Raw genomic sequence first — 165,641 nt, 5'->3', positions numbered from 1 at the left:
TTAAGTGTTGGTATTGAACCCAAGAAATCAACGGATCAATTACAACTCCCTTTGTGATTTTTGTAAGTGGATTTTTAAGAAAATGCCAGTTTTTTACATAAATTTCTCGGATTTTTTTGTAAGGTTTTTTTGTTAGTAAGAATTTTTATCTAAACCTATGTTATAAAAACGAATTCACTTACTCAGCCAGTCAAACTTACATTTTTCACCTAAGGGTTTTTTTACGGCCTCATGCGCACTAATTTGCGCGGAGGGATGAATACGCCAGTAGGCAAAGAAGAGTCTTTCCCAACCTGGACAGTTGACGTTGCTAATGAGTCGAAAGGTATCATTCAAGACTGGGAGCTATACACCGGGTGTTTTACCAATCTCCCTACAGACAAACCAGTTGATGTTTTGTACTTAGACCCACCATACGCAGAACCAAAAACCAAGCCAGGCGAGAAAAAAAAGAAAACCATGTTTACGACTTATGCCGGCTTAAAGTTCAACAATGATATGCAATACAAGGTTCTCGAGTTCTCAGAACGATTCCCTGAGACCACTCGAATCATAATATCGAATTCGGTATTTGACAAAAAGTTACTAAAAGCTTACAAAGCTGCGGGCTTCAAACTGTACCTGATAAAAGTACCTAGGACTATTGCCGCAAAAGCTGCATCGAGAAAGCCTGTTGAGGAAGTGATTGCACTCAAGAACTTCAACACTAAAAGGGTTGGCACGCTTTGTAAGCACTTAAAAGCTCTAAAATTGTAGAAGGTCAGATGGTAGTAAATATTGAATTGAGAGTGCGCCAAAAGCGTCAGCATAGACGCTTTTAGCTATAGGCGTTTAACCAAATGGGTTTATACCAACCTGATCCGCAACATTCTTTGCAGCCTTAGCTAGTATTTTCTGTTCCATCGAGTCTGGATAGAGCTGGGATACAGTCTCAGTACTTAGGTCTGAAACCAAACTTTTAATAGACAGACTTGGAGTGATCTTCATCTCTAAAATGTCATGAGTCATGACCTTGAGAGGCATAATTAAAGGCAGTGTTGAGGCAGGAAAATGGGTACGAATCAAAAGAGATGTTGCTGCCAAGTAAAGTCTGTCTAAACTAATCAGTTCAGAACGCTCCAACCCGAAGGCCTTTACAGTTAAGTCTATTTCCTCGAATGACAAATGAGAGAGGTGGCAAAACGAAGCAATTGATTCAACTTCGTACCTGTTACGCGAACTGGCTCTCTCTACTATTGAAGAGATGTAATACTCCGTCCCGCGCATCGCCTCTTTAACTAAGTCAAATTGATCAAATGACTTTGACCCCTTATAAGGATTTTCAGCGTGAAATGAGTTAATCAAGAACGCTAAAAACAAAGGGCATCTAAAGAAAAACTTTTGGACTTCTGCGTCCTGCGGGAACACTTCATCCATAAACGAGGTTTCCTCATTTATGGCACCCAAAACACTTTCCATGTACTGAACAGCTGAAGCATAGCTGTCAACATTTACCATATTCATATTAAGCCTACTACTGAATCTCTAACCACCAACTTTATAAATAGTTGGTTAGTATATTTATTATTGTATGTTTTTGTAACTGCTCCACATAAGTGAAGCAAGATCACAATTATGCTTTATGAAAAAGTTTTCAGCAACACAAGAGGCATAAAAATCACATACATACGTCACATTATATAAATTATTTCTATAGCCTCTTTGTATTGATTGACAGCTATAAACACCATCCATTTGCAACATATTGGTTACAAATCAGTCTAAAATCGTCATTTTAACGACGAAAATAAACTCAGATCGCAGAATTCTGTCTAATAAAACATTGATTTAAAATGGTAATATTTGCGAATGAATTCACTTTTTTGGCCTACTACATAATGACTTTAAATCCAACCTTTGCCCCACTACTGTCACTATGCCTCTTACATTCTGTAAACGTGACGGCATCAACGCAGTACGAGCCTCAAACTATAAATGGCTTTATGAAGTACAGTGAAGGCTATTACGATTCCAGTACCGGTCAAACAATGGCAGCTCAATGTAATCACTCCCTAAAAATTTCTGAATTGCTCGCAGTTTCCAAATTGAGTAAGTACCTAACAGGTAGTACAATTAGTTCCTCAGAAGTTAATGACGATGGTAAATTCAAGATTGCCACTCGTAGCACCTCAAATTCCATAAGACCTGACTATAAAGTTGTGACCACTGGTAGTTTCGATAATTACTTTTGCACACTTATAGCCACTAAAACCAAAAGATGAATACAATGAAGAAGAAATTATTAGGTTCTATCATGGCCGTTGGTATTGTTGTTGGTGGCTTCGTCGCTGCTAAGACAGTATCGCTAAACCATTTCAACTCAGCATTGATTAACACACCCGCTGTAAATGACGTCGTATCCGATTACACCATCAAGAACGGTGCTTTATTCATAGAAAGTATAGTGACAGATTTTGACGGATTTCAATGGCAGTCAATTACCAAAGTTGATCTAGGCGATGAAGGCTTAATGTTCAAACTTACAACTAAAGCGTTTGCAATCGATAAGACTACGGCCGAAAAATATTACAATTGGATTAGCGCTACGAATAACTCTCTCAATGCAATTGCTGAAACAAGCGTATCTCTTGGAAATGTGCACTCGGATATACGCTTCAAGCCAATTCAACTCAACACACCAACAGGTCAAGTAACCATTCCTGAGACTGCCGTCATAATTGATAACTCGAAAGGTTCTAGCTCTATCGTTATAGCTGCGCTAGGAGAAATGGAAGTGGATGCCGTGGGTAACAAGACTACCTTCGTTAAGCCAAGGCTTCGATACCAACCTTCTACGACTTCAGATGGTGTCATTTATAGCGTAAAATTCGATTCGGTAAAGGTGGGCTTGCTAGAAATTAGTAAAGCAACGACCGTTGATTTCGCTTTACTACCTGAACCTGAAGGCAAGTTTAATCTCGGCATTGATGCACGAATTGAGAAAATCGCAAACATCAATGACTTTTCATCCCGAATCGTAATGGACAACTTAACTGAAAGTACCCTTTCTAACTTGGGAAACGCTGCTTACAATGCTTTTGCTACAGATCTTGCTACTAAGGTTTCCAATATGACCACCCTTTTCGATTACGCTAAGGCTGGTGGAGCCGTATCCTTAAAACTAGACGCCGTTGATGATAATGGTACGCCATTGAAAGTCGAAGCTAACCTAGGTTTTGATGAACAATATAGGAAAGGAATTACGACTAACGATGCATTCTCTATCGTCACAGGGGCTGAATTGGATGCAAACCTAGTAATTCCAATTGATCTGGCAGTCACCACTTTCGGTGCGGAGTGGACTTCAAAATTTATTAGTGACGGTATGGTTAAACTTAAAGATAAACAGCTGGAGACTGTAATCAGTGTTCGTAACATGGATGCTACGGTCAACGGCAATACCTTTAACCTTTAACCTTTAAGTCAGCACAAAAAAAAGCCAGCTACTAGCTGGCTTTTTTTAATCCAACCTTTTAGTTCGATTCAGCATGCGTTTCTTCCGATTCGCTATCGCCGACGACTTTATTGGCCATGTAGATTGGATACATAGCCATAAAGAATGCCGCTGATAAGAAGACGCCTGCAAATACAATCGGTTCGACAGAAAATGCTACTTTTGAACAGGTGAAAGCCAACATAGCAAGAGGAGCCCAAAGGAGAATAGAGGAGTTTTTTCCTCCATACATTTTACGAACTGAATCTTCGTTCAAACGTTCACCCAATGGGAGCCCTGATGCGATAAGTGCATTTTTAAGCTCAGAGTTCTTAGAGTTCTTATTGTTCTTCACCATTCGCGAACCTAAAGTAAGAACAATGTATTGCATAACTAACAGTACAACTCCGACGCCAACTGCCCCTCCCATCGACAAACTGACAATTCCAGCAAAATCAAAACTAATCCAAAAAACTAGCATCATAAGAGCTAGATTACGTGCGTGCTTAGCATTTTTAAACATTACGAGTCTTCCATTTAATAATTAAACTTGAAATCAATAGGATAGCTAGCTGACACACGAGTACATACGCCACGAATACAACCAGCAATGAGAGCAAAAACAATAATGAACTATCTATAAATTCAATTACTTGCTCAGTGAAGAGCAAGAATAAACAAATAAAGAGAACTATTGATTGCAACAGTCCACGCTTCACACCTTGCATGTCAGGAACAGAAGGAAGCATGTGTTTTACTATAGACGTTAAGAGAAACGCCCAGAGTAAATACCGCTGCCAATCCAATTCAAACAGTTTCAAGTGAGAAGCATATGTGTTCCGATAAAACCAATCGACCGCACTAAATAACCCATGGCGCTCGATGATATATGAAACACTTCCGATTAGGCCGTTAATGTCAAATTCAGGTATTAGCACCATCGTTATGACCCAACAAGCAATCAAACCAGAGAATATTGGTGCCACCCCAATAAAGAAGCAGCCCATTGTTTGGTAGAAACTACCAACTTTGTACGAATGCTCAACCAAACCAAGTTGACCGTTTGGCTTGGGATTGAACAATTCGACCTTTAATAGCTTATGCCTGAAGGCGAGTACGCAAAAGGCATGTCCCAGTTCATGAACTGGTGTCCCAACCGAAGCGAGGGTAATGACCAAGCTCCCATGACCGCGGCCAATCATTTTCCGGTCAGAGTAATTTGTGATAAACCTCAATAAAAGCAGTATCGTTAAACAAACCAACCCTAGGGAAATAAGGTAAACAATCAATTACTTTGGATTACCTGTTGGAGAATATTCACTGGTATATTTAACTGCTCCGCTTGAGCTAACAACTCCTTAGCCTTAGCTACTTGTTCAGCTTGCAACTGTCGAGCTTTCTTATCCTCTTCCTCTCTTGCTACGACAATTAACCCCAACTCCTCATATGCCGAACGAAGTTGTTCTGTTGTGGCATTCTTAGCTTGCTTGCTAAGTAATGGCTTACTGTTGAATATTGTCTTGTCGTTGGATACTTTTTTACGGTTTTGCTTTTTTCGTAAACTCGGCGTCTCACTAGAGGCAGAACCGGCTTGTGAATCGCGCACTTCATTTCGATTGTTTGGGTTCTGTTGAGATTCATCAAACATCATTAAATTCCTTCGTATGTATCTAGAAAGGCTCGAATTGGCTGAGGGCGACTATAGATATATCCCTGGCCAACACTTACGCCTAATTGTTTCAAATAATTTAGCTGCTCAATTGATTCGATTCCTTCAACAACTAAGTCAACATTATCCATTTCTTGAACCCAACCTATCATTGACTGAAGCATTTTCTGAGCAACGATTATCTTGGCGTTTCCTTTGTCAAAAGCAGTATGAATAAGCGCTCGATCAATCTTGATTTCGTTCGGATTTAGATAAGTAAGATATGAACAAATTGTGGTACCCGCACCAAAATCATCTAGCGATACAGAATAACCCAGCTCTTGAATGTACTGCATGTTGGTGTGAGCCGTACCCCCATCCTCAATATGACCCGTTTCTGTAATCTCAAGAATTAACTTACTCACAAGGTCAGCATCTGTGGACGCAACTTTACTCAACCATTCAACAAGTTCAGTCGAGAATAGTGAACAACAATACAGATTGACTGATATGGATAAATGAGCAAATTTGGGCATATCCCTAAAGGTTTGCAGTTGAATCAAAGCCTGCTTCAGAACAAGAAGATCTAAGTCAGTTTCCAACCCAAACCTCTCGATTTCTGGTAAAAACATGTCGGGATACAACATCCCTTTGGTTTGGTGCTCCCAACGAATAAGGAACTCAATCCCTTTAACCTTGGCCGACTTAATATCTACAAGTGGTTGACAGTGGATAATAAAAGCATTGTCGGCGATAGCTTTCTGTAACTCATATTTCGTAAACCTCTGCGATTTAGGTAGTAGAGTTGAAACAGATGTTCTAATTTCACTGAGTTGAGTATTTGCCGCTAATTGCTTAGGGTCATTAATATCGATCAAGCTGAAATCAAGTTGAAGTCCATGGTCAATTGCAACATCGTTGATAGCAGAAAACGTATCGGTAAGTTTAGACTCATCATCTCCAGCAACACAAATTGAAGCAAATATTTTCTGGTCTAAAACGTTAAACGAATTCAACTCCAATCCTTTGGATTCGAATCGCTTCGCAATTTCGTGAGTCAAGAAAGTAAGGCAAGAGAAGCTAGTTCCCATAGCTTCATTCTTGATCGCACTAAATGACGCGACAACACCAACATTCAATGATTCAATACTGTCAGAAGCAACATTAGATAAACATAGCTCGGAAGCACTCATATTCTTTTCCCTTTAGGCCGTACAAAGGCATTTGAAATTCAGGCCCAACCAAAACATAAAACCTCCTCCCAACATGACTATCTTCGACTAACGTCAGATCTTTGTAAGTAAAAATCTTGTTAACTTCATTGAATTTTTTCTTCCAGCAACTATCACACTGCTTAATTGAAACCTCTCCATTTTTATCATTGTGCGAAATAGTCACAGTTCGCTTAATAAAAAATAAAGGCAGCAATAAGATAAAAAATAAAGGCAACAGAACAGTTGGGTACTGATTCACCATCGCACTAATCGAACCATAGACAAGCAAACCGGATAAAACCATAACTGGAATGCGCCCGGAAAACTTATAACGTGAAATTTTGACTCGATTACTATTCATAAGACAATTCAGCTACGCGGAATTTGGGTCCTTCTCCGCTCTGGTATTCACCCTTCCAACTCAACTCAATTTGTTGTTCAGGGATACCTAAAGCGACTAACTCGTCACGTAGGGCTTCAGCCCGTTTACGACTTAGTGCTTTATTGTATCTTGCATCCCCTATTGAATCAGCTGACCCTAAAACCACTAACTTCTTGTTTGGATATCGCTTAAGATACTGAGCTATTTCAGCCGCTTCAAAAACTGCCTTTTCATCCATATGAGAACTATCAAAAGCAAATTGGACACGATCACTGCTGTTTACAGACTCAAGAAAAGCAACTCTGTCATGATCTTCACTGTGCGAGCCCGTCGACTGATAGAACTTGGCCAATTCTTCGTCCGTCATACACGCAGGGTACTCCTCCGTACACACGCTATGATGATGCCCAGTCTGAACCATCAACCACTCTTCAAATGAGTTGTCAGAATGATAGACGTTGTTTTTGTGGTGAAGATGACCGACTAAAAGGGAATCTTCGACCAAGATAAAGGATGGGACATAGTAAACCTTTTCAAGCTTTTCATATCGAGAATAAATATTCTCATATCCAACTTCATTGCTCGGCCCAGAGTACACTAATGATTCATGGTGTTTAACTGGTACTAAATGGTTATGTTCAGGGTCCTGACAATAATCGTCAGATGCAGGATCGCTCGAACTACAAGCTGAAAGCATTAAGGACGCCAGAACAGATACAACTATCCTGCTATTGCTATGCATTAGGTTACCAAAAATTATTTTTTGAGAGGTGATTTTAAATAATACCACCATTAAAGTGGCTGATCACCCATTGAAACAAAGATATTGCGACTGAAACACAATCACAATCCCAGATCACTAGATGTAGAATTCAAATTCATGTGAATTAAATGGTATATTACAGTTAATATTGAATCAACAATCGACTCAACAAACTTTAAGGTAGATCTAGAATTATGAAAATTGCAACACTAGCTTTAACCGTAGGGATTGTTTGTAGCGGTCTACAGTACTCTTTCGACGCCATTGCAGCGGAGACAATCTTAGTCAGCAAGCAAGTTTCTGAAACTCGCTCTACTACACTTGTGGCTAACGCAAACACCCCAATGCGTGAAATTAAGGGCCAAGCGAAAGTTCAGCTGATACATGAAACTTTAGACGTTCTACCAACATACATCATGTCGACTCAAACAATCGTCAACAATGAATACACGGAGAAAATGCAGTTTGTAGCCGCAGCTCTAATCGAAGTTTCAAGTGAAAAGTACGATATCAACTATGACGGAGACTTAATCACATTAACAATGTCAGCTACGGTCAAGTTCGATACGAATGAAATCAACCGCAAAATCAAACAGATCGAGAGTGATACCAATCGAAATAACATGGTGCATGAATCTTTGACTAACGAGCTGAAGTTAAACTCACAAGTCGACCAGATCAATAAACTCTACAAATCTAACGTATCAGGTTCTTCATTTAAGGCCGCTCAAGATTATCGAGCCCTGAACAGTGAACTGGTCAACATTCCCTTAGGAGACATGGTTGCCGAGTTTGAACTAAAGGAAAAATTCAAAAAAGCTGACGCTGAACTCAAGAGAGTAAAATCAATCAACAATGAATGGTTGAACCTAAGTAAATACGAACGTGCTGAATTTGAAGCAAACGTAGCTTTGGGCAATATAATCAACACAGCCTATATGGACCAAATAAAACGCCCTCTGACTCTTGAGGTGACAGGAGTTGAGAATGACATGGTAACCGTGCGTGTGAGACCGCTTGCTGGATTACCCTACATGATGCCTTGGTCAATAGCAGGTCATGAACACATTGGTCCATACTCGGAGAAATTGGCTGGTGGCGTTCGCAACATGCACTTTCTTGATTTCAACTGCATAACAGGCAAAGACCCAAGAGAGACAAAACATGCTTGGCTTAAAATGCTTGAAAAAGGCAAATATGTTGATTTAATAAGACGTGAAATATCCTACATGACTGTTGATGGTACAACGCATGAACCATCAAATGGCCTCAATTTGACGCTAGAACACAGCGACTTAAAAGTTAAGTCAAAAGGAAACCACAGATATGACAACCCACGTCAGGACCTATATGTACCTGGATATAACACTCCAATTTTTCACTCGCCAAAACTGATAGAAACAATAGGGAAAGATACCTTTGTTTCGCAACCTATCGGTATTACATGGAACAAAACCAAAGCAGAAATTGACGCCCTTGGTAGTGAGGAAAGACTGCTCCCACATCAAAAGCCAAATACTAATACTCTCGTATGGGGTATTAAACTAACATTAAATGGGCAAACCCAGACAAAACCATGGATCGTTCGCCATGGAGAGGTCGCTAATTCTAAAGGCAAGTACAGGAAGAAACCTTATTCATGGAAAGCTTCAATAAATACTGGTGATACTAGTTTTTCAAAAAGAACAAAAAGCTGTCTGTCATTGGATACTTTAGATGATTGCCCAACCAATGAAGAATACAAGGTATTCAAGCAAGCTAGTGAGATTCAAACTGCCATAAATGAATCAATTGAAGTGAGTAGCAAAGTTAAAGATAAGTTCAATTACATCAATCCAATTCGCACCACACCTGTTCAATGTGGAGTACCGGTTGATACTAGCTATCCACAATTTAAACTAACTAGGTCGGAGGCTAGAAACTTATCTAATGCTGAAATAACTGTTTTCAGATATTAAAAAACGGGCTCCCTAGGAGCCCTTTCTAATTAATTGGATTAAGTTATCAGCATTTTAAAATCAATCGAACAATTTCTTAGCCCAAATTGATACATTTTCGTAAGCTGAAAGCTCAGAAACATCGATAACACCTGCGATAACATCATCTCGTTTTTGTGCATCTGATTCTGCATCACCCGCCGAACCATGAAGCTTATAAGGGTTAGCACTTTCATATATCGGCTTTTCTGTTTGAAGTTCACTCTTGTCTAGAAGTTGAGCTCCTACATAAATCTTATTCAACTTATCTTCACCGAGGTCATCAGTTACAGATTGCTCAACATCTTTCACGTTCTGATAATTAGTACGAACAGCATCTAATCTATCACCCAAGTTAACATCACCAGAAATAGTTTGCCCTTCGAAAGCTGCTACAGCCATCTCTTTGGAGGTATCCCCACCTGAGATATAATCATTGAACACAGCAATCTCTGCATCTGACATGCCGTGAAAGGCTTCTTTTGCAGAGTCCTGTTCAAAGTATTTTGTTGAGTCCTGCAATTGTTCTACGCTTGTTTTCAGGTCGTTTGAAGCAGAAGCCTCTTCAGCGGAGTATTCGATGACATTCCTTTCCTGTTGTTGACTATTAGAAAGTGCCTTCATATCACCATTTGGCAGAGGTGTGAATTTTTGAGCAGCATCAACACCCTCATCAACACCTTGTACAATTCTATCCTTATCTTCTTGAACAAGGCTGGTTTTAGCCTCTGCCTCAACATGTTGTTGATTCACATATTGCTTCAAAGCTTCCATACGTTCTGAAGCTGACATTTCCTTTAAGTTTCCATCAAAGCCAAAGTCCAATGACTGCATAATCGAATTATTGACCTCACCTTTCACATCACGATAGTTGCCAATAATTTTGCTCGCTCCACTTTCAATCAATGAGTTCCCCGTGGCTTCAATGCGTGACATAAGATTATTTAATTCGCCTGTTTCTTGTTGAAGCGCGTTCTTCTCTTCGCCCACAGTAGCAACTTGCTTAAGACCAGTATCATCCAAGAACTTATTGTAACCAGTGTTAACATCAATAAGGTCGTTCGCTGCATCCTTATACTGACCAGCAAACGCTTGCATCTTACCGTGAACCAAGTTTTTATCTACACCTCCGATAGAACCACTTCCAGGAGAAGCCATTCTTTCATAGGCATTACCAGCGGCCAGCATTGCCTCTTTCTCATTTGATGTATGAGCATTCATACGCATATCATCTATGCTTGTCATGAATTGACGCATCATATCTTGACGTTGAGCGGGAGAATCAGAAGTTCTACCAGCCTCGGTTCTAGCTGCATATTCATCTTCAGACAGATTCACCATTCCAGCTTTAAATTTGCGGTCGGTATCAACTTCCCAATTACCCGGTTTACCATCGCTATCAGTCGTTTGGCGGATACCGATATTTTCCATGGACTTACGGAATTGTTCACCATGCTCCGCATGATTTGCACCCTTATTCATAATCTCGTTCAATTTCTCAGGTTCGTGATTTGCCATTGTTCGCAAGTCGCTAATACTGTATCCATCAACATTATTATTTAGTAAATCGCTTCTATATTGATCTATCCCGGCAGAATTGAGAGCACTAATAAAGCCACTCTGAGTAACTGAAGTATCAGCTACATATTGACCTGCAGAAGCACTTCGATCGATCGAAGTTGTATCTGCATTATCTAGCGTCTCTGTACTAGCAACCTGGGTGGCGTATTTCTGAGAGGCTGCAAAATATGCTTCTTCTTTCTCGCTATATCCTTCCTTATATCCAACACCATCAGAAGCCCCGGCAGATGCTCCGTAAGCATCGTCAACTCGTTCTGAAGCAGACTGCAACATGGTCGCTGTGTCGGTTCCCGTATCTTTTTCTGTCATCATTCGTGTATAGGCGTCTTGATCTTGTCGAGACATTCCTAATTCAGACTTCCAAGTTGCCTGAAAATTAGAACCTAAAATTGATTCAAAAGGTGTTCCAGCCTTCAATTGAGCAGCTGCGGCAGTGCTACCTTGTAGAGTAGCCGCTATTTTTTCAGCACCTGATTGAGAGAAGTCATACTGCTTCTGTAGAACATCTGCAAAGCTCATTGTTTTAGCAGCATCTCTTGAAACATTATTTTTAATACCCTCATTAATGTCGTAGTTTTCCGTATTTGTGTAATCTCTATTGAAAGCATCAGCTGATTTTTTAGCTGCTTCAGACTGCAGTGTTGTAGAGTGAGACCGCGAAGCTGAAGTCTTAGCAGCATAGCTTTCACCTTGTTTAACTCCCATTGTGAAATCAGAAGCCCCGGAGTCAAGATTGGAACTATGACCTATTGTTAAATCACCACCAATATGCGACCCATAATCATTACGAGCTTCGGAGGCATTTGTCTGTCCATAAGCAAAGTTCCCATCCTTAATTCCAATGGCTTTATTTGCGTGAAGCTTACTTGGATCAACAGCAGCCCCAGAAGCCATGCCGGCCCCCATGCCTTGAAGCGTGTGCACGCCAGCAAAGATGATGAACATAGCCAAAGCTGGCACCATTGCCTGCGCTGTACCCGCAAACGCAATAAATGATTCCAAATCAGTCCAAACAGATTCTTGAGCATAAATTGAAGCCAAGCTTGTACCTGCTCCATCTTGCTGCATTGCAAACAAAAACCGGTTGAAGTAAGTATTCAGATAAACGTCAACCGCTACTTGGCAGATAGGAATCAAAGTAACCCATAACAAAGCTGTTAAGTACTTGCCCATCATCTTCAAACCACCAGCGCCGGTGAACAAAACCATTAAAATCATAAATGGCGAGATGATAAAAACAAACCCTTCGATAAAAGTTACCATAGGTGTAAGCATTTCCATAAAGCTGTCAGCTTTGGATGCTTCACCTATACGTCGCCCTTGAATAGAATCCCACTGGGTGGCACAAGCCTGCACGAATTCAGGCCCCATTAGGACTGATTCTTTACAGGCGCCCTCAGACATAACTGCAGTATATAAATTAGATGATAATTTAGACATAGCTTCTCCACCCTGAATTGGGTCGATTGCGTCATAAAAATCCTTCATCCGTTGATACTGATCTGCTGCGGTGGCTGTAGCGTTATCTTCCGACATGCCAAAAATCGCGGCTTTCTGAATTTCCTTGGCGCGAGCATCAATAATAACTTGCAACCTAGAATGAGCATCGCTACAAGTTGTTGTGATTAAATTGCCATCTAAATCCAATGATACCGGCCACGGTTCATCAACTAGCATTTTCTTCCAATAATCAGTTGAAACTTTAGCACTCAAAAAGTCACGAATGTAGGGCACACCTGTTGGGTCCATTTCGGCAAGCTTCACGGCCTTTTCGACACAGCTGGATTGATAACTACCTATAGCAACCCCTAACCCTGATCCCCCTCCATCCGGGTTACCAACATCAGAAAGGAAATCAGATTTTTCAAACATGCCACTTACCGTTTGAGTTCTAATTTTCATCAAAATCTGAAGGGGCGAAAGACCATAGTCAAGGATTGCAGTATTCGAAGTGCTACCCCAACCTGCATCAATAACTACGATATTCTGGCGGAATCGTTCGGCAATCTTTGTTCCGATCATTGAAATAAAATAAGCTGGGGCAACAACCCCAATAGGAAAATCACCAGCAATCGAACGAGTACCCTCTCCTTCTTTGGTCAATACAATATTGGTCGTTGAGGAAAACATTATGAGATAAAGAATTATTGCCTGCCAAAAAGACGTCAAAAATCCATTTTTACTATCCGCAATATATCGCATTAGGCTCATCAAACAGTTGGCTAGCAACGCCATACCGAAAATTGGTCCTAGAAAGCCATCATTGTAAACATGCCCTAACCCCGTGAGTATGGCTTCCATGAAAGCCATATCCCCATTTGTATATATTTCTAATGGATCAGCCATTATGACTCCTCCGATATATTTAAAGTATTGGCTTTTGCAGCTTTATCGATCTTAATTTGCTCTGAAAGTGATGCTCTGACTTTATCCAATAGTTTACTAACTTGCGACCAATTATCCTTCCAAATTGGGCTTTGGCTCAGCTCCTCTTCTGCAATTAAAAGGTTCTTTTGAGCTTCTAATATTAAGTTATCAACCAAGTTATCAACCTTAGCTTTAACAATCTCAGCTAGGGCACCGCAATCTGCAGACTCATTTAAGTTTGTTATAACCTCACCCTTTGAATTCATGCGATAAAGATCGCGTGAGTATTGAGTTCCAAGAATCGACGCAATATATAGTTCAGATTGTGAGAGTGATGTGCTTCCACTGCCTGAAAATCTAAGTTGTTTTGCAAAATAAGAGTCGACATTGGTAATCAGGTTCTTACTAGTACAAACCTTAGTAAGATCAAACACACCTGTGGTTGAGTTAACCGCATCTTCGCCAAAAACATCTTTAAGAATCTGTGGTTGGAGACTATCGGCTGTACCATATTTCTGTACTACTCCATTAGAACCCTGCGTGAAATCACATTGCTTTAAAGTAACGCCTGGCACGGTCACTAAATTGACATTTTCAACCTTATCACATTTAGGTACTTCCAATTCCAACGCCTTAGTTTTATCACCTTTTTGGTTGCCACGAATGAAAGAAGCATAATTATGTCTATATTTAGCTCCGACACCACACATAGAACCATCAGGTTCTTGTTCATTCATGTTTGGACAAGGCTTAGCAGCACCAGCGATCACTGACCAAGTAGCTGCTCTTGCCAGATCCATATCTCCGGTGTTCGCATAGAAGGGGAATAGGTACTGAGGTAAGTTCGAGTTATGCGCCACTAAGTATGCCAAGTCGCCCATACTAGACAGAGCAACAGGGTCCTTACTACCGATATCCGCAAAGAAGTCGACATTATCTCGAGCCCACTCTTCAAGGTAGTTAGCCGCTGTTTCTTTACCAATGAATTTTGTTGGGTCAGCCCAGCCATCTGTATTGGTGTAGGCTGCCTCCCAACCCGCAGAGTTGTTGATACCATTCTCACTCGAATAGAGGTTTTCCATCATCTCAAGACTGTCTTGACAAGTGACATTGGCTAGGTCGTTTATTCGTTGAATCCAAGCTTGGATATTTTGCATGATTGAATTACAAGAAGCACACACACTATTGAGTGCTAACCTAAACGCATAAACAGTAGCTGCAGCAGCAATATTTCGCCCTGCTTGAATGAATTGATCTTTCGAAGCAAACTGAATTGAACCAGCATAGAAGTCAATGCCTGAACACGATGCAGAAGTGCTAGGTGGTTGGAAGTTCACGAGCCTAATATCATCAGTATTAAATCTTAGTGAATACGCTCCGCCTGTATAAACGTGGTCGCCATTATTCGTTCGAAAATTATCAGGGCCACCGCTAGTAGTGAACGATCCATATATTTCATCGGCCATATCACGCAATGAAGCAGCTTGAGTCGGGTAACTTATCAACATAGCAAGCCCGACTAAAACTGCAGATTTCTTAAAATTAAATTCCACAGAAATTCTCCAGTTATTTTTGATTTGGTAAGACAGCGCCAGGGATATCAAAATCTCTATCTGGACCTAGATATTTGTCCTCAAAAGTTTTCCTTAGCTTGTCAGATAAGTAGTCAGGATTATCGTAAAGTTCTTCTTCATCTACAGTCATTGGCTGTTCGCCAGCGTCAGGAATAAGCAAGATGTCCTTTACATGTTTGGAACTTTGATATTCATTCTCAGTTATTACATTAGTCACACGCATTACCTCAAACATCATCACTTCAAATTGATCAGATGAGAGGTAGTTATTCGACATCTTTGCAGCTTCACCTGTGCGCTTGTTGATCATGTAAAAAGTTGGGGTCACATCAACAGGCATTATTGACGTTAGAGTTCCATCATCAAAAACGGTCTCAGCAGCCCATTTGGGATTACCTCTTAAGGGGGCGCCATCGATAGAAACTGGAAGGACATCAAGCTTCGGATATTTCCTACGAATCGTATCTAGTTCCTTAGTCATCGCCGCGCAGTAAGAACATGTACTGGAAAGAAAAAACATAATACCGAATTCTTCGCCCTTGCTTTCCACAATCTCCTTTCTGGCGCGTGTGATTTCTCTAGACATTGCCAATAACTGATTGCCAGCAATAGGACGTCTTAAGTTTTCATTGAGCGCCTCTTCTCTTTGAGAAACTTGACCATAAAAGGTTGCAAATTGAGTTGCTCTATCGATAGCAATACGCTGTGCATACATGTATCGACGAACGTTTTCATATGATGGATTATCTTGAGCTTCATCTAGCAAGAGGGGAAGGTTAATTCGCAACCACTCTGATGTGATTTCTACCTTCGTTTCTTCTGCTTTTTCTTCGGGTTTTTCTTCAGTTTTTTCTTCAGGTTTTGATGCTACGATTTCTGGTTCTAATTTAGGCTCTTCAGCAACGATTGGATCGTGGTAAAAATACCAACCTTCAGGACTGTAATCCTGTTGGAAATTATGAGCCTCTTCTGAGGCTGTTCCAAGCTGCGAAAAAATACATGCAATTAGACCCGAGAGAGCAGCACGCTTGAAAACGTGACTCATGCTAGAGCTCCGGTAAATAAAATATGGGGTTAGGCAATTAAAGATTTTAGCAAAAAGCTAGATCACAATAAAGAATCAATAAATCAATTTTAAGGGATAGAGCATACAAATTGACATAACCATCTACGTGTTCATCCCATGAACAGCCGTTGAACTTGATAATAAAACTTAGCAAACACGATAGTTTAAAGCTATTACAGTACCCTTATAATGGTACTATTAATTACTGGACCATTATAATGGTACAGATATTTTAAAAGAGGGAGATAACCTTCCCTGCGCAGGGAATCTTTAAAATAACCGTACCTTTACGCTGACCTTAATTTTAAAGTACCTTTATAATAAGATATAACTCCAATCCTCTAGCAGACAGCTTTCATTTCTCCATAAAAATACATAAACCTACCCACCAAGGGGCCTAGAACATAAGCAAGGGGCAAATTCACTTCCAGAAAAATACTCAATCAGCTATAGTTGATTTACAAAAACGGAGATCCTTTGAACTCACCATTGAGGGCCTAGTGCTTTTAACGGCATCCTTTGGGATGGGCCACAACTTTGATCACCTCAAAGTAGGTTTAGATCCTCGATAACAAGAGAACCTTCACGCACCTTTGAAACTCGATACTAAGTTTGATGACACAATACTTCTCTGGAATTACCTGGATTCATAAAAATGATCCCAAATTAAAGCGCAGATCTAGCAAGAGAAAAATGATCATTATTTTGCCTCTTAGTTGTGCCCGGAAACTGGTGCATTTTTCTATTAGAAATGATGGCAGAAGATCAACCTTAATTGCGTAACTAAAAATGATCTCAATTAGGCAATGAATGTTAGGTCCAAAAATCGGAAATAATAATGGGTAGAAAACGTAAAATAGATCTTGATGAACACGAAGTACCTGGGTTGATAAAAGTTGTCCCTCCTATGCTGCTTTCATTGAATGAACATTGGGTCGAGATTCACAAGCAAGTACACCGTATCAAAAGTGATTACTGGGAAACAATGAAGTATGAAGTTGAAAAGCTGAAGCACCGACAGAACTCTTCCGTAGCAAAGCTTCCTGCGGAACAATTTCTGAAATCAACATTTATTGTGTATCGGCCTATGGTTCGTTGCGGAGAACAGATTGATGGTGAAGCACTCAGACTAACCTGGTCGCGCTCTTTGTACATGTTTACTAGATCAGGAACTTCTAATGCCAAGGCAGCTACAGAGCATGTTCAAATGAACGAAAGTAGCAGTAACTTAATGCCAAGCTACTATCACCCTTCGAAATTCAAGTTCGACCCTATGGCTGAGTGGCAAAAATCCTTTGTGTTAAAGACTGAAAAGGAACTTGCTCATTACAGAGTGCTGGCCTACAAATTACAGATAGCTGCCAAAGAAATCACAAGTATTAACAGCGAACTCAACAAATTAATTGACATTCCGAATGAAGTTCAAGATCCTATTAGTTCTTCACAGAATCAATCTACTTATGCAGATCCATTGATGGCGGCGTCAGAAGCTCTTAAAAAGGCTCATGATGATATCAATGCCATTACACCCGAGTTTGCAGAATTGTTGATAGAAACCGACTCAGAAACACTGATTTCGTACAACATAGATCCTGACGTCAAACATATGTATATGCGAAACATATAAAGTGAATCTGCAGAATAAATATTGATATTTAGAGGACTTATCGATGACGGAATTATCCGCAGCCCCTGAAGTAAGGGATATTGAAAACTCTGAGCTGCCAATCCAGCCAGATAATACTGGTACCAAAGAAATACTCGATGCAGGCTCAGACAAGCCCAACACAAGCAATCCACCAGCAGCAGTGGAAGAAAATGTGAAAAAGAAATCGAGAAAACCAAAAACCAAAGTTGATCAAGCATCCGAGACAGATAAACCGTCCAAACCAATTGCAAAAACCACCAAGAATAGCTCAGAAAATAGTGGTACCAAGAGTAATCAAAGCAAACCAAGCGCCAAACAAGCTAAAGAGCAAGAAAAAGCTGTTACTAACAACAACCGAAATGAACGCCGACACAACAGTCAGCGTGGGAAAGCACAACAACAAACGCAACGCCTCTTAGCCTCCATGGCCTCGAAGTCGTCAGTGGTAGAAAACGATAAAGCACAACAGTTTAGTTCAATTAATACAACCATCACTCTGCGCTCATACTCTCTGGCTCGTTACATGACGTCAGAGGTACAAAACATCATGATCGCGGCTTCTGATGTTATTCCTTTCATTCAAGCTACTTCTCGAGTAGCTGGTTACCAAGAACTCTTTACTGGTTTCACCAAAGAGTCGATTGCGGTTGTAAAGGAAGTTAGTGAGCGAAATCTTGAGATGATCCAAATCATCACCGAATCGGATGAGCGCATTAAAATGCGTCTCGATGCGGTAACAATGTCGGACCCAGTTTCATTTAAGCTTGTGTTTTTGAATCCTTTCTTCTGGGATTACATTGTGATGCTTGGTGATGCTGATAAAGCTCTTCACCAGATTGAAAAAATCGGTTTAACAGGAGCTCTTGAGGGAGATGTAGAACAACTCAAGAAGGAAGTTCTAGATGCTGTTCGTGAGACCTTCAGAGCGCTGCAATTCCTTTCTAAAATCCGAACTCGTAGAGATCGGGACTCACCAATTCGACTAGATCAATTCAAAACGATCCAAGCAAACTACCGCACTCGAATTTCAAGCGTAGTTGGTGATGATGACGATCTAGAAGCAGAGCCAGCCAAACCATCGGATGCTTCTGATAATAGTGAATCCGCGTAATTATGGTTGATCAAAAATGGCGGCGTCTTAGCCGCCTTTTTTTTCACTTAGCAGAATGACCAGATGAATATCGAATCTAATAGCAATACAGAAGAGCAGGCCGACACGAACATCACTTCCAATGATGTGTTTTTTACTCCAGAGCTGAAGAAACAATCTGGGGTTTTATATGAACAAGGTCAGACCCGTTCAGGAATTGTCCCCGTTTCATCTATTGACCTATTAGATGAACCGGAACTCGTTAAATATATGCGCTCGCTTCAAAGCGAGTGTGGTATGCCTGAGGCGAAAGAGATTGAGGAAATTCAAAACCGACATATGAGCTTTAACGCTCGTAATGGTAAAGAACAAATTCGTCTAACCAATCGAGAAGTCTTTAAGACTATCAATATCGGTCAATCCACCAGCGTGAACTCATCAGCCAACACGTTTTTGGATAAACTCCCCCTTATAAAACAAGTTCGATCGGCGATCCGAGTATTACTGAACAAGAAAGCCCTTCTTAGAGCTGAGAAGGACTACATTGAAACGGACTTAATGCTGGCAAAGGACTGGAGACAAGTAGAGCATGACTTGCCCGCAGTCGATGTAAGACAAGGCAAACTTGAACGCGATCTTTACTACAACTTCGACACAATGTTCAGACAGTTAGTTTTGAATTTAGCTGACTATATTGGAAAGTTACCTGCATCAGAATCTCATCACCACAACTGGCCTGGCGGCTTGCTTAAACACTCCCTTGAAGTGGCAAGTGTCGCATTGAAATACGCTCGGCATTGGGATTTAACGCCAATTGGTCTCAATGACTATGAAGCTCAAAGAAAACCGCGATGGAAATATGCAGCTTGGGTTATTGGACTACTGCATGATGTGGGCAAGGCGATTACAGATATGATCGTTGTTTGCGAAGACGCGAACGGGCAAACCTTTCGTTGGAATCCAATGCTCGCCTCTTTAAATGAATTCTGTGTAGAGAAAAAGATCGTTCGTTACTACATCGACATGAATGATGCGTCCAAATACTTAAGTGGTGTTGGGCGCTTCAAACGTCATGAAGGTATGGGCGGTGCTCTTCTTGAGAAACTTTTGACGCCAGAGTGCCGTCACTATTTAACGTCATCACCAGATCCGGGCTTTGGTCTTTATGAGCAGGTGAGCTCTATCCTATCTGGCAAGAAAGGTGATGAGTACTTGATGAAAGCTCTTGAAGAAGGTGAGAAGCTTTCCGTGCACCTGTCATACAAGAAAATTCGAAGTGATTTCCATCTTAACAACAGAAACGCCAGTATCTCAGAACTGATGATGCGTGAATTACCGTACATGACCGAACAACCAAACTTTATGAAGAATGTGTTTGTTGTTAGTGGCTATGTCATGTTGCGATACCCAGAAGCTTTGAATCAACTCAAACAGGCCGTAATCAATAAGTCGCCAGATACAAAGGCCATCCTAAACTATTCAGCTATGGAACTTGGTAAGCAATTAAGTTCAGCAAACTTCATTCGCAAGGTGAGCAATGACAACTTTCTGCCTCGGTTCGCACCAACAAAGCAAGTATTAAAGCGCGATAAGAAGTCCAAAGAGGATGTAATCTCTTATGAGCGTGATTCTGGGTTTTGCGCGGTAGTAGTGCTTGAGCATGCAACACTTCTTTTTGGCAATAAGGATCTACCTGCTTCAAGTACTGGTGTCTTGAGCCTGACGATGGACAAATCATTAGAGTTCATTGGTGACAATGAAGTAATCGAACATAAAAACGATCGTTCTTCAGAAACGGCACCGGAACCTGGAATCGGTGAGATTCTCGATCCTGAAGCCAAATTCAATGTCGTACAGAAAATCAACACCGTCATCTCCGATGATGACCCAGATGCTATGGCGGGTGAGAAAGCCTCAGAAGTAAAACAATGTGCGTCTTCAGATTCACAGTCGCCCTCAAATGTTAACTCAAATACGGCCACCAGCGGCTCTCAAGGAGTTAGTGCCAGTGAAGTGACCAACTCACCACAGCAACAAGTGAATAGGGCTCATGGTGCTCCTGTGGTCTCTCAAAGGCAATCTGAAGGCATGCCTCCAAGAGATAACGGTCACACACAAGAAAACCAACGTAAACAAGCTAAAAAAGCGGCACAGAGCCAATCTAAGAGTCGCGCACCAAGCAATCCAGGAAAGGTCGATGTTTTTGCCCTTGATCAGCCAACTGCAATCATTCCCAAAGATAAAGTTTACGATGCACCTGACTCACTCATGGCTGGAGTTGATCAAACTACCTCGGAAGAAGTTAACTTAGATAACCGACAGAACAAAAGCGCAACTTTCGTCAGTCAAAGTGGTTTGGTACAAGAGCATAGCGATGATAACGGACCAACAGTTGCTAGCATGCCAGACAATTACGAACAGGTTCCGTTAGATTCATACCAAGACATGCCGACTCATGACATGGCGGAACCGGATGACAACAATTATCACGATATCTACTCTCTACCTAATAATGACACCTCGCATGGTGAGGTATCTGTTGGCAATAGTGAACCAGTATCGAATAAAACAGTTGAGCCATTTGTTGATTCACAGCCACCAGCAGAAGAACCCGACATTCACACCAAGTTGTTTGGCGAGTGGATTCAAATCAGCAAGGTTAACCGAGAAGTCTTTGAAAAACGCACATTACAAATCATGCTATTCAAAGCCCCATTTTTTACTGACAATGCTGAACGCGCAGGGCGAGGTGATTGGGCTATGAATGGGGATCATGTTGAACGTCGCAACAGCCGTGTACTTAAACTAAAGCAATCATTCGTTGATAAAGTACTAGACCATGTTGATGGGGCCATAAGTACGACAGATGGTGGAACCATAGATGAATCACAGACAGAGAATGCTACCTCACAGTCTAATGTTTCTACTCAGCTTTCTAACATCGATACCGATATAGCCAATTCAGGGAATCAAACCGACGCATCTGAAGGTAAAATATCCATGACTGAGGTCCGTAAACGCGCTAAAGCAAACATGAAAGCCAAGTCAGTTGAACATAAGGACTCTCATTCAGACAGTGTATCCCCTAACCCTACCCCACGGGCAAACGATAGAGAGGATGATCATCCAAGATCATCAATACTAGAAAGAATTCGTAATCAGGTGCTAGGTAATCTGACAATCGAGGCAAAGTTCAAGTCGGGCAGAATTCCAAAGCCAATGTTCAACGCAACGATTAAGAACTTGGGTTACACTCATGAAGATCTTAAGTCCGTGGGTTTATTGGATAAAGTAGACGCTCGTAATGCGTTTATTAATGTAGACGTCTTGTTAGGTAACGATTTGGTTGAGGATAAATCTAGATCGCAGAGTGAAAGTTTAATCTCGAACACGGCAGGCGCGGGTGCCCTACAAAAAATGGGAGACGAACCAGAAGCTACTCCCAAAAGTAATGAGCTAATCCAGTCAGATATTGATGTTGTTCAGTGTGCGGGCACAAACGCGACACCTGTTCATGGGGTGAACAGCGTTCAAAAAGAGGACGCGCCAAACCCTGTTCATGGGGTGAACACCTCGCAAGAAGTGAACAGCCACCAGCAAGCTGATCCCGAATCAAGCATCACAAATTCAGAGTCAAAAGTGCCTGTTCATGGGGTGAACAGTGAAGCGGGTGAGCTTGTAGAGGCCGAGGGTAAGCAGCCCACTCCGACCTCATCAGAAGGAGAGCATACTCCGAACAAAGAGACATCATCGATCGATACAGTTGATAAAAACCCTGATCACTCAAACCAGTCAATTGAAGACCAAGTTCAGGCGGCATTGATTAAGGCGTTGAGTAACCCAGCTTTAAAAGAGCAGCTCAGCAATAGCGCGCTAGAAGATGAAAATCGCCAATTTATAGCCATTGATGTGCACGCTAATATGGAATGGATTCAGAAAGAGACTCCTGCAGTCAAAAGCATCACTATCATGACGTTCAATGCTCTGCGCTCTGGGGAGGTGTTTACTGCACCATCAAACAAGTTGAACAGGGATGGAACTACAGAGATTCTCCTTTCCGACTTCTTAGTTCAATGTAGCCGTTACATCGAGACAAAAAAGTCTACGATGAAAGTCGTTCAATCAACCAGTGACGAAGTGCTACAAAACATACCTACATCTATGTGGAGCCAATTCGCAGGGAATAGCAACATAGCAACAGTAGGCTACGAAATTAAATAGTCATAACCTTTTAAACGAGGGCTCTGGTTCGTATACCAGTGCCCTTCCCTTTTTTACTCACTACTAGGGATTTGAACATGCAGCACTTACGCGGTGTTAGTGATACTAAAGACCTCTTTCGACCAGAATTTGAATTCTACATCAGTTCTGGTTATGCCTCAGCAGCAATAGCAACGCTGGCCATGTCTAACGGCATAGGGTTAGCTCCTTACGCGTTGTCAGCCGTTGCGCTCAGTATTGCAGCTAAGTACGCTGCTAAAGCAACTCCGCGCATCAAACAGAAGCAGCGACTCAAGAATAACTACTTCTGGCGAAAATCGCTTGCTGAACTTAGAGCCTTCAATTTGGATAACCCAGATCGCGTATATCTAGGTAAGGGTTTTGAGTGGGGGCCGGAACATGCAGCTCTCTACGAACGTATAAACTCAATGAGTTCAGACCTTAGCGAACTGCACTTACCCAAGATATTTGAAAAAGGTGCAGCAGAAGAAACAGAAATACTTGGCGGGCGCCCGTACATTCATGGTATTGGCGAGGAGCGAGAGATAGACATTATGGCTAGTGCTTTGTATGGCCATACTATCATCCTAGGTTTGCCCGGTACTGGTAAAACAACGCTCTTGAATATGCTTTCCACAGGAACGCTTAATCGACAGAACTTCAATATCATCGTGGACCCTAAACCTGATCCCGATTGGAAAGAGAGAATGGAGCGAGAATGTGAGATCATGGGAGTGCCCTTCTACGACTTCTCTACTTCAAACGCATCTAAGTCAGTTCGTATCGATGTACTTAAAGACTACGACAAAGATACCGACATCCCATCTCGTATTATGGATGTTACCAAATCGACTGCAGCCGATGATTCAGACTCGTTTAAAGAGTTTGCTTGGAAATGTATTAACCAAATCGTACAAGCCATGCACTACGTATCCATACCAGCTCAGATCACCTCTGTTTCCCGGTACCTAAGATACGACTATAATGAATTAGCTGAGAGTTGCTTAACCAAGTTTTACATTGATTTCTTTGGTGGCGAGCAAGTATTCATTAACAAACGGTCAAATATGAAGTCAGAGGGCGGTGAAAATGGCTCACTTACGGCAATGATCGAATACTACTTAGATAATAAGAAGGTACCGCCCGGCAAGCGCGTGGACCCGGTTAGCCTAATTATCGACTTTGTTAACCACGATAGATCTCACCGTTCGAAAATGCTGGCTTCGACAGACCCATTGTTTGACCAATTAACGGCCTCCCCATTAGATAAGTTGCTGTCACCCAAGTTGAGTGACGAACTCGAACACTCTATAGAAGGGAAAATACTCAACCTTGAAGAGATGCTATCAAGTGGCGGATGCCTATACATCTCACTGAATTCAATGGGCGATTCAAAGCTATCTGGTAACATCGCCAAACTGATTCTATCTGCAATATCATCCGTTGCGTCACGCCGATACGATCAAGATGGTGGCGAGGGACGCCGCGTATCTCTATTCGTCGATGAGGCACACGCAGCACTGAACGAGAAGTTAATTGATTTAATGGCAGTTGGACGCGGCGCCAAGTTTGAGGTCTATTTAAGCACGCAAACAGCCAATGACCTTGAGGCTAAAACAGATGCAGCAACAGCGAACCGGGTGCTAGGTCTAGCCTCTAATCTATTTGCTCTTCGCGTTGCCGATATTAAAACCAAGGAATACATTGCCTCAAACTTTGATGAAGTGAACGTTCAATCCATTGGGTACGCAAAGGGCGATAGAGCTGGTGGTAGTTCCTCACTCATAGGTGACGCAGCGACGACCTTTACCGAGACAATAAGCCAAGAAAAGGTTGTGTCCTTCCCTCCAGGAGCGCAGGGTAATATGCCTACCCTACAATGTATCGCTCGAATGCAGGATGGGAAAAAGTACAAACTTCGCATACCCATTCTCACAGAAGAACTTAAAGTTAGAAAGCCCCCTATCAAAGAGCGATTGTTTAAGAAATTAGCGGGAGTCGCATAATGGCCGTTAGTATAGAAAGTGAAAGCAAAGAGTATACGCTCAAGCACCGAGCTATGATCGCCCTAGCAATAGCGGCTTTCGGCTGGGTGATATTTGCTATGGATGTCAGTACTTACGTAACTCGCGTAAATATCGAGGTAGAGAAAACCCGTGAAGTGATAGGGTCAGAGAATACAGATGGCGTGATCTCTAGGGCTAAGTACCTATTTGAGCTCGCTACACAGTATATCCCTGAGAGAACAGTCAATTCAGACTCTAGTGTCGAAGACTTTATCTCTAAGACAGATGAAGCTAACTGGCTTAAGAAAACATTTGACGGCCTAGGTGATAAAGCCCTTCTTATGCTCTATCAGGTATTTTTCAGGCTTTCGCTGCTGCAGTATTGGGGGATCACCATTTTGCCATTTGTAGCAGCGGTTATTTATGAGGGCTACAACATTCGAAAAATTAAGATGTATGAGTTCAAACAAGCTTCTGCGGTAAAACAGCAAATTTGGTTACGCTCATTCTTCTTCTTCGGGTTCATGCTTAATTTATACATGCTTTTGCCGTTTTCAACGGGCTTTGGCCAGTTCTATCCACCAATAGTTCTCATAATTATGGCCTTCATCGCGAAAAACACGATCACGCATGTAACTAAAACATTGTAATACGAATAAAGATGCCTTTATAATGAAGCTGATCACCACTAGAAATATTACACAGCACACCATAACTGTTAAGTTTTAACTTTTTGACGCACCTACAATTCCAGGCGTAGTTGTATCTGAAGTAATGTGGTGGTTTGCCGTCTTTTGGCACTCAACGCACACAAAGTAATCTAAGTATTAGGAAAATTACCTTCTTTTCTTCGTGTGCAAAACGATCTCGAAAAAAATAAGGAAAAAATCATGACAGCCTTACTAAAAGCTGATTTTGAAGTATCTCCAGCGTCACTAAAAAATGCACTTATCATGTTTGTTGTTGCGGTAGCGTTCTTCGCTTGCCAATACGCTCTTGCTCAAACTGGTAACTCGACAGTATTAGATGACTCTCTAGATAGTGCATGGAACGAATTACAAGCCCTAGCAACTGGTAACGGTGGCCGTATCCTAATGATCATTATGATCCTTGGTGGTATCTACTTCTCAGTTGTTGCACCTAACGGCATGTACTTCTTAGCTTGTGTTGGTGGTCTACTTGTTCTTTCGAACATTACAGACCTTATCGATGCGGCGCTTGTAGCTTCATTTGATGCAGTACCTGCACTTGACATGCTAATGCAAGTCGCCGGGAAGTAAGAATTTTCGAAAAGAAGGTGGTCATGATATCGGTATTTATATCGGCTATCTGATCACCTTTCTTTTTTTTAAGGGACATAAGAAATGCTGGGACCAAACCAAGACGAAATTCCGTTCCGCGTTAACGAACCTAAGATGGTTGGGCCGTTTTCAGTTACTGAAGTAGCTCCGGTAGCGGTAATGGGAATGATCGGGATTGTAATGAATGCTACTAACTACGGCCTAATGGCTGGTGGCGCGCTAACACTAATTCAAATCAAGCTGGGCAAGAACTTTCCGCCGGGCTACGTAAAACACTACTTATGGTTCCAAGGGGTATTCCCCACGATGGTAACCAAATACCTCCCTGACCCCATTACTCGACGTTTCTACCAGTAGATTATTATGACCGACAAAACAGAACCTAAAGAGAAACTGAATCCAATCGAAAAGATTCGTTCAAACATTCTCCAGAAAATACCAGCATTAAAACGATACAACACCGCGATCAACACAAGCATCATTCTATCTGGAGCTGTACTCACGCTGTCACTGGCAAACTTGATGTTAGTAAGTGAAGTGAATAAACGACTGATCACTCAAATTGTTACCCCGCCAAACTTTGTTGAAGAAATTTCTATGCGTGGTACTCAAGTTTCGGAATCTTATCAAACAGCTTGGGGAGTCTTTGTCGCCGAAAAAATTGGCAACATCAGCCCTTCACGCATGGATCTTACGACCAAAGTCATTCGGAAGATGATCCCCGAGCAAGCGTGGGACGTTGTTCAAAGGGAAATGAAGCAACAGTTATCGCGTCTAAACATAAGAAAGATTGAAGAGAAGTTCGGTGCAACCGATGTTTCGTTCGACCCGAAGACCAAAATAGTCTGGGTTACTGGTGAAAAGGAAACAACTTCCATACGTACAGGTAAAACTTCATCAGAACTGTGGACTTTCGAAGTAAAGATCGTCGCTGAGAATGGTTTCCCAAAAATCGTTCACCTACAGCAATACGGTGGTTCACCTAATACACGAACTCGTTCTAAGCAGATTCAAAATGAAGGCTTGAACATGAATCCAGACGAAGCGCCGAAGGGCGATGTTGTCATCCACTAATCAATAAAGTAGTACATTACAATGCTTAAAAAAACTTTAGTTTCTTTAGCGGTTTCGAGCATCATTCTTTCATCTGGTGCCGTGCTCGCTGAAGCAAACCTACCAGACATGTTTACTGCTCCGGCTGCGCAATCTGAAAACATAAAACGAGAGATCTCTGAAGCGGAAAGACAAGCTCTGGACGCTGCTATCCTCAAAGCAACCTCAGATAATCTTCCTGTTGGAAATCAAGTACTTAAAACTGGTGAAATGCCTGTGGTAGATCAACGCGGGCGATTGCAGAAAATGTCTCAGAATTATGAACAACAGAATGGAACGCAAGTTAAGTATGCTCCAGCTGTGTCACAAACAGAGACTGTTACCGTCGCGTCAGGGGATGAAATTAGCCCGTTTCCAAAATTTGACTCCAACGTTAATTCAAATGGCCAAGCGACTGTTGCATCAACACAAGCAAGTACCACTGGCACAGGTAACGTACTGTTAGATAAGGCAATGGAGATCTTCTCGGCTCAACCAGAACTCAATCTTTCCCCTGGTGAACCAACCTCCATCACAGTAGGTTTGGCCCAACCGAACAAGATAAGCTTCAACTTTGAAGAGCTTGATGTTCGTACTACAAACATCACAATGCCGTTGATCATTGAAGGCGGTGATCTTTACGTAACTCCAACGGATCTCAACGAACCTGTCGGGATTCTTGTTGGTGAATCTGGCGTGCCTGAATCTCAAGTGAATATTCTTCTTCTTCCTGCTCCTGTTCCTCAAATTATGGCTACCGTCAATGTAAAGATGACGCCTGAAATGAGGAATAAACGTAAAGCCATTCACGATAAAGCAGAGGCCGAACGTAAGGCTGCCGAGGCGGAACTAGCAGAAATCGAGAAAGCACTTGAACGTGGCGATACAAAACTGAATAAAGGGAACGCCCCTTATGTATCTCGAATTGTCGACTTGTTAGTAGAAGTGGCAAAAGAAGATATGCCAAAAGGCTTCAGCTTGAATGTGAACGTTCCATTAGCCGATAAGTACCCGTGCGACAGTTCAAAACTAGCCATGCATCATGAAACGGTAATGCAGCTCGAATCGAGTAGAGAGATCATCGATATCGTTAAAATAACAAACGACATCAATGGTTACCGTTCAGTTGAGGATGAGTACTGTATCAAGCCCGGTGTTTATGCCGCTGCTACATACAAGAAGTCACACCTAGCCCCTGGCGAAAGCACAGAGGTGTACGTTTTGCGCGATAAGAACTTCAAACAAAAGTTCTTAAAAGAGCAAACTCGTAAACGTCCATCTGTTACGCATTAATTAAGGGCTGATCATGAAAAAAGTAGACCCTATCTCATATCTGAAGGAACAGGCATCTAGAATTCTGGCCAGTACTGCAGAGCGTGAATACAAAGAAGACTCATTCTGGGCTGACCCAAGAAAGCGTAAATTCCTAGTTGGCGGTATTGCCCTTGCACTGGCGTACTATCTATCTACATTCCTTCCTGAAACTCGTGTTCGTCCAGACACAAGAGGAGTAAAAAACAGCTTGGAGTTTGCGGTCGATGATTTAACAGGAGACGAAAGGCATAAACGACCAAAATCGATCTTCTCTGAATCCGGTGCTGACAAGCTTGATGCAATGGAATCTCAAGACCTAGTGAAAGCTATGGAAGAAGAGATGAAAATTCGCGAGCGCGACATTGAACAACGTGAAATTCAAATCACTCAAGAGATATCGGATAAAGATAATGAAATGGAGCAGATGCACCTATCTCATTCTCAAACTCTACGTGATGTTAAGCAAACAACTAATTCCAAACTAAAGCAGCAAGAAATAGACAGTCGACAGCAAGCACAGAAACTCGTCAATGCACTCATCAATGGTGAAGATCCGAACGGCATAATAAAAGGCGTTAAGATACCCAAAGACCTTGTATTAACCAAGACTGAGAATGTAACTCCACCAGCAGCAGTAAATCCTACGGTAATTATCGGCCCTGACGGGAAACCTCAGCAAGCAGCTAGCTTTGTTACTGGTACTCGAAGAACTGCGGGCAGAACGACTAAGCAAGCTGGTCTGCGCATTATGAACGGTACTGGTAACTACAGAGTGGCTTCGGGGCAGACTCTCGATATGAACAACCAAGCATCAATGCAAGCATTAGCCGTTGGGTCAACAAGTGATGCACCTGTCAATGACGTTTTCACTCAATTAGCTGCAAAGAAAGCTGAACTTTATGCCAAACGTAAAATGGATCGAGAGTCAGAAGAAGCAAAAGCTGAAGAAGAGCGTGCTAAGGAAGTATTTGCCTCGAATATTGTTCCACTAACCGCAGGCTCAGTACTGTCAGGAACGCTAATCAATGGTATGTACGTCCCTACTGCCGCATCATCTGCAACTGAGCCGATGCCAGCACTATTTCGCATTAAGAAAGAGGCTATTATGCCTAACTTCTTTGTATCTGATGAAGTCGTTGAGTGTGTGATTGTTGCAGCTTCGAAAGCGGCTGTAGAGTCAATTCGTGTTAATTTCCGCGCTGCGTCTATCACTTGTATCCGAGATGATGGTACAGCTACTGAAGACTCTCTTAAAGCTACAGCAACAGGCCCTGATGGTATCACTGGCGTCCCAGCGAAGTTGATTTCAAGAAACACTGAAATGCTAGCTAAAACCGCAATGGCGGGCTTCCTACAAGGCTTAACGGATATTTTCAGCCAAACCTCACTTGAAGTTAATAGCGAAGACGGGGTTTACGCAATATCAGGTGGTGATTTAGCACAACTTACTGGTTCAGCTGCACTCGGCGGCGCCGGGGAAGCTCTAACCCGACTAGCAGACTACTACATGTCTCTTGCGGACAAGATGCAACCGACATTACTTGTTAACCCGGGTATCGAAGTTGACTTCCTAGTTACTTCGATGTCAAAGCTCGATTTCAACAAATCTTCTGAAACAGTCAAATAATTAGTACGCCCCTATGCAAGTAGGGGCTAATCCAATAGGTATTCAAATGTCAGTTCCAAATGATGCAAATTCTAATGATTCGAATGAAGTTGACCAAACCAAAGATACAGTTGTTGATGAATCGACTGCAGTACCAGAGACAACCAATGAATCTCAACCTGAAGAGTCTACAAATGTAGAAACAAATAACGAGGTTAAGTCTGAGGAAACGAAATCTGGGAAAGACTCAAAAGACGGCGGCAGCTTACTTTCTAAATTAAATTTCAATTACTTACTTGTAGGCGCATTGACGATATTCGCGATGGTTCAGAATCATCAGATCACATCATTGCAAAGTGACATCGTGTGGTTACATTCCGAAATTCAACGCGTCGAGACGAAAGAAGAAGCACCCCAAAAATTCGCGATCATGAGCTTCGAGGATACGGTTAAGGCTTGGAGAGAAGTCGATCCAACGGGTCAAGCTATCTCAAAGATTATGGATTCAACGATCCAAAGCTATAACGCTAAAGGCATAACGATTATCGATAGTACTGCCGTCATTGGTGGCCGCGGTAACTTGGAGTTCATAAACGTAAGCCCAAGCCGTTACATGGAGGATGCAAAGAATGAAGAGTAAATTAGTATCTTCCATGAGTCTCGCGCTAACCCTTATGGCCTCTTCAAGCGCTTTTTCAAATGAAACCGTTGATCCTTTTTTAAAAGCAATTAGCTCATCTAAGAACGCGAAACAATCAGAATTCTTTTCACCTGTGGCTTCAGGGGCCGAATGGTTAGCAACTCTGCCCTCCAATGCCGGGTTATTTGCTATCAAGCTGAAAACAGGTCAATTCATGATCATGGATGCCGGTTTTCGTTACGCTTTCTATGCAAACAACCTATTCGACATCATTCGTGGGCAAGAAATCACGACGGTAGATGAGTTGAATGATGTATGGCTCATCGATACTGAAAAACTGAGTTCAAACAATGTGCCTATTTTCAGCTATGGATTAGAAAAGCCTCAAGCAGATTTAGTCATTTTCATGCCGATGGTTAAAAACAACGACACCATCAATATTGCGAACATGCTGAATGAAAACAAAGACAAACTGAGAATCGACATCGTGCTTATTGGTAGCCACGATCCCAAGCAAATAAACACAGGTGCCCACTTGTTTTGCGCTAAGGATCGTAAGTTGGCCAAAGAAAGGCTTTCAAACCTTGAATTCCCTAAATACGGCGAGAAAGACACTTACTTAGACCAACACGCAACTTGCAATAAGAAGCACATGATGGCGGGTCTAGCCATTGCCAGAATGTACAACATCTTTAGTTTCCCTTACTTCGTAAACAAGAACGGGGCGACGAACAATGGTGTACCTGAAGATATCAATGAATTCGTAACACTAACTCCCGTAAACCCTAGTCATTCTAGAGACCTAACAGACCCAAATTGGAATAAACAATGAGCAAACTAACTAAACTAACTATCGCACTCGCAGCAACGACAGTTCTTGGTGGCTGTTCAGCATTCCAGATTGGCGAAGAACCGCCAGAATGTAGCGTTGACGGTCAATATGGCGTTGAATGTGTAACGGCTAGAGAAGTATGGGCCGCAACAGATACTCATGCCAATCTTGAAGGTATGACGGCAGCAGAAGTCCGTAGAGAAGCAGAAAAGAACGATCCTGCTCGCTTACGCTCATCCACCAGCCAGCAAGGTGACAGTTCATCTTTATACAGCAACAATGAACAACTTGAACAACCAGTTAATGAACCGGCATCTGCAGAAGAGCGTGCAGCCGCTTACGGAAGATTTCAAGAGGAACGTCTTCACCTACCCTCCCCTGACCCTTTAGCAGTCCGTGAAGCACCAGGAATCTTGCGAGTCACGGTTGCCTCTTATGTTGATGAAAGTGATCGTCTGAACTTCCCTCCTCAAGTATTTGCAGAGGTAGAAAAACGCACTTGGACAATCGGCACTAAAGCTAACGAAAACACAAACCGTATAACCCCTACATCAGTTCGCGCCACTTCACGCTCAATAACAAATACCGGACTTGATACCCCAGATGACAATTCAGGTATGGGTGTTAAAACGAGACCAAACCCTAAAGAGTATGACTTTGAGGGAATCATCCCGAATGAAACACCAAAGTTAACTTACCCTAATCCATATGAGAAATAAGTAGGTCTTCATGAGCAAAAACATAATGGATGTCATGCCCAACTTATGGGGTGACTCTCTACCATACCTACAATACATACCTGAAGTTGAAGGCTTTCTCTTAGACGATGGTGCACTCATGTGTACCTTCGTTTGCCAGCCACTTAATGGTGTAAACCAAGAAGTTCAGAATGCATTGGAAGATCTCTTTAAAAACGATTTCCCAACAGACATGTTCGTTCAAATGTCTATGTTTGCCTCTCCAGACATACGTTGGATGCTTGACGCATATGAGCAAAACCGCGGCCACAGAAATAAAGACCCAGAGATATCAGATCTTCTAGATGGTGTGGCACGGGATAATGTTGAATTCCTTACCAATAAAACAATGGACCCTCTTACAGAAAGAGGGGAAGTGGTTATTCGAGATTTTGAAGTTTGGGTAACCATGACACTTCCTTTGCGCGAGATGAACCCGAGCTCGAAAGAGCTGGATGTTTTCTTGCGAAAGCAAACCGCGTTGAAAGGGACTCTAGAGGCGATACATTTGCAGCCTCATACGATGAATTCAGCAGATTTCTTACACAGAATGAAAGTGATGCATAACTGGGGGCCAAACGCTTCATGGCGCAAACATCCCGGTCGTCACGATGCTTCAAAATTAGTTCGCGATCAAATACTTGATCAGGGTCGTCAAATCAAAGTGCACCAAGACGGTATCGAACTTGGGAATACCGAAGATGACTCAATGAAGAAAGAAGGAAAGTTCGTCAAGTTCCTTTCTGTTAAGCACTATCCTCGAACTATGACTTTTGGACAGCTCTATAGCCTTGTCGTTGATTGGCAAAAAGGTCAAAGTGGTATCAAGTGTCCGTTCTTCATGACTCTAAACATTCACTACCCTAACCAATTATCGGCTAAAGATAAGTTCACTAAGAACCGCACATACATGAGCCATATGGCCTCCACTGTATTTGCGAAGTGGGTTGAAAAGATTGTATGGCAGAAAGAAGACTATGACACCATGCACCAGCAGATCGAGAAGTACAATGCGCAGATCACCAACGCATATCTTCAAATCATGTTGTTTTGTGATAATCGATCTGACGGTGAACGAGTAGCACAGCTGGTGGCCTCACACGGTGCAAGAACCGGTTGGGCGCTTCAGGAAGATAACTACTTCTGTATGCCATTTTTTAAGGCAGCATTACCGGGAGGCCTATCTCTCGACTCAATGAAAAAACTGAATCGATTCTCTGTTTTTCCAAGTAACGTTCTTAAACATCTATGCCCTATTGTATCGGCATGGAAGGGTAATGGTTTTAAAAAGCCAATATACCCAATGGTGACGCGTGAAGGTCAATTATTCATGTGGGACCCATTTACCTCGGATGGTAACTTCAATATTGCAGTTGCGGCGGCTTCAGGTTCTGGTAAGTCATTCTGGGTAAACGGCCTATTCACAAATATCTTATCATCGGGGAGCGAACGGAACCCTCAAGGATTATTTTATGATAGTGAAGATCCTAACAGGCCACTTCACTCCACATCGGTTCATGACGGAGGCCGAGTATTCGTTATCGACGTAGGTCGAAGTTACGAAAAAATAGTAGAAATGGCTGGTGGCCGATTTGTTGTCTTTGACGACAATTTCCAATACTCACTAAACCCTTTCAAAACTATTCACGAATTTGGTGGTTCTGAAGGTCAAGCAGATATGCTGATCTCACTTGTCAGTTATATGGCAGCTCCAGAGTCAGCCTTGTGTCAGTACCAAAAGTCGACACTAACAAACATCATCACGGCGATCTGGTTTGATAAAGGAAACAATGGGCGCATTGATGATGTTAAGGCAAGTTGTGACGCTCACGAAGACAAACGTATCAAGGACTTGGGTGTACAGCTAACCCGTTGGACTGCAGAAGGCGATTATGGTGAATACTTCAGAGATGACAAACCACCTATTGACTTTGACGGTCACTTTATCGTTTTTGAGCTAGAAGAACTTAAAGCGAAGAAGGTTCTTCAGCGCGCGGTACTACTTCAGTGTATCGCATCAATTCAACATGAAATGTTCCTTACAGGAAAAGAGAAGAGGAAGGTCTTCGGCTTGGATGAAGCCTGGGAGTTCCTTTCAGACGATGATGGCGGTTCAGAGCACATTAAATCGTTCCTTGAGGCGGGCTGGCGTCGGTTCAGAAAATATAACGCATCAGGTATAGCAATTAGCCAATCGCTTATGGATTACTACAAGTCCTCAGTAGGTGAAGCGATCATAGCTAACTCACAATGGAAAGTTCTTTTACGCCAAGAGCCGGAGCAAGTTGAACAAGCTAAAGCAACAGGCAAGTTCGCAGGCGGTGACCAAGAGTTTGAATTACTTAAGTCTCTTCACACCCGAAAGGGCGAGTACTCAGAGATTTATATCCGTGGGAGTTCAGGTGCACAAGTCGTTCGATTATATGTTCCTCGATATCAGCAGCTTATGTTTACCACCGACCCGGATGAATTGAAGATGATCGATAAGTTCCGAAAATCAGGCCTGATGATCCGACAAGCTATTGAAATGACTCTGGAGAACGAAGGTCACGGATCGAGAAATGTGGCAGCAGCCAAGAAAACCAAGATGACTGGCAATGATATCGTTAGTCGAATCAACGCTATCCACTAACTACAATAAATAGCCCTAGTCATAAAAGATATAGGGCTAAGTTTTATATTGAGATAACAATGGAAAAACAAGAAATTCTAGGTATTGGTATCAATACAACCGACACACGCGCGCTTGAGCAAATTGAATCAACAGTTTTTTCATTACTGTTTAACTTTGCTTCATTTAGCGAAGTAAACATTAGTGACTCCATAAGTGGCCACAACTATCGCTGTACCCAGATCGCCAGTATCCTTTTAGACAATTTGAACTACCAAAACCTTTGCCTTGATGATCAGATGCTATTCAAGTCTTCCAAAAATGTGAAAAAATACCTAATACAAAGCTGCGGCTTACACGACCTGGGTAAAGCAACAGTACCAGTACAGATCCTCACCAAGCCCTCGGCCTTGAGCGAACCTGAACTCATTATAATGAAAGAACATACTACTCGACCGGATTTGGAAGTTTTTTCACAGCTCGCTTTAGACGGAAACCTTTTTGTCACGATTATGAGAGAGTGTATTAGATCACATCATGAAAATTATAATGGGCAAAACGGATACCCTGATAACACTTCTGGCACCAACATTCCATTTGTCGGACGTTTGATGCGCGTTATCGATGTATTAGATGGACTAATGACAAAATCACCCTATAGTGACGCCTATGAGTTCGAAGATGCATATGAACAGATCATCAAGCTTCACGGCGTACTATTTGACCCAATAATTGTTGATTCACTGGTTAAGTCAAAACAGCAAATTCGAACGATTATGGAAAGAAAATAACTTTATCTTGAACTTCCTCTGACACTACATGTCGTAGAATACGTACTATAGTAAGTATATGGGCTTCAGTGTTCATATGCTTGCTTGTTCATATTTATTGTGAATGACAACCACTCTGATGCACAAATGTAAATATAAACGATTGCAAAAGTTCTAAGTTATATAGATAATAACTTTTAACTGTGTTAGCTGTAACAAAATGATACGTCGAACCAAGCATATCATTCAGCGAGAAACGGAATTTTCAGTGAGAAAAAGCTGATAATGATTACAAAAAAGTTTTAATAAAAATTTAACTTCCACGTAGTTTAATACGTTGATAATTAATAATTCCCTTAATGATCTCCTATCCTTAAGGAAGGCTCTTGTAACAAAAAGCTTGAGCAGCCGAGGGCAAAAATATGAATTCACAACAAAGACCAAGTGGCACACGCGGTGACAATTCTCATCGTGGTCGTAGCCACAACGACATGAAGCGCCATCTAGAAGGCGAAGTTCGCTCAATCGCTGGTAAAAAGAACGTGCGCTTCAAAGACATTACACTCGAACCTGATCAGGTAAAGGTGAATGTTCGTATTTCTCCTTTCAATCCCCGCTTACTCGCAAGTGTTAGTCGTATTCAGATCTCTCAACTTGCAAAGAACATTAAAGAAAACACGCAGCTAATGCCTGTTTGGGCCTACAAGCATGAAGATAAATATCTCATTCTTGATGGTTCAAGACGTAAGAGTGCGACTGAAGAAATCGGTGCACCACTTCATATGAAAGTTATCGAAGGTAACTTCAATGATGCTGATCTCAGAAAGATTGCTACTGCGTTAGCGATGAGTGAAGGAATGTCATTCATTGAGATGGGTGGCATTTGGTTCAGACAGATTGAAGAGTTAAAATCATCTGGTAACTTCGAAACTTTAAGAAAATTCAGCCGTGATAACAAACTTTCTCAAAGTTTAGTTTCTGACGCAGTACGAGCTCACACGCTTCCTGATTCGCTTAAGAACGCATTCATGAGAGTTACTACCCTTGGTCGAGACTCTTTCAAAAAGCTTTTCGCTGTAGCTGACATTATGAGTTCTGCCGTTGAAAACGGTGATATCGTCAAAGTACGTGAATTTGAATATTTACTATTAAGTGAAATTAATGTTGATATGATCTCTCACGAATTAGAGCAAGAAAAGAAATTGAAAGCTCGCATGGACTACGAGAAACGTTGTGAACGAGCTCAAGCAGCTGAACTTGTCCGCGCGGAAAAAGAGAATCGCGAACCCAACGTTGTCGACGTCCAAATGAAAGCTGTTGAGATCACCGACAACGCTATTAACAAAGAAGTGTTTAAGTTAGTTCAGACACAACTTATTGCATCAGGCTTAGTCGATGTTAAGTCGAATGAAAATTCTGCGGCAGATCAACTGGTTAAAACGCCAATGGCTACCAATCAGAAGATCACCAACGGCATTAGTATTAACCTTGTTAATGTTGGAAAGAAAAAAGAAATGTTTGCTGTAGAAGTTAACAATGCGATTGCTGCAACTAAACCTCATGGAACAGTAACAGATAAGCGCCTAAGTGCCATGAATGATGCAATGAAATCAATGGATACAACAACGGCTAAACTTTTATTAAGCATGATCGAACAAATGGCAGAAGCAGGAACTGATGTAGACATTCCTGATAACGTAGCTCAGATTCGTAAAGCTGGTTAATGTTCAAAGTTTAAATAAAAAAAACTCCTCACAATTTGAGGAGTTTTTTTTTACAAAGAAGGAAATTCAAAAAGGTTTTTTTAAAAAAAAGGGTTTTATTAGTTTTAAAAAAAAGGATTAGCCCATTTTTAACAAAGTAGAACAACCACAAGTACAAACACACTCATCAATATCTGTAACTACTTGCTTCATCATTAAGTCAGAAGCTGTGTGTACCGAACAGCACGTAATGCACATTAGTTCAGCGTCCACATCAAGGTTCGTTTCGTCTTCGTCTAACAGAAGCTGAACAAGAGCCTCTTGCTCCGCTGTGTCCTTTCTAGAATTTTCAGCAATTTCAAATGTATCTTGAATTGAAAAAAATGATGCTGAACTGTCCATTCCTGATCTGTATGTGTAACTCATTGAATCCATGATGATGCCCTCTTTGCTTTGTATAGTTACATTATACAAAAAAGGTTAGCGTTTCAATGGATCACCAAAAGTCTACAAGCAACAGAAGTCCACCGTCAGCGTTAGCGTTCAGTGTTTTTAAAATCTGCCAAGAGGCAAATTTTAGACTATGTAGTAACTCACTCTACCTGTTTTATTGCAAGAGCGTGTCTATCCATTCCTTCTGATGGTCTAACGGAATAAGTACAGGCGAACCCTTGGAAAGCATCGAAGCCGCCTTAGCGTCACCATGAGAGCTTTTAAAGTGTATTTGCTCTTGGCACTCTAGGACAAATACCGTCCAATCACTACTTCTCGCGCGTTTCTCTGCCGCTTCTTGATCAACGCCTTTTGCAAGATAGTAATTGATGGCTTTATTAACCAGGAAAGGGTCAACGATGGTAATCGTTTCACCTATCTCGATGTTTTGTTGATCGTAAGTACAGAAATCATTAGCCACTGAGCTTGTGCTAAATGCTAATGCTGCGACTAAAATGGGAGTGATCACACTCTTCATGGTAATACCTCAAAGGTTCGGCTCGCAAACTCTGCAAGCCGCTAATAAATGGGAATTAAATTCGTACACCTGCTTTGTGCCACTTCGAACCGGTTGCTACTATGTACAGGTCGCATTTTTCAAGCCAAGTTAATTCTTCGCCCTTTTCAGACTCAAGTTTCTTCACTTCTGAATTTAACTTAACACGAGGACCAAATGGTACTTCTTTGAACAGGCTTGTCGTTACCTTACTCAAGTTCCTTTTTGTTTCGCTATTTGTTGAAACTTTCGCTTCACCACTGGCTACTAACTTTAATGCAGAAGCAAGACTAACCGCCTCACTAGAAGCTTCACCAGAATCTGTATCCTTGGTGCGAAGAATAATCTGAACGGCCAACTCTTTATAGCTAAGGTTAACCTTTTTAGCTGCGTATTTAATTGAAAGGTTGAGTGTTTTTTGCATCATGGGTAACTCCGTAAAAGTGGATGTATCTCCATTCTACGTATATCAACCACATACTAAGCGATCACTAGAATACAATTTGGAAAGGGGAAAGCTTCAATATAGGCGCAAGATACAAGGCTAAAGGATACCACGATTGAAATTCTAGTTGTGCTAAGTTTGAGGCCGCTAGATCACGTATCAAAGCAACCGATCTCCTCCCTCTAATACTTAATAGCCTCTCACAAAATTTCATGGGAATTCGAATGAACATAGGATCACTGAATGGACTTAAACCTCCAACGGTACATTCGAACAATGAACAAAACACGTTGGGGTTAATAATCTATCAAGGCGAGTATTTCGAACGCGACATCCCAATAGAAAATGAATGGTGGGAGAAAGCGGAAAATCAAGGTTATGGCGAGCTGAATATACTTTGGGAAAAGAGTTGGTTGAAGGTCGAAACGTTAAGAAAAGTAGTGCTGAAGGTTTCAAATGGATTCTCAAAGCCGCAGTAAAAGCCAAACTCTTGTTGGGAACGGTATGTGAGAATGGCGAGGGTGTTAGTAAAGATAGGGATCTGAGTGATATATAGGTCGAATTATCTAGCGTTCAGATCAATCCAAAGAACAACATGAAAGTTTGGGATTGGGGCGAATGGAACAACTACTACCTCTCACAATCCCATCAATCCCTAACGGTAACAGCACTGAGTTATGTTGACAGTCGACTTACAGAGTTTTACATAGATTAACGTTCACCAGATTTAACTCTTTCCATGATCATTACATTCTGAGGAACAGCAATTATCCATTTGAAAAACACTGCACTCAATGAGACAGACACAATACATGAGGCCCAATGCCGAGCCTTATACACCTCTTTTACAGACCAATCTGGGTACTGTTCTCTAACTAGATCAGTAATTGCAATTACCTTCTTTGGTGACAAAAGGTGTGATTGGATCTGAACCCTATCCGTTTCATTCGAAACATTACCTAATCCAGTTGAGATTAATCGGGTTAAAATAGGAGTTAACATGGCAATACATTCACGCTTTGCTGTATAAGCCATCATAAAGTTTGTTTCCATTGGCAAATGAAATTCAACGTACTTTTGGCCACCCTTGGGCGACCTATAGATAAGCATGACATCTTGATAATGATACTTGTGCAGGTCCGACTTGACTTGAACTACTATAAAAAGCAACGCAACTAGTAGTGGAAACATCAAGCTCATAAAGCTATTGAAAAGGCCTCCGCATACAAGAATGCCAAAGGTTAAAGAAGGGACTGTGGCAATAAGTGAATAAACCACTAGCTTTGTAGCAACATCGTGACGTGTGTACAAAGCATCGCTGAACATTAAGTTGAATCGCCCCGTCGCAGCAATTGAAATCCAAGCTGCCAAGAGCACAGCAGAACATGTACTCACTAAATTCAGCAATAAAGCTCCATCACGCCAACTAACTTGGTCTATCTGCGTGTAAGCAAACAAGACTGCAGCTAGTATGATACAAAGCAAGTAAACCGGAATGAAGCTTTCAAATATTCTTTTCTTGTCGAACCTCATCGGTCACCAACTTCGTGTTGGAAGATCTGCTCAAACCAGGCCCCAGAATTTGCTGAAGGCAACTGCATTGGGTATTCCTCTGGTTGAAATTGATTATTTGTCTTCCACATAATCTCGAAGTCAGCCACTTGCTGGTGGGCTTCCAATACAGCTTGTTCCAAAGTAACCGGTTCGCCTTGTGATACCCGTGCAGTATTTGAACTCGCCATCGCAAGGGCCAAACTTAACAGCGAACTATGTAACTTCACTGTTTCCGAAATTGTATTGTCTCCATCATCATTGGAATCGATCACATGAACCAAGTCACCCTCGACAATGACTCTGGCCGGATGGTTTGACGTAAATCGACTTACACCGCCGAGCGTTTGTGACTGGAATAAATTCCAAACGACCCCATTAACACTAAAGAACGAGACTAATTGAGTCTTACCCATTTTATTTCCTCAAGTATGGAAATTGCTTAGAGTTACCAAGTTCGGCAACAATAATTGTTTTAATCGATAAACATTTTGAGTACATCCCTGCCCCTAAGCAAAGCGCTGCCCAGCCAAGTAAATGCGGGGATGCCGTGCTAGTAACGTCTTCTAACGAAGATTGAACTGCGTAGAATGATAGCATTTGACCGAGCAAGGTAAGCAAATCAAAGCGAATTAAATATAAAATATGTTTCATCGAATTTGGCTCCTGGTTAATTCCTAAAGAAAATACTTAAGTTCGTCGTTTAAGAACTCTGCAAATTCAATACAAACTGCCGAATCCCAATCCTCGGTATCACGAAAATAATTAAGAAATTCAGTGAGCTTTTTAGGAACTTGTTTTTGAACCTCTTCCTCTAAACTCTTTACCAGTTCAACTAGTTCTTCGGCTTCACTCCAATCAACACACTCATTTAACTTCCATGAAGTGTTCACAAGGTGCCCCGCCAGTACCACCTTGGCTGCATTTGGATGTTGTACCTCTTGGATATCACCCTTTGTATTTAAGAATACATCAATAGACTTTCCACCTTCCAATTGAACCTGAGCAACGCCAAACTTGGTTAACAATTGGTGCAATCTGGCATTACCTTGCAAGGTATGAATTTCTTTCTCACAATCTTTATGTTCTTCAATTTTGCTCATAGTATCCTCGGTAGGTCTGCAGAAATGTTGAAACATTGTATCAACAGGAAAAAGAATGTAATGGATCACTAGAAGGAATTATCGAATCCCAATGAAAACCCGCCAAATAGTTTCTATTGTAATGACATTTAAATGACTGATTACTTTGAGTATTTGTTAAATGCATAGCGATACGCTTCTTGTTCTTCTTCTGAGACTCCTGACACCCATTCTTTATTGAAATCTATGTTGGATCTGGCGTTGTCACGTCCTTTCACAAATGCCACACGCACAGGATCAACATTAGCGTTTCGCTCTTTAACGCGGATTGCTTCTCGGTTAAGAAACTCCTCTACATCTGATATCAACTGTTCTAGGTCATTTCCTTTGGCAATGCTTGAGTTTCGAAGGTGGCCATCATCCATATAAGGAAAAGCTTCTATAAACATGACGTTCATTAGATCGTAAGTTTCGTATATTTCAATCTTCTCACCGGACGATGCCATATAAGAGTGTATATGTACGTTTTGATTTGTTTGGGCACCGATCGCAATATGATTCATAGTTGATACCTCTTAGGTTAATGCTGAGGGAAAAGTGATAAACATCTTAAGGAGGTACTCAGATCAAATGGCATGTGAAGTCGACATACAGATCCAAGTACCAATTCAGTTTAAGAGTTCAACCACTCTACGAATGATTTCAGTGGCTTGCCAGATAGGATATCAATGCCCGAACCGTCGTCGCAATTCGCTAGATACAACTGGTACTCGTTTTCGTTACTACCCCGGTCCAAAGTTTTCCATCCAGCTCGTTGCTGTAAGTTGCTCATAATAACAGGCCTCTTAGTAGAAATTTTCAATAAGGAAATTCGAACTACATAGTGCCTTCGTACGAACTTCGGCATCTAAGGATTTGAATTCTGATTTGTTCACTAATCGGTACCCCATATCCACACCGTTTGACATAGACAGAACAAGAGGCGAGTTAATGATTTTGTCTTTTAGATCATTAAAAAGACTGTCAAATACTTTCGATATATCTTTAACCTCATCTGACTTTAGTGAGCTTTGGGTGCCAAAGATGTTGTATGGCGTATACCGGAGAGAATCAACCCGAATGAACTGGCTCTTCCTATGTGTCTTCAAGTGAGAGTAAATTGTGTCTGTAAATACTCGTTCCAAACGATTGAAAGCCTCTTTTTCGCCCCCCGCTGGGATCGCATGGGTCAAACTCTGAATATCTACAAATCGAAGGTCCTTACCTAATTCATTAACAAATGATGTCACAATTGGCAATAAGGTGTGGGCAGAGCAACGGACTAAAATCTGAGTCGGATGAATGTGCAATTCTGCGGCCCCGTACATCGCTTGAGGGACGCCCGCTTCAGAATCGAAAGTTAAACCCGAGAAAATGTCATCAGGCACTAAATATGGGACATTCAAATTGCAGAATTTGTTATTAAATCGCTGAAACACTTCTTCATTCTTGTAGCCACTGTAACCTGACGCCTGGGCGCATGATGAATATCCATCTGTGTTAATCGAGAGGGATACATTGACCATGAGTAGTGGGTCGTAAGTATTTAGCAGCTTATCAAGTTGTTCGTTTTTAGTACTTTCATGCAGCACTGAACAGAATTGGGCCGCTAAAAGAGGGAATAATTGTATTGGGGATCGTTGAGTATTCATATTTTGGCACCGATAAACAAAGTGTGTGAATCAATTTACCAAACCAAAGCAGAAACCAATGGATCACTAGATTAAAGAGCGGTTAGGATTGTTGATACAAATGTTGATGCGAAAAAAAACCCTAGATGAAAATCACCTAGGGTTAAGCTTTATGCAAATTCAAAGTACAAGTAAATGTTATCAACAATAGGAGGCTTGTTGATGTACGAGTAAAATAAAGCGCAATACGCTTACAAACACAACATATACAACCACCAAAGGCTATTAAGGTGATTCAGAAGGATATGAGGACGGTTGCAAGTATATCAAAAAAATAGGCATTGTGTTTAGTATGTTTCAATTTTTTTAAAAATGGCTACTCCGAATGGGTAGCCATTTCAATGGATTATTTTGTAAGCTCTTCTAACTTATCACGAACAGCTTTTGCTACTTCATCCCACAACTCAATTGGCACATTTTCAAGCTTTAGGCTCCCGTTACCATTTTTGCGGCTATTTTTAGGAGTCTCCCAAGTACCTTTAACCGTCCAACGTCGAGACTGCTTAATGTTAGGCATGTCATGTAAGAAATCGGTTTTTGTCGTCACTGCTTCTGGTTTTACTGAATTACCGGCCCTTTTGGTATCAGATTTAGCCTGCTTTACAATGAAATCACACTGCAGCTGGTGGAGTTGTTCGATAGTAACCTTTTCAGATTCTTCAGACTCTTCCAGAGCATTAACTTGCACCTCTGGCTTTATCAAGTCGAACTCTGCAGCATACTTAGTTGAAAGTACCTGATAAAGCGGGAACTCATCTTCCTCAAAATCATCAACAGAAGACTCTTTGTATGACCGTAAGTTTTCACATAACGTTTCTGGTGAGACTGACCCAGACCTTATCGTTTCGAGAACATACGCTTCAACACCTTCACCAGTTAAAAGCTGATCAATGGTTACAGGTGCCTGGAATGCATCCGAAAACTTGGCAAGAGCCGTATAATCAGTCAGTGATAGCAGGTTATGATCGTAAAAGTTATACAATACAGCCATTGGAGTACGAACAGCTTTCAATGCTCTCGATACATGAGACTCTGATAATCCCATAATTGCAGCGACGACTTTCCCGGTAAGCTCTTTACCCTCTTCGCCAGAATTACTCTTATGGAACATAACCTCAACACCAACGTCATACAATGAAACCTCTTTTGCACTTTGAAGGACTTGTCTTAATTCCCGTTTGATTTCAAGTGAGTATTCGCCTTTACAAACATAAATAACAAAGTCTTTTTCTGCATCGAAACAAGCTCGCGACCGACGCTGGCCGTCTACAATTTCAATCTTCCCTGATTCATCTTCAAAACCATACGCAGGCATAAGCTGCACAGTTTTACGGATCGCCTGAGTCAACACGCTTACGTTATTAGAGGTTACAAGTTTCTGTTGTCGCCCATTTGATTTGTCATCAATAAAAGTTCTTGTAAGGATCTCTGCCGCTGGGATGATTACTTTACTAAATTGAAGCTCAACATTGTCCAAATTGAACGTAACCGAGTCTGCGGATTGATCTGCAGGTACTTCTTGGTGAGACTCTTTAGCTAGTTGAACTGCAGCCAATTTCGCGGCTAGGGTATTACCACCATTGTTACCGCCTATAATGGCAGTGTTCTGTTGACCCACATCAGACTGGTAAGAATTTGATTGGGTTGTATTGTTTTTGTTAGACATACAGCCTCCTAGAGTTATGCGGCACGTTTAGACTTAAGTTGAGAAACACGATTTAGAAAATCTCCGATGACCTCATTCATATTGCTAAGAGCTTTTTCACCCGTTTGAGTCGTAGTATCCGCATCAGATAACGGACGTAGATCATAAATGGTACATTCTTTAGAAGCTGCCTCAGTAAAGAGCTTGTTTCGGTAGATTCGCTTTGAAGACATGGCCAAACCAAAATCTTTCGCTGCTTTGGTGATAACACTTCTTTGAGTCTTATCAGAATCATCGACATTGACTGGCAGAACCATAAAGGAAAGCAAGTTCTTACCTTTACTGTACAAGCCATCTAAACGCTTGTCGGTCGTAACTAGAAAATCGCGAGTAGAAATGTAGTCAAAATAATTAGGAGTAAACGGAGTGATAAGGAACTCTACTGCATCAATTGATAACCAGTTGATTGGTACATCTGACGGAGCAACATCGAAAATAATAAAGTCGAAATGCTTCTTCAATGTTGGAATAACGACATTCGTAAAAAAGCGAGCGAGCTCTAGGCGTTGCTCAATATCTAAATGGTAAAAGATTTCCGAGAAGCGATTATCAGTTGGGAACGAAGGCAATACCTTTAAGCTTGATAAATGAGAGTTCATCAATGAACCTTCAATGATATCTTCAATGGTCAAACCCAGTTCAACCATTTGGGAAACTTGGTTTACTCTAAGATCATTAGACTCATTGCCTAGGTAATCGACACCTTTATGGTTATTGGCTTCAAGCTTGTACAGTAAAATATCAACTAGCGTAACAATGGTATCTTCGTCACTTAGACCTTTTTGGTCCATAGTTGTTACACCACCAGACCCTTGTGGGTCAAGGTCCAACAAAGCTACCTTAGCGTCGACATCAATATTTCCAGCAATACCTACAGCATAAGTAGTTCCGGTTGTTGTTTTACCGGTGCCTCCCTTCTGGTTTTGAACACCAACTACCATTGAGTCATGGTCATCACCCCACGAACTAAAGCCGAATAACTTGCGTAGCTTGATCACAGAGTCAAAAGTAACTCGCTTGGCACGACCAGTCTCGATACGACGATCAATGATGTTACTGTCTTCGCACTTCTTAATGTAAGCAGCAAAGTTTCGTTTCTCTTCACGACTAAGTTTATCGTGCAATAACTCTTTCACATCTGTTGTAGCGTGAGAGTGAGCATAAACCAATGGATCAACTTGTACTTGGTTATCTTTACCTGAATTGTAAGTGTTCACGCGTTCGTGGATATACGCACGCAAGGAAATCTGGTTGTTCACAATGTTTTGAGAGGCAAGACGAAGACACTGACGGCCCTCACTAAGTGTTTGTTGTCCATTCATTTAGATCACCATGAGAAAGATATTATTTAGTAGTTGAGATAATGATATTCATGAAACTGAACAAAGTAAATAGGTTTGTCATAGTTTTTTTAGTTTCGGAACACTTAATACTATGACGGCTTGATAACAGTGTGACAGGTGCACTATTGGAGACAGTCAATTGAACCTACTTCAATTGAGGGATATTGGACTTCAGTTGGGTTTACACTTCAATCCCCGTTTGGAACTTAATGAATCGACCAAGAAAGCCTATAGTGATCTCGACGATTTGCATCAACCAAAAAAGTTAACCAGTAACGTAAGCCTCGACCAAAAAGGCTAAAGAAACCCTTCATGTTCGACCGAAAAAGTTAATGAAATCCGCACGACGACCAAAAGGATCAACCAATTCGGTTTTCACTGCTCATTAAAATGAGTGACTTTTTTGGTCGAAGTCAGCTGTATGAGCTAGTTCCCTTCCCTTACACTATTTCGACCAAAAGAGTTAAAGAACGTGTATTTTCGACCAAAAGGTTTAATCAAAACAGTTTATCGACCAAAAAGGTTAAACTTTTTGGGCTAAAATGACACGATTCCGATCACGCCCATCTTTGCTTCGACTAAAAAATCAAAATAATCCTTTGTGGGATCACTCAAGTAATCAGACAGAAATTGGATTTCGACCAAAAGGCTAACAAAATGCTTTGCAAATTTAGACTCTCGACCATAAAATTTAATGGTTTTCGGTCTAGGTCAAATGTGAAAGTAGATTTCGACCAAGAAAACTAATGAAAAATGGCAGGCACGACAAATTGACCAAAAAAGTATAACCTTTTTGGTCGAACGGCTGCGCAAATTAAGATTTTGGTCTTAAAATGTGGATAGCAGAAATTACAGTCTCACTAAGTCAAAGACCCATTGAGAACTAGATGTGTTTGTGTACTGAACTAATTGTGTGGCTTATAGGTTTAGCACCAGAGCCAATAGAATAGCGAAAAGGGAATATAACAAAGTGGCTTCTCAAGATCAAAGATCAAATGATGATCAACAACTAGAAGTTGTTGCCGACATCAGCTCCACTCCAATGGAGATAACAAAATTCAAGACAAAAGGTAAGCACAAGAAAGTGGTATCTACCATTTTTGATGTGTGCTTCATTCCATGCAAGCTTGATGTCGCTCTTGAAGAACTGAAACCAGATGATATTGCCCAAATTGCTAATTATCAAAAGCCCTGGGCTGAAACTATTATTGAAAAACCCTATTGGGCCGAGCGCTCCAAATACTGGGCTAATGGAGAAGTTCAATATACCAAGTTAAAGCTTGGTGTGTTCGGGGCTATACCGACTACGGATGATCGCCACATATTAGATACCTGCATTGCTTTAGGGCATCCAATTGACGCTACTTTCGCAAGTCGCTCAGACTTAAGGGATATCTTATGGAGCTGGGAGTCAAAAGAAGCTGAGCGATACAATCGAGAATCAGAAAGTGAATTAAGGGATAGTATTTATCGCAGCACACATCTACCTGAATGCATTCCCTACGAAAACTTGTCTCTCAAAGCAAAAAGAGATCTTGATAATAACACTATGTTTAATAGTAACTATCAATATGTGGTGGTTTCAATTAATGAACTGGCAGAGATACTAGGTAAGAAATCAAGCCTAGGCTTTAAGAGTCGATTTTTCAAAACCCTAACTAAACTCTCTGCGGTTCGTTTTAACCTAACTCCGGCCATGGGTGACTATTTTGACCAGAGACGCAGTATGGATATAAACCTTATAAATCAAGACTTTTTTACATTCTGCGACACTACTAAAATCAACAATAAGAAGAACTACAACTCTGAAACTAGTACTCACGTATTACTTGGAATAAGCCAACAGTACCATTCATCGCTACTCAAAGATTCAACTACACCCCGCGACAAGATCCTAGAGAAGTACATTGGTGTTAAGAACATTGGCCACAGAATTGACTTTGTAAAGTTCCTTGAAGCTAACAGCCTAGGTTTCTTTAACGGGTATCTGCTTAATACCGTGATTGATAAGTATCTAGAATCAAAAATAATTCTGGGGCTTCATAGTGATTCAGCCACAAAGTCAAAGCGTAGAACTTCAATACGAAATGCTTTACTGAAGAAAGGTACGGATGACATATCTCACAACTTACGAGAAATTACTGGTTACGTAATCTTAACTGAGGGAAATGACATAAAACTACGATACATACCTCTTAGCAAGGCGAGCAACATCCTTGAGGTGAATCTAAATGAATGAACCGTACCAGTTGACCACTCGTAAATTTACCAGAGAAAATATATCTCAGGCAGTGGCTGACCTATACGCAAGCTTTGTTATTCCAGGACTAAGTAAGGGTAAGGTTGGTTTCCTGAATGGTCCTCCAAATATTGGCAAAAGCTATCTCCTGCAGACTTTGGCATATGAAGTAACACTCGCGTACCCGTTGATTGGATTAATTGACAGCTCCCACGAACCAAAGCGCGTTTTGTTCCTATGCCAAGAAGATGGCCTGAATGGTTTCCTTGCTAGAGCAGAAAATCAGATCGCCATTTTCAATGATGCACAAATGGACACTCTCGAACAAAACTTAGTGCCAGCGACATTGCCTAATAGCCTGATCAGTAGAAACGGTTCAGATGCAACTAGCTTAACCCAAGTAGAGTCACTTATAGCGGAAGCTCACAAGTATGACCTGATCATAATCGACACTGCTCGTAAAGTAATGGGATCTGGCCGTGAAGTTGAAGAAGACAAGTTATTCGAAAGTACACTAGATAAAATTGCAGATAGAGCCGATGTTGCAATCCTAGTTAGTCACCACCTAACCAAAGCACATGCAGATCGAAACCAGAAGTTACAGATAAATGCGACTGGTGGATCGGGACTAAGCTCAACTCAGGCTTCATCTAAATATCACCTAACGTTATATTACAGTTCAGAAAAGAACGTTGAATCAAAGCTTTGGCACAGTAAATTCAACTACGTACCTAAGCATAATTTCATACCAGAGTCAGCTCCAATCAAGTTTACTTGCTCTGATCTAGATCTCTTTATAAATCCTAAAATTGGTGTAGAAAAATTAGTCGATATTGAACGATCGCCAAAAGAGCTAACTAAAGAACCACAGAGTAAACACGATGATAGATCAATGATTGAAGTCAAAGACATTGAGGGAGATATACAGTCAGAAAATATTATCCCTGATCATCTTGAATATCCCGAGTCAGAAAAACCACTCCTTAATGTAGATCCCGTTATTGAAGTAAAGGAAAGTGAACAAATATTAACTCGAAAGCAACAAAAGATACTTAAGAACGTGAAAAACCTGAGTCAACAGCAAGATTCACTAAAGCCGTTACAATCAACTAGTGACGATTCTGGTTCACCGCAACAGCAGCCCATGGGATTGTTTGGTAAAACGGAAGATCACGAGTATTGATTTCGACCAAAACGGATAGACCTTTTTGGTCTGAACCTAAAAAGGTTAAACAGATCTTTAGCCTAAAGACCAAGAAGTTTAATCACGAAACCAAAACGGTCAAAGGCAAAACCAAAACGGTCAATCAAATTAGCCAAATGACCAAAAAGTTGAATAAAAATCAACCTCTCTATAACTATATATAACTAATATATATAGTTATTTATATAATCTCCAAACCAAATCATAATTTGGCTTGGTCAACAAAAAAGGGGAAGTGAGTCTACAGGACTCACATCCCCTTTTTCGTTTTGACTAAAGATCCAAAGCTCGATCAACTAAAATCGTTGTGGGTTAATTAGAGAAAGCAGAGTGAAACGCTTATTAGGGTCAATTGGAGTAATCAAGATCATCACTGGATCGTCTCCACAGCCATGTACAGGGTAAGCTAAGGTGCAAGCTACTGTTTTAGCTTTAGAAGCCGTCATAGCTTGTTGTAGGAAGTTATAGTCATATGCTGAGATTAGATCCTCACTGCAAGTGATTTGTGTATTCTCTGTAATAAATTCTTCCTCTGTTATAATCGAGTTGTCTTTGATCGATTCGCAATACATGACACCATTTTTGGCAAACTTGATCTTTATACGAGGTGGGATATTTGATTTTCCTGTAGAACTTACATCAACGGCTATTTTGCATCGCTCTAAAACTTCAATGAATGGTTTTGTCGATATGACAACCCCACCGACTGTTTCCCTAGGGAGTACCTGATTAAGATCCGGAAACTTAATATCGATAAGTGATGTTTGGAATTTAAGTGAACCAACTTGAATAGCCATTGCTGTTCGAGAAACATGTATTGAGCATGGGTCTGTTTCAGAGTTTAAGGAAAGGATCATATCGACTACTCTTACAGGAATCAAAGCTACAATTTCTTGGTCGGTAGACGTATCCAAATTACATTTGGCTATGCCTAGTCTATAACCATCTACAGTTGACACGGAGAGTTGAGTTCCAGATACTTTTAGTTGAAGACAGCGCATAGACGCATGACTGCAATCTTCATTGAGAGATGGTTTAACAGCTTGAAGCATTTCTTTGAGTAAGCTAATCGAAAACTGGAAATATTGACTATCTTTCATTGCAATTGAAGTTTTTGGAACTTCATCAGCGCTGACAACTTCATTAATGTTGATTCTAGACCGTCCCGATTTAACTACCATTTTGTATGTAGGTGTTTTTGCATCATTTTTAGTTTCTTTAGTCACCTGTATTTCGACTGGTTGGTTGCCAAACGTTCTAATAACGCCTAGAAGTTTTGCTGATTCAACAGCTATAGCTCCAGATTCGATCAATTCAAATTCTGATATTGGTACTATTCGTTCGTAGGACTGACACCCTTTAGAACCGATAAAAGCGACACCATGTTCGTTAGCACCTATTAAGAGCTTGTCAGTATGTTTGCTTGAGTCCGAATCTCTAGATGAATGAGTCATACTACATGGGTGAGAAAGGTAGAAAGCTAAATGTTTGCTTGAGTTGAATTTGATATGCATTATTCCACCAGTTGAGATTATTTCTATCCGAACTCCATTTTATCTTTTTTAAACTAGATATAAGTGATCGCCAGCCGCGACATTTCATGGTGACAGTCCTTTGAGAAATGCTGAGTCGATATGAAAAACAATTGGAGTCGAATCAAGTAAGAGGATTTGAGGTGGTGATCATCAGAAGTGAATGTTCAATTTAATCTCACAGAACATTGTTTTTTATCGGTTGTTTTGTTATTTTGACAATGTTACGGATGGTTTAACTAGGACTAAGTTTAGGTTCAAGTGAAAGCGTTTGTAGCTCCTTAATAGAGCTAACTATAAATAGCGTGTAAAGCGTGTCTGAGAATTGGTTGTTCAATACGACACGCTTAATCTTTCTTCCACAGACATTCCCCTACTCCGATTTACTATAACTCAGATTTAGCATAGTACGGACTCTCAGTAGCTCGTAGCAGAAACTCAATGTATTCAGATTGGAAGTTGTTGGTGACATCAACAATGTTCTTTACTGCAATCATCTTATCACCCCAAACTAAGATCACTGATTGATCATGTGAGAAAGTGTATGCCGTTGCTACGCCTATATCTTGTAGTTCTACATACACCTGACTTTGAGCAACGTCTTGTGTTTGGCTGATTCTTTGAATCTTTTGGTCGAACGTTAAACCGTTTCTCATTAGATGGTTCATGAGTAATTCAGCGTGACAAGTCACCTCGAACTTGAGTTCTGGATGATCTCGACCAATAAAGTCAAACATCTCCATTCGCACTTCCATATGCTCGGACGCTGACAAAAGAAGTTCAGCACTACGAACGGTTGATGAAAGCGGTTTGCCCTCCCCTTTTGATTCGTTGACGATCTGCATTAGTACTGACTCTAATTCTTGGATTCTCTTTTTCATTTCGTGTACTCCAATATTTATTATGCGGTATCTATAAAGTTAAACGTACATTCCAAGTGCGTACACCATTAGTCCGATCTACTACAACTGTTACTCGAACACGCACCAAAGCGACTACTAGTAAAAAGGTTGTAAGATCACCACCAACTGCATTCCACACTTCTAATACTTGATTAAGTGCGGTGAACATTTTTGCTCCTAGCGAACTTTGCTAGGAGCAAAGTTCAGTTAATTATGTTTTGGTATACCCATTTGAGTTCTCATTTCGTATTCCCTAAGCTGCTTGTGACTCAACAGTTGAATCAACGTAACCATACATCGCCCACGTAGTTTCACCATAAGGAATCGTCATTTCGCCTTTTATCATATCAAGATAGAAACCCTGTATTTCGATTTCACCTGTGATCATTAATGGGGCAAGTATTCTAAACATCGCCATTGAAGCCATTGCATCATTGACACCTAGATTCTGTTTTTCCAAAGCTTCTCTTGCAGAGCAACTAGGTTCTGAGATTTTAGAATCATCAATGCTCTCCCAGTCATTCTTGAATATCTGATAAGGACTTGGAGGGGTGTCCACACCCTCGATGGAGTGTTGTGACCCAAAATAACAATTACCTCCATTAGCTCCATTACCCAGATCTAACCAAAGACAGTCTTTTGTTGAACGAGAAGAAGCTGATTTCAAATTCTCACCAATTTCCAATCTTGCTTTAGCCGAATCAACTGTAGTAATTATGAGGTCAAAGCTGTCTTTAAAACTTGGAGAATATTTCTCATTCCGATAAAGCCAGTTTGTGCCACCAAACTGATTGAAACGATTCACCAACAAGCTTGCTTTGTAGTGACCTATATCAGCACCTGACCAAAAATGTTGTCTAATTACATTTGTTTCAGTCACGCGCTTAGGGTCAAATACAGTTACCTCTAAACCATATTCTCCAATAGCCATAAGGGACTTATGTAATTTGTGAAGTTGGGATAACATCGCTGAACCAGTACCACCTGCACCAATTAGAGCTACAGATGTATGTTTGTGGATGCCTGCAAATCTTGTGGATGCTTTAAATTTGGTCATTTTTAACCTCGGAATTAATAAAGATTATCTGGTACTGATTTTACCAAATCAAAATAGAACTCAATGGATCGCCAGTGGAGATATTCCAGCAGTCAAATAGTGATTAATTTATAAACGATTGAACACCAAGGTCATGAGCTAGAACCCCTATGGAAGATAATATTGAGTTAATCACAAAGTGCTCTCTGAGGTTTTCATACAAACCTTTTGTGTTTCTTATGTATGAGTAGGGAACTTCTTCTTCATAGAGCCGCTCAGTGTGCTCCTGAACCCTTGAAATTGCCCTCCCCTCTAGTTCCTCGCTTAGCATACCGACAACTACTTCTAAGCAAGAACCCAACTGTTCTTCTCTGGTACTCATTTCTTGTAATTGTTTATTCTCAACATAAAACTTCGGGATTTTGTTTACGATGCTGTGAATGTAGTCTTCTATTTTTCGGTCTGCGACTGAAACTGATTTAGGTATAACTTTCAACGCCTCTACTAGTACTTGATCAAACGAAAGCTTTGCTTGTTCCTTATAAGTTCGGTCAAGGCCGAAAAGTTTTTTAGAAGTGAAAAAGACTGGACTAATGAATTTATGGTATTCAAGATCACACAACATATCCTCGTAAGTATCGAAATTACTACCAAAGTTAAGCTGCAAACTCTTTAATAATTCTCTTGCGTGGTGAGTTCGAACTTTTCTTAGTTCCTTGAATTTATAGTGCCTCTTTCCGTTGGAGCTAGGTAAGGAGCTCGGCACTAAAGCCATACTATGTAGTCGAGCAAACTCGCAAACAGAAAAAATTTCGTCTAGATCACGCTCACCTAACCGGTTGCTCATGTTCCTAACTTGATTCATGTAGTCGAATAATGGTTTTAATCGCCCTAAGTCTAATTCGAATTTACTATTATGTTTTCGACTAGTATGGACTTGTAATAATTCCTCCAAGTACCAACTGCCGGTATAGTCTTCTGCGTCATTCAATGTAAGATATGAAAAACCATACTGGCTCATCACTTCCATTAGACACCCAATCCATTGTTTCATTACAGGACTAAGGTTATCCGAAATAAAGTATCCACCGCGATTTGACGCTGTTCTAGCACCAAAGAAATCCATTTGAACCGCGCTGTATGGTTGAGTTATATCGCTACCTATTGAAAGGTCTAGATTTGTCTCAAGCATTCCACTATTTCCAAGATTAAGCGAACCCTTATATCTTGCGCTTGGAGTTAGTAGTTTATTATTTATATCGCGCTCCATTTTTAAAATACCGTTTTTAACTGAACGGCATAGAAGTAGGCTATAGCGTGAAATGAGCAGTGAGTCCTTGGATGTAAAAACTCGCTCAAAAGAGTCAAGTAGTTTAGGTCTTGTTTGGAAGTGATTTGATGCCAACTCATAGATGAACTTGAACTGTTGACCGTTGCCAGTAAATCTATAGTCAATATTTAAGGCGGTTGCGAATTGACCTTGAATTGCATTTTCCAAAACAAGGGATTTTTTTAGTGTATCCGTTTCAACTTTAAGGTAGGAATTTGCATTGAATGGTTTCATAGGTAACATGGTAATCAACTATAGTTGGGTAAGATGATGACACCCATGTTACCTAAACCAAACTATAAACAAGTGATCACTAAGTTATTATTTTCAATCTACTAGCAAGCTGGAATGCGTGATGACATATAGGACGCCAGTAGATATGCTAAAAGTCAAGTTGGCTGCTGATGTGTTTAGCTTGGTCTTTTGAGTTAACGATACAATAAATTCCATTTAGACAAGCTGCCATTAAACTCTCGGATTCAATCAGGTTGTTAATCTCAACGGCAGAGACATCTTCTACGCCAGTATAAGAGCCGCAAGTTAGTTGCATTAATGAGTTTGTCTCAAAGTCGTGTACAAGGTCTTGTACGCCCTCTGAGAACCCTCTTGGTTGAATATGGATAAGTCGTGACTCGCTAATGGAAATATCATCGTGATTCAAATCAGCCGTATCAACCTCACTAGCCATGGAAACAACTTGCTTCAAATAACTAACAACATTAATGTCTGCTTCTGTCACCAATGGAGGTGTACACTCAATCAGTGCTTTCAGTTTGCTAGTAATTGAAGTTTGAACAAAAGTAGAGTATTCACCAGTAGAAGATAGGTAAATGTCTCGACCGTTAGACACTACTTCCATTTGATAGCTTCGACAAATGTCAGAATATTGCTTACTAACTGAGATTAGTTCTTTAGCTTGGTCATTATCTAAATCACTATCGATAATCGCTTTATAATATAAACTCTTAGCGGCTTCAAAATCCCCTTTAAATTTAGAGCACGGACATAAACAGTCTCTTAAATAAAACCCCATTTCGTCCCTAAGAACCTCATCCTCAAATGGTTCAATCTCCTCTGATTCAACGGCTAATTGGGTTATGTCGATATACGTATCTTTTGGAGACTCAGGTAAGTAATCAAGAATAGAAACAAGATCGCATGATCGAGCTAATTTTGTAGATGTATTGAATCCTGCTCCTGCAAAACTCAATTGGTCAATGAAATGATTAAGCCAAAATGCTACTGGTTTACTCAAATTTTCAAGATCCAAACGAGTATATGAATACCCATTTTTAGAACCGATTGTTAACCCAAGAGCATCAATTTGTGAATCCATACAGTTAAATGAACTATCATTCATAAAACTCCAATCCGTACTCAAAATGCTATTCGCAAGGTTTTGGGTCAGTTTACTATGTTTTAGGGTTGCAAAGCTTTCCAGTGGCTTTAGAAGCTCAAGGTATCGTGATTTGTATTTAGAATGAAAGCTGCGACCTACTGATTCAGTCATAGCCATTATAAATCTAGAATTGTCTAAATGACTTGAATTAGGGTCTATATTATCTGGGTTAACTAAAGAAAGGTGATGCCCGAATCCATTACAAGCTAAATCGCTCATGAATTTAACTTGACTAGTTACACCGCTATAGGAGAAATCAAGGTCATCAGAAAAGCACTTGAGCTGATTACTCTTAGTTTCAAAATGCTTATTGCGACAAACTTCGGCTTCATACATAGTGAAGTTCTTTTTTAGTGTAGGAATCCCACTAACATTAAATGAATTAATCATAACTACCACGCTGCCCCGATAGCACCAAATTGTTCTTCAATCCAACCCTCAAGAGTCAAATCAGGCTTGTACTCCAAAAGTGAGTCTAACGGAAACTCATTGACTCCCTCCAGAGACTTCCACAAATTTAATCCTTTAGTGTGCTCGTCAGAAATAAATGACTTGAACTTAAAACCTGAGTAGCGAGAAGTAAGTAAACAATCAGCCATAGCCTTTATGTTGCGACTGTTTCTTACTTCTGGTAGAACCGCTGTCCCTAGGCATAAGTGGGTATCGTCATATAAGTTAGCTAAAGGAGCATGAAAAATCGGAGTTGAAAGGCTCGGACGGTTAACCTGCTTTGTCGCAACAACAGCAAGTCTTTGGTGTTTCTTAGATACAAAGAAAACTAGTTGAGGGTGAGGTACAGATGGGATTACATGGCTAGTATAGAATTGCGTAAGCTTAGTATTAGCTTGAGTGTACCAAACTACAGCATCATCATTTTCAAGCAAAACAGTGTCATCAATAAAGCTACGACCATGAAGTCGAGTATTTGTCGAATGTTCCTCTGAAATACTAATCGCTGATTCTGCCTTGTTGATACAGGATTTTAATGTAGAAATAAGCTGTTTATCATCAAGCCATAACCCATCTAGAACATCACCCTTTGAATCGATTGGACAGCGCATCGCTCCTATATTTGAAAAGATCAGTGCGAACTCAGCCTTTGGTCTTACGACTGTATTGATTAGTTCATTGCGCTTAGTAGCATGAGTAATGACTTCCATGAGAACCTCTTTGAATCCAATTGATTAACTTAAGCTAATTCTATCAATTCAAAACAGAATCAGAGCGATCGCCAGAGTATGATTTGGATTGACTAACTCAATACCAAAGAATGGATCTTCCTAATTAATCTCAACGTGAAATTGTAGGTTAGTTGAACCTAGGTCTACCACGTAGGACGGGAACGGATCGCCTGTGGTGGTGAATTTCAGCCTGAAATTGTAGGTTAGTTGAACCTAGGTCTACCACGTAGGACGGGAACGGATCGCCTGTGGTGGTGAATTTCAGCCTGAAATTGTAGGTTAGTTGAACCTAGGTCTACCAAGTAGGACGGGAACGGATCGCCTGTGGTGGTGAATTTCAGCCTGAAATTGTAGGTTAGTTGAACCTAGGTCTATCACGTAGGACGGGAACGGATCGCCTGTGGTGGTGAATTTCAGCCTGAAATTGTAGGTTAGTAGAACCTAGGTCTACCACGTAGGACGGGAACGGATCGCCTGTGGTGGTGAATTTCAGCCTGAAATTGTAGGTTAGTAGAACCTAGGTCTACCACGTAGGACGGGAACGGATCGCCTGTGGTGATGAATTTCAGCCTGAAATTGTAGGTTAGTAGAACCTAGGTCTACCACGTAGAACGGGAACGGATCGCCTGTGGTGGTGAATTTCAGCCTGAAATTGTAGGTTAAGTTGGGTCATATCTAGAGGTAGAGTCCATATCAGAGTTCCCCCCCCGTACTGGCTCTATGCAATACAGGGGGGGGAAGGTCATAAAACTGGTGGGACTAAAGGGTGCGTGGCTTCGAATACTTTTGGTTGAACGCAGCTGAACTTACTAATTAGTTCTTTTGAACGGATAAGAGAATGTGTTGTTCCTTTCCCTTTGGCGTTAAGAACCCTCTGAGTTTGGAGCGACACAATACTATTAGGTGTTGCCTTACTATGGGTTTCTTTTGCCACATTGAGCATTTCATCGATCTTTGATGTATCAAACATAAACACCTCTAACCATTTATCTTTGTAGGTGGTAACACATATTTATATAAAAGAACCATTTCACCCTTTACTTCTTCTGGTACTCCATCACCCTCAAAGATTGATGTGTGGCGAACCATAGGGTAGTCGTTAGAATGAAGCTCTCGAACTTGATCAACTGTAGCTGTCGGATCTGGGTCGTCTAGGACGATACGCCCAATTTGAAATTTTCGTTGTAATGCTTTCATCAGTAATCTCCTATCTAAACTCGAAATGCCGTAGCGTCAAAGCCAAAAGGGTTTTCCGCAAGTGACGATGTTGATTCTAGTTCTGGTTGGCTAATTTCATTTGGCTCTGGTTCACTTTCGATTTCTGACCCTTTCTCTGCACTAACAGAACTTGCTGCACTTGCCGTGGTTGCTCCTTTTTGTTTTTTTGCTGACTTAGGCTTTTTAGCTTTTGATTCGGCTTCTGAGAGGCTTTTGACGTTATCTGATAGACTTTCAACAGCATGACCTAATTGTTCAATTACGAGGCTATCAATGTTGTCGATTACTTCATATTGACTAAACAAAGGTGTCGCAAGAGTTTTGCGCAACTTCTGGATAGCTTCACTGTCTTTATGAGTTGCACCACCCTTTCCAAATTGAATTACTACTGTTGGGACTTCATTAACGTATTTCAACTTAACATTACACTCATCAAGTTTTGCTTGCTCTAGGATGTTGAAGATGGTTGTTACTAGCATTTTGAATAACCTCTAAAATTCTTAATTATATTAATCATATCTTCCTAAAGCGGAAAACAAGTGATCACCACATGATTATCTTGGTAGCTACCCACCTTATGAGTAGCTACGCTAGTCACTAAAATGTGAAACTGTTATCCATTACGGAACGTACAATAGCCATTTGCTGTTCTTTGTTACTTTGCACAACGTGAGAATAGAGCATGGTGTTATCGCTCATTGCAGGTTCAGTCTTAGCTAGGAACGCAGTTTCAACTACCACGTAAATGTCATTCCCATCTTGGACGTTAGTGGTTACATGCGTAGATAACTCTGAATACCCATACATTGTCGAATTACCGATGATTTCTTCTGCAACTGCTTGAGCTTTTTCAACCCCTGTAGCGATTGAATCACTGTCGTTGAGCTTGTAAGCGAGTTTTGCCACTTGAGTTTGAGAATCAAGAGCGTCAATTACAAATGTAGATTTGCTGTAGTCAGTAATGGACACATCTACATGATCAGCAAATACCGCAGAACTGGCTGTAGTTAGAGTAAGACCAACTAGCGTAAATAGAGCGAAAGATTTCTTTAGCATATGTAACTCCTTGAGTCGTTTACAGTGGATAACAAGTTCAAGGTTATTTTATCAATCAGAACTGCTTTCCAAGCGATCGCAAGGTGAGCGAATGGTTTTCGCAGATCACTGATAAGGATTGTTTTTCGAAGCCAAAAAAAAGCCCCCTAACATGGGAGCTAATATTCTTAGTGTCTTAATTAAACTATCGAACCTATGCGTGAGGTGTGTATGTTAATCCCATTTCGATATAGCTTTTTGGTGCGTATGAAGCCCAATCAAACTCAAAGTCTAACAGTGCGGATAAAACTTTGTCTTTAGATGAGTTCGTGATTTGCGCCCATGCGTTCTCTTTACCTTTTGCTGCACAGTACGCTTGTTCGAAACCTGACTCATTAGCAATTATTGCTAGTTGCTGAATAGTAAAAATAGATAGTAGGTCTTTAGTTGGTTTCCAACTTTCGATTATGACCGCCTTTTTCTGTTTTTCAATTTCTGCAATATTTCGTGGATCGTCTGCGTTATTCTCAATAGTTAAAGAGAAAGTGTTGCGCATTACTTCATTTGCATTAAATTTGGTCTTGTCAGAGGCGTCAGAGTCCATTAGAACCATTTGCTTAGTAAATGCTGCAATAGAGTTTTGAACCATCACCTGTAGTTCCTGAGGCGTTTTATTACACAAGGTTGTAATTGTCTCTTTGCCAAATTTTGGTGATCTAAGTGAACTATCAACAGACATTGCAATGACAGCTAATGCAAATGATGGGTTAGTATGAATAGTTTCGGCAACGGCATCTTGAAGCATGTTTGCATAAGTGCGCTGTATCTTTTTCGATAACTTGGCTTGTGTTTGTTGCTCTGTTTCTACTGGCGACTTATCAGACGGAGTTTGAGCTTCTTTTTTATTGGCTTTTGCTTTGGGTGCTACAACATCCTTTTTATCTGTATCTGGTTCACTAGTGGATGTTCCATTTTTTGCAGCCGCTCTGGCTAGAATAGCTGCTGTATCTTCTGCCGACTCTGTTTGAGCATTTGCTTTCTTGGCCTTAGGGTTCAAAAACTCTTGGTGCTTTTTTACTTGCTTACTGTGACAGTCTAGGTCAATACACACATTGCTGAAAGCTTCACCAAATTCAGCTCCGCTATCATGCACGTAGGCAACGCAATTAGTGCAGTTTTGACAGTCCTTAAACTGAGTCTTGCCAACAGTATCGGGCGTAGCCATTCTTACTTGAGATTTAGGCTTGATGGTTGAGGTGATGACCTTTCCAAACCGTTCTTCAAGGTCAGGTTTTCTTACTTCCTCTAACCAAAGTTTTGACTTTTCTTGAAAGCAAGACGGATTATTACACTTATCTGACTCATCGCCTTTGAACATGAAGCAGTAAGCACCGCCAGAGTTGTGCTGACAGCTAGAACAATCCGTAGTGTCGAACTTAGCTAAACTAAGGTTTAGTTCAAAGTTAGATAGGCGTTTCTTTACATAACTCACGGTATACTCACTAGGGTTAGCAATAATACTTTCAAGAGTTTGCTTTTGGATTGTTTCATCAAATTGGCTTAGTGCTAAACAGTGACCTTTCTTGACTGGTGATTGGGAGTCATCAAGTGCATCCAAAAGAGGTTCACAACAGTTAGTCAATTGTAGAAGATCGCGAAACACGTTTTCACTTACGTTAAGTTTTATAGCAGCTGTACCTATGTCACCTCCCTCAAGTCCGATATATTCTTTTGCTAGTTCTGCTCGTTCGCTGATTGAATCATCACTTCGCTTATTGTTCTCATCAAGAGCAATAGAAAGGGCTTCACTATCTGAAATACGACCTTTATTCAAACAAGGTAAGTCGATATCGATACCATGTTCAGAATAGAGCTCACTGGCGATCTGCCAACGACCATAACCTGCAACAACTTCAAGGACATCCGCACCATCAATTGTAGCTTCACGAACTACTATATTTTGAAGAAAACCATGGATTAACACAGAGGCTTTAGTTTCGGCATACTTGGCAGGGTCGCGTCTTTTTCGATAGTTACCCATTGGTGTAGCTCTAAGTTCACCATGCTTTCTATAAATGATTGCAGAACCCGACTTGTTGCCTGTATCTATTTGGTTAAGAGTGCCAGCTTCAACACTTGGCAACTGCATGGTTTCTTCATTAAAAGAAGATAGAGAAGCGGCATCAACGGTTTTTGATTTGGTAGCTGTAGTATCAGTAGAAGTGTTCATACATCACCTGTAAATGTGGTTAATTAAGACAGGTTCATTATATGTTTCTTAAATGGATTCCAATGGATCACCAGAAGAAGGACTGCTTAGAAGAAGTATTGAGAAGGGATTGGGAATGCGGATCACCAGGAGTTATGTCAGTACACAATTACAGATCGTTATTCAGGTAATCATGAGCTAGCTTGGCTTGATCGCTAGGAACTACCCATCTAGTTAACTGCTTTTTTAGAACCAACTTGTTAATTGGTTTGGATTGGAGTCCTAGCAGATCGATGCCTGTAATTGAAATTTGTTTATGAACCATCAGATCACCAGTTCCTTCAACCATAGATAATGAATATGGAGTTGAACTGCTGATCAAGTTATCTGAACTAACAATAGAAGTTAGACAGAAGTCCGGTAGCGGATCGCAAACTTGGTCGACGATAGCAATGTTCATAACCCAATCATCAATTTGATTTAGTGGTAACTCAGTGGGAAGAACAACGTTGTACTCTTGGGCGAGCCCTGAGTTTGATGCTAGTAATACACCGATCATTAGAAATCTTTTCAAATACATGCCCTCTTAATCTTATTCCTTATTGTCTATGATCACCGTTCCTTAAAAAAGTTCCAAAGCCCAACAATTATTTGAAGGGCTATGAATGATTCGTTGTGCGTTATGCTGCTCTGCTTTCAGAATCCATTTGGGCTTCATTAGCACTTTTCACAGTTGTTGCTTCATCCAACGCAGCGACCAGTTCTTTATTTCTAGCTTCCAAAGCTCGCAATGATGACAAATCATAACTACGGCCCAAAGTCTCAGTCATAGTTGACAGATCATCCTCATTTTTTTGAACGCGCTTTAGTGCTTCTTGACTTACATACTTGAAAGACTTGATAACTCGAATCGCTTCTGGAAGAAGTTTTCTATTGTGACAGTTTTTGTTTAGGTAGTATTTGCGACCAGATGGGCCAAGAACAAAACAAGCACTACTTGAAAATATCTGAACAGTTTGAATTGAAAACTCACTCATTGTAAATAATTCAGTAAATCTATCACTAGTCGCGCCAAGGTTGGCACCTCTTGTTCTACTGTACTTGTCATAAATGGCTGTAGCTAATACTTCCGAAACTGAACTGAACTCGGCACCGTCCATACTGAATGATAATGTTGAAGCATCACGGTTAGCAATCAAGCATTCAAAATCACTAAGTGCATCCGCTGACAGCTGTTTGTCTTCGTATATTTTACCTTTAACCATATCAATAGCATTTCTGGTGAATGATTGCTTATTCAAGAAAGAACGATAAGCCGACTCTTCATCAAAAATGGCGCGTTCATTTTTCTTTAGTTCGATCAGTTCCTGCATTCCAGATACGCTCGCTTTTATCTCACCATAGGTGATCACATCTGATTCTAGGTTTAACTGACGAATGCCACTTAAAGTCCCTTTCCTAAAAGCAGAAATTGTCGCGCTCTTTGCTTCAAGTAACTGGTATCCCCAAGCATCAAGCGATTTGTTTAGTGCGTAGAGAACAACATCAACAGAGAATGTGGAAAGAGCTTTAATTGCCTTAATATATAGTTCGTGGCCTTGTCTTATTCCTCTACCAATACCTTGCCATAATTCAGCAGGGGTAAGAGGGGCAGTAAGAACGCGTATAGCGCTAATTCTTTTTTGAATGTTCGCGCCAGTACTAAGTTTTTTAAAGGTACTAATGACTACTGCCTTGTTGCCCTTGTTAATTTGCTCATAAAGATATTGCTTGGCTGAGTCTGTGTCATAGTCTTGAGTGAACGCTATTTCATTTTCTGGTATGCCTGCATCTACAAGCGCTAGTTTTATGTGGCGATAAAGGTTTACAGAAACACCACGCATTAATGTAAGTTCGTTATAGGAATCTTGACAGCCAGCATCAGCTTGGGCCCTTAACTTATTGGCTGCATCTTCTTGCTGATCTTTTTCCTTTGATGGAGTGCCGTAATCAACAAAGCAAATTTGACAGGTTTTATCGCCTTTGTTTCTTTGGTAACTCTTGACCACATCATCAATCATTTTTAGGGTTTTTGACCCTAATACAGTCTCTGAATGAGCATCAGCAGCTTGAGGTGATAATGAAGCCTTACGAGCATCAGAAATAAGCAGAAGGGCATTATCATTTATCACGGGTGAATTCTTATAGTCTTGTGCGCGTTCAACCAGTGTGTTCATGTATTCTAACTCTTGATCAGATATATCCACTTCACAAGCAATAGGTTTCCCACCAGTCATAGGAACGACAGCGCAGTGATCATTACCTTGCGAATCAACTATTGGAGGTAATAGCTCTAATAATTCCTCGCTAGTAATGGTAAAGCTAAACGAGCTGAACAAAGCTGAAAGCTCTTCTAGATTATTGAATGACTTACAGCGTCTAGTTAGCGCGACTGTTCCCTCTGGCTTTATCTCGTAACTTTCATCTACTGACACATAGTATGATGCGAAGTCATCCAAGCAGTGGATTGAAGCTGCTTTTGCTAGTTCTGGTGCTAGGAGGCGCAAATAGCCGTAGATCTCTATTAACGAATTTGCTAATGAAGTACCAGTACCGAGAACAACACCGCTATTGCTATAAGTGTTTATTAGGTAGGAAATTTTAAACGATGCATCTAAGGCAAAGTTAGATGGCTCAAGTGTACCTACACCCTTAACATTTTTTAGCATTGAAGTACTGTAGCCTGAGTTTTTTACGGCATGAGCTTCATCAATAAATAACCCATCGAATTGTAGAGACTCAAAGCAAACTGAACCGTCATAATTCGCTTTTACTTTCTTTACTTGTTCCTTGAGGCGTTTCTTAATATTTTCGACCTCACGCACTGTTAAGCGCGATTCGTCATATGTGCGTACTTCATCAAGTTCTTCTAGGCGCTTTTCAACTTCTAGGTCAACATAACGCATTGGAGGGGTAATTCTGGTCGCTGTTGAGAACGGCACGATAACAAAGTTAATCTCAGAAGTTTTAATTCTTTCTAGCGTTTCGAGTCTTTCTTTAGGGCTTAGTGATTTGCTGTTCAAAACTAAAAGTTTACTTCGGTCGGACGGATATAGACGAAGCCATTCAGCGGCTGTCTGACCAACTAAGTGATTCGGAACTTCTATACAAATCCTTTTCTTAAGTCCAAGCCTAACTAGTTCATGGCAAAGGATAGCGTAAACAGCGGTTTTGCCTGAACCTATTGCAGCATCTAAAAGGAGTCCGTTTCCTGTAGATGATATACCACGTTGAATGGCACCGTTTTGGTGATTGTATGGTGTAAACGATGGGTTTAAATCTGGGTAAATTGCGTTTGTATACGCAGACATAAACGGAGCGAAACGGTTTACCTTTTCATTATAGCAACGCTCTATAATCTCAGCTTTTGGTTCAACAAAAGCTAAAAAGTCTAATTCCAAGTTACGAATTGCTTGTTTTAATGTTCCCGTTGCTAAGTGATCTACCCCAATCACTTTGTTGTCATCACCGTAAATTTTTACAACTTGCTCACCAAATCTAAAAATCAGGCTTAGTAATTGACGTAAATTGTGTGTATCGGTTTTGTATTCGACTTGCGCTACTTGGTCACCATTACCGACTAGGTTTGCTTTCCATGAACCGAGAGTATGAACCATCTTTGAACCATTGAGAAAACCTAGTTTCTCGATAACAAATTCCTCTAGGATCTCAGCCGGAAGCCAAGCAGACGTCATACTCAGCGTAATATCACCTAGTGTAATATCTTTAGGTAAAACTGAATTTAAAGCTACGATATTAGACGCAAGGCGTGTGTCAGTTGATTCTAACTGCTTGGCCAATTCCAATTTAGACTTAACATCACCTGATAGATAGACGTCAGACAGAACATACTTTCGTTCTCTTGGGTCGTAAAAAATGAATTCTCCCATTAGTGAGGATTCAACTCTGCTTTTTGTTTCACCAACTAAAGATGCTATTAGTTCAAAATCTACTTCACCTGTGAATGCCAATGATAGATCTAATGCATCTTTTATAGTTTCAGCTGATGTTGGTAAGATCCAAGGTGTATATGCGCGCTCAGAGAAGATTTGCGCTTTTTTCGCAGATGGAGCCTTGTATTCTAGCCCTGTTAACTTGCTTTGTGATTTGGTAGTACCTGCATCATAATTTACTTCAAGAGCTAATAGGCTTGCATAGCGACGATCACGTTTAAAGGCTAATGAGTTAGCACGGCTACTAATGAATCCGCATTTTTTAACAAAAGCATTGTAAGTTTCATTTAAAGAAGTTCGTAACAGCTCCATTAACTTTTCATCGGCTGATACCTTACATTCTTCTGCAAACAAATCTTCCGCTATCCTAGCAATTTCGATCATGCCTTGAATTCGTTTGTACTTGATTCCATTTTCTGTTGCATCTACATCATAGAACCCATCACTTGATTGGAAAACTAGGCCGTTGTCACTAGTAGTATTAAAAGTGAACGGTTCAGCCGATGATGGGTTAGCGAGCTCTACATCTGAGTTTGCGACAGCATCTTTATGTTTAAATGATGTATAACGAAAGTTGGACAGGGATTTTAGAATCGCTTTGTAAACTTGCGCTTCAATATCAGCTTTATTTTCCGCTGACCATAACACTTGCTTCTTATTGAAAAGGAAATCTTCGACTGGTTTACTCAAGTTAATAAAGTTATCAGTGCCAAGAGCGGCATTCATATTGAAGTACTGACTGCCGACACTAGATTCAATCGTATCTAGCCAAGTCGGTGCCAGTTCAGGGTTCTGTTCACGTTCGAACGATAGAACATCAACCGACATTTTTGTATTTGAATTATTTTCAAACAGTTCGAAAGGAACACGCACGGCACCGATTAAATTAGCGTACTTACTAATTTCTTTACGGTCCTTATCATTTGAATCATCCATGAATGAAGTAGGCATTATAAAAGTCCCTACACCTTTGTTTCGTAGGCTCATGAGGCTTTTTAGTACAAAGAAAGTGTGGAGTTTAGCTGCTGATATGGATAGTCCGGTGCGGTCAGAGGTGCGAACAGAATTATAGGGTGGGTTGGCTACAATCAAATCTTGAAGCGGTATCTTAACATCCTGAAACTCAGCATTAATTGTATTAGCATTAGGATACAAAGCTTCGGCGACTTTAAAGCTAGTTGTGTCGTATTCAATAAGGGTTAAATCAGAATCAGCTTTGACCTGACTATTGATAGGAGCAATTAACCGACCAGAACCAACAGCTGGATCGAGGATTCGACCTGTTGAAAATCCCGACAATTCAAACGCATCCCATATAGCGGTGGAAATACAAACAGGAGTATAAAAGCTCGTAAGTGATGCCTCTTTAGCAGCCGATAGTTCATTAGTAGAAAGATTGTTAGAGAGCCACTTCAATCGCTTAGCGTGACTATCTTTGCTTGAGTCAAAGATGTTTCGAATTGCACCAAATCCGTTGAAGTTATATAGAGCATCTAGATTATCTGGATCTGGTTTTTGTAGCTCCAAAATGGCAGCTTTAACAAGTTCGTAGTTTTGAATTTCCGTCTTGCCAACAACTGGCATGTTTCGAGAGAAAAAGTCTTCGACATGGGCGGCATTAACAGTAGAGGGTAGTTTCTCTGCTTTGGTTACTTGTCTCTCTTGAGGCTCTATAGTTCGTGCTGCTTTTGCTACGCCTTTTGCAATTTGTGTTAGTGCTGAAAGTTCAAACATGATTAAAACCTATCTAGTAAATTTGCTATCCCTATTTTAACAACCAGAAACTAAATCCAAGAGATCACCAGATTTTGATTTTCTGTAGACAGTCCCAGATCATAGAGTGAACCGACAATTCCCTATAAATTCCACTGGTGGATTACCAATAATTGGCCATGGTTTTTAAAAGTTACAGCTGTCACGTTTGTTCTTGTGATATTTCAGGAAGAAATATTTGATTGTGGATGGTATTTATTAGTAGATCGCTAGAGTAGGGGAGTGCTAAATTCAAAAATTTCACTAAACATAGATGTTTTGGTTTTAGGTTTATATCTAAGTAATTCAATGGCTTAAATTATTTGTTGCGAAGAATTTCAGTCTGAAATTGTATGTTACCCCTATCGAATCAAGTTTCATTTTGATAGATCCTCAGTTGAGGAATGCGTTTTATTAACAACCAAAAAAAGAGTGAACTCGTCACTCTTAGGCGTTGATATTTAAACGTGAACTAAAATGGGATATAAAAATCTTCGTCAATAACTAAATTGCTTGAGAGGGCGAGTTTATCTTTTACACTCATGTAAAAATCATAGTTGTCCTTAACCATGAACGAGAGCATATCCAGAGCAGGGTTTGTATGTTCAATTCCATATGGTCCTAAAGCGCGTTGGAGGTTATTTTTCACCATGCGTACATGAGACTTCACTGAACACGCATACCAGTTATAAATAATTCGATGGTTTGTGAAATCCGACGGTTCTAAATAAGTTTTAGTGGTTGTCTGGCCAATCTTAGTGAATGTGGCCGGATCGCTACTGTCAGTGAACAGACCTTGATCTCTCACTTCAAAACCTTGAGCAACATATGCATCTATGACATCTTTAATGTCGGCAATTCTGTTTACACCAACTAACGCTTTTATTTCCTGCCAGTAAGCAACTCTCCCTCCCATGAAGTGGTTATAGTGGTCGCGACCTTTCGATAGGTATTTACATTCAGGACAAGCATCAAATGAAACATCCTCAGTACCTAATGAGAGCATGAGACTATCACAGTTTGGGCATTTTGCGATTACTATAGAATTACGATAAATGTTGAGATAGTTTGAGCCGTAGTTTTGCATAAAATCCTCATTTTTAATGATTGGGGCATTCATCGTTATTTTACAAATAACAGTCTAAATTCAAGTGATCTCCAGAGAGACCACTCAGAATGATGGGACTCAATAACAGATCACCATCAACTAATTTCGATTCCGAATTTAGACTTCATGGCCTTGAATGCCTCTGCTTTCTCATTTCCTTGTAGGGCTTTTACACATTCGTCAGAATGGCTTGAAAGCGCAGTGTCGATGCTTATGGTAGGGGAGGCTATAGGATTACTTGTATTCATGCTGGAACCATTGCCTATTACCTCTTTTAAGTAGTTAATCGTGTCCATTGTTTCTAGGGTAGGCTCATCACTTCCTTTCGCTTCGTTTTTGAGCAAAGTTATCACCCTTTCAATTTCACGTAGCATGGGTTTTTGCTTACTAATCCATTGCTCGGCTCTCTCTTTCTGGCCCATAAATTATCCATCCACATCAAAAATAAAAGTAAACGAACCATTTTCGGTATTGACCTGAACTTCACGTTCAGGAACTGGGACATCCTGATCAAATTCAACTAAATTTGAGTTAGTTACAAGTGCAAGTTTAACCGCCTGCCGGAAGTTATTGCTTAACCTGGGAACGACTAGATCACCAAAGGCCAAACTAAGTTCTGATTGCAAATGAGTATCCACGTCTTCACAACAAGAACAATTGAATAAACTTAATGTAAAGAAATGACCAGAATCACGACTTAGTATTCTGTTGGAGGTCTGCGTTGAACATTCGAGGGCTAATAGGTCCTCTTCACTTAATAGGTAGCTTGAAAATGCAATGCCTGTTATTTTTTCCATTTTGAACCTTCTAATCCACGTCGTAACCGATGAAGTCAGTTTTATTGACCAACAAATATGTATACTCTTTTCCGCCTCTGTTGCCTTTCGAACGCTCGGTCCAGCCACACAGCCATTCTTTATCACCATCATTTAAAATCGTGTAAAATACACCTTCTCGAGTAGGACTGATTGATATGACTAAACGCGTAGATAAATGATTCGCTATGGTAGCCCTGATAGTTTCAGCGTCTGTAGGGTTGGCCAACTTAAGAATGCGATTTAGCGACACTACTTTTCCATCGACTGAACAGCCAGTAGATAACCCGTTCATGCTTGGTGATAGCCATGGGTTAGCTTTAAGGCATGAAGCTGCTATGGGGTTAAACTTTGCTTCAGTAGTACAAGCTTTAGAAACATACTTACTGGTACTTGCCATACCGGCATTTAATGAAAATAACGTGTAGGCCAGTTCATCCTTGGGTTCGAATACTTCAACAGTAGAAATGACTTTTTCCATGGCTTCAAAAGGAAACCCTTTCGTACGTGAAGACCTAAGGCAAAACGTGCCACCAGTTGATAGAAAAAAATCACCTTTCTTACCATCTGAAAACACAGTGGTAATCTTGTTTTTGTCGGACAGTGCACTTCGAATATGGTCAATAGCAGCCTTTTGTTCTTTTAATGAACAACCAAAACTTTTGACGATCGACTTGGGTTTATATATCGCTGCTTCTAGTAGAATTTCAGGAGTAACAACAATCCCTTTGAATCCATGTAGTGTTCTTGTGAACTTAGCTTTCGTAGATTCGATACATGGCAGTAACCTCAGTTTTGCTTTTAGAGGTTCAATGCAATTTTCGGCTATAGTAACGAGTCTATCTACATTCTGGACCGTTATTGGCCAAACAAGGGGTTTGCATGATTTTAGCTGCTTAGGAGTACCATAATTCGCGATAATTCCGTAACTCAAGAGTAATAAGTTAACAAACTGACGAAGCTTAATATCATCTGTTAGTTTCATGCTGCTGAATAGACTTTTTAATTCGGTAAACAAATCAACAACAGCTTGATAGTTCATCTTGTTCACAAGTCCGATCGATAGAACCATATCCTGTTCAATAGAACCAGCATGAGTCGTAGGTCGGCTCATAAATTCCAATGCAGAATAATGAAATATACCGACCTGCGATGGATCAAAACCATCTTCGCAATACTCCATTACGCGCAACCATGTAATTGGTGTTGATTTACCTGAACTAAGAGTAAGTATTCTATGAATCGTATCAACTTCACTTTGGCTCTGTAGCTGCCCTGTGAGCCAGCTTTCAAGTTTGGCAGTATCTTTGACTCTGTAGGGCTTTAAGTCACTCAGAAGCGCCCTGAGAAGGCTTGTATTAAGGTTTAAAGCTGAACCACTATCTATGGCTGGCTGTAGGAAACTGAAATCAATACTGATTCCACATCTGTCTAGGTTGTTTCTGGTTTGCATTTATGAACCTTATCAAATTGTGTGAACCCCTACTTTATCGTTCAAGAAACCGATTTAGATGGATCACGAGATTTAATTCAGGTCATAAAAAACCCAGCAGGAAGCTGGGTCAGGGAGAGGATCATCAAATGTGGTTTAACTCAAAAAATCAATTGCTCTGGTAACATGCTTATCTTCGATACCGATATAACTCTCAGTTCTAATGAAAAGCCCATTAACATGACTGGATTCAAGCTGTTCAGCATCTAAAACCACAAATTTGCGAGGCAACTTATGATCAAGAAATTGGTTTATCTCTACAGACTTATTTCTATCAAGTGAAACAGGGGTATAGCCGACAACTTTAGAAAATATATCGTCACCGAGTTTATTCCTAAGCCAAGGTTCATCACAGTCTGTACGCCAATCGGAAGAAATAATGATCTGAATCCCTGGTACTGAATCAATGATCTCAATGATACGACCCTTAAACTCCAACGTTTCATTCTGGTTGCGATGCATCACACCATGAAATGATAAGATTAGAGTCGGCTTAACACTTGAATATGAATTTGAAACAGTCTCATTAATTGAGTGCGTTTCGTCCAAAGGGAGGGGCGCAATAGTCGTTTGCAGTTCTTCTTGCGTTTGACTGTTCTTAGCGTCATCTTTGAAAGCCTTAATCAAGAATCGATTTAATGCAATTGCACAGATCGACATGAACAAGAACCTCCAATTAATTATTGGATGCCAGAACAAGCTATAGTAACCAACTAGAAACGCACACACATCGATTATAGTCGTAAGAGCGAAGTGACCAAACTTCATTTTTGGTAATGACTTAGACATTAGAAACTCCATCTGACGGTGTTGAAACCTCTGGTAAAAACAGAATGGGCTTAGATATTGCCCGGATTTGATAGTACCCGCGATTCCGGCCGTTTGTCTTTGCTTTGTACATTAGTTTATCTGCTAGATCTATCGAGCCTTTCACATCATCGCTACTCAGCATACTGTAGCAACCAGAACTGAAGGTTACTTGAAGTGGCTCATTACCGAACTCATCTCCCAATATAAATGGTTCATTTAGAACTGCTGAATAGAGGCGAGTTAAAACACTTACAACATCTGAACGATCCCATACTTTAGGAAGGTAAACCAAGAACTCTTCCCCACCTAATCTCGAAATAATGTCAGTATTTCTAAAGACTTTCAGCATGACCTCTGCGAACCATTTGAGAACTTCGTCGCCAGTGGTGTGACCAAATCTATCGTTAATAGACTTAAAGTGATCTATGTCCAATAGCAAAATAGAGAAAGTACGGACGTCACTGTCACGAAGCGATAAACTATGATTTCGTTCGAGGTGGTCTGTCATATATCGGCGGTTATACAAACTGGTAAGAGAGCAATGTTGGCTCTCATGAAGTAACCTTTCAGTGGCTTGTTCATATTCTTTAGTTGTTCGAACTTCGTTAGTTACATCTGAAGCAACGATGAAAATTTGATCGTCACTAAACAAAATATTGACTTGGCAGGCCATTTCTTCTTGCTTGAAAGCGCTCGCCGTCAACAGAGGTAATGGGTAAGTGCAATCTTTCCAAAAGATAAGCTGATCACTGTTCAGCTTGCTTCCTTGCAGGAGCGTATTCACTACAGTGTCGTGAACCGAAGAGGCCTGAAGTATATTCTTGCCGCTTGTGAATTCTGCACGAAACTGTGGATCTAAATGACGTAAAAAATATTCATTAACATGCTTGATTTCGTATTGAAGATTTAAAGTGATAACAGCGAAAGGTAACTGTTCAACTGAAATTGGGATACTCATAGGTCGCGCTCCTTCAGCATGATGTAAATGGAACAGTTTTTGTCATTAGTCACAGCGTTTAAATGAAACATTTCTATTTTTTTTTCTGTACGTTTGATAAGTGAATGCAGGGGCTTATGGGTGTTGTTAACCGAAATTGTCTTTGCAGAGCCAAGGCGTCGAGCCATTGCGGTTAGGTATTGTCGAAAAATTGCTTCATCATCTGAAAATGGATAGAAAATCTGAACTAGGTGATAAGGAGTAATAGCCCCGATGTAGATATACTCTTCCATCAAATTATTCGGGTCTATATGTTGGCTGATAGATTGACCTAAATTAACTGACTTGTAATCCCGGATCTCGCACGAAAAATCAGCATCTTTAGTCCAAACGTTGATCTCATCAATCGAACTATTAATGAGTCCGAAACTTGAAGGTTCACTTTTGAGAAGAGGGTTATGAGAGCTCGACACTTGATAAGCAATCAGATCGAACTCGAGACATATATTTACGAACTTATCGTTAGTGAAAAAAGTAAAACCATCTTTGTGGAGTAGCATTATCTCAGTAGGGGATGATCGCCTATGATTAACCACGCTTTGCCCATCAACGAAAGTAAAAACATTAGGTTCACTAAGTTTCGAAATGTCGGAAAAGAGTTTTTGATCAGTAACACCCGAAAAGACAAAGCAGCAGTGATGATCTTCTGGGGAAAAATTATCTAATTCAAAGTTGGACTGAACGATGTGCTCAAAATCACTAGAGATCTGTTGAGAATAGACTAAGCAGTGTTCTTGAGAGCCTACACCAGCCCAAAGTATTGTTTTACTCGGCTTGGTCATACTCTATGTCACCGAAGTTGACGTATTCAATTACATTAAAGTTAGTTTGTGGGAGGTATTCATATAGGGCAGTTTCTATATGCTCTTCGCTTAAACTAAAATGCTCGTTTGTGTTTGGGGTAAGTGGCAAAGTCTGATACTTCAAAGGAAACAAGCCAAAACCACGAACCCATACGAGGCTGTATTCACAAGTGTTCTTTGCTTGTTCTACATAGCCTTGGAAAGTAGGGCAATCAAAAGTATCTTCGATAGAAAATACATCCAGTAAGTCTATGCCTTCGGAGATCGCTAAAGGCGCAGGGATCAAACCAATCTTCATAAATAGAATTTTTTTTTGGGAGGGGTGAACTCTAATTTTGCTTCAATTGTCTTTTAGAGTCAATAAAGCCCAAAACAATTGGGTTTTATCAGTAGAAAGGGAAAGTGATGTCAAAGATTTGCTTTAACTTACAATATCGATGCCCTTAGCGATTTTATTGATTGTGGATTGTTCAATCAGTTTACCTACCCAAAACGAAATCCAAGGGAACGCTAAGTTGTGTAAATCAGTCCAGATGTATCAACAATTGAATCAACATACGATTGGCTAACCTTATTACAAGATTAGTAACTAAATATGAGTACCGTTTATGTCACCCTTGAGTGATCACACAATAGGTTTTAAACTAAATTGGCATCTATTTCACATACAAAGCAAACTATCCATGCGAACCGAAACAATAGCCTACTTCTATACAGATCGAAGTAGAGCAGATCTAAAGCGGGCTCAAATTCATACAGCTAACGACTCAAATCTGATGGTTGTTCGCTCGTTGTTTTGGAAAGGCGATATTGATTGGTCGCAGATCTACCTTGTAGTAATTGACTATACAGCTGAAAACCACAATCAAATAAACGAACTGCTAAAGCGGTTAGCGTTACGTAATAGGCCACCAATAGTTGTGATAGATCCCAACTATAAGTCATTGGATGAAATCAACCGGGCATCCGAACTAGATTACTTCCACTGCATACGAGAGCCAATTAATCAGAATGACCTGCGTTCATTGATCACTAGCGCTAGGAGGCGGTATATCGAGGAAAGTAAGGCTCATGTTAAGTGGCCGATCGTTATGCGAAAAGAAACTTTAATAGATATTCAGCACAACTTGAAAAATCTAACTCCGGGTGAAATAAACTACGTACTAACACAGATTCAGTCTCACAATCAGATTTATAGCAAGTTTGTTTTGGGAGTAAACAAAACCTATGTCGACTCGAAGCATCTCCTAAAGGTGGTAAACCTGTATAAAACGAACAATCGATTAGTGAACTTAATGCTTGCTGAGCTAAAAGCAAGGGGAGATTATTTTATAACAACCGGTCGAATCCAGGCGGAACTGATTCTAAAACAATCTATACGTTATGCAGAGCAACGAATTAAATCGCATGATGCTATGGAAAGCCTTTTTACAGAAAGCAAGTCAGATGCGGTTATAGCGAAGAAATTGATTATTGCGAAAATACGTTCGGGAGAATCACATGGACTTGCATTAGCCCTTAATAAAGCGATGAAACAGGGCGAAAATGATAAATCCAACGTGATGGAAGAGCTATCTGAACTTTCAACCTTTTTCTATCAACAGGGTAATACAATAAAGGCACAACAATTAAGGCGGGAACTCACTCTATTCAATGCACGATTGAACAGAAAAATCAGTCTGCCGTTCCACAAGGAATTGTTGGTGATCTATTTTGGACTTCTTTCAAATCAATATTACATTCAAGGTCAATATGTTGCTGCTAAGGTTTATCGGGAACTTGCACACGAACACTATGAAGAATTAAGCTCGCCCTCAAAATTTATGGCATTAGTGCCAATGCTATTACTCTCTGTGTGGCAAGGAGACATATTTATGGTCGATCGCATGGTTAAGCTTGGTGAAAAAAAGATCGATGACTTCAAAGTTCTTGGCGCGTCTCGAGACATAAAAGAACGATATTCACTTCTAAAACGGTTGTATCATAGAATGATTACTGGCCGAGCAACATCATCCGTTTGTAGAGAAGTTAGTCATTATTTTCCTAACTCTGAAATAGAAAGTTTATGCTGCAATGGGGATGTGAACCATAAGGTAGAAGAGTTAAAAAGTTATCACAAGCAAAAGGCACGTGTAAGGCAGTTCAACTGAAGGTCGACAAACCGCAGAACCTAACTACTTGATGACTCACTTTATCCAAAGTATCCACAATTATTATTATAATAGTTTTTAACTCTTCTTATGATCTTCTTAAATCTTCTTAGCTGAAAATTAATTATTAAATTCAATTAGATAGCGGTGATTCGCGTGACGTAATTACCTAAGTTCGTGACTAATTCACTTTAACTGCACTATATTCGTGACAGAACTACCGCTTAACGTGACAAATGTATCCTAAATTCGTGACATAATTACCGGAGAACATTGGCTAAAAGTGCATATTTTCTCTCAATACTGGTATTGAGGAGTTGTTTTATTTTTGAATTCAAATTATCGTGACACTAGATTAACTCGTCACGACAATTAGGGTAGATATGTCTCAGATCACAAAGAAGGATGTTCTTCGTCAGTCAAATGCGCTGACTACTGCTGCATACAGTTTGGGCCGGAACGAAAAACGCATCCTCTACATAGCTTTGAAGCACTTTTTAGATAACCCGATTGATTACAAATCTAGCGACTTTGGCCATGTCAGTGTCGATATTCATACTCACCACTACGCATCACTGTTTAACAGTGAAAATGCGAGTAAGGAGATTGCGGCAGCGGCTACAGCGATGAAGGGGAAGGAGGTTGTCTTCTATATCGCTGAAGAATCGCTTAATGAAGATCGAGCTTACGACAGTTTTACTTGGATGGTGAAGAGATCGCACCGACCGAAAAGGGGCGTCACAACTTTCTATTTCAATGCTGAGTTGATCAGTATTATCACAGCGGTTAAGTCAGACTTTACTAAGTTTCTTATCGGCGATGCTGGTGAGCTTAGTTCGGGTCATTCCATGAGGCTGTATGAATCACTTAAGCAGTGGTCGAACCGACGTAACAGTGTTTCCTTTTCCGTTAAGTGGATGATAGAGCGCTACTGTTTGCCAAAATCATACGAGCGAATGAGTGACTTTAGGAGACGATTCCTTAAGCCTTCTGTTGAAGATATTGCCAAGAATACCGACATCAAACTCTCATATACTGAAGAGAAGCGAAATGGTGAAATGTATATCAACTTTCATTGGGACAGTATAATTCGTGACAAATCTACCCAAACCATTGAAGAGAGTCTGTCGCTAATCGAACAAGTGAATGTCATTCATTGCAAACTGGTGGCGAACGAAGAAGTGACCAAAAAAGAGCTACAACTTTTGAAAAAGAACCTTACAGCATTTTCTTTGGCTGGTGGTCAGCTATGTGAGAAAGCTATTCAAGAGTTGACGGCACTATAACTGTCAAATAGCTGAGCTATAAACAGACACTTAACTACGATTCGTGACAGGTTTACCTAAATGGGTCCCTCAAATCGTGACAGATCTACCCTTTAGTTTTCAAATCGTGACATATTTACCCTTGGTTACGTAAAGTCGTGACGGATTTACCTTTGGCTAATGAAAGCCGTGACAAATCTACCGTAAATGCATGGTGTTAAAGCTCATAATTCCTATCTACAAGATAAACCGTGACAGATTTACTGCAAATACTCCCTTAACAAGCATGCTCAAAGCTGAAATCGTGACATATTTACCCAAGGCAAGCCCACTAGATATGGGGTTGAGAATTGAAATACCCTTTAGACCATTGCTCCTGACCAAGCCAAGTTATTGTGATTTGTAAATTTTATCAGTCATGAGCTTTGTGGTGATAGCTGTAGTCCCCTTATCAAAGCCCATAAACTGTTCACAATAAGCTGGGTTAATAGCTCCTTCTCGTAAATCTAGTTGTTGCATCAGGTAACCGACCAATCCGCCAAGACCACCCGGTCGATTAAGTCTAGATGAAGTAGTAAAGTTGTTCTTATGGTCATTAGCAATAAGGCTTTGCATTAGACCCAGGTTTTTATATGCCGCTTTTGAAGGGTTTAGGTTTTTATCTACAGCACCTTGCATTAAGCTTCCGCTATTGCCCGGCTCAGCAAGACCCCTGCTTGGGAACTTACGAAAGCCTGATTTTGAATTTAGTGGTAAGTCTTTGATTGTGATCGGATCTACTCTTGTTTTGATCACTTCTGAGTGAGAAGTGCAATCGCAATAAAGATCAGCAATCACTTGTAATATTGCTTGTGCGATGTTTACCAAAATTGAATTTCCAAGAGCTTTAACTCTGTGTCGTCGGTAGTTCCCCTTGCTCTCAAGTGAAACGATGTCATCCATCAACGTTTTACTATGGTTCGCTAAGGTAGGGAATTTTGACCCTGGCTTATGAACTGCGTGCTTACTGGCCACTACATCAAGAACACTAGCTGTTGAATGGTAAATAGGGGAATCAGAATTGTACGCAACGATGAAGCAACGGTGACGGTAATATGGGTAACCAAATGCTGTGGCCGATATTACATCCCATTCTACACGATAGCCCATTTCAGTAAGTCGGCTAACACAATACTCAAGACCTCCACTGAGAAGGTTAGGGCTGTTTTCAAGTATGATTACCTCTGGCTGTAAATCTTCGAATTTGTCTAATAGGCAATGAATTATGCCGCTTTTTTTACCATTTATTCCGTCATGCTCAAGAGTGTTCGCTGAGCTCAAGGTCTGGCATGAAAAGCCTGCAATAGCGGCCTTTGGAAAAGGAACTATTCCTTCCAGTAAATCCTGCATCGTCAGAGACGAAATATCGTTATTTATTTCACATGGAACAATATCATCGGCTTTACAAATAGCAGTGTATGGATGTTCCTCGTCAGAGCACGCGACATAGTTAACATCCCCGAAAACATTTAAGCCTTGCTGATCAAGGAAGGTATTACAGAATGAATCAATTTCAGAGGTCCCGATACATTCAAACTGGGCGTTCATAATTCTTTTTGACGCTTGGTGGAATGAAGATACTCCTGCGCAGAATTCGATAAAAGGGATGTAGGGTGAATTAGTCATAGTTTGAATACCTAGCCGGAAAAAAGTTTGTGATGCCCTAGGGCGAATGCAACAGAAGTTCACTCATTAAAGAGTTCAATTATGACCTCCACTGATTTTGACTAATGAACCCATGACGTACCGAATTTCTTGACTTCACCGTGGCCTTTGTTTGGTAGGTTCTTACCACAAGTACAAGTCAAACCACCGTCCTCATGAAACGGAAGAGTGTCTGCTTTTTCCTCAGACACTTTATCATCTCGACCGCAGGTGCATTTGATATGGAGTTTGATTACGTTCATAACTAGCCTTAAGAGTTTTGCTGGTTGGTATAGTGCAATAATACTTAACATAAACAAGATTCAAGTGATCACCAGTAGCAAGAAGGGTTGGTAATTATGTATGATGGGAGTTCTCCCCACACACAGCCATAGTCTCTTTAATGAAATTAAAAAAAAGTAACATTAAAGTCTTTATTGTACTTATATTCGTCTTGAGTATTTTTGCTTCTCAATACATATCCTATAAGTATTCCAGAACCCTTGACCTCAAGAAATACAAATCACTATCGTTAGAGGAAATAGCGCCCAAGGATATACGGCAAGAGACAACGAAAGCTCAATTGCTGTTCGAAGCGTTACCATTGAAATGTGTTTTGGGGGATAAAGCTACTTTTGCTGTGGGGATTCACAAGGAGCAACCAATGTATGCCCTTAAATTTCAACATCCATCTGAACCAGAGACTAAATATACTCAGTTAAGACGCAATGCAATCAAGGGTAGGGGGTATGAATTAGTAGCTCATGATTTAAAAACTCACTTGAACGTCACAGTGGATTACGAGCTTTCTCAAAATAATAAATTCTTCATCACATTGAGTAGTGTGAAGTACATAACCGATAAGAAATCCTATTCAATGGAAACGGTCGTGTGCGGTGGGTAAATCGATTCAAATCAATGACTTAAAAGTTTTAGGGCGTTTTGTTCACCCCATGAACAGCCCATTTATTCGTGGTCACTACCCGAACACCGACCGTAAGGTGAACACTCACAGATCTACAAGTACGTAGAATTATGTAGCTCTAAAAAAAACTACTATGGTGATGTAGCCAATAGGAGCCGGGTATGAGCCAAGTAGTCGTCGATATAAATTCAATATTTCAGGAAACATTCTCCTCAAGCAACGGTGTTAACAAGAGCGTCAACCGTTCACCAAAATTGACCACTACATGCAGTGGGTTTGCTACGTGGGGAGATGAACCAGTTGAAGCGTATAATGGTGAAACTAGAGCTTGGCTTGATGCAAAGGGCGGTTTAGTTCAAGGCATCTACGTCAACATGCCAGACCGAGACTACCATGCTATTCAAGGGTGTGTTTCATCAAGCTGCCTGAAGCAATTCTCGTTCGACCCTCAAGGTGGATATGATTACTTTACTGGCAATGTAGATAAGAAAGAAAGGTCTCCCCAACTTGTTAGAGCAATGACTGCCGGGCACTTGATTCATGGTCATATTTTGGAACCGTGGCTAAGTGACTACGGTGTTACAACGAACATGACGATTGAAGAATTGCAGAACAAAGGTGTGAAAGTAATTGAAGATCATGATGAATTGAAGAAAATAATTGCTGACTATAACTTAAAAGGAGGAAATAAGAAGATAGCCGATAAACTTAAATTGGTGCAAGCTGAAGTTGATCCGGCCTATGTGTATTATCCTGATTATCTGGACTCAATACATTCCGATAAAGACTTACGTAGTCTTGATAGAAACGACTACGATCAGGCTATTAAGGCAGCGACTACATTCACTGACTCTTACTTATTTACTCGCAACTACAAGCGCGGTGGATACAACGAGCTAACAATTATTGTCTTTGATAAAGAAACTGGACTTTGGTTAAAGGCAAGAATAGACAGAGTTGACCATGAATATCGAATGCTCGATCTGAAAACGATTCATACTTTGACCGAACATCAAGTTCGTCGTGACATCGAAGATCGATTGTACGCAATTCAAGGCGCCTTTTATCATCGAGTAGCTACGCTGGCAAACTTCCCACTCAAGGACATGTTTGCCTTGACCTTCATTGAGTGGGACGAGCAAGTGAAGTTTCAGAACGCCTACTTATCAGATCAGAGTTGGAGTAAAAGTAAGAAGTTCGAAGACGAAATTTATCGTGATTTTGTCGACTGGCATAAAAGTACTGAGCAAAAGAATAGTCTTAACTACTCCGGTGAGATGATGGTCGAACTCTCATTCTTCAAATTATCGCGTAGACAAAGAGTAAGTTCATAGTGTTCATGGGGTGAACACCAATTCAAACTACTGCAAAAATACGATACCTTCCGCGTTTGTGAGGCCTCGACGGTTTTCATAAATTAAGTACCTTGGTAAGATGCTTTTAAATTATTACAAGAGTTTAGGCATGTATCAACCAAGAGTATTCACGTTAGACATTCAAAAACAGCTGCGTGACACCCAAACAGCAACCGTCATTGAAGTCACCGATGCAATTGAACTTTTGACCAATAGAAGTATTGAATTGATTGTAAAGCTAGGGGGGATAGCCGAGGCTCATCACCTTTCAGGCTCCATTTTGTTAATGACTCTGATTAGAGAGTTAGATACTATGATGGACGAACTACTAGCTCAGAACGATTTAGACGTTCAGTTCATTGTAAAACTATTCAATCAGAATGCTGCATACCCATCCAAAACCTTGCTCAGTAATCAGAAGGAATTTGGTATCGACGTGGCTTTAGCTCAATTGTCGAAAGATGTATCAAACCCTGATCATTTAGGGCAATTGTCTGCAGACGGAACAGCAAGTGAATCGGCCACGATTGAATTGAGAAAGCAATTTGCTTTTGCTTCAAGGAAAATTGAGTTAGTTCCTGATAATAAACCCCATGTAGTAACTGAGGCTGATGTAGATATGTCTATCTGGCTGGGTTTGCTTGCGATAGCTTACTTAGTGGTACTTGATATAGAAATGCCTGAGTTTAACTGCAAACCAAACTAGGATTTAACCGTGAAACGCATATTACTATCTTCAGCAGTTGCCCTAACCGCAATTGCGTCATCCGCATTTGCAGCTGAACTGCCGTCACTACTTACAGATATGGAAACGAAAGGCTATTTCAAGATCGTAGGTTCGACACAAGTTAAAGAAGTTGAAGATGTCACGGCCGTAATGGTTGAAGACAACTCCGAAGGTAATTTTCATGTTTACTGGGTTGACGATAGTCAAGGCACAATATTTACCGGCGACCTCGTTACAGTCGATGGTGTTAATCTAAGCAATACTTATCGAAACAAGCTAGTCCCTAGTCAAGCAGATACCTTTAATAAGGTTTTCGACAAAGGGCTAGTGCTCGGAGATACTGATGTTGACGTAAATACAGACAACGCTTTGTATGTTTTTTATGAACCGTTCTGTACCTTTTGTCGAAAGTTGCATAAAAACATGCAACCGTTAATTGAAAAGGGTCTTAATGTCCAATACATACCAGTAGCGTGGATACGCCCTAATTCAGCAGATGTGATAGCAACTATTGCCAAAAGTGATGATATTACGAAAGCGCTGTACATGTCTGATGCAAACATCCTTGAAGTAACAGAAACAGCTGATGATCAAACCCGTACTCAAATCGAGTTCAATGGCTTTGTAATGCGTTCAATGGGTATTTCAGGAACTCCAGGAATGGTTTACAAGACCGGGGATGGAAAAGTTATTGTTGCGAGGAACTACTCACAATCACAGCTTGATGATTTGTATAACGAGTTAATGTCCCGAAACAAATAAAGGTTTGAAGATGATAAAGCTTGTTTGTTTGATAGCTACTGCTGTTCTTAGTGCAAGCTCTATTGCAGAAGAACTTTCTATCCAAGTTAACCCTCAAATAGATCCCCATGATGAAGTCTACTCGGCAAAGAAAAATAAGCCTGCTATTTTTGGTGTCCAAGGTAACTTGGGTATAAGAAAAGACCTTGAAGAGAAAGTAAGAGAGTACTCTATGGGCTACAAAGAGCGCATTAGGCAGCTATTAGTGCATTCAAGAGCTCACGATCTGTACATGGCTGCTGAGTCGCCTGAAGAAGCATATAATGCATATTTACTAATGACAGCGGCTCAAAAGTGCTTTGCTTCACTCAACGGGGTGGGTGAGAGTGGCGCTTCAACAATTCTCTTTCGTCTTGCTCAGCATCAGATTGATACTGAGGTTAGGCGCCAGGCTGTGATTCGATCCGAGTATATGCTAAAGCGTGGTGATTACCCTGCTTTAAAAGCGAATATGAAAAATGCTGAATTTTGTAACTTCACCCAGCAACCAATCATAGTAAACAAGGAGTTGACGCAGTACCTTGAAACTCGCGAAGAATCTAGTGAATAGGCTTTCGTAAGACAGCGTGGAGTGATAATTCTTGCTCCACGTTGTCCTTAATCAAGCGAAACGTCATTAACTCACTCATAAACTGCTTGTTGCCGCCAACTACTTGGCTGCAGAAACACTCTCCTTCAACTTGAATGGAGTTACTTGTGAGCTGATTGAGCAACCCTTTAAAGCTAGTGTTCAGGTGGTTTGCCAGTTGGAGCCCGTTCCCAATTAGGATGTCGGTTGTATCTTCAAGAATTGTTTCAAATTTACAAGTGCTGAAGTTTTTTGGCAAAAGATCTTTATCAATTGCCTCAGATAGTCCTTCGACTACTGTTACGCTTACGCTTCTCTTTACAAGTAAAGGAATATGTCGATTTTGATTCATTGCTCTATCCAAATGATTGTTTGAACTAAGAATAGCAACTTAAAGCACCAACCCAGCAGATCGACACAATGAAACTCTGATCGCCCAAAAAAAGCTAGTTACTAAATGCTCGATTTGGGTTATTCTATATGTGCAAATCTCCAAAAGAACTCCACAAATTAACTGTCAAATGGCAGGGATTACGCACATATGATGGCAAAAACTAAATGGCTGAAGGCTAGTTTGGTGGCAAGTGCTGTTTCAACAGCACTATTCCCAACAGTCGTCTTAGCTAAATCTGTTACGGTAACTGGTGATATTCAAACAAAATCACCTAACGTTACCTACATCGCTGCGAAACCAACCGTAGAAGCTTTTGTAGAGCCTGCTGCTATTACCATTAAAGAAGGTAATAACTCTGGGTGTACGCTCACAACTGATCAACAAATTGCAATGGACGCGAAAAATAACGATGGATTGACCTGTCAATTCGATTTCGCAGCTCCTTTCAACATGCAAAAAGTTGCAACAGATGGATATACACAGTGGGCATTAAGCGGTCTTATTGACCAAGTTGGTTCGGTAGCTATTCCGATCACTTCTACTTTCTACTCAGGAAGTGCAAACACACCAGTAGTTATTCCTACAGCCAATATTAATATTCAATCTGTACCACCAATCCCTCTAAATGTATTGAGTGTGGAGTATGTCACCTCGAACAATAACAAGGGGAGTGGTGATGTTTTTGAAGTCAACTCACCGAACCAAGGTAGAAAAGTAGCTGTCACTCTGAATACAGAGAGGAAAGACTATGATCGAGTCATTACGTTACCTGAATATGGCTCTTGTACTATCAGTTCCGGTAAGGGTGAACCTTGTTACATCTCACTAAACGATTACGAGTTTGGTAATGAAGATGATCGGTATGGTGAAATTACTATTGATGCCTTTGCTGATGCGAATAATGGATATTTCTTAGCAAATGAACTCAACCCCATCCGACCAATTACCATTAAGTGGGATTCAAGGCTTCCTGAGTACGTAAAAATGGCGAGCGGTGACCAACCGAACAACAAGACAATCACTCTTGATGACGGTTCAGTCTTAACTGCAGAAGATGGCACCTGGGTTATAGCACTCAAAACCCCACACTATGCACGAACTGATAATTGGTGGAACTTAACCGGAAGAGGCCGATTAGTCCCTGATTCGGCTGGGCATGAAGACGTTCCTGACGTGATCATCAATGGTGCCAACTACTCATATATGTGGAAAAGCCGCGGGACACCAAGTTCAGGCATAATTTCACCGATGAAAACTGAGTATGTAGGCGAGTATGTTGTCATGACATACGATGTCACCTCTACGACTTCTGCTGACTACGAAATTGAATTCACTTTTGAAGACCAATTAGGCAATAACATAGAAGTACAAGAACAATCGATCATCGAAAACGTTGATATTGAATTCATGTCTTTTATTGCTGGTCGAGAAGCCGGTGAAACTAAAGCTTATCCCGCGTTTTTCCCAACCGATGTACAATTTGCATTGTTTTCACGCTTTCGCGAGTTGACCATTGAAAGTGTGAAAATCGATGGTCGCGATGTATCGGTCGAAGATGTTAGTGGCGTTAAATCACATTATAAACTGACATCGTTCCCGGCTGATACGCCGAGCGGTCAAGAGTTGATAATGGAAGTGGTAGTTACTGATAATCAAAGTAAAACTTACACTTACGAAACCCCTCTGATTGTTCAACCTTTTGGTTTAACTGTAAGAAATGAAGATGCTTATGCAAATGTTCAACGTTATGAAGCTGACCTGCGCCAGAACTCTACTGTAAGTGGTACTCGTGACTGTAAGCTCTATGATGATATTGAAGATGCGCGCGGTTCTAAGTTTGAATTCAGTTCTGAGCTTCATTGTTATATCGATTGGGTAGACCTCGATCCAGAGTTTGAAACTCAGTCAATGACAAGTAAGTACTTGTTGAAAGGTTTCCCAGCCGCCCCAAGTCCAACATATCAATATCGAACTCACTTCTTCGACTCCTATGGGAATGAATCCGTTTCAGAAGTCAAAACCATTGAACTGATAGGGCTTGACGTACCTCCAATTGAAATGACGATTGAAAGTGGAGATATCATTGAAGGTGATGCAATGCAGGCATTCGCTACTCCAGTAGCTGGTGGTCGTGTTGCTGAAGTGAAAGCCAAAATGATCAATGCTGATGGTCAAATTGTTGCTACAAATCCATTTGGCGACGATACCGTTACTCTTGTTAGGCAAAGTGGGGTATCAACTTCAGCTTCACCACGTTCAACAATCAAAGTCTATACTGACCCTGGTCAGTTGTGGCAAGTAGCAGATTTGAGCGTTAAGGTAGGGTATGACCGCGATGACCAATACGATAAGGTTGAGCAAATTCGAATGGTTTACGTACCGGACGAGGATGTTACAGCGCTAGTCGATATGGAAGATGTCAACATCGTCAACAGCAAGCCATATACTATGACTACCGGGATCGGCGTCTACGATAAGAAGACAAAAGAATACTGGTATGATAAGCACACTCATGGTGAGTGGATGGTTACCTTGCAAGAGTACATCGGCAACAAAGAGTACAAGAATGTTGCAGGCCCTCAATTGCTCCAAGACAACGGTCAGGCTAAATTTACATTCGATCCGTCAGGTTTAGTTGGTGCTGAGAGTTATCGATTCAGAATCGTTGCTGACATCATATCTAAATACGATGGTTACTCACGTAACATACAAAGTCGAGATACCACCTTTAAAACTCATAAAGGCGGCGCAATTGATGGCTATGTTAGTGCATCTACCACCGATCGAACGGTTCCATTTAAGTACCGTGGTACATTAGAGTTTAACACCAAAGCTGATAAAAAAGCTTACGGTGACATTACTTGGCACTTCCGCAATGTCAAAAACTCAACTTGGACTCAGGTTACTCCAGAACGTGCTGAGCGTTTTGAGTATACATTCACCGATGTTGGTACTTATGAAGTCCGTGCGACCGTAGAAAATAAATATACTGGTGCTATTTCTACAATTTTTGCAGAAAAGCTACTTGCGTATGAAGAGGTTGAATCTTCTTTAATCTACAACGGAACTGAATATGTTAATCAACCAAATGTCGTAAAATTGGACCTACCAAAAGATGCTTCAGCTTATGATATTGAGTGGTCTGAAGATAAGTGTGAGACGTTCACTGTTGGCGGAATTGATCATACCTTTGTACGAGCAGAAGAAACTAAAGTTGATATCTGTGCTCGAGTTTCACTGAAGGAAACAGAACAAGCAGGAAACAAACGTTGGACTGTAATTAAGAAGAAAATTACAGTAAAAGAGCCTTCACCGTTAAAAGTGAAAGTGAAAACTTCTAAGACATCAGAAGTAGGGTTTCCGACAACACTTACTGCCACTGTTCAGACTGACTCATACATTGGTCACGAAGCAGTTGCATCATGGTATCGACCTGATGGTACAGCAATTCCAACGACTGTTGAGAAGGTTTCATCGAATAAGTACAACCTATCAGCAACTTACACAATTACTGAAGATGACTTGAATTCTTTCAAGCAAACACTTCCGTTTTATGTGCAGGCTCAACTACCAGCGGTTGCAGAAACATTTGCAAAAACAGAAGCTCGAATGGCGGTATTAGCATATGAGTTTCCTGAATTTGAAATGACTATCGACCAAGACTATATCTTCGCCCCAACGGAAGTAGATGTATTCATTAAGATGGTAGAAGAACCTGAAGTAAACATGGTATTCAGCTATGACTGGCTAACACGTGATGGCAGTGAACTAGGTACTTCGCGAGACTCGCGAACTGGTTCGCGAGCAAAATACTATGTTAAAGATGCTGGGCTTAATGATTTTGCCGTCCTTATTTCAGACGAACGTGGTAATGAAGTTCTATTAACCGGCCAAAGCGCAGCTGAAGAACCTCAGCCAGCTGAAGTTGAGTTAAAAACTACATTCAGTAACGATCACATGCGATACCCACTCGACGTTGTTGTTCGACCATCGGTTGACTATGACCATAAGAGTGACAAGGTGTTACGTGCTGAATACTACGTGAATGGTCTGTTAGAGCTTGATGCTAAGTCTGGCACTAAGCTGTACTACACGGCAGAAGAAGCGGGTGACGTTACAGTTAAGTACATTACTTACTCAAAACTTGGTGTCACTGATGAAAAGGAAATTAGTTTTACTGTAATTCCGAACATACGCCCTGTGTGTGAATTGGAAATGAGTGAGGCTACTTCATCTTACAACTTTAAGGCAAGATGTTCTGATGCAGACGGCCGCGTTAAGCAGTACTTGATGGAGTTCCCGGAACTTGGATTGGCAGGTTCAACAAAAGAATACCGTCTAACTAAAAACGCTACAGAATTAGTTGGAAAGACATCTTTTATTGTTCGAATGACAGCAACTGATGATTCTTTTGAAAGCACTCAAATCGAAAAGCTATTTATTATCTCTGAACCTAAGGAAGAGGAAGAGTAATCCCTGATATAGCTTATTAATCAACGCCCAGCGGTTGTTAATCACTGGGCGTTTTCATTTACTGGAGGTGTGTTAGAATGAACCAGATCACCACTCGAAATTACGATTTTTTCAAGACTGAACTCGGCTTCCGAAAGCCAAACCTAATCAAGCGAATAACTTCTGGGGCACTAGTATGTGCACTTGGTGTCGCCGGTATGAATGCTTTTATAGATCGATTTACAATAATGATCGACTACACGGGTTACCGATGTTTAGATGCACGAATTCTATTAGTAGACAAATATGATAAGTCCGCCAACTCTGGCGATATAGTTGCCATTGAAGGGGTTGGGGTACCAATTCTCCCTGATGAGAACCGCTACATAAAAATGGTCGCGGGTATTCCCGGGGAAACCGTAACCTTTGATGGCACAACTGTATCATCTACAGGAGGCTTTAATCGGATTGCACCACTTTCTACTGAGTACGACTTAGCAAAGAAAAAATACAATTTGGGTACCGAGTGGGTATTAAAAGAAAACCAAGTTTTTTTGATCGGTGACACGCCTCATTCATTGGATGGCAGGGTAGTGGGGCCGAGTAATCCAGACCACATAATCGGAAAAGCATATGTCTTACTATAAATTAGGTGTAATCGGACTCCTAATGGCTTCATCGGGCGTTATCGCAAAAGACTCAAACCTAGAACCGACACAAGCAGAAATAGATGCATTAAGAAGTACACACTCTCAGTTCGAAAACCTACAGTTAGACGGAAAAAGTGCTTACGAAGCTTCGAAAGAATACTTGGAAGGCATTTCAACCGAACCAACTAACGTCAAATTTCCAGGGTCTGTTGTTTTCACCAAGGAAGACGCGAAATTATTTAGAGAAAGCCATAAGCAAGCGCAAGAGCTTGGGCTTGTAGAGAAAGATAGGCCGGAGTGGATTGTCAATAAAGGTTCTTGGGACTCGACAGTAAGCCAAATTAGTAAAGATGCAGAATCAATAGTTCAAAAAAGAATAAAAGCAGCTTACCCGCAAGTCGCAAAGAAAAAGATTGAGGTTGTTAGAGGTAATGATCAAGCTAACTCATTCCTAGAACCAACTGAAGACATGTACTTGTTCATCACTAGTTCGATGAAATCTGTTGAAATATCTGACGTTTTAGTGGCAGCAAAAAACACAGGTTCGACGGTCGTTCTGAGAGGAATGCTCCCCGGAACAACATCGATAACGGATACTTCCAGATATTTATTGCAGATTTTAAAGGATGCAAAACTAGACAAAGCACCACCCAAAGTAATTATTGACCCTAGATTATTTAATATCTTCAGTATTACATCGGCCCCAGCAATGGCTTACACCAAACAGGACATAACGGTTACCGCCCATGGTTTAGTCGCGTTGGATTGGTTTGTTGAACAAAGCAGAAATCAGACATCTAGTGCAAAGTTAGGAATGTTAACTCCAACGACTGTAATTGTTGAAGAAGACCTACTCGCGCTCCTTGAACGAAAGTATCAAGAAATAGACTGGAAAAAACAAAGAGAGAAAGCTCTTAATAGCTTTTTTGCTCGCCAAACATTTAAGAAATTTCCAGTTCCAGAGGTTGATAAGAACTATGAACTAGACCCTCGGATCATTTTCACCAAGGATGTTTATGCTGGTGGAAAGCTTATGGCTAAGAAAGGGGATGTAGTAAATCCTTTAGCTGGGTTTGAAGGTATGAATCGTTCACTGTTCATCATTGACCCAAGAGACCCTCGACAAAAAAGCTTAGTGAAAGATCGATTGTATTCAGATTCCGTAGGTATCCCGACGATTGTTGTTAACCACTTGAACCCTAAGGAAAAATTTAAGGGAATAAACGATCTGGAAACAGAGTTTGAACATAAGATATACATGTTACAGCCATCATATGTAGACCGATTCAAAATTACTTCGCTACCTATTCGAGTAGATATTGTCGGTGGAAAAGGCATTTGGATTAAAGAGTATGGTGAAGAAACTTTAAACGTCATACATGAACAGTTAGAAGGAAATAAATTATGAATTGGTTAAGTATTTTATTAGGTGTTGTGATCGGCGTATTTTTAGCTTCTCACCAACCAGAAACGGCAGAACATATCAGAAATTACTCCCTTGAAGTGATCGAAGCAGTGCAAGGAATAATTCGAACATGAAAAGTCTGGTGAGGAAAATAACAGTAGCTTTGGCTTCAGCCACATTACTGCTTAGCGGCGCAAGTAGTGCTGGTGGTATGGACAGTCAGTGCCCTGATTCAGAATATTTTACGGGTCTTATGACAGATATATGCTGGACTTGTGCACTGCCAATCTCTTTATTTGGCCTGACTGATCCGCCGGAAGGGGCCAACGATGACTTTATGTGCGCTTGCGACGATGACTTAGGAATCCCAATACCTGGTTTTGCTGTAGGTTTCTACCAACCAGATCAGATCATGGAAGTATCAACAATTCCTTATTGTAGCCCTACACTTGGCGGTGTTCAGCTATCAAATGACTATACACATATTGGTACTTCGTTAGATGATAAATCAGGTGATGACCCAAACTCCCAAGAGTCGAACGAAAAGTCAAAACTTGTCCAATATCATTACAACTATTTGGCTTCCCCTGTACTAAAAATGATGCAAGTGTTAGCAATTCCTGAATGCGACAAGACTCCGGGTACGGTTGACCTTGATATCATGTTCATGTCACCTCTCACTGTAGAATGGTATGACGACCTAATGAGCTTCGTGCTGAATCCAGATGCTGTAGCGTTTGCGAACCCGGTAGGGCAGGCTATGTGCATGTACGATTGCGCCGAAACGATGCTAACAGGTGAAGCAAGTCAAGCAAACTGGCATTGCGCAGGCTGTGATGGTTCATTGTACCCATTAACCGGCAATATATCCGGTGCCGCCGACAACCCAATACAAGCCACGTCATTGGTAACACAAAGAGCAATTGCTAAATCACACAGGTTAGGGTTGAGTGCCTTAACAATGGGTAAAGATGCAATGTGTAAGTATAAATACACTCCAATGCTGCCTAAATCTCAATACAAATTCCAAATGGCCTTCCCAAGCGCTCAAGCGTCGGGATCATGCTGCCAACCTTTAGGCGAGAATTGGCTGAAATGGGGATTGGGCCGGACTTCACCAGGTGGCGGCGAAGATACGACATTCGTATACAACATATTTCGATGGGCTGATTGCTGCATTCCATTATTGTAAAGAGATATAGAAATGTACCTTAGAATACGACAAATACTAATAACTTACATGAGTTTGATACTCATGGTTATTCAAGGGGTTAACGCCACTGCTACACCGTATCGTGTGGCAGCAATAGTTAGTTCTTCTTATAACGCCATAGCAAATCCAGCCTTATTGTTTCCAGCATCAGCTGGATTAGCTGGTCTAGCGTTGTCAAATGAACTACAAGCCGCAACTCTCGAGCCGCCGGAACATAGTTGTGAACCCGGTTATGATAAGGTTTCTGGGAAGTGTATGATGCAGGAAACCGCGTCCATTATTCCAGTATGTCCTAATGGATTCTCTCCTCAAGTGGTTCGTGATGTCGTTTTGGATAAGCCAGTAAATACTTGTGTAGCCAATAAATCAAAAACTGCAGAAGTGGTGTGTCCTAGCGGATGGGTAAGTGGTGGAGCTAACGGTCAGCAGTGTAGACACGAAACATCGCCGGATGCTTATGGTATTTGTCCTAATGGATATACAAAATCTTCTGGTCAGTGCGTGACGGCGTGGAGGTTCGAAGCCCCTAGTCAGTATGTATGTTCAGACCTCTGTAATATCGATCTATCGAATCCTCTAAGTACATGCCCCGCGGATCAAGACCCAATAGCTTAGCTAGGGTTAATAATAAAGCGACTTGTACAGCTGAGGGTGCAGCTCAAGGGAAATGTAGAGAAGGTGAAATCATTTATGTTGAATTTCCTGAACTTGATTGGACGATAGAAAGCCCAATACCTTCACCAACCTCAAGTAATCCAGTGATGTGTTACAGGAAAGCATATGAGGCTCAAAAGCGCGACTGCCCAACTCCAAACCAGAACAATTCGTCAGGTCGCCAAAATGGAGAACCACTTTGGGGAACTCCTACTGGGCTAGATGCAGATAACCCATTGTATTACGACAGTGTTACCGGAGCTCCAACAACCTGTTTAAGAACCTGGATGCAGGACCTTAATGTTTCGTGCCCTGTAGGTACTATCTTCGACCAAACACTAAACGGTTGTATCAATGAACTGTCAGCAGAATGTCCAAGTGGCACAACTTATTCGAATGGACAATGTATTGGTGGAGATGGAAAGCAATGTCCCACAACTCACTATTTCGATGAAAAATCATCCGTATGTACACCGAAACTGAGTGACCCTTCAGATTTTAACGAGCAGTATAATTCAGGGGCTGACTTAGCTTGGGCTATCGGTGGCCTGCAGTCAGGTAAGGTTCAAGGTGCAAATAATCAAGGTGATGTGACGCTTGATATGGGGCTTCTTAATCAGGAAGCCGATAGAGAATTACAAGCTAACAAAGATAATTTTAAAGATGTAGTTGCTATCGGTGAGAATGACCGAACCCATAATCAATACTCTTCGATTGACAATACATTCGGTAATGAGAAAGAACAAACAACTGTTATTCAAACGAATCACGGGTCATATCAGTCCTACTTAAATGACTCTGATCCAGAACATCCCAACTTAGCAGCTGAAGCATATGCTTTGGTTGACGATAATATTCACAAAAATAGGCCGCCAGCTATAGACCCGAGTGATGACTGGCTTGATAGCAGTAAAGATATCAACAAAGGCATTGGGGATGGCACAGATCCATATTTTGGTGACTGTGAGGTTGGAGGAACTAAAACTGTACTAAACCCTGACAAGCAGATCATCACACAAGAATCATGTACTAAGCCAGTGACCATGAACTTCAGCTCTTGCAAAGTTCAAAGGTATATCGAAGAACCTGTTATTAAAATTATCGAAGGGGCGGATAAGGCTGAAGTTGAAGTAATAGCAAATGACACAATTCGCATTACTATGGGTGAGATTTGTGACAACTGCTTAAACGATGGAGGGCAGGCATGTAAGACCTACACTCGGAATGTTGTTGTACAAATGACGAAAGATATCGGTGTAAAGAAGGCGACGTTCACCAAGTCTTTATATGACGACATGATTGTTATCGCGGCTGATGGTAATGAAGTATTTAGAGCCGCAAAAGCTCCTTGGAATGTTAGTGGGTGGCCTTCTGCTGGACAGAGTTGTGAGAACGGAACCTCGTACACTTGGAACGGTTCAATTGATGCTACCCAACAGTTTCAGGAAGCACTCGCTGATGACAACCGTATAGACTTCAATTACAAAATTGGAGTCGGTGGAGGCGGCGAAGCTCATGCAGTTGTTGTCATACAGTTTGACCAAGACATTCGCACGGACTGGTTCGATGAGCCTAGATATGAACCAGAAAATTGTTTTGACCGCTATACAAGCGGCGAGTGTACAGCGACTGGTTGGGAGTGCGACTTGACAATGCCCCCGAACACTTTAGGGATGGAAGACTGGGAAGAGTGGGATGGCGTTAGAAACTGGAACATTACGAACCAAGGCTACGATGCTCGCTCGACGCAAAATGGAGCATTTTCTGCGTATGGTTCAATGCAAAATGTTGGCAATTTATGGTTCCGAGGGGATGTAACTGTACCGTCAGATGATGATGACTCTTTTGGCTTTATGATTGGGTACCCAGAAGCCCCGCACTTCAACAAAGATCCTGACAATGCAGACTACGACCCGAATGCTACCGACCAGGAATACAATCACTACTATGTGTTGTTATGGACATCGAATCATGAGGGGAGTAATGGCAGTTATTACGGTTTGTCTTTTTACAAAAGTTATGTTCCGTATTCAACACTGGAAAATCGATTTCCATCTTATTGGGGCATCAATTTCCATAATGACATGTATGAAACAGACCGGTTTGGAAATAGTGTCAGAATTCTAGATGTCATACATTCTGACAGGACGCCTTGGAGTCCAGGTAGAAAATATGAGATTGAGTACAAGCAAGATGAATTTGGATACGTAAAATTCTGGATTGATGACACCCTAAGAATCGACATACCACCAGAACTTGAGACAATAAAAACGGGTAGGTTTGGCTTTGCGACAATATCATTAAATAACGTGTTTTTTGAGGGGATGGAAAAGGTAGTCCCGTATGATTTTGGCCCGTTGTTCCCTGGAGATTCAGATCCATCACGATGCGTACAGGGTCATGCTGTAGACTTTCGCTGTGGAGCTCTATCTGACAATGGTTCCATTCTGGGTCCTAGTGGTTCAGTTTGGACATATGACAAACTCCAAGAGATGGACAATACCTGTGCACCCTTAGAAGCTCGTGAAGACTGTTCTTGGGTTAAACGGGAATGTGTTGAAGGGTTTGAGCAACCAGATGGCTCTTGCTTAGCGGAAAAGGAGATCTACAACTGTGTAGATAATTCTAACGCTTGGGAAGAAGTGCCGATGGAAAACACATGCTCAGTCCTTCCTTGTTCTGGTGGTGAGTGTGATCATCGAGGTGAAGAGGTAAATCCAGACTTTGCAGACGTGGTAACCCAGATAGCTCTCATTTCCGAAATGAGAGAATACATGGACTGTTCTGATCCAGACGATATTAATACTTGCCAAGTATACAAAGGGGATCAAAGGACTTGTTCTTATGATCAGTTCGGAATGATTGATTGCTGTGAAGAGTTCAAAGGAAAAACGATCGATTTCTTTGCCGTAACTCTCAACCTAATGACAGTTGCTTCCTTTGAAAGTGAAATGTTTGGTATCGAAGAAAGTATGGCATCTCAAGCATGGGGCTCGATGGAAGGTTATGTGCCAACCATAGATTTTGGAATCAACGAACAAGACGGTATTACAGCTGAACTCGGGCAAGTAGGCCAAGATATAACAGATGGAGCCAAATCATGGATAGGGCTTGAAAAACCCCAAACTGAAAAGTTTGCAGAGGGTAATGAAACAGCGCATGGGGAGAAGTCATCTGAAGAATCACCGAACGATAGCAGCGGTGCGGACACGGATAAAGTATTCCTTAATTGGGCTAAAGAAATGATTAAGGATGAGATAATTGATGAAATGGTCGCTCAAGCAATCGACTACATCGTTGATTTGTTACCTGAAATTATGCAAGAAGCTATGGCATCAGCAGGTGAGGCTTTATTTGCAGAAACTGTTAAAAGCCAAGTAACCGATGAAGCTGCAAAGCAAGCTGCAGGTGCAGCCGTTGAAGCTATAGCCGCTTTTATGGGCGCTGTCTCAGTAGCTATTGCAGTTATAAAGATCGCTCAAGCAGTGTATCAATTACTAAATGGTTGTGATGATTCAGAAATGGATATGCCACAAGTTCTGAAAGAGAAAAAATGCTTTTATTCTCATACAAGGGATTGCGATAAAAAATTTGGAATCTGTATGCGAAAATACGAGAAAAAATGGTGTTGTTTTTCATCAATTATGTCACGAATAATAATGGAACAAGCAATCTATCAACCACAACCTTTTGGCGGAAGAGCCAAGAGCAAGTCGGAGTGGTATAACAATGAGCAATGTCGAGGGTTAACCCTTGCTGAAATTCCGCTTGTTGATTTTTCTTCTATCAATCTTGACGAATGGTATGACTTGATGGTTCAGTCAGGCACCTTGCCGGATGGACAAGACACTCTTGAAGAGTGGACGAAGGATAACAGTTACGCAAACCCATACGGTCGCTCAGACTCATTACAATTACAGTACGACCGAGGAGTGGAGGACTTCAATGAAGAATATCGTGAAGTTATGGATCGCTCTGATGTTTTAGGAGAGGCGGATTGTTCTGAAACCTCAAACTTGCAGGGATGCAAGACTGGTATATTTGCGGACTAAGAGGTATTAGAAGGCAGGCATAACGGTGTATATAACGTTAGCCTGCCATTTGATTTACATACCGAACTTAAGTTCTTCCTTAGATGATAAATTCATAATTTTCGGAGACTCACTAAAGTACCCTTGATCCCAGTATGGCTTTAATGAATAAATGTCATCTTTTAGAAAGCGAATAATATTTTCATCATTCATATAAGATAATGCAGTTTGATAGAAGTAGTCATTATGGTTGCTGGATGTCAAACCATCAATCGGAAACATAGAAGGTAGAGTGGCCATCATTACAATGAAGTCACCATTGGGTAGTAATGACCCTTCACTCGAAGATTTATAGTAGTAATGACCTTCCGCTTCTACCATTCCAAAGCAATTTAATGGAGAGATAGGCAAGCGACTGTCCGCTTCGTAGTCACTATTCATGTAACCAGAAAATTTATCAAATAAGTCGGGGTCAGAACAATGTGCAACAGTGCCACTTTCTGTAAGTGGAACAACAAAACTTGAATCATTGAAAGTAGAAAGTCCAACATTTACAGGAATGAATTTTTCCACTTTTACAACATCGCTCGAATTCAAATATGCATTCTCAATAATAGCGGTCATTTCTTCTTGATTTTTGAGAAGCAGATCTGCAATTGCAGAGTCATCATTTGACTCAACAGGTATCACGCGAAAAAGGATGTTGTGTCGATAGTAGTAATTCATCTTAGATAAACTGCCTTGAAGACCGATAACATTAAAAGCAGCCTGAAAAGGGTTTAAGGTTGTTGTTGCTACTGCAGCTACATTGGCCGCTTGCGTGGCACGGACTGAAACATTGGTAAATCCATCAGCATTACGATCAAGGTCATTAGCTTTATGTGGAGATTTACGACTAAACAGATAAGCTAATTGCATCGCATCAGAGTGTTTATAGTCACTTTCCTGAGATAAGTCGTAGTCTTCAAACGATTCAGCATTGAGCATTGTGCGCTCAGTGGTGGTGCCGAAAGTACCACTAAAAGTTGAAGCGCAACCTGTAAGTGAAAGTGCAGCTAAACCGGTAATAGTTATCAGTAATTTGGATTTCATATTTCGAATCATCCTGTGATTTCTTAAAGTTAGGTTCAATATATCAAAAAAAAACAATAAACAATTGATCGCCACAATACTACACGATCGGCGATATTGATTTTGGTATGGTACATCGGTATCTTTAACAATCAACATACCAGACCCAATTTGTAAATCTATGTCTCTAACTGATCGACAACATGCCGTTGTGGATACAAGGGGCCACTGTGCCTGCATCGCACTTCCAGGTTCGGGGAAATCCCACACTTGTGTTTACCATATTTCCGAAAGGCTCAACAATGTGCCGAATTGTTTTTACCAAGCCATCAGCTTTACTAAAAAGGCCGCAGCGGAGTTGCGTGAGCGGATAGAGGGTGAGGTAGGGAGAACTCGTTACGAAAATCAGGTGAAAGTATCAACTTTTGATAGTCTATTCTTAAAGCAACTCAGGGAAGCAAGCGACAATCAGAAAATTGATATAATGAGCACTCCTGAACAGTGGAACTTAGTACGACGAACATTACAGCATCTAAATATGATGAAGATGAAGCATCAGGATGCGAAGAGGATGGTTGATTATTTTGGTGGATTTATCGAGATCCCTCAATCAGAGATCGATGAGAACCCAAACGGGTACAAAATCTATCAACAATATGATGCGTTTCGCCGTCAGAAAAAAATGTGGGATTTTCCATCTATAGCAAAGGTTGTAGTCAAGGGGCAAGAAACCGGTGCTATACCTCTTTTGAATATTACGCATCTACTCGTGGATGAGTTTCAAGATACTGGAGCGATTCAGTATAGGTGGATAAAAGCTTACGCGGAGAGTGATATCGAAGTATTGGTGGTCGGCGATGATGACCAATCAATATATTCGTTCCGCGGGTCCAATGGATATGAAAACTTTATCAACTTTAAAGAAGATTTTAACCCCAAGTTACATGTACTCAATACTTGTTTCCGCTGCAAACCCGGCATTCTTTTCACTGCTAAGCACTTAATTGAGCACAATGATAGTCGAGTATCAAAAGACATGAAAAGCATTGCGAGCATGGGCGGGGAAGTTAAGTTAAGTGCCTTCAAAGACGATAAGGTCGAGATCGAAGAGATTGCTTTGTGCCTAATGGAACAAAGTAACTTGAACGATTGGGCCGTACTTGCTCGAACTAACAAGCGACTTTGGAACTTGGCTTCTATGCTCACAGCCATGGACGTCCCATACAAGACGAAAGAAACTGAGGGGATTCTAAGCCATCCGTTCGTAGATATGGTCTACAAAATAGTAAAGTCTTATTTAAAACAAACGAAAAAACACGCGCCAGACATCCTTTCTTGGCTCGGGGCAACGGAAGATGAAATTCAAGAATCACGTCTTGCTGGTGGCTTATCGCGGAAACATAGTATGGCCAACTACCAACTCCCTGAAGAAAGCGAATTACCACAAAATACGGATGAACGCTTGTTTCATACTTGGAACCACTTTATCTCCGGCGGGCTGCTCACTCGTGACGGTATCAGTGAATTGGATACGCTTATTACAGGGTGTAGAACACTAAACAAGGCTGAGGCAAACATACTTGAAATCACGATCGACATAATGAGGTCTAGTAATCAGGAGATGTTCGAGGAAACAATGAAGACTTTTTGTAAGATGGTAGAAAACAGCCAGAAGAGTCGAGATGAATTTAATGAAGACAATGATGAAGAGGCAGTAGAGTTACTCACGTTACATAGCTCTAAAGGACTTCAGTGGAAGAACGTTTGGATTATGGGCTGTACAACAGGTCAGATTCCGGCGCCGCCAAAAGAAGAAGTGCCTGACGAAGATGCTTATGAAGCAGAGGAACGGAGACTGCTGTTTGTTGGAATGACAAGAGCAATGGATAAATGCATGATGTCATATCTTGTTGGAAAGGAGTCAATATTCATAAAGGAAGTTAGACCCTTCCTTGATTCCGATGAATACCATAAGTTTCAACACTAGATTAATCCCCATTCGGTTGACAGTGACTTAATGGGGATATAACATTGAATAAATCCCCTGACTCTGCCAGATGAGTCTCCCCTTTATTAAAGGGTTCGCTATGTTAAGCCTAAACATAAGCATTCTGCGCGGGCTTTATCCCTATACCCATATTCAAATCAGAGAGTAAATACCTAAGAGAAATGTCTTAGGTATTTACCCTCGTTCCCCAAATCCCAAAAGATCTATGCATCTATTTTTGATTTATCGCAATCTTCATTTTTTTCATACGTGAAAATTAGTGCTGATTGAGTGGTTTTAACTTCGGTTATGCGTATCCCCACAGAACGGAAATTTGATACACAACTTTCTTAAAACGACAAATTTGAGAGATCAAGCTATGTCAAAAACAAAACAACCGCGCAGGGTGTAATAACCCTCAAGGTTGTTCCTCTGCATTAAATAAAAATTAATTACAGAGGTGACTATTATGATCGATCTACGATTACTTGCTTACATAGCAAAACTTAAAATCCAAAAACTGAAAAGATACACAGATACACAAGATTACGAAGCCAGAAAACAAAAATTTGCTTTCTATCTTCATGAACTTGGTAAAACTTTCTTCACTGGTGGTATGTTTGCAGCTTTCACTAACACTGATGACTTAGCAAAATATCTTACGGCAGTAGCAATTGGTTTAATCCAAATGCACATTGCTGATACATTGAAGAAGTAGTTTTTTATCTAACGTAACTTGGAGGTTACTATGGATACGCTTTTGACTATCGGTTTTATAATCACACTTATTGCAGTGCTTATCCGATACTTACCAGCAATCTTGAATAAGATAGAAGCAATTCTTTCCACATTCGAGAAGTAAACTTAACCCGTATTACATCAAGAAATTTTTGTAATACACCCTATGAGGGAAACACAACCCCTCAAGGGATAATTGTGTTTTCTCATAGTTCATAAACTAACTGAGGAAGACAATTATGACCAACCAAATCAAAACAACCAAAGAGACAATTGAAACAAAAACAGAAACAACGGTGAATGAATATGGCTTTAAAACAACCATAAACACTACCACTCGAACTGTTATTCGCACTCATGAAGTTAACAAAGTAACCTTAACTAAGAGTGCATTAGCAAAACGTTCGACCCTGAAAGGCTTCACCAAAAGCAACAAGTTCCTTCCAAATATCAAATCAAACACTCGAAGCAAAAGCCGTTTTCAACGCGCTCTGTTAGTTGTGAATGGTTATTTTGGGTACTTACAAGGAATGGCTTACGGTGTTGGCGGTGGCGCTCTATCTGCAATACTAACAGGAACCGGCGTTGTTGATGTGAATGTGAAATTGTTTGTTGCTTCAAGTGCTCTAATCACCATTACAGGTCTTGTTAAGGTCTATTTCGATGTTCAATTTAAGGACTCTGGATAATTAAACTGAAACCACCATATTTCATTTTTTTATCTTGAGGATTTACTATGTTTGAATACGAAATTTTTGGCTTAACATTTACCTCTCGTTGGGAGTTAGGATCTCTTCTGGTGCTCTTTTGTATATCGATTAACTACATATCGAAAGCGGCATTCAGAATCTTACTAATCAATAGTAAGGGGAAGCATGAAATTCACTAATACGATTGAAAAGAAAGAAGGTGATTATTCACATCCTCGCGTTCGAGTGCACAATACACTCATAGATGCGTCGAAGCGTGATAAATCACTTTTCTTCCGGCGTAAGCCACTTAAAATCACCAACCCTATCAACAAGCAGTGGGCAGTAGCTGACTGTCTTGGTTCTGGTGGGATGAAAGGTTTGAACAAGTCGACACTTGCAATCGAGTACGACACCGCAGACCTTTTGGGAATTCGCATTGGGAAACCTTGTGAGTTATACGTAAAAAATGCAACATATTTAGATATGCTAGTTTGGTCTTGGAAACATCCAGATCACACTTCACGCATAGCTAACCAACACATGATTCTAGGCACCGTCCTAGCCATTGTTGGTATGTTGACCTTTCTATTTTAAGGACTAAATCTAATGGAATATGCAACGGATATTATTTGCTTACTAATTCAATTGATTTTTTAATAAAACAACCAACCCTATCGGGCTAAACGCCTGATACCATTGGGATCTGTTTAGCTCGTTTGATCTATTTAAGGAGCTAAACATGTACCAACCTAACCCAACTGATTTCGAACTGAACCTTGATGCGCAAAAATTCACCCCTGAAAAGGTAGAAATTGAGCGCGCAACTGCACAGGCTGACGAAGCGTTTGATAACTTACTCTTAGTAGTAGGTAATACAGACAGTGAATATGTACCAGCTGTAGATTTATTCGAAATGAAAAGTTTGTTATTGAAAGCTGGCTTTGCAACTTCTTGGCCAATAGCCGAAGTAATTAAAGCTAATCAATACTAACAACAGAATCCTAAACAAGCGTGTGCCTTTGCATGCTCTTGTTGGGTTCTTCAATCTGCTTTCCCTGAGAGTGGATTGATGAACCCAACTGGAGACACACTATGCATGCTACGCTTAACGCAAACACTAACGTAATCACCATCGGTTCAACGTTTATCGAACTGCAGCAAGGTCATATTTTCAATCGTTTCAGCAATACAAAAGCTGAGGGCTTGTTAAAAAGATGGCTGGTCAGTTCAAATCTGATCTCGAGTGACGCGAAAGTAGAAATTGTGGGCTTGCACCAGTGAGCCCGGTTAATCAAAAGCATTTGAATTCAAGTGCTTTTCGTTAACACTCCCCAACACCATTAAATGTTCACACCATGAACACTTTATGGTTAGTAGCTACCAAGTTGATCGTATTAAGCGCTTCAATAATGTAGTTAACAGACAGTCACTGTGGCCTAGACGAACCTTGACGCAACAAGCAAAATGCAAAACTCAAAGGCTTTCACCTTTGCCGGTATACATTTCAATACGTTCACCGGACCAAAAAACCAACCGAATTATCTCCATCGATTCGCGTAAATAAACCACATCGCTTCACCTAGGTTGCAACATTCGTTTCAACAATCCCATTGGGCCACCCAATGGTGTGCCTCTCTATTAAATAAGGAGCTACACCTTGGACATCCATACAACACCCGATGCAGCAGAGTTCCTATTGGGTACCAAATCATCTAAATCAACGCTTGTTCACATTGAAGCTATGACTAAAGATGAACGCGAACTTGCCTCAGTAATTAGTAACTTCAAAGCTTGCTTTGACAATTGTTTCTCATTTATTGAACTCACAAGTGCAACCTATGTACTAGGTTACGTGAATGTTGGCATACCAGTGGAACACGCTTGGATTAAGGTTGGAGACAGATATATAGACCCTACATACGAAACCTTTGGTATCAAAGTAGACGAATACTATTCTGTTCTCGAAGTGCCAATAACAAAGATGTTTAACTTAGTTACAGGAATTGCCCAACATAGCAATGATGTACCAAGAGCCCCTATGCTACATGGCCTAAGTAAACATCCAGATTTTCAATATCTGTTCGTCGACCGTTCTACCAGAATGAATTCATTTATATTCTCAGTAAGCCAAGACGCAAGATTATAACCAACACCTAACCCTCGGGGCATATAACCCTAGGGTTATAGCTCCGTTTTGCTTTAAGGAGCTACAAAATGAACAAACTATACACAAAAACCTCTTGTCAGTTACCAGGAAGCTTTGAAATCAATGAAGCAACCTATGAAGACTACAAATCCATTATCCCAGATGAGATTAAGCTTAAGCTTGCAGAAGACTACTTGCGAGATAGCGTAATCACAACTGAACCATTGACTTCTCCATCGTTAACTAAAATGTACTTAAGCACTAAGGTACAGAACTTAGAACGTGAAGTTTTTGGGGTGATATTCTTGAATAATGGTCACTATGTAATCCATGAAGAGATACTATTTAAAGGCACTATCAGTGCAGCATCAGTTTATCCAAGAGAGGTTGTAAAAGCGGCTCTATTGCAAAATGCAGCAGCAGTTATCTTTTATCATAATCACCCTTCTGGAGTCGCTGAGCCATCACAAGCCGACCGTCAAATAACACGACGACTTTGCGATGCCTTGTCGATGATTGATGTCCGAGTCTTAGACCATTTTGTGGTTGGGGCTGGGGAGGTCGTTTCATTTGCAGACCGCGGTTGGATCTAACAATAATCTTACTTAAACAACCCTCACAGGGGGCCACATACTAGCCCTTGGGAGAGTCGCGTCCTTTGTGAAAAGTAAACTTAGCACAGGAACCACAGTTATGATTAATTCAATGATCTCAGCTCATCTGCATATTGAAAGCCGTAAGTCATTAATGCCAATTTATGCCAAAGCCGTTTATTTTTCAGATGATGAAATAATAGAGGCATTAGCTTATGTAAAACCTATCACTCAAAATAAAGCTGGAAATGAGTGCGAGCTATCAGTCACTCGCGCTAGGCGTTTGTATCGATTGCTTATGGGCTTAGCACATAGACACTTGAACAAACAACCAAAGCCCTCAATTAAAAAGCTTTCTTACCAAGTCAATAACCCCTCAATAATGAGCGTTTTGTTTGGTATAGATAAAGGTTACACACGAATTCAAGGCGGAGACTCGATAAACTTTGCCACGGCAAGTGAATCAGAGTTAAAGATATGTCTCTATGTTGAAGGCAGCGTTACAGAGTACTGCTGTAACGGGATTGAAGCGTTTAATAACGAGCTTTCTCGGTTCACTTCTTACTTTAGAAATGAATTCTGATACTGATGTCTTTTGACTTGCACAATTTATAAATAAACCACCCCAGTAGGGAGCTTTCCTACACAGGGGAAGCTCCATAAGGAGCTACAATGAAGAACTTACCAATTATCCATCCGGCAACCAATATTACTTTACCTGAAGTAGTTTTGACTATTCAGGGTTACCCTGCAAAAGTACCAAACGTGACGTTAAACTTGCCATACTCGGCGATAGCCTACCAAGGTAGACAACCTACGACGCCACACACTGATAAACTACTCGCTAGAGCTATCAGTAAGCAAGCCAACTTAATTGGCTGGTGGTTGTCTAATCTCTACCAATGTGATGTGCACCCTACGGCACCATGGAACATTTCACGAAATTTTAAAGTTGTGATTGGTCCTTGGAGCTTTACTCTTCGAAATGAACTCGTCCGTTTATCTTTACGCTGTTACAGCGCAGGGAAACGTAACGAACAAGATTCCTTGATTGAGTTAGGTGCATAAGATGGCGACGTACTACGTGAAAAGTGGTGATAGATATACCTATACACCAGGTGAACAATATTGGCGGGATAGTGACGGTAATTTGAAAACCGACTTACAACCTGATGGACTCCCAATACCACCGCTTTATACAGAAGAAGGTAATGAAACTAGTACTGGCCATTTTCTTTGTAAAGTAGTGAATAAGCTAAATGATCTGACTATTGAAGTTAAATTAAGGTCTGTTCCTGAACTGATTAGTAAATGTAGTCGTCTTTTTCCCGGCGTCGTTATTAGCCAGTCTGATGAACTTCGTATAGCTGCAGCTCTTAACATTGATGTTGAAGATGCCTCTAGCTTAACTGAAATTATTGCTTATGCTATGAACGATGGTTTTGAAATGGTCGGCGGTACTTACACAATCGACGACATGGAGTTTGATACCATTCCTATTCATATTGATTGGAAGATCCAATAAAAAAATAACTTAGCTGAAACAAAACAAAACTCTTCATCAAGAAGCCTGAAGTGTTTTTGTAAACCAAGGGTTCAAGCAAGAAAGAACGTTGTTCATTCACTTGAAACTCTACCCTTTAACTTAACTGTCTGTGGAGCCGTGAGGCTTCTCAGATCGTTAGTAAGAGCATTAGGAATGTTCATTAAACAACGGCTATTCCTAATTCCCTTCCCTTAACTATAAATTTTGTCGCTCCTGACTCAATTCTTAGCTTAGCTTGCTTCAACAACAACACTTACGTGTGACTTGTTTTTGTTGTGAGACATTAGTCTGATGTGGAATTAAAGACAAAACCCTCAACCATTGGCATTGCCAAAATTAAACCAAACCCACTCGAAGAGTGCATTAAACCCAAGGATCTACATATGTCAGTAATATTTTATCTAGGCTGCTTTTTTATGACTATAGCTCTTTTCTTTACCATTCTGGTTATTAAGAATCTTAAAGTAACGAAGCAGTGTTTTAGTATAAAAAAAATTCGCGATAATAATAGAGTAAAACAAGACCAACTGAGCTATCTCAGATCGGGAAACAAGTTCGGGTCTATGAATGGAACATTTGAATCAACTCAATTTGAACCAAACATAGGAAAATTGTGCGTAACACCAAAGCGATTACCCCGAACTCATACATATAATCAAGCTACATTTTAAACCACCAAACCAAACCAACCCTAAAGGGAGCTAAACCCTTATTAGGGAGCTCCTGTCGCAAAAATATTCAAGGAGCTACAAAATGGATTTAACTAACTATTTCAAAGGTCTTAACGCAGAATTAACTGTTGTGTATGCATTTACACTTGTTGCATTAGTTTTAGCACTAGCATCAATTGTTACTTATGTTGTTATCAAGACTATAAACTCAACTGCTCTAAGGGCACGAGTTTCTTCACTTAAAGTACAGCTAAAGAAATCTAAGAATTTAGATTTTGAAATAGATGTCTTAAGTAAAGGTCGCTCTGATAATCCATACTTTGTAGTATGTGATTCATTCATTGCTACTTATGGTTCAATGACAATTAAGCATGTCAAGTTTGATAGACCTAGCGAACCAAAGCGAACAACCATCAAGGAACTCGCTGTGTTCAAAAGAAAAATTGAATGGAAACACTTAAAGAAAACAGTTAATAAATACAAAGATTGTCAAATTATTGTTTCATCAGAAGTCGATATTGAAGAAGAGCAAAAGCAATTTTCTTCTATCACAGCTGTAGTTACAAAAGAAGCTAAACTACTAGGTCTAAGTGATACTGCTAAAGCAAGAATGCTCAAGCAGCGCACCTCTGGAATTAGAAAGATAGTCGCTCAAAAAGAAAAGATGTCATCAACGATGCAACAAGCAACATACGAAGAGAAGTCAAATTCTTCCTTGATGTTGAAGCAAACCCAATCAATTTCATTCCGTGAAAATGACTTTGCCTGCTTAGCATCAAAGGTTAACTTTTACTTCGATAAAGCAATTGCTATCAAGGCACATAGCCAAAAGGCGCGTTCCGCAGCACGACAAGCGGTTCAAGCTGCTAATCAAGCACCTCAACCAACCACGCAAGAGCCTGTACAAAACTCAGTACAAGCGACAGCGCAGCAACAACCTGATTTATCAGTAGTTGCCAATGCTACCCCTCAAGTAATCGAACCTATCAATGATAACGTAGTTGATATGGGCGAAGACCTTGCAGCGCAGGCAGCAGCCGATCTTCAAAATTCGTATGAAGATGAAGGCCAAGCTCAATACAGCTAAACAAGAAAACTCAAGGGCATTTTTGCTCTTGGGTTTCTTGACCTCCCGCTATTATTTCCTTATTATCAAAGAATCAAATCTTCTCTCTGCCAGCTGAGAGCTCTACACAAGTAGAGTGGGTGTTAAGCCCTAGTAACCCTTCGGGTGAATGCTGAGTGGGCTCCCCAGCTATATCAAAAATTCCCTCTTTAAGTTTAATAGGATGTTTACCTGTCGGTTTGGATTATCCGAACCTAAAGATAAACACCCTGCATTACTAAACACTTAATCTTTTGATTAATTATACGGTAATCCGTAAGTAACAAACTGCGACCATTTATTGGATTGAATAGTTCGTACTTAGCAGATACTCACTGTGTCAATGAGCGCTATACCAAATAAACCAAAACTTTTAACCACCCGATGGGAGAGATCGCTTCCTACGCGGGAGCTCCTTTCATCAAAATTTAAGGAGCTACAAAAACATGTCTATTACCAACTTAAGTGTACTAGAATGGGCCGGAAACATCGGTACAATCGAATACACAGCAAATCAATGTCTCAAGATTACTGTTGCTTATACACGCTACAAAGATAACTCACCTAATGAAACCTCATGGATGACTTGTGTTTTTTCTAAGAACCAAACAACTATGTTCGGACCTAAGTTAAACGTCGGTGATTCCATAGCGGTCAAAGGCGAGTTAAACGTTGGTGTCTATCAGAATCAGAAAAGTGTCACATTGTTTGTTCGACAAGTATTACAGCATGAGCCTAAAGGTGTTAAAAATTTAACAAACCTTTACTTTCAAGCAGCAAAAGTGGGCAACCATCAAGCACTTGAACTTATGCGTAACACTCATCACTTCAACAATCTATTCTGGCAATTTATTCAACAAGTACTTCCAGGAACTCCAATTCCACAACAACAGCAAGCGCCGCAGCAACCTGTTCAGCAGAATGCGCCGCAGCAACCTGTTCAGCAGAATGCACCGCAGCAACCTGTTCAGCAGAATGCACCGCAGCAAACTGTTCAGCAGAATGCACCGCAGCAAACTGTTCAGCAGAATGCATCGCAGCAACCTGTTCAGCAGAATGCAACGCAGCACCCTGTTCAGCAGAATGCACCGCAGCAACCTGTTCAGCAGAATGCACCGCAGCAAACTGTTCAGCAGAATGCACCGCAGCAAACTGTTCAGCAGAATGCACCGCAGCAAACTGTTCAGCAGAATGCACCGCAGCAAACTGTTCAGCAGAATGCACCGCAGCAAACTGTTCAACAGAATGCACCGCAGCAAACTGTACAGCAGAATGCACCGCAACAAGCTGTTCAAAAGGAAGTGCCACAAGAGATGGGGCAAATTAACGTAAGCTCCTTACCTCAACACTTGCTGGATCAAATTAAGCAATACCAGAATGAAGGTGGCGCTCCAATCTCGGAGACCCCGGACTTTAAAGCAAATACTGAGTTAAGCGTTCCAGACGAATTAATGACTAACGCAGCATCTATTGCGGCGAACGAACTTGGTAACTCAGACCACTTCTTTACACCTAATCAAAACACTAATGGAGCTCAATACAATGTCTAAATTCCGTAAAGCAATGAAAGCACACGATCCAATTCGCCATGCACGCATGGTGCGAGTGGAGGCGCGCGGCAATCTTACACGGGGGGCGGCAAATGTCTTCAGTATTGATTAGTTGTGTTCGACAACATCCAGAAGGAGTACTAGCTTACGATTCACTGGAAGTTGACGGACGAAAAGTAACACTTTTCTTATCGCGTAAACCATTCTTCCCAAAGTCGGGATACCTGATGATTAACGAAGGTGGAAAGTTGGAAATTAAGGATGTACCTGAAGTTCCATACGCTGATGCTAAAGAATTGTTCAATAAAGAAGTCAAACAGAAATAAACCTAACCACTAAACCAATAACCCTACTGGGCACTACAAGCCCAACAGGGGAGTAGTGTTCACTTTGGGCTTAAACGCTTCAAGGAGCTACTCATGCTAATTTACAACGACACCCTACAAACGCTATCAACACCCCATCATACCCTTGTGAGAGATCTTTCTGGGTCGAAAGTTTTAAATCGTCTTGGCAAGCTAGAACGAATGATTGAAATTCGAAAGTTTTGTTCATTTAAGTTCAACGAGACAGAAATTAAATTCGTCTAGGGAGAATTATGATGGCTACTTATACACAACACATTGATGTATCAAAAATGCAGAACGAGTTCTCAATAGATGAAATACTGTCTATGGTTAAAAAGAATGAATATGACCCTGAACAGGAAATGTTCACTCTCGAGTTCTCTGATACTCAAGTTGAAAGAATAGCGCGAGCGCAAATGAATCTTGTTATGAAAGATTTGAATTGCGAAGGGCTTGAGGGGTTTAAAAGTGAATATTACAAAAGTGCTTACCATTACGTGGGTACTGAAAGTTTTATTGAACTTTGCAAATCATTTGGCCTAAACGAAGAAGCTGCACGGTACCAAGCCAAATGGTTATTGTATCGATATACTCCTGAGTATTTAGAAGCACTGGAATTCGCTGTAGAAGGTGAGTCTTCTCCTCAATATATTGAGCAAACTCGTTTTGCTTATGAATTGGCTAACTACCTATTTGAGAAGAAGAATGACATTCAGAATTTCAAGAAAATCTTCCTATCTCAAACATCAACCTATTGGGACGAAATGAGCAAGCAAGGTTTAAAGTCTTATGCTTGTCGCACTATGCTTTGTTCGATAATTGAGCAAAACAAACAAAAGTTTTCGCGCTCAAAGAAAGATTCATAACACCAAAATAAACCACCTTTGCGGGGCACACTTACCCGTAGGGGATAGTTGTAGCCCTTGCATATACTACTTCCAAGGAGCTACAAAATGACTAAAGAAAATACCGCTGAACAATTACCTGAAACACTAGACACACAAAAACAAGAGCCTGAAGTTAACACTGATGACTCAAATGTTTTTTCTATCTTTGACACTATGAGCCCTGAGCAACTTGCTTCGGTTTATTTCGATAAATCAAAACGCGAGCAGCGCATCATCGATCGTCACCCTTGTTGGCGTGAAGTGACCTGGTTAAGAGCAACAGATGTGTTTGGTGAATTTTGGGCAGGGCCAAATATCAGCATCCCTCAGCGCACGCATCGACACCCAGCGTGTCCTACCGATATACCCGCGTCATACAACCCAGACCCCGATCTTTTGGTGGACATGGTTATGTATGCTACTGGCGAACGTCATTTGTCTATGGGCATTTATGGCGACACTGGTACAGGTAAAACAGAGCTTCCACGTTACGTGGGAAATCTGCTAAACATTCCTTTGTTAAGCGTATCTCTAACTAAGTCTTCAAGAGAAGATAAAGTAACCGGTACATACCTAATTGAGAACGGTGAAACGTTCTTTGATTGGTCTTTGATACCTATTGCTTACGACCGAAACGGTCCGGGCTATATGTTGGTTATCAACGAAATTGACAAAGGGTGTGATTCGGTAATTGCTAAGTTGCATGATATTGCCGACTACAAGCCATTCACTATCGACGATACAGCCGAAGAGGTTTTACCTCATGAGCAATTCCGTTTGGTAGTAACTGGCCAAACCGCCGGTTCTGGCGACCCTCGTGGATTGTATAAAGTAGAACCACTAGATAGAGCGTTTACTGCTCGTTTCTTTTGGGTTCGTGCAAAGTATCCAGGTAAAGCTGTAATGATGAAAATTTTACAACAAGATTTTCCTCGCTTACTAAACGCTACCCTAGAACCAATGTGCGACTTCTACGAGTTGTGTGTGCAGGCTTTGGAAAACTCACATCTAGATATAGAAGGTGAGGATTTACACAAAGTTGGTGATTCTGAGCTTATTTTCTCTACTCCTACATCAGTTCGTTTGATGAAGGGTTGGGCAAGTTTGCTTATTAAGTATGAAAGCTATCGCAGCGTAGGCAAAGTTTACGATATGTCGATAGGTCAAAGTGCAGATCCTGCAGACAAACGACCAATGAAAACACTGTTGGAAACTTGTTTAGGTGATGCGATTGACCAACCGGCAATCATTGAACCTACTGTTGCTGAATTTCCAACGAGTGAACATCAAGATCTAACTGAAGTTGCTTTGGGCTTGTTCCTTCATAAGAAAGGGGAAGCTACAAAGGTATGGATGATAGGCGCAGACCATCGCGGATCGCACACGGTATACACTCACCCAGAGACAAGCGAATTGGTGTACTTCTTTAAGCCAATGTCAGAGTTCAATAATGACAATGAACAACTAACGAAGTACATAAAAGCAAAATCACAAGAGAAATTGTTGAAAAGCTATGTTCAAAGTGAAGGGTTGTATCGATACGACCTGGTTGCAGAAAAGCTATTCAGAATTTGATCTTTAAATAAACCAACCCAGTAGGGCTACTCACCTACTGGTGATGTAGTCCGTATTTTTTTATATTATAAGGAGCTACATCATGAGCGGAACTAACCATCCAATCGCAGAACAAACATCCATCGAAGCAGCTGTGGGTAACACACTTCAAGCCACACAAGGCGCAGAAGGGTTATTTGCAATTATCCCTGTAACAGTCTCGAGTCCAAGTCCTTTTAGAACGGTTCAGACATTGAAAACGGTCACCTCTAAAGGTGATGACGTTACTGGGAATCGAAAAGTACACAACTCTACAGTTGAGATGTTTGACCCAACCGAGATCGCATTTGGTAAGCGTATTAGAGACAATGTTCGCGCACTCTTCAGAGAGCATGGATACAACCTCGGTAATGGATTATTTCTTGTTGCGGCCTCTAAACTAGAGTTCATCTACAAGGAGATAATAAATTACTTGCGTGAGTATGATAGTGAGGTTATGACCTTCCTTGATAACTACCCAGATTTGATCCAAAAGCAAATCCTCTTAAACCCTAAACTGAAAGCTGAAGTTGAAAAACATCACCCAAGCATTGAGGCAATGAAATCTAGTTTCCAATTCCGAATTGGAGCACCTCAGGCGGTACAAATTCACTCCTCATTCAACAGTGTAACTGACCTTCTCAAAACGGAAGGCGTCGAAATTAATAGCGGTATGATTGAACCAATCATCTCGTCATTAGCTTCGGACATGAAACACTTTTGGAACTACAACATACGCACAATAAGACGTGCTATGGAGGACAAGAATTACCGTGACAGTTTTTCAAATCCTCACAACAGAAGAACAGGGGTCAAAGGAGTATTCCTCAGTGTTCTAAAGAACATGAGAAATAAGACTCAGGACGCTGAAAAACTCGATGGTCGACTAGCAATGGTTACCGCTGAGTTTGATGCAATGATCGATTCGATACCTGATAAAGACATCATCAAAGATACGCACCTTTATACTAACTACGACGTAGCAGTTAGAGTAAATGAGTTCGCGTCTCGCATGTGTGAATCAGAGTACTTAACTGGTCTAATTAATACTTCGAAGGACGTTAATGGTACTGAAGATGACGCAGTGGCAATCGCCAAGTTGACAGAGCAGTATCAGGAAGAGGCCTCGCAAAGTGCCGAACAAGAAGTCTCTCTAGAGGGGTTACTTTTCGGTTGCAGTGAGTCTCAAGTTGATGTTAATGCTGATTTGTCTAATAAAGACGGTGAAGTTGACCTAAACGCGCTTCTTTCGGGAACTGAAGGTCCTGTTGAAACAAAAGTAGAAACAAAACCGAATGAGTTAACTGTTGATAGCGTAACTGTTGAAACCGGCTCTGTTAAATTTAACGCATCTAATGTGGAAATTGACGAGTTGGCAGTAACGACTGAGCAAATCAACGATGAAACAATTCAAACCCAAGAGCAAGTAGAGGAAGAGGCTGAGCCACAATTGCAGACTACTGCAAAATTGGCTGGTGAAGTCGACCTGAAAGAACTTTTTTCAACTTTCTAATACTTCCCCCTAAAGGACTCCTTTAGGGGTCCCTTTTATTACAAAAAGGATCTTAAAATGGGTGCAATAAACAAAAGCGTAAAAAACTCACTCGCTGTAATAGCTAATTCACTAACTGGTGGCGGAGTTTCATTATCACTTGTTAAATCTGGAGTGGCTTACTGCTTCGAAGAGGCTGGTGGTTCAATGGGGCTTACGAAGAAAGTCTGCATACCTAATGCCGATTTTTCTAACCGAGCAAACGTGGAATTAGCTGAAGGTCAGACATTACATGAGTCGTTACATTGCATATATACTGATTTCGATGCTTTAACGTGGTTGAAGAAAGATATGTACTTCGACTTTCGAAAGTCCATCGCTAATTGCATAGAAGATGCATATATCGAAGCTTTCGGTGAGCAACGCTGGCGAGGAGTGAGAAAAATCCTCAATAGAAGGTTGGTTCAGTACATTAGGAAAGGTTACTTTCCTAGTGTTGATGAACTAGAAGGATTGCAGCTGATTTCACAACATATCTACTACTTCTTTACGTTTAAGAGAAATAAAGCACCTCTGCACACTCATTATGAACAATGTAGCGTTAAGATAATGAATGACTTTGGTACTACATTTTTTTATGAACTAGAAAATGTACTAGAGAAAGGCTTAACAACTAAATCCACTATGGAGAATGTTGCACTAGCTAACGAGATAGTTGATTGGCTTGTAAAGCTGGCGCCTGAACAACCTCAACAGAACCAAGAGCCTCAGCAGAGCAAATCTAGTGAGTCACAGCAGGGCGAACAGTCAGGCAGTGATAAGCAAGAAGGTTCTAACGGTGAAAGCCAACAGGACGATTCTGGCAAGTCTCAGCAAGGCGAACAGTCAGGCAGTGATAAGCAAGAAGGTTCTAACGGTGAAAGCCAACAGGACGATTCTGGCAAGTCTCAGCAAGGCGAACAGTCAGGCAGTGATAAGCAAGAAGGTTCTAACGGTGAAAGCCAACTGGGCGATTCTGGCAAGTCTCAGCAAGGCGAACAGTCAGGCAGTGATAAGCAAGGAGGTTCTAACGGTGAAAGCCAACAGGGCGATTCTGGCAAGTCTCAGCAAGGCGAACAGTCAGGCAGTGATAAGCAAGAAGGTTCTAACGGTGAAAGCCAACAGGGCGATTCTGGCAAGTCTCAGCAAGGCGAACAGTCAGGCAGTGATAAGCAAGAAGGTTCTAACGGTGAAAGCCAACAGGGCGATTCTGGTAAGTCACAGCAAGGCGCGCAGTCAACTAGCAATACTTCAAACGAGCAAACCAAAAATAACGAGTCATCAGGTATTACACCTAAACACCATCGTTCTGATGATAGTTCAGGCCTTACAGCCAAGAAACTAGAATCCTTGAAAGAGCAGGCTCGCAATAAACCCGTTGATGTAGCAACTGACCTAGCCAAACAAGCTATTAAAAGTTTGGATGAGTCGGCAAATGACAGTTCAATAGAACTAGAACTATGCCGAAGTGCTGCTATTCGTGATACTGATGAGCGCTTTGTTCATCATCGTGAAATTCGAACACTAGAAGCAATTATACGTAGGCCTTTACAGGCTATGCTTCAAGCTCAAACTTGGAAACGTGAATCATTTGGAAGGCGTGGAGATCTTGATAGTTCGAGATTGAATCGTGTCCTTACTGATGGGAAAGCAATGAGACAAGAAACCGTAACTGAAGGTGATAATGCTGCAGTTTCACTACTTGTTGATGCTTCTTCCTCAATGAAGCGTTCATCCAGTGATGGGAATGGTAATTCGTTAACTCGAATGGAAGTTGCTGAGATAACTGTGGGTGCAATGACCAATGTACTAGAAGGTCTGGGTATCCCATGCGAAGCAGCAAAGTTTGCGGGTCCGTCTGGCTTAGGCCCGACAATGCAAACTTATAAATCGTTTAACGAGAAACCAAGAACATTACTTGGCAGATTAGGGAGAGCACCAAAGGGTAACACTCCAACGGGCGAGGCATTAGTTACCGCTTTAGCAAACTTAAGTGTCCGAACGGAGCCAAAGAAGATTTTGTACGTCATCACTGATGGAGAAGCAAGATCGCAAATGGCCCTTGAAAGAGCTTATGAAATGGCAATTTCGGTCCACGTGAAAGTGAAATTTATCTGTGTTGGGGTTAAGTGGAAGTATCCCTTCGCCCAAGATGACGTAGTTGAAATTGAGCAAGCAAAGGACCTGCCACGTGTAATGCGTAAGATGTCATTGAAAGACTTATAAACCTAACCAAAACCACCTGCGAGGGAACAATCTATTACCTCGCGGTGTAGATTGTAGACCTCGTTTTTTGTAAAATAAAAAGGAGCTACAACATGCAAAATCAAACTGAAAACTTAACCAACGTTATTACTTACAACTCAAAAACTGGTTTCCTAGCAAGGTCACTAGTCAATGAGAAAGATCAGATCCGTGGTAACACTGGTGGTATATATATCGATCCAAAACTTTCTGAATCAAACGTATTGGTCCGCGTAGCGGAGGATGCAAATATTTTGGAAGCGTTGGAGGAGATGGATTTATCTAGCAGTCTGATGGATTCTATTAAGGGAGTAATGATTAACCTGGAGGGTTAGTTATGTATGGTCAACAACAAGAGTACGTAAGTACTGCAATCCCAGAAGATAATGACGTGTTCAAATTGGTGTCTCGTATACCAAACTTTGTTCCTGTTTATACCCACTGGGGGTTGGCTGATTACGTCAACAAAAAACCACTCTCTGGTAAGCCATGCCCTAAGAGTCCAGGCAAAAAAACCTCAACGAAATTTCGATTTCGTCGCGGGTTCGCACAACACGGTAGATGGCACCACAATGATATCGATAGCGGCGCTTCACAGGGCCCTATTGACTTCGCAAAGTGGTACTTCGGTATTAATGACGACATCGATGCAGCAATGGAAGTTCTCAGAGCGGCAGGTGTTGATTTCACTGATTTGCGCGGAACTGGATATAAACCAGAAACTACGTTAAACCCAATAGTTCAAACTCTTTTGACTGACGATGAAATTGCTCAGCGTAAGGTTGAAGAGTATGAGGAAGGGGCCAAACGAATTAAATCAATAACAAACTGTTGGAATAACGGGCTTGAGATTAGTCATCCCGTGGCCAGAGAACTGCTTGACAAACACATGCAGATTCGAGGTTTTCCACCTGGACATGTAGATCGAATGCCAAAGCATATTCGAGTTAATACAAACTTGTGTTATCACTCAAGTTTCCGTAAAGATTCGCATACTAATGCTTTCTATGCGGGCTGGTTAATTCCAGTTGTAGATATGGAAGGCAACAGAACTACGATTCACCGTCATTTTATGGAAAAGAAAACTGGGGAAATAATTCCAGAAGAAAACCGTAAATTAATGATGGGTCCGGGGTGGGACTTACCCTTTGGTAGCCACCTTGAGTATGATAAACCTTTACGTTTTAAACTTGAGAATGGTGACGATGCGGTATTATACCAACTAGGAGAGGGTGCTGAGACTATGGAGGCCGTGCGAATCATTTCTGAATCGCCTGTGCAACCAATGATCAACACCGGCTTGTTGCAAAACTTCACTCCACGAGAAGAGGACATTAAAGGCATTAAGCCAGAAAATGTATTAATCGACTTTTGGATTGATTTAGATAACCCCGACCCAAACGATTCTCTTGGTAGAGGGCCCGGCGAAATTGCCGCGGACCGTGCTATCAAACGAAACGTCGCGAAAGGTTACACATGCAGTAAGTTCGTTCCACCACTAGAAATACCCGAAGGTAAAAAAGGTGTTGATTGGCTAGATGCCTACAACTCCATACCTCTGGATGAAATAGGTGAACTAGTCAGACAACAGTTCACATAACCACTAAACCCAAAGAGATTTTCTCTTTGGGTTTTTTTATTGGGGCAAATCACTGATGATTCTAGTACTGCACTATCTTTGTGATATTAAATTTTTGGCATTCATACACTTCACGATGTCACCAACATCAATAGAAAGGAATTAGTAGAATGAACACTGCTTTTAGAATCAAAAAGCCTGCCTTAATTACAGCAGCCGTCGTGAGCATTTTTATTTTAATTAATAGTGCAATTGATAACAGAGTCTTATTGGCCCCGTATAGTGTTGAGGCGGTTTTTAATTCGAAATACTCATATGACGGAAGGCACGGGAACGCAGGGCGAGGTTTGAGCTACAGCATAATTAAGAACGAGATTGACGGTGCCGATTACAAAGTGCAAGGTTTTGATTTCTTACGCCTGAGAACACAAGCGAATTATGCTAATCTCCGAATGAAAGATGAGGGGATAAGTGGCATTAAGGTAGGCTTGTTACCGACGCAGGTGGAAAATATTGAATACGTAGTTTACGTTGAGTTTAAAGATAGAGTGTTACGTCAGGCAAGCACTGCGATCAAAGAGTTGAATCAAAATAATAGAGAAGATTTCTCGTTCAGTGTTCTTGCATCGATAGTTTCGTTTATCATCATTACAATTACCGGTAGCTTGATAAACTATCCATCAGATCGAAGATAATGTTGAGAATCAAAAAGGAGTGAACTCAATGATTGTTCATCATTCAGTTGCGCACAAAGATCTAACACGTAGGAGAATTGAGGAGCGCCAAGCTATAACTTGGCGCGTAGTCGACGAAAATTTATTAGTCATATTTCGACTTTAACTGAGGTATTTCGAATAGGACCCGACCTATACCATCTTCACCTGGGTTGTCAGGGTAAATTGGTATATTGAGTGAACCTCCTGAATCTCCTAGGTCAATGATGATCTCTTTTGTTTCACCTGGACTGACCGTTGTGTTGGCGTCAACACGTATCGCAAACTCAGCTGAAGATTTCAAGCTTACAAACGCCTTTTGCTCTCCGGTTGCCATCCTACCATCATCGAGCTTCAATTCATTTGATGTAATGGAGGCAAGCGAATTGTCGTCTTCATCTAGTAGAGGAATATTAACCGGAAGGTAATCAATGACTCCCAGTTGGATAAGGTTGTCTGGAAGGTACTTAAAAGTAATTTCCAGTGCATTTTGGTTTTCATAAGCATCACTGGCGTTAACCTTTAATACGTAATTCACCCCTTGTTCTAGAGTAGGAAACAACCGTGGAAGCTCGGGTTGGAATACCTTATTCCTTCCATTGGAGTCACTAGACTTTAGGGTATAACCCAGCGTTACATCTACTAGCCCATCAGTACTTACAAGGGAAAGTGAGTCTATTTTTACTTCGCTCAACATATCAGAGATATTAATTTCAAGATCGCGTAAGTCAGCAATTGTCTCAGGAACCGCGACATCGTGATAATTAATCGTCACCTCTGGTTCGCTCCGGTCACTCAAGTAAGAAAAAGCTATTTTTTTAGTTAATGGGCCATGCCTTTCATCTGCAGCGACATAGATCTGGTGCTCGCCTTCTTCTAGCGTTGAAAGATCGAAGACAGCCTCGTAGTAAACTCCATTCCTAGTTAAAGCCTTTCTGGTAATGGAGAGCCTATTGCCTGCTTCATCTTCAAGCCAAACATCTCGAAGCCTTAAATTGTCAAACCAGGACCCAGCCATGGGTTGCTCTATGTTTGCTACTAGCTCCATACCATTTTTCGAAATGTCTGAGATTATTGGGTAGTACTGGTCGTTATAGGTTGCATCGGCCCATGACGGTGATCCATACAAGCTTTTGTCTTGAGATTCGATTGTCGATCCTTGATGGAAGTAGGATGAACTGCCTTTCTTGAGTTGCCAAGGGTCATGGCGGATTTCACAATACTCAGCGCCAATAGGGATTAGGCACTCATGGCCTGCATGCACCCAACGTTGAATATAGGGGCGTGGTTCTACTTTCTGTCTGGAACCGCTTATGGTAATTGGTAGTATGTCGTTCTGAATTAGCCATCTATTCCACGATGACCATCCACGATCAGACCAAAGATACTCAGCTGCACCAACCCTTACAGGTGCTTTTGGAGCATTTGGGCTTAACTTTAGGTTGTAACTTACATTTGAAGTGGTCCAAGAGCGTCGGTCGCGAAAGCGTACATAGTTTCCATTTGTGAAACCGTAAGGGCGAGTGAAGATAATGTAGTAATAACCATCATTTTGATCGGTAATTACACTGCTATGACCAACTGGTAAATATCCACCACGATGGTTGTTTGCGTGCTCGTTGGCAGGCATTCGATACATCACAGAAATTGGATTTTCGTTAACGGTGTTACCTGATACATAAGGGACATAACCCACTTGCCCCCCCATTACGTTCCCGCTACCGGGCTCACGATACGCGATTAATTCTAGGCTTCTCGAACCAATAGTATCGTAGTAAAGACTTTTCATGGGAGAGCGATATACATTTCCCGCATTGTCAGTTACATGGTATTCAACACCAAATAGTGTGTCCCCATTGTCCCCCCTCGGGAGGAACGAAGCATCTGTGTTAAAGTTAAAGCGGGCAAGTTGAGCGCTTGCATCATAGTTAAGTACCTTGCGCTTATATTCCGATTTTCCACCAACCGTCGTATAACTAACTAGTTCAACCTTATTGATCCCTGAAGAGTTATCTTTGATGTTGTCTACTTGAAAGTAATTGTGACTGTAATAACCGGTGTACCAGATGTCGCTAGGTGTTAAAGAATTCGTTGTGCCTCCATATGAACTGATGGTTATTTCATTCGAGGTAGGAGGTGTTGTATCTCGAGATAGCAAATAGTGTTCAGTGTCGATTTCCTCTCCGGCAAGGTTTAGAGTCTTCACATCAACGGTATAGTCACTATCAATGGACATATTTGCTGAGATTTTCTTACCATAATAACTACGGCCATTGTCAGATATCAGGTCGTCGATATTAATCACATCTGTAGTTGTGTCATAAATGACCGCATTACCTTGCTTTACGATAAACTGAAGACGTCGATCTAAGCCAGAACTGACAGAAAAAGACACTGATGACTGGTTGTTGATATACTCGGTTCGCCCTTGTACAACCGACAAGCTTTGATTCTCACCATAAATATCGGTGTACGACACTTGCTCTACAGCGGCTATAGCAAGCGCAGGGAGACCTCCACAAGCTAAAACGGAGACTAATATAGTTTTCTTCATCGAAATAACCAATTTATTTGAAATTGAAGTTTTATGTAAAAGCGTGGAGATGTGCTTTTACATTATCAACGAAGCTGACTAAAACAACAATAGACGTAATTCATAACCTTACGTCTATTTTGAGAGTTGATAGTAACTGGAAAGACTTAGTAATGATGAAGGGTTGGTGAGAGGCTCTTATGGTCCCAGCTACAAGCGGATAGGGCGGTTGATATTGCGTGCTTGATCTTCATGCGATCAGCAAATAGACCACCCCAAGTTTCGACATCGGAACAATCGGCAACTTCGGTCAACTCCTGAATATCCACAAACTCTGTCATTTGAGTAAGATCGTGAAAGGTGAGCGTACAATACGCACCAAGTGGGTTCCCTCTATTTCCAGATAAATTGTTAAAGTTAGAGGCGCGGTGCCTAACTCCTCTGCTGGAGTCCAATTCGAAGATATCAGTACTATAAACCACATCAGCTTTAACGTTTAGCAAGCCTGCATTGTCATAACATCGCTTCAGTTTGCCGTTAACAGTCTCTCTAACGGCCACTGACAGTTTATTGCTCCCATCATCGGTCAATGGTAGCAGATAATGAGAACCGTTAATTGGGCTCAAATCAGCATCTTGTGAGGCGGCATCGGAACTACATATATACGCTAAGCGACTCACTTCATTGATTTCGAGATGTCGGCCACCAGCCAGTTCAGCCAGAGCAAAACACAAATAGGTCATTTGAGCATGGAAATTGCGACGCCACACGGGGCTTACAGCCATCAAATAGTCCTCTCGGGAACTAACTACTTTCGATGCTGAAAGAAAAGCATCATGGCTAAATAAATCTTTGCGAAACTGAATGAAATTGCGCAGTTCGTGTATTTCTTGAAATTCAGTGAAATGGCCTGGTAATAAGGCCCGATCTATACGCTGCATTGCTCTGTAAAGTGAGGTTTCAAATAGCATCGACTGAATCAAGCGAATGTCAGTAACTCTGTCCATCGATAGGATGCTCAACACCTCATCTGTGGAAATGTAACCGTAAATGGGTTCGCCTCTGTACTCACCACTGAAGATGCAGCCTCTAATAGTTGAGTTAGAAGCTGTCCCGACTTTTTTAAGTGAGTGAGCATCAAGTGCCACCACTTCATCATAGACGAGAGAGTGTTTAATAACAGTAAGGTGGTCGGTAGAGTTACGAACGAATTTGATGCCGTCTTCATTCACAACTGGGATCACCTTATATTGATCTAGCATACATGCACTGAAGCTTTTAATGTCTTCACACTGGCTGGTAATGCGATCATAAGCCTCAAACCCAAAATGCTCATTGTGCTTAAACTCAGAGAGTTGAGTTGAGTTAAATAAAACCTGCATGATGGCGTCATTAAGAGTGAATGACTTATGAAGATCCATGTCTTCGAATGCGGAAAAGTTCATCGGCGGTACTTATTAGGAAATTGTACCCACCCGGGATGGGGGGTACATAGTCACAAGGAATAATTAGCTAAACTTGAAGTAAATAGGGCGCTATTTTTTCGCAGCTTGAGTTTCTGCGTCTTCTTTAGCTTGAAGGTCTTCAAGCGTTTTCTTCATTTGTTCGTTGTCACGAAGTGTTTCATCTTTTGCTGCTGCAGCAGTAAGAATGTCGGCTTTTGATTTTGCATCCAAGTGAATCATAGTGAAAACGCGAAATTCGCCAGTTTCAGGGTCAGGGAAATACTCACGTTTCACAATGTTGTGACCGAAAAGACCTGCTTGGTTGATTTGAGCTTCAATGTACTCTGTAGATACAACGTTATTGCTACCGCCTGAGTTTGAAATGTCATTTGTTTCAACTGACGTAATTTCAGTAGCCATCTTTTTAACTACTTGTTGCTCACCAAGCAGAACTGCGCGGTTAATTGCGAATTGCATGTCTTCATTTACCGCTGTAGAAACAGCGTAAATGTCACCGCGGGTAGATTGTGGAGGGTTTAGGTACCACTCAGGAGTTATGTTTAACAGTTCCATTGTGATGTTACGCTTGTTAATAATGTTTTGCTGCTCAGGAGTCACTTCTGGTGTTTCAATAACGACTTCTTCAGGAGCAGAAGAACAGCCAACTAAGCTTCCTGCAAGAAGAGATGTGGCCATAACTGCTGCAATGCGAGAGAATTTCTTATTCATGATGTTTCCTTAGTACAATTTTTTGATTTGATGTAACCATACCAACTAAGTCACCAACGGACGCTGATCGCCAGTGGAAATTATGACTCTCAGGCATGATTTTGTTTTAAGTTTCTGAAAATTATTTAGAAAATAATATATCATTTATTTTAGAGTTTCACTGAAGGTAACCTGCTCACTCCATTGAAATGCATCTTCGGTTGAGAACTTTATGGATAGTTCTTTTTGGGCTAGATAGATGAATACTACATCGTCAATCCCATGCTTTAAACCTAGTTCTTGAGTGCTCAGAGTAAGCTTTGAAAACATGGATAAAGCTTCTGATTTAAGTGATGTGTCACTTTCAGTAAATTGCGAAGTCATAGCCTGGAACGAGTACCAAGAGTCACCAAAGGCTCCGGAAATTTGTTCTTCAGTAATCATAATTCATCTAAAACCTATCGTTGTTGCAGATAACGTCATGGGGCCTAAATTGAAATAGCACCAAACTGAACCGCTAAAAATGAGTACGTAGACGAAAACTTCCATAAGCCCATTGCGGATGATTGGGATGCTGAACCTTCGCCTATATGGATAGAGTAGTGGCACCCCTTTTGGGGTGATTAGGTCGGATAATATGTGACTCAAATAACCCAATGCAAGACAAGGGACTATAATCGCTCCATTGTAGAAAGTATTTACTGAGAAGTAATACCCTACATAGAACATACCCGCTATCGCAATTAGGCTATGGGTAATACCTCTATGGCCGAATATTAACGAAAGAGGGTAACTGACTATCTTTATCTTACTACCAAAAGTCGACTCAGGTGTATCGATATCAGGCAACAGAGAGCCGAAAAGAGTTAAGAACAAGCCTACATACCAGAGTACAATGCCGGAATTAAAAACCGGATGCTCGGGCAATAATGTTGCAGCATACAGGTATGATGCTGCACCAACTGCTATATGTCCTGTTACTCTCATTTTTTCTCCATTCTGGGACGCCTAAAGAATTTGAATGCACTGGGCATTGTTGACCATATCATTTACGCTACACAAGGACTCAGATCGCTCATTGTTGGATCGTTGTGCAATTGAAATATTTTGTAAGTTAAGGGGGAATTAATCAAATAACTTTCCCTTAAGGTACTAAAAACTATGACTCAAGCACGCAACCTATCATCAGGCGTTCAAGTGAAAGCAATTGAAATTAACCCTTCAGAGCTTTCAAAAAACGAAATTACCAATATTAATGAGCAATGGGCCATTGATGAATGTAAAAAGCGAGACATCTTGCACTCATCAATGAGTGGATATGGAATTTCTGTGGGTAAGGAGGCGATCAATGATTCGAGTATGCTTCTTCTTCACCATTTCATCAACTTCAAGACATATGCCGCGGATCAATGTTCCAACTATGGGTTGGTTGAGTGGTTGCGTCAGGAGACTTACGACGCAATTAACTCAGGAGAGTTGATCGGAGTTCACGAGTCTCAAAAAATGGTCAAAGTAAAATATCGTTCAATGTTTTGGGTAATAAGCGGATTGAATGAAGAAGACCTAAAAGGTACCGTGAACGTCGACAAAAACAAGTTGACCCTTCTAGGCATTAAGTCGAGCGTAGATGAAGATGTTCGATATTTTCATACTCATAATAGCCAAAGCACTTACGTATCGATTCACATTCTAAATCGTCTAAGTACAAGGGCGTTGTCGGTATTCATTGATAAAGGCCTAATGCTAGGAAAAAACATCTGTGAATTCATCATGGAAGCATTGGATAGTGCAAAAGTTGAATGCTCTCTGGGTGAAGACAAAGTGAAATTGAGTTATCATGGATTAAACCTCATCGCTATCGATTCAAGCAAAGGACGTAAACTCATTACGGTTCTTAGCTAAACCACAGTGGAATAAAGTAAATATGAAAAAGAACCTATTAGTTATAGGCGTGTCTTCTATCATATTGTTTGGTTGCGACTCTTCTGAAAACGTATCAGGTACCACCAAAGTATCTGAAGCATCAGAGCCAGTTGAACAAGTTGGAACGGAAATGCCGGCGCTAAATAAACACGTTATCCCAGCTAAAGATATTATAGAAATTAACGCGTTCTATGACTCAACATCGCCTGATATGCTGAGAACTGCAACGGCAGAAAGTGTGAAGTTTTCCTATTTGAGTAGTGGGCAACGTATTGCTGCAGAACCCGTTACACTTGAGCAGTTGAATCGTACAAGTGAAGGTGTATGGAAAGCAGTGTTTGTTGGTAACGATATCGAATATATGATCCCGTTGACCGAATTTTCAGGAACTGTACATAATGGAAAAGAATTGCAGGTGGTAGTAAATGAAAAGGGCGACTACTTCATTATTCCTAGCATTAGCTAGCTTTTGGTCAAGCGGTGCAATTGCATTTTCCTATGACTCTTACACCCAGATTCTTGCTGCAGCTCAAAGAGCGGATAAACAGCTGGTGGCTGTAATGGCACCGAGCGAAGATATCAACTTTCATAGTTATCAAACGTTGCCATACAATCCTAATAAGCTGCATGCTATATACTCAAAGTACGGAAGGCATATTCCGACAGAGGTTAGACAGGTTTTAAGCAAGAAAGGCTATGACCAGACTCAATTTGTTCTTCGGTCTGGAGGGTTTGGTAAGGTTCTGATCAATAACATCCCTAACGCTTACGCTGAACTTTATCAGGCAGCTAAAGCGGAGAAGGAAATCGAGATAAAACTGGCTTTAACAGCGTACCTGACCCATTTAACTGTCCAGTCATACCAACCTATTTCCAAGGTTGTTTTCTTCGACCACAGAGAGTTTTCGCGTGGCGACGGTGGTGGTGCGCAGTACTGCTTATTCAAAGCTAAAAACACTAGCCCTAAATGCAGATACAATTTGAGGCGGTACTGGTTCAGCTATCTTGATGGGTACACGTTTGATGTAGAAAGCAATTTACCACCATTACCAATAGAAACAGTTATTGAAAATGCAGCTAATCAAAGTGTATACGCTTACTCAGTGAGGCCATATACAATACCTTCCCCTGCTTATCGCGAAAAGACCTTTGATGTACTGAGTAATCAGGCTGACCTTGCAGCCTCGCACATTCTATATTTATGGCGCGATATTTTCACAACTTATTAGAACCATCACAACAATTTCGACCGTCTCTTACACCATTTGCATATTTTAGTAAGAGATGGTCTTTTTCCCCAGTGAGCCGCTTAAATAGCATACCTTCTGAAGTAGCACTACATCCCCGATGAATAGAGACCAGATAACTTCACTTTGTTGTATCAACAAAAGGCTCAACATGCGCTTATGCCCTTAGGGTAGTGGTTGGCAGATCACTAACTGTGAACCATTACTTTCGAATTCTAGACGATATAGTGAACTCACATTAACCGAATAGGAACAATGCAATGTATTCCAAGCCAGAAGAGATAAACCAAGAAGTCGAATTCATTTCAGTCCAAATTGTCATCCCAAACTGCAGAGCCTATGGCATCACTGCGGAGAATATGGATGAGGCAATTTTCTATAGCCCAATAACTATCACGCACAAAAACGGAAATAGCGTGAATATTGAAACTGGCCCGAGTAATTCAGTTTTTAATCACGACACGTTGGTAGTTGTGCAAGAAATCCAAGGATACTCTCGCGATTTTGACGGTGAAGGGGATGAGTTGTTAGACGATGAGATGAATGAACTTTCTCAACTTAAATTTGAATCATCACTGTTTCCAGATACTGATACCATCAAGGATGTTGAATTAAAATCGATTGTCCATATCAACATCTTCAACAATGGTGTGGAGCAACAAATCTCAGTGGACATGCATTGTGATGACAATGACGTTAAATTGGAGCTTACCGATGCTGAGTTACTTAAGGCGGCTAAGTCTCTTGTAGCGTTCGTTGAGTATTCGGTGTTCGATTCACAAGACATTGAAGCAGAGAGTGCCATTTACTTTGCTTTGGAAATGATGGCTTGCTATCACGGCTTGGATCGGTTGAGTCTTGACTCATCGGTAGTTATCAGCTCTTTCATTAAAGAGCTAACCCGTTCAGTTGAGCAATGTGAATTGTTAGACGGGTTTACTAAAGAGCAATGGCAGGAAGTATTATCCCTCTTACCAACTCCTATAATCGATAGTGACATCGACGGTAATAGTGGCGAGATGATCTTTGAAAGTACTCCAGAGGTTAAGTTGTGAGTGAACGACAATACATTTGGGTGCCAAAGGCGGACGCGGTTCCGGTGCCTCAGCTAACTGCTCCCCGCCCAATTGCTCTAGACAAACTCAATCATAAGCCCAAACGCCTGTGGAGCATAAACTACTTTTTTAACGAACATATCCGTCCACCAGCCAATATGCCTCTCGTACACCGTGACACGGCTATATTGGAAAGTGAGGTGCATGATTGGTCAGTGCGAGGTAAACATCTCTTTTACAGAGGTGTTTACAATGAGGGCGGTTGTTGGATAGCTCTTGAGTATTAAAGCGCCCATAAGCCTCGTAGAAGAGGCTTTCAACTAACAAAGACTGGTTCTGTAATGCTTGAAAAAATACCGTATAATGGTATTTTATTAACCGCTCACTCTGAATGTTTGGTAAATGAAACTCAAATAGGAATTAAGCATCCTCTTTAACCCTGTCTAAACAGAGCAGTGATCAAGCTAGAATTCAGCTAATGGAGCAAGTCGATGAAGTATTTATTGAATTACCTTTTTAAAAATCCAGCTGAAACACAATTTCTAATGGGTTTTTTGATAATTGTTAATCCTGGGGCTTGGCAAGAAACAAGCGTTCTATTTTTTAACGGTTGGTTCGGAGTTGGGTTGGTGGTCGCGTCTCTATGGGCTGGTATTGCTCCCACTATTTTGAAACGCATGGGAATTAGTGAGTCTTAAAATTTCTTCTTTCCGGTTAAGTTCAGATTCGACTATATCACCATGCCGGTATTCTTCACGTAGTTCCACATATAGAGGCTCTATGAAAGTCAAAAAAATCAAACTGTATCTTGGCACTTTACTCATTATTATGTCGCCTGTTTTGTTCTTGAAAGGAACGAATAGATTTGGTGAAGCCTACGACTCTGCCTATCAAGCAATTATCGAGTATCGCCAAGATGGCCTAACATCAGCCGATGCTTTGTTATGTAACTCTGGTAGTGACGGAAAGATATCGCATCAAGAGAACGGCGTATTCATCAAATGGGTTATGGCCGAGAAGGGGGTTTATATGATCAATAACTCTGATAGCGACAAAAACATCGATGCTAAACAACGGTATTTCGAGATGATGGATGAGGTTTGCGCCGGCTTCAATGAGTTACTAAATTAAAGATACATTTAGAATCAACATCTGAATCAACAATCATGTTTTTTAAGAATCGTAAATGTATTGTGATTTTTATGGGTATATCACGTACAGAGGAAAGTAGATGAAATTGTTTGATCGACAACAAATGTTAGGGGTAATAGCCGGGTCGGCTCTGTGCGCTTATGTACTAAACAATGATTATCTTAGTATGTTGATTAGTACAATCATGGGTGTTGTATTGGCTCACGTCCTAAAAGCATTCGTTCAACTATTACAGGCAAAGAAGAGCAGCGGAGGCGAGTAATGGTAGACGTAAACAGTCAGGGTGTTCATGACGCCTACAAGCGGCTTAGCGAGGCATCATTAGGTAAGCATACGAATAACGGCAAGTGCGAAGTTAATACACAAGACGTTCTTACCATCCTAATGGCCCTTCGGTTCACTAATGGAAAAATCCCGGAACCGGCAAACAACAAACTTAAGGCTACCAATCCTTAAGGACGTCAGCTGGAGTGGGCCGAATAATTCGGCCTAGAATCATTAACCTTTTCCCGTTCCATAGCAGACATACCACAAGAGGCTGTTGCGCTGCTAGATATGAATGCATAACCCTTGATTAACCAGGTGATCAGTATTAGCGCCATTACCAATTTTTACTGGAGCATGAAATGGACACTCTTTTATTAAATGACATCGTAGAAGATTTGAGCATTGGTGAGTTTTCTCGCTTTCGCCAACTAAAACAGACCGAAATGCTTTACGTTGCACTGCTAGCGGATAAAGTAGAGCTCCTTGAACATGAAGCGTACAATAGGGTTGATGTCAGCCTAGTTAAAAGTGCCTTTAAGTTCGGCTATCAAATGGGAATAAGAGATTCAGAGAGCGCAACAATCTTATCTGAGGAGGACGCGTGGCCCGAATACTTAGCGGAGTTTGTTAAGCATTTCGGACGTGAACTTGATCATGTCGGTTCGTCTATTGGTGGGCAAATTGATAGGGAAATGCTAACTGGCGCTCAGACAAAAGTTTCCCGCTCGGATGACAATTACTATATCCCACCTAGTAAACCACTAAATCTCAAATAAAATGAACACAGAATATGGATTCTACAGTACAATTTATTAAAGAAAGACTGCTAATTTTGCTGGGTTTTTTACTGGTACTGACTTTGATTATAATTAAAACCTATTCCAATTGGGAAATCAGTCACACCGGCTTTGCTATGGCATATACATTGCAACCTTTAACAATGGCACTGCTTGGTTTTTTGCTATTTGTATACAGAAAGAGCGAACTCTACCTTTTTTCCCTTACAGCCGGCGCTCTCTTGGAAGCATTGTACATCCCAACATTAATTATCCTCCTCGACTTAAATAATATATAGAGAAAAATATGACGCGTTTCGTGACAGTAGTGTTTGCAATAGAAGATGATGAAGAGTTCAAGCCAGTAATGAGCAACTTTTCTAAGCAAATGGCATCGTTTGATGTGGGAAACCCGCCCCCCGTAGGTGTCTGTGCTATCTCGCTGACTAATGAAATACATAGAATGGAATTAATAGAGGAAGCACTTAACTCTAATGATGATTTCAAAGCCCAAGAGCTATTATCTGCAGTCAACCTCCCGGAGCGACCTTTAAAAACTCTTACTTCTGCGTAAGTATTAACATGGTTAAGCTGACTTAGATGTTAGCTATCCTCAATCCAGATACCGTCCATTCTCGTAAAGGAAAATATGACAATCAAACGATTAGTAATCGTACTCGTAGCGGTCGTGAGCTTCACAGGGTGCGATGTGGCTGAAATGGTAAGTAACCAAGCTGTTGATACTACAGTATACCTGCCACCAGCGATAGAACTGCAAATTAGCGTTGAGGAGGTAGCCGTTGTACATGGTTATGACGACTGCCCACAAGAGGCTATCAATTGGTGGGGTTCTCCACCAGTGAAAGTTTACACCAAAAGCTGTGTCAAACTAGAACCCGACACAAATCAAATAAAAGTTGGCCTCCAATTGGAAGGTCAGTACGTAATTGAAACTTGGTTGGTAGAGCATACTGGTGATGCGGTTACCCTAGCTCGAGAAAACGGCTTTCAAATTCGTGAACCATCAAAATAGAAAATACGCAGTGCAAACTAATAACTTTAAATAGAAAAAGGTACTCATAGAGTACCTTTTTTTGTGTACGTCGACCTTACTTTGAAGGGGGGGGCGGCATCCGGCTCGAAATCGTGTCGACTAGACGACTTATAGGCATACTCTGAATCCAAACGGTACCAGTGCCTTGTAATGTGGCCAAAAACAAGCCTTCGCCGCCTAGAAACATGCTCTTTAACCCAGAACCCGCAGCCTGAATGTTCATATCTATACCTGACGTGAAAGCAACTACGCACCCGGTGTCGACTGAAAGTGTTTGATTATTGAGTTCTCGTTGAGAAATGTAGCCGCCAGCGTGAAGAATTACACGACCATCTCCCACGATACTCTGCATGATAAACCCATCGCCACCAAAGTAGCCTGACCCGAATTTTTTGTTGAAGGCGATACTAATCTCGGTACCTTTCGCCGCACATAAAAAAGCTTCTTTTTGACAAGTTATTCGCTGGCCAAACTGGTTTAGGTCTATGTCGATCACTTTTCCCATGTGAGCCCCAGAAAACCCTACCTTGCGCTTGACTGGTTGAGTGTTCGTGAAGTGCGTTAGAAAAATTGTCTCTCCCGTTAACATTCGCTTGCCAGCACCAAGTAACTTACCAAAAAGCCCTTCACTCGCTTCAGAACCATCGCCGAGCTTTGTATCGAATCGAATACCGTCTTCACAAAATACCATCGCGCCGCCCTCGGCAACGACAGTTTCATTCTGATCTAATTCAATTTCGACAAGCTGCATGTCATCCCCATGTACAAAAACGTCAATCTCATGGCATTTTTTCATCTAATTTCCCTTTCTTTTTTGAACTTAGTTTTCTCTTTCGCAATTTTGCGATGATTTTTTTAGATAAGAGCGTGTTAATTCCAATAAGGACTAGCAAAGATACAAAGCCAACCCATGGCCCCTGGGACTTGAAAACCATGTAGAGTCCATAAAACATTGAAGAAAGGACCACGTAGATGATAACCAGTCTAACTAACGGCATGGAAACCCTCCTCATCGCATTTTGTTTGGGTATCAATAATGTGGAAAATCTCTTCCAGTTGACCATGACTAGAAAAGCCTCCAATGAAAAGCGAGGTAATTGCTCCCATCTCAATGGCGAAGCTGTCAGAAACTAGGATGGCCACTGCAGAGATAAAAGCCATGAACATAAAGATTGCTAACAGAAACATGGGTTTGAAAAGCTTGGCGCTCATTGTAATCCTTTAAAATGGCGGTAAATTGGAACAGTTTAATTAGGAAACAGCGCTTGACCTAAGAGAATGATCCCGTTTAGATCTCTATCGTGAGCTTTTGAATACTAATAAAGGTATTCTGATGCTGAGTTGTCATGAACTACGCAACCCCGTTTCGTACTAACTCCCTTACACCCGCTCGAACTCTTGCTTTCTGCGATCGTATGCAAAAATTAATTGTTGAAACAGACATGATGTACTGCTGAGAATCAGAGAATCCCCCCACTCGAATTAGATAACTGATGCGTTTTTGCCTAGCACAACTATGTTTGAAACGACGGTGAGCGGCAAGACAGTGAAAGAGGTAGCCTATCTGCGCGGCGCCTATGGCAATAGTCATAATAATGAAAGCTGCTCTCATTACTTCGATGTCATTCATATTCTATAAGTTTTGGTAGATGTAGGGAGGTAATATCATTTTGGCATGATCATTACAGTTTCTTCATTCTACAGCGAATGTTAGGACAAAGTAAGGTTCATACCTCATAGAATTCAACTTACACCAGATGGTCACATAGGCGAGTGGTATATCCGATGATCAATTAATTCTCTGATTAACTCGGCAAAAGTAGAAATGCACTAGTGATTATGGACATATCCAGAATCATACGATAGATCGCTACTGGTATGATTATATTTATACGTTTTGAGAGGTTATAATTGACCAATAATCAATTGTTTACCACACATCGCAACTTGCGATGCGCAATGTGCGATGCGCGTGTTGCGATGTTTAATGTTGGTGGTATACTAGCCTAGAGCAAAAACACAGGATATTGGAATTATGCGAACGGACCCATTCCCAAGACGAGTTGTTACAGGCCGTTTCTTTTGTAATAGAACCAAAGAACGACAAAAGTTAAGCACATTGCTTCTTCGTGGGACGCATTTATGGATTCAAGCCCATAGGCGCCATGGTAAAAGTAGCTTGCTAGAACAAGTAGGTGAAGACATTACCGCCGAAGGTCATGACATCACATTGCAACGTTGCCATATTTTGTTTAATAGCGGTAAAGAAAGTTTGATTAAACAGCTACTCAAAAGTACATCTGAACTAATGGGTCAAGTTGCCAGTATACAAGCTAATAAGAATGGTCACACAAAGGCTGATTCGGTGATCGATTACATCAAGAGCAAGTTCGCTAAAAGAGATATAGTCGTTAAGCTAGAGCGCGGGATGCCCAGTATATCCTTCGATAAGCTAACTGAAAATATGTCGCTGGACTCACTGCGAAGCGCTATGAATGAGTTAGATGAATATGCTTATGAGTCTGATATTCGAGTTGTGTTTATCATCGATGAGTTTCAGGAATTGGGCAAAACGGAAGGTGGGATTGAAATTGAGTCCGCAATTCGACACCAACTTGAGCAGTCTAAGGCAATCACCTTTGTTTTTTGTGGCTCAGAAAGAGCACTTATGGCACAAAGCTTATCAGACCAACGACGACCGCTCTATAACCACACCAAGCCGTTCCCTATCAATAGAATAGCAGCAGAACATTATAAGAAACATTTTGATCTCTTAGCTCTGGAAGAGTGGGGTAGCCCATTACCCAATGAAGTTACCGACAAGATTATCAGCTTGTCTGAATGCCACCCCTACTATGTGAATTCAATCTGTAGTGACCTTTGGTTGCTGCCGGACATGCCAAAAGTTGAAGATGTTGAGGATGTTTGGCAAGAAGTGATTGAGATGGCTGAGCGAGAAGAGAAAGGTCTGATTCTGAGCTTAAGTACTAACGACAAAAGGCTTCTATCTGGTATTGCCAAGGGCATTAATCAGAAGCTTCATTCAAAAGACTCATACACAAAAATGGACCTTGCCCCTAGTTCACTAAGGCGTTCAGTCGACTCATTAATAAAGAAAGATTTGATTGAGGTCTCGCAGAATGAAACCTATCGCGTCATCAATCCAGTTATTGCTGAGATTGCACGGCGTCATGGTTAATTGGTTATATCAACCTTAGCGTTTACATAAACTATGAAAAAAACTACTAATAAATTTCGAAACATGACAATTCTCCCAAGTGGGAATTATCAGCTGAAATTTAAAAAAGAGAGACAGGATTATCAGTTGGTCGCTGGAGATCTTAAATCAGCTCTAAAAGCGCGGAATAAAGTGTATCTAACTACTAATTATCGCCCGAATTTTCTGTTCGTTAAATTCTTTGACTTGACTGTTTTAGCTGACGATATAGGAACAGAAAGAAGTGGCAACATTTACCATAGATTTCAAGTACACAGCAGGCTATTGAGTAATAGAAAATATAGGCCAAAATCATTTAGGTCCAAAGTTGATGCGGAGTACTTTACAAAAAAATGGTTGATTAGCTATAACAAAATTGCCGCGGTCTACAACGGTTGGAGAGAACTGGCGTTTCTACAACAAATTGAGCTTGAAGTTGATAATCTAACACCAGCGATAGAAACCAAATTCGACGAAGCATTGTGGAATAAAGCTGCAAAAGAGGTCTTTGGCAACAATATCCCCAAATATTACGAAGGTGAAAGCCATTAGAAGAACTTCGGTTTCTTTTTCTAAAATTAAAACCCTATAGCTGGATCAGCAAGAAGGAATTTGAGATGGCGAGTCCATTGAAATATCAGTTAGACATTGATGGTAAATACATAGGTTCAGTTACTCAAATTTGGCACTGGTATGGTGAAATGAAAGGGACTCTAATGGCTTTGTGCAATCACAGTGATTATACCTCTGATACTAGAGTCTACATCGATGACTGTAATAACGTTGTGGAAGGCTACAGCTATTTAGTTAACCAAGACACAAACATCAATGTTACCCAAATCGACCCCAAGGATATATAGATGGACAAAATTAAATTTTTAGCTGATATCCGAATAAACTTCGGCGATAAGGCAGTGGCGTTACACCGAAAATTATGGGTTAAGTACGGTGAACCAAAGTGTGGGAACTCTAGAGCTACCTACATTTCCAAAAACTTCGTATTTAAACTGCCCATGTCTGAAGAAGGCGCTTATCAAAACGAGGAAGAGTGTACCTTACTATCAGATGACTACTGGCAGTTCGCTAGAACAAAGTTGATTGACGCTGACTCCGCTTTGATATGTATGGAACGGGCGGATCATGCTTCCTACAATACAATTATTGAAAGGTTAGGCCACCTCCCAGATTTCGTTAGCGGTATTGATTGTTCCCAGGTGGGCTTTAATCGCAAAGGCCAACTGGTAGCTTACGACTTTGCTTCAACATACTAAATTGATGCTAACAATGGCTGTATAGGCTCATTACAGAAGTTAGAAGGCTGGCCTATAAATTGACAGAGGCTAGATCGGAAATACTTGTTTAAAGGGCTATTATACGAATTTATGGACACAACAAACTAGTAAATACTCGAATGTCGGGAAGAGGTTTTGAATGACAGATAACACCATTAAAATACCAAGTTCTTTCGCAAATGGAACAACAATTGAGTCTATGTACCAAAGCTACTTAAGTGACTTATTTGAACACCTCCGTGATCGTGGAACGTTTACACAACAAGATGCAGCAGTGGTTACCGCGGTTTTCAGTGCCATGGTAATAGCGTTCAAAGCTTTACGTAAAGAAGAAACTGTTCAAGTGATTATGAAGGCGGCAAGAATCATTGAGAGCGACTGGAGTAAATTAGAGCAGCAGCTCGGTGAGGTTTACCAGCATCTCGGCGAATAGAATTTTCTAGAAACCTGAATGCTAGTCGTTAGTAAATCATAGGGGATAATGATTGATGTTAGAACGTCTAAGTCGATCTATCAGCGGTAACCAGCAGGAGTAGGCAGATATGCAAAACATGTTTGAAATTATTGGCGACGGAAAAACAGTCTGGGTAAATAACATTAATGGTGACTGTATAGCACGCTTTGGGGTCCTAGGAATTGACATCCATACGAGTTCAGAAGAGCAGATCAACGGGGCTCCTCAATGTCTTTTTTGTACGCATGAAAGAACTGATGTTAATGATTGGGTAGTATTTAAAGACAAGGTTAAAGAGTTGTTCGACATAGATGTTCCAGAAAAGCTATCTCCATTCGCTGCCGCAGACCATACATCGCCACAAGCCTGCTAAGGTAAGTTCATGAATAACAATTCGAGTAGCAACGATGTTAAATCATGTAAGTATTGCAAGGAAAACATCGTTTCGGGTGCCAAAAGGTGCCACCATTGCTCTTCGTGGCAATCTCTAACAGGCAGTGTATCCAGATCGGCAGAGATTCTTATTCTGGCCTCAATTGGAATCATATTGCTTGTTAATGGGGTCCTTAAACTAAATGATATGGCTAGAACAGATTTAGCGTCGTACCCCCCAGCAGTTCAAAAGGTTGTTCTAAAAGATTACCCAATCAACAGAGGTGATGGGCACTTCTTATACAGCTTAGATTCTATTAACGTATTCAATGTATTGGAAGCTAGAAGCAAAGCAGACCGGATTGTTAACGAAGTAGCAAAGTTTGGAGGAGTTGACGTTGCGTTGTGTGTCTACGTCCATCGAGAGAGCTGCGAGATATTTGAAGTTAAAGAAGACCAACAGGACGTAATAATAATCACTAAACCGGCTGGATTTAGTCCCGATATTCTTGACTACTTTTTTGAAAAACTTCGTCATCATGCTCCTAGTGATATGACTATGATGGTCACTGACGTCAATACCTGGACTGTCCATTTTAAACAGATATAGAAGAGGTACCGATATGGTTGGAACAAAAAGGCTAGTCTGTAGCATTGCATGCTTATTGATGGCTTACCAAGCTGAATCTGGTAATGATTTACTTGGAGTTGGCGAAAGCAATTTGACTAATTTCCTAATAGCTATAGGTGCTATGTCTGCACTAACAGTAATGGTGCAAAACAGCTTGTTTGGAGGTAGGAGCTCAGAACCGGAGTAATACTCGCTGAACAAAGTAGAGTGGTTTAATTACTAGTGCGCTCAAGTCGAGAAGTTGCTTTAGACCCTTAAATTACAGGGCTAAAGATGATACCAATGGCATTAATGAGAGGTAGAAAACAGAATCTATGGCTTATGAATGGAAAAGTATTAAGGACAAAGAGCCACCGAGCGATGTACCGGTAATGTGTAAGTTGCAACATTGGTTCACCGAAGGTGTGCAAGAATACGAAATGATTCGCGTTGAATCTTCGGATCACAGTTGGATAACAGCAGATGATCGCTCAGAACTAGATTTTAATTGGAATGTAATTGAGTGGTTAGAAACACCAGAAATATCAGCACTTTCAGATTAGGAAAAACATTAACAAATCATTATATGCTCTAATAGTTCCGATCCTAACTCTGCTTGTCTCTAAAACTTGGAGTTAGGTTCGTAAGTGATTCTGCTGAACTAATTCCTAATGCTTTGAGGCCCATCTCTGAATCTTGAGCCATAGTGGTTCGTCGTTGAATAGCTAGGATAAAAAGAGGAAATATGATCAAGTTGTTAAACGAGGAATTCTACTTTCATGGAACAAGGGCTGAAAGATTTAATAATTTCGATATAGGTAAACTAGGTACGGGTGAAGGTGCCCATGCGGCAAATGGCATCTACTTCGCGACATCTCTTAAAGGAGCTCGAAACCATGCAAAATACAGAGCGTGTCAGTTAGGAAACCCTTTAGTCTATGTCTGCAAAATGAAGCCCCACGCGAAGATTCTAACCTTAGATAGCTCAATCAAAGAGCAGAGTCCATGTGCGCAGGATTTATGGAGCAATTTACCAGTGTGGCTATCGACCAAAGAAGGTAAAGATTGGTTTTTTGAAATCGGTTCAACGCCAGAATCATTGGTGAACCACAGATTACCAATGATCGATGAAAGACAACGATGTACAATGCTAAAAAATTTCGGCGTGGATGTTTTACGAGACTTTGAAAGTGGGGCGTTTTGCGACAGTTATCTGCATGGCCGCTCTCACTTAGTATTAAATGCAGATGTAATTGAAATCGTGGATGTCATTGATGTGAATTCTATTCAAGGCGATCTATATGACTCAGTTCAACTTAGCCCTTACATGAAATAAAAACATCCCCACTTACTACAAAGAGCAACTGGGGACTCGGAATATTCAACTCTTATTCGTCATCTACATCTAGCCAGTTCTGATAGACTTCGACAAAGTTATGGCCAAACGTGAGTTCGTTATCGTGGACATATTGAAGGAACGCGGAGATTGTCGCCCATTGCTCAGAAGTGAAGTCCTCTTCAAGAATGTGACAAAGTTCTTCTGGGTCGTAGCTGCCAGTCGTCTTTACTGCCTTACGAATTAATGTTTGTACCCAATACGGTGGAATTAATGAGCTCATCTGCTTACTCCATATTTGAAAGATTGATTCCGAATAAATTGTACCAACCGAAGATTCAATCCAAGTGATCGCCAGAGTTCACAATCGACCAGTTTAGAATGCCAGATCGACAATGGTTGCACGATAACCAGTGATTTCAGTTGTTAATATCTCCCAGGTTAACCAATATATAATAAGGTTCTTAAAAACATGACGATCACCTACATTCACTTTGTTGTACTAACTTGCTCATTGGCAGTGCTAATCCACTTTCTACGTGGTATTGAACGTAAACTGTCAGTAGTGATTCTTGATGGCATTGCCAAGGCGCTATGTACGGTTGCTGGGCTCATGGCGGCATTAGGCCTTAGTCATAACTTATTTGGTCTAAACTTGGCGTCTTGGGTTGAATATTCATTTGAGAGCAAGGAGCAGGACTTTACAGTGGGTCTAATATATGTGGCTCAGTTTGTGGGGGGGATTTTAGCCTTGTCGTCTATGGTCTATGGTACCGTTAAGCTTGCTGAAAAGCTTTTTAGGAAATCGAATAGTAGAACTTAAAGGTAGAAGCGATGACTGATAGAAAAAGTAGTTTTGAATGGGTGAGAATTAACGCTTACCAATCACAAATCATACCGCCTCGTTTTATGAGAAAGCTAATGGGGCGTTCACCGATTCATAGAGCATGGTTACAAGGGGTGACTGGTTCATTCTTAGTGCCAGTTTTAGAACGTAAATAGGTCCGAATGCTTGCTTGTGATTTCACCATCTAAGTAAAATTGAGACTGAAATACTGAAGCCAATTCTCATTTTGAAAGGGGTTTCCGTGGTAATTTCAGCACACAATATCCTTAAATAGCAAAAGTTTAGGATGACTTTAGACGAATTTGCCGAGGGCTAATCATGAAATACCTTTGTGTTTTTTTAATTACAGGTCTGGTGATTCTGTGGGCATATAACGCGCTTACTACAATGGAGTGCAATCCAAGGGATGTCCTTTGTGTATCTGAAACTGCTAAGTAGATATAGTTGTATCGGCGGATAAAAGATTGAAACTTTCCTATTTCCGAAGCTCGTTTCTATCGTGGCGATCAGAATATTATTGTAACAATAAAGATCGAAACTTAGGTTCTATCAACAAAGCCACCAAACAAAAGCGTGACAACAAAGTTTGATACCACGTTTTCCCTTAGATTTGTGCCACTTAGAAAAGCGTACTATAGTGGTAACGAACGGTCATATTCCTGCCGAATAGGCAGCTAAGAAAATTACTGCTGAATAAGTAGCTGATATACATTGACTTAAAGCCTTCGTGACCGTTCAAGCGGCTGTCAATGTCCCTGCCGAATAGGCAGATAAGCGCAAAGCCCGATCTTATGATTGGGCTTTGTTGCGTTTGTAGCCCATAGATATGACCAACCTCGTTTTCCCTTCTTATCTTCAATCTCAATTTTATATTTACAATAAGGTGCGATTGTGCAAAAGTGCATTTATGCAATATCGCATTTTTGCACTTTGAGAGAGACGTTATGATCACTAAAGTAGGACAGGAAATTTTAACGGAGTTGAGTTCGGAACAGGCAATGGATGTCGCAGATAAAAAATGGTGGTTTGTCTTTAAAGACGTTGGCAGCATTCCACATTTTCTTTGGTATTTGTTTAAGGCGTTTGCAAGATCGCTCTTTGTGTACTCGACAAGTGTGTTGGTGTTTGGCGTTGCCATATTAGATGAGCACAGTATGCAGATGCTATTGTCTCAATCGATAGCTGATACTATCGACACCAAAAATAACGCTATCCAATTCGCATTCTATTTCATCACTCTATATACAGGATATTCCTCGTACCGTTATTGGAGTAATTACCAAAGTATAAAGCAGCAATATCAATCAGATAATGAGCTTTTCTATAATGACCAAAAACTCCAAATTGAACTGATTGAAGAAGTATTAAGTCGCCACAATCTGATTGACCGAAAGGACGCATAAGATGAGTGATGGATACAAAGGACTGAGCGTGTCGGCAGTCAAAGAATTGGTACAGAGTCCCGACAAGACACTCACCGCAAAAGCCAAGCCCTACAGTGGATCGGGTTACGTGTTGAACATCATCGATGGTCAACAGACGTTTATTGTCGCGTCTTACCGAAGCAACATGAAAGTCTATAAACGCGCTGATGCGCTACTCAATGACGCGAAAGACATGGGATTTGAGTCTGTCACGTTCGAGCTGTAGCCCCAATGGGCACACCTCCTTGGTGCGCCCGTTTTCCCCTAAACACAGTCCCCAAAAGGTGTTAACGTACTTCAACACAGCCAAGCGCTGAATGTGTGTATTTTCCCATTCTCAATAGGAACGGCACACATGAACAAGGCCTAGGCGCAAGCAAATACTCTTACCTCTCACCAAGTAACCAAGGTATTTAGCCGAATCAGGCTAATGTCTAACCCTCACCAGAAAGCCGCGATCATAGCTCTATCTCTCAGCGGCCTACGAGTTACTGAGCTGTCAAAGGTCGCAGTTTCTGATCTTGTAACTAAGCGTGGCGATATTCGAAGCGAGATTGCTTTGAGAGCTGCGATAACGAAAGGATGCAAGCCAAGACCTATTTGGTTGTCGGAACGCACTAGAAAGATACTACAAGCTTATATAGACCACAGATTAGAGCGAAAACAGGGCGTATCGATTAGAGAAGAGTATCAAGGATTAAACGCTTCAAGCTCTTTTATCCTCAGTGCTAAAGGGTTTCCATACTCACTCAAAGCAAAACATAGAGTGGCGCATGACGGCACTGTTAAGACCTACTATGCAGCAGATAGCGTCGAACTATTGGTACGCGAGATATACAAAAATGCGGCCTCAAAGGTGCAAGCTCTCACAGCGGAAGAAGATCGCTAGCGTCCAAGTTAAATGCCTCTAATGTCCCACTGAAAACAATAGCTCGTACACTCGGACATAGTGAGATTCAAACGACTCTTGTTTATATCGAAATAACACCATCGCAACTTGAAGAAGCGGCAATATTAGCGTTATAGTAGTACGCATTGAGTACCTATTAAGTTAGTGAGAGATAAATGACTCAAAAGGAATTCCTCAACAATGCCAAAGCTAAACTAGGCGTTACGTGGGACGAACTAGCCAAGCAATCAGGCATTAAACCAAGGGCATTTAAAACCTATCGAATGCCTGAAGATTCAAAGGATTACAGAACTATGCCCGACCTCGCAAAATCAGCAATAGAAAGGCTATTGAAGTAGTCATATTGGTACGCAATGCGTACTATATTGTATATATGTTAAGCATAAAGAAAGGGAAAATATTTTGCCAACAGTAAAGCAGTTAATCGTTACGATTATTGCCCTTATGATAATCATGTCCATTCTCGTTGGGGTAGGAGTTTCAATTTGGGGTGATAGTTTCAACATTAAAAAGTTCGGCCCTGTAAGTTTCATTACTGGATTGGCAGTGTTTTATTTGGTTGATAGGCATTTCGGTAATAAAGGAAAACTTGGAAAGAAAAATTAATATTCAGGGAAAATATGTATGCCAAATCATAAGATTAAACTTGAATTATTAGCATTAGCTATAGGTTTTATCATAGTAGGATTTCTAACTTCTCAACCACTAAATCTCGACTTATCTAAGACAGTTAGTGACTGGTCGCAGATGGGAATTAAGATCCCCTTATATGTATTTTCAGGCTGTGTCATCCTTACTCTAGGGGGCGCTGTTGCAAAAAATTCGAAAGAATGGTCTCGGATGATTTGTACTGGTGGCTTTTACTTGCTGCTAAACCCTCTGCTAGCTCTTGTGAGTGCGGTAGAAAATGTCAGCGGGTTTCTTGCTGTAGGTTCAATAGCCTCATTATGCTGTTTTTCATATCTTACAGCAGATCTAATCACGAACCGACTAGGCATGAAATCAAAGTGTAAGCACTAACGAGGGGAAACTAGAAATGATGATTATTACGACATACATTACGCTTCAACTAGGTATTGCAATCTTACTTGCCAACCCTATAGGCAGCCCACTGATTTCATTGATAAATTTCATTGCTGTGTATCTACTTTATTTAAAAGTACGACCATTCATAATTCAGCACATTCAGAACCAAAAAGGTTTCGAAAAGCTTGTGACTATCCTTAATGACAGCACTAGAAATATGTTCGGTGCAAAATATTTTGGGTCATTTGTTGATAAGCAGATTCTAGCAACATCAAAAGATGCTCAAAACGATGATCGAAGTAAAGATATCGCTGCTTATGTTGGAGCTGATTTTTATCTTTCTTTATTGGTTTTTGCTCATGCTGTGACACCTGCGTTAATCATTACTTTATTGTTTTTCTAACTAAGGGGAAACTTCATGACTACAGCAGTACTACTAACTATCTTCATTGCCATGTCAGGTAGTGATGTTCAAGTAATACCAGTAAAAGAGTTCTCAGATAATACCGCTTGCGAAGAAGCGGCAAAATTATTGGTCGAACAATACATTGATATGACAGATGGTATGTCAGTCAGTAGAAGTGGCGAAGGTCGCTCAAAGCTTGTTACCGGTTCCTACTCTTGTGACGTAATACCGAGATAATCAAACTAATAGGGAAAATTGATGCTTGTTGATTATTGCAGTAAGTGTGGTGAATCAATCTACTCTAGCGATGAAGTGGTTCGCTCCGAAGAAGGAAGCTTTCATTATGAATGTACCGATGAAGGTTATGAAGATACTCACGGTACAAGTGCCAAACAAAGCGATTAACGGGGGAAAAATGGCCGTGAGATCAAAGGTAGGATTCACGTTACAAGCGTTAGGTATAGCCGATTTGTTAGCTTCGGCAGTTATCAAGCTACCATTGTTCTTTCCAGTTTTCGGCTTTGGTGCGCTTTGTGTCGGGGTGTACAAAGTGATTATTAAGCAATAGAGGGTAAATATGGAACTAAAACAAGTTTTTTCAAGTATCCCAGAGGGGGGTAAAAGTAGAGTGGTTGATTGAAGACGGACTTATTAAATGGTCTGTTACAGAGAAGCCAACTGACTTTGCTCTTGATGCCGAGCGTTCACTTTTGGAAAAATTAAATGTTGCGTCATTGAACGCAGCAAAAAGTGGTGAACAGGTTTTCGTTAAGTCTGATATTACACAACTTAAAAATGCTGATTTAAGTGAATCCGTTGTTAGCAACACAGCACTCAAAATCAAACTGAGAGACTAACGAGGGAAAATATGGACGCAAAAGAGCGCATGAATGAAATGGCAAATATCGTTGATTTACCAACATTCATTTGGCTGTGTATCTGCGGCCTACTAATAGCAGCTTACATTTTTAACTTCAAAAACAAAAGTTAGGATAACGTAGGGGAAAAGAAAACCATGAAAAAAGCGTTGCTTATAACAGCTGTGTTTTTCAGTGCAAATACTGTAGCAGACACGATACAAGTTGACAGGGATACGTTTTGTTCCATGTATGAATCATTGTTAGCCTCCAATGGTTTGATGGAAGCTGCTGAAATGGTAGAGCTAGATAAACACCTTTCTGGTTACAACCATACTAAAACAGATATTTCTCAAATTATCTCTGTCGCTGAAAAACAATGGGGGGATGAATGCATTGGAGTTAAGAGGGTTGAGGTATCGGAGAGCGACATAATCAGGGATTCGGTACAATTCAATGACGAAAACTTTCAGCCAACTGCTGAGCAAGCCAAAAGGCTTGGCGCTTTAGCCGCTGAGTGGGCGCAAAGAAAAGGCTTTTTCCTTGATACAACCGAGATAAACAAGCAGATAGAACAGCTACAAAGCGAGATAAGAGCAAATAGTTCAAATTAAGGGGAAATGAGCCATGAAATAAGTATTTGAACCACTTAATGCCCTTCTGTACATTTAATACCACAAGGGAACACTATTCACCGTGGTCCAGCAATTCCAAAGTACATTAAATCTTCTCTATTGCGAGAGGTTGAAATTCCAGCCTGTTTAATTCAGAAAGGGATGATTCTCTCATTTCAAATGCCTGACCTTGAGTTTCACGTCGAAATAAAAGTGATCAATTACTCATTAACTAAATTATCGTCTGATATAGTTTGCACTTATCGCGTAGATGACTTCACTGAACTTGGCGTCTTTAATAAGCAAGAGTATTTCGATACGCTTGTTAGAAAACTTATAGAAGACGGATGGCAGTTACCTCAAGATAACGAATAAAGAGAAAGTACGTGACCGAATATGAACAAGCAATGTAGGATGAAAGCAAACAGCAGACTGAAACACGTTGGTAGATCTCAATGCTCGGTAAGCTATTGGTGATGTCTGATTAGTAGAATTAACCTACTAACAGGCATCAACGGTATTAGCCATGACTAACAATGTACCACCCCAGCTCGCATACTCAGAAACTCCAACATTTTTACCTGAATCACATTACAAATACGTACTTGAGCAAGTTCAAGGTCAGAGTGATTATTGGGCATCCAGAACTTCGAAGAAGGAAAGTTTGTCTAAAGGACAAGTGTTCACACCTTTGGCCATGTCGGTTCAACTTTCTTCAATGTTACCGGATTCATGCATTCCTATGGATGCTTGCTCTATAGCTGACCCCGGCGCGGGTACCGGTATTCTATCAGTTGCTATGGCAAGTAAAATTGCTAATAGCGGTCGTTCTCCACAATTGATGATTAAAGGGTTCGAAACAGATACTCGACTTAAGGACTCATGGGACTTGGCATGGGAGCTATTTGAGAAACGAGGCCTATTGAGCGTTAACACCGAACTCCACACAGATTTTACGGAAGACGCTGAAAACCTGCTAAAAACAGGTGAAATTCATGGAATGACGAAGCCAAAGATAATTCACTCGAACCCTCCATATCAAAAGTTAGGTAAATCGACATCATTAAGTAAAGTGCTTACGGCCAACGGCGTGCCTGTTACCAATCTTTATGCTGCATTCCTTGCCTTGTCTGTATGTTGGTTAGAAGGTGGGGGTGAGCTCCTGGCTATTGTTCCAAGAAGCTTCGCATCTGGGGACTATTTTAAAGGTTTTCGCGCTTGGTTAAGTCAGCGAATGAGTGTTGAACACATAGTTCTCTACCGCGACAGAACCAATTTCCAAAATGTACTGCAAGAGACAATTCTCATACGACTAGTTAAAAAATCAACTCAGACTAGTGACGTTCGTATCACTGTTATGGATACGCCAACTTCAACGCCAGAATACGACTTACTTATGCCTGCTCGCGAGATCATTATGGACAGTGGTTGGTGGATGCCTAGAAGCAAGTCAGATATACGACTGGTCAACATTAATAGAAATCGAAAGCACACCCTAGAATCTCTAGGTTTGACCGTCAGTACGGGAAAAGTCGAAATGCACCGCTTAAAGGGAACCATAGAGAGCACGGTATTGTACTCCAAGGACTTCGACAATGATGGGAATTTAAGTTGGGCGGAATTGAAAAAACCAAGGAAGGTAAATGTTGAGCCTAAACAAGTATTGGAACTACCAAAGGTAGGTTGCTACGTAGTTTTAAAGCGTATCAGTTCCAATGATGGTCTAAAGCCACAAAGATTATTTCCTTGCTTGATCTCGCGCGAATCGACAGGTCTGAAGTCATTAGCGCTAGAAAACCATGTCCAGTATCTGCATAACAATGGTAAGCCACTAACGATGGAGCAAGGTGAAATGCTAATCACTTCCCTGCAAAGTCAAGAAATGAACGCTGTCATACGAAGCATCGGTGGTACGACACAGGTCAATAAGAGTGATTTGGCTCAACTAAGGTTCTAGCGATAAATGTCCATATAAGTGGCTTATATGAAGCTCCACAAGGTTGCCTAGACATCTTTGTACAGCAATTTAGATTACTACATCGATTGATATTTATACAACGATTTAGAAAAACTCATGTATAACCTGATCACAATAGTAAGAAGGCTAATAATTAAACATAGGGTGTACAATTTTTTGAAGATGAAATAAATAGGTGCTCCAAATGAGTGAATTGATATTCGATAGTGGCTTTAAGTCGCGGCGAGCAAAGAAAGGTGTGAGAGTTCGTGTTTACCGAAATCTCAATAATGGCAAATTTAGTGTTTTGCAGTGGGATCGCAGTGAAGAGTTTGATCCAAGTCAGCACGGGAAAGTGGTAGGGCATTTTAATTCAGTTGTGCTCAATTGCCGGGCATATGATAAAAAAGTCCACGTTATGAAAGGCGGCCAGAAACGAGCGAAATTAGAAGGTGTTAGGAATGTACACCTTTATTTGTACGGGGAACTAGAATTAGCAACCAACAGTGATTTGCCATATCAGGGTGAGCAGTTGACTTATAACCCTTTTGTACATGAGACATTGGTAAAGGTGAATACAGGAGAAGCTTGGGAAAGCCTGCACACCGGATGCAAAATTGTACTGACATCAGGTAAAGCGTTTGCTATTTAGGGGTTTTCCGTACGGTCAGTTGCTCGGCACTTCCGACTAACTTATACTCCATAACAAATAAACAATAAGATATCGACGCTTGGCAGGTTCAATGCAATGACAAAAGTAATTTACGATCCGTTCGTTCCTCAATTTTCAACAACTCTAGAAGATAGAAACCCTAAGAGTAAGTATAGAAATGAGACAAGATTGAATCATCCTGTACGCCGAGTCGATTTCTACGGAACCCCCATTTACCTTATACAAGGCCTAACTTATTCTCCGGCCCTTGGAGCCTTTATGGCGAGAAAAATGGTGAAAGGAGAAGTTGTCCTCTACTCAACAAAAGCTGCGAACGCTAACACGCCAAAACAAAAAATCGCAGAAATTATTATTTCCTTAACTCGTACATATCTCGAAGCAACGAAAAAACTAGACACAACTAAAGACAAGAACACGAACATATCAATTTCACTAATGGCAAAGAAAAACTTGGCTCTATGGCCTACTCTTCGTGTTCAGTTCTCTTCAGAGCACGGGCAAAACGTTGCAAAGGTAATAGGATTAGACAAGTTAACAAAGTATGAAAACCTGATGGTATTCATTGCTCAATTCAATGAACAAGTTATGGCTTTCAAAAAGTATGGAGGAAAGCACTTTGAGTTTGATGAAAATGCCAAGCCCGTTCAATTCATTGACATCGATGTTCAACAGTTATCTGGCAAAATAACAAAAGCATTTGACCGCTATTTCTTGAAGAGAAGTCTTGAGATCCCTAACGTTGAGGGAGGGGTGAGCTCAGCTGCTAATTTTAATGAATACATAGATCAACTTCAAAATGCGCTGTGGGAAGCTAAAGCTTGTATTGATAAGCCAAAACCTATTGAAAGCACTGATATAGTCAAAAGGCCACAAAGAACCACCGGTGTACCAGGTGTTAAATTTAAACTCGACCGTAGAACTTTAGGCCTTTACGTTGCAGGGATCACCGGCGAAAAAGCTGGTGGATTTCATACTGACAAGAAATTCTATCTTTCAGAGCATAAACTTGAAGATGCTTTTAAAATGGCGAAGGCCGCATTTCATGAAGCGTATGGTCTTACTCCACTCTCCAAAAGCCAATATTTAAACGAATTCAACGAATTTAAAGGGCGGTTGCTTTTGGTTGTCCCTCAACCCCTACTATATCAAGTCGCCGATGGCCTAGAAGGGATAAGCATCTCAATTGGTAAGTATGATAAGCGACCTAAATTAATCGATTTCTCACCTATAGAAGCTATGTGGTTGCGAAATAAAATAAGAAATGGCGGAAGGTTCAAAGGGTTGCACCATCCTAATCGTCGCAATAAGAATCGTGTCACGGTTGAAGATGTTGAGTCATTAGATCTTGCTGAAGACCTACTAGAACGTTCATCTTCAATACCGCAAGATTATAATTCGGTTGAACCTTATGAAAATACTCAATCTTCCTACCCAGCGGAAGAAAATAAACAAGCCAAGAAAGAGGCAGCTTACTTAGAATTGGAGATAAAAAATCTGACAGTTCAACATACTGCTGCATTAGCTGAATTCATGGATTCAGGGTATAGGTACGGTAATTTTGGTGGTGACTCCCCAATTTTCGGTATCTTTACAGCCGATTGTGAACGTTGTGGGGCAAAAAGTGAGTACCATGATCTGGGTGGTGAGTTTGTGGTCAAATGTAGCAATTGTAGCCATAAAGGTGCAAAACTTCATTCAGAGTGGCGAGCCAAATTAGATTGGAACCGAAAGAACACTCATACGATAAGCCTTTTGGATATACCGCACTTCCACCTAAAGAATAGGGCAATACATACCTCCTTGACGTTTATGACATCGGTTGAGAAATTACTTTTCACTGAACTCGATAAAGTGCATTCGAAGCGCGACTTAGCCCTATTGCAACGCAAGTACAGTTTAGAGCTAAGTGAGCGCTATTCTAAGCCAGGAAAACTATTCATCGAGAGGCTTGAGGCATATGGCGAATGGTATTGGATAACCATGGAAGTTTTGAACCGATACGCCCTAGTTGGGAAAAAGTGGAATCAATAAGAATTGAACCTTGAGTTACTTCTCTATTAAATAGTTAACGAGCTCAAGGTACTCTTCAAATGAGGTTACGCCACCAGCATTTGCGAGGTATTTGTTGTTTATGACTACGGAAGGTGTACCGGTAAGTCCATTGGCATAAAAATCTGAATCATAACTGTTTGCAACTTGAAGAACGGCTTGGCTGTTAAATGTACTGTCGAAGTCAGAACCAGAAACGCCGTTGTTTATGAATATTTCGCGTATTTGATCGACGTTTTGAGGAGCTTTGTTTTGCTTATGTATTGCTGCAAAAAGAGCAGGTAGTACCCTTGGTTCAACGCCCAACTTTATCATTGTCGCGTGAGCTTTGTTCATTTCTATGCCCATTTCTCGGCCCATAAAAGAAACATGTTTGGTATTAAAAGGTATACCTTCAGGGAGTTGTTCTTTTAGCATCTTAGATATTGGTTGAAAGCTATTACAGTGACCGCAAAACACAGAAATATACTCAGTCACCATTGGCGACGAAGATTTTTGGCCGGTTAATTCCTTGTAGTGAATGTTCTCTTTGAACTCGGAAGCAGAAGCTGAAAATGAAAGAATGGCAGTAGTAAAGATAGATATGAACTTTTTCATAGCTGGTTTCCAGTAACTAGATAAATTTAGTAAGAATTATCTTCTTAGAATAGGTAAAACTCATTGTACCCGAATTTGCTTGTTGATATTACGTTATAACCCAACACCAATCTGTAACAAGATCTTACAGATGACAAATTTTTATATTGAACACTACCGAATCAACAATTGTTGATTCATAGAGCTGGGGAGTTGAGATGAAAAGAAATAAATATCCACAATTGAATTCCATGCGAACCCATTTAGTCACCCATATAAAGTTGGGGTTCATATTTTTAGCAACGGCAGTCTGTATCATTTTTCTGAAGTTGCCATTCTTGATCCCAGAATTTGCCAATGCCCCATCCCTAATTAATGGAAAGTTGGTTGATGTCATCGCTAAACCGATGGTGTTTTTATTAAAAATATCACCTTTTATCTATGTTTTAATTCTTTTCAACGATTGCTGGTGGCAGGTGAAGACATTTCAACCCTTTAAATCGATTGGTACTGCAATCAAGCGGGTTAAAGGTACAAAACTATACTCATGGTACAAGAATAGTAAGTACCGTTATGCTGTTGATCATCAACTAGCGGCATTCATTTCTCTATTTGCCTTAACGACATTTGTTGTAGGTACAGCAGTAATCAAAAGTGACTCATTAACTGAAACAATCGATATAGTCTTCGCTGAGCGTAATTTCTATAACTACATCATTATTCAGGGTGTCTTTTGTGTAATGGGAGTCATCGCATCCCTATATACTTCACATGTAAGAAGAACCGCTTTATTAAAGGAAAGGATAGCCACTGGCAAGGAAACGATAACCCATATTGATTTTAGAGTACCGGAAAATGCCGTATGTACCTTAATCAAACAAACACCTAACGGATTCGTAAGGCAAAAGGTACAGTTCAAAGATGGACTGGTTGAGTACCTACAATATAGAAGTGCGGTCAATAATGAAGACCTACCTGCATGGGTTGTTCAAGCTGTTCAACAATCCATGGTCGAGGAGCGAAAATAGCTTTAGACAATAACAACCTGAGTGTAAATAACTGCTTTATTTAGGATTTCACACCTTTACGATAAATAGATTCCGTGTAAAATGAGCTGTATAAATATACAGTTCAAAGGGGGCCGTATTGCCTTTAATTACCTTGAAACATATTCCTTCTTCTCAATTGATAAGAACACTAACGACTAATGAAGAACTAACTGCAATCGCTATTTTTCAGCTTAAAACAGCGCAGTACTATCACAAGAGATCGACGTTCAAATTACAACTTTTAAACCTGAAACCTTTTGATAACTATAAGTATAAAACAGCTTACGCCGGACTACTGAGCAGCAAAGTTGGGTGTGACAGGTTGCTCGTAGCTCTCCTTAATCATTCAAAGGTGGGAAATTGAAAGCTTTCGCTAACGTCGACACAAAAGGAATAGAGCATGGTCAGCGGGTGTCGGCCGCAGAATTTCGTCAGCTTGCCAAATTAGATTCGAGTGCACCTTTGGCACAAAATCACAAGATGAATGTGAAACAAGGTACCAAGTCCGCTCAGAAACCTCGACGTAGCTCCAACAAACAAAGAAAAGCGAATCAAGGGGTCGAACTTCCGTGGTTTACCCTCTATCTAAAAGAAAAGTGCCGTTTAGATACCAATGATGCACTGAAGAAGAGTGATCTTGAGTATTACTATCAAGTAAGCGTAATGCTCTACGTTGCTGAAAATTATCCAAAATTAAAACGCTTAGTTCATGCTTCACCAAACGGCGGCAAGAGATCACTCCTAGAGGGTAAAAGACTAAAAAGGGCAGGAGCTTGTAAAGGGCATCCCGATTTACAATTCATGGTTCCGAGAATGGGGTATTGTGGCCTTTTCATAGAAATGAAGAAACTGCCTACTGATTATGGGAAGAACCCTGAAATTGCACTGCGAGAGGTGCACATAGACCAGCATTTGGTTAGAGTTGACTTACTCGAACAAGGTTACTTAGCTGTCGTTTGTTATGGCCCTCGTGAAGCGATAGATGTCATAACAGCTTACATGGCTGAACAGCCATTACCGGTTATTGTGTCAGCGCGGTGGGATAGTTTTGATTGGGAAGAAAAAGCAAAGCGTGATTAGGCAGTTAGCAATGTAGGGAATTAAATACCCTAATAGTGTAAAATCAACGGCTAAGCTAGTGTATTAACTCGATGTTTAATCAGAGTCAGTTAACTGATAATGGATTTGTAAGAAGACCAATATGACAGAATTTGTCCCCCCGATATACGTAATCATTTCTCTATTTTTAGTTGGGTTGCTGTGCTCTAATTCCTTGATTAAAGCCATTGCATTTACGGTATTTTGGATATCATTGAATGTAGTAGTCCATGTCTCAGCAGAGTCATACTTCAAGTACTCCTTCAGTAAGGGAGCGATTTCGGCTTTGGAGTCGTTGGATAGCACCATTAGAGGGTCGAAAGTAGTTGATTCTTTAACCCCAGGCCGTTATGTCGAACTTTTACCTGAACTTACTGACAATGCGGGTTATGTTTGCTCCAACAAAATCACATCAGACTTAGAAAGTAACCTTTTGTCATTGAATGAGACATCAAGAAGTGTGGTTGTTATGGGTATAGACCCTATCACTGACGAACTTACTTGCTGTAACAGTGCGTCACTAAATGGAGTACAATATCGCGATACTGAAAGTGGACTCCAACTAAGGTGCGGAACGTGGCCTTTGACGCGAATTGTTACTGTGGCCGATATGTCGAAATCCGCACTAACGGTTAATCACAACTTTTAAAAAATACTTAAATGGAGAAATTTAATGACGTTTAGACCGAATACCCTATTGGTTTCTGTGCTTGGGATGACATTTATGGTTGGATTTTATCTGAATATTCCAATGTGGGATGCCGAATTGTTTCTTATAGGTCTAACTCTGGGCTTGCCTATTTTGTTCCTGTGGTGGTCTGGTCGGTGGTTTCTAAAGTCACTGGTCCCAGTAGTCATTGTTGGTATGGCAATTTTGGTCACGTACGATACGGTGATTCCTGAAGTAAATAGAATCGCGTATTCTGGATTTGGATTAGGCATTTTTCTTGGCGTTATCCCAGCGTTAATGATTCACAGGCCCCGCAGCTACCTTATTATTTCTTCTTTCTACCAGTTCGATAACAACCCAGAGAAAAGTGAAGAATATCTGCACCGCTATCTTAATGCGATTGAAGACAAGTACGATTCGGAGGAATAGATGATTTGGTATGTATTACTATGGCTAACAGGCGGGGTCATCGTCGGAATAGTTTTAAATAAAACGATCTTCAAGTGGCACCACGAAAATGCCAATTCAGATCAATATCCATTTGCACTTGTTACCTTAGCTAAAAGTGCCATTCAAATGGGGTTGCCATTGTGGGTGATAAAAATTCAATGGGATTTTTTTAATCCAACTGAAACGGATGTTTATGACTACATTTTCGTCATTAGTTTCTACCTGATTGGGTTGGGGTTTGTTACGACAGTTCTAGTGTTTATACTTAAACATTATGGCTATTATTCACACAAAGAGATGAAGGGTGAAAAATAACCTGATAAGCACTCTTTACATAGGTCTTATACCGTGTATATTTAAGTTAACTCGTTGCTTGTGCAGTGTGTTAACAAGTTCAAGATTGGGTCAACTCAATCTGTAAAAACCTCGACTATGTTGAGGTTTTTTGCTATATACCGTTCTAATAATTCTCGCGTTTTACCTGCATTTCTGCCCTGATTTCGTCCACAGTCTGGCGGACATAATAATCACATGGCAGTTGAGGATTATTTCCAAGGATGCGCCTAGTCTCGAGAATAAATAGTTCATCAGCAAGTTTATCCTCATTGTTCAATTTTAGGAACTTTATATCTTCTTTCATCGCCGCTACTTCAGCTAGCTTACTGCTATCTTCAATCTCTAGCTCAGAACGTCGCCAAATCGGAAGTGAAGGGCCGATATACAAACAACTGAGGCTAATAAAGATCATTGAACCTATCAAGTTAATTTTTATACTAATAATACCCGCCATTGACAGAATGCATGATATAAAGAATAAAAACGCAATAGCTAAGTAAATACGTGAAAATAATGGCGAAATGGCTACATTCAGAATCCTCTGGCCATTAACTGATTCAGCTTGACTCATGACTAATCCTTTAAATTTACTATGATTTAATGTGGTATCGGTTATATCTTACAAGATATAATGATCAGGTCAATTTTGATACAACATCCTCAATGAATGAGAATTGAGACAAAAATGCATACACATATACCACCTAGTGAGCCACCATCTATTACGTGCCCAAACTGCTCTCAAACCAGCTATTCACTAATGGATATCAAGAGTAAGTATTGCGGTAAATGCAATAAATTCCATTATGAGTTCCAGAATACTCTAGCATACCAAAGCGATGTAGTAATTTGCTCCGCAAAGCCTAGGATTGGTAAGTCAATACTCAATAGATGATATTGAACAGTTTCGATATAACTAGGCCATGCATGTTTTTTCGCAAATTGGTTTCTGCTTTGCCATTTCGCCATTTCTCAGATCGCCAACGTAAAAATCGTTACTCTTTTTGAAGTGTTGATACAGTTGAATCAACATAGGCTGGTAGGGGACAAAAATGTGTACCGGACTCAATCATGCTCAGTCATTGCTAAAACATCGTATAAGGACATAGAAATTGAAAACAGAACCTGATGGGAATTTAAAGGTAATACCTGCATTTTGCGGGTTTCCTACAAATACACTATTTTTGGCTATCAGTTTAGCAATAGCTTCCTATTTTTTGATTGGCCCGTACACCCTCATATACGTGTTTTTTGCACTGACTCTAATCTATGGACATTGCTTTTTCATTCGATTGGATGGCCACTATGAAAAGCTAAGCTGTGATCTCGGAGGGTTTTTCCCTCACTACCTATACATAAAGGGTTTACCTGATAATTTTTTTTCAGATATAGAAGTCATCATCGAAACAAACCAACTGGTGGGCATTCATTGCCCAAAAAATAAATTACTTCGAATCGGACTACGACAACATGTATATGGCCATGGAGGGTTCAGCGAGTTTTTCGACGGTGAGGATGTAACTCTTTCAGGGTTGCCGTTAGGGAATCGCACTTTACTCCTTTCATATAGAACCAAAGAAAAACTCCAATGTGCAATTTCAACCATGCAAAATCGAGGTTGGAAAATGCATGGAGAGCAGGGGGTGGAAGCAAACTTAATTGACCGGCATTACACCCAAACGATGATGTATGAGCCAAGATATACGGAATCAAGGATCGCCCATTAGTAACGAATGGTAGTGATTTAGTTAGCGATAACAACAAACATTAAATAAGGCTTAGAGATGAAAACTTTTACGATAACTACAGTGTTCGCAGCTGTTCTCGCTTTGACGGGCTGTGATGATGAAACGTTCCGTGTCGTTGATGACATTAAAGAGTGCACCCAAGTCGATTTAGGTGATGAGACGCTTGATGTTAAAGCGTATCCTTCACAAGAGTCCATTGGGTACTTCGATGGAAATTTAGTAAAGCATTCAACCTGCACACCAGCTTCGATAACGGTGAGTGGATCAGCCACAACTTATTCCTATTACCAATATGGCAATCTGGTTAATAGTAAAAATGGCGTAAGCGCTCTTAAGTATTGGTACGCTTCTGATGGTAAAGAGATGCTCGAAGCGCAGCGCGTTTATGTTGGTTCTAATGGAGAGACAGTAACTCGAGAGGATGGGCCTCTAGGTTCAATCCAGCTTATGCAATGGACAAGTTCATTAGGAACAATCAGAGCAGAGAACAAATTCGACCAATCCGAAGAGCAAAAGGTAACCGTGAACTACGGTCAAATGTCCAAAGAACGCAGCTATAACGACAATACAGCTCAATGGGACTGTATTTGGAAGGATAGTGGTTCAGTAGTGGCATCGGATGCTGGGTGCTTAAATGAGGCCGTTTTAGACACTACTCACCTTGGTGTTGTGGCGTCTGGAGATATCTATTGGCAACTTTTAGCTAAAACTACTCGTAGTTATGAGACGGACGAAGAAGAGTTGAAGCAAGACATACAGGATTACTTCAAGTACTTCTAAAAGCAATTGGTTGAGTGTTTACTGATTTACGAGGTTACAATCCAATATGACTAAGTATAAATTCAAAGGCGCTTTGACACGGTTCTCTAAGCTGAAGGTATTTGATAAAACAATAGTGTTGTTGAGCTTTGTGTCTACTCCATTTGCAGTCTACTTGATGGTACTTGAGTACAATAGTGGTTCAAACTTGAAAGCTACTATGTTCGCTTTGTTAGCTGTGATGATCGCGCTCGGTAACTTATCTTAGGTATTTGCGATTAAGACAGACGACTAACCTATAACCTCGAAGTGAACTAAGAGCCAAAGTAATCCAGGGCTTTGATTGCCACTGTCACTTAAACTAGGATTTAATTCCTTTCAGCCTGCTGGTGGACTCTCAGAAGAACTAGATTTAGGCCTTGATGAACAATACGGATATTGATCGACCATTGGCGGCCCAAATGATAGGGTTTTCTTCAATGACCATAGAACAACTCAATGCTCTTTTGTCCGGTTTGGTAACATTGAACATAGCAGATCACCGCTAGTTACAAGCTATTGAAGGAGCTTGAATGATAGTGTTAGGGTTCATTCTAAAAGGGACATACCAATGCCTAGTACAAGTGAGATGATAAATAGTATAAGTAAGAACCATCTGGAAAATATGGCGGAAAGTTTAGACAAGTTTTGGGACTACGCTATGTTTGACCAACGATATATTCAGCCTAGTGACGGTATACTAATGGCACTAGAATTTGGAGCTATCCAGCAAGGTTTGATACCTAAAGATTTCTATGACCTGAATTTTGATAGTGCCGTATTCATGACTGAGTTTGTATCGCAGTTAAGAGTAACGGCAAAAGGGATGTCACTAGTCAACTGGACTGAAATCGAAAAAAATTTACCGTATATTTATGAGGGGCAGGTTAAGCCTCAAGCGCACAGCGAATAGATCGCACCCATAACCTAGTAATTACAACAAAGAGAACCAATCTCAAATGAAAATTAATGATCTTACAGTTGAAGCCAATCAACGCGAATTTCTAGAAACGCGATATAAGCAAGGTGATGAGCTTATGCCGACCTGCCTAATTACAGACAACAAAGGTCAAGTTCGCGCGTTCGCGATGCCATTTACGAACGCAGAAGAAAAGGCGTTCTGTGTATTAACACTTCGCGCACTGATCGCTAAGCTAAAGGCAAAGGAATACGCCTTTGTTGCTCAAGTCCGAATGGGTCACCTGAATGGCATAGCACCATCAGAACAGGCTGACAGTGAAGAGGGGGTAATGTTTAATGTAAAGAAACCAACGTCTTCAGATGACACGTTGTGGCAACTCACTCGAAATGAGTCTGGGCTTAGAGAACCTATCGCACCGATGAAGTTCAATAATGCTGGTGGCGAGTTTTCAGATCTGTTCGATATCATCCCGTTTACCTCGCTGAATTCGACTAAGAAGCGAAAAGTCGAAAAAACCGTAAAACAACTTATCAAGTCAGACCCATTAATTACCGGCTTGGCTTTATGATGTAAGCCAGATACAAATATCACGGTCATTGACGCAGTAATAATGGTTCAAGTAATAAACGTCGACCTAAAGTTGCGAGGCCATTTACTCGAAACACCCCTGAAACCTTAATTATGGAAGATTGAAATGAACATTAGACTACTTTCAATTGCACTTGTTACTACTTTTGGTCTAACGGCATGCCAGAGCACCAGTAACCAAACCCACTTTCTGTACCTTCAAGATCAAGTGATTGCTAACAGCATCGATTTTGACCAATTGTATGACCAGTGGATAGATTCAAAACTCACCAAAAATAATCTTGGCGTTTACGAGTTCCCAACACAAGTAGCGCGAACTGAAGCCATTAATTCATTAAAAGATGGGGTTGAACGTTATTGCGATTATGTCGGTGGTTCTTTATCTACAGAAAAAATTCAGTATGGTGAAAGCTATAAGTGCGACAGAGAGGATCATCCATACATTGCCGTTTCGTACAAGCGTTACAACGACAACCTAATGTCTATTTACCCTTCCACAACAAGTGCAAGACTTAAGGCGGAAGAGTCTAGAAAAAACCAGCAGTTAATTGACAACAAAATAAAAGAACTGAAGCTTCTTAATGGCCCGGGTGGAACACTTGTTCTAGAAACCGGTCACTCTGTTGAATTTATTCGAATGGGTACTGTTATCCAGCGTGACTTGATGCATTTAGGTGTGAAACAAGGTACGAGAATCAACGACTATGACTATACGTATATTGATGATGTAGCAAGCATAGATTTTGAAAACAAAACGTTTACTAAGACAAGTGGCGACATCACTGAGTTTGATGTTTTTGGTGAAACAGAGTCAGCCAATCGCCATAGTTTGAGTGTTGGCGTCGACGGGTTGGCAATAGTTACTGTTGATCCTAAAAACGACCAACTGTTTGTTCTTCGCTTCCCGAATTTAAATGGGGTTGCCTCGATAACATTCGAGCAATCAGCATTGGAAGGCGGAATGATGGCAACTCAATTCGACACCAAACCTTATGAGGACGAACTGAATGCGTATTTAGCATTGGAAGCGGCTAAGATACAGAGCGAGCGCGACTGGAGTCGATATGTAGATTTTAATAACTTGCCACCGAAGACCGTTGAGAAAGTTGTGAAGTTGGTTAATTCAATTGCTGATGATGGTTACGGCCCTTACCTTGGCGACAACATTGACGGTTTCAAGTATGGCCCATACGTCTTTTCATTGAGCCAACTTGCAATGGGAGAGGTCAGCTATTTAAACAAAGGTTATAAGTTTACGAACGAGACGACCCCGCTTGCATCGTACATTCTAATGGCGTGGATGAAATTGGATGTAGACGGTAACTCCTTTGGACGAATTACCAAGTCAGATCTTCAAAAGCAAGTGTTCGAGCGCTTTTCAAACTAAACCCTCCTGACGGTTAATAAGAATGAGGTCGCACTGCGCGGCCTTTATTTTGTGGCCTAAAGCGAAACAGTACCTAAACTTATTGGAAACGTTCACGTTTTTGTACATGAGCTATCAATCGATTCTATATACATCCATCGGTCACGGGACGATTGATCTTGCTATTTTACCTTACATTAAGTGTTCATCACTGAATGTTTGGTTCATCGAGCGATAATGAGTAAATGGTTAATTCAACAAGATCACTTCGCTTTTCCTTGAAAAATCATTCTTGATCAATACTAATTGAGCAATGCTTGCTCTATAATCAAGCAACTCCAAGCCCCCTTTTTTTGTTGACTCAATTGTTGCAACTTCTCAGGGCTGCCCAAAGCATAATTCAAACCATTAAAGGAACAGGCTTCAATGCTTCTTCAATTGATTACGTCTCAATATCACGATGTGGTAACGAAAGTGCTTCATAGCGCATCACTTACTTTAACTGCTAGGAAGCAAAGTCCGGGCACAGTAATTGATTTTTCGCAAGTAAGAATTCGAACTGACAATGGTAATTACGAAACGTCTAGCTTCCTAAGAGTTGAAGAACCAACTCACAACAGAGCAGAACAACCAAAACTAATCACTACCGGGTATGATTATTTAAATTTTGAGTATGTAAAGGTAAAATCAAAGTCAGAAGTGGTGACTGAGCTTGATTATCCTGATTTGACCTCTAGAACCATTTCACTTAGAGGCTTAACTTTCTCACAAGCAAATAAACCTCTTAACACACTGCTCTTTGAGAGTATTAATGCAAGCATAATTGATTATACAATTCGCCTGACAGCCAAAAACCAGGGAATGGTAGCGAAGTATCAACTAAAAACGCTACCAGGTTTTGAGAACATCTCACTTGACGATCTCTATGAGATTACTGTATTGGTTTCAATTTATGACATGACCGAAGATAAAGTAGACCAAGGAATCGCAGCATTGACCAAGAATTCAGCTTGCAACGGGCTGAATGTCGAAAGCACGAACACCGGCAAGCAAAGATTCATTAAACTCTACCGCGAAAAAGTGAGAAATTATATATCTTTGATTAGAGATCCGCTTCGTGTTACTGAAAATGGATCATCAACAAAAGAAGACGTTGCACTTAACTGGTTTATTCGCTCGTATGAATATTTGAATTCGGACAAACATCATTACTTTGACTCGATAACGCCACTATACTTTAGAGCTAGGTTCGATGAAGAGGTTGCCTGGTCACCATTCCATTCACATGCCAATTACAACGTGGTTGCTATTCCTTCTCAATGCCCCCTAGGGCATAGAATTAGTAAGTTAAGGTTGTCACTTGAGCAGCTTTTAATGACTAATAGGTCATCTTTGTCCGCGAGATTGCAAGCCTACGTCCCAATAGAAAGATACAAACATTTATCGAAGATTGAGACTAAGTTGGAAGTTAACAATCGATGGGTTTTTAACATTGACCCTCTTCCGAAGATGGTTGAGTGGAAAGGGGATAGGTACAATTATGACACATGTATCTTACATTTTTTTCATACTTTGTTTAATGTTAGTGTCGATTCAATTCAAGATAAGGTAACTAAAGAGTTAATCAGCAACCACTTAAAGAATATAAGTTGGATGAACTTTATCTTCCAACTAATTGACAATGGCTACTATACAACTCTAGGCGTTTTAGATGCTATGAAGAGCTCTGAAGATCAACGTTTCTCGCGCCTCGCGTGGACGGTATTCGACTCAATTCCAGAAATTCATGATCTCTATAGTGCGACTAATCCCAACCTTTTTGATAGTAACGTTGACCTAGTGATTGACTCACTGCAACTTCAAGGATCTTGCTTGCAACAGGTTTTGGGAATAAGCATGCTTACCCATTTACAATTATCCCAGAGTCTAGAGAAACCTAAGCCAACTCTTCACCTAATAGAAACTACATTTAGTTTTAGACCAGCTGAAGAATTTGCTTCTTTGTTGAGAATGAATCGAAAATTTGCGATAGCCACTATATTTGTTCAGCCTAACTATGCAGATTGCGGGCAAGCACTCCATAGCCGTGAAATTATGGATCAAACACAATGCATATTAAGAGAAGATCAAGAGAACTTGCATTTAGAATCTGAATGGAAGAATAGATATCAAAATGATGCTCTTCCGCCATTAATGACTGAGTAACTCTCTCGGATAGCAAACAATATCCATAACTATTTTGACTGAATTATTCATGATTAAGTAACTTGTTTCACCTATAAAACCGTATCCAGTTCTTAGCTGGCTTTCTTTCTCAACTATGGAGGGGTGGGTTTGTTAAAAAAATCCGCACTTGGCCTTTTAGTTACCGTGGTAGCTTCGCCTGTATTTGCAGGTTTGGAGTTTATTGAATTCACTACCACAGATAACACAAGTAGGGTCATTTCAAATTTTACAAATGCATATCTAAACAACCACGCTGACCTCGACCTACTCATCGCATCTGGGCTTGACCGGAAACTACGGGTTAAAGTAATAAAAGGTGGGGTAAACCTTGAGGATGTAACGACATCGGTAATCAATACAAGCGATAGAATCTCACATAGTGGTAAAGACTTTTATGGAAAGGTAGTGAACCTAAGTGGTTTAAGCTCTGATGGTGATTACACAATTGAAATTGATACGCTCTCATTAAATGGGTCGATTGTTACCTCTGACTCTTACGAATTGCAGCGAGATACTGTTCCACCGCTAATTAACGATGCGGGCATTACATGGGTCCGCAGAGCATATTCGTATGGAAGCATTGACCACTTCTCGTACACTGATTCGAGTTTAGAACTACGGTTAAACTCACTAACGGAGGAGCGATCTGGTTTATCGCATGTAGACTACTTTATATCTACCCCGGAACGCCTTGCTATAGACGAGGGTGACCGAACCGTGCTGGGTGCAAGTTTAAACAAGGATAGTAATTTCCAGGGAAATGCTACGATCTCCATAGCAACTGCTGCACACCCAAATGTCGCGCCTAATCAGGACCTCTACACCATTGGTTTTGATGTCTATGACCAAGCAGGCAATAAGACATCAATTCAACGAAATAGTCACATTGATAATGTCTGTCCACCAGCACCTAGCATTGAAGTATTGAACGCTTCAACGTCACTGTGGGAACCTTACACGAAAAACATGTTGTTACACCAAAACCCAATCAAAATGCGCTGGGGGAGGGATGTTTCAACCTTTGAGAGTAAAGCGAACGCACCATATGGTTGGGTGGATGGTAATGCCATTTCCTACACAATTGGCCAAACAGCATACTATGAGAGAACAATGCCAATCCCTCAAGATTATAGTTATTTCTATTTCTACACGAGGGCAGGAGAAATTTGTCACCGTCAAACATTAAGTAGCTTTAAGTTCACTTTTGCGAACGGTGTAGATGAAGCTCCAGTTGGTGGAGCCGCATGGTACAAAACAAATTTACCTGAAGAGAATGGCGCTTGGATACAGAGTGCATCACCTAGATACAATAAGCCATATACGATTACATCAGTACGCCATCATGCAGAAGCTCGCTCATACAGACAAAAGGCCTGGGGTTCATCGATTCCAGCTTGTTATATCGAGCCGGGGCAAACCTATTGTGACTCTGCGACTAATATATCCTATAGCAGTGGTCGAGGTTATTCACCGAAAGCTGTTTACCTCGATAGAGCTACTGGCGGGTTACAAATACACACGGGTTATGTCTATACATATTGGGATTTTTCGGAACCCCACGTACTAGACGTTCAGGCATATCCCGAGTCAAAAAGTATAGTATCTAAGACATATGACCCGGATACAGTCTCTGATTGGCGTCAAAATATGTGGAAAATTAGCAAGTTAGAAGCTGATGTTCAGTCGAAGGATGGGTTTGGAACTTTAACGCTGAGCCCTAGTGCGACTACTCAATTGGATATACAAAATCGTGAAGACACTTTCGATGTTTCCAATTTAGCTGACGGTAATTATGAGGTTACCATAAAGGCGACCGACACTTATGGCAATGTAGGCACCTCGAATCAGCCTGTTGAGTTTAAGGTAGATAACGCGGCTCCTTCGATCGCTGTCAATTACGAGGGCGCAGAGTTACCGGAAACTATAGCAGATTTAAGAAAGCTCAATTTCGTTCTGACAGACTTTAGTAATTCAGTATTAACTTCAGGTAGGCTGTTTGGGTCAAGTAGTAATGAAAATGTGTATCTGGGAATCATTAGCAAGGACAACGATGTCTACTCATTTGAACAACCAAAGATCTTTCCTACCTTAATGGACGGAGAATCTTACTCACTTGAGGTTACAGCAGAGGATGAGTTTAAGAACCAAGCGGTAGAGGTGTTCAATTTTAAATATATACCTGAAAACCTGATAGAGATGGACACACAGCCCTACCTAGGAGTTTCAGTGCGACTGTATGATGAGGAAGATATACCTCTGGCTCGTATTTATTCTGAAGCACCTTTGCAGCTCGATGAAGGCATGATGGCTACAGGTATTCAACAAGCCACTATCACCAATAGGCTCGACTCCGATATTGCGGTTAAGCTGCATTTAGGGCAGCAAATAGTTGAGGTTTCACCAGGGGAAACAAAACCCATTCAAGTAGACCTAGGTGATACTGGAGGGAACTTGAATGTTGAGGTATACCCTTCAACTAAAGCAGCAGGTAAAGCCAGTTTGATGTTTGATATTCCACAACTAACATCAAAATTTAATAATTAGGCCCCTTATAGGTCTTTAAGCCCAGCTTCATACGAGTTGGGCTTTTTTAATCCATATAGAGGGTCAATAGAGTAAAACACCTATGCAAATTTGAACTCGATTACGTATCACGATATGAAATCTAACCAGTAGTATGTCAAACGAGTAAAATTGATGTAAAGTTATACAAATTACCCATTCTCATGCAAATCACAAGGACTAGCTGATGACGCCTGACTGGACGCTTCATGCAAAAGGTGCTGATCTTGCAACCAAACCCATAAAGGTATTGAACAACGTTTGGTGGGCAGGAAACAATAATCGGACACATGAAGCCTCGCAAAAGAAACTCCAATCAATCTATGAGTCGAACCAGCATATCTGTTGCCAATGCAATGGTGCAAGGATGTTCGTACGATACTTGAGTTCAGGGCGCTATACAGTGGTCAATCACCCCATCGAAGGAAGACATTCTAAGCAATGTAAGTACTACACGGAGATAAGTGGGCAGATCTCTGATCGGGAGTATGGTGGAGAAGCCGAATACAGGGAAATCCTGACGTTCAATTACCATGCGGACATAAATAGTACTGACTCTACAGAGCCAGAATTACACGATGAACCTGCATTGACAGACACATCTCAGCGCAGCCAACCTAAGCTCTTGAGGTTAATGAACCAAATTTGTTCTGAAGCATATTTGAACACATATCTAAAACCCCTGTACCCGGCACACACAGACACAAAAAAAATGGAGTTGCGCACCTTAGCAAAGCTCCGTCATGCAGCCTCTACCATTAGGTTTGGTCAGTCGACACTTGACCATTATATTTTTTATGGTGAGAGCGGCGAACAGTATGCCCAGACATCGTTGCAGTCAAAAATATGGAAAGGTGCCGGTCGGAGACATGTTTTTCTACTAGATATTGTCGATACCATTACACAAAACTACAGTGAGTTGCTGTTTGATGGTGAACCAACCTTTTATGAAAGGGTAATAAGACCCGGCCAGCAAGGAACTAAGGGCCCATTTCTGGTAATATCTTCAGCAGTAGAAGATGAAGGGGAACTATTCCGCCATACAGCTTGCGTAAAGCCGATACTGTCTCGAGAAGTACCAATGCTTGTAGATTCCAACTACGAACGTAAAATGGGATTACTATTGATTGAGTGTATAAACTTACAAGCTGAAAGGTCGAAGAAAAACTACTGGAGTTTGCATAAGCCACTTATCCCAAAGCCAGGCGTTTCCGGCGAGCAAATTCTTCCTGACTTCATACTTAGCCACAAACTAAATGGAAAGGTGGAGTTCAGAGAAATAGTGGAAGTCATGGGTACTGATGACCCAGAGTATGCCGAACGAAAACAGCGTCTCATTCCAGAAATGAAAGACAAATTCTACAGCAGGAGGCTAGTAGAAGTGAAAGCCTATATACCGGGCAGAATCGAGAGCTACGGTGATAAAGCTAGAACTTATATTTTAAGTGGGAGTAAACGATAAATTGCCGCAAAGTATCGGCAACTATCGAAGCATCAGGCTTTAGTTAGAACGAGGGGTATATGCACAATAAAATTAACTATCTAGCACTCCTAGTGCTCATCACATTGAGCACTATAGGTGGAATATTGGCTGAGCTAGAAGGTATAGGATTTGCCGAAGGCATCATAGGCACGTATCTGTTGCTATCAATCCTTCTTTTTGCAACTGGGAAAGTTGATCTATCACGTTAACAAGGATCATGTATGGCTGAACATATTGAAATCAACCTTGCAACTCCATTTTTCGCCCCATCGGTTAAAATGACTTTACTTGAAATGGTAACAAGAATAGGTCGAGTTTGGCCAAGCGAAGCCACTTGTATTACTCAAGAGAGTGACGGTGAATTAATCTGGTGGTCATCGCCGATAAGCGAGGTGGAAAAGGCTCGTAAGACCGCATCTTTAGAGGCGGGTTTAGTGCCTATCTTGGGTTTTGGCTGTATAGTACAGGCCGACTATTATCAACTTAATGGCCAAGAAGTTGTGGCGACAGATTGGAAAACAGGGCTGGTGGAAAAAGACCAACTGTAGAAAGATCCATGGTTGCTTAAGTCCGAGTAGAAGTTACTAAAATCGGCTGGAGACAAGAAATCATGAAAGGATGAAGAATTCAGGATGAAACCACATATCATAGCTAATCTAGAGCAGCGTCATGATGGTTGGCAGAAAGATAGACAAAAACTGGCTAAATCGGGAAATACCTTCGATTATACTCATTACTAACTCTGTATATACTGGCATGTTTTATGTCCTCTCATATTTCGTAGAGTATTTGAACACAACTTGGTTCATATTGGGCCCGCTCCTTGGTATATTAACCGCAATTCCACCATTGAAAAGAAGTATGCCCAGAGAACCAACTCAAAATGATGTAGACACGGATATGGCGATTAGGAAAGCTTTCAACTTAGACTGCATAATCGAGACACGAAAGGAACGAACCTGATCGGATTGGGCACAAGGAAAATTAAATTATGAAACGAACAGTAAACAAACAATACTACTTCAATTGGTTGAAGATCTTTTCATTAGGTATTTTAGCAGCTTGCTTGTTGATACTGATGAATTACCCAACCTTTTTTGCACCAGAGAACACCTGGCTACTCGTTATTCCACTCATTCAAGTTCCCTTTATCTGGCTTACCGCTTCAGGCCCACTCGTTGGTGTAGATGAATCCTATACTTATGACCACAAAGACTAAAACTTAACGCCGCTAACACTAGATGAAAAGGTAACCCAAGTCATGAAAGAAGTACTATTTGGTTCGATATGCTGTGTGTTCATTTACTTGTTGGCTGATGCTTATTTTATGGCATCGATAGATCAGCAATCTCAAGTCGCCGATACCATTATTGATACAATAAAGGGGCTGACTGTTCCAGCTGTAGCTGTTTTAACATTTTGGGTGTTTAAGTTAGTAAGAAATACTTCATTTGGTAAGAAATTGCTCGACTTAGATTAGTACGAAAACTAAATAGTCACACAAGAGCAAGCTGGTTTAGGAACACAAGTTGCTCTTCAAAACTATGACGAAATCAGAGCCACTCTGCCTAATTGGAAATGAAGCTTTAAAAGACAGATTTAGGAAAAACATGAAGAAGTTATTGCCCACTTATATCCTGTACTTGCTTGTTATGAACGTAGTGTTTATTAGCCTGACTGCAACCGCCCATTTTAATGTTGAAGCCTTGGATGTGGCTAGAGTGACGATGAATGATGGGCTTTTATATATGATCATCATATATTTACCATTGGCTAGCAGCGGAATGAAAATGCTGAAAGTTCTCCTTTGGTCTGTCCCTATCATTATGGTCCTCGTGGGTCTAAAACTCACTTTTGCATTAGCTATCTATGGTCCAGAAATTGATATCGTCGACAATGAGGGAACCAAAGTATGGATAGAGCACGGCTTATCGATTCTAATCCATGTCATTTCTGCAGCTGTAGGTTATGAAGCCGCCAGAATACACGATCCTGACTTTAAGTTTTTTATGGAGAAATCGAAGCCAAAAGATGGCCAATTGAAAAATTAAGTTCCTCTAATGCAATAGCCCGACACAATGGCCGGGCTTTCTTACACTTTAACAAGGTCAGAGTAAGGGTGCTAACCTAGAGTGGTTACATACCACATTAATTAGCGAATAGAGCATTAAGCTTCATTCAGATTGGCGAGAAAAGCTAGTTTTGAGGTAGTGGTTCAGTGCTTCCATCTTCATGCTTAAAAACATTACCGTTTTTACAAAAACAAGCATCTTCAATAAGTCCCGTCACTAGAGATTTCTCAACACTTGTGGTTACCACCGCCTCAATCCTGTCAATAGCCTCCCGTACAGCTGAGGTTAATTGCTCACGAATTATTTTTCTCTTGATAGGAGAGCAAAGATCCAAACTATCTATATGGATGTGAGTGGAAAATGCCGGTTCAGATAGCGTTTCCCATTTACCGGTACGACCTTCTTTGAAATTCGAGGCGCATCCGCTTGCAACGTGGAATATATGGTCGATATTGTCAAAGCCACAAACGAGCATTTCGCCAGCAGGGTCCTTTTGAAAACTTACGAAACGTTGAGTCACATTATCCCTTAATATATTCTCTAGCAGCTCTCACAAAGAGCGGTAAACGACATCAGTCTGCGCCAATACGACTGAGGGGGGTGATACACAAATACTTTATTTGAAACGGGTCAGAACGCGGCGCCAACAAGAAATGGCACCCTTTTAATCTATCAGGTAAGTTTTGTCTTTCAGTTGCATAGTATAAGAGAAATT

Annotated in this window: 165 protein-coding genes and 1 pseudogene; 108 read left to right on the top strand and 58 right to left on the bottom strand. The window is 40.8% G+C overall.

Annotated elements, in window-relative coordinates; all coding sequences use genetic code 11:
- Positions 1 to 231: 231 nt before the first annotated feature.
- Entirely contained in the window at positions 232 to 756 is a 525-nt protein-coding gene (locus OH460_RS09260) for a DNA adenine methylase (RefSeq protein ID WP_269996892.1), read from the top strand.
- Between the two features lie 75 nt (positions 757 to 831).
- On the opposite strand, the gene OH460_RS09255 is transcribed toward OH460_RS09260, so the two are convergent.
- Positions 832 to 1,503, bottom strand: a complete 672-nt coding sequence (locus OH460_RS09255; protein WP_269996890.1) for a hypothetical protein — start codon at positions 1,501 to 1,503, stop codon at positions 832 to 834.
- Positions 1,504 to 2,266: 763 nt separating this feature from the next.
- Here OH460_RS09255 and OH460_RS09250 point away from each other — a divergent pair.
- A complete protein-coding gene (locus tag OH460_RS09250; protein ID WP_269996888.1) occupies positions 2,267 to 3,454 on the top strand; it encodes a hypothetical protein in 1,188 nt (395 codons plus the stop codon).
- A 58-nt stretch (positions 3,455 to 3,512) separates the two neighbouring features.
- On the opposite strand, the gene OH460_RS09245 is transcribed toward OH460_RS09250, so the two are convergent.
- From OH460_RS09245 to OH460_RS09220, 6 genes are all read right to left on the bottom strand, one after another.
- Positions 3,513 to 3,995: a hypothetical protein gene (locus tag OH460_RS09245; RefSeq protein WP_269996885.1), complete on the bottom strand. Its 483-nt coding sequence runs from the start codon at positions 3,993 to 3,995 to the stop codon at positions 3,513 to 3,515.
- Entirely contained in the window at positions 3,988 to 4,674 is a 687-nt protein-coding gene (locus OH460_RS09240) for a hypothetical protein (RefSeq protein WP_269996883.1), read from the bottom strand. The genes OH460_RS09245 and OH460_RS09240 overlap by 8 nt, the downstream gene beginning before the upstream one ends.
- An 83-nt stretch (positions 4,675 to 4,757) precedes the next feature.
- The gene (locus OH460_RS09235; RefSeq protein ID WP_269996882.1) at positions 4,758 to 5,123 is read right to left on the bottom strand and encodes an H-NS family histone-like protein; all 366 of its coding nucleotides are present in this window, start codon (positions 5,121 to 5,123) and stop codon (positions 4,758 to 4,760) included.
- Complete coding sequence (locus OH460_RS09230) at positions 5,123 to 6,313, bottom strand: EAL domain-containing protein (protein ID WP_269996880.1); 1,191 nt, start codon at positions 6,311 to 6,313, stop codon at positions 5,123 to 5,125. Before OH460_RS09230 ends, OH460_RS09235 begins: the two co-directional genes overlap by 1 nt.
- On the bottom strand, positions 6,285 to 6,695 hold the full coding sequence (locus tag OH460_RS09225; protein WP_269996878.1) for a hypothetical protein: 411 nt from the start codon (positions 6,693 to 6,695) through the stop codon (positions 6,285 to 6,287). The genes OH460_RS09230 and OH460_RS09225 overlap by 29 nt, the downstream gene beginning before the upstream one ends.
- Positions 6,688 to 7,413 (bottom strand): OmpA family protein, encoded by a 726-nt coding sequence (locus OH460_RS09220; protein ID WP_269996877.1) that lies wholly within the window; start codon positions 7,411 to 7,413, stop codon positions 6,688 to 6,690. The genes OH460_RS09225 and OH460_RS09220 overlap by 8 nt, the downstream gene beginning before the upstream one ends.
- A 260-nt stretch (positions 7,414 to 7,673) precedes the next feature.
- On the opposite strand from OH460_RS09220, the gene OH460_RS09215 reads away from it, so the two are divergent.
- Positions 7,674 to 9,437 (top strand): hypothetical protein, encoded by a 1,764-nt coding sequence (locus tag OH460_RS09215; protein WP_269996875.1) that lies wholly within the window; start codon positions 7,674 to 7,676, stop codon positions 9,435 to 9,437.
- Positions 9,438 to 9,497: 60 nt separating this feature from the next.
- Here OH460_RS09215 and OH460_RS09210 read toward each other — a convergent pair whose 3' ends face one another.
- From OH460_RS09210 to traF, 3 genes are read right to left on the bottom strand one after another with little or no spacing between them, the layout of a single operon-like run.
- Complete coding sequence (locus OH460_RS09210; RefSeq protein WP_269996872.1) at positions 9,498 to 13,382, bottom strand: conjugal transfer protein TraG N-terminal domain-containing protein; 3,885 nt, start codon at positions 13,380 to 13,382, stop codon at positions 9,498 to 9,500.
- Complete coding sequence (locus tag OH460_RS09205) at positions 13,382 to 14,956, bottom strand: conjugal transfer protein TraH (RefSeq protein ID WP_269996870.1); 1,575 nt, start codon at positions 14,954 to 14,956, stop codon at positions 13,382 to 13,384. Before OH460_RS09205 ends, OH460_RS09210 begins: the two co-directional genes overlap by 1 nt.
- A 13-nt stretch (positions 14,957 to 14,969) precedes the next feature.
- Positions 14,970 to 16,022 carry a conjugal transfer protein TraF gene (traF, locus tag OH460_RS09200; RefSeq protein WP_269996868.1) on the bottom strand — a complete coding sequence of 351 codons (1,053 nt, stop codon included), beginning with the start codon at positions 16,020 to 16,022 and terminating at the stop codon, positions 14,970 to 14,972.
- An 859-nt stretch (positions 16,023 to 16,881) separates the two neighbouring features.
- Here traF and mobI point away from each other — a divergent pair.
- The 16 genes from mobI to OH460_RS09120 all read left to right on the top strand — a co-directional run bounded on the left by mobI (position 16,882) and on the right by OH460_RS09120 (position 37,635).
- Positions 16,882 to 17,670 (top strand): conjugative transfer protein MobI(A/C), encoded by a 789-nt coding sequence (gene mobI, locus OH460_RS09195; protein ID WP_269996866.1) that lies wholly within the window; start codon positions 16,882 to 16,884, stop codon positions 17,668 to 17,670.
- Positions 17,671 to 17,713: 43 nt separating this feature from the next.
- Positions 17,714 to 18,802 (top strand): hypothetical protein, encoded by a 1,089-nt coding sequence (locus OH460_RS09190; protein ID WP_269996864.1) that lies wholly within the window; start codon positions 17,714 to 17,716, stop codon positions 18,800 to 18,802.
- Positions 18,803 to 18,865: 63 nt separating this feature from the next.
- Complete coding sequence (locus tag OH460_RS09185) at positions 18,866 to 23,002, top strand: TraI domain-containing protein (RefSeq protein WP_269996862.1); 4,137 nt, start codon at positions 18,866 to 18,868, stop codon at positions 23,000 to 23,002.
- Positions 23,003 to 23,079: 77 nt separating this feature from the next.
- Positions 23,080 to 25,008: a conjugative transfer system coupling protein TraD gene (gene traD / locus OH460_RS09180; RefSeq protein WP_269996860.1), complete on the top strand. Its 1,929-nt coding sequence runs from the start codon at positions 23,080 to 23,082 to the stop codon at positions 25,006 to 25,008.
- Complete coding sequence (locus tag OH460_RS09175; RefSeq protein ID WP_269996858.1) at positions 25,008 to 25,658, top strand: DUF4400 domain-containing protein; 651 nt, start codon at positions 25,008 to 25,010, stop codon at positions 25,656 to 25,658. The genes traD and OH460_RS09175 overlap by 1 nt, the downstream gene beginning before the upstream one ends.
- Before the next feature lie 240 nt (positions 25,659 to 25,898).
- Positions 25,899 to 26,288 (top strand): hypothetical protein, encoded by a 390-nt coding sequence (locus OH460_RS09170; RefSeq protein ID WP_269996856.1) that lies wholly within the window; start codon positions 25,899 to 25,901, stop codon positions 26,286 to 26,288.
- 84 nt (positions 26,289 to 26,372) lie between these two features.
- A complete protein-coding gene (gene traL / locus OH460_RS09165) occupies positions 26,373 to 26,666 on the top strand; it encodes a type IV conjugative transfer system protein TraL (protein WP_269996854.1) in 294 nt (97 codons plus the stop codon).
- 6 nt (positions 26,667 to 26,672) lie between these two features.
- On the top strand, positions 26,673 to 27,383 hold the full coding sequence (locus OH460_RS09160) for a TraE/TraK family type IV conjugative transfer system protein (protein WP_269996852.1): 711 nt from the start codon (positions 26,673 to 26,675) through the stop codon (positions 27,381 to 27,383).
- A gap of 21 nt (positions 27,384 to 27,404) precedes the next feature.
- Positions 27,405 to 28,694: a type-F conjugative transfer system secretin TraK gene (locus OH460_RS09155; RefSeq protein ID WP_269996850.1), complete on the top strand. Its 1,290-nt coding sequence runs from the start codon at positions 27,405 to 27,407 to the stop codon at positions 28,692 to 28,694.
- 13 nt (positions 28,695 to 28,707) lie between these two features.
- On the top strand, positions 28,708 to 30,342 hold the full coding sequence (locus tag OH460_RS09150) for a TraB/VirB10 family protein (RefSeq protein ID WP_269996849.1): 1,635 nt from the start codon (positions 28,708 to 28,710) through the stop codon (positions 30,340 to 30,342).
- Between the two features lie 46 nt (positions 30,343 to 30,388).
- Positions 30,389 to 30,961 carry a hypothetical protein gene (locus tag OH460_RS09145; protein ID WP_269996846.1) on the top strand — a complete coding sequence of 191 codons (573 nt, stop codon included), beginning with the start codon at positions 30,389 to 30,391 and terminating at the stop codon, positions 30,959 to 30,961.
- Positions 30,951 to 31,793: a hypothetical protein gene (locus OH460_RS09140; RefSeq protein WP_269996845.1), complete on the top strand. Its 843-nt coding sequence runs from the start codon at positions 30,951 to 30,953 to the stop codon at positions 31,791 to 31,793. Before OH460_RS09145 ends, OH460_RS09140 begins: the two co-directional genes overlap by 11 nt.
- Positions 31,790 to 32,512 (top strand): TraV family lipoprotein, encoded by a 723-nt coding sequence (locus OH460_RS09135; RefSeq protein WP_269996844.1) that lies wholly within the window; start codon positions 31,790 to 31,792, stop codon positions 32,510 to 32,512. The genes OH460_RS09140 and OH460_RS09135 overlap by 4 nt, the downstream gene beginning before the upstream one ends.
- 10 nt (positions 32,513 to 32,522) lie before the next feature.
- Positions 32,523 to 35,162 carry a TraC family protein gene (locus OH460_RS09130; RefSeq protein ID WP_269996842.1) on the top strand — a complete coding sequence of 880 codons (2,640 nt, stop codon included), beginning with the start codon at positions 32,523 to 32,525 and terminating at the stop codon, positions 35,160 to 35,162.
- 59 nt (positions 35,163 to 35,221) lie between these two features.
- The gene (locus tag OH460_RS09125; protein WP_269996840.1) at positions 35,222 to 35,932 is read left to right on the top strand and encodes an HD-GYP domain-containing protein; all 711 of its coding nucleotides are present in this window, start codon (positions 35,222 to 35,224) and stop codon (positions 35,930 to 35,932) included.
- A gap of 401 nt (positions 35,933 to 36,333) precedes the next feature.
- A complete protein-coding gene (locus tag OH460_RS09120) occupies positions 36,334 to 37,635 on the top strand; it encodes a ParB N-terminal domain-containing protein (protein WP_269996838.1) in 1,302 nt (433 codons plus the stop codon).
- Between the two features lie 117 nt (positions 37,636 to 37,752).
- On the opposite strand, the gene OH460_RS09115 is transcribed toward OH460_RS09120, so the two are convergent.
- The 3 genes from OH460_RS09115 to OH460_RS09105 form a co-directional block, all read right to left on the bottom strand.
- Positions 37,753 to 38,016: a hypothetical protein gene (locus OH460_RS09115; protein ID WP_269996836.1), complete on the bottom strand. Its 264-nt coding sequence runs from the start codon at positions 38,014 to 38,016 to the stop codon at positions 37,753 to 37,755.
- Between the two features lie 205 nt (positions 38,017 to 38,221).
- Entirely contained in the window at positions 38,222 to 38,584 is a 363-nt protein-coding gene (locus tag OH460_RS09110; protein WP_269996834.1) for a hypothetical protein, read from the bottom strand.
- A 55-nt stretch (positions 38,585 to 38,639) separates the two neighbouring features.
- Entirely contained in the window at positions 38,640 to 39,029 is a 390-nt protein-coding gene (locus OH460_RS09105) for a hypothetical protein (RefSeq protein ID WP_269996832.1), read from the bottom strand.
- Positions 39,030 to 39,271: 242 nt separating this feature from the next.
- On the opposite strand from OH460_RS09105, the gene OH460_RS09100 reads away from it, so the two are divergent.
- Positions 39,272 to 39,526, top strand: a complete 255-nt coding sequence (locus OH460_RS09100) for a hypothetical protein (RefSeq protein WP_269996830.1) — start codon at positions 39,272 to 39,274, stop codon at positions 39,524 to 39,526.
- 232 nt (positions 39,527 to 39,758) lie between these two features.
- On the opposite strand, the gene OH460_RS09095 is transcribed toward OH460_RS09100, so the two are convergent.
- The 9 genes from OH460_RS09095 to OH460_RS09055 all read right to left on the bottom strand — a co-directional run bounded on the left by OH460_RS09095 (position 39,759) and on the right by OH460_RS09055 (position 46,437).
- Entirely contained in the window at positions 39,759 to 40,580 is an 822-nt protein-coding gene (locus OH460_RS09095) for a hypothetical protein (RefSeq protein WP_269996828.1), read from the bottom strand.
- Positions 40,577 to 41,014: a hypothetical protein gene (locus OH460_RS09090; protein WP_269996826.1), complete on the bottom strand. Its 438-nt coding sequence runs from the start codon at positions 41,012 to 41,014 to the stop codon at positions 40,577 to 40,579. The genes OH460_RS09095 and OH460_RS09090 overlap by 4 nt, the downstream gene beginning before the upstream one ends.
- A gap of 1 nt (position 41,015) precedes the next feature.
- Positions 41,016 to 41,252, bottom strand: a complete 237-nt coding sequence (locus OH460_RS09085; RefSeq protein WP_269996824.1) for a hypothetical protein — start codon at positions 41,250 to 41,252, stop codon at positions 41,016 to 41,018.
- A gap of 23 nt (positions 41,253 to 41,275) precedes the next feature.
- A complete protein-coding gene (locus OH460_RS09080) occupies positions 41,276 to 41,701 on the bottom strand; it encodes a hypothetical protein (protein WP_269996823.1) in 426 nt (141 codons plus the stop codon).
- Positions 41,702 to 41,841: 140 nt separating this feature from the next.
- Positions 41,842 to 42,243 carry a hypothetical protein gene (locus tag OH460_RS09075; protein WP_269996821.1) on the bottom strand — a complete coding sequence of 134 codons (402 nt, stop codon included), beginning with the start codon at positions 42,241 to 42,243 and terminating at the stop codon, positions 41,842 to 41,844.
- Positions 42,244 to 42,353: 110 nt separating this feature from the next.
- On the bottom strand, positions 42,354 to 42,512 hold the full coding sequence (locus tag OH460_RS09070; RefSeq protein ID WP_269996819.1) for a hypothetical protein: 159 nt from the start codon (positions 42,510 to 42,512) through the stop codon (positions 42,354 to 42,356).
- A gap of 13 nt (positions 42,513 to 42,525) precedes the next feature.
- Entirely contained in the window at positions 42,526 to 43,371 is an 846-nt protein-coding gene (locus OH460_RS09065; protein WP_269996817.1) for a hypothetical protein, read from the bottom strand.
- A gap of 385 nt (positions 43,372 to 43,756) precedes the next feature.
- The gene (locus OH460_RS09060) at positions 43,757 to 45,076 is read right to left on the bottom strand and encodes a ParB N-terminal domain-containing protein (protein ID WP_269996816.1); all 1,320 of its coding nucleotides are present in this window, start codon (positions 45,074 to 45,076) and stop codon (positions 43,757 to 43,759) included.
- Between the two features lie 14 nt (positions 45,077 to 45,090).
- Positions 45,091 to 46,437: a ParA family protein gene (locus tag OH460_RS09055; RefSeq protein WP_269996813.1), complete on the bottom strand. Its 1,347-nt coding sequence runs from the start codon at positions 46,435 to 46,437 to the stop codon at positions 45,091 to 45,093.
- Positions 46,438 to 47,428: 991 nt separating this feature from the next.
- Between OH460_RS09055 and OH460_RS09050 the strand changes: the two genes are divergently transcribed.
- Both OH460_RS09050 and OH460_RS09045 read left to right on the top strand, forming a co-directional pair.
- On the top strand, positions 47,429 to 48,697 hold the full coding sequence (locus OH460_RS09050) for a hypothetical protein (protein WP_269996811.1): 1,269 nt from the start codon (positions 47,429 to 47,431) through the stop codon (positions 48,695 to 48,697).
- A complete protein-coding gene (locus OH460_RS09045; protein ID WP_269996809.1) occupies positions 48,690 to 49,880 on the top strand; it encodes an AAA family ATPase in 1,191 nt (396 codons plus the stop codon). The genes OH460_RS09050 and OH460_RS09045 overlap by 8 nt, the downstream gene beginning before the upstream one ends.
- Positions 49,881 to 50,197: 317 nt before the next feature.
- Here OH460_RS09045 and OH460_RS09040 read toward each other — a convergent pair whose 3' ends face one another.
- The 21 genes from OH460_RS09040 to OH460_RS08940 all read right to left on the bottom strand — a co-directional run bounded on the left by OH460_RS09040 (position 50,198) and on the right by OH460_RS08940 (position 73,810).
- On the bottom strand, positions 50,198 to 51,415 hold the full coding sequence (locus OH460_RS09040) for a DNA polymerase III subunit beta (protein ID WP_269996807.1): 1,218 nt from the start codon (positions 51,413 to 51,415) through the stop codon (positions 50,198 to 50,200).
- Between the two features lie 404 nt (positions 51,416 to 51,819).
- Positions 51,820 to 52,314 carry a hypothetical protein gene (locus tag OH460_RS09035; protein WP_269996806.1) on the bottom strand — a complete coding sequence of 165 codons (495 nt, stop codon included), beginning with the start codon at positions 52,312 to 52,314 and terminating at the stop codon, positions 51,820 to 51,822.
- A 31-nt stretch (positions 52,315 to 52,345) separates the two neighbouring features.
- On the bottom strand, positions 52,346 to 52,504 hold the full coding sequence (locus OH460_RS09030; RefSeq protein ID WP_269996804.1) for a hypothetical protein: 159 nt from the start codon (positions 52,502 to 52,504) through the stop codon (positions 52,346 to 52,348).
- Positions 52,505 to 52,588: 84 nt separating this feature from the next.
- The gene (locus OH460_RS09025) at positions 52,589 to 53,392 is read right to left on the bottom strand and encodes a PRTRC system ThiF family protein (RefSeq protein ID WP_269996802.1); all 804 of its coding nucleotides are present in this window, start codon (positions 53,390 to 53,392) and stop codon (positions 52,589 to 52,591) included.
- Between the two features lie 103 nt (positions 53,393 to 53,495).
- On the bottom strand, positions 53,496 to 54,944 hold the full coding sequence (locus tag OH460_RS09020; protein WP_269996800.1) for a hypothetical protein: 1,449 nt from the start codon (positions 54,942 to 54,944) through the stop codon (positions 53,496 to 53,498).
- A gap of 139 nt (positions 54,945 to 55,083) precedes the next feature.
- Positions 55,084 to 56,436, bottom strand: a complete 1,353-nt coding sequence (locus OH460_RS09015) for a hypothetical protein (protein WP_269996798.1) — start codon at positions 56,434 to 56,436, stop codon at positions 55,084 to 55,086.
- Between the two features lie 56 nt (positions 56,437 to 56,492).
- Positions 56,493 to 57,260 carry a hypothetical protein gene (locus OH460_RS09010; RefSeq protein WP_269996796.1) on the bottom strand — a complete coding sequence of 256 codons (768 nt, stop codon included), beginning with the start codon at positions 57,258 to 57,260 and terminating at the stop codon, positions 56,493 to 56,495.
- 999 nt (positions 57,261 to 58,259) lie between these two features.
- Positions 58,260 to 58,478, bottom strand: coding sequence for a PRTRC system protein C (locus OH460_RS09005; protein ID WP_269996794.1), 219 nt, complete (start codon positions 58,476 to 58,478; stop codon positions 58,260 to 58,262).
- Between the two features lie 14 nt (positions 58,479 to 58,492).
- Positions 58,493 to 58,978 (bottom strand): hypothetical protein, encoded by a 486-nt coding sequence (locus tag OH460_RS09000; RefSeq protein ID WP_269996792.1) that lies wholly within the window; start codon positions 58,976 to 58,978, stop codon positions 58,493 to 58,495.
- A gap of 118 nt (positions 58,979 to 59,096) precedes the next feature.
- Entirely contained in the window at positions 59,097 to 59,555 is a 459-nt protein-coding gene (locus tag OH460_RS08995; RefSeq protein ID WP_269996790.1) for a hypothetical protein, read from the bottom strand.
- A 193-nt stretch (positions 59,556 to 59,748) separates the two neighbouring features.
- Entirely contained in the window at positions 59,749 to 61,764 is a 2,016-nt protein-coding gene (locus tag OH460_RS08990) for a ParB N-terminal domain-containing protein (protein WP_269996788.1), read from the bottom strand.
- 148 nt (positions 61,765 to 61,912) lie between these two features.
- Positions 61,913 to 62,317 (bottom strand): hypothetical protein, encoded by a 405-nt coding sequence (locus OH460_RS08985; protein WP_269996786.1) that lies wholly within the window; start codon positions 62,315 to 62,317, stop codon positions 61,913 to 61,915.
- A gap of 106 nt (positions 62,318 to 62,423) precedes the next feature.
- Positions 62,424 to 67,469, bottom strand: a complete 5,046-nt coding sequence (locus OH460_RS08980) for an N-6 DNA methylase (RefSeq protein ID WP_269996784.1) — start codon at positions 67,467 to 67,469, stop codon at positions 62,424 to 62,426.
- Positions 67,470 to 67,959: 490 nt separating this feature from the next.
- Entirely contained in the window at positions 67,960 to 68,574 is a 615-nt protein-coding gene (locus tag OH460_RS08975) for a TFIIB-type zinc ribbon-containing protein (protein WP_269996782.1), read from the bottom strand.
- Positions 68,575 to 68,690: 116 nt separating this feature from the next.
- Entirely contained in the window at positions 68,691 to 69,017 is a 327-nt protein-coding gene (locus tag OH460_RS08970; protein WP_269996780.1) for a hypothetical protein, read from the bottom strand.
- Between the two features lie 3 nt (positions 69,018 to 69,020).
- The gene (locus tag OH460_RS08965; protein ID WP_269996778.1) at positions 69,021 to 69,392 is read right to left on the bottom strand and encodes a hypothetical protein; all 372 of its coding nucleotides are present in this window, start codon (positions 69,390 to 69,392) and stop codon (positions 69,021 to 69,023) included.
- 10 nt (positions 69,393 to 69,402) lie between these two features.
- Positions 69,403 to 70,863, bottom strand: a complete 1,461-nt coding sequence (locus OH460_RS08960; protein ID WP_269996777.1) for a hypothetical protein — start codon at positions 70,861 to 70,863, stop codon at positions 69,403 to 69,405.
- Positions 70,864 to 70,998: 135 nt separating this feature from the next.
- The gene (locus OH460_RS08955; RefSeq protein ID WP_269996775.1) at positions 70,999 to 71,691 is read right to left on the bottom strand and encodes an HAD domain-containing protein; all 693 of its coding nucleotides are present in this window, start codon (positions 71,689 to 71,691) and stop codon (positions 70,999 to 71,001) included.
- Entirely contained in the window at positions 71,684 to 72,670 is a 987-nt protein-coding gene (locus OH460_RS08950; RefSeq protein ID WP_269996773.1) for a GGDEF domain-containing protein, read from the bottom strand. Before OH460_RS08950 ends, OH460_RS08955 begins: the two co-directional genes overlap by 8 nt.
- Positions 72,667 to 73,491, bottom strand: a complete 825-nt coding sequence (locus OH460_RS08945; RefSeq protein WP_269996771.1) for a hypothetical protein — start codon at positions 73,489 to 73,491, stop codon at positions 72,667 to 72,669. The genes OH460_RS08950 and OH460_RS08945 overlap by 4 nt, the downstream gene beginning before the upstream one ends.
- The gene (locus OH460_RS08940) at positions 73,475 to 73,810 is read right to left on the bottom strand and encodes a hypothetical protein (RefSeq protein WP_269996769.1); all 336 of its coding nucleotides are present in this window, start codon (positions 73,808 to 73,810) and stop codon (positions 73,475 to 73,477) included. The genes OH460_RS08945 and OH460_RS08940 overlap by 17 nt, the downstream gene beginning before the upstream one ends.
- A 385-nt stretch (positions 73,811 to 74,195) precedes the next feature.
- On the opposite strand from OH460_RS08940, the gene OH460_RS08935 reads away from it, so the two are divergent.
- Both OH460_RS08935 and OH460_RS08930 read left to right on the top strand, forming a co-directional pair.
- A complete protein-coding gene (locus tag OH460_RS08935; RefSeq protein ID WP_269996768.1) occupies positions 74,196 to 75,662 on the top strand; it encodes a hypothetical protein in 1,467 nt (488 codons plus the stop codon).
- A 383-nt stretch (positions 75,663 to 76,045) separates the two neighbouring features.
- Positions 76,046 to 76,948, top strand: a complete 903-nt coding sequence (locus tag OH460_RS08930) for a RepB family plasmid replication initiator protein (RefSeq protein ID WP_269996767.1) — start codon at positions 76,046 to 76,048, stop codon at positions 76,946 to 76,948.
- A gap of 369 nt (positions 76,949 to 77,317) precedes the next feature.
- On the opposite strand, the gene OH460_RS08925 is transcribed toward OH460_RS08930, so the two are convergent.
- Together OH460_RS08925 and OH460_RS08920 are read right to left on the bottom strand one after the other, a co-directional pair.
- Positions 77,318 to 78,592: a DNA cytosine methyltransferase gene (locus OH460_RS08925; protein WP_269996765.1), complete on the bottom strand. Its 1,275-nt coding sequence runs from the start codon at positions 78,590 to 78,592 to the stop codon at positions 77,318 to 77,320.
- Between the two features lie 101 nt (positions 78,593 to 78,693).
- Positions 78,694 to 78,873: a hypothetical protein gene (locus OH460_RS08920; protein WP_269996763.1), complete on the bottom strand. Its 180-nt coding sequence runs from the start codon at positions 78,871 to 78,873 to the stop codon at positions 78,694 to 78,696.
- A gap of 140 nt (positions 78,874 to 79,013) precedes the next feature.
- Between OH460_RS08920 and OH460_RS08915 the strand changes: the two genes are divergently transcribed.
- From OH460_RS08915 to OH460_RS08895, 5 genes are all read left to right on the top strand, one after another.
- Positions 79,014 to 79,514: a hypothetical protein gene (locus OH460_RS08915; RefSeq protein WP_269996761.1), complete on the top strand. Its 501-nt coding sequence runs from the start codon at positions 79,014 to 79,016 to the stop codon at positions 79,512 to 79,514.
- Between the two features lie 182 nt (positions 79,515 to 79,696).
- The gene (locus OH460_RS08910; protein ID WP_269996759.1) at positions 79,697 to 80,869 is read left to right on the top strand and encodes a PD-(D/E)XK nuclease-like domain-containing protein; all 1,173 of its coding nucleotides are present in this window, start codon (positions 79,697 to 79,699) and stop codon (positions 80,867 to 80,869) included.
- Positions 80,870 to 80,999: 130 nt separating this feature from the next.
- The gene (locus tag OH460_RS08905; RefSeq protein ID WP_269996757.1) at positions 81,000 to 81,596 is read left to right on the top strand and encodes a hypothetical protein; all 597 of its coding nucleotides are present in this window, start codon (positions 81,000 to 81,002) and stop codon (positions 81,594 to 81,596) included.
- A gap of 9 nt (positions 81,597 to 81,605) precedes the next feature.
- Positions 81,606 to 82,379, top strand: coding sequence for a thioredoxin fold domain-containing protein (locus OH460_RS08900; protein WP_269996756.1), 774 nt, complete (start codon positions 81,606 to 81,608; stop codon positions 82,377 to 82,379).
- Positions 82,380 to 82,389: 10 nt separating this feature from the next.
- A complete protein-coding gene (locus OH460_RS08895; protein WP_269996755.1) occupies positions 82,390 to 82,968 on the top strand; it encodes a hypothetical protein in 579 nt (192 codons plus the stop codon).
- On the opposite strand, the gene OH460_RS08890 is transcribed toward OH460_RS08895, so the two are convergent.
- Complete coding sequence (locus OH460_RS08890; RefSeq protein ID WP_269996753.1) at positions 82,958 to 83,338, bottom strand: hypothetical protein; 381 nt, start codon at positions 83,336 to 83,338, stop codon at positions 82,958 to 82,960. The two genes, OH460_RS08895 and OH460_RS08890, sit on opposite strands and share 11 nt — an antisense overlap.
- Before the next feature lie 189 nt (positions 83,339 to 83,527).
- Here OH460_RS08890 and OH460_RS08885 point away from each other — a divergent pair, with 189 nt between their 5' ends.
- The 7 genes from OH460_RS08885 to traN all read left to right on the top strand — a co-directional run bounded on the left by OH460_RS08885 (position 83,528) and on the right by traN (position 95,806).
- Positions 83,528 to 87,853: a hypothetical protein gene (locus OH460_RS08885; protein ID WP_269996751.1), complete on the top strand. Its 4,326-nt coding sequence runs from the start codon at positions 83,528 to 83,530 to the stop codon at positions 87,851 to 87,853.
- A 77-nt stretch (positions 87,854 to 87,930) separates the two neighbouring features.
- A complete protein-coding gene (locus OH460_RS08880) occupies positions 87,931 to 88,479 on the top strand; it encodes a S26 family signal peptidase (RefSeq protein ID WP_269996749.1) in 549 nt (182 codons plus the stop codon).
- Entirely contained in the window at positions 88,466 to 89,890 is a 1,425-nt protein-coding gene (locus tag OH460_RS08875) for a TrbC family F-type conjugative pilus assembly protein (protein WP_269996746.1), read from the top strand. The genes OH460_RS08880 and OH460_RS08875 overlap by 14 nt, the downstream gene beginning before the upstream one ends.
- Positions 89,887 to 90,021 (top strand): hypothetical protein, encoded by a 135-nt coding sequence (locus OH460_RS08870; RefSeq protein ID WP_269996744.1) that lies wholly within the window; start codon positions 89,887 to 89,889, stop codon positions 90,019 to 90,021. The genes OH460_RS08875 and OH460_RS08870 overlap by 4 nt, the downstream gene beginning before the upstream one ends.
- Positions 90,018 to 91,079 (top strand): TraU family protein, encoded by a 1,062-nt coding sequence (locus OH460_RS08865; protein ID WP_269996743.1) that lies wholly within the window; start codon positions 90,018 to 90,020, stop codon positions 91,077 to 91,079. Before OH460_RS08870 ends, OH460_RS08865 begins: the two co-directional genes overlap by 4 nt.
- Before the next feature lie 276 nt (positions 91,080 to 91,355).
- Positions 91,356 to 91,715: a hypothetical protein gene (locus OH460_RS08860; RefSeq protein ID WP_269996741.1), complete on the top strand. Its 360-nt coding sequence runs from the start codon at positions 91,356 to 91,358 to the stop codon at positions 91,713 to 91,715.
- Positions 91,685 to 95,806, top strand: coding sequence for a conjugal transfer protein TraN (gene traN / locus OH460_RS08855; protein ID WP_269996739.1), 4,122 nt, complete (start codon positions 91,685 to 91,687; stop codon positions 95,804 to 95,806). Before OH460_RS08860 ends, traN begins: the two co-directional genes overlap by 31 nt.
- A 54-nt stretch (positions 95,807 to 95,860) precedes the next feature.
- Here traN and OH460_RS08850 read toward each other — a convergent pair whose 3' ends face one another.
- Entirely contained in the window at positions 95,861 to 96,877 is a 1,017-nt protein-coding gene (locus tag OH460_RS08850) for a hypothetical protein (protein WP_269996737.1), read from the bottom strand.
- 160 nt (positions 96,878 to 97,037) lie between these two features.
- On the opposite strand from OH460_RS08850, the gene OH460_RS08845 reads away from it, so the two are divergent.
- The 20 genes and pseudogenes from OH460_RS08845 (at position 97,038) to OH460_RS08750 (ending at position 116,760) form a co-directional block, all read left to right on the top strand.
- A complete protein-coding gene (locus OH460_RS08845; protein ID WP_269996735.1) occupies positions 97,038 to 98,843 on the top strand; it encodes an ATP-dependent helicase in 1,806 nt (601 codons plus the stop codon).
- A 469-nt stretch (positions 98,844 to 99,312) separates the two neighbouring features.
- A complete protein-coding gene (locus OH460_RS08840) occupies positions 99,313 to 99,561 on the top strand; it encodes a hypothetical protein (protein WP_269996733.1) in 249 nt (82 codons plus the stop codon).
- Positions 99,562 to 99,820: 259 nt separating this feature from the next.
- Positions 99,821 to 100,270: a hypothetical protein gene (locus OH460_RS08835; RefSeq protein WP_269996731.1), complete on the top strand. Its 450-nt coding sequence runs from the start codon at positions 99,821 to 99,823 to the stop codon at positions 100,268 to 100,270.
- Positions 100,271 to 100,456: 186 nt separating this feature from the next.
- Positions 100,457 to 100,867, top strand: a complete 411-nt coding sequence (locus tag OH460_RS08830) for a hypothetical protein (protein WP_269996729.1) — start codon at positions 100,457 to 100,459, stop codon at positions 100,865 to 100,867.
- Between the two features lie 145 nt (positions 100,868 to 101,012).
- The gene (locus OH460_RS08825) at positions 101,013 to 101,264 is read left to right on the top strand and encodes a hypothetical protein (RefSeq protein ID WP_269996727.1); all 252 of its coding nucleotides are present in this window, start codon (positions 101,013 to 101,015) and stop codon (positions 101,262 to 101,264) included.
- 666 nt (positions 101,265 to 101,930) lie between these two features.
- Positions 101,931 to 102,419 carry a hypothetical protein gene (locus OH460_RS08820; protein WP_269996725.1) on the top strand — a complete coding sequence of 163 codons (489 nt, stop codon included), beginning with the start codon at positions 101,931 to 101,933 and terminating at the stop codon, positions 102,417 to 102,419.
- Between the two features lie 173 nt (positions 102,420 to 102,592).
- Positions 102,593 to 103,012: pseudogene (radC, locus tag OH460_RS08815) on the top strand (RadC family protein); the annotation flags it as partial.
- Positions 103,013 to 103,112: 100 nt separating this feature from the next.
- The gene (locus OH460_RS08810) at positions 103,113 to 103,595 is read left to right on the top strand and encodes a hypothetical protein (protein WP_269996723.1); all 483 of its coding nucleotides are present in this window, start codon (positions 103,113 to 103,115) and stop codon (positions 103,593 to 103,595) included.
- 89 nt (positions 103,596 to 103,684) lie between these two features.
- Entirely contained in the window at positions 103,685 to 104,080 is a 396-nt protein-coding gene (locus OH460_RS08805) for a hypothetical protein (RefSeq protein WP_269996721.1), read from the top strand.
- 1 nt (position 104,081) lies between these two features.
- A complete protein-coding gene (locus OH460_RS08800; protein WP_269996719.1) occupies positions 104,082 to 104,537 on the top strand; it encodes a hypothetical protein in 456 nt (151 codons plus the stop codon).
- A 774-nt stretch (positions 104,538 to 105,311) separates the two neighbouring features.
- Positions 105,312 to 106,316 carry a hypothetical protein gene (locus OH460_RS08795; protein WP_269996717.1) on the top strand — a complete coding sequence of 335 codons (1,005 nt, stop codon included), beginning with the start codon at positions 105,312 to 105,314 and terminating at the stop codon, positions 106,314 to 106,316.
- A 464-nt stretch (positions 106,317 to 106,780) separates the two neighbouring features.
- Positions 106,781 to 107,884, top strand: a complete 1,104-nt coding sequence (locus OH460_RS08790) for a single-stranded DNA-binding protein (RefSeq protein ID WP_269996714.1) — start codon at positions 106,781 to 106,783, stop codon at positions 107,882 to 107,884.
- A gap of 92 nt (positions 107,885 to 107,976) precedes the next feature.
- The gene (locus OH460_RS08785; protein WP_269996712.1) at positions 107,977 to 108,210 is read left to right on the top strand and encodes a hypothetical protein; all 234 of its coding nucleotides are present in this window, start codon (positions 107,977 to 107,979) and stop codon (positions 108,208 to 108,210) included.
- Between the two features lie 275 nt (positions 108,211 to 108,485).
- Entirely contained in the window at positions 108,486 to 109,097 is a 612-nt protein-coding gene (locus tag OH460_RS08780; protein WP_269996710.1) for a hypothetical protein, read from the top strand.
- Between the two features lie 87 nt (positions 109,098 to 109,184).
- Positions 109,185 to 110,693: an AAA family ATPase gene (locus tag OH460_RS08775; protein WP_269996708.1), complete on the top strand. Its 1,509-nt coding sequence runs from the start codon at positions 109,185 to 109,187 to the stop codon at positions 110,691 to 110,693.
- An 82-nt stretch (positions 110,694 to 110,775) separates the two neighbouring features.
- Positions 110,776 to 112,224 (top strand): DUF3150 domain-containing protein, encoded by a 1,449-nt coding sequence (locus tag OH460_RS08770; protein WP_269996706.1) that lies wholly within the window; start codon positions 110,776 to 110,778, stop codon positions 112,222 to 112,224.
- 57 nt (positions 112,225 to 112,281) lie between these two features.
- Entirely contained in the window at positions 112,282 to 114,468 is a 2,187-nt protein-coding gene (locus OH460_RS08765; RefSeq protein WP_269996704.1) for a hypothetical protein, read from the top strand.
- Between the two features lie 92 nt (positions 114,469 to 114,560).
- On the top strand, positions 114,561 to 114,821 hold the full coding sequence (locus OH460_RS08760) for a hypothetical protein (protein ID WP_269996702.1): 261 nt from the start codon (positions 114,561 to 114,563) through the stop codon (positions 114,819 to 114,821).
- A gap of 2 nt (positions 114,822 to 114,823) precedes the next feature.
- A complete protein-coding gene (locus tag OH460_RS08755) occupies positions 114,824 to 116,086 on the top strand; it encodes a DUF7146 domain-containing protein (RefSeq protein ID WP_269996700.1) in 1,263 nt (420 codons plus the stop codon).
- Between the two features lie 149 nt (positions 116,087 to 116,235).
- Positions 116,236 to 116,760, top strand: a complete 525-nt coding sequence (locus OH460_RS08750; protein ID WP_269996698.1) for a hypothetical protein — start codon at positions 116,236 to 116,238, stop codon at positions 116,758 to 116,760.
- A 124-nt stretch (positions 116,761 to 116,884) separates the two neighbouring features.
- On the opposite strand, the gene OH460_RS08745 is transcribed toward OH460_RS08750, so the two are convergent.
- From OH460_RS08745 to OH460_RS27435, 5 genes are all read right to left on the bottom strand, one after another.
- Positions 116,885 to 119,332 carry an Ig-like domain-containing protein gene (locus OH460_RS08745; RefSeq protein ID WP_269996696.1) on the bottom strand — a complete coding sequence of 816 codons (2,448 nt, stop codon included), beginning with the start codon at positions 119,330 to 119,332 and terminating at the stop codon, positions 116,885 to 116,887.
- A 146-nt stretch (positions 119,333 to 119,478) separates the two neighbouring features.
- Positions 119,479 to 120,756, bottom strand: a complete 1,278-nt coding sequence (locus tag OH460_RS08740; RefSeq protein WP_269996694.1) for a recombinase RecT — start codon at positions 120,754 to 120,756, stop codon at positions 119,479 to 119,481.
- Positions 120,757 to 120,846: 90 nt separating this feature from the next.
- Positions 120,847 to 121,485, bottom strand: a complete 639-nt coding sequence (locus tag OH460_RS08735) for a hypothetical protein (RefSeq protein WP_269996692.1) — start codon at positions 121,483 to 121,485, stop codon at positions 120,847 to 120,849.
- A 144-nt stretch (positions 121,486 to 121,629) separates the two neighbouring features.
- Positions 121,630 to 121,908 (bottom strand): hypothetical protein, encoded by a 279-nt coding sequence (locus tag OH460_RS08730; protein ID WP_269996690.1) that lies wholly within the window; start codon positions 121,906 to 121,908, stop codon positions 121,630 to 121,632.
- Between the two features lie 3 nt (positions 121,909 to 121,911).
- Entirely contained in the window at positions 121,912 to 122,451 is a 540-nt protein-coding gene (locus OH460_RS27435; protein WP_443088677.1) for a metal-dependent hydrolase, read from the bottom strand.
- A gap of 174 nt (positions 122,452 to 122,625) precedes the next feature.
- On the opposite strand from OH460_RS27435, the gene OH460_RS08725 reads away from it, so the two are divergent.
- The 10 genes from OH460_RS08725 to OH460_RS08680 all read left to right on the top strand — a co-directional run bounded on the left by OH460_RS08725 (position 122,626) and on the right by OH460_RS08680 (position 128,917).
- The gene (locus OH460_RS08725) at positions 122,626 to 123,366 is read left to right on the top strand and encodes a hypothetical protein (protein WP_269996688.1); all 741 of its coding nucleotides are present in this window, start codon (positions 122,626 to 122,628) and stop codon (positions 123,364 to 123,366) included.
- 22 nt (positions 123,367 to 123,388) lie between these two features.
- On the top strand, positions 123,389 to 123,853 hold the full coding sequence (locus OH460_RS08720) for a hypothetical protein (RefSeq protein WP_269996686.1): 465 nt from the start codon (positions 123,389 to 123,391) through the stop codon (positions 123,851 to 123,853).
- The gene (locus OH460_RS08715) at positions 123,813 to 124,616 is read left to right on the top strand and encodes a hypothetical protein (RefSeq protein WP_269996684.1); all 804 of its coding nucleotides are present in this window, start codon (positions 123,813 to 123,815) and stop codon (positions 124,614 to 124,616) included. The genes OH460_RS08720 and OH460_RS08715 overlap by 41 nt, the downstream gene beginning before the upstream one ends.
- A gap of 278 nt (positions 124,617 to 124,894) precedes the next feature.
- A complete protein-coding gene (locus OH460_RS08710) occupies positions 124,895 to 125,689 on the top strand; it encodes a hypothetical protein (RefSeq protein ID WP_269996682.1) in 795 nt (264 codons plus the stop codon).
- Positions 125,690 to 126,180: 491 nt separating this feature from the next.
- Entirely contained in the window at positions 126,181 to 126,387 is a 207-nt protein-coding gene (locus OH460_RS08705) for a hypothetical protein (protein WP_269996680.1), read from the top strand.
- A gap of 82 nt (positions 126,388 to 126,469) precedes the next feature.
- Positions 126,470 to 126,820, top strand: a complete 351-nt coding sequence (locus OH460_RS08700) for a hypothetical protein (RefSeq protein WP_269996678.1) — start codon at positions 126,470 to 126,472, stop codon at positions 126,818 to 126,820.
- A 647-nt stretch (positions 126,821 to 127,467) separates the two neighbouring features.
- Positions 127,468 to 127,884 (top strand): hypothetical protein, encoded by a 417-nt coding sequence (locus OH460_RS08695; RefSeq protein WP_269996676.1) that lies wholly within the window; start codon positions 127,468 to 127,470, stop codon positions 127,882 to 127,884.
- 14 nt (positions 127,885 to 127,898) lie between these two features.
- Positions 127,899 to 128,183, top strand: a complete 285-nt coding sequence (locus tag OH460_RS08690; protein ID WP_269996674.1) for a hypothetical protein — start codon at positions 127,899 to 127,901, stop codon at positions 128,181 to 128,183.
- An 8-nt stretch (positions 128,184 to 128,191) separates the two neighbouring features.
- On the top strand, positions 128,192 to 128,458 hold the full coding sequence (locus OH460_RS08685; RefSeq protein WP_269996672.1) for a hypothetical protein: 267 nt from the start codon (positions 128,192 to 128,194) through the stop codon (positions 128,456 to 128,458).
- Positions 128,459 to 128,533: 75 nt separating this feature from the next.
- Positions 128,534 to 128,917 carry a hypothetical protein gene (locus OH460_RS08680; protein WP_269996670.1) on the top strand — a complete coding sequence of 128 codons (384 nt, stop codon included), beginning with the start codon at positions 128,534 to 128,536 and terminating at the stop codon, positions 128,915 to 128,917.
- A 76-nt stretch (positions 128,918 to 128,993) separates the two neighbouring features.
- Here OH460_RS08680 and OH460_RS08675 read toward each other — a convergent pair whose 3' ends face one another.
- The gene (locus tag OH460_RS08675; RefSeq protein WP_269996668.1) at positions 128,994 to 129,734 is read right to left on the bottom strand and encodes a TIGR00266 family protein; all 741 of its coding nucleotides are present in this window, start codon (positions 129,732 to 129,734) and stop codon (positions 128,994 to 128,996) included.
- A 188-nt stretch (positions 129,735 to 129,922) separates the two neighbouring features.
- The gene (locus OH460_RS08670) at positions 129,923 to 130,150 is read right to left on the bottom strand and encodes a hypothetical protein (protein ID WP_269996666.1); all 228 of its coding nucleotides are present in this window, start codon (positions 130,148 to 130,150) and stop codon (positions 129,923 to 129,925) included.
- An 823-nt stretch (positions 130,151 to 130,973) separates the two neighbouring features.
- Between OH460_RS08670 and OH460_RS08665 the strand changes: the two genes are divergently transcribed.
- From OH460_RS08665 to OH460_RS08625, 9 genes are all read left to right on the top strand, one after another.
- A complete protein-coding gene (locus tag OH460_RS08665) occupies positions 130,974 to 132,137 on the top strand; it encodes an AAA family ATPase (RefSeq protein ID WP_269996664.1) in 1,164 nt (387 codons plus the stop codon).
- 33 nt (positions 132,138 to 132,170) lie between these two features.
- Complete coding sequence (locus tag OH460_RS08660; RefSeq protein WP_269996662.1) at positions 132,171 to 132,707, top strand: hypothetical protein; 537 nt, start codon at positions 132,171 to 132,173, stop codon at positions 132,705 to 132,707.
- A gap of 65 nt (positions 132,708 to 132,772) precedes the next feature.
- Positions 132,773 to 133,015: a hypothetical protein gene (locus tag OH460_RS08655; protein ID WP_269996660.1), complete on the top strand. Its 243-nt coding sequence runs from the start codon at positions 132,773 to 132,775 to the stop codon at positions 133,013 to 133,015.
- Positions 133,016 to 133,426, top strand: a complete 411-nt coding sequence (locus OH460_RS08650; protein ID WP_269996658.1) for a hypothetical protein — start codon at positions 133,016 to 133,018, stop codon at positions 133,424 to 133,426.
- A gap of 160 nt (positions 133,427 to 133,586) precedes the next feature.
- A complete protein-coding gene (locus tag OH460_RS08645; RefSeq protein WP_269996656.1) occupies positions 133,587 to 133,880 on the top strand; it encodes a hypothetical protein in 294 nt (97 codons plus the stop codon).
- A gap of 109 nt (positions 133,881 to 133,989) precedes the next feature.
- The gene (locus tag OH460_RS08640) at positions 133,990 to 134,274 is read left to right on the top strand and encodes a hypothetical protein (RefSeq protein WP_269996654.1); all 285 of its coding nucleotides are present in this window, start codon (positions 133,990 to 133,992) and stop codon (positions 134,272 to 134,274) included.
- Positions 134,275 to 134,283: 9 nt separating this feature from the next.
- Complete coding sequence (locus OH460_RS08635) at positions 134,284 to 134,883, top strand: hypothetical protein (protein WP_269996652.1); 600 nt, start codon at positions 134,284 to 134,286, stop codon at positions 134,881 to 134,883.
- 335 nt (positions 134,884 to 135,218) lie between these two features.
- Positions 135,219 to 135,446: a hypothetical protein gene (locus OH460_RS08630; RefSeq protein WP_269996651.1), complete on the top strand. Its 228-nt coding sequence runs from the start codon at positions 135,219 to 135,221 to the stop codon at positions 135,444 to 135,446.
- 182 nt (positions 135,447 to 135,628) lie between these two features.
- Positions 135,629 to 136,219, top strand: a complete 591-nt coding sequence (locus tag OH460_RS08625; protein WP_269996649.1) for a hypothetical protein — start codon at positions 135,629 to 135,631, stop codon at positions 136,217 to 136,219.
- A gap of 52 nt (positions 136,220 to 136,271) precedes the next feature.
- Here the strand turns inward: OH460_RS08625 and OH460_RS08620 are convergent, their stop codons facing one another.
- The gene (locus tag OH460_RS08620) at positions 136,272 to 136,502 is read right to left on the bottom strand and encodes a hypothetical protein (protein ID WP_269996647.1); all 231 of its coding nucleotides are present in this window, start codon (positions 136,500 to 136,502) and stop codon (positions 136,272 to 136,274) included.
- Positions 136,503 to 136,691: 189 nt separating this feature from the next.
- Between OH460_RS08620 and OH460_RS08615 the strand changes: the two genes are divergently transcribed.
- The 16 genes from OH460_RS08615 to OH460_RS08545 all read left to right on the top strand — a co-directional run bounded on the left by OH460_RS08615 (position 136,692) and on the right by OH460_RS08545 (position 146,964).
- Positions 136,692 to 137,042 carry a hypothetical protein gene (locus OH460_RS08615; protein ID WP_269996645.1) on the top strand — a complete coding sequence of 117 codons (351 nt, stop codon included), beginning with the start codon at positions 136,692 to 136,694 and terminating at the stop codon, positions 137,040 to 137,042.
- 11 nt (positions 137,043 to 137,053) lie between these two features.
- A complete protein-coding gene (locus tag OH460_RS08610) occupies positions 137,054 to 137,221 on the top strand; it encodes a hypothetical protein (protein ID WP_269996643.1) in 168 nt (55 codons plus the stop codon).
- A 789-nt stretch (positions 137,222 to 138,010) separates the two neighbouring features.
- Positions 138,011 to 138,469, top strand: a complete 459-nt coding sequence (locus tag OH460_RS08605; protein WP_269996641.1) for a hypothetical protein — start codon at positions 138,011 to 138,013, stop codon at positions 138,467 to 138,469.
- Between the two features lies 1 nt (position 138,470).
- A complete protein-coding gene (locus OH460_RS08600) occupies positions 138,471 to 138,716 on the top strand; it encodes a hypothetical protein (RefSeq protein WP_269996639.1) in 246 nt (81 codons plus the stop codon).
- A 204-nt stretch (positions 138,717 to 138,920) separates the two neighbouring features.
- Positions 138,921 to 139,379: a site-specific integrase gene (locus OH460_RS08595; RefSeq protein WP_269996638.1), complete on the top strand. Its 459-nt coding sequence runs from the start codon at positions 138,921 to 138,923 to the stop codon at positions 139,377 to 139,379.
- Positions 139,310 to 139,516 carry a tyrosine-type recombinase/integrase gene (locus OH460_RS27430; RefSeq protein WP_443088680.1) on the top strand — a complete coding sequence of 69 codons (207 nt, stop codon included), beginning with the start codon at positions 139,310 to 139,312 and terminating at the stop codon, positions 139,514 to 139,516. The genes OH460_RS08595 and OH460_RS27430 overlap by 70 nt, the downstream gene beginning before the upstream one ends.
- A 39-nt stretch (positions 139,517 to 139,555) precedes the next feature.
- Positions 139,556 to 139,738: a hypothetical protein gene (locus OH460_RS08590; RefSeq protein WP_269996636.1), complete on the top strand. Its 183-nt coding sequence runs from the start codon at positions 139,556 to 139,558 to the stop codon at positions 139,736 to 139,738.
- Between the two features lie 64 nt (positions 139,739 to 139,802).
- A complete protein-coding gene (locus tag OH460_RS08585; protein WP_269996634.1) occupies positions 139,803 to 140,006 on the top strand; it encodes a hypothetical protein in 204 nt (67 codons plus the stop codon).
- Positions 140,007 to 140,436: 430 nt separating this feature from the next.
- Entirely contained in the window at positions 140,437 to 140,829 is a 393-nt protein-coding gene (locus tag OH460_RS08580) for a hypothetical protein (protein ID WP_269996632.1), read from the top strand.
- A gap of 15 nt (positions 140,830 to 140,844) precedes the next feature.
- On the top strand, positions 140,845 to 141,069 hold the full coding sequence (locus OH460_RS08575) for a hypothetical protein (RefSeq protein ID WP_269996630.1): 225 nt from the start codon (positions 140,845 to 140,847) through the stop codon (positions 141,067 to 141,069).
- Positions 141,070 to 141,094: 25 nt separating this feature from the next.
- A complete protein-coding gene (locus OH460_RS08570; protein WP_269996628.1) occupies positions 141,095 to 141,400 on the top strand; it encodes a hypothetical protein in 306 nt (101 codons plus the stop codon).
- Between the two features lie 64 nt (positions 141,401 to 141,464).
- The gene (locus OH460_RS08565; RefSeq protein WP_269996626.1) at positions 141,465 to 141,689 is read left to right on the top strand and encodes a hypothetical protein; all 225 of its coding nucleotides are present in this window, start codon (positions 141,465 to 141,467) and stop codon (positions 141,687 to 141,689) included.
- Positions 141,690 to 141,847: 158 nt separating this feature from the next.
- A complete protein-coding gene (locus OH460_RS08560; RefSeq protein ID WP_269996624.1) occupies positions 141,848 to 142,303 on the top strand; it encodes a hypothetical protein in 456 nt (151 codons plus the stop codon).
- A gap of 526 nt (positions 142,304 to 142,829) precedes the next feature.
- A complete protein-coding gene (locus tag OH460_RS08555; RefSeq protein ID WP_269996622.1) occupies positions 142,830 to 144,260 on the top strand; it encodes an Eco57I restriction-modification methylase domain-containing protein in 1,431 nt (476 codons plus the stop codon).
- 205 nt (positions 144,261 to 144,465) lie between these two features.
- The gene (locus OH460_RS08550) at positions 144,466 to 144,912 is read left to right on the top strand and encodes a hypothetical protein (protein WP_269996620.1); all 447 of its coding nucleotides are present in this window, start codon (positions 144,466 to 144,468) and stop codon (positions 144,910 to 144,912) included.
- A gap of 96 nt (positions 144,913 to 145,008) precedes the next feature.
- The gene (locus OH460_RS08545) at positions 145,009 to 146,964 is read left to right on the top strand and encodes a hypothetical protein (protein WP_269996618.1); all 1,956 of its coding nucleotides are present in this window, start codon (positions 145,009 to 145,011) and stop codon (positions 146,962 to 146,964) included.
- A 15-nt stretch (positions 146,965 to 146,979) separates the two neighbouring features.
- Here OH460_RS08545 and OH460_RS08540 read toward each other — a convergent pair whose 3' ends face one another.
- Positions 146,980 to 147,579 (bottom strand): thiol:disulfide interchange protein DsbA/DsbL, encoded by a 600-nt coding sequence (locus tag OH460_RS08540; RefSeq protein ID WP_269996616.1) that lies wholly within the window; start codon positions 147,577 to 147,579, stop codon positions 146,980 to 146,982.
- Positions 147,580 to 147,776: 197 nt separating this feature from the next.
- Here OH460_RS08540 and OH460_RS08535 point away from each other — a divergent pair, with 197 nt between their 5' ends.
- The 4 genes from OH460_RS08535 to OH460_RS08520 all read left to right on the top strand — a co-directional run bounded on the left by OH460_RS08535 (position 147,777) and on the right by OH460_RS08520 (position 151,140).
- Positions 147,777 to 148,586 (top strand): hypothetical protein, encoded by an 810-nt coding sequence (locus OH460_RS08535; RefSeq protein ID WP_269996614.1) that lies wholly within the window; start codon positions 147,777 to 147,779, stop codon positions 148,584 to 148,586.
- 381 nt (positions 148,587 to 148,967) lie between these two features.
- The gene (locus OH460_RS08530; RefSeq protein ID WP_269996612.1) at positions 148,968 to 149,687 is read left to right on the top strand and encodes a hypothetical protein; all 720 of its coding nucleotides are present in this window, start codon (positions 148,968 to 148,970) and stop codon (positions 149,685 to 149,687) included.
- Positions 149,688 to 150,378: 691 nt separating this feature from the next.
- Complete coding sequence (locus tag OH460_RS08525; RefSeq protein ID WP_269996610.1) at positions 150,379 to 150,804, top strand: hypothetical protein; 426 nt, start codon at positions 150,379 to 150,381, stop codon at positions 150,802 to 150,804.
- The gene (locus OH460_RS08520) at positions 150,805 to 151,140 is read left to right on the top strand and encodes a hypothetical protein (RefSeq protein WP_269996608.1); all 336 of its coding nucleotides are present in this window, start codon (positions 150,805 to 150,807) and stop codon (positions 151,138 to 151,140) included.
- 145 nt (positions 151,141 to 151,285) lie between these two features.
- On the opposite strand, the gene OH460_RS08515 is transcribed toward OH460_RS08520, so the two are convergent.
- A complete protein-coding gene (locus tag OH460_RS08515) occupies positions 151,286 to 151,732 on the bottom strand; it encodes a hypothetical protein (protein WP_269996606.1) in 447 nt (148 codons plus the stop codon).
- 541 nt (positions 151,733 to 152,273) lie between these two features.
- Between OH460_RS08515 and OH460_RS08510 the strand changes: the two genes are divergently transcribed.
- The 13 genes from OH460_RS08510 to OH460_RS08450 all read left to right on the top strand — a co-directional run bounded on the left by OH460_RS08510 (position 152,274) and on the right by OH460_RS08450 (position 164,905).
- Positions 152,274 to 152,888 (top strand): hypothetical protein, encoded by a 615-nt coding sequence (locus tag OH460_RS08510; RefSeq protein ID WP_269996603.1) that lies wholly within the window; start codon positions 152,274 to 152,276, stop codon positions 152,886 to 152,888.
- Positions 152,889 to 152,945: 57 nt separating this feature from the next.
- Positions 152,946 to 153,689: a hypothetical protein gene (locus OH460_RS08505; RefSeq protein WP_269996601.1), complete on the top strand. Its 744-nt coding sequence runs from the start codon at positions 152,946 to 152,948 to the stop codon at positions 153,687 to 153,689.
- A gap of 46 nt (positions 153,690 to 153,735) precedes the next feature.
- Positions 153,736 to 153,936 (top strand): hypothetical protein, encoded by a 201-nt coding sequence (locus OH460_RS08500; protein ID WP_269996600.1) that lies wholly within the window; start codon positions 153,736 to 153,738, stop codon positions 153,934 to 153,936.
- 342 nt (positions 153,937 to 154,278) lie between these two features.
- Entirely contained in the window at positions 154,279 to 154,620 is a 342-nt protein-coding gene (locus tag OH460_RS08495) for a hypothetical protein (protein ID WP_269996599.1), read from the top strand.
- Between the two features lie 46 nt (positions 154,621 to 154,666).
- Entirely contained in the window at positions 154,667 to 155,197 is a 531-nt protein-coding gene (locus OH460_RS08490) for a hypothetical protein (RefSeq protein ID WP_269996597.1), read from the top strand.
- A gap of 126 nt (positions 155,198 to 155,323) precedes the next feature.
- Positions 155,324 to 156,604, top strand: coding sequence for a hypothetical protein (locus OH460_RS08485; RefSeq protein WP_269996595.1), 1,281 nt, complete (start codon positions 155,324 to 155,326; stop codon positions 156,602 to 156,604).
- Between the two features lie 405 nt (positions 156,605 to 157,009).
- A complete protein-coding gene (locus tag OH460_RS08480) occupies positions 157,010 to 158,788 on the top strand; it encodes a hypothetical protein (protein ID WP_269996593.1) in 1,779 nt (592 codons plus the stop codon).
- A 129-nt stretch (positions 158,789 to 158,917) separates the two neighbouring features.
- Positions 158,918 to 161,353, top strand: coding sequence for an Ig-like domain-containing protein (locus OH460_RS08475; RefSeq protein WP_269996590.1), 2,436 nt, complete (start codon positions 158,918 to 158,920; stop codon positions 161,351 to 161,353).
- Between the two features lie 205 nt (positions 161,354 to 161,558).
- The gene (locus OH460_RS08470) at positions 161,559 to 162,833 is read left to right on the top strand and encodes a hypothetical protein (RefSeq protein WP_269996589.1); all 1,275 of its coding nucleotides are present in this window, start codon (positions 161,559 to 161,561) and stop codon (positions 162,831 to 162,833) included.
- A 242-nt stretch (positions 162,834 to 163,075) separates the two neighbouring features.
- Positions 163,076 to 163,402 (top strand): hypothetical protein, encoded by a 327-nt coding sequence (locus OH460_RS08465; RefSeq protein ID WP_269996587.1) that lies wholly within the window; start codon positions 163,076 to 163,078, stop codon positions 163,400 to 163,402.
- A 443-nt stretch (positions 163,403 to 163,845) separates the two neighbouring features.
- Positions 163,846 to 164,073 carry a hypothetical protein gene (locus OH460_RS08460; protein WP_269996585.1) on the top strand — a complete coding sequence of 76 codons (228 nt, stop codon included), beginning with the start codon at positions 163,846 to 163,848 and terminating at the stop codon, positions 164,071 to 164,073.
- Positions 164,074 to 164,115: 42 nt separating this feature from the next.
- Positions 164,116 to 164,334, top strand: a complete 219-nt coding sequence (locus tag OH460_RS08455) for a hypothetical protein (protein WP_269996583.1) — start codon at positions 164,116 to 164,118, stop codon at positions 164,332 to 164,334.
- Between the two features lie 130 nt (positions 164,335 to 164,464).
- Complete coding sequence (locus tag OH460_RS08450) at positions 164,465 to 164,905, top strand: hypothetical protein (protein ID WP_269996581.1); 441 nt, start codon at positions 164,465 to 164,467, stop codon at positions 164,903 to 164,905.
- Positions 164,906 to 165,050: 145 nt separating this feature from the next.
- Here the strand turns inward: OH460_RS08450 and OH460_RS08445 are convergent, their stop codons facing one another.
- Entirely contained in the window at positions 165,051 to 165,446 is a 396-nt protein-coding gene (locus OH460_RS08445) for a hypothetical protein (protein ID WP_269996579.1), read from the bottom strand.
- Between the last annotated feature and the right edge of the window lie 195 nt (positions 165,447 to 165,641).

This window comes from Vibrio sp. Makdt, from assembly GCF_027587015.1.
GTDB lineage: Bacteria > Pseudomonadota > Gammaproteobacteria > Enterobacterales > Vibrionaceae > Vibrio > Vibrio chagasii_B.
The sequence above is the reverse complement of the archived record's forward strand: the minus strand, read 5'-3'. Positions and strand labels throughout refer to the sequence as shown.

Excerpts from the sequence above, each read along its gene's own strand:
- OH460_RS08755 (WP_269996700.1), top strand. The coding sequence starts at position 114,824 with ATGTATGGTCAACAACAAGAGTACGTAAGTACTGCAATCCCAGAAGAT.
- OH460_RS08740 (WP_269996694.1), bottom strand. The coding sequence starts at position 120,756 with ATGAACTTTTCCGCATTCGAAGACATGGATCTTCATAAGTCATTCACT.
- OH460_RS08525 (WP_269996610.1), top strand. The coding sequence starts at position 150,379 with ATGACGTTTAGACCGAATACCCTATTGGTTTCTGTGCTTGGGATGACA.
- OH460_RS09170 (WP_269996856.1), top strand. The coding sequence starts at position 25,899 with ATGACAGCCTTACTAAAAGCTGATTTTGAAGTATCTCCAGCGTCACTA.
- OH460_RS08485 (WP_269996595.1), top strand. The coding sequence starts at position 155,324 with ATGAACATTAGACTACTTTCAATTGCACTTGTTACTACTTTTGGTCTA.
- OH460_RS09110 (WP_269996834.1), bottom strand. The coding sequence starts at position 38,584 with ATGAAGAGTGTGATCACTCCCATTTTAGTCGCAGCATTAGCATTTAGC.
- OH460_RS08890 (WP_269996753.1), bottom strand. The coding sequence starts at position 83,338 with ATGAATCAAAATCGACATATTCCTTTACTTGTAAAGAGAAGCGTAAGC.
- OH460_RS08480 (WP_269996593.1), top strand. The coding sequence starts at position 157,010 with ATGCTTCTTCAATTGATTACGTCTCAATATCACGATGTGGTAACGAAA.
- OH460_RS08470 (WP_269996589.1), top strand. The coding sequence starts at position 161,559 with ATGACGCCTGACTGGACGCTTCATGCAAAAGGTGCTGATCTTGCAACC.
- OH460_RS08720 (WP_269996686.1), top strand. The coding sequence starts at position 123,389 with ATGAAAAAGAACCTATTAGTTATAGGCGTGTCTTCTATCATATTGTTT.
- OH460_RS09030 (WP_269996804.1), bottom strand. The coding sequence starts at position 52,504 with ATGTTCACCGCACTTAATCAAGTATTAGAAGTGTGGAATGCAGTTGGT.
- OH460_RS09230 (WP_269996880.1), bottom strand. The coding sequence starts at position 6,313 with ATGAGTGCTTCCGAGCTATGTTTATCTAATGTTGCTTCTGACAGTATT.
- OH460_RS08550 (WP_269996620.1), top strand. The coding sequence starts at position 144,466 with ATGAGTGAATTGATATTCGATAGTGGCTTTAAGTCGCGGCGAGCAAAG.
- OH460_RS08735 (WP_269996692.1), bottom strand. The coding sequence starts at position 121,485 with ATGAATAAGAAATTCTCTCGCATTGCAGCAGTTATGGCCACATCTCTT.
- traD (WP_269996860.1), top strand. The coding sequence starts at position 23,080 with ATGCAGCACTTACGCGGTGTTAGTGATACTAAAGACCTCTTTCGACCA.
- OH460_RS09055 (WP_269996813.1), bottom strand. The coding sequence starts at position 46,437 with ATGAATGGACAACAAACACTTAGTGAGGGCCGTCAGTGTCTTCGTCTT.
- OH460_RS09065 (WP_269996817.1), bottom strand. The coding sequence starts at position 43,371 with ATGAATACTCAACGATCCCCAATACAATTATTCCCTCTTTTAGCGGCC.
- OH460_RS09190 (WP_269996864.1), top strand. The coding sequence starts at position 17,714 with ATGACGGAATTATCCGCAGCCCCTGAAGTAAGGGATATTGAAAACTCT.
- OH460_RS27435 (WP_443088677.1), bottom strand. The coding sequence starts at position 122,451 with ATGAGAGTAACAGGACATATAGCAGTTGGTGCAGCATCATACCTGTAT.
- OH460_RS08785 (WP_269996712.1), top strand. The coding sequence starts at position 107,977 with ATGTCTTCAGTATTGATTAGTTGTGTTCGACAACATCCAGAAGGAGTA.
- OH460_RS08790 (WP_269996714.1), top strand. The coding sequence starts at position 106,781 with ATGTCTATTACCAACTTAAGTGTACTAGAATGGGCCGGAAACATCGGT.
- OH460_RS09005 (WP_269996794.1), bottom strand. The coding sequence starts at position 58,478 with ATGAAAGCATTACAACGAAAATTTCAAATTGGGCGTATCGTCCTAGAC.
- OH460_RS08895 (WP_269996755.1), top strand. The coding sequence starts at position 82,390 with ATGATAAAGCTTGTTTGTTTGATAGCTACTGCTGTTCTTAGTGCAAGC.
- OH460_RS08680 (WP_269996670.1), top strand. The coding sequence starts at position 128,534 with ATGACAATCAAACGATTAGTAATCGTACTCGTAGCGGTCGTGAGCTTC.
- OH460_RS08665 (WP_269996664.1), top strand. The coding sequence starts at position 130,974 with ATGCGAACGGACCCATTCCCAAGACGAGTTGTTACAGGCCGTTTCTTT.
- OH460_RS08655 (WP_269996660.1), top strand. The coding sequence starts at position 132,773 with ATGGCGAGTCCATTGAAATATCAGTTAGACATTGATGGTAAATACATA.
- OH460_RS08945 (WP_269996771.1), bottom strand. The coding sequence starts at position 73,491 with ATGACCAAGCCGAGTAAAACAATACTTTGGGCTGGTGTAGGCTCTCAA.
- OH460_RS08675 (WP_269996668.1), bottom strand. The coding sequence starts at position 129,734 with ATGAAAAAATGCCATGAGATTGACGTTTTTGTACATGGGGATGACATG.
- OH460_RS08800 (WP_269996719.1), top strand. The coding sequence starts at position 104,082 with ATGGCGACGTACTACGTGAAAAGTGGTGATAGATATACCTATACACCA.
- OH460_RS08920 (WP_269996763.1), bottom strand. The coding sequence starts at position 78,873 with ATGAACGTAATCAAACTCCATATCAAATGCACCTGCGGTCGAGATGAT.
- OH460_RS08880 (WP_269996749.1), top strand. The coding sequence starts at position 87,931 with ATGAACCAGATCACCACTCGAAATTACGATTTTTTCAAGACTGAACTC.
- OH460_RS08970 (WP_269996780.1), bottom strand. The coding sequence starts at position 69,017 with ATGGGCCAGAAAGAGAGAGCCGAGCAATGGATTAGTAAGCAAAAACCC.
- OH460_RS08990 (WP_269996788.1), bottom strand. The coding sequence starts at position 61,764 with ATGAACACTTCTACTGATACTACAGCTACCAAATCAAAAACCGTTGAT.
- OH460_RS08635 (WP_269996652.1), top strand. The coding sequence starts at position 134,284 with ATGAATAACAATTCGAGTAGCAACGATGTTAAATCATGTAAGTATTGC.
- OH460_RS08850 (WP_269996737.1), bottom strand. The coding sequence starts at position 96,877 with ATGAAATCCAAATTACTGATAACTATTACCGGTTTAGCTGCACTTTCA.
- OH460_RS08690 (WP_269996674.1), top strand. The coding sequence starts at position 127,899 with ATGGATTCTACAGTACAATTTATTAAAGAAAGACTGCTAATTTTGCTG.
- OH460_RS08935 (WP_269996768.1), top strand. The coding sequence starts at position 74,196 with ATGCGAACCGAAACAATAGCCTACTTCTATACAGATCGAAGTAGAGCA.
- OH460_RS08520 (WP_269996608.1), top strand. The coding sequence starts at position 150,805 with ATGATTTGGTATGTATTACTATGGCTAACAGGCGGGGTCATCGTCGGA.
- OH460_RS08455 (WP_269996583.1), top strand. The coding sequence starts at position 164,116 with ATGAAAGAAGTACTATTTGGTTCGATATGCTGTGTGTTCATTTACTTG.
- OH460_RS09040 (WP_269996807.1), bottom strand. The coding sequence starts at position 51,415 with ATGCATATCAAATTCAACTCAAGCAAACATTTAGCTTTCTACCTTTCT.
- OH460_RS09255 (WP_269996890.1), bottom strand. The coding sequence starts at position 1,503 with ATGAATATGGTAAATGTTGACAGCTATGCTTCAGCTGTTCAGTACATG.
- OH460_RS08615 (WP_269996645.1), top strand. The coding sequence starts at position 136,692 with ATGACGATCACCTACATTCACTTTGTTGTACTAACTTGCTCATTGGCA.
- OH460_RS08595 (WP_269996638.1), top strand. The coding sequence starts at position 138,921 with ATGTCTAACCCTCACCAGAAAGCCGCGATCATAGCTCTATCTCTCAGC.
- OH460_RS08700 (WP_269996678.1), top strand. The coding sequence starts at position 126,470 with ATGAAAGTCAAAAAAATCAAACTGTATCTTGGCACTTTACTCATTATT.
- OH460_RS09070 (WP_269996819.1), bottom strand. The coding sequence starts at position 42,512 with ATGAGCAACTTACAGCAACGAGCTGGATGGAAAACTTTGGACCGGGGT.
- OH460_RS08955 (WP_269996775.1), bottom strand. The coding sequence starts at position 71,691 with ATGTCTAAGTCATTACCAAAAATGAAGTTTGGTCACTTCGCTCTTACG.
- OH460_RS08775 (WP_269996708.1), top strand. The coding sequence starts at position 109,185 with ATGACTAAAGAAAATACCGCTGAACAATTACCTGAAACACTAGACACA.
- OH460_RS08860 (WP_269996741.1), top strand. The coding sequence starts at position 91,356 with ATGATGCAGGAAACCGCGTCCATTATTCCAGTATGTCCTAATGGATTC.
- OH460_RS09145 (WP_269996846.1), top strand. The coding sequence starts at position 30,389 with ATGTCAGTTCCAAATGATGCAAATTCTAATGATTCGAATGAAGTTGAC.
- OH460_RS09130 (WP_269996842.1), top strand. The coding sequence starts at position 32,523 with ATGAGCAAAAACATAATGGATGTCATGCCCAACTTATGGGGTGACTCT.
- OH460_RS09155 (WP_269996850.1), top strand. The coding sequence starts at position 27,405 with ATGCTTAAAAAAACTTTAGTTTCTTTAGCGGTTTCGAGCATCATTCTT.
- OH460_RS09000 (WP_269996792.1), bottom strand. The coding sequence starts at position 58,978 with ATGCTAGTAACAACCATCTTCAACATCCTAGAGCAAGCAAAACTTGAT.
- OH460_RS09080 (WP_269996823.1), bottom strand. The coding sequence starts at position 41,701 with ATGAGCAAAATTGAAGAACATAAAGATTGTGAGAAAGAAATTCATACC.
- OH460_RS08610 (WP_269996643.1), top strand. The coding sequence starts at position 137,054 with ATGACTGATAGAAAAAGTAGTTTTGAATGGGTGAGAATTAACGCTTAC.
- OH460_RS09060 (WP_269996816.1), bottom strand. The coding sequence starts at position 45,076 with ATGTCTAACAAAAACAATACAACCCAATCAAATTCTTACCAGTCTGAT.
- OH460_RS08870 (WP_269996744.1), top strand. The coding sequence starts at position 89,887 with ATGAATTGGTTAAGTATTTTATTAGGTGTTGTGATCGGCGTATTTTTA.
- OH460_RS08685 (WP_269996672.1), top strand. The coding sequence starts at position 128,192 with ATGACGCGTTTCGTGACAGTAGTGTTTGCAATAGAAGATGATGAAGAG.
- OH460_RS08960 (WP_269996777.1), bottom strand. The coding sequence starts at position 70,863 with ATGCAAACCAGAAACAACCTAGACAGATGTGGAATCAGTATTGATTTC.
- OH460_RS09150 (WP_269996849.1), top strand. The coding sequence starts at position 28,708 with ATGAAAAAAGTAGACCCTATCTCATATCTGAAGGAACAGGCATCTAGA.
- OH460_RS08545 (WP_269996618.1), top strand. The coding sequence starts at position 145,009 with ATGACAAAAGTAATTTACGATCCGTTCGTTCCTCAATTTTCAACAACT.
- OH460_RS09245 (WP_269996885.1), bottom strand. The coding sequence starts at position 3,995 with ATGTTTAAAAATGCTAAGCACGCACGTAATCTAGCTCTTATGATGCTA.
- OH460_RS09225 (WP_269996878.1), bottom strand. The coding sequence starts at position 6,695 with ATGAATAGTAATCGAGTCAAAATTTCACGTTATAAGTTTTCCGGGCGC.
- OH460_RS08760 (WP_269996702.1), top strand. The coding sequence starts at position 114,561 with ATGCAAAATCAAACTGAAAACTTAACCAACGTTATTACTTACAACTCA.
- OH460_RS09240 (WP_269996883.1), bottom strand. The coding sequence starts at position 4,674 with ATGATTGGCCGCGGTCATGGGAGCTTGGTCATTACCCTCGCTTCGGTT.
- OH460_RS09250 (WP_269996888.1), top strand. The coding sequence starts at position 2,267 with ATGAAGAAGAAATTATTAGGTTCTATCATGGCCGTTGGTATTGTTGTT.
- traN (WP_269996739.1), top strand. The coding sequence starts at position 91,685 with ATGCCCCGCGGATCAAGACCCAATAGCTTAGCTAGGGTTAATAATAAA.
- OH460_RS08780 (WP_269996710.1), top strand. The coding sequence starts at position 108,486 with ATGGCTACTTATACACAACACATTGATGTATCAAAAATGCAGAACGAG.
- OH460_RS08705 (WP_269996680.1), top strand. The coding sequence starts at position 126,181 with ATGAAGTATTTATTGAATTACCTTTTTAAAAATCCAGCTGAAACACAA.
- OH460_RS08575 (WP_269996630.1), top strand. The coding sequence starts at position 140,845 with ATGACTACAGCAGTACTACTAACTATCTTCATTGCCATGTCAGGTAGT.
- OH460_RS09115 (WP_269996836.1), bottom strand. The coding sequence starts at position 38,016 with ATGGACAGTTCAGCATCATTTTTTTCAATTCAAGATACATTTGAAATT.
- OH460_RS08710 (WP_269996682.1), top strand. The coding sequence starts at position 124,895 with ATGTATTCCAAGCCAGAAGAGATAAACCAAGAAGTCGAATTCATTTCA.
- OH460_RS08695 (WP_269996676.1), top strand. The coding sequence starts at position 127,468 with ATGGACACTCTTTTATTAAATGACATCGTAGAAGATTTGAGCATTGGT.
- OH460_RS09095 (WP_269996828.1), bottom strand. The coding sequence starts at position 40,580 with ATGAGGTTCGACAAGAAAAGAATATTTGAAAGCTTCATTCCGGTTTAC.
- mobI (WP_269996866.1), top strand. The coding sequence starts at position 16,882 with ATGGGTAGAAAACGTAAAATAGATCTTGATGAACACGAAGTACCTGGG.
- OH460_RS08465 (WP_269996587.1), top strand. The coding sequence starts at position 163,076 with ATGGCTGAACATATTGAAATCAACCTTGCAACTCCATTTTTCGCCCCA.
- OH460_RS08605 (WP_269996641.1), top strand. The coding sequence starts at position 138,011 with ATGATCACTAAAGTAGGACAGGAAATTTTAACGGAGTTGAGTTCGGAA.
- OH460_RS08865 (WP_269996743.1), top strand. The coding sequence starts at position 90,018 with ATGAAAAGTCTGGTGAGGAAAATAACAGTAGCTTTGGCTTCAGCCACA.
- OH460_RS09210 (WP_269996872.1), bottom strand. The coding sequence starts at position 13,382 with ATGGCTGATCCATTAGAAATATATACAAATGGGGATATGGCTTTCATG.
- OH460_RS08620 (WP_269996647.1), bottom strand. The coding sequence starts at position 136,502 with ATGAGCTCATTAATTCCACCGTATTGGGTACAAACATTAATTCGTAAG.
- OH460_RS08930 (WP_269996767.1), top strand. The coding sequence starts at position 76,046 with ATGTCTCAGATCACAAAGAAGGATGTTCTTCGTCAGTCAAATGCGCTG.
- OH460_RS08535 (WP_269996614.1), top strand. The coding sequence starts at position 147,777 with ATGAAAAGAAATAAATATCCACAATTGAATTCCATGCGAACCCATTTA.
- OH460_RS08795 (WP_269996717.1), top strand. The coding sequence starts at position 105,312 with ATGGATTTAACTAACTATTTCAAAGGTCTTAACGCAGAATTAACTGTT.
- OH460_RS08830 (WP_269996729.1), top strand. The coding sequence starts at position 100,457 with ATGAAATTCACTAATACGATTGAAAAGAAAGAAGGTGATTATTCACAT.
- OH460_RS08505 (WP_269996601.1), top strand. The coding sequence starts at position 152,946 with ATGAAAACTTTTACGATAACTACAGTGTTCGCAGCTGTTCTCGCTTTG.
- OH460_RS09260 (WP_269996892.1), top strand. The coding sequence starts at position 232 with ATGCGCACTAATTTGCGCGGAGGGATGAATACGCCAGTAGGCAAAGAA.
- OH460_RS09105 (WP_269996832.1), bottom strand. The coding sequence starts at position 39,029 with ATGATGCAAAAAACACTCAACCTTTCAATTAAATACGCAGCTAAAAAG.
- OH460_RS08645 (WP_269996656.1), top strand. The coding sequence starts at position 133,587 with ATGACAGATAACACCATTAAAATACCAAGTTCTTTCGCAAATGGAACA.
- OH460_RS08995 (WP_269996790.1), bottom strand. The coding sequence starts at position 59,555 with ATGCTAAAGAAATCTTTCGCTCTATTTACGCTAGTTGGTCTTACTCTA.
- OH460_RS08515 (WP_269996606.1), bottom strand. The coding sequence starts at position 151,732 with ATGAGTCAAGCTGAATCAGTTAATGGCCAGAGGATTCTGAATGTAGCC.
- OH460_RS08875 (WP_269996746.1), top strand. The coding sequence starts at position 88,466 with ATGTCTTACTATAAATTAGGTGTAATCGGACTCCTAATGGCTTCATCG.
- OH460_RS08750 (WP_269996698.1), top strand. The coding sequence starts at position 116,236 with ATGAACACTGCTTTTAGAATCAAAAAGCCTGCCTTAATTACAGCAGCC.
- OH460_RS09010 (WP_269996796.1), bottom strand. The coding sequence starts at position 57,260 with ATGGAAGTCATTACTCATGCTACTAAGCGCAATGAACTAATCAATACA.
- OH460_RS08940 (WP_269996769.1), bottom strand. The coding sequence starts at position 73,810 with ATGAAGATTGGTTTGATCCCTGCGCCTTTAGCGATCTCCGAAGGCATA.
- OH460_RS08590 (WP_269996636.1), top strand. The coding sequence starts at position 139,556 with ATGACTCAAAAGGAATTCCTCAACAATGCCAAAGCTAAACTAGGCGTT.
- OH460_RS09160 (WP_269996852.1), top strand. The coding sequence starts at position 26,673 with ATGACCGACAAAACAGAACCTAAAGAGAAACTGAATCCAATCGAAAAG.
- OH460_RS08845 (WP_269996735.1), top strand. The coding sequence starts at position 97,038 with ATGTCTCTAACTGATCGACAACATGCCGTTGTGGATACAAGGGGCCAC.
- OH460_RS08450 (WP_269996581.1), top strand. The coding sequence starts at position 164,465 with ATGAAGAAGTTATTGCCCACTTATATCCTGTACTTGCTTGTTATGAAC.
- OH460_RS08625 (WP_269996649.1), top strand. The coding sequence starts at position 135,629 with ATGATCAAGTTGTTAAACGAGGAATTCTACTTTCATGGAACAAGGGCT.
- OH460_RS09175 (WP_269996858.1), top strand. The coding sequence starts at position 25,008 with ATGGCCGTTAGTATAGAAAGTGAAAGCAAAGAGTATACGCTCAAGCAC.
- OH460_RS08500 (WP_269996600.1), top strand. The coding sequence starts at position 153,736 with ATGACTAAGTATAAATTCAAAGGCGCTTTGACACGGTTCTCTAAGCTG.
- OH460_RS08835 (WP_269996731.1), top strand. The coding sequence starts at position 99,821 with ATGACCAACCAAATCAAAACAACCAAAGAGACAATTGAAACAAAAACA.
- OH460_RS08885 (WP_269996751.1), top strand. The coding sequence starts at position 83,528 with ATGATGGCAAAAACTAAATGGCTGAAGGCTAGTTTGGTGGCAAGTGCT.
- OH460_RS08540 (WP_269996616.1), bottom strand. The coding sequence starts at position 147,579 with ATGAAAAAGTTCATATCTATCTTTACTACTGCCATTCTTTCATTTTCA.
- OH460_RS09085 (WP_269996824.1), bottom strand. The coding sequence starts at position 41,252 with ATGAAACATATTTTATATTTAATTCGCTTTGATTTGCTTACCTTGCTC.
- OH460_RS09100 (WP_269996830.1), top strand. The coding sequence starts at position 39,272 with ATGAACATAGGATCACTGAATGGACTTAAACCTCCAACGGTACATTCG.
- OH460_RS09235 (WP_269996882.1), bottom strand. The coding sequence starts at position 5,123 with ATGATGTTTGATGAATCTCAACAGAACCCAAACAATCGAAATGAAGTG.
- OH460_RS08660 (WP_269996662.1), top strand. The coding sequence starts at position 132,171 with ATGAAAAAAACTACTAATAAATTTCGAAACATGACAATTCTCCCAAGT.
- OH460_RS09035 (WP_269996806.1), bottom strand. The coding sequence starts at position 52,314 with ATGAAAAAGAGAATCCAAGAATTAGAGTCAGTACTAATGCAGATCGTC.
- OH460_RS08925 (WP_269996765.1), bottom strand. The coding sequence starts at position 78,592 with ATGACTAATTCACCCTACATCCCTTTTATCGAATTCTGCGCAGGAGTA.
- OH460_RS09020 (WP_269996800.1), bottom strand. The coding sequence starts at position 54,944 with ATGTTACCTATGAAACCATTCAATGCAAATTCCTACCTTAAAGTTGAA.
- OH460_RS08770 (WP_269996706.1), top strand. The coding sequence starts at position 110,776 with ATGAGCGGAACTAACCATCCAATCGCAGAACAAACATCCATCGAAGCA.
- OH460_RS08915 (WP_269996761.1), top strand. The coding sequence starts at position 79,014 with ATGAAATTAAAAAAAAGTAACATTAAAGTCTTTATTGTACTTATATTC.
- OH460_RS09140 (WP_269996845.1), top strand. The coding sequence starts at position 30,951 with ATGAAGAGTAAATTAGTATCTTCCATGAGTCTCGCGCTAACCCTTATG.
- OH460_RS08730 (WP_269996690.1), bottom strand. The coding sequence starts at position 121,908 with ATGATTACTGAAGAACAAATTTCCGGAGCCTTTGGTGACTCTTGGTAC.
- OH460_RS09075 (WP_269996821.1), bottom strand. The coding sequence starts at position 42,243 with ATGAATCATATTGCGATCGGTGCCCAAACAAATCAAAACGTACATATA.
- OH460_RS09125 (WP_269996840.1), top strand. The coding sequence starts at position 35,222 with ATGGAAAAACAAGAAATTCTAGGTATTGGTATCAATACAACCGACACA.
- OH460_RS09185 (WP_269996862.1), top strand. The coding sequence starts at position 18,866 with ATGAATATCGAATCTAATAGCAATACAGAAGAGCAGGCCGACACGAAC.
- OH460_RS08715 (WP_269996684.1), top strand. The coding sequence starts at position 123,813 with ATGAAAAGGGCGACTACTTCATTATTCCTAGCATTAGCTAGCTTTTGG.
- OH460_RS08765 (WP_269996704.1), top strand. The coding sequence starts at position 112,282 with ATGGGTGCAATAAACAAAAGCGTAAAAAACTCACTCGCTGTAATAGCT.
- OH460_RS08640 (WP_269996654.1), top strand. The coding sequence starts at position 133,990 with ATGCAAAACATGTTTGAAATTATTGGCGACGGAAAAACAGTCTGGGTA.
- OH460_RS09045 (WP_269996809.1), top strand. The coding sequence starts at position 48,690 with ATGAATGAACCGTACCAGTTGACCACTCGTAAATTTACCAGAGAAAAT.
- OH460_RS08965 (WP_269996778.1), bottom strand. The coding sequence starts at position 69,392 with ATGGAAAAAATAACAGGCATTGCATTTTCAAGCTACCTATTAAGTGAA.
- OH460_RS08825 (WP_269996727.1), top strand. The coding sequence starts at position 101,013 with ATGTACCAACCTAACCCAACTGATTTCGAACTGAACCTTGATGCGCAA.
- OH460_RS08490 (WP_269996597.1), top strand. The coding sequence starts at position 154,667 with ATGAAAATTAATGATCTTACAGTTGAAGCCAATCAACGCGAATTTCTA.
- OH460_RS09015 (WP_269996798.1), bottom strand. The coding sequence starts at position 56,436 with ATGTATGAAGCCGAAGTTTGTCGCAATAAGCATTTTGAAACTAAGAGT.
- OH460_RS08805 (WP_269996721.1), top strand. The coding sequence starts at position 103,685 with ATGAAGAACTTACCAATTATCCATCCGGCAACCAATATTACTTTACCT.
- OH460_RS08650 (WP_269996658.1), top strand. The coding sequence starts at position 133,016 with ATGGACAAAATTAAATTTTTAGCTGATATCCGAATAAACTTCGGCGAT.
- OH460_RS08460 (WP_269996585.1), top strand. The coding sequence starts at position 163,846 with ATGAAACGAACAGTAAACAAACAATACTACTTCAATTGGTTGAAGATC.
- traL (WP_269996854.1), top strand. The coding sequence starts at position 26,373 with ATGCTGGGACCAAACCAAGACGAAATTCCGTTCCGCGTTAACGAACCT.
- OH460_RS09120 (WP_269996838.1), top strand. The coding sequence starts at position 36,334 with ATGAATTCACAACAAAGACCAAGTGGCACACGCGGTGACAATTCTCAT.
- OH460_RS08840 (WP_269996733.1), top strand. The coding sequence starts at position 99,313 with ATGATCGATCTACGATTACTTGCTTACATAGCAAAACTTAAAATCCAA.
- traF (WP_269996868.1), bottom strand. The coding sequence starts at position 16,022 with ATGAGTCACGTTTTCAAGCGTGCTGCTCTCTCGGGTCTAATTGCATGT.
- OH460_RS08745 (WP_269996696.1), bottom strand. The coding sequence starts at position 119,332 with ATGAAGAAAACTATATTAGTCTCCGTTTTAGCTTGTGGAGGTCTCCCT.
- OH460_RS09090 (WP_269996826.1), bottom strand. The coding sequence starts at position 41,014 with ATGGGTAAGACTCAATTAGTCTCGTTCTTTAGTGTTAATGGGGTCGTT.
- OH460_RS08580 (WP_269996632.1), top strand. The coding sequence starts at position 140,437 with ATGATGATTATTACGACATACATTACGCTTCAACTAGGTATTGCAATC.
- OH460_RS08560 (WP_269996624.1), top strand. The coding sequence starts at position 141,848 with ATGAAAAAAGCGTTGCTTATAACAGCTGTGTTTTTCAGTGCAAATACT.
- OH460_RS08630 (WP_269996651.1), top strand. The coding sequence starts at position 135,219 with ATGGCTTATGAATGGAAAAGTATTAAGGACAAAGAGCCACCGAGCGAT.
- OH460_RS08600 (WP_269996639.1), top strand. The coding sequence starts at position 138,471 with ATGAGTGATGGATACAAAGGACTGAGCGTGTCGGCAGTCAAAGAATTG.
- OH460_RS08905 (WP_269996757.1), top strand. The coding sequence starts at position 81,000 with ATGTATCAACCAAGAGTATTCACGTTAGACATTCAAAAACAGCTGCGT.
- OH460_RS08910 (WP_269996759.1), top strand. The coding sequence starts at position 79,697 with ATGAGCCAAGTAGTCGTCGATATAAATTCAATATTTCAGGAAACATTC.
- OH460_RS08975 (WP_269996782.1), bottom strand. The coding sequence starts at position 68,574 with ATGCAAAACTACGGCTCAAACTATCTCAACATTTATCGTAATTCTATA.
- OH460_RS08950 (WP_269996773.1), bottom strand. The coding sequence starts at position 72,670 with ATGAGTATCCCAATTTCAGTTGAACAGTTACCTTTCGCTGTTATCACT.
- OH460_RS08810 (WP_269996723.1), top strand. The coding sequence starts at position 103,113 with ATGATTAATTCAATGATCTCAGCTCATCTGCATATTGAAAGCCGTAAG.
- OH460_RS09220 (WP_269996877.1), bottom strand. The coding sequence starts at position 7,413 with ATGCTTTCAGCTTGTAGTTCGAGCGATCCTGCATCTGACGATTATTGT.
- OH460_RS09025 (WP_269996802.1), bottom strand. The coding sequence starts at position 53,392 with ATGACCAAATTTAAAGCATCCACAAGATTTGCAGGCATCCACAAACAT.
- OH460_RS08495 (WP_269996599.1), top strand. The coding sequence starts at position 154,279 with ATGCCTAGTACAAGTGAGATGATAAATAGTATAAGTAAGAACCATCTG.
- OH460_RS09215 (WP_269996875.1), top strand. The coding sequence starts at position 7,674 with ATGAAAATTGCAACACTAGCTTTAACCGTAGGGATTGTTTGTAGCGGT.
- OH460_RS08670 (WP_269996666.1), bottom strand. The coding sequence starts at position 130,150 with ATGAGCGCCAAGCTTTTCAAACCCATGTTTCTGTTAGCAATCTTTATG.
- OH460_RS08980 (WP_269996784.1), bottom strand. The coding sequence starts at position 67,469 with ATGTTTGAACTTTCAGCACTAACACAAATTGCAAAAGGCGTAGCAAAA.
- OH460_RS08555 (WP_269996622.1), top strand. The coding sequence starts at position 142,830 with ATGACTAACAATGTACCACCCCAGCTCGCATACTCAGAAACTCCAACA.
- OH460_RS08725 (WP_269996688.1), top strand. The coding sequence starts at position 122,626 with ATGACTCAAGCACGCAACCTATCATCAGGCGTTCAAGTGAAAGCAATT.
- OH460_RS09135 (WP_269996844.1), top strand. The coding sequence starts at position 31,790 with ATGAGCAAACTAACTAAACTAACTATCGCACTCGCAGCAACGACAGTT.